The sequence below is a fragment of the Listeria grandensis FSL F6-0971 genome, assembly GCF_000525835.1.
Lineage (GTDB): Bacteria > Bacillota > Bacilli > Lactobacillales > Listeriaceae > Listeria_A > Listeria_A grandensis.
Genome location: NZ_AODD01000002.1, coordinates 115344 through 346029 on the forward strand (window position 1 = coordinate 115344; position 230686 = coordinate 346029).

Genomic DNA, 230686 nt, shown 5'->3' on the forward strand with positions numbered 1-230686 from the left:
GAAAAGACCGTACAGGCGTTTTAGGGGCACTTTTATTAAAACTACTAGATGTTCCAGAAGAAACGATTTTAGCGGATTACGAGCTTACAAACCAGTATGCCGACGCGATATTAGGAGAAATGGCTGGACTTGTTGAAGCATTTTCGGGTAGCAAGCAAGAAATCCAACTGGAGAATTTCCGACCGATGGCAGAAGCGAAGCCTGCTTACTTAGAGATTGCGTTTGACGAAATGAAAAAAGAGTACGGTTCTGTAGATGCCTATTTAGAAAAAGGAATTGGAATCACCGCTACAAAAAAAGGCGAAATTTCAATCTATGATGTTAGAAGGATAATAGTAGTTGAAACCTAGAGTTGTCAGGCAAAAGCGCTGATTTTTGCTCGTTTTTTAAGGAATTTGAACTATTTTTCCTATTTGATGTGTTTTTACTTGCTATTATAGGTCTCTCGCGTTAGTATTATGCTTAACAGCTTGATACAATCACGTTTCCAGAACTAGGACTAGAAGTATTCAAGAAAATCTTTTTTGTAAAAAACAAGGCTTTTTGCTTCTAAATCCTTGCAGTTGTAGGGATAATGTGATAATCTTTTATCAGAATCACTGAAACGGCAGTAAAATGCCATTCCAGCCGAAATTCTTCTTAGAATTTCCATAGAAGTTTAGCTTATTTTGGAAAATGGATAATACAAGTGTTAAGGAAGACCTGCTCATTTGGTATTATTCTCTTAAGGAGGTGAAAAAACAATGGCAAACAAAACTGATTTAGTAAATAGCGTAGCGGAACTTGCAGATCTTTCTAAAAAAGACGCTGCTAAAGCTGTAGAAGCTGTTTTTGAAACTATCCAAACTTCTTTATCTAAAGGTGAAAAAGTTCAATTAATCGGATTTGGTAACTTTGAAGTTCGTGAGCGTGCTGCCCGTAAAGGACGCAACCCACGTACGAAGGAAGAGATTGACATTCCTGCAAGCAAAGTTCCTGCATTCAAACCAGGTAAGGCGCTTAAAGAAGCTGTTAAATAATTACATACACTTTTTAAGCACAAAAAAAGGAGTTCCTCGGGATTCCTTTTTTTGTCGTCTAAAAACAAGTTAACTATTTCACAAGATAACCTCTCCAAATGAAGGCCTAAAGGGAGATGCTACGTTTCTTTGGTCATGCGAGAAATGACACGCAACTATACTTGTGTAATAGAGCCGGAAAGCCCGCGAAACTTGCAGAATGCGAACGCTTGCCGCTGATTTATCTGTCGTAACCACAAGACTATGAGTGATTAACGTTTACCTCGTTTACTTGCTATGTTAAAATAACGAGGTAGATAACGACGGGTTTGTAAAGGGGATTATAATTATAATGGAGCAAATAGATAAACAGAAAATTGCAGATGCAGTAAAGGTCATATTAGAAGCAGTTGGGGAGAATCCTGAACGCGAGGGGCTCCTTGATACACCAATGCGTGTAGCGAGAATGTACGAAGAAGTATTTTCAGGATTGAAAAAAGATCCTTCGATACATTTTGATACTGTTTTTGAGGAGCAGCACGAGGAGCTTGTATTAGTAAAAGACATTCGATTCTCATCCATGTGTGAGCATCATTTAGTACCATTTTTTGGTGTGGCCCACGTGGCTTATTTACCGCAGAATGGTCGGGTTGCTGGTCTTAGCAAGTTGGCGCGTGTGGTGGATGACGTGAGTAAGCGTCCGCAACTGCAAGAGCGTATTACAACGACGGTTGCTGAGATCATGATGGACAAATTAAAACCGTTGGGCGTCATGGTTATTGTGGAAGCAGAGCATATGTGTATGACGATTCGTGGTGTGAATAAACCAGGTGCGAAGACGGTGACAAGTGCTGTTCGTGGTGCTTTTCGCAATGATGATAAATTGCGTAGTGAGGTTATGTCGTTAATTAAGAATTAGATGGGCTAGCGGTTTTTATAGCTGTTATGGTATAATTTAGAGCACAAGATAAACGAGATTTGAAGGGGATTTTGTAAATGAGTTATCAGGGTGGCGTAGCGCAGTTGAAACAAGTAGAGGCCCTTATTTTGGATCGAACAGCTTATCGTTTTCTAGGCGATAATTTTGATGGGCCAAAGGTGGATAGGGATCAAATGTTATGGCTACATGAGGCGATCAAGGGATCGGATTTAGAAGACGAGGTGGCACATCAAGTAATCAGTGCAACGCTGTATGTTATCTTAGCTCATGATACGCATGACTTGATTGATGAACCGAAGGACCATTTGCAAAAAACATCGCAGGAAAGACAGCTGACTGTTCTTGCTGGAGACTTTTACAGTAGTCTGTATTACCGGACGTTGTCGGAGTTTGAAATGATTGATCTTTTGGCGGCTTTGCAGCGTGGTGTGCAGGAAACCAATGAGGCGAAAGTGAATCTTTATCAGTTGCATATCACGGGTGATGAAGATTATTTGGCGCACTTGGTGATGTCAAAGGCTGCGATTTTTGCGAAGTTTGCGACCTATTTTGGATGTGATGGGGCCTTCGTTCATGTTGCCTCACACACGATTTTGCTGACATATCTTTTAAGAGAACGCGGGAATTTTCAGGTGAGTGGGGAATCACTTTTTAAAACAGCTTACGAACATGGCTATATGGCGCTGCATGCACAGGCTGATTTCCAGGCGTGGTTGGAGGATTTGATTGTGACTGTGAAGGGTGAAATAAAGGCAAATATGGTCGGGTTAGTGATTTCTGAAATGGCAGAGAAACGCTTGCAAGAACTACTCGGACAGGTGGAGGAGAAATGATGGATAGGATAGAAACGAAAGAAGAAAAAGTGCACAGTGTATTTGAAAAAATTTCTCCTAGCTATGACCGGATGAACAGTTTGATTAGTTTCCACTTACATGAAAAATGGCGTGCGAAAACGATGGAGCTCATGCGTGTAAAGCAAGGCACGAAGGCGCTTGATGTGTGTTGTGGTACTGCTGATTGGACGCTTATGATGGCAGATGCGGTTGGTGAGACAGGTTCTGCTATCGGACTTGATTTTAGTGAGAATATGTTGGCGGTTGGGCAAGAGAAAGTGCTAGAATCGCCGTTTTCGAATATTACGTTGATGCATGGAAATGCGATGGTGTTGCCGTTTGCGGATAGTTCCTTTGATTATGTGACGATCGGTTTTGGTTTGCGCAACGTACCAGATTATATGACTGTGTTACGCGAGATGCATCGCGTCTTAAAGCCAGGCGGATTATTGACTTGCCTGGATACTTCGACACCGACGATTCCAGGATATAACCAGCTGTTTTTCTTTTATTTCCGCCATATGATGCCGTTAATGGGTAAATTATTTGCGAAAAGTTATGAAGAGTATGCTTGGCTGGAAGAATCGACACGAGCATTTCCTGGAATGAAAAAGTTAGCAGATATGTTTCAAGCAGCTGGATTTGACCATGTTCGCTACGTTCCACATAGTGGTGGAGCAAGTGCGACGCATTTTGGGTACAAAAAGAAAGAGCAATAGGTGGGGCAGATGAAACTTAATTTTCTATATTCTAATATTCAGGCGGATGTAGCGGCGATTGAGGACGAGTTGCAAGTAGCTGTAGCATCCGAGCAGGCACCGCTGATTGAGGAGGCTGCACGACAACTTTTAGCTGCTGGGGGCAAGCGAATTAGACCGATTTTTGTTTGTTTAACAGCACGCCTCGGTCAGTTTCAGTGGAATCAAGTAGAGCAAGCGGCTGTCGCGGTTGAATTAATACATATGGCGTCGATTGTGCATGATGATGTGGTAGATGATGCGGATGTAAGGCGTGGTCGGCCGACGATTAAGTCAAAATGGGGAAACCATGTTGCGATGTATACGGGAGATTTTTTGTTTGCGAAATCGTTGGAATACATGACCAAAATCGCGGACCCAGAAGCGCACCGTGTGCTTTCCAAAGTAACCGTGGAACTCGCAGTTGGTGAGATCGAGCAACTACGGGCCAAATACGATTTTAATCAAAATGTGCGAACCTATCTGCGGCGAATTAAGCGTAAAACGGCACTTTTGATTGCGGCTAGTTGTCAATTGGGCGGCATCGTGGCGCAACTGGATCCGAAACTACACAGGAAGCTATTCTTATTTGGTTATTATGTTGGCATGTCATTTCAAATCACGGATGATATTTTAGATTTTACAGGGTCGGAGAAATCGCTCGGTAAGCCGGCTGGAGAGGATTTACGCCAAGGTAATATTACCTTGCCAGTCTTTTTCGCGATGGAGGATGAGGCTTTGAAGTCGCGTTTACATCAAATCACAGAAGAGACGCAAAGAGCAGAGATGCAGGCATTTATTGCAGCGGTGAGGGCATCAGGTGCTATTGAGAAGTCGGAAGTAATTGCAGAAAGCTATTTGCAAAAAGCGGTCGCTATTCTAGACGAGTTTCCGCCAGCAAAAGAACTCAAGCCATTAAAGCAAATCGTGCAATTTTTGGACAAGCGAAAATACTAGGAGGTAGAGGCATGGAAAGAACGTATGTGATGGTAAAACCGGATGGTGTCGCGCGCGGGTTAATCGGTGAGGTCGTGTCGCGCTTGGAGAAAAAAGGATTGACACTCGTTGGCGCAAAACTGATGCGAATCGATGAAGCATTGGCAACACAGCATTATGCAGAACATGTCGGTAAGGCTTTTTTTCCAGATTTGTTGGCTTTTATTACATCGGGTCCAGTATTTGCCATGGTTTGGGAAGGTGACGAAGCGGTTGCGATGGCGCGTTTAATGATGGGGAAAACGAACCCTTTAGAGGCTGAACAAGGAACAATTCGCGGAGACTTTGCGGTACATATGAATCGGAATGTGATTCATGGTTCGGATTCAGCCGAAAGTGCCAAACGTGAAATAGGGCTATTTTTTAATGATGCAGAACTACTATCATATGAGAAGGCCATCGATGTGTGGTTATAAATTGGATAAGGAATAGGCTGGCACATGGGAAATTCTCGTGTGCTTTCGTTTTCCCTGTTTACGCAACGGAGGAATTATGATATGATATTACACATATACTTTAAAGCGCTAAACTATTTTAGGTTATAATATAAAAAAGCATAGAGAGGAAGGAAAGAAAATGAGATATTTAACGGCGGGAGAATCGCATGGTCCAGGACTTACGACAATTATTGAGGGCTTACCAGCAGGGATGCCTCTTTTAGCGGAGGATATTAATAAAGAATTAACAAGACGTCAAGGTGGGCACGGACGGGGAGCACGAATGCGGATTGAAACGGATCGCGCGCAAATTTCTGCGGGGATTCGTCATGGAAAAACGATGGGATCACCTGTTGCGATTTTTGTCGAAAATAAAGATTGGAAAAAATGGGAAACGGTGATGAGTATTGAACCAGTTCCAGCGGAGAAAGAAGCGTCGCGTAAAGTGTCGCGTCCACGCCCAGGCCATGCGGATTTGGTCGGTGGAATGAAATATGGGCATCGTGATATGCGAAATGTGTTGGAGCGTTCTTCAGCACGTGAAACAACGGTGCGTGTAGCTGCTGGTGCGATTGCGAAGAAGCTGTTACTTGAACTTGGAATCGAAGTTGCAGGACATGTGCTGGAAATTGGCGGCATACGTGCAGAGTTGACGCGAGATTATTCCATTAAGGAGATCCAAGAGATTTCCGAAGCGTCTTCGGTGCGTTGTTTGGATACGGCTAAAGAAGAGGAAATGAAGCAAAAAATCGATGACGCGAAGAAAAACGGTGACACAATTGGTGGTATAGTCGAAGTCGTGGTTGGCGGTGTGCCGGCTGGGCTTGGAAGCTACGTGCAGTGGGACCGGAAACTGGATGCCAAAATTGCACAGGCAATCGTGAGTATCAATGCATTTAAAGGTGCGGAGTTTGGTGTGGGCTTTGAGGCGGCACGCAAACCGGGCAGTGAAGTTATGGATGAGATTCTGTGGTCGGAAGAAGACGGCTATACGAGACGTACGAACAATCTTGGTGGCTTTGAAGGCGGTATGACAAATGGAATGCCGATCGTGGTTCGCGGTGTCATGAAGCCAATTCCGACACTTTATAAGCCGCTTCAAAGTGTAGACATTGATTCGAAGGAAGTCTTTAATGCGAGCGTGGAGCGTTCTGATAGTTGCGCGGTTCCTGCGGCAAGCGTTGTGGCAGAAGCCGTTGTGGCATGGGAAGTAGCGCAAGCAGTGTTAGACAAATTTGATAGCGATCGTTTTGATGTGCTTCGGGCGCATGTGGAAGAGCATCGCGCAATGACGAAGGAGTTTTAATGATGGCAGAAATCACTGTAACGACGAAGGATAAAGTATACCCAGTCTATATTAGCCAAAATGCGTTACATGAGCAGGCGGAGCATCTACTCGCTGAACTTGGCAGATTTTCGAAAGTGTTTGTGATGACGGATGAAAATGTGGCGAAATCGCATATGGAAAAAATCGATGAGCTACTAGCGCCTCTTCCGAATGTGTCGTACTATGTGACGCCTGCCGGTGAAGTTGCTAAGACGTTTGCCGTATATGAAGATGCGATGACAAAAGCGATTCAAGTTGGTTTGGATCGCAAGTCGGTGTTGCTTGCTTTTGGCGGAGGTGTGATTGGTGACCTTGGTGGGTTTGTTGCCGCCACATATATGCGAGGCATCGCGTTTTATCAAATCCCAACGACAGTTTTGGCGCATGATAGTGCCGTCGGAGGAAAAGTAGCGATTAATCATCCGCTCGGCAAAAATATGGTGGGGAATTTTTATCAACCAGAAGCAGTGATTTATGATACGTCTTTACTCGGTACGCTTTCTGAGCGTGAAATGCGCTCGGGTTTCGCAGAGTTGGTGAAGCATGCGCTGATTCAAGACCCTGCTTTACTCGTGGAATTAATGGCAACATACCAAGTGCCAATGGATCTGTACCGCGTAGACTTAACGCCTTATTTGGCACGTGGCATCGAGATAAAAGCAGCGATCGTATCACAAGACGAGACAGAGCAAGGTGTGCGTGCGTTTCTTAATTTTGGACATACGATGGGGCACGCCATTGAAGCGTACGGTGAGTTTGGCAAATGGCTTCACGGCGAGTCGATTACATTTGGGATGATTTACGCGCTAGATATGAGTGAGCGGTTGCTCGGTCTTACTTTTGATAAAGAGGCGCTGTTAACATGGCTGGCAGGATTAGGGTACGATGTGCAGCTGCCAGTAGGCCTAGACTTCGATGTATTGTTAGAAAATATGAAGCACGATAAAAAAACGGCGTTCAATGAAATTACGATGATCTTGCTTGAAGAAATTGGCAAACCGAAAATTCAAAAAGTATCGGATGATGTGATAGCAGAAACGTTTAGACGACTTAGTCAGGAGGGACAAGCATGATTAGAGGTATTAGAGGAGCAACAACGGTGACGGAAAACACGCCAGAAGCAATTTACCAGGCTTCGGTAGCCCTATTTGAGACGATTGTGACGAAAAACAACGTAACCCCCGAAGCTATTTCATCGGTGCTGGTATCGGTGACGAGTGATATTGATGCGGCATTTCCGGCTAAGCCTATTCGCGAACTTGCGGGTTTCCAATATGTGCCGATCATGGGCGTGACGGAAATTCCGGTTCCAGGTGCGCTTGCGATGTGTATTCGTTTAATGGTGAGCGCCGAGGTCGGTGAAACGGCGCAACAAGATGTCGTACATGTTTATTTAGAAGGTGCGCGCGTTTTGCGACCAGATTTGGCGGAGTAGAGAGGAGCGGGAACGATGAAATGGAAATCGACATTAACAGGATTGCATTCTTATAAACCTGGCAAGCGGGAAGAGCAAGTCATGGCGGAACTAGGCCTTACAGAAATCACAAAGCTATCTTCGAATGAAAATCCACATGGTGTTTCGAAACAAGTAGCGGCTTATTTGGAGCAAGTGGATGTGAGCCTTGAGATTTATCCGGATGGTTGGGCGTCAGACTTACGGACGCAACTTGCAACGCATCACGGTGTGAAAGAGGAGGAACTTGTTTTTACAAGCGGTGTCGATGAATTAATCGCGCTTTTGTCGCGGACGCTCTTATCTCCGGCAACGAGCACTGTCATGGCAACACCGACATTTCCGCAGTATCGTCAGAATGCGTGTATTGAAGGCGCAGAAGTGCGTGAAATTGAACTAACAGAGAACGGCGACCATGATTTACCATCGATGCTGGCAGCTATTGATGATACAACAAGTATCGTATGGCTTTGCAACCCGAATAATCCGACTGGTAATTACATAGCGCTGAACGAGATTGTTGCCTTTTTGCATCAAGTTCCAAAAGATGTGCTTGTTGTATTGGATGAGGCGTATATCGAGTACGTCGAACCGCAACCAGAGACGCACACAGCGCTGATTTACGAATTTGAAAACCTGATTATCACGCGCACATTTAGCAAAATTTATGGATTAGCAAGCTCGCGTGTCGGGTATGGTATCGCAAACGCTGCGATTATCAGCCAAATCAATATTGTGCGTCCGCCGTTTAATACCACAACAATGGGGCAAAAGTTGGCGCAAATCGCACTGGCTGATCAAGCTTTCATTGAAAAGTGTCGGACGGAGAATGCTGCTGGAAGAAAACAATACGAAACGTTTGCGGCAAAAAATGAAGCTGTTTTTGTATATCCGTCACAAGGAAATTTTGTGCTAGTGGATATTGGTAAGCCGGCTGATGAGGTTTTCGGCTATTTAGAAAAGAACGGCTATATCGTGCGTTCTGGTTCGGCGCTCGGCTTTCCAACGGCAGTCCGGATAACGGTGGGAACGAAAGCTCAGAACGCAGCGGTGATCGCATTGTTACAAGAATTAGTGAAGTAAGGGGTTTTTGAGATGAAAGGAACAGTCGTTATCGTCGGACTTGGTCTGATTGGGGGATCTATCGCACTTTGTATTCGTGCGAGACATCCGCAGGCACATATTATTGGCGTCGATATTTCAGAACAGACGATTTTATCAGGAGATTCGCTTGGTATCATCGATGAAGGAACGACGAATTTAGCGGACGTGGTTGCGCGCGCTGATCTACTCATTTTTTGTTGTCCAGTGCAGCAAACAGAACGCTTCTTGGCGGAATTGCCAACCTATCCGCTGAAAAAAGATCTGCTGATTACAGATACGGGAAGTACAAAAATGCGTGTGATGGAGCATGCGACGGCTGTTCAAGAAGCTGGTTATACGTTTATCGGTGGGCATCCGATGGCTGGTTCTCATAAAAGTGGCGTGACGGCGGCGAAATCGTTGTTGTTTGAGAACGCCTATTATTTATTAACGCCAAGCGCTGAGGAAGATCCGAAGCATGTCGCGGCGCTAAGATTTTGGCTGGAAGGCACGAATGCTAAATTTTTGGAGTTATCGGCGCAGGAGCATGACCATATTACAGGTATGCTGAGCCATTTACCGCATATCGTGGCGGCGGCACTTGTCAACCAGACGAGTGATTTCACGCAAGAGCATCCTGCTGCGTTTCGGTTAGCCGCGGGTGGCTTTCGGGACATAACACGGATTGCCTCTTCTGATCCAACGATGTGGACAGATATTTCGCTTTCCAATAAAGAAACCTTACGCGAACTGCTTGGAAATTGGCGCGATGGCATGAATGACGCGATTGACATGCTAGAGCGAGAAGATAGCACAGCGATTTATCAATTTTTTGATACAGCAAAAGAGTTTCGCGACTCGTTGCCGGTGCATCAAGAAGGCGCGATTCCGTCTTTCTACGATCTCTTTGTAGACGTTCCCGATTATCCAGGGGTCATTTCAGAAGTTACCGGTTTTCTGGCGCAAGAAGAAATCAGTTTGATTAATATTAAAATTCTAGAAACACGCGAGGACATCATGGGGATTTTGCAGATTACGTTCCAAAATGAAAAAGACCGAGAACGGGCAAAGCGTTGTATCGAGAAATATAGCCATTATCAATGCCATTTTTAAAGGAGGATCACGATGCAGTTAGTGACGAATAAACAAGGATTACATGGGACGATTCGCGTTCCTGGAGATAAATCGATTTCCCACCGAAGCATTATGTTTGGCACACTCGCAGATGGGAAAACGACGGTGACCAACTTTTTAAAAGGGGAAGATTGCCTGAGCACGATCGGTGTGTTCCGCGCGCTTGGTGTGTCGATTGAAGAGTCTGAAAACCAAATTGTGGTACATGGAAAAGGTTGGGACGGCTTACAAAAACCAACTGAAAAGCTTGATGTGGGTAATTCTGGGACAACGATTCGCTTGATGTTAGGCATTTTAGCAGGGCGCGCGTTTGAGGCTACCATAGCAGGGGATGCGTCGATTGCCAAACGTCCGATGGGGCGCGTGATGACACCACTTCGCGAAATGGGTGCTGTTTTTGAGGCAAAAGAAGCAAATTTTGCGCCGGTGAAAGTAACCGGTACGACGCTTAAACCTATCGAGTATACGCTTCCTGTTGCGAGTGCCCAAGTAAAGAGCGCTATTATTTTTGCGGCGTTACAAGCAGAAGGCGAAACAACGATTATCGAAAAAGAAAAAACACGCGATCATACCGAGCAGATGATTCGTCAATTTGGTGGCAAGATCGAGGTCGATGATTTAACCATTCGTGTTTCTGGCGGTCAGAAATTTAGCGGACAAACCGTGGTTGTTCCTGGAGATATTTCGTCTGCTGCATTTTTCATCGTTGCCGGTTTGATCGTTCCAAATAGTAAAATTCGTCTGGAAAACGTGGGCATTAATCCAACACGTACGGGTATTATCGATGTTGTAAAAGCCATGGGCGGAAAAATTACCGTGGAAGAAACGAGCGCGGTTGGTGATGAACCAGCCGGAACGATTACCGTGGAAACGAGCGATCTAACAGGTATCACGATTGGTGGCGATATTATTCCGCGACTCATTGATGAACTTCCTGTAATCGCGTTATTGGCATCCCAAGCAACCGGGCGGACCGTTATTAAAGACGCCGAAGAGTTGAAAGTGAAAGAAACGAATCGCATCGATGCTGTTGTAACGGAGTTGTCGAAAATGGGCATAGCGCTTGTTGGAACTGAGGACGGCATGATTATCGAAGGACAGCAAAAATTACACGGTGCAACAGTCCAAACATATGGTGATCACCGTATGGGCATGACATTGCAAATTGCGGCGCTCTTAGCGGATTCGGATGTGACGCTTTTAGATGCAGATGCCATCAAGGTTTCCTATCCGACATTTTTTGAAGATGTTACTTCTTTATATTGAGTGAATGAGGAATGTGTGCAGATTTTGCACATGTTCTTTTTGTATGGGAATTGTTTGATTGGATGGAACTTGCGAGTAAATGAGTGGAGTATGTGAGAAAGACTGTTTGACTTGTTTTGACCTTTCCGTTATAATAAGCCTACGAAATGCGAGTGAGATGTGAGGAGATGGACGATGAAATTTGCAGAGCAGATGTTAGCGGCTTTAGAGCAGGAGAATTTGCCGGAAGCACAGAAATATTTTCAGCAAGCCTTACAAGATGGGACAGATGAGGAGCAATATTGGTTGGCCGAACAGTTGATGCAACTTGGTTTCTTAGAGGAAGCGGAAGATTTGTATGAACTTTTATTAGCGAAATATAAAGATGAAGGCGAGCTGTTAGTGAGGGCTGCTGAGGTCGCGATTGAAAAAGATGACATAGAGGCTGCGATGGAGTATTTGGAACAGGTTAATACGCAAGATGATGCGTATCCAGAGAGCTTGTTGGTGCTGGCGGACTTGTATCAAATGCAAGGGCTTTTCGAAGTGACGGAGGCGAAGCTACAACAGGCGAAATCGTTGTTGCCAAATGAGGCAGTGATCGATTTTGCACTAGGTGAGTTTTACTTGTCTACGGCACGATTTGCTTCGGCAGTGCAAAGTTATCAGGTTGTGCTTGACGCGGGTATGACGGAAATCGCAGGTAGTCAAATTTTTGAACGGATTGCGGAGAGCTTGGCGAGTAGTGGTTCTTTTGAAGCGGCGATGGGCTATTATGAGAAGGCGCTTGCGGAACAAGTCGATGTAAATACGTTATTTGGGCTCGGTTTGACGAGTTTTCAGGCGAAGGATTACACGAAGGCGATTGCGGCTTTAGAGCAGTTGCAGGAACATGATCCTGGTTTTACGACGCTTTACACGTATCTTGCGAAAAGTTATGAGGAAAATGGCGAACCAGAAAAAGCGCTGGATGCTTGGTGGATGGCTTGAAGCAGGATGAATTTAATAAAGAGCTATTTTTTGAAGCTGGGAAATTGGCGTGGAAAAATGACCGTGCACAAGATGCGGAACATTATTTCCGTCAGGCGATTGCGCTTGATCCAGAGTTTATTGAGGCGATTTTAGAAGTGAATAAGATCTTGCTGAAGAAAGCGGACTATGAGGGTGTTGTGGAGCTTGTGGAGTCGCTGGAACGAGAAATTGTGACGGAACCACAAAATTTTCTGGGACGTAAGTGTTGCATATCAGGAACTAGATCTCTATAATAAAGCAAAAGAAAACTATGAATTAGCGTATCCCCATTTTGCGGGAAATGCGACGTTCTTGAAAGAATATGGCTTGTTCTTGCGTGAAGATGGCGATGTTGCTAATTCAGAGCAAGTGTTGGCGCAGTATTTGACGATGGAGCCAGGTGATGAAGAAATTTTAAGTTTATTAGGTTATTAATCCCCATTTTGATGGGAAGGAGTGAGTGATATGAAAGCATCAATTAGCATTGAAGATAAGAAGGAATTTGTTAGATGGCTGTTAAATAAGCATCAAATGAAGATTAGAGAATCGATGTGGATTCTTAATTATATTGCTGGGCACGATCAAATCATGAAATACGTTCACTTCGTTGATAATGCAGAAGGTTGCCCTCGTGGACTTGTGCTCACTTCTCTCGGAGTGGATGACGAGCCGTTTCGTTTCTTTAAAGGGAATATTGTGACGACCGATCCAGAGAAGGCGTTTCATGATATTCGCTTGAATTGGGATGAGGATATTTATATTCAGTTGCATTTCCCAGAGGCGTTGACTTCGCCACGTTATGCGTTTGTCCGAGAAGATAACCCGTTCCAAGAACTGCTTATTACAGATAAAGAAAGGAAAATGGCGGCCCAATTTTTAGATACGGTTGTCGAGCATTTTTCCAAAGAGAAATTGTTGCAAGAAATCGATGAGGCACTAGATGCGCATGACGAAGAGCGATTTCAAATCCTGATGGAACAGTTTAAGCAATATAGTTAGTTTGTAGCACACCTGTCTTTGCTGGCAGGTGTTTTTTGTTTCAGTTTTAGTTCGAACTTTGGTATGATGGAAAAAGAGTGCTTGGAATGGGGGAACAAGATGTATCGATACTTAGGGAACAGATCATTTTTACGGCTGCTGTTCATTGTTAATTTATTGGGAGCGGTGTATGGATACATTTGGTATATGCCGCAACTGAAAATTACGGAACCGCGGTTTTGGATTTTTGTACCGGATAGCCCAACAGCCATTTTATTTTTTGTGTTTGTACTGATGGCGTGGCTTGCGAAAAAGCACTGGCCGTTGATGGAGGCACTCGCGTTTGTGTGCTTAGTAAAATATGGACTCTGGGCCGTGGGAATGAATATCGCGTACATGATGAATCTTGGCTTCCTCGATATGATGAGTCTGATGTTGCTCACTTCACATGGATTGATGGCTATACAAGGGCTCGTTTATGCGCCATTTTATCGCATTAAGTTTGGTCATTTTGCGATGGCGGCGATTTGGGTGTTACATAATGATGTGATCGACTACTTATTTGGGCAGATGCCGATCTATGGCGGGCTCGATCAGTACATTACGGCCATTGGTTATTGGACGTTTTGGCTGACCATCTTTGTATTGTGGACGGTTTATGAAAAAACACTGAAGAAGAATGCGTTTAAATTAGAATTTCCTCATGAAGCTTAAAAGTGGTTGAGGTTTGGCGTTTTCTCCTTTATAATTAAGGTAATAAGTTAGGTGTAGGAGGATGACGAGTTCATATGAGTATTCAGATGTATATTATTTATTTTTTAATCGTAGCGCTAATTCCTTTGTGGGCGCAGTATCGTGTAAAGAGCACATACTCGCATTACTCAAAGGTAGCGATTCGGACAGGGTTAACAGGTGCGCAGGTGGCACGCCAAATTTTAGATGCGAATGGATTGCACAATGTGCCTGTTCAAGAAACGGGCGGCGTGTTGAGTGATCACTATGACCCGCGTAAGAAAGCTGTTTTCTTGTCTTCTGCAAACTATAATGGTCGTTCGATTGCGGGTACTGCTGTCGCGGCGCATGAAGTAGGGCACGCGATTCAGGATGCGCAAGATTATGCGTTCATGCGTTTTCGTTCGGCGCTTGTTCCAATTACAATGTTTAGTTCGAATGCTTCATGGGTGTTCTTAATCATCGGGATGTTGGCGACAATACCAGGCCTGATGTTAATTGGTATTGTTTTAATGGCGATTGGTGTCTTGTTCCAATTGATTACTTTGCCAGTTGAGTTTGACGCTTCTAAACGCGCGCTCGTGCAAATTAACCAATTAGGACTTGTTGAATCAGACGAATTACCGCAAGCTCGAAAAGTGTTGAGTGCAGCGGCAATGACATACGTTGCAGCAATGGCTGTAGCTGTTCTGGAACTTTTGAGATTAATCTTAATTTTCACAGGTATGAATCGAAATTAGTTTTAAAAAGCGCTCTGTAATGGGCGTTTTTTGATGGAGAAAAGGATGGGGTATGATGGATTTTGATGTGATAGTAATTGGTGGTGGGCCATCGGGGTTAATGGCTGCAATCGCTGCGGCTGAGAAGAATAAGCGGGTTTTACTCGTTGAAAAAGGACCCAAATTAGGCAGGAAATTGATTTTGTCCGGTGGTGGTCGCTGTAATGTGACGAATCGCAAACCTGCGGATGAGATCATTAAAAATATACCGGGAAATGGGCGTTTTATGTACAGTCCGTTTGCGGAATTTAACAACGAAGATATCATCACCTTTTTCGAAAAATTGGGTGTGGCGTTAAAGGAAGAAGATCATGGACGGATGTTTCCTGTGACAGACAGCGCGCGTTCGGTGGCGGATGCGATGATTTCGCGGCTTGATAAGCTGAACGTAAAAATTTATATGAAAACGCCTGTAAAGCGTGTAAACTATCAGGACAAAGAGGTTGTGGGCATTACGCTTGCGGACGGCCAAGAAATCGGCGCGCCGGCTGTGATTGTGGCAGTTGGTGGGAAATCTGTACCGCGGACAGGCTCAACGGGAGATGGTTATGCATGGGCAAAAGAGGCAGGCCATACGATTACGGAATTATATCCAACAGAGGTTCCGATTACATCACGTGAATCCTTCATTAAGAGTAAGGTACTACAAGGTATTTCTCTGCGTGATGTGGCGCTCTCGGTCCTAAATCCAAAAGGAAAACCAATCATTACGCATCAAATGGATATGATTTTCACGCATTTCGGTGTATCAGGTCCAGCAGCATTGCGCTGTAGCCAATTCGTGATTCAAGGCTTGAAGAAATTCGATGTGGATGAATTGACCATGATGATTGACTTTTTCCCAGATAAATCAAAAGGCGAGTTGGAGCAAGAAGTGATGGGACTTGTGAAAGATAATCCTAAAAAGGCCGTCAAAAATGCGTTGAAATCGGTGATGCAAGAGCGGATGTTATTATTTTTATTGGAACGTGCGGACATCGATAGCGATACAGATTGTATTTCGGTGGCGCAGAAAAAATGGCAGGCTTTTATCGAAACATTGAAGAAATTCACATTCCAAGTGAGTGGAACGCTTGATTTTGAGAAGGCTTTTGTGACGGGGGGCGGTGTTTCTGTGAAGGAAATTACGCCGAAAGAAATGCAATCGAAGTTGATGCCTGGTTTATTTTTCTGTGGTGAAATACTAGATATTAACGGGTACACGGGTGGCTATAATATTACGTGTGCACTTGTTACAGGGCGCTTAGCTGGAATCAACGCAGCATTGCGCTAAAACAAATCTAAAAAGTGGAGGCAGTATAGGGATGGTCTCCACTTTTATTTTTTAATGGTTGTTTCGTATTGTCGAATCCAATCGTCTACGGTGACTTTACTTGCTAGCTCGCCGATGAGTTCGTACGGAATTTTCTTTGGATTGGTGAATCGGATGCAGCCTTTGCCCATATTGAGCTTGGTTGTCATATGTTTCGGATACTCGGCTTGGAACCATTGTAAGAGGGCTTCATCGCCGAAAATTCCCATGTGATAGACTGCGATGTGTTGTTTTTGTGCTGCGATGGCGAAAAAGGGAAGCGAAAGATTCGAATCGCAGTGGTAGCCATCGGGATAGCGTGATTTTGGAACGACGTAGGAAGGCATGCCGTACTGGATTTCTTTTTCGAAACCAGCTGGAATGTTGGCATCTACTACGTGCATGAGTTTGGCAAAAGCTTCTTTTTTATCGGGTGCTACGTCATCTAAATATTCTTCGATTGTCATGTTTTTCCTCCTAAATCTTGCATGAATTGTTCTACGATTTCGTCACGACGCTTTAGAAAAATGGCATTGTCACGGTTTGGATGAACGCGGTTCGTGAGGGCGATCAGCGCCGTTTTTTGTTGTAAATCGATGACGATGAACGTGCCTGTAAAGCCGGTATGGTAGATGGCGAAATGGTCCGTAGACGGGACTAGATCCCAGCCGAGGCCGCGTGAACGGTTTAACTTTGATGTGTAGTTTTTGGCAATGTTGGCGATACTTTCTTGGCTGAGAATTGGTTCGCCATCATGGAGTAGTGCTTTTGTAAAATGAATGAGGTCTGGGAGATTACTGAATAAGCCAGCATGTCCTGCGACACCGTCCATTTGCCACGCTTTAAAATCATGGACGATACCTGTGATGACACCGCGATCTGGGTGATCTTCGGTTGGGACGCAGGATAGCGGTGAATCGGGATGGTAGCCCGTGTGCCGCAGGGCGAGTGGCGTTAGGATATTGCGCTTGACTTGTGTTTCTAAATCACCACCAAGTTGCTCAACGATATAACCGAGAAGTAAAAAATTAGCATCGGCGTAGGTCACATCAGTTCCCGCAGGATTGGGTTGCGGTGTCGCGATGCAGTAACGATAGACGTCCTCTTTTGACGCGATGGTGTACGCAGGAATGTTTTTTGCCAAGCCGGAACTATGCGTTAAAAGTTGCAAAATCGTGACTTCGGGGTACCTGAAATCTGGCAGAAAATCGCACACTTTGTCGGATAGTTGCAAGTTTCCTGCTTCGATATGTTGCAAAACGAGGGTTGTCGTTGCCACTACTTTCGTTAAAGAAGCGATATCATACACTGCGTCCGGCTCTAATATTACTTTTTTAGGGGTTAGTTGTTTCCTACCAATCACGTGTTGTTTTGTGCGCTGAGGTGTGATGATGGCATAAGAAATGCCAGGCACAATGCCATCGGTGACTAGTTTTTTTAATCGCGTATCCAACATGGGCGTTCACTCCTTATATTGAGGAAGCCAAATTGCGTCATTGACAGCTTCCAGTGGATTCGAAATCGTTCGATTGTTTAGTCCAAGTTCGATGGTTTTCTGAGTAACGGCTAGCGTAACGGCATGTGATGTATCGCGTAGTGTCGCAATTGGCGGGAGTAAAGCGTCACCAATCGTGTTAACATCGCGAACTTGTGTCGCAACCGCGTGACTGGCAGCTGCCAACATGTCATCCGTAATTTCGCGTGCTTCTGTAATCACTGCTGCGAGACCGAGTCCGGGATAGAGTAGCGCGTTGTTGGCCTGTCCAATATAATAGGTATTTCCATCAAACAAAACAGGCTCAGAAGGACTCCCCGTCACAACAAGCGCCTTGCCTTTTGTCCAAGTAATTAAATCATGCGCCGTAGCTTCAGCCAGCTTCGTAGGGTTCGACAGCGGCAAAATGGCAGGGCGTTCTATATGGCGACTCATTTCCAGTACGATTTCCTCCGAAAAAGCACCGGTTACGCCAGAACAACCAATCAGCATCGTCGGTTTCACGTGTTGCACAATCGCAAGTAAGTCCGTTAGCCTCTGGGTAAAATCGCCAGCATCACGCGCGTATTTTTGCTGTCCAGAAGTAAGGTCTGGTAAATCCGTGGTCACTAAGCCAGGACGATCTACCATATAAAAACGTGATTTTGCTTGCTCGGCGGTCAAGCCTTCATTCACGACCATTTCAGCGACCAATTGATCCGCGATACCAATGCCCGCCGTTCCAGCGCCAAAAATCACAATCCGTTGCTCGCTCAGCGGTAATTTAGAGACGCGCGTAGTAGCCAGTGCTGCAGCAACGACCATTGCGCCAGTTCCTTGAATGTCATCGTTAAATGTACATAATTGTTGACGATATGCCTCCAAAATTCGACTCGCATTATCTCGCCCAAAATCTTCCCAATGAAGCACAGCTTTTGGAAAACAAGTTTTGACAGCAGCCACAAAGCGGGCGATAAAAGCATCATAGGCAGGTGTTTTCAAGCGTGGCGTCCGACTTCCTAAATAGCTGGCATCGGTGCGCAAGGCTTCATTATTCGTGCCAGCATCAATGACAATCGGCAAGACACAATCTGGCGCAAGTCCAGCCGCAACCGTATAGACAGCCAGTTTTCCGATTGCAATGCTGACGCCATTCAAGCCCCAATCGCCAATTCCTAAGATACCTTCCCCATCCGTCACGACAATCATCTTAATTTTTTCATGGTTCGGAACATTGTTCTGGAAAACGGATACCAAATCAACCATACTATCTGCCTGCAAAAAAAGCGCATCTTGCGGATTTTCCCAGTTTTCATGGTAGTGCATTACGGCATCTCCAATCGTCGGTGTATAAATAATCGGCATCAATTCCGTCACGTGATCGATCACTACTTTATAAAATAGCGTCCGATTCTCACTGTAAAGCGTCATCAAAAACAGATGTTTCTCGATGGGTGTTTGTTTTTTTATGTAAAGCCGTATAGACACGTGCTGCCTGCTGTTCCAGCGTCTCGATTGTCGCTGGGATCAAGCCATCTAAGCCCCATTCTGCGCGTTCTGTAGCTGTAAACGCCGTACCTTTATTTGTAAAAGGGTCATTTAATCGTGCATATCCATTCATCATTTTGCATCCTACTCCTTTCGTTATCCTGTCTATATTCTACACCAGAAGTGGCTAAAAAATCGACTAATTGCCCTGCACTTGTCAGAAATGTTCGGAATTTGTATAATGAGGGGAGTGAGATGGGGTGTATAAAATGGAAAAAATCGTCATTATTGGCGGAGGAATCGTGGGCATGACGGCCGCGTATTTGCTTGCTAAACAACAAAAAGAAGTTATCGTTATCGATAGAAAAGAATCAGGTCAAGCGACGGCTGCAGCAGCTGGGATTGTGTGTCCATGGCTGTCGAAACGCCGCAACAAAGTATGGTATGAATTAGCCAAAGATAGTGCACGCTATTATCCGACGCTCATCGAGGAACTGGCGCAAGACACAACGCTGAATACAGGCTATAAAATGGTCGGCGCACTTTGTTTACGAGAAGACGAGGCAAAACTTTCGGAACTGGAACAAATCGCTGCTAGCCGTCACATGGAAGCACCAGAAATTGGCGAAATTACACAGCTGTCAAAAGCGGAAACGAAAGCAAAATTTCCAATTGTAGACCCAGCGTTCGGAGGTCTTTTTGTGAGCGGAGGCGCACGGGTGGATGGGAAATCGCTCGTTTTGGCGTTAGCGGACGCAGCGACAGCGCATGGTGCTAGGATTATTCGCGATAAAGCGCAGCTCGAAAAACAAGGAGAGGCAATCACCGTTTTGGTAGGGAACGAGAGGATGCTGGCCGACAAAATCATCCTCGCAGCAGGGGCTTGGTTGCCAGAATTGCTCCAACCACTCGGACTCCAAGCCGCGATTCACCCGCAAAAGGGGCAGCTATTACACCTTCAATTCGAGGGTGTCGACACGAGTCATTGGCCGGTTGTTTTGCCGCCGAGCGCGAAAAGTATCGTGCCATTTGATGATGGTCGGGTGATTATTGGCGCTACACACGAGAATGAAGGCGGCTTTGACCTAGAGCCAACCGAGGCGGCTATCGAAGAAATTTTAGAGGAGATTGCGCGCTTTGCACCAGCTGTGAAAAACGCAAAACTGGCGGAAATCCGGTAGGTACGCGACCATTTACACCAGACTTCACGCCAGTTATTGGAGCCTTGCCAACTGCAAAGCCTATTTTTGTAGCGAATGGATTAGGCTCATCAGGACTCACAACAGGCCCTTACGTCGCCAAAATTCTCGTTGATTTGATTCAAGGAAAGACACCAAAAACCGATATTGCTGGTTTTGATCCGAGCCATTCGATTACTTCATGATGCGACGAAGCTGTTTCAAGTATTGGTGTTTCACGAAGAAATAATAGACGGCTTGGACGATGATGAAAATGCCAATTACGATGCCAACATTTTGCCAAATATTGAAATCAAGTAAGTTTTGCAGGGCGAGGAAAGCTACGAGTGAATGAATCACTGCCACGAAAAGCGGTAGGAAAAACATAACCCGTAGTTGCCTCGCTACGATTTTATGCAGTTCTGGTTTTGTTAAACCAATTTTGAAAAGCATTTTGTATTGTTGTTCATCTCGTTTCAAGTCGCTGTGTAGGCGCAAGTATATGAATCCAGCTGAGAAGGTGTAGAATACGGCGCCGCATAAGACGGTGAGTAATAGAAGTAAACCATTGGCTTGCTGCATATTTTGCCACTGTAGAGCTAGTGATTCAAAACCGGTGTATGTGCCCGTCTTCTCATTTTGATTCTTTTCATTCCAGTTATTCACATAGGTTGATAGCTTTTTCGCAGAGACTGTGGTATTTTCCCAATCATCCGTATGGAAAATGCTGTACGGAATTTTCGAATTAAGGTTATCCTCCGTGTTTTTATAACGTGCCTCTGCTTCTTGCCACATCATATCGATATCTGCCTGATTTGCAAGTACAGTCACACTTTCTATGCTACTAATATTAGTAGTGTAAGGAAAACGATTCATCGGTGCTATTTTTTTTACGGGCAGCGTGATTTTTTTTTATTCGAAAACTGGACTTCTATATTTTTCGGAGCATCCTCTTTCAAATTTGCTACGCTGAGACTGTCTGTTGGGAGCAAGACCACCGTTCCTGGTGGCGTAGTTATTTCTGCATCATCTCGCAAGCCCATTAGCGCATTATAGTCACCGATGGACATAAAAGAATAGAAAAAATCATTATTATCAGAAAATCGATAGAAATGGCCATCTGCTCCTTTATAGGAATCGCTGTCGAGCGTTTTTTTTTGTATAGGAAATAATATCCTTGTTAACCATGTCCTGCCCATAAGCTGTATACGTAATTGAATAGGGATTCGTCGACATCCCAGCAAGTCCGCTACTACCAATGGCTGAGCTCGTTCCCATCGCTGTAATCGACGTTGCAGAAATAGCCGCCACTATAAAGAAAGTACTCACATTATCACGCATTTGGTAGATTAACTCTGAAAAAGTAATAAGATTCGTGCGTTTAAAAAAGAAATGTTCTTTCTTGCGCAGACGTGTCAGTACAAAAACAAGCAACTGACTAAAGAAGAAATACGTGCCAACCACGACTAGAATGACTCCGGTGAAAATTGGAATGAGATAGAATGAGTCTTGATAAGTTTGCGAAATAACGACACCGTAGCCCGTTACAATAAGCACGAGAGCAAGCAATGCGATATACCATGCTGCTTTAATTTCTTTTTTAGGTTCTTTTTGTGAGGCAAGTAAAGCTTTTAGATTATTGACACGAATCGTAAAGGAGGTCACAAAAGAAATGACTAGAAACATCAAACCAAAAACGCCAAATGTAAGCAAAATTGGTTTCCAAGGTAAGTAAAATGGCAATGTTTCCGTTAATGATAAAACTTTAGAGCAAATCAGCAAAATGACCTTCGAAAAAATAAAACCAAAAGATAACCCCGCAAAAGACTGCAGAAAGCCCTGCTAGCATGTTCTCCCAAAAAATCAATTTAACAAGCTGTTTCTTATTAATTCCTTGAATGAGCAATAGACCAAATTCCGCTTTTCGAGTCTTCAGAAACGTACTAACGGCATAAAAAATCGCAAAAGCTGAGAATATGACGATAATCACCTGCGAAATCTGAAAACCAATCATCGCGAAATAACTCATGGTTGTACTAGAAGAATCGATATTATCCTGAAATTCGGGGTGAAAAACAAGCAAAGCATAGACGAAAAACATTGTCACCGCGAAGAAACTAGTAAAGAAATAAGGACCATAGACTTTCGGATTACGACGGACATTATTAATGACGAATTGGCGGAATGACATGTTGTTTTCCTCCTAGTAGCGTCAAAGTGTCCATGATTTGCTGATAAAAGACAGCCGTGTTATCGCCGCGATAAATCTCATTATACAGCGAACCATCTTTAATAAATACGACGCGATTACAAAACGAAGCAGCTTGCGGATCATGCGTGACGAGCAATATAGTGGCTTCTTCTTCCTTATTTAGTCGGCTGAGCAGTTGCATCACTTCCTCACTATTTTTAGAATCCAAATTTCCCGTAGGTTCATCCGCTAAAAATAGTTTCGGTTCATGAATCGCAGCTCGCGCAACGGCTGTTCGTTGTGATTCACCACCTGAAATTTGATATGTCCGCTTATCTAAGATAGGCGTGATACCAAGTTTTGTAGCGATCACATCTAATTTTTCATTCATCGTTGCTAGTGGTGTACCATCTAATGTGAGCGGTAGAAGTATATTTTCGCGTACCGTCAGCGTGTCCAATAGATTAAAAGATTGGAAAATGAAACCGAGTTCCTTCCGTCTGAATTCGGCAAGTTTGTCAAAAGATAATGTATAGGGGTTAGCATCATGTATTTGCACGCTGCCACTCGTTGGTGGATCAATAGTGGCAATCATATTGAGCAACGTTGTTTTCCCGCTGCCTGAAGGACCCATAATTCCCACAAATTCTCCTTTTTCGACCGATAAATCCAGATTAGCAATCGCTTGGTATTGCACATTTCCTGTGTATATTTTATTGACTTGCTCTACTTTTAAAAGTGTCATAACAAGACCTCCTCTTTCGTTGATAGGACTAGTGTAGCAAACAAAGTGGGAAGGGTGGTATCGATTCTAATTACAAAAGCTTACGTTGTTGTAAGTTTATTTTTGAATGGGAATCTGAATAAGGATTGTTGTGCCGGAGCCAATTTCAGATTCAATGGAGAGCTGATAACCAAGTTTCTGACATATTTCTGATACGAGGAAAAGCCCCATACCTGTGGAATGTTGGTATTTTCGACCGTTTTCTCCAGTGAAGAAGGGATGGAAAACACGAGGAAGATCCGATTTTTCGATGCCGATACCATAATCTTGGATGGTCAGCAAATAGCCGGTCGTCTCGGTTATAGCTGTTATATCGATGTTACTTCCTTTTTTTGGGGAGTATTTAATTGCATTGGATAGGATCTGCCCTAGCATGAAAACAAACCATTTTTTGTCTGTCTCTAAACGTAGATCTGGATCGATTTCGACTTTTGGATAAAGATGATGCCTAATGAAAAGCCGCTTATGTTCATTGATAGATTCTGTGACGAGTATTCTTAAGTCCGTGCGTTCGACAACGAAATCATTTTCAAACGTTTCAAGACGCAGCGTGTAAAGGACCGTGTCAAGGCCTTGCTTGATTTTATCCGTTTCCTCTTGAATGCTACGAAGCATTGGGTCGGATTGGTTTTGTGTCATAAGTTCGATGACTGATACGGGAGTCTTCATTTGATGGACCCACTGATTGATGAAGATGTTGCGATCGGTATCTTTCGCGCGCCATTTCTGAAGGTCTACTTGATAGGAGTGATATTGTTGCGCTAAATAGCTTTCGAAGGCTTGACTAAATGATGAACCTTCGTCGGGGTGAAATTCTGATGCTAAGACATCGGTTTGTTCTAAACGTTTAAAGACACGACGATATCCCATATAGCGGAAAGTTAGGAACAAGATGCTGAGCACTACCCAGAGGAATAGGACGTAAATGGTAAGACGAGCGCTTTTGTAGCCATCTAGCCAAAAGATGCCTACAGTGGAGAGGGACAAGATGAGTGCGAATAGAAAAAAGGAAAGGTGACTCTGAAAAAATAAGCGCATTATGATTCCTCCTTGTAAATCCACTGATAACCGTAACCCCGAACAGATTTGATCGAATCTTTGACACCAAGATCCAGTAGCTTTTTGCGAAGCCTGGCAACGTTGACACTCAGCGTATTATCGTCAATAAAAGTGACTTCATCCCAAATTTCTTCATATAGAAGATCGCGATTTGCAACATGTGGAGCCGTGCGCCAAATGACTTCGAGCAGTTTCGCTTCATTTTTGCTTAGTTCGAGCGTTTTTCCAGCACGTTCTATCGTGAATTTTAACGGGTAAAAAGAGAGGCTACCTTCATGAAATTCAGGTTCTTGATATTGATTGGCAAAATCGCCATAAACGCGTCGCAATTGGGCACGAACTTTCGCGATAACGACTTGGTAGGAGAACGGTTTCGTTATATAGTCATCCGCTCCATTTTCGAGTGCCATGACTTGATCAAGTTCCCCGTCACGTGCAGAGATGAAGATAATGGGACAGACTGATATTTCGCGAATTTTGCGACACCAAAAATAACCGTCATATTTCGGCAAGTTGATATCGAGTAGTACAAGATGAGGCGCTAGCTCTTCAAAAAGAGGCATCACGTCATCGAAGTCGGTTGTGATGTGGGCGTCTAGATTGTATCTGCGTAGGTAATCTTGTAATAAAGTTGCAATTTTTGGATCGTCTTCAACGATTAGTATTTTTTCCATGGTTTTAGCTCCTTTGTTGTTGTTGTGGCTCTTATGAAGCATCCCTTGCTGAATTAGAGCCTCAATATGAGTGCGAACACAGTGAGCATTCGTTCATTAAAACGGCTCTTAGATACAAAATAAGACTTATTTTAAAATAAAATTCAGAACTTTTTGAGTAAGTTGCGCTGGTCTATGTTTTGTTGTGGCTCTTATGAAGCATCCCTTGCTGAATTAGAGCCACAATATGAGCATTCGATCCTTGTACTTCGTCACGACAGGCGCCTCCAGATCCAGCTTCAACGGCCAACTCCTCGAAAACTTCACGCCCTCCGCAAAAAGCAAGAGCGGCTTTTTACTGCGGCCGCTCCATTTTTTTCGGAGCTGAACGAGCCGTTTCAGCTTTTCATCAGATCCGGCTTCAACGGCCAGACTCTCGAAAACTTCGTGGTCGCAGTAAAAGTCAAAAGAGGACTTTTTCTGCGGCCCCTAACAATTTTTTTCGAGTCTAACGGATCGTTTCAGCACTTCATATCAAAGGTTTCTTATCTTCATCCAACGTAAACCCTTCTCCCATCACGTCATGCACGACGGAAACGGAGACGAAGGCGTGCGGGTCAGTCGCGTTGACTATGTTTTTCAGCTGTACTATTTCATTCTTCGCAACCACGATATACAGGACATCTTGCTCTTTTTTCGAAAAGCCTCCACGTCCTTCAAGCACTGTTACACCGCGATTCATCGCTAACATCACATGCTCGGCAATTTTGTCATTGTGGGCGGAAATGATGAGGGCACCGCGGGCAGCATAGGCTCCTTCTTGCATGAAATCAATTACACGAGCGCCGATAAAAACAGCAACGAGAGTATACATCACTTGCCGAACATCTAAATAAGACAGCGAAAGCGTCAGTACAACGGCGTCAATCGCAAACAAGGTCCGGCCCATACTCACGCCTTTTTTGCGATGCAACACTTGGGCCATAATATCGCTACCACCAGTTGTCCCACCATATCGGAAGACAAAACCAAGCCCAATCCCCGTAAAACCACCAGCAAAAAGCGCCACGAGTAAAAGATCATCGTGTAGATCAAGGCGATAAGGAACGCGCTGGAATACCCAAAGCGATAGCGAGAGGCCTATTGTTCCAATAATCGTATAGATAAGCGCACGATTGCCGAGAATACGCCAGCCTATGAAAAAGAGCGGAATGTTTAAAATAAGGTTTGAATAGGCGGGATCGATGCCTGTAAAATGAAGTAATAGCAAGGTAATCCCAGTTAATCCACCTTCTCCAAGATCATTTGCGATATTGAAATTGACAAGCCCAAATCCATAAATAGTTGTTCCAAGTAAGATAAATACGATATTTTTAACACGAACATCTTGCCACATAGACCTTCACTCCCTTTTTTAGTGCTTAAATGAACGAATTCCTTTTTATAGACGTAGCAAGGACTTCTTAGCTATAATGATTATAACAGACGTAAAATGGGTAAATAAAGCCTTACGTTAGTTTACCACAAAGGAGCGAAATAAAGCATGGCAAAAACGATGCAGCAGTTGCAAGATGAGGTAGACGCGTTGATTGGTCAATTTGAAGAGGGATATTTTTCTCCTTTAGCGATGATGGCGCGCGTGACAGAGGAAACAGGAGAGCTTGCTCGCGAGATTAATCATTATTACGGCGAGAAGCCAAAGAAAGCTAGCGAACCAGAGAATACGGTAGCTGCGGAACTTGGAGATGTGTTATTTGTCCTTATTTGTATGGCAAATTCGCTAAATATTAGCTTAGAAGAGGCCCACGATACGGTCATGAAGAAATTCAAGGAACGTGACGCCGATAGATGGACCAAGAAGGAGGACAAATAATGAAGGTAGCAGTACTAGGTTTTAAGGGTAGAATGGGGCATGAGGTAGTGAAAACGGTCCTCCGTGAAGCAGATTTGGAACTTGTTGCAGTACTCGATCATGCGCCGAAAGAGAAAAACATCTCTGAGATTGCTGATTTTTCGGATTTAGATGTACCAGTATTTGATGATTTGGAAAAATTGCTGACGGATGTGACATTGGATGCTGTTGTTGATTTTACGACACCTAAAGTCGGTTATTACAATACCAAGCTCGTCTTGGCACATGGCGTAAGTCCAGTGGTTGGAACGACTGGATTCACACCAGAGCAAATTACAGAACTAACAGAGCTTGCAGCCTCGAAAAAAATTGGTGCGATTATTGCGCCTAATTTTGCGGTAGGAGCGGTGCTTATGATGCAGTTTGCGCAAAAAGCGGCGAAATACTTCCCAGATGTGGAGATTATCGAATTGCATCATGACAATAAACTAGATGCGCCAAGTGGTACCGCGGTAAAGACAGCAGAAATGATGGCAGAAGTTCGCGAGCCAAAACAGCAAGGTGCGGCAAATGAAGAGGAGATAATGAAAGGTGCACGAGGCGCAGATTATGAAGGAATGCGGATTCACAGTGTTCGTTTGCCAGGTCTCATCGCTCACCAACAAGTACAATTTGGCGCGGAAGGTCAGGGTCTCACGATTCGCATGATTCTTACGACCGAATTTCTTTCATGTCAGGCGTCGCTTTTCCATCCGAAAAACAGCAGAGCTCGATACGCTTGTTTATGGTTTAGAAAATTTAATTTGATGAGGGGTGGTTAACACATGAACATTGCCTTAATCGCACACGATCGTAAAAAAGAATTGATGATAGAGCTGACACTAGCTTATAAACTCATCCTAGAGCCACACAAGTTATTCGCAACAGGAACGACTGGTTTGCGAATCATGGAGGCGACTGGACTTTCGGTACACCGTTTTCAGTCAGGTCCGCTCGGTGGCGATCAACAAATCGGTTCTCGAATTTCTGAGGACAAGATGGACTTGGTGATCTTCTTACGCGATCCACTTGCAGCGCAACCACACGAACCAGATGTGACCGCGCTCATAAGATTATGCGATGTTTATGAAATTCCACTTGCGACTAATATCGGAACAGCTGAAGTATTATTGCGCGGTTTGCAAGAAGGATTCATGGATTGGCGCGACTTAAGACGCAATGAAGAATAGGAGCAACTAGTTATGAAAGACATTTTTAAAAAAGGCCGTGCCTGTTTTAGCAAAACTAGAACAGGCTGGTTTTGAGGCTTATTTTGTAGGTGGTTCGGTGCGTGACACGTTGCTTAGGCGACCAGTGGCAGACATTGATATTGCGACGAGCGCATTTCCGGAGGAAGTCAAACAGGTCTTCACGAGGACATTTGATACGGGCATTGAGCATGGAACGGTTTCGGTGCTCGAGGCAGGAGAAATATATGAGATAACAACGTTTCGGACGGAGGGGACTTATGCGGACTTCAGGCGACCAGACGAAGTGGTGTTTATCCGTTCTTTGGAAAAAGATTTAGAGCGCCGTGACTTCACGATGAATGCGATTGCGATGGGATTGGATGGCCATTTCATTGATCCTTTTGGAGGGCAACAAGACATGGCACAAAAACAAATTCGTGCCGTTGGTGTACCTTTCGAACGATTCCATGAAGATGCGCTACGGATGATGCGTGGTGTTCGTTTTGTGAGCCAATTATGTTTCGATTTGGAAAAAAATACATACGATGCGATATTGCAAAACAGTGAGCTTTTAGAAAATATTGCGGTGGAGCGGATTGCAGTAGAGTTTGTGAAATTAATGCGCGGTGAGGCTGTAAAAGTAGCGCTTCCCTTGCTTCATGAGCTAGGCATTTTACCATTTTTGCCAGGGTTGAAAGGTCGAAACGATGCGCTAGAGCGACTGGATAAATGGGATTTAGCAACTGTAAAAGATGAGACTACGATTTGGTTTGTTGTCGTATTGGCCGTACAGCCGGTGAACGCATCAATTTTTCTACGCGCATGGAAATTGCCGAATAAGCTGATTCGTGATGTGACAAAAGCGTATGCACTAGCTGAAAAAACAGTGTGGAGTGACTATGAGTTGTTTGTAACAGGGATGGATACGGTCGCACTGATTGAAAAAGGACGCTTCGTTCGAACAGGAATAACTGTATGGGACGCTTTATATGCACGTTTTGCCGATTTTTGTGTACAGTCTCGTAGTGATATAAAAGCAACAGGAAATGATATTATGGCTTGGACTGGCAAAAAGGGCGGGCCATGGCTGAAAGTATTACTAGCACAGCTTGATCAAGCAATTATTGAAGGCGATATCGCTAATACACCAGAGGAAATTAAAGGATGGGTGAAACATGTTATCAGTTAAACGACGCAAATTATTAGATGTTTTTCGAGCGGCAGAAGGCGGTTTGGTTTCAGGGCAAGAACTAGCAGGTGCATTGAATTGTAGTAGAACTGCTGTATGGAAACAGATTGAGGAATTAAAAAAAGCTGGTTTTGAAATTGATGCTAAGCGTGGAAGTGGCTACGCGATTAGGCCAACAGAGGACGCATTTGCAGAAGATATATTGTATTTTCATGCCAAAACAAAATTTATCGGACAACAGGTAGCTTTTTATCCAGATGTGACATCGACCCAGATTATTGCGCATCAGCTTGTTGGAGAGGGAGCACCGAGCGGAACTGTCATCGTTGCTGATCAGCAAACGGCTGGAAAAGGTCGTTTAGCGAGGCCCTGGAATTCCCAAAAAGGGACAGGTATTTGGATGAGTACGATTTTGCGTCCAGAAATACCAATGCAGCAAGTCCCCCAATTTACCTTCATTGCTTCCTTAGCAATTGCAGAGGCGATAGAGAATGTCACAGGGCTTGAACCACAAATCAAGTGGCCCAATGATTTATATATTGACAAGCGCAAAGTATGCGGAGTTTTGACCGAGATGCAGGCGGAAGCGGAGCAAGTTCACGCGGTTATCATTGGCACAGGCATCAATGTGAATCAAGATGCTTTTCCAGAAGAATTACGTGAAAAAGCGACATCTTTAGCTATTCTAGCGGGACATCCGATTTCAAGAGGTGCCTTATATGGTGAAATTGTCGGTCAATTGGAGAAATACTATGAACTATTCTTAAATCAAGGTTTTGCTCCAATCAAGCTACTATGGGAGGCCAGGGCGATTCCTTTTAGTGAAAAGATTATCGCGAAAACGTTAAAAGGTGAAATTCGCGGTACCGTCAAAGGTATCTCCGATGAGGGTGTCCTCATTGTGCAAGATGCTGTCGGGGAAGAACATGCGATCTTTTCTGCAGATATTTTGTTAGGCTAGTAAATTTCTTTTTTTCTTGAGAAAAGGGATTTAGAAAAGAGCTCATCAGCTATGAAAAAATACGGATAGGCTTTTAATTTTATTTGGGAGCTAGGCAAAATGAGAAATAAAATCTTTTTTGGCGTTTTTTCTTTTCTTAGGTAGTCATGTATACTAGGGAAAACCGCCAAAAAGGAGCGTTGTAGATGGAGTTTAGATGGTTGAGTCGCAAAGAGTTGTCTCTGTTAAAGGAGATTGATCGCAAGGAGTTAGTGGATGAAGTCTACTACATTCGAAATCACGAATTACGATTAGTAAAGGAATATTATGATATCGATGGATGGTTAGAAAGTGAGTTAGCGCTTTATACGCAGCGCCTAGAATCTATATTTGACCGAGATGGCATTATTATTGGTGCATTTGAGAAGGATCACATTGTTGGTTTGGTCTCACTAGAGAGTTATTTAATTAACGGCCGAACAATGAAGTTAGACATGCTCTATGTTAGTCATGACTATCGGCATAAAGGCCTTGGCAGGCGCCTTGTCGATATTATTTCACAAGAAGCGAATGAACTTGGGGCGAAGGAATTATATATATCCGCCACACCAGTTCGGAATACGGTTGATTTTTATTTAAGATTGGGAGCAGAGTTAGCGAATCCACCAGATATTTACTTATTTGAGTTGGAGCCGCTAGATATTCATCTGATTTTACCGATATAAAAGAGGAGTTTTGAAGGAATGAAGAGATTAATTTTTTTTAAGTATCGTAGGTATTATGTTGGTGCTCACTGCATGTGGCAATACATCGACAGAAGATAGCAAGCAGTTAGATAAGATTACGATGGCAGAATTCCAGTCAAAAGTGGACAAGAAAGAGAGTGGCTTTGTTTACATCGGTAGACCAACATGCCCAGATTGCCAAGCTTTCCAACCAACATTGGATAGTGTTTTAAAAGACAAGGATATGCGGCTTGCGTACTTTGATACAGATGCTGCACGAGAAAAAGATGAAGAGAAGACAAAAACGTTTTTACAAGATATGAAAGTAAAGACAGTCCCCGTCATCTATTACTTGGAAAATGGTAAAGAAGTTGCGCGGTATGATGGGAATGATGATAAAGCTGCATTAAAAGCATGGTTTGAAAAATATAGCAAATAGTTAGAAGAAACGCATGATCACGAATTCATTCGAGAATAGCATGCGTTTTTCTTGATAAAAGCTGTATTTTCCGCGGGTTTAAGAACTTTCGAAATGCGTCGAAATGTGTTACTATAGCATGGAGGAAGGCAATCATTGACTGTATCTAGTAAAGAACGGTACATGCTTTCTTTTAAAGAAAATATTTTGCTTTGATCCGCTTTTTTGGACAGAGACAAGAGGAGAAGATAATGATGAAAAAACCTGTTGATTTTTTGCAAATGAAAGCGACGCAGGAAAAAGTAACAATGTTAACGGCATACGATTATCCGTCCGCAAAAAATGCGGAGAAGGCGGGAATCGATATGATTCTCGTTGGTGATTCGCTCGGAATGGTTGTGCTCGGCTATGACTCGACCATTCCAGTTACGATTGCGGATATGATTCATCATACGAAAGCGGTGCGACGTGGTGCTCCAAGTACGTTTGTCGTCATGGATATGCCTTTTTTAAGCTACCATGGTTCTGTGGAAGAAACCATTCGGAATGCGAGACAGATGATCCAAGAAACTGGTGCCAATGCGCTGAAAGTGGAAGGTGCTGGTAATGTCTTTGAAAAGATCGCGCATCTAAGTGCTGGTGGTGTAGCAGTTGTCGCGCATCTAGGTTTAACGCCTCAAACGGTAGGACTGACTGGTAGCTATAAAGTGCAAGCTAAATCACTTGGTGCCGCGCGTGAATTACTTCAAAATGCGAAGGAGGCGGAAGCGGCAGGAGCGATTGCTCTTGTTTTAGAAGCAATCCCAAGGCAGCTTGCTAAAGAAGTAACACAGGCAGTTTCCATCCCTACGATTGGAATCGGAGCAGGAGTGGAAACTGACGGTCAAGTGTTGGTTTACCACGATGTGATTCAATATGGTACCGATCGTGTGGCTAAATTTGTCAAAACGTATGCCAATGTAGATGCTATGATCGATCAAGCGCTTGGGAGCTTTGTCCGTGAAGTAAAGGCAGGAACATTTCCTATGCTAGAAAACACGTTCACTATGAGCGACGAGACATTGCAGGGCTTGTACGGAGGCGAATGAGATGAAAATCATTCGTAGTAGGGAGATGCTTGCTGCTGAAATAAAAGGTTATCAAAAGAAGCAACAAAGCATCGGTTTTGTTCCAACCATGGGTTATTTACACGAAGGCCATTTAGCGCTTGTTGCGGCGGCCAAGCAAGAAAATGAAATAGTTGTTATGAGTATTTTTGTGAATCCAGCGCAGTTCGGGCCGAATGAAGACTTGGAAAGTTACCCGCGCGATGAGGTGCATGATAGAAAATTGGCGGAGGCGAATGGCGTAGATCTCCTTTTTATACCATCTGTTGAAGTGATGTACCCAGAGAACTTAACGGCTGAGATCCATGTGAAACAACGAATTTCCGTGTTAGACGGTGCGGCTCGGCCTGGTCATTTTGATGGTGTCGTAACGGTGTTAGCGAAATTATTTCACCTCGTTCAGCCTACGAATGCCTATTTTGGTCAGAAGGATGCTCAGCAAGTAGCTGTGGTGGAAGGTTTTGTTGCTGATTATTTTTTCCCGGTAACGATTCGTGTTATACCGACTGTAAGAGAGCAGGACGGACTAGCGAAGAGTTCACGAAATGTGTATTTAACAGCACAGGAACGTAAAGAAGCAGCTGTTATCCATGAAGCGCTAGTTAAAGCACGAGAGCAATTATCGAAAACTCGAGATAGAGAGGCTATATTAGCAAATATCAGAAGCTTCATTGATAAGCAAACGACGCATCATGGAATGGTATACCTGGATATGTATCAATACCCCTCGTTTGAGGCTGTAACCGATTGGATGATCCGATTATTATTGCCATTTGTCTACAATATTCGAAGGCCAGATTGATTGATAATGAAATAACTACGGGGGTGCAAAGACATGATGCGTGAAATGATGCATGCCAAAATTCATCAAGCTACTGTTACTGAAGCCAACCTCCATTATGTTGGTAGTATTACGATTGATACAGCGATTTTAGAAGCTGTAGATATGCTTCCAAATGAGAAAGTACAGATAGTAAACAATAATAATGGTGCTCGCTTAGAGACATATATTATCCCTGGGAAGCGAAATAGTGGTATCATTTGTTTGAATGGTGCTGCCGCGAGGATGACGCAAGTTGGCGATACGATTATCATTATGGCATACGGCGTTTTTAATGAAGAAGAAGTCAGCAAGCATCAGCCTAAAATAGTAGTTTTAGATAAGGAAAATAAGATCGCGCAAGTTTTACCAGAAGAAAAAGCGCAGACGATGTTGTAAAATATAGAGGCTAGGTTCTTGGATCCTAGCTTCTATACGTTAAGGGGATGGATGACCATGAAGAATAGACGATATATCGTTGTGGATCTGGAGACCACTGGAAACCAAGCAACGAAGGCAGATAAAATTATTCAATTTTCAGCATGTATTGTGGAAGACGGGAAGATTGTGGATCAATTCTCTACCTTTCTAAATCCAGAGAAACGTATACCTCCTTTCATAAAGGAATTAACAGGGATTGTGGACAAAGATGTAAAAGATGCACCTTTGTTTGAAGATGTCTCTTCGATTATTCATTCGTTGATTGATGGTGGTATTTTCGTGGCGCATAACGTGAGTTTTGACTGGACATTTCTCCAAAAAGAAATGCGGGAAGCTGGGGAGGCACCATTAAAAATGAAACTGTTAGATACAGTGGAACTGGCTCGAATTATGTATCCCACTGTGGATAGTTTTAAGCTTCAGGATTTAGCAGATGAGTTTGGGTTAGGCCATGATGCCCCGCACCGAGCTGATAGTGATGCGCGGGTGACGGCAGAATTACTTTTACTTTTCTTGGAGAAGCTCGAGTCGTTACCGCTTGCGACGATTAGGAAGTTAACCACCTTAGCACAGCATTTGACAGGTTTCCTTGCAGAATTGCTTTTTGATATAGAGATGCGTAAGGAGCGGGAGATGGAGCGTTTAGATCCCCAATGGTTGGAATATAGAGGGATTGTGATACGCCAAAAGGATGTCAAGGTTGCACAATATAGTCGGGCGGATAATTTGACGTATCCAAGTAGTGATGATGATAAAATCGCGCTTTTCCAGACGGCGGATGTGACGCTTGTACCACGTGTAGGGCAATTTTTGATGATGGATACAGTGATGGATTCATGGAAAGCAGAAACCGACACATTGATAGAAGCTGGAACTGGGATTGGTAAGACATTGGGCTATTTTTTACCAGCCATTTATTTTGCGAAAGAACGGCAAATTCCAATCGTGATTAGTACATATACAAACCTTTTGCAATCTCAAATATTTCATAAAGATATTCCGTTGCTGGCTACGCTTACGGGTTTTGACATACAAGCTGTGGTGTTAAAAGGCAGGGATCATTATATTAACCTGTTTAAATTTGAGCAATTACTTACGGAAGTCGATAAAACATATGATGTTGTACTTACAAAAATGCAATTACTCGTTTGGTTAACGGAAACAACGACGGGGGATATTGATGAGGTCAATTTGTCTGGTGGCGGGCAATTATTTTGGAATCGTATGAAACATACGGGATGGTTTCTGTCACCGACAAAGGATCCATGGCTCGCATACGATTTTTATCTCTTTAATCAAAAGCAAGCCAAGGCAGCAGACTTGATCATTGTGAATCATGCTCTACTGTTACAGGATCATTATGGGAAGGGACAATGGTTACCTGATTATGAGTATGCGGTCATTGATGAGGCACATCACTTCACGGATGCAGCACGTGCACAGAAAAGCTTTGTTTTCTCTTATCGACGCATGAAATTTTTTATGAATAGGTTGGGAACGTTAGGAAAAGAGGCGATCCTTAAACGATTAGAATGGATGTTTCCCGAGCAGCACCAACTTTTTGATGTAGAGATTGCGGTCGTGAAACTAGAAGAAGCATTGGATGACTTATTTAGGCTACTTGCGCAAAAGTTATTGAAATCACATAAAAATACAACAGAACTAATATTGGTGGAGAATGTGATCGATGAGAAATTGGATGCGGCGTTATTCTTCGCTGGTGAAAAAGCATTGCTTCTTATGCGTGAGGTTAGCGTTGCACTGGACTTGATTTTGACGGAAGGAAAGCAAAAAGCCGAGGTATTCGATGAAAAAGAATCTGCATTTTTGGAAGAGGTTTATTCTTTTGTCATAGATTGGAAAAAAGCCGAAAATCAGTTGGCGACGATGCTATACGAAAAAGAAGAGGCGATGATGCTGTATATTGAGTCAGATCGGCATAAATCGTTAGGGAGTATGAGGCTTCGGGCGGATATTATACAAGTTAATCATACGCTGCAAAAAGATTTTTTCGATACGAAAAAAGCGGTTGTATTAACATCAGCCACGCTCACTGTGAATGATTCTTTTGCCTATATTCAAGCAGAATTGGGACTGGATGCAGATATCATAACAAGACAAATTAAATCACCGTTTCATTATGATGAGAATGCGAGAATTTTAATCCCATCCGATATGCTTCCGGTCAAAGGGACGTCTTTAGATGATTATACGAGCCGGTTAGCCAGTTACCTCAGTGCGATTGCAAAAGAAACCTCGGGACGGATGCTTGTGCTTTTTACGGCCAATGATATGCTACAAAAAACATATCGGAAGATGAATCAAGATGCCTCGATTGCAGAATATCGTATTTTAGCACAAGGTGTATCATCAGGAAGCCCTGCACGATTAACCAAACAGTTTTTGGCTTTAGATAAAGCGATTTTACTGGGAACCATGACTTTTTGGGAGGGTGTTGATATTCCAGGAGATGATTTATCTTGTCTGGTTATTGTGCGTCTGCCATTTGCGCCACTGGAAGATCCGTATACAAAAGCCCAGATTACTTTGCGTAAAAAAATGGGACAAAACGCATTTCAAACATACTCCTTACCAGAGGCCGTACTTCGCTTTAAGCAAGGGTTTGGTCGCCTTATTCGCAGGGAAGCAGATCGCGGTATTGTATTTGTTTTTGATAACCGAGTGGACACGACTAACTTTGGAAAGGCCTTTTTGCACTCGATTCCTGAGGTTCCTATTGTAAAAGGCCGGGAGCAGGAATTGCTCGAAGAAGTGAAGAAATTTTTTGAATGACCGTTTTTTTACTTCAAATATGGCGTTCGTATTGCTATAATAAAGCTATGCCTGAAATGGGCGAACACAGCATAAAAGCTAATAGAAATGAGAGTAGATATTTTGCGAAATCGTAATCAGAGAAGTTACTGGAAATGGATTTGGATCAGCATAGCAGCAGTTATCGTTGTGGTGGCAGGGTTCTTTATCTTTTTCTACAGTGCCCAGAAGCCAATTCGCACGGATAAGGAGACGGCGCTTGCCCGCATTGACGGTAAGGTGGATTTGAAAGAGCAGAAGGATTTTTATCTGTATAACGGTGCGAACGGTGTTTATTACGTACTGACTGGTAAGAATAGTAAAGGCAAAAATATTATTGCGTGGGTTCCAAAGAGTAAGAAGGGAACCGTAGTTGTCAAATACGCAGCCGATGGTATTTCAAAAGAAGATGCAATTGCAAAAGTGAAGCAAGAAAAGAATCCGGTAAAGATTCTAAATGTGACACTTGGTATGGATAAAGGGGTACCGATTTGGGAAGTTTCGTATTTGGATAAGGCGAACAACTTAAACTATTACGATTTGGATTTTGAAACAGGTGAATGGTACCGAGCAATTGAGAATTTATAAGATTTTTTAAAATTAGGAGGGAACGTGCATGGACCTACCGCTATCGAAACGAGTCCAAGAAATTGCTGCATCGCCTACACTTGCGATTACAGCGAAAGCAAGAGAGATGAAGCAAGCTGGAGTAGATGTGATTGGGCTTGGAGCCGGGGAACCGGACTTCAATACCCCGCAGAATATCATTGATGCCGCTGTGGATTCGATGAACAAAGGATTTACGAAGTACACGGCAACAACCGGAATACCAGAATTAAAGCAGGCGATTATTGGCAAGTTACAACAAGATCAAGATTTGGCGTATAAGCCAAACCAAATTTTTGTTGGAACGGGTGCCAAACATGTCTTGTATTGTGCGTTTCAGGCTATTTTGAATCCTGGTGATGAAGTAATCGTACCTGTCCCTTACTGGGTGACGTATCCAGAGCAGATCAAGCTTGCTGGTGGTGTACCGATTTTTGTTGAGACTGGTTTTGAGGCGGATTTTAAAATCACAGCTGCTGATTTTGAAAAGGCAGTGACGTCAAAAACACGGGCGATCGTGCTGAATTCTCCGAACAATCCAACGGGGATGACCTATTCCAAAGCAGAGCTCGTTGCGATTGGGAAAGTAGCGGAAAAACATGGAATCTATGTCGTTTCCGATGAAATTTACGAAAAATTATATTATGGTGATAAAAAGGAACTCGTGTCCATCGCGTCGTTGAGTGATGCGCTGTATCAACTAACGATTGTCATTAACGGCGTATCGAAAGCTTACGCAATGACTGGCTGGCGGATTGGTTATGCAGCAGCGGCTGAACCGATCATTGCTAGCATGGGAAGGTTAGCGGATCATATGACGAGTAATCCAACCGCGAATGCACAATATGGCGCGATGGAAGCTTACAATGGGGAGCAAGCGGTCCCAGAAACGATGTACCAAGCGTTTGAGGAGCGAATGGAGCGTTTTTATCCGATTTTGGAATCCATTCCAGGTTTTAAACCGAAGAAGCCAAGCGGTGCTTTCTACTTCTTCATCGATGTGGCCGAAGCCGCACAAATGAAAGGTTTTGCAGATGTGGATGCTTTTGCAAAAAGCTTGTTAGATGATGCCTTCGTTGCGGTTGTTCCGGGCTCAGGTTTTGGAATGCCGGACTATATCCGAATTTCCTACGCAACAGACCCAGCGCTATTTGAACAAGCACTGAACAGAATAAACGATTTTATGAAAAATTAGGGAGTGTAAACATGCAAATTACGATTAATCAAGCAGCAAATTATGTGGATAAAGAGGTAAAGATTGGCGGTTGGCTGAGCAATAAACGTTCCAGTGGTAAAATTGCTTTCTTACAATTACGCGATGGTACTGGTTTTATGCAAGGTGTGGTCGTGAAAGAAGAAGTCGGCGAAGAACTTTTCCAAACCGCAAAAAGCGTGTCTCAAGAAACAAGTCTGTACGTTACAGGGATTATTCGTGAGGACACACGCTCTCCGTTTGGCTATGAGATGGCGGTAACGGGTGTTGAAGTTATCAGTGAATCTGTAGATTACCCGATTACCCCAAAAGAGCACGGTACAGAGTTTTTGATGGATCATCGTCACCTATGGCTGCGCTCTAATCGGCAGCACGCGATTATGAAGATTCGTAATGAAATTATCCGCGCAACCTATGAGTTTTTCAACCAAGAAGGCTTCTTAAAAATTGACCCACCAATCCTGACTGGCAGTGCTCCAGAAGGTACAACAGAATTATTCCATACGAAATATTTTGAAGAGGATGCCTTTTTATCACAAAGTGGCCAGTTGTATATGGAAGCAGCAGCGATGGCTTTTGGAAAAGTTTTCTCATTCGGTCCAACTTTCCGGGCAGAGAAATCTAAAACACGTCGTCATTTGATTGAGTTTTGGATGATCGAACCAGAAATGGCCTTTTATAAACTAGAAGATAGTTTGAAAGTACAAGAAAACTACGTGGCATTTTTAGTATCTGCGGTACTGAAGAACTGTCGCTTAGAATTAGATCGCTTGGGTCGTGACGTGTCTCATCTTGAGAAAATGGTAGCGCCGTTCCCAAGAATCACGTATACAGAAGCAATCACCTTGCTCAAGAAATTAGGATTCGAAGATATTGAATGGGGAGACGATTTCGGAGCTCCTCATGAAACAGCTATTGCTGACAACTTTGAAAAACCGGTATTTATTACGCATTATCCAAAAGCAATTAAGCCTTTTTACATGCCGGAAGATCCGGATAACAGTGAAGTGGTATTATGTGCTGATTTGATTGCTCCAGAAGGATATGGTGAAATTATCGGTGGATCGGAGCGTATTCATGAACTGCCTGTACTGGAAGCGCGTATGAAAGACTTTGGTTTAGATTTGGAAGCCTATAGTTGGTACCTAGATTTAGCACGTTACGGATCGGTACCACACTCAGGATTTGGCTTAGGACTGGAACGTACGGTTGCTTGGATTTCAGGAACCGAACATGTCCGTGAAACCATCCCATTCCCAAGATTACTAAACAGATTATACCCGTGATGCTAAAGCGAAAACGGCTTGTCTGGCTCTGAAAAGCTAGACCCAGAGGCGCTGAAGTAGGATGCAGACTTACTATGTTGCTTCCTGTTAAGCTCTATCATCCGGCAAATATGCGTAACAATACAAACCCGAGTAACCGCTATTTCCTTTTACACGAAAAAGCGATTACTCGGGTTCTTTTTGCGTTAAATCTCATCTTACAGCGCTAAAATCACTAAAAATCTCCCAAAAAAAGTTTTTTTCATCGCGATTCATTCATTTTTCATGGTATAATTTCTAATGAGGTGTTTCGTGATGGATAATAAAATAATGCAAAAATGGTTAGCTGCCGGAAATGTTACGCTACCACAAGTGCTGGTTGAGAACTACGCTAAAATTGGAATGAACGAACAAGAATTTGTTGTCGTTTTACAGCTTCAATCATTTCTTGAGAAAGGAATCTATTTTCCATCGATGGAAGAGATTGCTGGGCGTACGACACTTGGCACAGAACAGGCTTTTCGAATTATACAAGCGCTTGTCAACAAACAGTTTCTAAGAATTAAACAGCAAAAGGAAGGGGAGCAGGTTTTCACAGAAAGCTATACGCTTGATCCGCTTTGGGAAAAACTGATGATCTTTTTCGAAAACCTGCATGAAGAAAAGAAAATGCAGTCGCGGGAAACGGAGCAGATGAGCTTGTACTCGCAATTTGAACAAGAATTTGGGCGTCCGCTCTCACCGATGGAAGCAGAAATGCTCTCTGCTTGGGTAGATCAAGATCATAATAGCCCGGAATTGATTCGTGAAGCGCTCAAAGAAGCTGTCATTTCCCAAAAATTGAGCTTCCGTTATATGGACCGCATTTTGTTAAACTGGAATCGTAAAAATATTAAAACACCAGAACAAGCCCGTGCTGCATCCACGGCTTTTCATGAGCAGGTGGCAACGAATACCGCGGATAAAAGTAATACAACGCGCGTGAAAAAGAGCGAAAACTCGATTCCGCTCTATGATTGGCTAGATAAGAGAAAAGGGTGAAGACATGTTAACAAATAAAGAAACCGTGATGTGCATCGAGAAAATGGCAGAAATGTTTCCAGCCGCCCACTGTGAACTCGTGCATAAGAATACATTTGAATTACTTGTTGCCGTTGTTCTTTCCGCACAATGTACCGATGTTTTAGTAAACCGTGTGACTGCTTCACTTTTTGAAAAATATCAGGAACCAGAAGATTACATTCAAGTGCAGTTAGAAGAACTAGAAAATGATATCCGCTCGATTGGTTTATATCGCAACAAGGCGAAGAATATTCAAGCGCTGTCCCGTAAGATTCGTGATGAGTTCGGTGGCAGAGTACCAGAAACGCATGCAGAGTTAGAGAGTTTACCAGGTGTGGGGCGAAAAACAGCGAATGTTGTGCTCTCCGTTGGGTTTGGCGTGCCTGCTATCGCCGTCGATACGCATGTAGAGCGTGTCTCTAAACGACTTGGGATCTGCCGTTGGAAAGATTCTGTGGCGGAAGTCGAAAATACGCTGATGCGCAAACTACCAAAAGAGATGTGGTCGGATGCCCATCATGATATGATCTTTTTTGGTAGGTATCATTGCAAAGCAAAAAAACCAGAATGTTCTACTTGTCCTTTATTATACCTTTGCCGAGAGGGTAAAAAACAAGCGAAAGCGAGAGGTTTTGATGGTTGATTTTCAGTATGCGAAAGAATTAGAACACCCTTTATTTAGGACGCCACATGTTGCTGTAGAAGAAGTGGACGCTGCGTCGATTTTTGTATCGGGTTTACCATTTTGGCAAGAACAGCTATTTTATACGCGTGGGCGTGGGGAAATGCCGTGGCATACGGATCCAGAGCAAGCTTGCCGACGGTTAGCCAAGCAGTGGAAGAATATTGCGCAAGAGCTAGACGCTGCGTTTAAGCTACGTGAGACGCCGGATATGGCGATTATTTGTGATGGGATAGGCATTTATCTATCTATGTTGTTTTGGAGTAATAGACGCCCTGTACAGTTAGACCGATTGGATGCTTATATTGAGACACTGGATCTTGTGCCGATGAACTTGCAGGAGCGCCTAGCCTTTATTATGAAGCGACCGGACGGTTATCCTGCTTTTAAACAGCTAAATGAACTTGTACAGGAACAGCGGAAATTGGTTTTAAAAGGCCTGTAGAAACGCGTTTCGGACCGTAGAAAAACTGTATTTCATGCAAAATCCTGTCCGTTTCTCCAAATCGCCGCGGTCGACAAATGCGTTTTTTATATGTTTCAAGACAAAAAACAACATGGCTGGACAAAAGGCTCTCAAAACGGAAAATAAGCAGGAATCTTGTATACGCCACTTCTTAAATGGCTTTATACAATGATTCCTGCTTATTTTTAGTTTGTTTTTGTCATCTATTGAGTTGGTGTTGTATCATTTTGCGTCCCATCATTTGTTCCGCCGTTTGATGGGGTTTGCTGATCCTGATCAGGTGGAATGATAATGGTGGTCGTTGCTGGCGAGCCGCGTTTTCCATCTTTCACTGGTACGACCATAATCACCACACTTGAGCCGGGTGAGCCCCCCCTCACGGTAATCGAAGTGACTCCATAGTTCTGAGTCTGTCCATTTACGCTGACGTCGTAGGTGACACCCGGGCCGTTTGAAGCCCAACTTGCAGAGATTGTTTGATTCGTTCCATTATAGGAACCTGTTAACCCAACAGGAGCTTGTAATGCTGTTTGTTCCGCCTGTTGTTCTGCAGCTTTTCGGGTAGCTTCTTCTTGCTTCGCTTTGTCAGTTTGCTCTTTATCTTTTTTCGCTTTTTCTTCAGCGGCTTTCTTTGCAGCCTCTTCTGCTGCTTTTTCCGCATCCGTTTTATCTTCGGTTGTATCTTTTTTCTTCTCAGCAGCGGATGATTTCGTTGGAATTGTGCCATCTAAGAACAATTCGTAGGAAACATTGCTACCGCTAGAGCCGGATGGGGCACGTGTAATTGGGTTTGATCCAATTAGAATTGGAATCTCATTTACATTGCTAGGTTTCTTGAAGTCTGGATTTTTCTCACCAGAGACAAGATGCTCCATCGTTGCTTTAAACATGTAAGCCGCGATGCGTGTCTCGCTTGGTGATAGATAGTATTTATTCGGCTCATCATACCCTGTCCAAATGGAAACGGTATAGCGAGGAGAGTAACCAACAAACCATGAATCTGGGGTACCATCGCTTGGAATACCATTCTTGATACGTACATTTTCGTCGTAGTTTGTAGTACCAGTTTTACCAGCAATGTTCCAGCCAGGGATATTTGCACGTGTACCAGTTCCTTGGGTTAAGACATCTTTTAGCATGTCACTAATCATGTAGCCGTCGATGCCTTCATGGCTACAACAGACTCTGGCTCCATGTTGATTTCTGTTTCGCCATCGGAAAGGACGATTTTCGTGATTGTATGAGGCTTGTTATAGACACCACCATTACCAAAAGCTGCAAAAGCACCAGCCATTTGAACAGGCGAAGCTTCACCACTACCAATAACGGTTGATTCGTATACTTCTTTATAGTTCAAACCAAGATTATTCGCAAAATCACGAGCACGATCGTAGCCAACTTCTTTGGAAGCCTTCACGGCTGGGACGTTTCGGGATTTATAAAGGGCCTGGCGCATTGAAATCTCACCTAAGTAGCTAGAATCGTAGTTTCGCAGTTCTTGACCACTTGAATATTGATACGGGGCGTCATCTAAAATATGCGCAGTAGACCAATCTAAATATTCGATGGCTGGGGCATATCCTAAAATTGGTTTCATCGTAGAACCAGGTTGGCGTTTAATATCTGTTGCGCGGTTTAGCCCACGAGAAATTTTCTTATCACCTGTTTCACGGCCGCCGCCAAGCGCTTGAATACGCCCTGTTTCTGTATCCATGACAACAACTCCAGCTTGGAATTTCTTATCTGGGTAGTTAATCACGTCATCTGTGTTCAACATTTTTTCTGTGTATTTCTGTGCACTTGGATCAAGCGCAGTATAAATGGTTAGTCCGTCTGAAAATGGGTTGTATTTGTCACCAATTTCATTAATAACTTGATCGACATACGTATCGTACGCGTATGTTTTTTGCTTGCGAGTAGCTTCATCTACTAAACCATCTGCAATAGCAACAGATTGTGCGGCTTCCATCTCTGATTTAGAAATTTTGTCATTGTTATACATCAGAGTCAGCACGATGTCACGACGTTTTTTTGCTAAATCTGGGTTTTCAAATGGATTAAAACGGTTAGGACTTTGAGGCATACCAGCGATTAATGCTGTTTGTGCTAAATTCAAGTCTTTTAGTTTTTTGCCGTAATAATGTTCAGCGGCGGTCTCCATACCATGGATGCCATCTGATAAATATACTTTGTTAATGTAGATTTCGAGTAGTTCATGCTTGCTATATTTTTGTTCCAGTTGAACGGCCATCCACGCTTCTTGTGCTTTACGATCTAGCGTCTTGTTCGTGTAATCAAGGTAGGACATTTTGATGATTTGCTGTGTTAGTGTACTTGCTCCTTGTGAACCAAAGCCACCAGTGATATTACCAACTGCGGCACTTGCAAGTCGGATAGGATCCATCCCATTATGCTCATAAAAGCGGGAGTCCTCCGTTGATAGTACAGCATTTTCTAGCTGTTTTGGGATATCTTTATACTCAATATATTCCCGGCGTTCTGTACCGATTTCTGCATAAACGTCCCCGTTTTTATCTAGAATCTTAGATGAAAGGGGGTCACGCAATTTGGAATCTGTCAGTTTGGGCGCTTCTTTTGCATACGAATAAAAAGCGGTTGCGCCACTAGCAATACCTGCAAATGCAAGGAATAGCGCTGTGAAAAATACCACTTTAACAACATTGCCAGTGATACGACGGCCTTTCCCAGTTGATTTTTGCGTCTCAGGTTGTTTTGCTTGGCTATTGCGATACTGAGATCTTGTCTGCGGTTTATCTGCCATAGAAAATTTCTCTCCTTTAATGTTGAGTTAGACTAGCTTAAAAATAATATTTCCTAATGATGTTTAAATAGTCTAATCTCGGATTTAGACCATAAGGAATCAGGTCTGATACTTGCCTTAATTCTTGGAGTGTCACTGATTTTCTCCCGCCATCGAGCATTCGTTGCCAAAAGGTTGAAAATGTTCGAAACGGATGAAGTAGACCTCACCAAGTGTTTGAAAAGCGATAATAACAAAAACGATACCGTTTTGTTTTAAGACGCCTTCCATATGTGTTAGCTGATGTTGATGAAAGTTACTAAGAGGAAACGAGCTAGTATTTTTAGTCTCCTTTGCTTCAAAGTCAATATACTTTCCTTGATAAACACCATTATAGTCCGTGGTAGATGGCGTTTTGAAATAGGCTTCTTTTATTTTGGCGCTACTTCTTTTTGGATAATCGACACCAACAATTTGTACAGGGGTGGGCTTCTTGTGGATAACGGCAAGCTCGTGGGTTAGGTAGTACGCGTTCGTATCATTGAGGTCTTGCTCAAGAGACATACCGCGTTTTCCATAGGAAACCGTCTTTTTTTGTGTGGTGGAGGTTAAAAGGTCATTCGGCTGATACTTTTTTCCGTTCGGATATCGTATGGCCATCTATTCTTCACCTCTTTAATCGATAGAACGGCAGAACTAGCCATTCTTAATTTTGGACTAACATCTATTATAACAAATAAAAATGAAAATGATAGGGGAAATCTGCCTAGGCTCCTTTTATCAGGAGAGCGAAGGAGGACGAAAACCAAGATAGAACGTACCTTCGCATCCAATTGAACGATTCGTAAAAAAATCAATTTTTTTTTTCGTCTTTGCTATTTCTCCGTCGTTTATAATACCATTTTAATGCGAAAAGTAGGTTATTCCCATGAAATATGGTATGCTGAGTCTATACTTTTATATAGAAGGAATTGGTTTTTTATGAGTGAAATACAGGATGTGACGTTGGTAATGTTGCGACATAATGAGGCTATTTGGGAACTTTACTTGGCCAATCAGGCGGAACAGCAGACGTTTGACTTTTATAAAGATATGAAGCCGTTTGTCGATGGGGTGAAAGAGACATGTGATTTGTGGCTTTCGCTTGTTATTCCGTGGGTGAGAACTGCGCGGCCAACCTATCTGGGCGAATCGCAACTACAGCAAGTAGCAGATAATATCCAGATGATTGCGGTCAGTGCGTTCAACGGGAAATCGTTCTACAAGCATTTTAATGATCACTATCAGTCCGTAGATTATACTTTAAAACGAGTGATGGAGAAGGCGCCATGAAATCGCTATTTGTTTCTGGCTACAAAAATTTTGAGTTAGGTATCTTTAAGCGAGATGCGCCGGAAGCTGGGTTTATTAAAGAAGCAATTAAACGGCGCCTTGTTGGGTTAATGGACGATGGGTTGGAGTGGGTTATTATTTCGGGTCAAATGGGTGTAGAGCTTTGGGCGGGAGAAGTGGTTATGGATCTCAAAAAAGAGGACTACGCTTTGAAATTAGCCGTTTTAACACCGTTTTTGAATCAGGAGAGTAATTGGAATGAGGGAAATCAGCTGTGGTATAATGAAATCGTAGGTGCAGCGGATTATGTGGCTGCTGTCACGAAGCGGGAATATGAGAACCCGAGACAGTTTCAATTGAAGGATCAGTTTGTGATGGATCATACGGATGGGGCGTTATTGGTGTATGATACGGAGCGAGAAGGTGCGCCAAAGTTCTTTTATGAAAAGGCAAAGCACTATGCTGAAAATGGGGATTATCCGATTTTTTTGGTTGATTTCTATGAGTTACAAGAGGTTGTCGATTCCTTGCATGCTGATTTTTGATGTACTTTTTTGGACGAATGAGGGATTATAAATTGACAAATGACAAGAACTTTGAAAAAATGGAGTTATGTAACGGAAAAGTTAGGATAGACGAAACTAGATGTAGAGGTGAAGTTAAATGGCTTCTGAACAATTTGAATATAATTTGACTGGTAAAGAGATTTTAGAAAAAGAATTTAAAACTGGACTACGTGGCTATAATCCAGAAGACGTCGATGAATTTCTAGATAAAGTAATTAATGATTATAGTACTTTTTCCCAAGAAATTGAGGCATTACAACAAGAGAACCTGCGCTTGCGTGCCGAATTAGAAGATGCACCAAAAGCCGTTGTAGCTCCAACATTCCAGCAAGCAGCACAGCCTGCAGGAACAACAAATTTCGACATTTTAAAACGTCTGAGCAATCTTGAAAAACACGTTTTCGGAAATAAGCTGGACGGTAACCAGTAAACATGGTAGAATAGTTGAGGTTCATCAAGAACGATAATGAAATTCCAGCGCACCAGAAAAAATCATTTTCGCCAATTTCTCGACGAGTCGCTAGCATGCCGACGGATGCTCAAATCCTATGGCATTGTTTGAGCGAACGACGGCAATGAATGTTGGTTGGCACGCTGGGAGCTTGATAGCGTTTGGGTAATTGCTGTTTTCCCTATGAAAACAGAGGAAAGTCCATGCTCGCACGGCGCTGAAATGCCCGTAGTGATCGTGCCTGGCCAAACAATAAGCCAGGGCACTCCGGTTTATCCGGTTTGACGGCAGGTGACGCACCTAAGTCTTCGGATATGGTGTTCGAACCTTGAAAGTGCCACAGTGACGAAGTTTCATCAGAAATGGTGGAAGTGGAACGAGGTAAACCCCACGAGCGAGAAACCCAAATATTGGTAGGGGCACTTTTCCCGAGGAATAACAACGAGGGACGAGGTATGTAGTTTAAACGCTACGTGCAGATAGATAATTACCACTTTTGTGTGATCCTGTAATCACAGAAGTACAGAACATGGCTTACAAAACGCTATTATCAGGATGAATTAAAAAAGTGAGGGCTGTTTCAAAGTCGGACGTATGGCGAATTTCTTATATTAAGAGATGCCATAGCTAGTGCACTATGTGTGACTAGGACGTGTGTCTTTTGGAATGGCTCTTTTTTTAGATATTAAGTAAGGTGAGGATGGCGATTATGAGGGAATTTGAGTTAGTAGCAACAGCTGCGGCTGGACTTGAGGCGATTGTGGCAAAAGAAGTGCGACGCCTTGGTTATGAGTGCGAAGTGGACAATGGAAAAGTGTATTTTAAAGGAGACGAGATGGCGATTGCGAGGGCTAATCTTTGGCTCCGTGTGGCGGATCGTGTGAAAATTGTGGTGGGGCGTTTTACAGCGACTACATTTGATGATTTATTTGAACAAACAAAAGCGCTACCTTGGGAGGATTTATTGCCACTAGATGCGAATTTCCCAGTTGCTGGGAAGTCTGTCAAATCGACGTTGTTCAGTGTGCCAAATTGTCAGGCGATCACGAAAAAAGCGATTGTCAGTCGACTGAGCGAAAAGTACCGCAGACAGGGACGACTTATGGAATCGGGAGCACTTTTTAAGCTTGAAGTGTCTATTTTGAAAGATGAAGTGACGATAACGCTTGATACGAGTGGGGCTGGATTACATAAGCGTGGATATCGTGTGGGTCAAGGTGGGGCACCGCTGAAGGAAACAATGGCGGCGGCTTTAGTCCTACTTACAAGTTGGCACCCGGATCGACCGTTTTATGATCCGGTATGTGGTTCGGGAACGATTCCGATTGAGGCAGCTTGGATTGGTCGGAATATAGCGCCGGGACTTCGTCGTGATTTCGTGTGTGAAACGTGGGACTGGATGTCTGCGGATATTTGGAAACAGGCACGTGCGGAGGCGGCAAGTGAAGCCAATGATGACCAGCCACTCGACATTGTCGGGACGGATATTGACCATCGGATGATTGAGATTTCGGAGCAGAATGCGTTTGAGGCGGGGCTTTCTGATGTAATTGAATTTAAGCAAATGCAAGTGGCTGATTTTACAACGGAAAAAGAGTACGGTGTCATTGTTGCGAATCCGCCTTATGGTGAGCGCTTGGAAGATGAGGAATCGGTGCGAGAGTTATATCGCGAAATGCGTGCGGTGTACCGGAATATGCCGACTTGGTCTGTATACGTGTTGACGAGTTATGAAATGTTTGAGGAAGTGTATGCAAAACGAGCGACGAAGAAACGCAAACTATATAACGGTTATTTGCGGACGGATTTGTACCAATACTGGGGACCAAGACCGCCACGCAGAGATTAAGGAAAGCGGGGAATCAGGATGTCGGAGAGTTTACAAGAACTAGAACAAGAATTTTTGGATTATGTGAAGAAAATTAGTGCGTTTGAAGAGGCGCTTAGCTTAGTTTATTGGGACCTGCGAACAGGCGCACCGGAAAAAGGGGCAGAAGGACGCTCGGAAGTGATTGGTACACTTAGTGGTGAAATTTTCAAAATGAAGGTTTCCGAGGAAATGGCGGCTTTTATCGCTGGGCTATGGGTACAAAAGGAAAATTTATCGGATGTCACGCGTCGCTCTTTGGAGGAGTGCAAAAAAGAGTATGATTTAAATAAGAAAATTCCAGCGAAGGAATACGAGGCGTATACAAAACTAGTGGCGCAGGCAGAAACAACTTGGGCGACAGCTCGTGCCAACAATGATTATGAGCTATTCAAACCATATTTAGAGAAGATTATCGCGAGTAAGCGCAAGTTTGTCGAATATTGGGGGTATCAGGATAATCCTTATGATACGTTGCTAGATCAATATGAGCCGGGCATAACGGTTGCTGTGCTAGATGAAGTTTTTGCGAAACTGCGTGAGGCGATTATTGCGTTGCGTAAAAGAGTGGAGGCGGCGAGTTATCAGCCGGATGCAACGCTACTGCATAAAAAAGTCTCAAAGGAACAGCAAAAAGCATTTAGCTTGCGAATCTTGAAGAAAATGGGCTTTGACTTTGATGCTGGACGTTTAGATGACACGATACATCCGTTTGCAACGGGCTTAAATATTGGGGATGTGCGGATTACGACGCGATACGACGAAGCGAATTTTAAAATGGCGGTGTTCGGTATTATTCATGAAGGCGGTCATGCCATTTATGAACAGAATATTAGTTCGAAATTGGCAGGAACACCACTTGCAAACGGGGCTTCGATGGGAATTCATGAGTCACAGTCGTTATTTTATGAAATTATTCTCGGTTCGAGTTTCGAATTTTGGCAGAGTAATTATAAGGACTTCCAAGAGATCACGGCGCCTGCTTTTGATGATGTTTCTGTAGCGGAATTTTATCGTGCGGTGAATATTTCGGAAAGCTCGCTCGTCCGGATTGAGGCGGATACGTTGACATACCCACTGCATATCATGATTCGTTATGAACTTGAAAAGGCGATTATGAATGGTGAAATCGGTGTGGATGCGTTGCGCGATGCTTGGAATGATAAATATGAAGAGTATTTAGGCGTTCGTCCAGAAAACGATGCGGATGGTATTTTACAAGATGTCCATTGGTCTGGTGGGGATTTCGGCTACTTCCCTTCTTACGCGTTAGGGTACATGTATGCCGCTCAGCTTTTTGCGACGCTTTCTAAAGAGATTCCGAACGTTTCGGAGATTTTGGCGAGCGATGATTATTCGGTCATTCGTGCGTGGCTGACGGAGAACGTGCATCAGTATGGTATGCTCAAAAAACCGCTAGCTATATTGCGAGATACGACAGGGGAAGGCTTGAATCCAGATTACCTGATCCAGTTGTTAAATGATCGTTATGACTTCATTTATAAATTAAATGAGGCATGATGGCGTTTTCATTCGAAAATAAGGTTGACCATTGATTAGCAGAAAGCTATAATGATGGAATAACAAGGGCTGTATAGAACGATGTAGCAATTATTCTATACATTGCAGAAATTCACTTATATAATCGGCTGTAATATGGACAGCAAGTTTCTACCCAATTACCGTAAATAATTGGACTATGAGTGAGAGTAACGTTTAAAAGAAAAGGTGGCGCTTCTTGCCGCCTTGTTTACGTCTACTTCTCATCATAGTATGAGTGGTGGGCGTTTTTTCGTTTCCACATTTTTAAATCAAGAGAGGGGTCACAAACTGTGAAATTATTGGAAGAACAAATCAAAACACGAGGGACGGTTTTACCGGGAAATGTCCTGAAAGTGGATTCTTTTTTGAATCATCAAATTGATCCGGTTTTAATGCAGGCCATTGGAAAAGCGTTTGCGGACCGTTTTCAAAATCTAGGCATTACAAAAATTGTAACGATTGAGTCCTCAGGGATTGCTCCAGCCGTTTTTACGGGGCTTGAACTTGGTGTCCCGGTCGTTTTTGCAAGGAAGAAAAAATCATTGACGCTAACGGATAATCTATACACGAGTAGCGTCTATTCCTTCACGAAAAAAGAAACAAATGATATTTCCGTATCGAAAAATTTCCTCATGAAAGGGGATAAAATCTTGTTGATTGATGATTTTTTAGCGAATGGGCAGGCTGTCCTTGGTTTACTGGAAGTAGCAGAACAAGCGGAGGTGGAAGTGATTGGTATCGGTATCGTGATCGAGAAGTCATTCCAGCAAGGTCGTTCGCTTCTTGAGAAAACAGGGTATCCAATTTATTCATTGGCGCGGATTGCGTCTCTTGAAAAGGAACAAATTCGTTTTGTAGAGGAGTCGTGATTAGAATGCTAGGAAAAGGGAGAATTGCGGCGCTTGGTTTCCAACATGTGTTAGCGATGTATGCAGGGGCTGTAATCGTACCGCTTTTGATCGGTGGTGCGCTTGGTTTTAATTCAGAACAAATGACCTATTTAGTGTCGATTGATATATTTATGTGTGGTATCGCCACGCTTTTACAACTGACGATGAATCGCTTTTTTGGCATAGGTTTGCCGGTTGTATTAGGATGTGCGGTGCAGGCGATTGCGCCAATTATTTTGATTGGGGAACAGTACGGGATTGGTGCGATTTATGGTTCGATTATCGTGTCGGGATTATTTGTTGTTTTGATCGCTCCATTTTTCTCGATGGTTGTAAGGTTTTTTCCACCTGTTGTGACAGGTTCGGTGGTGACGATTATTGGATTGACGTTGATTCCAGTTGCCATCAATAATTTAGCTGGCGGACAAGGCGCTGCTGATTTTGGCTCGCTTTACAATCTAGGGATTGGTTTCGGAACACTGTTTGTCATTATTTTAGTGTATCGTTTTGGTCGTGGTTTTAGTAAGGCGATCGCAGTTTTGATTGGACTTATTGCTGGTTCGGTTTTTGCTGCTGTGTATCGTGGGATTTCGTTGCAGCCTGTGACGGAAGCTCCGGTGTTTCATATGCCGACACCGTTTTACTTTGGGATGCCGACATTTAACTGGGCGGCCATTTTGACGATGATTTTGATTGCTCTGGTAAGCATGGTGGAGTCGACGGGCGTTTATTTTGCGCTTTCAGATATTACGAAGCGAAAACTAGAAAAATCAGATTTGACAAAGGGATATCGCGCAGAAGGCCTGGCTATTATTTTAGGCGGAATTTTCAATACATTTCCGTATACAGCCTATTCACAAAATGTTGGCTTAGTGCAACTTTCAGGTATTAAGACGCGAAAAGTAATCTACGTGACGGCAGGTATTTTAATCGCGCTAGGATTATTACCAAAAGTCGGTGCGGTGGCGACGATCATTCCAACGCCGGTGCTTGGTGGAGCGATGGTGGCGATGTTTGGCATGGTTGTTGCGCAAGGCATTAAAATGTTAGGGAAGGTTAACTTTACTTCCCAGGAAAACTTGTTGATTATCGCGTGTTCAGTCGGTGTTGGATTAGGTGTGACGGTCGTTCCAGATCTTTTTAAAGCATTACCAGACTTCGTGCAGTTGTTTACGAGCAATGGGATTGTGGCAGGAAGCGTAACGGCGATTGTCTTAAATATCATTTTCAATATGATACCGCATCGCAAGGAAAAAGAGGCGACGGAGCAAGCAACGATCGAACTGTAAGCAGTCGTTTGTCGCGGATTTCTATGGTACAATGTAGGTTAGGAATTCCATAGAGATCTAGGGGGAACAAAGATGACGAATCAAAAAGAAAATTTACTAGTCGTGGATGGCATGGCCTTGCTATTTCGTGCTTTTTTTGCAACGGCTGTTTCGAAGCAGTTCATGGTGAATCAGCATGGCGTGCCAACAAATGGCGTGCAAGGATTTATGAAGCATTTGTTTGCAGCGGTCGAGCAAAACAACCCAACGCATACCCTTATTTGCTGGGATATGGGCTCAAAAACGTTTCGTAATGAGCTCTATAATGGCTACAAAGCAGACCGGAAAGCGCCGCCAGAAGAGATGCGACCACAATTTGATTTGGCGAAAGAAGTCGCGGCATCCTTTGGTTTTGTAAATGTGGGTGTTCCAGGTTTTGAAGCGGATGATTGTATCGGGACGGTCACGGTGCAAATGGCCAATACGGGGATCAGTACTACGGTATTAAGTGGAGATAAAGACTTGCTACAACTCGTAGCGCCAACAAATGATGTATGGATTTTGCAAAAAGGATATGGCAATTATAAGCAGTATAATGAGCTTGCTTTTGCAGAAGAATGGGGTATTACACCAACTCAATTTATCGATGTGAAGGCGCTGATGGGTGACACGAGCGACGGCTATCCAGGTGTTCGTGGTATCGGTGAGAAGACGGCACTTAAATTAATTCAGGAATATGAAACGATTGATGGTATTTTGGCTCATATCGACCAGTTAAAACCTGGTCAGCAAACGAAGCTTAAAGAGGATCTGGAAATGTTGCGTTTATCTAGACAATTGGCAGAGATTCATACAAGTGTACCGCTAGAATTTGATATTGGTGCCTGTGTGTATCAAGGCATACATGAAGATGCGATAGATGTTGTCGAGCGTTATGGTTTGAAAACATTACGCCGGGATATTCTTTTATAAATAGTGAGCAAGAGAGTCGTGCAAAGACGTAGCACGGCTTTTTTTTGTGGTTTTGGTTAACCGAATTTGTGGTATATTTCCTGACGTAATAGATATTCGATTATTTTTGTTGCTAGATGTAAAAAAACGGACTAGGAAAACAGATGGCCCTATGATAGACTGAATAGCGAAACGGACAATACATAAAGGGGGAGCGGTGAGTAAAAGCGTCGGAAGGGATGGATTATACCTAAATAAGATGGTAATTCAAATTTTCTTTCTAAATAATATATGTGACTTAAAAAAGGAGATGCGCAATGAAAAAATATATGTATATGTTGCTAGTAACACTTATTTTTGTGGGTGTTTTGGTTGGAACAGTTGCCAAAGCAAATACGTCAGGATCAGAGGAAGTAGTAAAGAAAGGGAAATTTTCTATTGCTCTGCAGGTACATGATAATCCGATTGTTAGTTCAGGAAAAGTGACGATGAAAGTGACGCTAGATGCTTCAGCGGATGCAATTGTAGACTCAAATGGACTTATCGAGGTTAGTATTCCTAAAGAGATTTATTCCACGGGAAATTTAACGAATTTAAATAGTGATGCATTTTCGGTAGATCATGTAGATAGAACGTCAAAACCAGATCAAATACTGTTATATGTCAAGCCAGATGCTAGTTTTAATGCCGGGCAAGCTTGGTCTGCCTCTTTTTCACTTTCGTTCCAAGCACCATTAATGCGAGCGAACACGACGATTGCAAAGGAGCAAACGTTTAAGGCAACGTATGTGGGACAAGAGTCAGTACAGACGTTAGAAATACAGCCACAAACAGCAGGAAACCCTGCTCTTTTTGAAAAATGGTGGCATTCAAGTGTGGATCAAGATGGTTTAGGCTTGCTAAATCCGACGGAATCGCAATACAATGTGTTTCAGTTGGCGCTGAATATTTATAAAGGTGTGGAATTAAATCAAGTCGTGATTACGGATCAAATGCCAGATGGCCTGGTGGTGGACCCTGATCCGACGCTGACTACCGGCGTTGTTGCAACGGACACGTCGACGGTGAAAGGAATTCGAGTAATCAGTTACGATATGGACGGAAATCGTACGTATGTTACTTCTAAATATGCTGGGAACATCCATTTCGACGAGGCTGCGCAGAAACTAACAGCCAGCTTTGATCACATTGCAAAGGATGAAATGCTTGTTATCGAGTATAAGGTGGAAGTGGCGCATGTTTATGATTTGTATACCAATACAGCAACGCTAACGAGCACGGAGGCAACCAAATCGGATAGTATCAACTTACGCATTGATGGGGACGGCAATTTTAACAAAGTCTTGAAAAAAGCAAGTGGATAAAAAAGTAATTACTGTGAATGACAAAAATTTGCAGTATTCACTGACTTTAAATGCGATTACGGGGACGATTAAGGCTGGACAAACCTTTGTGGATCGCCTTGATGACCGATTAACGTATAAGGATATCGTGGATTCGGCGGATGGAACGTTTGCTATTCAGGCAGATGGAAATATGCTAACGTTGACGGTGAAAAAGGATATACAGATTGGTGAAGGCAGGACCGTTATTTTTAACGTAGATCCAACGCGACTTTCAGCTGGAGACACCGTGCAAAACACATCATCGATTGATTTACATGGGGAATATTATGATTCTAACACGGTTTCAACAAAGAAAATTAGTGGAGAAGTTGTGCTGACAAAAGTGGATAAAGATAATACCTCACAGAAACTGAGCGATGCACGCTTTAATCTTTTGAATGAGGCTGGGAATATATTATATTCTGGGAAAACGAATGCATCTGGAACGTTAGCACTTCACGGTTTAGCGCCAGGTAATTATCAATTGGTGGAAACACAAGCGCCAACGGGCTACAAGCTTGATAGCACACCGATTTCTTTTACGGTCACGGAGAATGCCACGCAAACCTTATCATTACTAGCTAAAAATGAAAAAATAGCTCGTGGCTCGTTGACGGTTCAGAAAGTAGATGAACAAACCAGTGCGAAATTGGAAGGCGCGACATTTACATTAACCGCGAAGGATGGGACGGCTACTGTGCTTTCGGGAATAACGAATGCTAATGGTATCGCGACGTTTACAGATTTACTTCCAGGCACGTACACATTACTAGAATCGGAGGCACCGAAAGGCTACGTTCGAAGTGATGTATCACAGGAAATTACCGTTACAGAAGCGCCTTCTAATCGGGATATCTCCTTAGTAGTAACGAATAAAGCGATGACAGGCGCTGTCGTGCTGACAAAGCGAGATGCCCAGACATTACATGCGCTACAAGGAGCTGAATTTACATTACAAAAATCGGATGGAACGATTTTACAAACAAAATTAGTGACAGATGAAACTGGGAAAATAGAGGTAGCGGGATTGCTTCCTGGGGATTATCAATTGGTGGAGACGCTAGCACCAGAAGGTTATCAATTGGATGGCATTCCGGTTTCCTTTAGCATTGAATTTGGAGACGCGACTGTGGTGATGGTGGAGAAAATGAATCAAAAAATACCACAACCAATTATAACTCCACCGGTTGTAGATCCACCAGTCGTAGATCCACCATCAGAAGGCGGAAATCCACCAACTCCACCAGCCAATCAGGTAACCCCACCAAAGAAAACGGATTCGGGAACACCGAAGCATGACAAACCATCCGTTGTAGAAAACGGAGGGCAAAGAGTACCACCAGAGAATCCTGCATCACAAATCAAATTGCCAAGTACTGGTGATTCAAGCAGGGAAGCTATAATAATGGTACTATCTGGTCTGGCATTATGTTTCGCAGTATTGCGCAGAAAAAGATAACAAACAAAGATCAGCTGTAGGCATCTAGCTACGAGCTGATCTTTGTTTTTGTATGGCTTGTCGCGCCAGGTCATCTGCTTTTTTATTGGAGGCGCTTGGAAGCCACTGGATAAAAAATAACTCGAGTGAGGCTGTTAAGGCCAGTATTGCATCAAGATGAGGTTTGAATAATGGGTTTTTAGCGTGTTTTTTTTCGATGGAATCGATGGCAATCTTGGAGTCGGAATACAAACGAATAAAAGTAGGAGAATAAGAGAACGCGATTGTTAAGGCTTTTTCAATCGCGATAAATTCAGCTTCGTGATTGCTCATAGTGCCAAGTGGAATACTGATTTGCTCATAGATGCCTTCTGCGATAATCACAATACCCGCGCCACTTAAACCTGGGTCACCAGCACTTGCACCATCTACATAAATTTCCATAGCGGTTTACACTTTTTCGACGTTTGTAGCTTGTGGGCCGCGGTTTCCTTCTACGATTTCGAATGTGACAGATTGCCCTTCATCGAGAGATTTGTATCCATCGCCTTGAATGGCAGTGAAATGAATAAAAATGTCATCGCCGTCTTCTTTTTCTAGAAAACCATAGCCTTTTTCATTGTTGAACCATTTTACTTTTCCGTTTTGCATGAGTGTAAATCCTCCTAGGGTCTCGGCTGAATCGCTAGCTTGGAAACACGAGTGTAGCCTTTTTTGTCATATTGCTATGTACGGTAAGCGAATACGATACATTTATAATAAACCCGAAGCGTCTACTGCGTCAAGTTAATCTTTAAAGCGGTTACATGATATTCCGTTTTTTTCAAAATTACAACCCATATCAGAGGCTAATTTTGGTGGGATATGTTAGAATGAAGAGGTGAAAGAAATCAAGGTTGGAGGAAAATACAAATGCCAACACCAAGCATGGAAGACTATATCGAGAAAATCTATTCATTGATTGAAAATAAAGGTTACGCTCGAGTATCAGATATTGCGGAGGAGCTTTTAGTGCATCCGTCTTCTGTTACAAAAATGGTTCAGAAGCTAGATAAGGATGAATATCTGGTCTATGAGAAATATCGCGGTTTAATTTTAACACCAAAGGGAAAGACGATTGGGAAACGCTTGTTAGAACGGCATGCATTGCTGGAGAGCTTTCTTGGTATTATTGGTGTGGAAGAAACGCGCATTTATGAAGATGTGGAAGGAATTGAGCATCATTTAAGCTGGAACTCGATTGATCGGATTGGCGATGTTGTCCAGTTTTTTGAAGAGAATCCAGACGCACTTGCCAAGCTTCAAGGAATGCAGCATGTGACGCGGTACCCAGAAGAATAATTTTTTGTGAAAAGATTTCCTGTCGGTGCTGACGGCTTTTACGCGCAATTTTGTAGAAGGCTCTCAGGTAGTACGAAACCGGTTTTTTTCCGGTGCAACAAAAAGAAAGCCGTTACATTTGCAGGAGTTTTTTATAATGTTACATATTTGAAAGGGGAATGGAAATGGCAAACAAAGTTAAATCTGACATTGAGATCGCATCAGTAGCGGAAATCAAACCAATCACAGAGGTAGCAGAAAAAATTGGATTAAGTGTGGAGGAGTTGGAGTTGTTCGGCAAGTACAAGGCGAAGCTGAGCTATGACACGATCCATTCACTCGTGAACAAAGAGGATGGTAAATTGGTTTTGGTTACCGCGATTAACCCAACGCCTGCGGGTGAAGGAAAATCAACCGTAACGGTAGGGCTTGGAGATGCGCTTGCCAAACGTAAAAAAAACGATGATCGCGCTTCGTGAACCATCGCTTGGGCCAACAATGGGGATTAAAGGCGGGGCAACTGGTGGTGGCTATGCCCAGGTTATCCCGATGGAAGATATAAATTTACATTTTACAGGTGATTTTCATGCGATAACGGCGGCAAATAATGCTTTGTCTGCGTTTATCGATAATCATATGCAACAGGGGAATGAGTTGCGTATTGACCAACGTCGTATTGTTTGGAAACGCGTGGTTGATTTGAATGACCGGGCACTTCGTAAGGTCATTGTTGGTCTCGGTGGGCCAGTTCAAGGTGTGCCGCGTGAGGATGGTTTTGATATTACAGTAGCGTCCGAGATTATGGCGATTATTTGTTTAGCGAGTGACTTGAAAGATTTGAAGCATCGCTTGAGTGAAATCGTGATTGGCTATAACTATGATCGGGAGCCGGTGACGGTTGGTGAGATGGGCTATGAAGGTGCCTTGACATTGTTACTGAAAGAAGCGCTAAAACCAAATCTTGTGCAGACGCTGGAACATACACCGGCGATTGTGCATGGTGGACCTTTTGCGAATATTGCGCATGGTTGTAACAGTATTTCGGCAACGAAAACGGCCTTGAAGTTAGCGGATTATGTCGTGACCGAGGCCGGATTTGGTGCTGACCTTGGCGCGGAGAAATTCCTCGATATTAAGGTTCCAGCGCTTGATAAAGCACCAGATTGTGTGGTAATTGTCGCAACGATTCGGGCACTGAAAATGCATGGTGGCGTGGCAAAAACCGAACTTGGTGCTGAAAATGTGAAGGCGCTAATTAAAGGCTTTGCTAACTTGCAAAAGCACGTGGATACGGTAACCCAATTCGGACTTCCTTATGTGATTGCGATTAATAAATTTATCACGGATACCGATGCTGAAGTGGCGCAATTAGAAGCGCTATGTAAAGAATATAATATCCCATTCTCTTTGACGGAAGTTTGGGAAAAAGGTGGAGCTGGTGGCGCTGAACTTGCTGATAAAGTTATCGCGGCTGTAGAAAGTGGGCAAGCGAACTATAAGCGTATGTATGACGACGCGGATTCGATGGAAGAAAAATTAGAAGCGATTGTGACTAAAGTTTATGGCGGAAGTGGTATAGAACTGTCGAGTAAAGCACAGAAACAAATTGTTGAGTTCAAAAAATATGGTTGGGATCGCTATCCGATTTGTATGGCCAAGACGCAATACTCGTTAACGGATGATCCAACGATGCTTGGACGACCAACGGATTTCGTGATTCACATTCGCGAGTTTATACCAAAACTTGGTGCAGGATTTGTCGTTGCTTTGACGGGTGACGTGATGACAATGCCAGGACTTCCGAAGAAACCAGCGGCGCTCAACATGGATGTCGATGAAAAAGGAAATGCGATGGGATTATTCTAAAATGTATCATAGGCTGGGAGATCTGAATCTGGATTTCTCAGTCTCTTTTTTTGAGGTAAATTCTTTGATTGCTTCCTTGCGCAAACTTCGTTAAAATAGAAGAGACTGATACAGAATGGATGGGAAGTAATGAAACAATTAAAAGTGGAAAATTTGACGAAGACATACGGCGAAAAAAGCCTTTTTGAAAATGTAACGTTTGCGATTACGGAAGGCGAACGGATCGGAGTTATTGGTGTCAATGGAACGGGTAAGTCGACGTTGCTCACGATTATTGCAGGCATGGAGGAAGGCGATAAAGGTGTGATTACGAAGGCGAAAGATTACACGATTGGTTTTCTTGCGCAAGATCCTGTTTTAGACGATGAACGTACGGTGCTCGAGGAAGTTTTCCAAGGGGAGACACGGGCGCTACAGGCGGTTCGTAAGTACGAACAGGTATTGCTTGAAATGGCGATAGATCCCGATGATACAAGGCTTCACGACCGTTTCACAGAGGCGCAACATGAGATGGACGCGACGAATGCGTGGGATGTTAACACGGATGCGAAGACCATTCTCGATCGTTTAGGAATTACAGATTTGACGGCTAAAGTGGGCGCTTTATCGGGTGGGCAGCGCAAGCGTGTCGGGCTTGCCAAAGTCATGATTGAAACGCCGGATTTACTAATCTTGGATGAGCCTACCAACCATCTTGATTTTACGTCGATTCGTTTTTTGGAAGATTACTTGAATCGGTTTCGTGGCGCGGTCTTGCTCGTCACGCATGATCGCTATTTCTTGGACCGGGTGACGAATCATATGTTGGAGATTGATCGTGGTACGGCGTATCGCTACGTGGGGAATTACGAGAAATTCATGGAATCCAAGGCTATTCGGATGGAAAATGAGATGCGTGAAGGTGAGAAGAACCGCAATTTATACGTGAAGGAGCTAGCTTGGATGCGTCGTGGGGCGAAGGCTCGTTCGACAAAGCAAAAAGCGCGTCAGGACCGGTTCGCAGATTTAGAGGGCAAAGTGAAGGCGAAGACGGACGATACGGAATTAGAGCTTGATTTCGCGACATCGCGTCTTGGCAAACAAGTTTTTACGCTAGATCATGTCGATAAACGTTTTGGTGAGAAGCACGTGTTGCAAGATTTCAGTTTGATTATTCAACCGGGAGAACGGATTGGGATTACTGGGAATAACGGGACGGGGAAATCAACGCTACTAAATATGTTGGCGGGACGCGTGACGCCAGATGCTGGTGAAATTTTGACGGGGCAGACGGTTCGCATTGGTTATTATACGCAACAAAACGAAGAAATGGACCCAGATCAGCGCATGATTGCGTACTTGCAAGAAGCAAGTGAAACGGTGAAAACTTCGGACGGTGAAGTAGTGTCGGTTTCTAATATGTTGGAACGATTCTTATTTCCACCAATTACGCACGGCAAAAAAATCGCGAGTCTATCTGGTGGCGAGAAGCGTCGTTTGTTCCTGCTTAAAATTTTGATGGAGCGTCCGAATGTACTGATATTGGATGAGCCGACGAATGATTTGGACACGCAGACGCTCACGGTACTTGAAGATTATTTGGAGACGTTTAATGGCACGGTGATTACGGTCAGCCATGATCGCTACTTCTTAGATAAGATTGCTCGGAAATTGCTCGTGTTTACAGGAATCGGGCAAATTGAGACGTACCTTGGTGAATACAGCGATTTTCTAGCAGAATACGAGTCGAGAAAAGGTAAATCGAAAATGTTTGCAGCGGAAATCGAGCCGGAAGTCGTGGTTGAAAAGCCGAAAGAAAAAGTGAAGCATACGTTTGAAGAAAAGCGTGAATGGGCAGAGATTGAGGGCTTAATCGAAGCGCAGGAAGCGGGAATTACGAAACTGAATAAAGCGTTGGAAGTCGTAGGCGCGGATTTCACGAAAGCGAATGAGCTAAATAGTGCGCTCGTGGAAGCGGAGGCAGAGCTGGAAAGATTGATGGAACGCTGGGAATATTTATCGCAGTTTGCGGATTAAGATAGAAATGGGGCACGTGTGATGAAACAATATCTGGATTTAGAGCGATTTGTGCTGGAGAATGGCACGCAAAAAGGAGACCGGACGGGGACTGGTACGATCAGTACATTTGGTTATCAAATGCGGTTTGATTTGGCGAAAGGTTTTCCAATCATGACGACAAAACGTGTTCCTTTTAAACTGGTCGTTAGTGAGTTGTTGTGGTTTTTACATGGGGACACGAATATTCGCTATTTGCTAGAGCATAACAATAATATTTGGAATGAGTGGGCATTTGAGCGTTGGGTGAAGAGCGCGGACTATACTGGCCCAGACATGACGGATTTTGGATTGCGAGCGGAGTCTGATGCTGCGTTCAAGACGGTTTATTTGGATGAAATGGCGCGTTTTAAAGAGCGAATTTTGGCAGATGAGGTGTTTGCGAAGCAGTACGGAGAACTTGGGAACATTTATGGGAAGCAGTGGCGAGAATGGCGCACTTCTACGGGGCAAACGATTGACCAGTTAGCGGACTTAATCGAGATGATCCGAACGAATCCCAACTCGCGACGCTTGATCGTGTCGGCTTGGAATCCAGAAGATGTCCCAACGATGGCGTTACCACCGTGTCATACGCTATTTCAATTTTATGTGGCGGATGGGAAGCTTAGTTGTCAGTTGTATCAACGCAGTGCTGATATTTTCTTGGGTGTTCCGTTCAATATCGCTTCCTATGCGCTACTGACACACTTGATTGCGCGTGAAACAGGCCTTGAGGTTGGCGAGTTTGTGCATACGATGGGGGACGCGCATTTATACAATAATCATATGGATCAGGTGAAGGAGCAGCTGGCGCGGGAACCAAGGACGCTACCGAAGCTTGTTTTGTCAGATAAACCGGCATCTATTTTCGATTTTGATGTAGCGGACGTGACGTTAGAAGGTTACGACCCACATCCTGCGATTAAAGCACCGATTTCAGTTTGAGGAGGGCGACGATGTTAACATTTATTTGGGCGCAGGACAAAGATGGCTATATTGGTAAGGATAATACCATGCCATGGCGTCTGCCGGCTGATTTACAGCATTTTAAAAAAGAAACGAGTGGGCACACGATTGTGATGGGGCGAAAAACCTACGAATCCATCGGAAAAGCTTTGCCTAACCGTGAAAGTATCGTTTTGACGCGTGATCCTGATTATTCTTTGACAGATGCAAAAGTGGTGCACTCGAAAGCGGAAATCTTGGAGATAGCGCAAGACAAAGATGTTTTTATTACTGGTGGCGCGGAGATATATCAGCTGTTTTTAGAGGATGCAGATGCGTTAATTGTGACGCATGTGGAGGCTACATGTGGCGGGGATACCCGATTTCCAACTATGGATTGGTCAAAGTGGCAGCTTACGAAGCGAGAAAATGGTACGCGTGATGCTAAAAATGATTTAGATTTTTGGTATGGTTGGTATGAAAAAATGGGGAATAATCGAGGTTAGACGAATGGATCCGACGAAAGCAGCATTATTTAGATTTCATATGTTGGGCTATTTTTTAGTAAGCTTATTATTGATTGGTGCTGGCTTAATGCTAGGTGCGAGTGGGCCAGATGATGCGATTATGTGGACGTTGCTCGGCTTTTTGAAATACGCGCTACTCTGCTTGATTTTAGGTGGCGTTGGCGTATGGCGCGCGAAGGAGTTAGCATCGCGATTATTCTTGATGTGGCTGGTTGTTCTCCCAATCGACTATGGACTTTTTGTAATAATGGTTATCGTGACAAGAGCTTGAATAGAGCTCTTGTTTATTTTGGCTAATGATTTTGATAAGCTTGTTCAAAAAGTCTAATTACAAATATTCACCTTCATGATAAATTATATGAATATATTGAATACAAAAGTAAATCCATATATTTCAAAAGAGGGTGATTAATAACAATGTTTTTCAAAAATGCAAAATGGCGTGCAAGTGGGACTGTGTTGGTATTACTATGGTTTTGCTGGTTATTATCTTTTTTAGATCGCATGGTAATAACGGTTGCGCTACCATACATAGCGGAAGATTTTGAGTTGACATCGACGCATCAGGGGCTTATTATTAGTACTTTTTTTATGGGATATGCGTTATTTCAGATTCCTGGTGGGATGTTAGCGGACCGGTTCGGCTTTCGTAAAATGACGAGTATCGCTGTCGGATTTTGGTCATTGTTTACGATGTTAACTGGGCTGATTTTTTACTACCCACTATTTCTGGGTGTTCGTTTCTTCTTTGGACTGGGGGAAGCTCCGTTACCTGGTTCCTCGTATAAAGCCATTGCGACTTATTATCCGAAGCGGCTCCGTGGGCGAATGACGAGTATTCAGTCGACGGTAAATACGCTTGGACCCGCATTTGCAAGTATTCTGGCTGCTTATTTCATCAGTGTATTTGGGTGGCGACATTTGTTTGTATTCTTAGCAATTCCGGGTTTTGTGATTGCCTTTTTATTTTACAGGTTGGTTCGTGATCAGCCGAAAGACAATCCACGGATGAGTGCGGAGGCGCTTGAGGAATTGGAAGCTGATGAGCCGACGACGGACATAGCGAAGCCAAAAGCGAAAGCATCGACTATCTTTAAAAATAGTTTGGTTTGGAAAGCAGGTCTTGTTTGGGTTTTTCTTTGATCTTACGTTTTGGGGGTTTACGTCGTGGCTCCCGTCGTATTTAATGAATGAGCGGAATTTGAGTTTACAGGCGACTGGTTTTTATAACGCGTTACCATATTTAGTTGGAACAGTTGCCATGTTACTTGGTGGCGCAATGTCGGATCGCTTTAAAGAACAACGACGTTTCATTTTTGCCATCGCGATTCTTATCGCAGCGGTTTCTTTATTTTTCATTATCAAAGTACCGTCTATCGAAATGGCGCTGTTACTTCAGTGCATCACCGCGTGGTTCCTCTTTTTATCGCAAGGGATCTTTTGGGGAATCGTGGTGGATATTTTACCAACAGACCAAATGGCAACGGGATCATCTGTGGTCAACTGTCTTGGCTCGGTGGCGGGTATCATTTCACCAATCGTCATTGGGAGGTTGCTCGATGTTTCTGGAGGCTCTTACGCAACGACATTCACTTATTTGGCGATTTGCCTCGTGTTAGCAGGATTAATCGTCCCAACCTTGAAAATTCGAAAAACAATATAAATAAGGCGTTAAATCAAGGTTTGATTCCTCGATTTAACGCCTTATTTTATGATTTTTAAGCTTCTGCTAATGCTTGATCCTCTTGTTTTAATTCGCCAGTGGCTTTGCTTGTAACAATTCCGGCAACCATACTGTCACTCACGTTTAGCGCTGTGCGTCCCATGTCGATTAATGGTTCAATCGAGATTAGCACACCAGCGAGCCCAATCGGCAAGTTCAATGTGGAGAGTACGATGATCGCAGCAAACGTTGCACCACCGCCAACACCAGCAACACCGAACGAACTGATGGCAACGACCAGCACGACTGTTAAAATAAACTTCATCGAAAATGGATCAATCCCAGCAGCCGGAGCAATCATGATGGCAAGCATCGCGGGATAAATACCGGCACAACCGTTTTGTCCAATTGATAAACCAAAGGATGCTGCAAAATTTGCGATTCCTTCTGGCACACCTAATTTTTTCTGTGTATCAATATTAAGCGGAATCGCACCAGCACTCGTTCTTGAGGTGAAAGCAAACGTAAGAACAGGCAAGGATTTGCGAATATAAGTCATTGGACTAGTTCCTGTGAAGGCAACGATGATAAGGTGAATAATAAACATGGCAATTAGTGCCGCGTATGAAGCGATCACAAAATTACCGAGTTTTAGAATCGCTGATGTATCACTTAAAGCAACCGTACTCGTCATAATCGCAAAAACACCATAAGGCGTTAAACGCAGAATTAATTTCACGATGCGTAAAACAATCGCATAAATCGCATCGATCCCTTTAGCAAAAATTGCTGCTTCGGTCGGTTGTTTCCGTTGGACACCAAGGAACGCCGCACCAATAAAAGCCGCAAAAATAACAACCGCCACAGTAGAAGTAGCTCGTGCACCAGTGAAGTCAAGGAATGGATTAGCAGGCAACAACTCTACGATTTTTTGTGGGAAAGAGAGGTCGCTAATACCAGCGAACTTATCTTGCAGTTCCGTCGCTCTAGCGGCTTCGGTGGCTCCTTGCGAGATATTGCTCGCGTCGAGATGGAATAGAAGTGCCGCTCCGATCCCGATAAATGCCGCGATAGCAGCCGTGACAACAAGCGTTCCAATGATCCAAATACTAACTTTTGCAATATTCGTTTTCAATTGGAGACGCGTAAAAGCAGTGACAATTGAAACAAAAATCAGTGGAATAGCAATCATTTGTAGCAGTTTTACATACCCGCCACCGATAATCCCAAGCCAATCCGTCGTTTGTTTCGTGACATCACTTGCTGCTCCGTAGATAAACTGCAAGACAAAACCCGCAACAATCCCAAGGCCAAGCGCTAGAAGCACCCGTTTAGAAAAAGAAACGTGACGCTTTGCAAGCCAACCAAACGAGAAAATAACGATGGCAGCTACGATTAAATTAATAATTAAAAATGCCGTATCCATATAAAAAAATCCCCCTTTAACCAATTAAACCCTTGAAATTATATAATTCCGATAAGATTTGTTGGTATTAGATTACATGGAAAAAAAGGATTTGTCAAGATGAAAAACTGAAACAGCCCGTTAGCCCCGAAAAAAACCGGAAGAGGCGCAGTGAAAATCCGATTTTGATTTTTATGGAGGATCTGAAAATTTCATGTATTACATACTTACTACGTTCCTATGCATATTGAGGCTCTAACTCAGCAAAAGATGCTTCATAAGAGCCACAACAAAGCTGAACGAGCTCGCTCAGCCTTGAAAAAATTTGTGAGGTTCTAAATCTTTATTTTACTTTGACTTATGCCAAGAGTTACAGATCTCAAACCACAATCTTCTGCCGTTCTTCTAAAATCGATGCTTGGGCTGCTGCAATTCGCGCAATCGGAATGCGATACGGTGAGCAGGAAACATATTGTAGCCCCAACTTGTGGAAGAATTGGATCGAAGCAGGATCCCCGCCATGCTCTCCACAAACGCCCATTTTAAGCGATGGATTTGTCATTCTTCCGCGTTGCACAGCGGTTGTTACGAGTGCACCTACTCCTTTTTGATCGATCGATTGGAATGGATCTTTTGGCAAAATCTTTTGCTCTTGATACGCGTATAAGAATTTATTAGCATCATCACGAGAAAAACCGAACGTGAGCTGCGTCAAATCATTCGTACCAAAGCTGAAAAACTGGGCTTCTTCTGCGATTTCATCCGCTGTCAAGCAAGCTCGAGGAATCTCGATCATCGTTCCGATATCAAACGGCAAGACAAGTTGCTCTTTACGGAAAATTGACTGAATGGCTTCTTTCAGCTGCTTTTTAATAATCGCGATTTCTTCTCTGCTGGCAACGAGTGGGATCATGATTTCGGGGTGAACGGCAATACCTTCATCATGAATCTGAATCGCACTCTCCATAATTGCTTCGGCCTGCATGATATAGATTTCTGGAAAAGTGATGGCAAGGCGGCAACCGCGATGACCAAGCATTGGGTTTGTTTCTGCTAGATCATGGACGCGCTGTTTAATTTCTTGTGCGGGCTTCCCAAGTTCTTGCGCTAATTTGGCAATATCACGATCGGTTTTTGGCAAAAATTCATGAAGCGGCGGATCAAGCAAGCGTATATTCACTGGTTTTCCATCAGCTGCTCGGAAAATGCCTGCAAAATCGGTTTTCTGCATCTTTTTTAAATGGGTGAGAGCGGTCATTCGCTCTTCTTTCGTTTCCGCAATAATCATTTGGCGGACGTGTGGAATCCGGTCTTCTTGGAAAAACATGTGTTCTGTTCGACAAAGTCCGACTCCTTCAGCACCAAAGTGAAGTCCAATCTCTAAATCCTCAGGAGAATCGGCATTTACGCGAACAACCAGTTTTTTCGCTTTGTTCACCCAATCCATTAACTCTTCAAAATGACCACCGATTTCTGTCTTAACAAGTGGAATCTTACCGAGATATAAATTCCCAGTGGATCCATTAAGCGAGAGGAAATCGCCTTCTACCAATGTTGCTGTTGCGCTTTGCAAGTTTTTTTTTTGTTTCATCAATCGCGATTGCATCACATCCAGCAACGCAACATTTTCCCATACCTCGGGCAACAACAGCAGCATGGGAGGTCATGCCGCCATGCGCCGTCAAAATCGCAACACTTTTTGCCATGCCTTCAATATCTTCAGGAGAGGTTTCGTTGCGAACAAGAATCACTTTTTCCCCGCGTTCGGCAGCTTCTAGGGCATCATCTGCGTTAAAATAAATTTGACCGGTAGCAGCGCCAGGCGAGGCGGGGAGTCCGGTTGCAAGTGAAGTAGCAGCAGCCAGGCTAGCCTCGTCAAAAGAAGGATGGAGTAATTGATCGATTTGAGCCGTGTCAATGCGCATGATTGCTTCTTCTTTCGTCAATTTGCCTTCATGAACAAGATCGACTGCAATATTGATCGCTGCCTGCGCAGTTCGCTTCCCATTTCGCGTCTGCAGAACGAATAAATTCCCTTTTTCGATCGTGAACTCGATGTCTTGCATGTCTAAATAGTGTAGTTCCAGTAAGGCTGCGATATCTAATAATTGGCGGTAAACCTCAGGCATAGTTTCCTCTAAATGCGAAATGGGTTCAGGCGTCCGAATCCCCGCGACGACATCTTCACCTTGTGCATTAAGCAGGTATTCTCCGAAAAACAGATTTTCTCCAGTGGAAGGATTACGCGTGAAGGCAATCCCTGTCCCACTTGCATTACCTGTATTTCCAAAGACCATCGACTGAATATTGACAGCGGTTCCAAGTTGGTTATCGATATGATGCAAGCGACGATAAACAACGGCGCGCGGATTTTCCCAAGAATCAAAAACAGCAGTGATCGACAGGCGCAATTGCTCGAAAGGATCTTGCGGGAAATCACGGCCTGAAACGCTGATATAAAGCGCTTTATACGTCGCAATCAAATCCTGCAAATCGTCGGCTGTAAGCTCTGTATCTAGCGAATAATGCTTACTTTCCTTCAAATCAGCAAGTGCTTGTTCAAAACGGTAACTTGGAATGCGATAAACAACATCCCCAAACATCTGAATGAAGCGGCGGTAACAATCGTAACTAGAACGAGCATCATTAGTTGCCTGGTGAAGCCCCTGAACGGAAAGATCGTTCAGACCGAGATTTAAAATTGTATCCATCATTCCGGGCATGGAAAACGGTGCGCCGGAGCGGACCGAGACGAGCAGTGGATTTGTCGCGTCACCAAAATTTTTTCCCTGTTTCTTGTTCTAAAATTTGCATATGCGTCATCATTTCTGCATAAATATCATCTGATAAGTACTGATGGTGTTCGTTGTAATCTTTACAAGCTTCCGTCGTGATCGTAAAACCTGGTGGCACGGGCAAGCCGATATTCGTCATTTCCGCCAGATTAGCACCTTTTCCACCTAGTAAGTACTTCATTTCTTTAGAACCCTCATTAAAATGATACACAAATTTTCTCAAAATAGTCACCTCTTCTTCAAATTTGTCGGGATTAATCGAATGCCAGGGGAGTAGTTGTTACGGCTTATTTCACTTTTTCAATAATTAAGGCAGCGGTTTCTTCGATAGCTTTGTCCTCTACTTGAATGACACGACAACCGAGCTGTTTAAAAATCCGATAACCGTAGTCAAGCTCCTCTAAAATCCGATTTTCACTGGAATAACTGCTTGTTTCGTCTAGCCCAATCGATTTTAGGCGGACTTTACGGATAGCGGATAGCTTTTCGGGACTATTTGTTAGACCAATAATCCGATGTCTAGGAATTTGTGTTAACTCGGATGGAATCGGTACTTCCGGAACGAGAGGAACATTGGCGACTTTGTAATTTTGGTTAGCAAGATAACTGCTGAGAGGGGTTTTACTTGTACGCGAAATGCCAATTAAGACAATGTCGGCCTCTAGCAAGCCGCGTGGATCCTTGCAATCATCATATTTTACGGCAAATTCAATCGCTGCAATCCGATCAAAATAATGCTGGTCAAGTCGGCGCATGTTGCCCGGATCTTCTTTTGATTTTTGGCCTGTCTTTTGTTCGATAGCTGCGGTTAAATTTGAGACGAGATCGATACATGGCAGGCCGTATTGTTCGCAAAATACGCTAGCAGCAAGGGCTAATCTTTTTTGAACCAACGTCTGGACAACAATCGCGTCCGCCACTTTTGCTTCTTCTAAAATTTCAAACAGGGCTTCCTCGTTGCGAACAAAGGCATGGCGACGTATATCAGCACCACTTTCTAGTGTAAACTGAGCGGTCGATGCCCGAATGAGGTGTTGCGCTGTTTCTCCAATAGCATCTGAAATAACATAAAGGATGACAGTAGACTTCATTTTTACCTCCAATTTATTCATTTTTAAATGTATCTACGAAAAGTTGAACTAATCGTGTTTTGGAAACTTTGCCAATCGCTTTTTTGCCATTGACAACCGGTAAGGAATCGATTTGATGTATCACGAGCTCTTGCGCGGCAAAGAGAGCGGAATCCGTCGGTGCAATCGTTCGAATATTGGGCATCCGTGTCATGATGGTTGCAATGGGTGTAGCCTTTTTATCGGTATCTGCAAGCGCGCCTTTTAGCAAATCTTTTCGGGATACGATACCAATTAGCTCTGTTGCCTCTATGACATACAAGCTACCCGTGTCCTCTAGAAAAAGGCTGACGATCGCGTCATGAATTGAGGTTTCCTTTGTGACGAATATAGGAGTCGTCATAATAGCATCGACTTTCAGTTGTCGTATGTCCTCATATATTGTCGGATTAAGCTCAAGCCCTGAATAAAAATAACCGACTTTCGGACGAGCATCTAAAATCCCTGTCATCGTTAAAATAGAGAGATCAGCGCGAATTGTAGCACGTGTTAACTGCAATGAGCGAGCGATTTGGTCACCTGTTGCTGGTTCATGCGCTTTCACAAATTCGATGATTTTGAGTTGTCTTGTTGAGAGTTTTATTTCGGTCACCTCATTTCGATATAGGATATGCTGTTCATTATATAGTATGACATAATAGAATGCAAATGATTAATATGTCATACTATATGAAGGAGAGTAGGGCAGCCTTCGTTGCTTTTAGAACCTCGTTTCGCTATCATAACAAGAAAAAAACGCCCCTCAAAAAGGACGCCTTTCCCCATTATACATAAAACAAAATACAGAAATACATAAACCCAGTTCCGGCAATCACGAACAAATGCCAAATGGCGTGCATGTAAGGGACTTTTGGGATACTGTAAAAGACAGCGCCGACGGTAAACATAATACCACCGGTTACTAACATCCAGAATCCCACTGGCTCTAGTGTCTGATAGAGCGGCTTAATCGCGATCATCACGAGCCAACCCATCAATAAATAAAACAGTGTCGAAATGAGTTTCCATTTTCCGAGCAAGAAGCATTTATAGACGATTCCTGTGGCAGCAAGTCCCCATATCACACCGAACAATGTCCAGCCAAGTGATCCTTGCAATGTGATTAAAACGAGGGGTGTATAGGAACCGGCAATCAATACATAAATCGCGACATGATCTAAAATGTTAAAGAGATCCTTCGCTTTTCCTGGCTTAAAACTGTGTAGCATTGTTGAACAAAAATAGAGTAATACGAGTGAGATACCGTAAATTAAAAAAACTAATTAAATAGATCGGATTGTCGCGTTGCACTGCAAAAATAATGAGCATAATAAGCGCTGGGATACTGAGCAAGAATCCGATGCCATGCGTCACTGCGTTAGCGACTTCTTCTTTCCAATTGTACGTTTCATGCATTTTTTATCACCAAACTTTTCTGAAAAATTAAATTTTCTATTCATGTTCTTATCATACGCTCTTTTTGTACAAATAGAAAGTGATTTAACAAACACAAAGTTTAAGATAATGTAAAGAATTGGAGTAATGCTGGAATCTAGGTACAACTTTCGCCTGATATTTAGCTATTAGAATAGTACTATTCCGCTTTTCTTGCTATAATGGAAAAAAGAATACTAGAATTGGATGTGGAAATAATGACAAAAATCAAAATTGTGACGGATTCTACTGCCGGATTAACGCCCGAAGAAGTGGCGAAATATAACATTCATATTCTACCGCTGACCGTTGAAATTGATGGACAGACTTACGATGCAACGGAAATCGAGCCAGCCGACTTTATGGGAAAAATGGCAGCTTCTAAACAGCTTCCTAAATCATCACAGCCAGCGATCGGTAATTTTGTAGCTTTATTTGAAGCGTTGACTGCAGATGGTAGTGAAGTTCTAGCGATTCATTTGACAGAAAAGTTGAGCGGCACTGTCTTAACAGCACAACAAGCGGCTGATATGGTGGATGGTAAGGTGACTGTGATCGATTCGGAATACATCGCACGAGCGCTAGCTTTCCAAGTGATCGGAGCGGCAAAAATGGCACAAGACGAAACCAACACTGTCGACGATATTCTGACAAAAATCTCAACTATTCGCGCTAAAACAAAACTTTATATTTGTGTCGTGACACTTGAGAACTTGATCAAAGGTGGGCGCGTCGGCAAAATGCAAGGCATTATCGGCAGTCTTTTAAACATCAAATTGATCGCGAAATTACAAGATGGTGCGCTCATAGAAGAGGCAAAAATTCGTAGCAAGAAACAAACAATGAATTATTTAGTGGATTTGCTAAAAGCAGAAACGAAAAAAGTGAAAGAATTAAATGTTGTACACGCCAATGGTTTACAGATGGCGGAAGAGATCAGAGCACACGCGAAAGAAATTTTCCATTTGTCGGAAGTCAAGTTGTTAAATGCCGATTCGGTTATTTCAACACACGCTGGAAATGGTGCGGTTGCAATGATTTATTACACAGAGTAGGTTAGGTGAAGACATGTGAATAAGAAAAAATATTGGCTTGCGGGGATCGCTATCATCATCCTCGCGGCCATTCTTACCTTTTATTTTATCCAAAAAGAGCAGGAGCGAAAACGAGAAGAAGCACGTGTTGCGGTCAATCTAGTCGCGATGGGTGATTCGTTAACAGAAGGTTCTGGCGATGAGGAGAAAAATGGCGGTTATGTGGGCATCGTGGCGGATAAGCTTGAGAAACGGGACGATGTGAAGCGTGTAACGACGGAAAACTATGGTGTCGGCGGTAACCGGATCGATCAGTTGATGAAGCGGCTGGATACACAGCCTGAATTTCGTCAAGATGTGAAAGAAGCCAATGCGATTTCGATCACGATTGGTGGAAATGATGTAATGAAAATCGTCCGTGCCAAGCTATTGGACGCGAAAAAGAAAGATTTCACGAAGGCGAATCAGACGTTTGATACGAACTTAGAGAAGTTGTTGTCAGATATTCGTGATCTAAATGCGTTGGCGCCCATCTATGTTTTCGGTATTTACAATCCGTATACGACGTATTTTAGTGAGATGAAGGTGTTTGACGAAATTATCGCTGAGTGGAATGCTTCAACGAAAAAGATACTAGCAGATACCCCTGATACGTATTTCATTTCGGTGAACAAGCAGCTAGAAGAGCGTGCTGTGACTAAGGTGGGGAAAGCGAATCCGAATCTTGCGGGTGACATGTTTCATCCTAATCATAGCGGCTATGAAAAAATGGCGAATGCTTTATACAGCAAATTGGTAACATCGATTCAAGATGGAAATTTAAAATAGAGAAGGTGACGGCTGTTGAGATCAAATGGGAAACAAATCAATTACTGGAAATGGGCGTTTCTGACTTTTGTCGGGGTATTGGTACTCTGTTTTGGTTGGATTTATATGTCGATTTTCTGGTTTTCACCAAATGTTCCGGAAGATGCGGGGCGTTTAGTGAGTACGAAGGATATGGTGGAATTCCAAACATCGACGAATAAAGCCGATTTGAATAAATTGATGGCGCATTATTTGCAGGAATTTCAAAAAGAGCAAGATGCAGATATCGCCTATGATGTTTATTTAGCGGATGATGTTGTTTTTAAAGCGGAGGCGCATTTTTTAGGGCAGCCAGTAGATATTAGTATTAATTTCTCGCCGACGTTGCGAAAAGATGGTGTGATTGTCTTGCAGCAGGTGGATATGAGAGTTGGTGCATTACCGCTTCCGGTGTCTTATGTGATGCAATACGTGAAAAGTCAGTTTGAACTACCGAATTGGGTGACGATTTCACCTAAAAAGGAGAAAATCTATTTAGATGTGAACAAGTTGAAGCTAACAGGTGGCATGCGAGTTCGTGTAGATGCGCTTGATTTGAAGAAAGATGATATTTCGTTTACACTGTTAGTACCAACGGAATAAGATGGGGAGGTAAGACGATGAGTGAGAAGGCAATTTTTGCAGGTGGTTGTTTTTGGTGTATGATAAAACCCTTTGATACGCAACCGGGGATTGAAAGTGTGGTCGCAGGATATACGGGTGGTCATACGGTGAATCCAACGTATAAAGAGGTTTGTAGTGAGACGACGGGGCATACAGAGGCGGTTGAGATTACGTTTGACCCAGCTGTTTTCCCGTACGAGAAATTGGTCGAAGTTTATTGGCAACAGACGGACCCAACAGATGCGGGCGGCCAGTTTGTAGATCGCGGTTCGTCCTATCGCCCAGTCATTTTTTATACATCGGAGGAGCAACGGGTGGTTGCGGAAAAGTCGAAGGCAGACTTGGATGCGAGCGGTCGCTTCAAACGCCCTGTTGTGACGGAAATCGAGAAGGCTGGTCCATTTTATGTGGCAGAGGAATACCATCAAGATTTTTACAAGAAGGATCCGAATCATTATAAGAATTATCGTAGTCACTCGGGACGCGATCCATTCATCGATGCTAATTGGAAAGGGTGATCTGCCATGAATCAAGAGGAAAAAGCGAAACGGTTGAAGCAATTGGATGATTTGCAATATCAAGTCACGCAGGAAAAAGGAACGGAGCGCCCGTTTGATAATGAGTTTTGGGATAATAATCAGCCGGGGATTTATGTGGACATCGTTTCTGGGAAGCCGTTATTTTCATCGCTGGATCAATATGATGCGGGATGTGGTTGGCCGAGTTTTACGAAGCCGATAGATCCACTTGAAGTACTCGAAAAGCGTGATTTATCACACGGCATGATCCGGACGGAGGTGCGGTCGGTGGATGCTGATTCGCATTTAGGACATATTTTTCCGGATGGGCCGCGAGCTTCTGGGGGGATGCGTTATTGCATTAATTCGGCGGCGCTTCGATTTATTCCGAAAGATGCGCTTGAAAAAGAAGGTTATGGCGAGTATTTACCGTTTTTCGTATAGCGATATGCATTTTTGATGGTGAGTACGGTCAAACATTGAATACCCTTACTACATTATGATAGAATTAGTAGGGGTATTGGTTTAAAAGTTTCTTAACTAGGAGGAATGGGAATGCAAAAAGTTGCGGTACTTGGTTTAGGTGGAATTGCGCAGAAGGCATATTTGCCAGTTTTTGCGCATTTAGATAACGTGGAAGTGCATCTGTTTACGAGGGATGCGCAAAAGTTGAAGGCAATAAGCGAGAAATATCGGTTCCATAATACGCATTCTTCGATTGATTCGATGATTCGTGCGCAGGTGGATGTCGCGTTTGTACATACATCAACCGCAAGTCATCCAGAGATTGTTCGGGCGTTTTTAGAGGCTGGAATTCCAGTGTATGTGGACAAGCCGGTTGCCGATAATTACGAGGTGACGAAGGAATTGATGGAGCTGGCCGAGGCAAAAAATACATTGTTGATGGTTGGGTTTAATCGTCGTTTTGCACCTCGGTATGCGATGTTGGCGGAGAAAGCGGATACGAATATGATCTTGATGCAAAAGCATCGTAAGGCTCAGGCAAGCGATCCGCGGGTATTTATCTTTGATGATTTTATTCATGTGGTGGATACGGTGCTACATTTATTGGATGCACCAGTTGAGCAGATGACGGTTTTCCCAACGATGAACGGGGCGTTGTTATCGGCGATCACCGTGCAATTTGTGGCAAATGGTCGGACGGCAACAGCGATTATGAACCGAGAAAGTGGGACGAGTGAGGAGCGTTTGACGATCTTCACACCAGAGGCGAAATGGGAAGTGGAACACGTGACGGAGTTGCATATGTATGAAGGGACGGGTCATTCCATTATGCGTTTTGGTGACTGGGAGACAACGCTTTATAAACGCGGTTTTGAGCCGATTATTACGACCTTTTTGGATGCGGCACGTGAAGGAAAGGCGGAACCTGTTTCGAAAAAATCAGCGCTTGAAACGCATCGGATTTGTGAAGAAATTTTGCAATATGTGGAGCGTTGACAAAAGAGAGGAATGGACAGCTTGGGACGATCGTTTTATCACTATTTAATGACATACCGCGATACGATTAAACGTGATGCGGCGACGAAATTTGCGGATGATGCTTTTAAAGATCATAGTTTCCCGAAGCAGTCTACTGATTATTATGAGTTGTGTGAGTATTTGGAGCTTAACGCTTCCTATATTCCGAGCATGACGTTGTTTGATGATTTATGGGGTAATTATATTTTGGATGAAGAAAAAAATGGGAGGCGTTAAGTATGAGCATTCATATTGAGGCGAAACAAGGCGAGATTGCAGAAACGATTCTTTTACCGGGGGATCCGTTGCGTGCGAAATATATTGCGGAAACTTTTTTAGAGGACGTTAGTTGTTTTAATCAGGTTCGTAATATGTTTGGTTACACGGGGACGTATAAAGGTAAGCGGGTATCGGTGATGGGGACTGGTATGGGGATTCCGTCGATTTCGATTTATGTGAACGAGCTGATTCAAAGTTATGATGTGAAGCATTTGATTCGTGTTGGTACGATGGGTGCAATTCAAAAAGACGTGAAGGTTCGTGATGTCGTGATTGCACAAGCGGCTTCGACGGATTCACAAATTAATCGCAATACGTTTGCTGGTGTTGATTTTGCGCCGGTTGCGGATTTTGAGCTGTTGAAAAATGCGTATGATGCTGGGCTTGAAAAAGGTCTAACGATGCGTGTTGGGAATGTTTTTTCATCGGATCGTTTTTATAATGAACAGTTAGATAAACAACAATTAGCAGATCATGGCGTGCTTGGTATCGAGATGGAAGCGGCGGCGCTGTATACGATTGCTCAGAAATTTGGACGTAAGGCATTGGCGATTTTGACGGTGAGTGATCACATTTTTACTGGGGAAGAAACAACGGCAGAGGAGCGTCAAACGACTTTTAACGATATGATTGTTGTTGCGTTAGAATCTACGTTGAAGTAGGGAGAATCTAACGAAGGAAGGTAACAAAACAAGATGATGCATTTTATTTCATTCATGATAGCGCTGAGTTTGGCGGGTTTTAACACGTCAGCGGATTATTTGACGGGAAACATTGAGAAGCCAGCCGCGGAGACAGAAACGGCGACAACAAAAGCAGGAACGGAAGACGAAACGGGGACAAAACCCGAAAAAGAAGCAGAAACGGGAAGTGAAGATTATCAAAATGATCCGCTTTATCCGTATATTGCCCAGCAGAATAAGTTAGTGGAAAAAGATGGCGTTCAGTATATTACGAATCCTGAAAATATACTGGTGCTTGCGAATAAGAAGTATTCTTTGCAGTCGACGTATTCGCCGCCTGATTTGGTTCGTCCTAATGTGACCTTCTCGTTTGGTGATGAGCAGGTGGAAAAAGCGCAGATGCGTAAGGAAGCGGGCTCGCAGTTAGAGGCGATGTTTGCGGCGGCAAAACAAGATAATTTAACGCTGTATGCTGTTTCTGGATACCGTTCGTATCAACGTCAACAGGAGGTTTTTAGCGCGGAAGTTGCCGCGAAGGGGGAGTCCAAAGCGAAAGAAGCTGTGGCTGTTCCGGGAATGAGCGAACATCAGACGGGCCTTGCGATGGATATTTCGTCGCGTGATCAAGGGTTTAATCTGACGGAGGCTTTTGGTGAGACGCCTGAAGGACAATGGTTACAGAAAAACGCGCATAATTACGGTTTTATTTTGCGGTATATGAAGGGCAAGGAAGCTGTAACGCAGTATCAATATGAATCTTGGCATTATCGCTATGTTGGTAAGGATGCGGCGACGATTATTTATGAGAATGATTGGACGCTGGAGGAATTTTTCCAACATGTGCAGGTGTTGCAGAAGAAAATTGATGGTGGAACGGCGAAATAAGATTGGGGAACCCTCACATGATGTGGGGGTTCTTTTTTGTGGTTAGAAATAAATGATTTGACTTATATACCCCTGTAGGTATAATTGGGGTATAAAGTTGAGTGAGGGAGTGTTGGAAATGACGCATGATAAACCGATTGTACCGCGTTCTAATGAGGATACGAAGCAGGTGTTGAATCGTTTGCGGCGCGTGGAAGGACAAGTTCGTGGGATACAGCAGATGGTGGAGGAAGATCGTTACTGTGTCGATATTTTAGTGCAGATTTCGGCGGCTAATTCCGCGCTTAAGAAGGTTGGATTGCAGGTTTTGGAGCATCACGCGAAGCATTGTGTTGTCGATGCAGCGCAAAATGGTGAGTCGGATGAGGTAATGGAGGAGTTATTGAAAGTGATACGGCAGTTTTCGAAAACGTAATAGGTGAGGGGGTATTTTTAAAATGGAAGCGAAGAGGCAGGATTTGAATGTGTTTGGTATGACGTGTGCGGCTTGTTCGACGCGTGTGGAGAAATCGCTGAATAAGGCGGTTGGTGTGGAGCGGGCGAATGTGAATTTGGTGACGGAGAGTGCGGCGGTTTATTATGATCCTGAGCAAATTGGGCCGGAGCAGTTGATCGATATTGTGAAGCATGCGGGGTATGATGCGGCGGAAAAAATGTCGAAAGAAGAGAAAGACGCGGTATTGGAAAAGCAGTTCAAGCGTGAGGTACGCCGGTTTATCTTGTCTGCAATTTTAGCATTGCCGTTGTTGCTTACGATGGTGACGCATATTCCGTACTTGCATCATACGGCGTTTGCGATGGGTGTGGATGAGGTGATTAGCCCGACGATTCAGCTGATTCTTGCGACGGTGATTCAGTTTTATATTGGTTGGCGGTTTTACGATGGGGCGTATAAGTCGCTTCGTGGAAAGAGTGCGAATATGGATGTGCTCGTGGCGTTGGGGACTTCGGCGGCTTATTTTTATAGTTTGGCGGAGTATGTGCGGCAGCTGATTAACCCGAATATTGAAGCGCATTATTACTTTGAGACGAGTGCGATTTTGATTACGCTGATTTTACTTGGAAAATTACTGGAAAGTTATGCGACATCGAAAACGACGCAGTCTATTGCAGGTTTGCTGAAACTTCAATCGAAGGAAGCGGTTGTTCTGCGCGAGAATCGGGAGTGGAAGGTACCTGTCGATGAGCTCGCAATTGGAGATGTGATCTTGGTTCGGCCGGGAGAGAAGGTTCCGATTGATGCGGTTGTGTTGACTGGTGAAACGAGCATTGATGAGTCCATGATTTCGGGGGAGCCAGTGCCTGTGGAGAAAAAAGCAGGTGACACGGTAATCGGTTCAACGGTGAACTTTGATGGGGTCATTCAGGCGAAAGTGACGAAACGAATGGATGAGACGGTGCTTTCGACGATTATTCAGCTCGTGGAGGAAGCGCAAGGCGTGAAGGCGCCGATTCAACGTTTGGCGGATCGGATTTCGGGGATTTTTGTACCAATTGTGTTGGCGATTGCGGTTTTGACATTTGTGATTTGGATGATTGCGACAGGCGGTGTGTTGGATCAGTCGCTACAAGTGGCAATTGCGGTACTCGTGATTGCGTGTCCATGTGCGCTTGGATTGGCAACGCCGACCGCGATTATGTCGGGAACTGGGAAAGGTGCGGAAAGTGGCATTCTTTTTAAAGGTGGGGAGCATTTAGAGCGGACGGCAAAAGTGGATACGGTGATTTTTGATAAGACGGGGACGCTGACGGAAGGGAAGTTGCGTGTGGTAAATATGTTGGAAGAAAACGCTAATTTCACGCGGTTCGCAGTAGCGATGGAAGACCAGTCGGAACACCCGATTGCGAGGGCGATTCTGGCTTATTTGGAAGATCAGGGTGTGCCACAAGTTCAGGTTGAGAAAATTCGAGCAAAAGCAGGACACGGGATGGTTGGCACGCTCGATGGTGTAAAAGTAGCGTTAGGTTCATACCGCTTTATCGCAAATGCAATCACGATTCCAAAAGGTGCAGATGGAGAAATGCAGACGTGGATGCAAGCAGGGCAGACGATCGTGGCGATGAGCGTGGATGATGATTTTGCAGGTGCGTTTGGATTATTGGATACGCCGCGAAAAGAGGCCAAAGAAGCGATTTTGCGATTACACGAGCTTGGTATTAAAACGGCGATTGCATCTGGAGATCAGCGCGTCGTTGTAGAAAACATGGCGACGGAACTTGGAATCGATCAGGTTTACGCGGAACAATTACCGAATGACAAGAGCGATATTGTGGCAGATTTGCAGAAAAAAGGGCATGTGATCGCCTTTGTTGGGGATGGTATCAATGATGCACCAGCGCTTGCAACGGCGGATACGGGAATTAGTATCGGAACGGGAACGGATATTGCGATTGAGACGGGAGATGTGACGCTTGTTGGGCATCAGTTAACGCTTATTCCGCAAACGATTCAGCTAAGTCGCGCAACAATGCGAAATATTCGGCAAAACTTTTTCTGGGCTTTGGCTTATAACTGTGCAGGAATACCGATTGCCGCGATTGGCCTATTAGCACCATGGGTGGCAGGTTTGGCGATGGCTGGAAGCTCTGTTTCCGTCGTTGCTAACGCCTTACGTCTAAAACGATTGAAGTTAAAGTAAGAAGCAAGAAGCGTATGGGAGCGCTCATAACTAAAAAAGCTATCGATCTGTATCTTTTATAAATTTTGTTCAAAAAGGGTTGCTATTCAAACCTACGCAAAGAGGCCTTCATTCACTTGGATGAAGGACGCCACTATACAAGTCCCATTTATCAAAACCTCCGAAGAAAGAGATAGCGTCGATAAATGAGCATAAATAAGAAAACAAGACTAGTTCCGAGACATCATTACGAGAGGGTTGTTCGGAATCTAGTCTTGTTTTGTGCTCGCTAGCTTGCTGTAGTGTAGTTAAGCTGCTAGCTGTTTTCTTACGTGTGTCGTTTTCTTAGTTCATCAAGTCAACCGTGTTGACTACTTGGTAATTAGCATCTAATGCTAGAATTTCGACTTTATCTGTGGCATCTGCGACTAATCCTGCAATGTTGCCGAGGTTGTAATTTGTTGCGCCAGGCAGAAGGTTGATATTTTTCTTGATCTCTGCGGTGCCACCTTCTGGTGTGACACGTAGGCGCACACGGGCAACGTTCGTACCAACTGTACCCGTAATCGCGGTGGTATCGCCAAACGTGTACGAGGCAGGCCCGGTTAACGTGTTATCCAATGCTGCGGCTGCTTTCACGGTTACCGTGAGCGTGTTGATGATATTATAGCCTTTGTCGAGCGCTACGATTTGCACGACGCCAGATGTATCTTTGACTAAACCAGAGATATCACTTAGAGTATAACTTCCAGCACTTGGCGTTGCTTGGCGCACGACAGTCATGTTGTTCACATCGCTTCCTGTACGCAAGCGAACGTAGGCTACACCTGTACCCGTCGTCCCCGTAACGGCTGTCTTATCGCCAACGGTATACTCGCTTGGACCGGTTAGTTTATTGTCGACGGTTGATGCTTTCACCGTGACTTTGAGGGTTTTCACGATATTATACTTCGCGTCTACGCCTAAAATTTCAACGGTGCTTGTTGCATCTGTTACGAGTGTTGAAATATCACCGAGGCTGTAAGTACCGGCTAAACCAGTTGCTTGACGGACAATAGTTCCTGCTGTTTGACCTGCAGCTGTGACGCGGAGACGGACATACGCTACATTCGTACCGTATTCGCCAGTGATCGCTGTTTTATCACCAATTGTGTAGGTTGTTGGACCTGTTAACTTGTTATCGAGGGTGTTTTTATTGATTTCGACAACGACTGTCTTCACCACGTTGTATTTCGCATCGACGGCAATGATTTCAAGCTTTTGTGTCGTTGCGTCGACAAATGTCGAGATATCGCCAAGGTTGTAGGCGTTGCTTGTGGTCGTTGTGCTCACTTGTTTCTTGATCGCCACATCACCGCTTGCTCCTGTCACACGTAGGCGGACATACGCCACGTTGGAACCGTAGGTACCGGTGATATTCGCTTTGTTACCCAGGTCATATTTTGCTGGCCCTGTCAATGCGTTACCGGGGTTCGTGCCTTTTGGCGTTACGTTGAGGGTTTTTACGATATTGTATTTCGCATCCACGGCTAAAATTTCGACTTTATCTGTGGCGTTTTTAACGAATGTTGAGATGTCGCCGAGGTTATACGAACCTGTCACGCCTTTTAGCGCTGTGACTTGACGTACCACATTGGCAGATGTTGGTGTTTGTCCTTGTGGCGTCACACGTAAACGAACATACGCTACATCAGCGCCGTAGTTTCCTGTGATATTCGATTTATTACCAAGTTCATATTCTACTGGCCCTGTCAATTTATAATCGAGAGCGACCGCTGTGACGATCTTGCTCGCACTTGAAGTTTTACCATTGCTTGCTTTGGTCACCGCTGCAGTTATCGTCGTATTGGCTGGTTGTTTCGCGATCGCTAATTGGTATTTACCACTCCCGTCCACCCTACCGGAAGCAAGGATCGTCGCGCCCTTTGTGATAACGATGTCGCTGTTTGGTTCGCCAACACCAGACACAGTGGTGCTCTCTGTCGTCAGGGCGTCCAGCGTCGTTGGGGTGATCGCTTGGAATAGGGTGTTCGCTTTCGTGATATCGGCTTGCATCGTTGTTTTATCAGCACTGGCTGGTAGTGCGTTGACTTTCGTACTTGCCTCGTTGATTATCGTTTGTGTGGTGCTAGGTTTTAATGCTGTATTCGTTGGTGGGTTGGAAAAGAGCGCGTCTACGCTTGCTTTTGCCGCATTTTTCGCGTTGTTTGCAAGCTCTGCTTGCGCTTTATCCACGTACGTTTGGAGTTCGGCTTTCTTCGTGGCATCCGTCACAGCATCGACTTTGGTTTGCGCCGTGTCTATTTTTGCTTGTGTCGTGGTATCTTTGATGCGATTCGCTGGGTTGTCACTGATGAATAGTTCATTGACCGTAGTTTGTGCTACATCTGTTGCATTTGCTGTTACAGTGACTGGAATTGTTTTAGTCAAACTAGCATTCGCAGTTGACGTAACTGTAATCGTAGCGGTTCCTGTTGCTTTCGCTTCCCAATCACCAGTTGCATTTACAGTGATAATGTTGGCGTTGCTCGATGCATACGTTAGTGCTTGATTTGTCGCGGCAGGACTCATGGTAGCTGTTATTTTCCCAGTAGTTCCACGAGCAGCATTAATCGCGCTTGTATCTACATTTAGAGATGTCGGTACGTAAATGGATGCTTCGTTAACATCTGGAGCTGTGTTGAACAAAATTCCTGAATCATTTTCAACAGAAAGGCGTACGCGTGTAATACCATATGTTAGTGTAAATTTAAAATCGCCATTTGCATCTGTCGTAGTATACGATAGTCTGTCGGGTAGAGTACCAGTACGACCTATGACATAAGCGGCAACTTCTCTAAATGTGATTGCTTGTAAAGGGCGATTATCGAGGTGTCCAGTTATTTCTGTGTCGCCTACTTTTACTGGGTTAATATAACCTGTATTCGCTGTGTTTTTCGACATTTGGATGATCGTCTCTGCTGTTAAACCACTTGCAGTCTTAATCTTAACGGAATATGGATAATCTCTACGGGTGAATTTAAAAATGCTACCATAGTCTGTACCAAAATTTTCTGGATTTACACTATAGTTTCCATTGGCATCGGATTGAACTTTGCAAGTGTATCGTTTATAAGAGGTTATTTGTTCTGAGAAAGCATCCGCGTATTCCCATAAGCTAACTTCTATTTCTTGAGCACCACCAGGAACTTTACCAGTAATCTTAGTATCTCCGTCTCTCACCGTATTGATAAGATTATCTTGACTCGCGTTTACTGTCGACGTTAATTTATTCTCCGCCGCGTGTGTTTCTACTGGTGGTAAGGCTGTTAATACTGTACTTGCCATCACATTCGTCGCAAGTAATGCGATGGCTACTTTTTTCATCTTTTTATTCATTGATGCAATTCCTCCATTTTTTTATTGTTGGTACGTGGCGCCCTCTTATTTTCCAACCTTGCACACCTGCTAGTCTTGACTGAGGTTTCTACGTATGTTTGTTCGGTGCATCGCGCTAGTTTTGGAGAGTATGTCGCCTTGCTCGGTACCACTTCTTTTACTTTACCAGTTTTCCAAGCTAAAAAAATACATTTTTTCCCCTTTGAGAAGCGACATTGTGACTATTTTGTTACATGTTTCTACAACTAGATTCCTTTCTTATTGTAAAAAATATAACTTTTATTCAGCTTGACATTTCAGTTATTTTTGTTTAATATAATAAACAAAATGAGAGTTAGGAGCGATAATCATGCAACGTTATACATATTTAAAACTAGCTTTGAAGGAAAATGGGTTGACTTTGCAGCAAGCGGCAGATCGGATTGGCGTTACGAAGGGTTATCTCAGTCAGCTGATCAACAACAAAATCAAGGAACCAAGCGCTCAAAAACTACAAGCTTTGCATGAAGTTCTACATCTAGAATACCCCCCTCGCGAAAAAAATATCGGTGTTGTCTTTGGGAAATTTTATCCGTTACATACGGGGCACATTTATTTAATTCAGCGAGCCGCGAGCCAAGTTGACGAGCTTCATGTTATTCTTTGCCATGATGATGTGCGTGATTTCGAGCTTTTTCAAAAAAGCTCTATGACGAAGCAACCAACTGTTGAAGATCGCTGGCGTTGGTTGTTGCAAACTTTTAAATACCAAGATAACATTAAAATTCATGATTTGTCGGAAGATGGAATTCCGCCTTATCCAGATGGTTGGGATGAATGGGCGATTCGGGCGAGGAAGTTGCTTGCGGATAATCATATTCAGGCGAATGCAATTTATTCAAGTGAACCAAAAGATGCGATTCGGTATCAGGAGTTGCTTGATGTGAACACGGTTGTCATTGATGCTGAGCGTTCGTTTATGAATATTAGTGCAACGCAAATCAGGCAGGAACCATTTCATTATTGGGATTATATTCCGACCGAGGTGAAACCGTTTTTTGTTCGGAAAGTTGCGATTTTAGGTGGGGAATCAAGCGGTAAATCAACACTTGTGAATAAATTAGCAAATACATTTAACACAACAAGCGCTTGGGAATATGGACGCGATTATGTTTTTTCTCACCTTGGTGGGAATGAGAAGGCGCTTCAATTTTCCGATTATGATAAAATTTCACTTGGGCAGGCGCAGTATATTGATTTTGCGGTGAAATATGCGAACAAGGTGGCGTTTATTGATACAGACTATGTGACAACGCAAGCATTCTGCATAACATACGAGGGTCAGGAGCATCCGTTTGTGCAGGCGATGATTGAAACGCAGCGCTTTGATCTTGTTATTCTATTGGAAAATAATACGCCATGGGTCAACGATGGGTTGCGCCATCTTGGTAGTAAAGCCAAGCGCAAGGACTTTCAAGACTTATTGGAGCGTTTACTAACGGAAAATGAGATTCCATATGTAGCTATTACATCAGGCAATTACGAAGAGCGTTATTTGGCAAGTATCCAGCTTGTAGAACAATTACTGAACGACAAAAAGGAGAATTCAAATGAAATCAGCCATTATGAAAATCGGTCGGAATAAACGATACCCTTATATCTGTGTTTTGCTCGTTACTATTGCTTTTTTAGCGACGAATCCACTCGTCCATTTTGAATGGCGCTATTTATTATCGTATATTGGCGCGATTTGTGGCCTGATTTGTGTTATCTTACTTGCGAAAGGGAAAAATAGTGGAAATATTTTTGGCATGTTAGCGGCATTTGGTGAGATGAGCGGGAATTTTTTAGGGCGTAATGTGGGGGCGGCTTTGCCGAGCCTTTATTATTTTGTAACGCATATTTTCGGGCTGGTGACATGGAAAAAACATCTGAATAAAGAGGCGACGATTGAGCCAAGGAAGTTGACGGAACGCCATTTTGGGGTCGCGGTTATTTTTATTATTGTAGCTTCGTTTGTCAATATGTATTTGACGGGGATTCTTGGCGTTGCGAATGATCCGTATCAGTTGATGTTGAATAATTTTATTTTCGCGCTGGGTGTGACGGCTCAATTTTTGATGATTACGCGTTTTAGTTTTAACTGGTATTTATGGATTATTATGAATATCCTTGTAATCTCACTAAATATCTATACCAAAAATCCGATTATCGCCACGCAATATGCCATTTATCTTTTTAATGCGGTGTATGGTTTGTTAGAATGGCATGAATCAGAAAATCGGAAGGGTAAATGGGCAGATGTGTAATGATTACCTGGGTGGGGTATAATGAGGTAGATAAGATAACAAAGGAGTGACAGAAAATGGCGAAACTTGTAGTAGAAATTGAAGGCATGAGTTGCGAACATTGCGAAAAGCGTGTGCGCGAAGCTATCGAAGCGGTGGAAGGTGTCGAAAAAGCAGTGATATCTTTGGAAGCTGGTACGGCAGAAGTCACCTATGACGACGGCAAAAATGTCCAAGATATGATTGAAGAAGCGGTGGACGAAGCCGGATATGAAGTAGTCGCATAACTAGGGGAATTTGACGAGTAGTGCAGGGAAAGACTGTGCTACTTGTTTTTTGTGGAGAAAAAGCAACAAAAGCTACCTTTTCTATGCAAAAGCTGATAGAATAAAGGGAAGTTGAATATAAATTTACTAGGGTGTTAGTGAGAAAGTGGTGAACATAGGAATGGAAGAAGGACCGATGAATCCGAATGAGCCTAAGAATGAAAACAAAGATGAAAAAAACGCGCGCAAAGGCTTTGTAAAAATGAAAACATTTCCCTTTGTCATGCTGTTATTTGGGTGCATTTTTGCGACCGCGTTAGTGACAGCGCTCGTCATGTCTGTGGGCGGGGATAAGCAAGTAAAAGTAGCGATTCCTGAACGGAAGGAATTTACGAAACTTTACGATGTATACGACGAAATTCAAAAGAAATATTTTAAGAAAGTAGATACAGATAAGATGATGGAAGGCGCGATTACGGGTATGGTAGGGTCACTTGGCGATCCGTACTCTTCTTTCATGACGAAAAAAGAGGCGGAGGACTTCGATAGTACGATTTCCTCGAGCTTTTCTGGTATTGGCGTGGAAATTCAGGAGAAAGATAGCTATATAACCGTTGTGTCGCCTATCAAGAATTCTCCGGCAGAAGCAGCGGGCTTACGTCCCAATGATAAAATCGTGGAAGTAGACGGTAAATCAATCAAAGGTATTTCCTCTACAGAGGCGACAACAAAAATCCGCGGAAAGAAAGGAACGAGCGTGACCTTAACGATTTCACGACCTGGAACGGACAAGCCTTTTGATGTGAAAATCGTGCGCGATGAAATTCCGATTGAAACGGTATACTCGGAGATGGGCGCAGATAAAATTGCGACCGTTCAAATCACCACCTTCTCTGAAAAAACGTATAGCGAGCTTGAGAAAGCACTGAAAGATCTAGATGCGAAGGGCATGAAAGGTTTAGTCATTGATCTGCGTGGGAATCCAGGTGGTTTACTCGATCAAGCAGTTGATATTGCGAGCCTGTTCTTACCAGATGGCAAGGTAATCGTGCAAGAACAAACAAGAGATGGTGCAAAACAAGCGATTAAAGCAGATAGTAGCGCGCATGATGGTTATAAAGTGAAGGTTCCCGTGACGATGCTAATTGATGAAGGAAGCGCAAGTGCCTCTGAAATTTTGGCGGCTGCGGCTCGTGAATCTGGCGGCATTAAATTAGTTGGGGCAAAATCATTCGGTAAAGGTACAGTGCAAACAGCCGCACCACTTAGCGATGGTTCCTTACTCAAGTTAACCGTGGCGAAGTGGTTGACTCCAGACGGCGAATGGATTCACGAAAAAGGTATTAAACCAGATGTGGCCGTGGCACTACCAGCCTATGCAACGATGGCGGTTCCAAATTCCTCTAAGGTATATAAAGAAGGGAATTTTGGCGATGATGTGAAAACCATTGAAACGATGCTTTCCGCGCTTAAATATAATGTTGGCAAAGTGGACGGCTTGTTCGATGCCAATACAACAGCTGCAGTAAAAGCATTCCAAACAGCCAGCAAACTAAAAGTCGATGGTATCATGACAGGTGCCACAACAGAAGCGCTCATTACAGCGATTAAAAAGGAACTACAAGCAAACGATCCACAAGAGAAAAAAGCAGTTGAATTAGTGAAACAACAATTAAAGTAAGGAGGGCTTTACGTGGATGATTTTCTAGAAATTGAAACATCAGTGAAGCGGGTTTTTAATAGCTTTCGTCATGAAGTCGATACTATTTTAGACCGAAAATTAACAGGCGGTGAATTTCGCGTTCTGAGCCTGATTTCAAGTGGCGTGAATCGCACCACCGATTTATCTAAGAAACTGGATGTATCGGCAAGTCACATTACAGCGATCACGGATTCCCTTGTTGCGAATAAATTCATCACACGCCGTCGTTCTGAAGTTGATCGTCGAATCGTCGTGCTAGAACTGACCGAAGAGGCAAAAGACTTCGTGATCTCCATAGAGAAAAAGAAAAAGGCGATGATCGTCCGCCGTTTCTCCGTATTCACAGATGAAGAACGCGAGGTTTTCCAAGAATTGCTAAAAAAGTTAGCGGATAACTAGAAAAGCTGAAACGGCTCGTTCAGCTCCGAAAAAAACTGGAGCGCCCTCCATAAAAAGCCGTTCTTGCTTTTTATGGAGGGCGTGAAAGTTTCGAGGGGCTGGCTTCCGAAGCTGGATCCGAAGGCGTGGGACATGATGCAGCACATGGAACGAATGCTCCCTGCGTTCGCACTCATATTGTGGCTCTAACTCAGCAGAGTACGCTTCGTAAGAGCCACAACAAAAACTTGGAGCGGCCGCAGTGAAAACCCGATCTTGGTTTTTGCGGAGGGCGTGAAAGTTTCGAGGGACTGGCTTCCGAAGCTGGATCCGAAGGCGCGGATCATGACGCAGTACAAGAAACGAATGGAGACTTATTTTCCTAACCGAGGATAAGTCTCCATTCGTTTTTTATAGCAACTTTTAAAAGGATTTTCAAAAATGATTCTCTTTACAAATAAATCAACATAGGCTATACTAACCATAATGTTGCCTAAAGGAAACATTCTTAGTTTTGTATAAAAAATAAGTCCTGAAGGAAAAGGTGATGTCATGATAGTTGGAAATTTATCCATCGCATATAGTCAAGAAATCGTCGTGGAGAATATCTCCCTACAAATAAAGCAAGGCAAGATGACAGGAATAATTGGTCCAAATGGAGCTGGGAAATCTACATTTTTAAAAGGTTTAATCGGACTGATCCCGTGTGAATCAGGGACGGTAACGTGGGAATCACGAACAATAAAAGAGGTGCGGCACAAAATTGCCTACGTACCACAGCGGAATAGCGTAGACCTGACGTTCCCGATTACGGTACTAGATACTGTGCTAATAGGAACGTATCCAAAGTTAGGATTAATCAAATTACCACGAAAAAAAAGAACGCCAAATAGCGCGCGAGGCATTAGCGCAAGTAGAGATGCTGGACTTTGCAAAACGCCAGATTGGCGAATTATCTGGCGGACAACTGCAGCGTGTGTTTATCGCGCGAGCTTTAGCGCAACAGGCCGATATTTTTTTGCTAGACGAACCGTTTGTGGGGATTGATATGACAAGTGAAGCACTTATTATCGAAGTGCTACAAAAACTGCGCGATGATGGGAAAACGATAATCGTGGTGCATCATGATTTTCATAAAGTAGCACGTTACTTTGATGAAATTATTTTGTTGAACAAGCAGTTAATAGCCTATGGCGAAACAGGTAGCACATTCACAGAGGAGAATATTTTGAAAACCTACGGACAGGGGTTCGGATGGGGAGGTGCTCAGTGATGCTATTTCTAGAAGGTTTGATGCAATACGAATTTTTGCAAAAGGCGTTGCTGACATCGATTATTGTGGGTGTTGTTTCGGGTGTAATCGGTAGTTTTATCATTTTACGGGGGATGTCACTTATGGGGGATGCGATCTCTCATGCTGTTTTGCCTGGGGTTGCGATCTCTTATATGGTGGGTATTAATTTCTTTATTGGCGCGGCGGCATTTGGCATTGTTGCGGCACTCGGTATTGGCTTTGTCAATCAAAATAGTAGGATTAAAAATGACACTGCGATTGGTATCGTGTTCAGCTCCTTTTTTGCCTTAGGGATTATTATGATTTCGCTAGCGCAAAGTTCCACGGATTTATATCATATTTTATTTGGAAATGTGCTTGCTGTTCGTAGCAGTGATATGTGGATGACACTAGGAATCGGAATGTTGGTTATTCTGCTAGTGGGGTTATTCTACAAGGAATTGCTCGTTAGTTCGTTTGATCCGACAATGGCAGAAAGTTATGGCTTGAAAGTGCGGATGCTACATTATTTTCTGATGACGTTGTTGACGCTTGTGACGGTGGCTTCCTTGCAAACTGTTGGCATTATTCTTGTTGTGGCTATGTTGATTACGCCAGCTGCGACTGCTTATTTACTGACAAATCGACTTTCCGTAATGCTATTTTTGGCGGCAGGATTTGGGGCGGTGAGCGCGATAGTCGGCCTGTATTTTAGTTATATGTACAATCTGGCATCAGGTGCTTCGATCGTCCTCGCTGCGACCGCGTTATTTATACTCGTATTTTTATTTTCGCCGAAACAAGGAATTATTTTTGGGAGAAGGAGTGTGAAACAATGAAGAAAGTAATTTTAGCAGGTATGTTGGGATTGGTGCTATTATCGTTAGTGGCTTGTGGTAAAAATGAGAAGGCAACTGATCCAGATAAGCTGCAGGTTGTGACGACTTATTCGATTTTATATGACATTGTGAAGCAGGTCGGTGGCGACAAAATTGATCTATACAGCATTGTGCCAGTAGGAACAGATCCACATGAATACGATCCATTGCCAAAAGATGTGCAAAAAATGGCGGATGCGGATTTGGTTTTTAATAATGGTTTGAACTTGGAAACTGGCAATGGGTGGTTTGATCGATTAATGGCATCTTCTGGTCAAAAAGAAGCGGTGGCGCTGAGTAAAGGCGTTTCTCCAAAGTTTCTGACAGCGAAAGGAAAAGAGAGTGAGACGGATCCACATGCGTGGCTAGATCTTCAAAATGGGATTAAGTACGCGGAAAATGCTCGGGATACATTGGTCAAGAAAGACCCAGATAATGCGGATTACTACAAGCAAAATGCAGGAAAATACATTGCAAAATTGGAGGCGTTGGACCGAGAAGCGAAGACGAAATTCGCAGATTTAAAGAATAAGACGCTGGTGACGAGCGAAGGTGCATTTAAATATTTTGCGGCAGCATACGGCTTAGAGGCGGCCTATATTTGGGAGATAAATACGGAAAATCAAGGGACGCCAGATCAGATGAAACAAATAATCGAGACGATCAGAACGAAAAAAGTCCCGGTTTTATTTGTGGAAACTAGTGTAGATCCGAGAAGTATGGAAAGTGTATCTAGCGAAACTAATACACCAATCTTCGCAGAACTCTTCACAGATTCCACGGCAAAACCAGGAAAGCCGGGAGATTCATATTTAGAGATGATGGAATGGAACTTGGAAAAAATAGCATTAGGACTGAAAAGCTGAAGCTAGTTGTGAAGGCGCAAGGCATGACGCGGTACATGGATGGCATGTTCACCGCGTTTTCATGCCTATTGAGGCGCTAATTCAGCTACATACGATTCACAAGCTACCCAGTAACTTTTTCTCCGTAAACCGTACTCGGACCGAAAGGATGAAAGCCGCGATGAACAGTCCGGCGCTAAGCCCGATCCAAAATCCAAACGGACCAAGATTAGTATACGAAAGGGCTAATCCAAGCGGCAGGCCGATCACCCAATAGGAAATAAAGGCAACGATCGACGTAACGAAAACATCTTTATAGCCACGAAGCGCTCCGAGTACTGGTGATAAAAGAGCATCCGCGAATTGGAATAATACAGCGTAAATCAAGAAGTGCGTAATCAAATTTGCTAGTTTTGGATCAGAAGTGTAAAGTGATGCGATCTGATCGCGGAATAAGAGTAGTAGTATGCCGTTTAGCACGCCGATAGAAATCGCCGAAACCATTCCGATATGCCGATATTTTTTCGCATCTGCCACTCGCTTTGCGCCGGTTTCAAACCCAACTAATATGGTTAACGCCGCCGCAATACTAAGCGGGAAGGCGTATAGCAAGGTTGGTACGCTAATAGCGGATTGGTGCGCCGCAATGGTATCCGTACCAAAACGTCCCATAAAAACAGTAACCGCTGAGAAAATACTCACTTCAAAAAGAATCGTCAAACCGTTAGGCACACCAAGTTTGATAATCTCCTTTATTTTTCTCCAATCTATTTTTGCAAAGCCAGAAAAAATATGATAATCACGTAAACGCTTCTGACTTTGAATCAAAATAATCGTGACAATCAGTACCATCCAATAGGTAATCCCTGTTGCTAAGCCACTTCCCGCACCACCCATTTCAGGGAAACCCCAATTACCAAAAATAAGTAGGTAGTTCAAGAAAATATTCACAGGCACCGTAATCAAAGTGATGGCCATCGTGACCCGAGTAAGGCCGAGTGAATCAATAAAAGCACGTAATACAGAATAAAAGAAAAAAGCCGGGATACCAAAACAAATCCCATTTAAAAAAATGTTTCGCAATTTCTGCAACGGCAGGATCAAGACCCATGGCACGCAAGATCGATGGCACGAATAAAAAGTTAAGTGCGAGTAGTAAAATTGCAAGTCCGATCGCGATATAAAGACCGTTGCTCACTGTTCTTTTAATATCATGGCTTTCTCCGCGACCTAATAATTGCGAAATAATAGGTGTGACAGCCATTAATAGACCGGACAAACTAGCATTAAAAGGACCCCATAAGGAGTTACCAATCGCAGTTCCAGCCAAGGCTTCGTTGGAATAATGCCCGGACATCATCGTATCAATCAAGGCCATCGAAAAAAGCAGCAACTGTGAAATAACGACAGGCGTAAAAATAACTAAAAATTGGCGCCATTTTTCACTGCGCGTAAATGTTTGTTCCAAAATGGTGCTCCCCTTTCTATATAAACCATCAACACCCGATTATAGCATAAGAAATAACGTTCCGTCACGAATGATTTTTCACAAGATACAAGCAAAAGCTCTATGCGAATCTTCTCGCGTCTGTTATAATAAGGGTTCGTGGTAGGGGCGAGACTCTACGGGTTGGGAGAGGGATAATTGAATAAAGAGGAATTATGATGCAAAGATTATTGGACAAAATCTTTCAGTTGAAAGCGCATCGGACATCGGTTCGAACGGAGCTCTTAGCTGGAATGATAGGTTTTTTCACCGTTGTCTACATTATTGTTGTCAATAGTTCGATTTTGGCAGAGGCTGGTGTACCGTATCAAGGTGCCATTATTGCAACGATTTTTATATCGGTTGTAGGTTGTTTTGTGATGGGGTTTTGGGCGAATGCACCGCTGATTTTGATGCCAGGTATGGGGATTAATGCGTTATTTGCGTATAATTTTGTGCAGACACTTGGTTTGTCGTGGCAGCAAGCGCTGGCCGTCGTTTTTATCAGTGGCTTCTTATTCATGATTTTAGCATTTACACCATTAGCTAGAAAGTTGAACGACACGATTCCACTTATTTTGAAACAAGGGATCACGGTCGGTTTAGGGCTATTTTTAGTACTGCTAGGTCTTGAAAAAGGAGAAATTGTCACACGCGGCGAACATTCGATTTTGGCGTTTGGCAATATGCACGATCCATTTGTGTTGGCAACGCTGATTACGCTCGTGCTAACGATGATTTTGCTGGTGCGCAAAGTGCCAGGTGCTTTTTTGTGGAGCATCTTGATTGGAACGATCGTTAGTGTTCTGTTTGGTGTGCATGGTGAGGTTTCTAAAGACGCGATGAGTTTGGCGCCATGGAAAGACGTGCTGTTTCAGGCCGATTTTTCCGGTGTTGGGCAAGTAGCTTTTTGGACGAGTGTATTTTCACTAACCATGGTACTCGTATTCGAAACGGTTGGGTTGACGTTCGGTCAGACGAAACAACTAGGCCAAACGGAAAAATTGCCACGCGTACTGCAAGCGAGTAGCTTCACGGCATTCCTATCCGGATTGTTTGGGACAAGTCCGACGATTTCCGCGTTAGAGATCGGCTCGATGACAGGAAGTGGCGCACGAACTGGTTTAGCATCGGTGACGGTTGGTATTTTCTTCTTGGCGTCGCTCGTGCTGATGCCGTATATTTCTTTCATCCCAAACAGCGCCATTGCGCCCATCTTGATTGTGATTGGGATGTCGATGTTACAGGAAATCAAGGAAATGGATTTTAGCAATGCCGCAGATACGTTCTCAGCACTCCTCATCGTTGTTATCATCCCATTCTCGTATAGTATCGCCGACGGAATTGCAGTCGGATTCATCGCGTACCCGATTTTGAAATTATTTACAAAAAATCGCACGCGAACGCCGATACTTATGTATATCATTGCGGCATTATTTTTGTTACAATTTATTCTGCAATGATGAAACGTGTGAGGTGAGTCTGGTTTTGCTAGACTCATCTCATTACATATATAAAGGAAAAGAGGAATCAACGTGATCTATTATTATCTTATCGCACTTGTTGTTGTTGTCATTGACCAGTTTACCAAATGGCTTATCGTGCAGAATTTAGACCTAAGAGAAGTGGTGGAAATCATTCCTGGTTTCTTAAATATCACATCGCATCGAAATTCTGGTGCGGCTTGGGGTGTTTTAGAGGGAAGAATGTGGTTTTTCTATCTGATTACGCTCGTAGTTATCGGCGTTCTTATTTACTTCATGCAACGCTACGCGAAGAACAGTAAGCTTTTAGGTGTAAGTTTAGCACTTGTTTTAGGTGGCGCGATTGGGAACTTTATCGATCGCATACTCCATCAAGAAGTGGTCGACTTTGTACAAACAATTTGGGGAAATTATTACTTCCCAATTTTTAATGTCGCGGATGCAAGTCTGACGATAGGCGTGATTTTACTCATTGTCTACGTGTTCTTGGATGATCGCAAATCGAAAGGAAACAAAAAAATGACACAAAATACCGTAATTATTCCGGAAAAATTAAATGGTACGCGCTTGGATAAAGGGCTTGCCGAACTGCTAGAAATCACACGATCCGCCGTACAAACGTTGCTAAAAGACGATGCCATCCTTGTCAATGGTGAGCAAACAAAACCGAACTATAAATGCAAAACGGGCGATGAAATCACGTATATGGAACGCGAGCCGGAGGAATTAGATATCATTGCCGAAGATATTCCGCTTGATATTTACTACGAAGACGCAGACATGCTCGTTGTGAATAAGCCACAGGGCATGGTAGTCCACCCATCTGCTGGTCACACATCAGGGACACTCGTGAACGCTCTACTTTTCCATTGTCAAGATCTTTCAGGCATCAATGGCAAAATTCGCCCAGGCATCGTGCATCGTATTGATAAAGACACGTCAGGTCTGTTGATGGTTGCTAAAAACGATAAAGCGCATGAATCCTTGGCTGAGCAACTCTACGATAAAACCAGTGATCGTGAATATATCGCGCTTGTGCACGGCGTTATCAAGCATCAAAAAGGAACCATCGATGCACCAATCGGACGTTCAAAAGAAGATCGTCAAAAGATGGGGATCGTGAATGATGGGAAAGAGTCGCGGACGCATTTTGAAGTGTTGGAACGTTTTACAGGTTATACATTAATAAAATGCCGTTTAGAGACTGGTAGGACACATCAGATTCGCGTGCATTTGAAATATATTGGACATCCACTTGCTGGTGATCCGAAATATGGACTGAAAAACACGATTAAAGGCGAAGGGCAATTTTTACATGCCTCTGAGCTCGGATTTACGCATCCAACAACAGGCGAGCGGATGAATTTTGAAGCACCGTTACCTGCGATTTTTCAAGAAGCTTTGGAAATTTTGAGAGAATGAAGTTGTTGAGGGTATTCATTTTTTGAGTTATGTGGTATGATGGAAGAAATAAAAATAACCGCTAGTCTAGATTTCGACTAGCGGTACGGAATCCGCTTTAAGGCGGACAACGTTTCATGATGAGAAATAATCCACTAAGTTTGTAGGCCTAGGGGGATTATTTTTTTTGCGTTAAATGCAAGAAAAATGTCAACAGTGCGAGTAGAAAGATACCACCTGTGAAAAGCATCGCGAAAAGCGCAATGATGTCCGTTACTGTCATATGACAACGCCTCCTTTCTGGAGGAAACGCTTATCCGCCCTAAAGACTTCCGTGCGCCTATTATAGCACAGGATTTGGTATAAAAGAGTGCTTATTTCTAAAGTCGTATTTAGATTGATTTTACGCGTTTTTAACCCCTGATATGAACTTTATACGCTGCTCGATAAAACTAGTTGACAAACCCCCTATAGTAGGATAAACTGAACCTAGTTAAATAACAGTCCTTTAACATAGTCCAGAGAGGCTAAGAAGGTAACGTGATTTGGGAATTTCTATGCCCAATTGGATTCTGTACGTAAACCCTTTGCCGCGCTCTTGGCAGAGGGTTTTTATTTTGTCTAAATGATATTGGAGGGGAAAAGGATGCCAGAAGAGGTTGTTGTGATGGATGAGGCTGCGATTAAACGGGCGCTTACGAGGGTGAGTTACGAAATCATCGAGCGTAATAAGGGAACGAAAGATTTGGCGCTTGTCGGTATCAAAACACGAGGTATTTTCCTGGCAAATCGTTTGCAGGCTCGCATCAAGGAAATCGAGGATGTTCTGATTCCGGTTGGTGATATTGATATTACGCTTTATAGAGACGACTTATCTTTTAAAAACGAATCATCGGAGCCGTCGCTAAATGGTACGAATGTTCCTTTTGATATTGGTGGGAAGCAGGTTGTGTTAGTCGACGACGTGCTATATACAGGCCGGACGGTGCGTGCCGCAATGGACGCGCTAATGGATGTAGGACGCCCGGCTGGGATTCAGCTAGCGGTTTTGGCAGACCGAGGACATCGGGAACTGCCGATTCGAGCGGATTTTGTTGGTAAAAACATTCCGACTTCGAGTGAAGAGCGCGTGGAGGTACATTTGGCGGACGTCGATCATGCGGCGGATGCTGTGACAATAATTAAATAAGATAATCCAGCATGTTGAAAAACCAGTTTTCGTAGACTATTCGCCGAATTTGGCGACGGAGATGAGCGTTTGAAGACAACGCTGGAAGAACGCTTTTTTAAAACAGTCCAGAGAGGCTGATAAAGGGTGATGAACGGGGAATAGGTCTATCCTAAATCCAGTACATAACTGCTCTTTGTCGCAATTTGGCAAGGGGTATTTTTTATGACTTAGAGTCGGAAAGAGGGAGTAAGATGACAGAAGAAACGACACCAGAAAATTACGTAAAGCCAGTATTAGATATTCACGAGAAACCGGTTTGGAATAAATGGATTATTCTTAGCATCCAGCATCTGTTCACGATGTTTGGCTCGACGATCTTTGTGCCAACTGTGACCGGCTTAAATCCAAGCGTGGCCCTGATATCAAGTGGTCTTGGGACGCTAGCTTACCTGATTATTACACGCGGCAAAATTCCAGCTTACTTAGGTTCATCATTTGCGTTTATCGCACCAATAACGATTTTGCTTACGGCGAAATCTGGCGGAGGACCTGGGGCCGTTATGGTCGGGACGTTCTCGGTTGGGATTGTGTACGCGATTGTGGCGATGATTGTTTATTACGTGGGAATCGAATGGATTCAACGCGTACTGCCGCCAATCGTGGTGGGGCCGGTTATCATGGTTATCGGTTTGTCGCTTGCGCCAAGTGCTGCGGCGATGGCGATGGGAACGAACAACGGTGGCGCATATGATTATAAAATTTTATTAGTCGCTTTGATCACGCTAGTCGTTACGATTATCGCGATGATGTTTTTCAAAGGGTTCTTCGGACTTATCCCGATACTTTGCGGGTTTGTTATAGGCTACTTGGTGAGTATGGCATTTGGGTTGGTCGATTATACACTTATTCAAAATGCGAGTCTTTTCCAAGTGCCTGACTTCACGATTCCGTTTGTGAATATGGATCCGGTTGTTACGCTGACGGTTGTGCTTTCGATGGCGCCGCTTGCTTTTGTGACGATGGCGGAACATATGGGGCATCAATTGCTTTTGAACAGAATTACGAATCGTAACTTTTTTAAAGATCCAGGTTTGCATCGTTCGCTTGCAGCAGATGGTACGGCGTCGATTATTGCTTCCCTTATCGGCGGGCCTCCTGTAACGACGTACGGTGAGAACATTGGGGTGCTGGCGATTACGAAAGTGTACAGTGTCTTCGTAATCGGGGGTGCTGCGGTGTTTGCGATCGCGTTTGGCTTCATCGGCTACATTAACGCCGTCATCACATCGGTACCAACGGCGGTGCTTGGCGGCATCTCCTTACTCTTGTTCGGAGTTATAGCAACGAGTGGTTTGCGGATGATGATTGAAAGTCGCGTAGATCTTAGCGTGAACCGCAACATGATCATTGCATCGGTGGTCCTTGTTGTCGGAATCGGCGGCTTGCTAGTTGAAATCGGTTCTTTCAAACTAGAAGGTATGGCGATGGCGGCATTGCTTGGGATTATCTTAAACTTGGTCTTACCTGAAGCAAAAACACATAAATAAAAACAACGACGAGACCTCTAAAACGCAATTTTGGAGGTTTTCGTATAAATAATAAGGAAAAGGTGGCGTTTTGAATGAAGGATCTAGTGTCGATGGAAGAGCTTTCTGTAGTGGAAATTGGAGAATTGCTTGATCGGGCAGCGCGTTTCAAACAAGGAGAGATTTGGACTCCGAAAAAACAAAGGTATGCCGTGAACATGTTTTTTGAGGCAAGCACGCGAACGCACAACAGTTTTGAGATGGCTGAGAAGAAGCTTGGCATTGACGTCCTGTCATTTGATCCTTCTAAATCAAGCGTGACAAAAGGAGAAACGTTATATGATACGGCGCTGACGATGCAGGCGATTGGTGTGGATGTAGCGGTAATCCGGCATTCAGATGAGAATTATTATGAGCCACTTCGCAAATTAGGGATTGCGGTTGTGAATGGCGGTGATGGTTGTGGGCAACATCCGAGTCAGTCGTTGTTGGACTTGTTTACCATTAAGGAAGAGTTTGGTGGATTTAAAGGGTTGAAGGTCGCGATTGTTGGGGATATTGTGCATAGTCGAGTGGCGAATTCGAACATGCAGGCGCTGAAACGACTGGGAGCGGAAGTGTTCTTTGCAGGGCCGCCGGAGTGGATGCGTGAGAGTTGTGCTGCGCTTGGGACGTATATGGCGATGGATGATTTGGTGGAGCAGATGGACGTGATTATGCTCTTGCGTGTGCAAGAGGAGCGGCATGATGGCTTGCTTAGTTTTACGAAGGCGGATTATCACGCAAAATACGGTTTGACAAAAGCGCGGGCGGCGAGAATGAAGGAACGTGCGATTATCATGCATCCAAGTCCTGTGAATCGGGATGTGGAGATTGCGGATAGTTTGGTGGAATGCGAGAAATCGCGCATTGTGGAACAAATGACGAACGGTGTATATATTCGGATGGCTATTTTAGAGGCAGTTTGCCAAGATAAAGAAACGAGGGTGACGACATGTACGTATTGAAAAATGGAAAAGTGTTGACGGAAACTGGGGATTTGGTTGCGCGGGACGTGGCGATTGCGGATGGTCGGATTACGGCGATTGGCGAAGATGTGATGCTAGATGGTGCCAAAGTCATTGATGTGGCTGGGAAATTGGTGGCACCAGGGCTTGTGGATGTGCACGTGCATTTGCGGGAACCAGGCGGGGAGCATAAAGAGACGATTGCGACGGGAACTGCTGCGGCTGCTCGTGGTGGGTACACGACGGTTTGTGCGATGCCGAATACGAAACCGGTACCGGATACGGCGGAAGTGATGACGCAGGTCGTGGATCGGATTAAGGAAACGGCGGCGGTTCGTGTGTTGCCATACGCGTCGATTACATCGAGTTTGAAGGGTGACGAGTTGGTGGACTTTGCGGCGTTGAAGGCGGCGGGCGCGTTTGCTTTCACGGATGATGGTGTAGGTGTACAGACGGCGGGCATGATGTATGAGGCGATGAAGGAAGCTGGGGCGCTGGATATGGCGATTGTGGCGCATTGTGAGGATAACTCGCTAGTTTATGGTGGGGTTGTGCATGACGGGATTTTTGCGCAGGAGCAAGGTTTGGCGGGGATTCCGAACATTGCAGAATCGGTTCAAATTGCACGCGATGTGTTGCTTGCGGAAGCGGCGAACTGTCACTATCATGTTTGCCACATTTCGACGAAGGAGTCGGTTCGTGCGGTGCGTGATGCGAAACGTGCTGGGATTCGCGTAACGGCAGAGGTTTCACCGCATCACTTGATTTTGAATGAGACGGACATACCGGGAAATGACGGGAATTGGAAAATGAATCCGCCATTGCGTGCGAAAGAGGATCATGCGGCATTGCTCGAAGGCTTGCTGGATGGCACAATCGATTTTATCGCAACGGATCATGCGCCACATGCCGCAGAGGAAAAGAACGTGCCAATGGAAAAAGCGATGTTTGGAATCGTAGGACTTGAAACGGCATTCCCGCTACTTTATACGCATTTTGTAAAAACGGGGGAGTGGACGCTGAAGCAATTGATCGATTGGATGACGGTGAAACCAGCAGAATGCTTTAACCTTCCGTACGGTGTGCTTGAAATTGGCGGGATTGCGGACGTGACGGTCATTGATTTAGAAAAAGCAGCCACGATTGATCCAGAAAGTTTTGCATCGAAGGGTAGAAATACGCCGTTTACTGGTTGGAATTGTGTCGGTTGGCCAGTTGCAACGTTTGCGGAAGGTGCGCTTGTTTTTGAAGAAGGGGTGGAATAACGGATGACAAAACGGATTTTGATGCTGGAAGACGGTAATTATTTTATCGGTGAGGCGATTGGCAGTGACCGCGAAACGATCGGGGAAGTTGTTTTTAATACGGGAATGACAGGGTATCAGGAGACGATTACGGATCCGAGTTATTACGGGCAAATCATCACGTTTACATATCCGCTCGTTGGGAACTATGGCGTGAATCGTGACGACTTTGAATCGATTCACCCGGCTGTAAAAGGTGTGGTGGTGCGTGAGGCGGCGGAATTTGCTTCGAACTGGCGCAACCAATTGACGCTAGATCAGTTTTTGAAGGAAAAAGATATTCCAGGGATTGCGGGGATTGATACGCGGAAATTGACGAAGATTATTCGTAAGGAAGGGACGTTAAAAGGAATTTTGGCGCCTGAAAAAGCGAATCGGGAAGATTTACTGCATCATCTTCGTTCGGTGCGATTGCCGGTGGACCAAGTGCGCGAGGTTTCTTGTTCGAAGGCATTTACGAATCCGGGGGAAGGTAAACGGGTCGTGTTGGTGGATTATGGCGTAAAAAGTAGCATCATGCGTGAGTTGAACAGGCGTGATTGCGATATCACGGTCGTGCCTTACAATACGACGGCGGAGGAAATTCTGGCGATGCATCCGGATGGTGTAATGCTTTCCAATGGACCTGGGGATCCGAAAGATGTGCCGGAAGCGATCGAAATGATTCGCGGCTTGCAAGGAAAAGTGCCGTTGTTCGGGATTTGCTTAGGACATCAGCTTTTCGCTTTAGCTAATGGGGCCGATACGTTTAAGCTGAAATTCGGGCATCGTGGGGCGAATCATCCTGTGAAGGAGCTGGCAACAGGGCGCGTTGATTTTACAGCGCAAAACCACGGCTATGCGGTGGATGCGGATTCGCTGGTAGATAAAGATATTGTTGTCACGCATATTGAATTGAATGATGGAACGGTGGAAGGCTTGGCGCACAAAGAGTTTGCGGCGTATACGGTGCAGTACCATCCAGAAGCGAATCCTGGACCGAGTGATGTTAATTATTTATTCGACCAGTTTATAGCGATGATGGAGAAGGAGGGAGCGGAACAAAATGCCTAAACGTGAGGATATTCAAACTATTTTAGTAATTGGTTCTGGCCCTATTGTCATTGGACAAGCCGCGGAATTTGATTATGCGGGAACGCAAGCGTGTCTGAGTTTGAAAGAGGAAGGATACCGAGTGGTGCTTGTGAACTCGAATCCGGCGACGATTATGACGGATGTGGAGATGGCGGACAAGGTTTATATTGAGCCGATTACGCTTGATTTTGTATCACGGATTATTCGCAAAGAACGCCCAGATGCAATTTTGCCAACGCTTGGTGGTCAAACGGGACTGAATATGGCGATGGAACTTGCGGAAGCGGGAATTTTGGAAGAGTGTGGTGTGGAAGTTTTAGGGACGGATTTGGTGGCGATTAAGAAGGCGGAGGATCGCGAGGCATTTCGTGATTTGATGCATGAGCTTGGCGAGCCGGTTCCGGAGAGCGATATTATTCATAGCTTAGAAGAGGCGCAGAACTTTGTTGCAAAAATTGGTTATCCGGTGATTGTTCGCCCGGCTTATACGCTTGGTGGTTCTGGTGGCGGGATTTGCCTGAATGACGCGGATTTGGCGGAGATTGTGGCGAGTGGCTTGAAGCTCAGCCCGGTAACGCAATGTTTGCTGGAGCGCAGTATCGCTGGCTTTAAAGAGGTTGAGTATGAAGTGATGCGGGATGCGTTTGATAATGCGATGGTCGTGTGTAACATGGAAAATATTGATCCAGTCGGGATTCATACAGGGGATTCGATTGTGGTAGCGCCGAGCCAGACGCTTTCGGATCGCGAATACCAAATGCTTCGTGATGTGTCGCTGAAAATTATCCGCGCACTTGAAATCGAGGGTGGCTGTAATGTTCAGTTGGCGATTGATCCAGATAGTTACGAGTATTTCGTGATTGAGGTGAACCCACGTGTGAGCCGTTCGTCGGCGCTCGCTTCGAAAGCAACGGGTTATCCGATTGCGAAGTTAGCAGCAAAAATTGCGGTGGGCTTGACGCTAGATGAAATGAAAAATCCAGTAACAGGAACAACGTATGCGCATTTTGAGCCGGCGCTTGATTACGTCGTGTCGAAAATTCCACGCTTTGCTTTTGATAAGTTTGAAAAAGCGGATCGTCGTTTAGGTACGCAAATGAAGGCGACGGGAGAAGTGATGGCGATTGGCCGAAATTTGGAGGAGTCACTTTTGAAGGCGGTTCGGTCGCTTGAAATCGGGACAACCCATCTGTATTTGGATCAAGCGGAGAACGCGAGTTTGGAAGAACTCGAACGCAAAATTTGTTTTCCGGAAGATGACAGATTATTTTTCCTAGCGGCGGCGCTTCGTAAAGGTTGGACGATCGAAGACCTGCACGCGAAAACAAAAATCGATTTGTTCTTCTTATATAAATTGGAGAAAATTATCAAACAGGAGTCGGAAATTGCGACGAATGTTGGGGATTTGGAAGTACTGCGCGCGGTGAAACGGAACGGATTCAGTGACGGTGCCATCGCTAAACTTTGGAATATGACGGCATTTGAGGTGTACGATATTCGCAAAGAAGCGGGTATTATCCCAGTTTACAAAATGGTGGATACGTGTGCTGCGGAATTCGAGTCGACAACGCCCTATTTCTATAGTAGCTACGAGGATGAAAATGAATCGATTCGTACGGAGAAGGAAAGCGTGATTGTGCTTGGCTCTGGTCCGATTCGGATTGGGCAAGGCGTCGAGTTTGACTATGCGACAGTGCATTCGGTTTGGGCAATTCAACAAGCGGGATATGAAGCGATTATCATTAATAATAACCCGGAAACGGTCTCGACGGATTTCAGTATTTCCGACAAGCTTTACTTTGAACCATTGACGCTGGAAGACGTGATGCATGTCATTGAACTGGAGAAGCCGCTTGGCGTGGTAGTACAATTCGGCGGTCAAACGGCGATCAATCTGGCGGACGGTTTGGCAGAACGCGGCGTGAAAATTCTTGGAACGTCACTCGAAGACATTGATCGCGCAGAAAATCGCGATAAGTTTGAGAAGGCGCTCGTGGAACTTGGAATTCCGCAACCTGCTGGGAAAACAGCGACGTCTATCGATGAAGCAATCGCGGTGGCAACAACGATCGGCTATCCGGTTTTGGTTCGGCCTTCTTACGTGCTCGGCGGTCGTGCGATGGAAATCGTGGAATCTGAAGAAGCGCTACGCTATTACATGAACAATGCGGTCAAAGTGAATCCGAAACATCCAGTGCTTGTCGATCGCTATGTGCAAGGTCAAGAGGTAGAAGTGGACGCGATTAGTGATGGCTTGAACGTTGTGATACCAGGCATTATGGAACATATCGAACGAGCAGGGGTCCATTCTGGCGACTCGATTGCCGTTTATCCGGCACAAAGCCTGTCGCAACACGTCAAGGATCTGATTGTAGATTACACGACGCGTCTCGCGAAAGGTCTGAAAATCATCGGGATGCTAAACATTCAATATGTTGTCGCAGATGAGGAAGTTTTTGTTATCGAAGTAAACCCGAGATCAAGCCGTACTGCTCCTTTCCTAAGCAAAATTACGGACATTCCAATGGCGAATGTGGCGACGAAAGTCATTTTAGGTAAAACATTGCTAGAGTTGGGTTACAAAGAGGGTTTGGCGCCAGAAAAACAAGAGATTTTTGTGAAAGTGCCGGTGTTCTCGTTTGCGAAATTGCGTAGCGTGGATACGTCGCTTGGCCCTGAAATGAAGTCAACAGGGGAAGTCATGGGGAAAGATCATACGCTTGAAAAGGCGCTGTACAAAGGTTTTGTAGCGAGTGGCGTGAAGATGCTCGATTATGGAACGGTGCTTTTGACAGTGGCAGATCGAGATAAAGCAGAAGCTACGGCGCTTGCGAAACGGTTTAAAAATATCGGCTTCACAATTATGGCGACATCTGGAACAGCGCTCGTGTTAGAAGAGCAAGGCATTCCGGTTTCGAAAGTGAAGAAAATTGGTGAGAACCAAGGAACGCTGATCGATTATATCCGAAATGGGCAAGTAACGCTTGTAGTGAACACATTAACGACGGGCAAACAACCAGAGCGTGACGGTTTCCAAATTCGCCGGGAATCGGTGGAAAATGGTGTGCCGGTTTGTACATCGCTCGACACGGCAGAAGCAATTTTGCGGGTGTTGGAATCACGGTCATTCGAGATGGAAGCAATGCAACCAGCGCGGGTAAGCGAAACAGTATAAAGAACGGGGTGGAGAAACGTGAGACAAACAAAGATGGAAGTTGTCAGCCAAAAGTTGATCGCGGATCGGGTGTTTGAGTTGGTATTAAAAGGGGATATTGTGCTTGCCATGCATCCTGGACAATTTATGCAGCTCAAACCGCGACGAGCGGACCTTCTTTTGCGCCGACCGATTAGTATTTGTGCGATAGATAAGGCGCGGGAACAATGTACGTTGTTGTACCGCGTAGATGGTGACGGAACGGCGGATTTTGCAGAGCTTATTGCAGGAGATGCGATCGATGTGATTGCGCCACTTGGCAATGGTTTTGCGCCGCAAGAAACGAAGCCCGGGGAACATGCACTGTTGATCGGTGGCGGTATCGGGGTTCCGCCGCTTTATCAGCTCGGCAAAGAACTAGTCGCACAAGGCTCGACGGTCACATTTGTCTTAGGTTTTAGCTCCGCCAAAGATGTTTTTTATGAAAAGGAAATGGGAGAACTCGGCGATTGTTTTGTTGCAACAGTGGACGGAACGCGAGGAACGCAAGGCTTTGTAACGACGGTAACCGATGCGCTCGACTTCGTGCCAGATACGGTGTACAGCTGTGGGCCAACCGCGATGTTACGCGTGGTATCCGAACGATTTGCCGACAAGCGAACCTTTTTATCACTAGAAGAGCGGATGGCGTGCGGTGTTGGGGCTTGTTATGCTTGCGTTTGTCAGCGTACGGATGATCCGACGAAAAGCTATAAAGCATGCGATGAAGGTCCGGTTTTCCGGGCTGGGGAGGTAGTCATATGAACCGTTTAGCCGTTGACATACCAGGCTTATCACTGAAAAATCCCATCATGCCCGCATCTGGGTGTTTTGGATTCGGCAAGGAATATAGCAAATTTTACGATTTGAACCAACTCGGCGCCATTATGGCAAAAGCAGTGACGCCAGAACCGCGTTACGGCAATGCGACGCCGCGTGTGGCGGAAACACCGTCTGGAATGCTAAACGCAATTGGCTTACAAAACCCTGGACTCGATCATGTAATGGCGCACGAAATGCCATGGCTAGAGCGTTTTGATACACCAATTATCGCGAACGTCGCCGGAGCATCCGAAGAAGACTATGTCAAAGTTTGCGCACGAATTGGCGATGCACCAAACGTGAAGGCGATTGAGCTCAACATCTCGTGCCCGAACGTCAAACACGGCGGTATCGCGTTTGGAACCGACCCAGAAGTAGCGTACCAACTCACGAAAGCCGTGAAAGCCGTGGCAAGCGTCCCAATCTACGTGAAGCTCTCGCCGAACGTAACGGATATTGTCCCAATTGCCAAGGCGATCGAAGAAGCAGGCGCCGACGGACTCACGATGATCAATACCTTGCTCGGGATGCGCATCGATCTCAAAACGCGCCAACCGATCCTCGCAAACGGCACTGGCGGCTTATCAGGTCCATCCATCAAACCCGTCGCGATTCGCCTCATCCACCAAGTTCGCGCCGTGTCCAACATCCCAATCATCGGCATGGGAGGCGTCCAAACCGTGGATGACGTCCTCGAATTTCTCATCGCTGGTGCAGATGCCGTCGCAGTAGGCACGCTCAATTTTACCGAGCCTTACATTTGCCCGAATCTGATCGACGCCCTGCCAGCCCGCATGGATGAACTAGGAATCACGACATTAGCCGACTTAAAAAAGGAGAGAACAAACGCATGACAAAACCAATTATCGCGCTCGATTTCGCCTCATACGCCCAAGTCGAAGCATTTTTAAAACGATTTCCAAAAGGAGACACGCTGTCCGTCAAGGTCGGCATGGAGCTTTTCTATCTTGAAGGTCCACACTTGGTGGAGCGCTTAAAACACGAAGGACATGAAATTTTTCTCGATTTAAAATTGCATGATATCCCGAACACCGTCAAAAGCGCGATGATCGGTCTCGCTCGCATGGGCGTCGATATGGTCAACGTGCACGCCGCAGGAGGTCGCGCGATGATGGAAGCCGCACTGGAAGGCCTCGAAATCGGTTCTAGCTCTTCCCGCCGCCCGCGCCTCATCGCCGTTACCCAGTTAACGAGCACAAGTGAAGCCGAAATGCAGTCCGATCAACTGATCCAAGCAAGCCTGATGGATTCCGTTCTTCACTACAGCACCTTGGCGAACGAAGCAGGACTTGATGGTGTCGTCTGTTCCGCGCTAGAAGCAGGCAAAATTAAAGAAATCACCCGTCCCGAATTTTTACGCGTCACACCAGGAATTCGTTTAGAAACCGACACAAAAGACGACCAAAAACGCGTCGTAACCCCGCATCAAGCCCGCGAAATCGGCGCAACCGCTATCGTCGTCGGCAGATCGATCACCAAAGCAACTGACCCATATCAAGCGTACGAAACTATTTTGAAGGAGTGGAACAAATGACAACCGAAAAACAAGTAGCCGAGCAACTATTAAAAATCAAAGCCGTTTTCTTACAGCCAAACGATCCATTCACGTGGGCATCCGGTATCAAATCCCCAATCTACTGCGATAACCGCCTCACAATGGGATTCCCGAAAACCCGCCAATTCATCGCCGCCGCACTTGCAGAAAAAATAAAAAACGCGTTTCCAGAGGTCGAAGTACTGGCAGGAACCGCAACGGCAGGCATTCCACACGCTGCATGGGCAAGTGATATCCTAGACCTACCAATGGTTTACGTCCGCTCTAAAGCAAAAGAACACGGCAAAGGCAACCAAATTGAAGGTCCCATCACAAAAGGTCAAAAAGTAGTCGTGATTGAAGACTTGATTTCAACAGGCGGTAGCTCGATCACAGCCGTAGAAGCCTTGCGAGAAGCAGGATGCGAAGTCCTCGGAATCGCCGCCTTATTTACATACGGATTAGAAAAAGGAAAAAAACTACTCGGCGCTGCGAATGTAGAAGTTGCGGCTCTGACAAATTATGAAACACTACTCGAAGTTGCGTTGGATGAAGGTTACGTATCGGAAGCAGACATGACAACGCTCAAAGAATGGAATAAAGACCCCGAGAAATGGGGAGAAGAATGAGTTGAATGACGACGCAGCATGTTATGTATTGTCTACATGTTCACGCGTAAACCTCATATTTCCTAATAAGCAAAATGTACGCCTCGCCTGTTAAATAGGTTTGGTGACATTTTGCTTATTTGTGCATCAATCAAATTTCTTTTGCTTACGCTCACAATGATGTAATAACTAGATGATAGACTTCAAGCAAAAGGAGCTGATATAAGACAAAAAACCTCCTTATCTATGAATAAACAGTGAATTTTATGTTTCTTCTTATATAGTGCGCTTACATTCTTGGTGTTATATGGACGGATAGCTTAAAATAAACTACATATTAACTGCTAATGATGAAGGAGTACAAATTCTAAGTTACAGATAAAAGGAGGAATGGCAGAACTAGATCTAATGAAGCAGCTTATTAATTTAAAAAAGGAGCATACGTATGTCAAAAAGTAAATGGATTATTTTTTTCGCTAGTGTTTTATTCTTCGTCGCTGTATCATCACAAGGAATGAGCCAAACAGTAAAAGCAGCAACAAGTAAAAATGACTATCCAATTGTCCTTGTACATGGCTTGGCTGGATGGGATCGAAATGAAGTGTTTGGGTTTAAATATTGGGGTGGATTAAACGATATTCAAGAAGTGTTAAAGAAAAATGGGCATAACACTTACACGGCTACGGTAGGTCCCTATGCAAGTGATTGGGACCGCAGTGCAGAGTTGTATGCCTATATCATGGGAGGTACTGTAGATTATGGAGCTGCCCATGCTATCAAAGAAAAACATGCAAGATATGGGAGAACCTATCCCGGCATTTATCCTCAATGGAGTGATACCAATAAGATTCATCTCGTTGGGCACAGCATGGGTGGATTGACAATTCGTGAATTGACCAACCTACTGGAAGAGGGGAGTGCCGAAGAACAAGCTTATTTTAAAGAACACCCAGAACAAGGTATTTCGTCTTTATTTGTTGGAGGGAAACATTCAGTGCAGAGTGTGACTACGATTGCCGCACCAAATAACGGCACGACTTTTGTAGAAGAGAGCAACTCGGTTGTCCCCGTTGTTAAAAATACACTGATTGGAATGAGTGCTCTCAGCGGCAAACTTTTGAGTCCAACTATATATGACTTTAAATTGGACCAGTTTGGGTTAAAACGCTTACCAAATGAGTCGCTCCTCACGTATAATAATCGCGTTTTTAGCCACCCTATTTGGAAATCAAAAGATATTGCTAGCTACGATTTATCGGTGGATGGAGTCATCGCAAATAAGGCGAATTTAAAAACAAAAGCCGACGTATACTATTTTTCATACACAGGCCAAGCGACTACGAAGAGTCTTCTGACAAAAAAAGAAACACCAATGATAACGATGTTCCCTGTAGTAATACCAGTTTCAAAGTATATGATTAATTTTAAGAAAACAGCTTCAAATGGTATGAAAGTAGACGATTCATGGGCGGCAAATGACGGTTTAGTCAGTGTCAAATCAAGCTACTATCCTTTCGGTGACGCAGCAAAAGTGGCTGATAAAAACCCTGTGAAAGGACAGTGGAGCTACTATCCAGCAATGCAAGGATGGGATCATTATGATTTTACTACGTTTGCAGACAAACCAGCTTTTGTGGTAAATGCTTTTTATCTAAAACTAGCTAAAAATCTGTCTGAACTACCTAAATAAGCCAGTATGCCATTCAAATAATGAGCGGATAAATGTAGAACAAGATGCTCCAATCTGGCTAGTGGAACAGAGTGTACTAATTAAGGAATAAAAAGCGGCGCTATAAAAAGAGTGTAGATTCTTGATAGCGTCGTTTTCTTATGAGTACCTATACTAGTGCGAGGCTCCTGTTGACTCCCGCAAAATCAACTCTGTCCCAATCGCCACATTCACAATCGGCGCACTCGGATTTCGCAATCGCCATTCCAGTGTTTCCACGGCCTTTCTCCCCATAAACCGCAAATCGGTACACATCGTCGTCAGTGGTGGCTGCGCCAAAATCGCAAATTCCGTGTTATCAAAACAAACAATCGACACCTGTTCCGGAATCGCAAATCCTTTCGACTGAAAATACGAATTCAAAATAAATCCAAGTCCTGAGTTTACGCAAAACCACGCGCTCGGCCATTCCTCCAAGCCTTCCAGCGCCTGAAACAACGCCGCCTGCTCCTCTTTAATACTCGTAATCGTGTAATGCGTGTTCACTGGCAACTGATAATGCCGCATCGCCTTACAATAGCCTTCAAAACGCTCCTCGTAACTCGGTGAAAAATCGATGTCGCCAACAAAGCCAATCCGCGTATGACCAAGCTCTATCAAAATGCTCCACAGCCACAAAAGCACCATCCTTATTCTGCGACAATATCGTATCTGTCCGCAAGTGTGGATCGTGGTGGTCAATCATGACAGTAGGCGTGCCGAGCTCCAAAATTTGCTTCACAAACACATCACTAATATGCGACAAAACAAAAATTCCCCGCCAATTTTTTCTCCTCTAGTTCACGTGGTAGCTGATTTTCGGCGATAGCATTAGGCTTTACAGCAAGCGTCGTTAAATAAAACCCTCGCGCCGTCATTTCCTGCTCCAAACTCAAACAAATCTCACCAAAAAAACTTTTTTGTGACAAGGCAAATTCAGTGGCCACGAGTGCAAATTGATTATCGGTAGGCGTGTAAACCACGTCTTTTTTGTATTGGTATCCCATTTCATCTGCTTTTTGTAGTACCAGTCGCTTTGTCTGCTCGCCAACGCCATTTTTATTCCCAAGAGCTTGTGATACTGAGTTTTTTGAAATCTGCAAAGCGTCTGCGATATCTTGCATCGTGACTTTTTTCATTCTTCTTCCTCCTAGATGGGACTTTCTCTCATTTCATTATAAGAGTATTCATCATAGATTGCAATTGAAAAGTAATTTAATTTGTAATGTAATTTTAAATGATGCGTATATGCGTGTATTAGCTATTAATTTCGATGGATAATAAAAGTAATTATTGACATTACAAAATAGTAATGAAATAATGTAATTGTAATTCAAGCGCTTACAAAATTACAATATGATCTAACTAGGAGGACATGAAAGATGAAATTAAAAAAAGTGGTGTTTTCTGTTTTATCCGTTGCATTAGTAGGGAGTTTGCTAGCGGGATGTGGCTCGGGAGGTAAAGACGATGCGTCAGCTGATGGCAAGACGAAGGTCACATTTTGGGCGGCACCAAATCCAACGCAGATGAAGTTTTGGGGAGAAATGGCAACAGCTTTTGAGAAAGAAAATCCAGATATTAAAGTAGAAGTATCACAAATGAAAGAAAGTCCATCCTCCGAAGCAACGGTGCAAGCGGCAATCGCGTCGAAAACAGCGCCAACTATTTCGGAAAATATAAATCGTAGCTTTGCGACACAATTGGCGGATAGTAAAGCAATCGTGCCAATCAATGAAATCGACGGTATGAAAGAAGTAGCTGAAAAACGTAAAATGACTGATAGCCTTGACGCTTGGAAATTCTCGGATGGTAACCAATATGTGTTCCCGGTTTATTCCAACCCGATTCTTTTCGCGTGGCGTACTGATATTTTGAAAGAAATTGGTGTGACGGAAACACCAAAAACATATAGTGATGTGCTCGCTGCTGGTAAAAAACTAAAAGCGAAATATCCAGATAAAGTGATTTGGGCAAAAGCCGATTTGGCGGATCCGACAGCTTGGATGCGTTGGTTTGACTTCTTCCCACTGTATAATGCGGCTTCTAAAGGTAATCCGTTTGTACAAGATGGCAAGTTTGTAGCGGATGACAAAGCTGGAAAAGAAATGTTAACATTCATGTCTGAGCTACAAAAAAATGACCTGTTATTAGCAGGACAAGCAACAGATCCATTCGAAACAGGGACGAGTATCATGGCAGATCTTGGTCCGTGGTCGTTCCCGAACTGGGTAGAGAAATTCCCAGAGCTAAAAAATGGCGAAACATACACGGTTAGCACACCGCCAGTTCCAGATGCCCTAAAAGACGCGGAAAACGTGAATACGTATTCGGATGCAAAAGGAATCGTATTCTACGCGCAAGCGAAAGATGCTGAGAAAAAAGCCGCGGTTAAATTCCTAGATTTCGTTTACAGCAATGATAAAAATGATTTGAAATTCCTAGAAACAACAAACTTAATTCCAGCACGTGATGATGCGACAGAGAACGCAACATTTAAAGCATTCTTCAAGGAAAATCCAGCGCTAAAAGTGTACGCAGAAAACGTACCGTACGCGATTCCGGCAATGGATAACGCAGATTATAATGACATTCAACAAATCATCGGTGAACAAGCTTGGAATCCAGTTGTTCGTGGTGAGAAGAAACCTGCGAAAGCTTGGAATGACATGAAGAAAGCTGAGGATGAGGTGCTTCAGAAATGAAGAAGCTAAACAATAAATTGGGCTGGTCTTTTACCAGCCCGTATGTTATCTTCACGATTATCTTCTTTTTAATACCGCTCGTTTGGGCGATTTGGCTTTCTGTGACGGATTGGAATATGATGAGTCCGGAAATCAATTTTGTGGGCTTTGATAATTTCATGAAAGCATTTGCAAGCCCAGCGGTGAAAGCATCGTTTTGGGTGACATATAAGTTCTTGATTGTATTCGTACCACTCGCGATTATTATGTCGATGGTCGTTGCAGTACTTGTGAACGGGTTACCGAAATTCAAAGGTTTATACTTAGTTGCTTTTTTCCTACCGTATCTTTCGTCAGGCGTTGTTACGTCTTTGATTGTGAAAGGTTTGCTATCTTATAACAGTCCGCTGAACATCTTTTTGCGTGACAATTTTGGCTTGAATATTGATTGGTTAGGAACGCCGATGACATCGCTATTCGTTATTTCACTGATGATCGCTTGGAAAATGTCGGGTTATTACGCACTGATTTTGATATCAGGATTATCTAGTATTAACGAAGAGATTTATGAAGCGGCGGCGATGGACGGTTCGGGCAGGTTCCGCACGTTCTGGAAAATCACGATACCGATGATGTATCCAGCGCTTTTCACGGTGATTGTGTTGGCGGTGGGTGTGAGCTTCGGGATATTCACAGAGGTTTACCAGCTAACTGGCGGTGGGCCGAACTTTGCGACAAACACATGGCAAATGGAAATTTATAACCAAGCCTTTGTCAACTTGAAATCAGGCTATGCGTCTGCGATCTCGCTTGTGGCAGCTGTTGTGACGTTTGCATCGATTGGTGTTATTAAAAAAGGACTAGAGAAATGGGGCGAGAGAAATGGTTGGTCGTAAAAGTAAGTGGGGCATGACGGTTCGCTATACGTTGACCACATTGATTCTATTGGTCATGATTTATCCGTTTATTTATCTCGTGCTCAATTCGTTTGCGGCGTGGGATCAGGTCGATCGGAAATTGATTCCGACGGAGTTCACGACGCGTTCTTGGAGTTGGTTGTTTGGTAATGCAACGGTCTCCGCGCCTGCGCCTTGGATTCAAGCGTTTATTAACACGATTATTGTGGCGACCATTGCGACGGGGCTCATGTTGTTTTTCGCGATTATGGTCGGTTACGCGCTTGCGAAAGTGAAATTTAAAGGGAAAATCTTCGTCAATAATGTAATTTTATTCCAAATGTTTTTCCCAGCGATTATTTTGCTGATTCCGCAATTTTTGATGATTACGAATGTTGGGTTACTTGACACGTATGCGGGGATGATTATTCCGACAATGATGAGTATGTGGGCAATATTTATGTATACGAACTTTTTCAAGGCGATTCCAGATACGTTGATTGAGGCTGCGAAATTGGACGGAGCGAGCGATTTGAAAATTTTGTTCCGTGTTGTGTTGCCAATGTCAAAATCGATTAGTACGGTTATCTTCTTATTCTTGTTTACGGATCGTTGGACGAATCTATTGTGGGATTTAATCGTGACGAAAAGTGATGCTACGGTGACGCTGAACGTGTTGATTTCGCAAATGTTTGGACCATATGCAACGTATCCTGGCCCAATGTATGCGGCGTCGGTTGTTCTGACTTTACCGCTCATTATTTTATTCCTCTTCTTCTCGAAAAAATTCCAAGAGGGTATGCAGTTTACATTGAAATAAGGAGTTTGAAAGATGCTGAAATGGTGGCAGGAAACGGTTTTTTATGAGATTTATATGCCGTCATTTAAAGATGGCAATGGGGATGGTATTGGTGATTTTAAAGGATTACGTGAGAAAATGCCGTATTTGGCGGAACTGGGTATTGGTGGGATTTGGTTGACGCCGTTTTATCCATCGCCGAAAGTGGATAACGGGTATGATGTGAGTGATTATTGTGCGGTTGATCCGGATTATGGCACGATGGCGGACTTGGAGGCGTTTGTCGCTGAGGCGCATGCGTACGGGATTCGGGTGATCGCGGATATGGTGGTAAATCATGTTTCGACGGAGCATGCGTGGTTTATGGAATCGCGAAGTTCGAAGGCGAATGCGAAACGAGATTGGTTCGTTTGGCAGGACGCGCCGAATAATTGGGAATCTTTTTTCGGTGGCTCGGCGTGGGAATGGGACGCGGGGACGCAGCAATATTATTATCACAGTTTTGCGAAAGAGCAGGTCGATCTGAATTGGCGCAACGAGGAAGTGCGTAGTGAGATTTGGAAGGTGTTTGATTTTTGGTTGGCTAAGGGGCTGGATGGGTTCCGTTTGGATGTGATTAATAATTTGACGTTGACTCGGAATTTTCCGGATAATCCGGTGGATGCAAGCGGTGAACAGGTGCATGTTTTTGATAAGGATCAGCCGGGAATGACGGAGATGATGGCGGAAATTGGTGCGCGGATTCGTGCGCGTGGCGATTATTTTACGGTCGGTGAGATCAGTTCGGACAAATTGGAAGAAATCGAAAAATACGCGGGCATGGATGGGCTTGATGTGACGTTTAATTTTAATTTTGGCAGTGTGCCTAGTCGGGATGAAATTGTCGCGGAACTGGCGCGGATGCAGCGGGTTTATGTGGATGGGCGGATGCCGACGTTGTTTTTTGGAAGCCATGATATGAGTCGGTCGTGGAATCGTTTAGCGGACGGGCGCGAGGATGTGGCGCAGTTGCTTGCGATGTTGATGTTGACGGCGCACGGTGTTCCTTTTATTTATTTTGGTGAGGAGTTGGGCATGGCGGATTTTGTTCCGGAGTCGCTGGATGAAATGCGGGACGTGCAAGGTGTTTATGCATACGAGCAGGCGCTTATGGCTGGGAAATCGGAAGTTGAGGCGTTAATGTTAGCGCAGGATAAGACGCGCGATAAGGCGAGGGCGCCGATGACTTGGCCGGAAGGATTTTCAGATGGTGCGGCTAGCTGGATATCTCAGGTGACGCCAGACTTTGAACGAGCCCGGCGGATGTATCGTTTTTATCAAGCCCTGATTGCACTTCGAAAAACGGCGGATTTTTGCGAGCCGGGATATCGATATTTTGAAGCGGATGGCGAGTTTTTAATGTACATTCGCGGTGATTATTTAGTGTGCTTGAATTTTGGCGAAGCACGAACCATTTCGAATGCGTGGGGGAATGTGACGGAAGTTTTGGCGAATATGGCGCTTGTTTTTGATTCGGAAACGATAGTGTTACCAGCAAATGCGGCGGTAATTTTTAAGATATGAAGGAGTTTATGATGACAGAGATTGCAGTTTTATTAGCGGAATATCGGGCGGAAAATGCACCGTCAGCAGTGGAGCGTCTAGCTTTTGTTGGTGCCGCGGACAAGGATGTGTATAATATTACGGCGCCGTTCATTGTGGCGGATGGGATTGCCGTGATTGCTGGACGAGTGGAGTCGCGAGACAGCGAGATGGCGGAAATCGGCTTTTTTGAACAACGGGAGTCGTCGTGGGTATGGCTTGATGGAATGCCCGAATTGGCGCTTCAAGACCCATTCGTGACGAGAATCGATGGGGAATGGATCATCGGCGGCGTGGAAGTGTTTCCAAGTGAAGCTGATCCGGCGAAATTGGCGTGGCGAACTTGCTTATATCGCGGTGCGCAACTCGCGAATTTAACGTTGTTCTTCCAAGGCCCAGTAGGCATGAAAGATTTGCGTTTGAAGCAACTGACAAATGGCGACATCGCAGTATTTACTAGACCACAAGGTGAAAAAGGCGGACGAGGAAAAATTGGTTTCTGTCTTGTGAAAAATTTGGCAGATGTCACCATCGAATTGATTGAGGAAGCGCCACTTCTAGCTCCTCATTTTGCAGAAGATGAGTGGGGCGGGGCAAACGAAATCCACGTATTGAAAAACGGCAAACTAGGTGTACTCGCACATATTGCGAATTTTGATACAGCGGGAGATCGGCATTACTACGCGGCGATTTGTGTCATTGATCCGCAAGATGGAACGATTGTAGCGCCGATGGAGATTATTTCAGAACGCGGAGACTTTTTGGCAGGGCCGAGTAAGCGTCCGGATTTAGTCGACGTTGTGTTCAGTGGTGGATTGATTCGTAAACCGGATGGTACGGCGGATTTATACGTAGGGATTAGTGATGCGGACGCGCAGAAACGCACGATTCGCGATCCATTTGTGAAATTTGAAGGATAGGGAGATTAGGAATTATGAATATATATCGTTATGAGGAAAATCCATTAATTACACCGGCTGATGTGGCACCGCATCGCCAGATTTTGAGGTGTTAGGCGCATTTAATGCGGGCGTGGCCAAGTATCAAGAGGAAACATTGTTGCTTTTACGTGTGGCAGAAAAACCGATCAGTGCAGATCCGAATATTGTGAAGGCGCCTGTTTTTAATGTAGAGACGCAGAAATTGGATATTCTCGAATTTCGTTTGGATGACCCAATGTATGATTTTGAAGATCCGCGCATGATTCGTACGAAAGATAAATTGGAAGGTTTTGCGTATTTGACATCGCTTTCTTACATTCGCATTGCGCGCAGTAAAGATGGTCATCATTTCACAGTCGACGAAAAACCGTTTTTGTATCCATGTAATGAATATCAGACGTTTGGAATAGAAGATGCACGTGTGACGCAAATTGATGATGTGTACTATGTGAATTTTAGTGCCGTTTCTGAAATGGGTGTGGCGGATGCTATGGTTTCCACGAAAGACTTTGTGAGCTACGAGTACGAGGGAAATATTTTTGCACCAGAAAATAAAGATGTTTTAATTTTCCCGGAAAAAGTGAATGGCAAATATTACGCGCTACATCGTCCAAGTTTGAAGAGTATCGGGAATCTGGATATTTGGATTGCGTCATCCCCAGATTTGCATAACTGGGGCGATCACCGACATTTGCTTGGCATTCGCGACGGATATTGGGATAGCGGTCGAATTGGCGGCGGTGCTGTTCCGATTAGGACAGAAGAAGGGTGGCTCGAGCTCTATCACGGCGCGACAAAAGATCACCGCTATTGCATGGGTGCCGTCTTGCTCGACCTGAATGACCCAACGAAAGTACTGGCACGAACAGAAACGCCGATTTTAGAACCAGAAGCAGATTACGAGAAAAATGGCTTTTTCGGTGATGTCGTTTTTGGTTGCGGTACGATCGTAGAAGGGGATATTGTCAAAATGTATTATGGCGTGGCAGATACATCGATGGCTTGCTGTGAGATGAGCTTGAAAGAAATTTTGCAACAATTAAAGGATGAGAATCAATGACTTGGCAGGAAAATTGGCAGAAGTGGAGCGTGGCGTCGGAAAACGATGCGGCGCTTCAAAAACAGATGACAGAATTATCAGACGACGAATCAAAGCGCGACCATTTTTATCGTTATTTGGAATTTGGGACGGGTGGAATGCGCGGTGAACTTGGTTGCGGTACGAATCGGATCAATACATACATGATTCGTTGGGTGACAAGTGGCGTTGCGGCGAATATTGTTCAACAAGGACGGCAAGCAGATGGCGTCGCGATTGCTTATGATTCCCGCCATTTTTCAGCAGCATTTGCCTTGGAAGCCGCACTTGTTTTAGGTGCAGAAGGTATTAAAGTTTATTTATCGGACACACTTCGCCCCACACCAGAACTGTCCTTTATGGTACGGGAATGGGGGGCGGCGGCAGGTATCGTGATTACAGCAAGCCATAATCCAGCAGAATACAACGGTTTTAAAGTCTACGGGTCTGATGGTTGCCAAATCACATTGGATGATGCCGCCAAAATAACAGCTTATTTAGCAGCTACAGAAGATTTATTTGCGATTCCCGTTGCGAAGGAGTCGGTGCTCGTTGATGCGGGGCTGCTGGTTAGGCTGGGTGTCAATGCCGATGAGGCTTATTTGAAGCAGGTACGCGTTGTTACCCAAAATCCCGAACTAGTAAAGACGCAAGGTTCGCAATTAAAAATTGTCTATACGCCCCTTCACGGGACAGGAGAGGTGCTCGTTATGAAGAGTTTGGCGCAAGCAGGATTCAGCAATGTAAGTGTTGTGGCGGAACAAGCCATTCCGGATGGTGCCTTCCCGACGATAAGTTCCCCGAATCCAGAAGACCATGCCGCATTTGCCATGGCGATAGAAGCGAGTAATGATGCGGACATTCTGATGGCCACGGACCCAGACGCAGACCGGATTGGCGTCGCTGTTAAAAACGAAGCAGGCATGTATCAAATTTTAACGGGGAATCAACTTGGCGCGCTGCTGTTGCATTATTTAGTAAAACAGCCACATCTTCCTGCAAACAGCGCCCTCATTAAAACCATTGTAACAAGCGATCTTGGCGAGAAAATAGCCAGCAAGTACGGTGTGAAAACATACAATACATTGACAGGCTTCAAATTTATCGGTGAAAAAATCGCAGAATGGGAAATGTCAGGTGAGGCCAAATTTCTGTTCGGGTATGAAGAAAGCTACGGCTATCTAGTCGCGCCATTTGTACGGGATAAAGATGCTGTTCAGGCCGCACTTTTAACAGCAGAAGTAGCCTTATTTTACAAGTTACAAGGAAAAACACTATACGAAGCGATGGAAGCCATTTATCAAGAATTCGGCTATTACTCGGAATCGCTTCATACCATCACAGCAAAAGGAGAGCAGGGTGTGGCGCGAATACAAGCGATTATGGAAAACTTGCGTACCGACGCGATGCCAAACTTAGCGCTTGCCTCTAAAGAAGACTATTTGTTTGGCTTAGCCACCTGCTTGACGACAGGTAAAGAAGAAAAGATGCGCTTACCAATCTCGAATGTGTTGAAATTCTACTTAGAAGATGGGTCATGGTTCTGCGTGTGACCGTCAGGAACAGAGCCGACATGCAAATTTTATTTTAGCGGTAAAGGAAAAACAAGAGAACAGGCAATGAGCGCATTACAAACACTTGAAAAAATAGTTCTAGCTTGAAAGGAAAAAGAGCATCCACAGCCATTTTCGCGTGGGTGCTTTTTCGTATGGCGGTTTCAGTTGTTTAGACACGGAATGTTCATATTTTCGCAATGCAAACCGGAAATATATTATTTTTCTCGAAAAAATGTGTGGTACGATTTAAAAGAAGTATTAATTAAGGAAAGAGGGAAAGTTAGTGAGAATCTATAAAGGAATTGTGTTTTTTATTGTATTAATCAGTATGTTAGTCGGGGGAATTACATACCACGCATATGCAGATGAAGTAAAGACTAAAGAAATGTATGTGTTAGAAAATCCGACTTGGTTATTTAATGCCGGAATGAGTAAAGGTGTTACACAAGATAAGCAAGATTTAGGCATTGTTTTACCAGCTAATACAAAATTAGAAATTCGTCAAACAAATCCAAATTTTAAAGGAGATTTAGTATTAGAATTACTAAATACGGATGCAAAAAAAAGAAAGCGAGGCATCATTCAATTCAGAATGGAAATCAGTTAGTAGTGAGTACACGGCTGTCCCTTTTGTGAGAACGACTGTCACAAGTGAAGCACCGGTGATTGAGTATAAAGTAACGGACACGATGACAGAACTGCCGACCTATTCAAAAGATGCCAATGAGGATACGTACTTTCAAAAATGGGATGCATCTGACGCGGCTTTCGGTCTGATTACAACAGATTACGTACAAATTCTGATACCAAAAGAAGATAAAGCCTATTTGAAAAAAATGGACAAATTTTCTTCTATAGATGGATTGGTGAAGTATTATGATAGTGTATTTGAAAAGTATAATGAGTTAGCAGGGTTATCCTTTCATCCAGCGAGAGCGTCAGATAAAAACGTTCCAAATAAGTACTTTATGAAGGCAGATGCTGCGTCAACTCCTACAGCTTACTATGGCCCTTATTATTCAGGTGCGAAGGGAAGTTCAACCAAGACTTACATGGATGCAGACTTTATTGCTTTACATGAGATTGCGCACGGATATGAAGGGAATTTTAAAGAAGCATCTTTGAATGTGAATGAGGCATGGAACGAACTTTATTGTATTGGATTTCTTAAAAATACGGTAGGTAATGGTCTAGAGTCAGATGGTTGGTTGCTTAGCTTTGGTGGAAAGGAACTGATCGAGCGGAATGTTGAAAATAATTGGCATGTTAATCCCCAACCGATCAATAGTTGGCTAATCTATTATAAAACCATCTTTTTAGCTACGGTTCAAGAGAAGACAGGAGACCAAGCGTTCATACATTTTAATCAAGAATACCGCAAAATGGTCTACGATGGATTGGAAATGAAAGATAAACAGAAGTTACTAGATTTAATTTCAAAATATTATGGTGAAACTAGTAAATTTGATATTACACCAGCAATCAAATCAGTACAAGGTAGCATATCAGACAAGCAAGCAGAGGATAATCGATATCATAATTATACACCTGTAGCTTCTCTAAATGAGGTAGTTCCAAGTAAAGATGTCGCTGGTTTACAGAAACAATTAGGCCTTGTTTTTCCATTTTCGTTGGTAGATACGGATCAATTAGCAACGGTATCAAGTTTATCAGGAGAAGCACGACTTAAGCTTGATATCAATGATTTTTCACAAATAGAAGGTGAAGATATCACCATTATGAATGGATCAAAGGTAGTGCGGAAAGTAAAAGTTACATCACCTGATATGGTTATCGATAACTTACCAAATGGCATCTATACGATGTATTTACCCTTAGGTAAATCGATGAAATACGCTGTATCGGAGCATTATTTACGAATTAAAGAATCAGTAAATAATGTCACTATTAAGTACACCGAAAAGCAAGCAAGCCCACTGGCTAATCAAGATATTCATTTCCTTGGTTTAGGTGATAATAATTATGCATTGGCATCTGTTGACATTAGCCGAAATGAAATAGAAATCAGTACGTCTGCAAAGGATCCGCATTCTTATTTTGGATCGGATATCTATTCTAAAATAGAAGTTTTAGATGAAAATGGAAATGTAACCTATACTAAAATTATGACAGGTGCGAATACAAGTCTGGGTAGCGTAACAACACATATTGAGCCTGGCTACAAACTGCGTATTTATCACATCGAACCGAATCGTTTGCTAGTAGATGGTGTATCGATGAAGCAAACAACAAGCATTTTTAATGTGACAAAAGCAGGCCTTGTAAATGAGGATGGCACTACCAAAGATACATTAATTTCTAAAATCGAGAAAGCGGCTTTGGAGATTCAATCTAACCCGCTTATGATGGCGCAATCAAATGTGGAGAGAAAAAATGATCTAGGATTGGCTATTTTGGCGTTGGCAGAACCAGAACGGAGTACCTTATTATCAAAATATGCAGACATAGCCAATGCAAGTCTTCCTGAAAAAATGGTGACAGACATCACGACGTTGAACACAGTCACACAAAAGACAGGAAAAATAGCGGTTAATATACTTCCAAAAGAGGCGTCTCAAAAGGTTACATTCGTGTCGAGTGATCCCTCTGTTTTAAAAATAAATAGTGCAGGCGAATGGGAGACAGTCGGTGCTGGGAACGCCAATATCATCATTACTTCTAACATGGATGAAACACTACAAACCATAATACCAGTCGTCGTAGAGGTATCAAATGATGCTTTGACAGTGAAGCCCTATCGTGTTGGAGAAAGCGATATAACGGGTACATTTGGATCGAATATTTGGAAAGTGAGATTGTGGATTAATGGTAAAGTAGTCGCACAAGCAACAACAAATGCAGACGGAAGCTATCAATTTGCGAACGCATACAGCTTTGTGAAGTTAGCCACTGATAAAGTGGAGGTTGTGGGTGTAGACAAAGCATACGTTGAAAAAAATCGTATTCAGGTTCCAGTTGAGAAAGCCGCAGATTACGATGCCCACTTAACAGCGAGCCCCTTTAATGACACCATGACACAGCTGTCAGGGACATACGGTAAAGATATCTTTAAAGTTCGTCTATGGGTGAATGACAAAGTAGTAACGCAAGCGACAACAAAAGCAGATGGCACGTATGAATTCCCAAATGCATCTAGCTTTATCTCGAAGAAAACAGATAAAGTAGAAGTGGTTGCTGTTGACTCGCAGTACAACGAAATTACCCGAATTGAAGTGACGCTTGACGGGAATTGGGACCCTAAAAATAAACTGACAGCAGGAGATTATTTTATACAAGGATCTTACCTATCTGGAACATATGAAAGCGATATTTATAAGGTTCGTTTATGGGTCAACGGAGCAGTAGTGGCACAAGCAAGTACAGAGAATGGTAGCTACAAGTTTAAAAATATTAGCTCATTCATTTATGATGGTGATGCTGTGGAAGTTGTGGCTGTGGATAAGCAGTACAAAGAAATAAATCGAATTCAAGTGAAAGTTGCAACAGACATAAATCGACTCATCATAGGTGCTAACTATTCGCTTGGTAATAAGGCTTTGATCGGGACCTATGGCAGCGATATTAAAGCGATAAAACTATTTGTTAATGGAAAATTTGTACAGGACGTGACACTAGATACAGCAAAACTTACGTATGAAGTGGATAAAGCGGATACCATTATTTTAAAGAAAACGGATAGTGTGTGTGTGAAGGGATATGATAGTTCTGGTCAAGAAATAACACAATTCATTCATGGCGTCAAATAAGTGAGGAAAGAAAGTTATGTAACAAGAGCCGAATGAAGGCTTCGTTACATAACTTTTTTTCTATTTCTAAAAATCAGGATGAAGGAGGTACATTTTATGTATCATTGCGGTATACTTAAGCTATTCAGAATGGATAAATGCTTTTTTGGAGGAATGAAGATGAAAATATCAGATATGAAAAATCTTGGTAGTGTGAACGAAGAAAAACTTAATTCTGTTGGTGTGAAATCAGCGGAAGAACTTCAAGTGCTTGGGACGGAAAAGGCGTACTTACTCGTCAAAGATTTAATAGATGATGATGCATGTTTACATTTTTTGTATGCATTGGAAGGGGCAATTCAGAATATCCCCAAAAAGAATATTAGTGCAAAGCGTAAAGCAGAGCTAAGAGCGTTATATCAACATGTTAAAAACAGCTGATAAGAATTCATTGACATAGCGAATTCTTATCAACCGTTTATTAATTACGCAATGCTTTCACAGTCTCCTCGTCTGGTGTTACAAAATAAGTCGTTTGATTATCATACGTAACGTACCCAGGCTTGGCACCGCTTGGCTTTTTCACATGCTTGATCAGCGTTGCATCGACTGGAACTGATCCTGAGAGCCGCGCTTTGGAATAAAATGCGGCAATCATCGCGGCCTCCGTGATGGATGTATCATCAGGATTCGCGTCTTGAATCACCACGTGCGAACCAGGCAAATCTTTTACGTGAAACCATAAATCGGAATTTCTAGCCACTTTGTTCGTCAAATAATCATTTTGCTTATTATTTTTACCGACTAAAATCGATAAACCAGTGCTTGACGTATATTTTTCGAGTGTGGGATTCTGATTTGGTTTCCGGCTTCCTTTTTTTCTGTTTATACTTGATGTAACCTTGTTCTGCGAGCTCCATCCGGATTTCTTGAACGTCTTCTGGTGAGGCATCTTCGAGTTGTTGTTGCACCGTTTCTAAATAGGCAATTTCCTGTTCGGTCAGCCGTAGTTGCTCATCGACAAATTTGACGGCTTTCTTCAATTTTTGGTATTTATTAAACAAAAACTGGGCGTTTTGAGGCGGCGATTTACGAATATCAAGCGGAATCGTAACCGTTCCCATATTCTCATCGTAAAAATTTTGTACCTCAATCTCCGTCATGCCACGCGATACGAGATGCAAGTTTGCCGTCAATAACTCGCCAAAAACCCGAAACTCATCCGCGCGCTCCGTATCAACAAGCGTTTGCGCCAATTTCTCCATTTTGAGACGGTCACGATCAATCTCATTAGCAAGCAGACGCTCCAAGTCATGTGCGATTTGATGCACACGGTCTCGCGTCGCTTTTCCGCCATAAAACCGATCCAGTAAAGCACCAAGAGAAGCCGATTCTGCTGTTATTTCCGTGTCGGCTAATCGCATGAAATAAAAATCCTCTTTCTCATGCTTCGTAAAAAGGTTAGGCTCTGCCGGTTTCGCACAGTCTTCCATCACACTAAAAAATGCTTGCGGTAACGTTTCACGATTCACTAAACCAGCCCGAGCGACTACTTCATTCGCGAGTAATGGACTGAACCCAGCGACATTTGCTACGATTTGTTTCGACATTTTGCCAGCGTTAAAATCAAGTTTTGCTAGCAGCGCATCTTCGTTCACGTTCCACGGGTCTAATTTATCAGAAGAAGGGGGTAAAATATACGCTGCTCCAGGTAAAAGCGTCCGATAGCTATTAAAAGCTGGTGAAACATGCTTAATACAGTCGACAATCGTCTCTTTCTCGCGGTCAACCAACACGATATTACTATGGCGTCCCATGATCTCGACATACAAATCGCAAAAACGCGTTTCGCCAATCTCGTCTTTCCCGCGAATTCCAAAAATCAAAATCCGATCATTCGCAATTTGACGAATCGACTCGATAATCGCGCCTTCCATATATTTTCGGAGCAACATGCAAAACATCGGCGGTTGCGCAGGGTTTTCCATCGTTTCTTTCGTGAGTTGAATTCGGGCATAACTCGGATGTGCTGAGATTAAAATGCGTTGATTTTCCCGATTTTTGCGCACGTGTAGTATTAATTCATGCGCAAACGGTTGATGTATTTTCATAATCCGGCCAGTTTCGCACTGCTCGGTTAGTTCTTCGGTCATTGCTTTTAGAAACATTGTATCAAATGCCATAGTCAGTTCATTCCCTTAAAAAATATTATTTCGTTCGATAGTCAATGCTCATTGTACCATCATCTTTTACTTCGTTTATAGTCAGATAAATTTGGCTGTTCATGGTCGATGTCCCTTGTTCTGCATCGATGTGAATATCATCATGCTTTTTGCCGGACTTATCGACATAGCTGATAACAAAGCCGCCAGCCCCCACGTCAAAAGGCTCTATCTTTATTTCTTTGACTGTTTCATTTTTTAGTGCTGGAATTGTGGCGATTACTTTGTCTCCATTGCTAATCGTAATGGCTGACGATGTATTTCCACTATAATTTTCACCAGTGATGATAAAGTCCTCTTGGGGTGTGGAACCCGCAAATCGTAACACAAAAGCTAGTACGATAATAGCTGCAAAAGTAATACTGGAAATCAAAATATTTTTTTTCATGTTGCGAACCTCTTCTCTTTTTTCTTCCATTGTACCATAAGAACAATAAAACTTGCGCGGGATTGCCGTTTAAGATGTATTCTTCATGAAGTTTTGGTATAATGAGGAGGTGAAATTAGAATGCGAGAGGCTGATCGAAATGGTAAAAAGTATGACTGGGTTCGGGCGAGCAGGGAAGCAATCAGAGAATTTCAAAGTAACGGTAGAATTAAAGGCAGTCAATCATCGCTATTTGGAGACGGTTTTCCGGATGGCGCGAGTGTTTGCCTATTTAGAGGCGAAATTAAAGAAAAGCATCGCGGAACAGGTGAAGCGTGGACGGATCGAATGTGCGGTCACGATCGAAGGCAACAAAGCAACGAAAGAAAAATTGGTCATCAATTGGGATTTGGCAGATGAATACATCCGGTTTATGCGTCAAGCCACGCAGCGCTACCAAATGGAGGATGCACTGAACATTCAAGAATTACTGCTAGATCCGCGTTTTTTAGAAATCGTGGAGGGTAATGAACCAGATTTGGAGCTTGAGGAATTACTGATTGGGGCAACAACTGCAGCGGCGAAGCGACTCGATGAAATGCGGGCAGCTGAGGGCAATGAATTAGCGCTACACTTCAAGTATCACTTGGATACGACCGTTAAATTGTTAACGGAAATAGAAGCTTTTGTGCCAGAGATGGAAGCGACCTATCGCGCGCGACTAGAAAATCGGTTACTTAGCTATGTTGGTGAAGATTTTGATAAGGCGCTCGTTCTTTCAGAAATTGCTGTGATGCTTGAGAAATCAGATATTAACGAAGAGCTCGAACGGATGGGAAGTCATGTGAAGCAGTTTTCGCACATCCTAATGCTCGCAGAACCAGTTGGTCGGAAGCTCGATTTTCTCATACAGGAGATGAATCGTGAAATAAATACGATTGGATCGAAAGCTAGCCATTTAGAAATTACGAATCGTGTGGTAGAATTAAAGACAACACTTGAAAAAATGCGTGAGCAAATCCAGAACGTGGAATAATTTTTCAAGCAGTATGATATGTAGAAAAGAGGAACGCAAACATGACAGATCGAGGACTTCTCATCGTTTTATCTGGTCCTTCTGGAGTTGGGAAAGGGACGGTTAGAAAAGCAGTTTTTGATGACCCGACAACTTCATTTGAATATTCCATTTCGATGACAACCCGCCAAGCACGAGAAGGCGAAGTGGACGGTGTGGATTATTATTTCCGCACGAAAGAACAATTTGAGCAGGCGATTGCGGATGGCAAAATGCTAGAATACGCGCAATATGTCGGCAACTATTATGGAACGCCGCTTGACTATGTAGAAGAAATTTTGATAGCTGGAAAAGATGTTTTTCTTGAAATCGAGGTGCAAGGAGCTTTACAAGTACGTAAAGCGATGCCAGAAGGAATATTTATTTTCTTGACGCCGCCTGATTTAAGTGAACTCAAAAACCGCATTATAGGGCGGGGTACAGAGTCTATGGACGTTGTCGAAGAGCGCATGAGCGAGGCTCGCCGGGAAATTGAGATGATGAACGCCTATGATTATGCCGTCGTTAATGATATAGTAGATAATGCCGTTCAAAAAATTAAGGGAATTGTTCAGACCGAGCACTTAAAAACAGAGCGCGTCATTCATAAGTATGAAAAAATGTTAGAGGAGTTGGAATAGATGTTATATCCATCAATTGATAATTTGTTGTTAGTTATTGACTCAAAATACTCGCTAGTAACGGTAGCTGCGCGTCGTGCCCGTCAAATGCAAAAAGACCACGATCCAGGTACAATGGATGATTTCAAATCGCATAAAGCGGTAGGGAAAGCGTTAGAAGAGATTTATGCAGGAAACTTGGTTATGGGGAAAGATAAATAAGTGTGTAGAAAAATAGGCACAAGAATCGTATTTTTGATTCTTATGCCTATTTTTCTACGTGTAGGTTGCTGAAAATCGAGAAGAAGGCCGGATATTGTTTGAGTAAATCTTGGTTGGGTGAATAAATATGTGTCGTGCCTTCTTTGCGAACGTGGACTAGGCCGGCCTCCTTTAATAGTTTGATGTGATGGGACATCGTGGATTTGGAAACGTCGTACGTATCGCTCGTCACGCGCTGTTCCCCTTTTTGGAGTAGACAGCGAAAGATATCTAGACGAATCGGATCACCTAGGGCTTGGAATAAAACTAATAACTGTTCTGTATTTTGATTATTATTTTTCATAAAAGTATCATAGCACATTACATATTAGTTGCCCATCAAAAAATGTTATGGTAAAGTGTTGTAGTTCGAAAAAAATCGAACAATAATATTCAGAGGAAGAAGGGCGAACAAATGCTAGTTATTCAAGCGAAATTGGAAGTCCAAGAAGATCAGATTGCTGCTTTTTTGAAAGAAGTGGAGCCGTTGATTGTGGCGTCACGCGAGGAGTCGGGCAATATTAGCTACAAATTGACGTGTGCCGTTGAGAATACAACCGAGTTTTATATGATCGAGCAGTGGGAAGATTTAGCTGCGATTGATGCCCATAATAAAAGCAAGCATTTTCAAGCGTTCCAAGCCGGTGTTGGCAGCATGTTGAGTGCGCCGCCGACCATTCAAGTACTCAGTACACTAGAAGGGAAGTAATACCATGTATAAAAATAATGATTTTGAAGATATTATCAAAAACCGCCGTTCGATTCGTACATATGATGACTCGGTGAAAATTAGTAGAGAAGAGATGGAGCAAATATTGACGGATGCGATGCGTGCGCCATCATCGGTGAACATGCAGCCGTGGCGTTTTGTCGTGGTGGAAAGTCCAGAAGGGAAAGCGAAATTGCGTCCACTTGTGCGTTTTAACACGCAACAAAATGATACGTCGTCGGCCATGATTGTGATTTTTGGTGATGTGAATAGTTTTGATAATGGGGAGAAAATTTTTAGTAGTGCGGTGGAGCAAGGATTGATGCCGGCGGATGTGAAAGAGAAGCAAATGGCTGCGTTGACGCCTTATTACGCGAATTCACCACGTGAGGAATTGGAACGGGTAGCGTTGATTGACGGGAGTTTGGTTGCGATGCAGTTGATGCTGGTGGCTCGAGCTTATGGTTATGATACGAATCCGATTGGTGGGTTTGAACGGCGTGAAGTTGCGGAAGCGTTTGATATAGATATTGAGCGTTATGTACCGGTGATGATTGTGTCGATTGGGAAAGCGACGGATGCGGGATATGGTTCGTATCGGTTGAGTGTGGATGAGACGGTTTTTTGGAAGTAATAGTTTGAATGGTAACATCGAGGCGTTCGCGATTCTCGATGTTATTTTTTATTTTGTTTATAATGGATAAGATGGTTGACACTGCCTGCTATTTAACCGTTTTTTTAATACATAGGGGAAGTTATGCACTGAGGAAGGTTTTTATCTTTTTTAGGATAATTTTTGTAAAAATTCCTTTTCATTTGGAATTCATTGTGGTATTTTTAAACTATAGGATTATAATGTATCTATTTATTTTCAGTTGATTAGAAACTTAAGGTTGGTGAAATAATGGATGACTGCTTTAACAGTAACTATATTGTAAGAGAGAAATATTCAATTCACGTCATTGAAATTAAGGCTTTTGATAGCAAACTAGAAAATTACATTGACGAACATTTCGTAAGCGTTTGCAAAGGGAGGAATAGCGACTGGAAAATTGAGCATGTGAAAAAAGAGGTAAGGAGTTTCTATGAAAAAAAGTCTATTAAAACTAGGTATGGTGCTACAGCAGAATTTTTTATACACCTTTATTTGAAGAGCCTGGGCTACCTTCAAGAGTGTATGTTTTTAAACCTCGAAGAAAATTCGATAAAAAAAGGTTTTGATGGATTTTATTCAAAAGGCTCTGAACCGTGGATAATGGAAAGTAAGTCTGGATCAATAAATACTGCTGGAATATCGCATGTTAAATAAAATAAAAGAAGCATATAATGATATGTCCGAAAAAATAACAAATGGAAGTAATCCATGGAGCAATACTTATAATCACGCAAATTCAAGGGATGTGGACACCGATCAATCAATAGTGGATATAGTAAAGAAATTATCCGAGGATGCTTTTCAAGAAAAAAAAACATAGAATTTCTGATTTCAATTTAATTCCTACAGCTACGATATTTTTTGAGGATAAATGGGAAGATGTTACAATCGAACACATAGAAACAGAAATTAAAAAAAATTTGTGATAGATTGAAATGCAAAGATCTTATTATTATTTGTTGTTCTAAACTTTCATTACGATTGTTTATGGATTTCTTAGGTGTGGAATGGAGAGAGTCTTAATGCGTACAAAAGAGAAAAGACAATTTACAAGTATTAGCAAGATACCTTTTTTCAGTAATGTGTATCGAAAGATGATTGTCGGAGAAACCTTAAACATAAATGAGAAAACATATATGCTTTCAATTGCTTTGGAGTTTTGTAGGCAGTATGAGAAAGATAAGAGAAGAACGTCTTATGTGGAGTTTGCATATTTCGTTTTTTTGAAATACGCTCTGACATATAAAGATTATGCCCCTTTATATGACTTTGCATTAAATTTTGGGTTTTATCCTATTGTGAAGGAACTTCAGGATAAAGGAGAAGTGGAAATATTAAATATACAGGAGTTTATTAATCAAGTTAATATTAATGAATATGTATATGATAGTTATATTGAAACTGCTGATCAAAAGGAGAAAAGAGATTTATTATTATCGACAGAATCTAACTATTCAAGCTTCATTGCACCAACTTCTTTTGGTAAGAGCTCAGCAATAATTGATCATATAAAAGGAAAGAGTGACGATTACTCTAGGTTTTCGATAATTGTTCCTACAAAATCTTTGCTAGTACAAACGTATAGAAATGTGAGGAATGCAAACCTAGGTTTTAAAATATTAACGCATGATGAGATGTACACAGAAGATGAGAGGTTTATCGCTGTTATGACACAAGAACGTGCGCTACGATTATTGGATAAACACGAGCTTTATTTTGATGTAATGTATATAGATGAAGCACATAATCTATTTGAAAAAAATAGTAGAAGCATTTTATTGGCAAGGTTAATACGGCTAAATAATAGACGGAATAGGAGTCAAAAGATTATTTATTTATCCCCATTAATAAATGATAGTAACAATTTGAAACTAGATTTTCAAGATGATATTGCTGAACAACGAATATCAATAAACATGAAAGAAGCTGAAATCTATGAATTTCTTAAAGATGGAAACGAAGAAATTTATAATAGGTTTTCAAATCAATTTTATTCATTAAATAATAAATATACCGATTTTTGGGAATATATTTTCCAGAAAAAATCTGCTAAAAATTTTGTGTATATTAAGCGACCAAAAGAGATAGAGCGCTTTGCCAAAGAGCTCTATAATAGATTGGGCGACGATGAAATAGTTAGTCCTAGAATAGAAGCTATAGTAGCGGAATTGAAAGATTACGTGCATGAAGATTTTTATATGATTGATTTAATAAAGAAGGGTATAGTATATCTGCATGGCAAGATTCCTGATTTAATTAAGGAATATATGGAATTTCAATTTAAAAATAATGATGATTTATTCTATATAGTCTCAAATATGGTTATACTAGAAGGGATTAATTTACCCATTGATAGGTTGTTTATATTAAATGCTCATTCTTTGAGTTCCAATATGGCAATCAATCTTATTGGTCGAATTAATAGATTAAATGATATTTTTGGAAGCAAGGAGATGTCATTGTATAAGCTTTTACCACAGGTGTATTTTATTAATAGTGAGTACAATGCAAAGAACATGTCTATGAGAAGTTTGATTACTCAATTAAGGAGTAATATAAATAAAGATAAGGTAGAAAATCCAACGCTGGAAAATTTCTCTATAGAAAGGGTGAAGGGCGAGCAGAGAGGAAAGATGCTCCAAATAATTGCTAATGAAAAACTTTTATCGGAAGAGCCATTAAAAGTTGGAGATAATATAAAGCAAGTACTTTTAAAGTGTGGGATTGAAGAATATATAAAATTAAATGATATATATCTTGAAAAGTTAGAGTATAGGTGCAACCTAATAATGAACAGTGTGAGATGGACGGATTACAATATAATTGAAAAAATTTATTATTTTTATTTGTGGGATATCGTTGAGGAAGATGTTAAATTTGAAATTAGGAGACTAGAGAATGATCTTGCAAGAAAATACTACATGTTTTTTTTTGAATAATAGAAAGCAATTAAGTATGAAGGAAAATATTATTGCTACATTTAATTATTTTAAAGAGCGAATTGCAGATAAGAGATCAGTTTATTATGTGGGTACAAGTTATGGAGAGATACCTAAACAAACAGAAAACTATCCAGAATCTCAGAGAAAAGTATATATAGACTTAGCCAGTAAAACTGATCCAGAGCTGATTAATTTGGCTGTTGTCAAACTGAAAATTGAAGAAGATTTTGTAGGATTTACATTACAAAAATTTGTAACGGGCTTATTTGATTTGAATTTAATTTTAGAAGATGAGTATAATGACTTTGTATATGGAACAATAAATAAAAATAAAATTAACTTATTAAAAACAGGCCTATCCATGGGATTGATAACTAGGTTAAATCAAGATGACCAGTTAAAGAATCTTTATTTTGATGATGAAAAAAATCTTAGAGCGAGTACTCTGTTTAATAGATATAGAAAAACACTATCTGATTTTCAAAATTTCGAGTTGAGTAAATATTTATAGTCGCGGTTTAATTTTTTTTGGAGCTGGGAATTTGATTCAATATCAGATTCCTAGCTTTTTCTTTACCTTTCTAACCTCCAGCACTGTTTTTTCCGGCGTTAAAACGGTATAATTGATGGGAAGGTGAAAGAGGTGACCTAGATGTTGGATGGAAAAAATATCTTACTCGCGGTTTCTGGTGGAATCGCTGTTTATAAAGCTGTAGCGCTTACGAGTAAATTGACGCAGGCGGGCGCGAATGTGAAAGTGATGATGACGAAAAGTGCGCAGGAGTTTGTGCCGATGCTTTCGTTTCAGGTGCTGTCGCGCAATGATGTGTATACGGATACGTTTGACGAGAAGGATTCAGGCGTGGTCGCGCATATTAACCTCGCGGACTGGGCGGATCTTGTGATTGTGGCGCCGGCGACGGCGAACGTGATTGGGAAGATGGCGAACGGGATTGCGGATGATATGGTGACGACGACGCTGCTTGCGACGGAGGCGCCGATTTGGGTAGCGCCAGCGATGAATGTGCACATGATTGCGCATCCGGCTGTGGTACGCAATATTAATCAGCTTTACGCGGACGGTGTTCGTTTTATTGAGCCGAGCGAGGGTTATTTGGCATGCGGGTACGTTGGGCGTGGCCGTTTGGAGGAACCGGAGCGGATTGTGGGGCATTTGACGAGCTTTTTTGCGGAGAAGAATACGACGCTTGCTGGGCGGAAAGTCGTGGTGACAGCAGGGGCAACGATTGAAAAATTAGATCCGGTACGCTATTTTACGAATCATTCGACGGGCAAGATGGGCTTTGCGATTGCGGAAACAGCGGCGAGGTATGGTGCGGAAGTGGTACTTGTGACCTCATCGACCAAACTTCCAGTGCCACATGGTGTACAAGCGGTATACATTGAAACGGCACAGGAAATGTATCATGAGGTTATGAAACAGCAAGATTCGGCGGACATTTTTGTGATGAGTGCCGCAGTTGCGGACTATACACCAAAAGTGATTCATGAGCATAAAATCAAGAAGCAGCCGGGAGATTTTGCGGTTGAGATGGTACGTACGAAGGATATTTTGGCGGAGATTGGACAGCACAAACGCGCGGAGCAGGTCGTAATTGGTTTTGCAGCTGAAACGCAGAATGTGAAGGAAAATGCGCTTAAAAAATTACATGCCAAAAATGCGGACATGATCGTTGCGAATAACGTAGCCCAAATTGGTGCTGGTTTTGGCGTGGACACGAATCAGGTTACATTTTATGGACAGGAAGATAGCGAACGGGTTTTCCCGATGTTATCAAAACAAGAGGTAGCGCGCGAAATTATCGAGCAAGCGGCGCGTTTTTTGGAGGAAAAGTAACATGAGTAGAGTTGCCCAAGTGATTGTGGATGTACCAGCGATGCAAGTCGATCGCCCTTTTGATTATTTGATCCCTGAAGCTTGGCGTGACGTTGTTTGCCCTGGTATGCGGGTTTCGGTACCGTTTGGAAATCGGGCGTTGCAAGGTTTTGTTGTAGGGATATCGGAAACGAGTGATTTCGCTAAGCTAAAAGAGATTCGGGAAATGATGGATTTGGCGCCGGTTTTGAATGCGGAGTTGTTGGAACTTGGTGATTGGATTGCGACAGAGACGCTCGCTTACCGGATTACAGCGTATCAGGCGATGCTCCCAGCGGCTTTGCGTGCGAAATATGAGAAGTATTTCGTTTTGCTCGATATGGAAAATGACGAGGCGGAGAGGCTTTTTGAAGGTTATGAAACGATGGATTGGAAAAAAGCGGAACAGCTTGGAGCCTTGCCTACATTGCAAAAGTGGATGAAGAACGGTCTCGTGGAGCTTGTTTATCAAGTGAAGACGAAGATTACGAAGAAGACGGTTCGTGTGGCCAGATCGCTTGTCGGTGTGCAACAATTGGAGGATGCGATTGCGGGAATGCCGAAAGGGGCAAAAGCGCAAATCAAGGTTTTGCAGTTTTTCCAGGTGTTTGATGGCGAATATATAACGATGAAGGATTTACGGACGCGTTTACAGACGACGGATGCGACGGTTCAAAAGGTTGCGGCATTGGGGTTCATTGCTATAGAAGATAAGCATGTGTCGCGAGATCCTTATGAAAATCACGATTTCAAGGCAAGTATACCGTTACCGTTGTTGCCAGATCAACAAGCGGCGCGAGATGCGATAGTGGCGTCGGCGAAAGTAGGAAAACAGGAAACGTTCTTACTGCATGGTGTGACAGGAAGCGGGAAAACCGAGATTTATTTGCAGTCGATTGAGGCGGTGCTTGCGGAGGGGAAAGAGGCTATTGTACTCGTTCCGGAAATCGCGCTCACGCCGCAAATGGTGGAGCGATTTAAGAGCCGTTTTGGAGGCCAAGTGGCAGTACTTCACAGTGCGCTTTCGGCTGGTGAAAAATACGATGAGTGGCGCAGAATCGAGCAAGGGAAGGCAAAAGTCGTGGTTGGTGCGCGTTCTGCTGTTTTTGCACCGTTTTTGAAGCTTGGAATTATTATTATTGATGAGGAACATGAAACGAGTTATAAGCAGGAGGATAATCCGCGGTACCATGCGCGGGACGTGGCGATTGAGCGGGCGAAACGGTATGGTTGTCCGGTTGTGCTTGGGAGTGCGACGCCATCTTTGGAATCATTTGCGCGCGCTGGGAAAAATCGCTATACGCTACTCGAATTGCCGATGCGTGTGAATGATACGGCGCTTCCTGAGGTCGAAGTTGTCGATATGAGCGAGGAATTGCGCAACGAGAACCGGACGGAATTTTCGCAGGTGCTGTTGGAAAAAATCAAGGATCGGCTGGCGAAAAAGGAGCAGGTAGTGCTGCTACTCAACCGGCGCGGGTATTCGTCGTTTGTGATGTGTCGCGATTGTGGCTACGTCGTGGAATGCCCGAATTGTAGTATTTCGCTCACCTTTCATCAGGCGCACAATCAGATGAAATGCCATTATTGTGGTTTTCAGGAAGGGGTGCCGCATCATTGTCCGAGTTGTGAAAGTGAGCAGATTCGCTATTTTGGGACGGGGACGCAGAAGGTGCAGGAAAGTTTGGCGAAACTGATTCCGGAGGCGCGCGTGATTCGGATGGATGTGGATACGACGACGAAAAAGGGCTCGCATGAGAAATTGCTAAACCAGTTTCGTGATAAGGAAGCCGATGTTTTGCTTGGAACGCAGATGATTGCGAAAGGGCTCGATTTTCCGGATATTACGCTTGTTGGTGTGCTCAATGCGGATACGATGCTACATTTGCCCGATTTTAGGGCGTCTGAGAAAACGTTCCAATTGTTGACGCAAGTGAGCGGTCGGGCGGGACGGCATGAGTTGACAGGGGAGGTTATCGTGCAGACGTATAATCCGGAACATTACAGCATTCAATATGCCAAAACGCATGATTATATCGGTTTTTACAACCACGAAATGCGGGTTCGCAAAATGGGATCGTATCCGCCGTTTTATTATTTGACGCTCATCAATGTCAGCGATGAGAATGAGATGAAAGCCGTGCGGACAATTCAGGAAATCACGCAATTTTTGCAAGGGAAGTTAGGGCCAGATGCGATTATTCTAGGGCCGGTTCCGAGTTCGATTGCGCGGATTAAAAATAAATATCGCTATCAATGTATTATTAAATATAAGGTGGAGCCTGAACTAAAGGCCGAACTGAAAAACATTTTGCTACATTATCAAAAAGAACAAGTCAAAGGATTGACGATCACGATGGATGTACAGCCGTTTGTGATGATGTAAAGGAGAAATGAGAATGACGAAAATAATTTTTATGGGAACGCCGGCCTTTTCGGTGCCTGTTTTAAAAGAAGTAGCACAAGCTTATGAGGTGATTGCGGTTGTGACGCAACCGGATCGTGCGGTGGGACGCAAGCGAGTGTTGACGCCGCCTCCTGTGAAAGAAGCGGCAGTCACGCTTGGAATTCCGGTCTATCAGCCAGAGAAGTTGCGCAGTTCGACGGAGCTCGCGGAATTGATCGGATTAGACGCGGATTTGATTGTGACGGCAGCGTATGGTCAAATTTTGCCGAACGAACTCTTGGATGCGCCGAAACATGGCTGTATTAATGTGCATGCGTCGCTTTTGCCCGCGTATCGTGGTGGTGCACCGGTGCATTACGCAATTTTGGATGGCAAAAAGGAAACGGGTGTGACGATTATGTACATGGTGGAAAAACTGGATGCAGGCGATATGTTGGCCAGACGCAGTATTCCGATTACGGATGAGGATAATGTCGGAACGATGTTTGAGAAGCTGAGCGAGGTTGGTGCATCGCTGTTGATGGATACACTGCCTGACTTATTGGCTGGGAAAATAACGCCGGAGCCACAAGACGTGACGCAAGTTACCTTTGCACCCAATATTAAACGGGAACAAGAAAAGATCGACTGGACGCGCGATGGGCGTGCAATTTTTAACCAGATCCGCGGACTCTCACCATGGCCAGTCGCTTATACGACGCTTGCGGGAAACCCTTTTAAAATTTGGCAGGCTCGGATCGAGGAAACGAATGAGGCGACGGAAGCAGGACGCGTTGTGCGGACTACAAAACATGATTTTGCCATTGCGACGGGGGATAAGACGGCAATTATACCAGAAATCGTCCAACCTGCAGGCAAGCAAAAAATGGCTGTTGCTGATTATATGGCGGGAGCTGGGCAACATCTAAATTCAGAAACAAGGTTCGGTGAAATATGAGAAAACCAGAAACAGTCCGCGAAATCGCGTTAGACTTAATTGAGAAAATCGAAAATAACCAGTCATTTAGTCATTTACTAATCAATGATGCACTAAAAAATAGCGACTTAAACCCAATGGACCGCGCGCTTCTAACAGAACTTGTATACGGTACGACGCAGCGACGGATTACATTAGATTTTTACTTAGAACCATTTTTACGCCAAACGCCCGAAAATTGGGTGTTGAACTTGCTGCGCCTCTCGGTTTACCAGTTAGAATTTTTGGATAAGGTGCCGGAACACGCGATTTTACATGAAGCCGGTGAAATTGCGAGGGAACGCGGGCATGATGGTGTCACGAAATTTGTCAATGGCGTGTTGCGAAATGTGATCCGTAAAGGTGTTCCGAAAATCGAGGATATCCGCGATGAAACGACGCAAATTGCAGTCGAAGCCAGTTTACCGACATGGTTAGTCAAACGCTGGGTCGCTCAATTCGGCTCTGAAAAGACACGCGAAATCGGTCTCTCTTTCTTAGAAGCGCCATCGCAAAGCATTCGCGTCAATGAAAATAAGGTAACGGTTGCTGAACTACAGGCAGAACTGTCGGCGCAAGGTATCGAAACAGAGCAGAACGCCTATATTCCAGAGGCATTGATGATGGAACGCGGATCGATCGCTGATACGCAAGCTTATCATAACGGGCGTTGCACGATTCAAGATGAGAGCTCCATGTTAGTCGCCCACGCTTTGCAGTTAGAGGACGGGTTGCGCGTGCTAGATGCCTGCTCTGCGCCGGGTGGGAAAACAACCCATATTGCTGAAAAAATGCACAACACCGGCGAAATTGTGGCGCTTGATATTCATCCGCACAAGACGAAACTCGTGGATAAAGCTGCGAAACGTCTCGATTTAACCAATATTACGACAGAAGTAACCGACGCAAGAAAAGCGAGTGAACTTTTTGCTCCGGAAAGCTTTGATCGTGTTTTAGTAGATGCCCCTTGTTCAGGATTTGGCGTGTTGCGCCGTAAACCCGATATCAAGTACAGTAAAACGGAGGCTGACATAGCGAATCTAGCGCGTATTCAACAGGCGATTTTAGCTGAGGTTGGCGCATTGCTCAAAGAAAATGGTATATTAATATACAGTACTTGTACGATTGACCAAGCGGAAAACCGTGGGGTCGTCGAAAACTTCCTAAAAAGCTATCCAGAATTCCAATTAGAACAAGTGCAAGTACCCGAAAAAATGCTTCCTTACGTGCAAGATAATTATTTAGAACTCGTACCAACGGATATTGGTAGTGACGGCTTTTTCATCGCTGCATTCCGCAAAGTAACGAACAAATAAGCCACGTACGAATGCTTGGAACAAGAAACCAGACTCAATTTAGTGAGGTGTAGTGCAATATGCATGCAGAATTCAGAACAGATAGAGGTAGAATCAGAAATCATAATGAAGATAACGGTGGTATTTTTGAAAATCAGCTCGGCAACCCACTTGTCATCGTTGCAGATGGTATGGGAGGTCACCGTGCTGGCGACGTTGCTAGTGAAATGGCTGTTCGTTTGCTCAGTGAGATGTGGCAAAATGTTGCTGATATGAAGTCCGCTGTGGAGATCGATCTGTGGTTTCGAGAAGCAATTCAAGACGTCAATCAGAAAATCGTAGCGTATGCCAAAGAAGATCCAACGCTCCAAGGTATGGGAACGACGCTTGTTGCCGCTATTTTCTCTAATAGCCAAATTATTGTCGCAAACGTCGGTGATAGTCGCGGGTATCTCATGAAAAATGGGATGCTTGAGCAACTCACCGAGGATCATTCCCTTGTCAACGAACTTTTGCGAAAAGGCGAAAATTTCAAAAAAAGATGCCGAAAATCATCCGCGTAAAAATATTTTATTGCGAGCGCTGGGCATTGAAGGAAATGTGGAAACGGATGTCTTCATTTTGCCGTTTCAGTCGAAGGATCAATTGCTACTTTGCTCGGATGGTCTATCCAATATGCTGACAGAACAAGAAATCGAAGCCATTTTGACGAGTAAACGCACACTGGCTGAAAAAGCAGATATATTTATAACGAAAGCAAACGCGAACGGTGGAGAAGATAACATCACGGTGTTGCTTTTGGAACGGAATCTAGGGGAGAAAGGTAGGGATGTATCATGATGATCGGCAAGCGAATTAATGACCGTTACAAAGTTGTCAGCGCAATCGGTGGCGGCGGAATGGCCAATGTTTTTCTTGCACACGACATGATTCTTGATCGCAACGTTGCTGTGAAAGTGCTGCGCATTGATTTAGCGGACGAGAGTAATTTGATTCGTCGTTTTCAGCGTGAGGCACAATCGGCAACAAGCTTGGTGCACCCAAACATTGTTAGCATTTATGACGTTGGTGAGGAGAACGATCTCCACTACATCGTCATGGAATACGTAGAAGGAATGGATTTAAAGCAATACATCAACGAACACCATCCAATTCCATTCGAAAAAGCTGTGGATATTATGCTTCAAATCGTCTCAGCAGTGGCAGTAGCCCACAGTGCACATATCGTTCATCGTGACCTCAAGCCGCAAAATATTTTGATCGACCATGACGGCGTGGTGAAAATTACTGATTTCGGTATCGCGATGGCACTTTCCGAAACATCGATTACACAAACGAATTCATTGCTTGGTTCTGTGCATTATTTATCACCAGAACAAGCCCGAGGTGGCATGGCAACCCAAAAATCCGACATTTATTCATTGGGTATCGTACTCTATGAGTTGTTGGTCGGCAAGGTTCCGCATGATGGGGAATCGGCAGTTTCGATTGCAATCAAGCATTTACAGGCAAGCATCCCCTCGATTCGTGAGCAGAACCAAGAGATTCCGCAAAGTTTAGAAAATATCGTTATCCGGGCAACCGCGAAAGATCCGTTTTTGCGTTATCAAACAGCCGAAGCGATGGAAGAAGATTTGAAAACTGCGCTCAGCCCAGAAAGGCGTAATGAAGCAAAATACGTTTTTCCGATGGATGATGGTGAGACAAAAACAATTCCTATTATCGCGACGAAAAATGCGATGCAGAATTTGGATAATACGGTCGTTGCGGCGGAAGAAAATCCAGAAGTAGCCGAGCCCCCACCGAAAAAGAAGAGCAATAAAAAGAAAATGTGGTGGATTATTTCAGGAATCATTCTCTTTTTCGCGATTGTTATCATAGCTCTGTGGCTCATTGGTCGGCCACCAGCCACGATCAAAATCCCAAACGTAGCGAACGACACGAAAGAAACCGCGGTGCAAAAACTCCAAGATGCAGGTTTTGTAGTTGGGGAGACGTTTGAAAAGAATAGTGATAAGATCGATGAGGGCAAGATTATAGATACCGATCCTGAAATAGGAACAGCAGAAGAAAAAGGCTCAACGGTGAATCTATATGTCAGCATCGGTGCGAAGAAAATCACGGTGGAAGACTATACCGGTAAGACTTACGATACTGTGAAACAAGTTTTAAATCAACAAGGGTATAAAAAAGTGAGCTACACAGAAGAATATAGCGATTCTGTTGATTCTGGCGTGATTATCTCGCAAGATCCGACCTCAGGTAGCGAAGTTGTGGCAGTAGATACCGAGATTTCATTCGTTGTCAGTAAAGGTCCGCAACCAATGACACTAAAAGATTTATCAGGATTCAACCAAGTCGGGCTTGATGACTACGCTAGTTCTAACGACATCACGATTACTGTCGAAAAAGAAGAATACTCCGACACGGTTGGTGCAGGCCAAGTGATCTCGCAAAAACCACAAGCCGGCGCGTCCATTAATAAAGGCGATAAAGTAACCGTTGTTATGAGTAAAGGCACGAAGGAAAAAGATGTGAAGACGGTGAAACGTACGATCAATATCCCGTATGAGCCAGAAGATCCGGCTGCAACTCCGCCGAAACCGCAACACATTCAAATTTATATCCAAGATAAGACGCACAGCATGACCAGTGCATATAAAGAAATGGATATAACAAAGGATACATCTGAAACACTTACTTTCGAAATCGAAGAAGGGACACAAGGCGGCTATAAAGTCGTTCGTGACAATACCGTTATTTTAGAAGAAACAATCGATTATCCAAACCCATAAGAAATGAAGGTGACTTTTCTGGAAGGACAAATTATGAAGGCGCTGAGCGGTTTTTACTACGTCTATTGCGATGGAAAAACATATCAATGCCGTGCACGTGGCAATTTTAGAAAGCGCGGACTTACACCGCTTGTCGGCGATCATGTCGTTTTTCAAGCGGATAACTTAAAAGAAGGCTACGTACTTGAGTTGCTTCCTCGTAAGAACGCTCTAGTACGGCCGCCGATTGCCAACGTTGACCTTGCGCTACTCGTTTTTTCCGCAGTAGAACCTGACTTTTCTGCTAATCTAGCCGATCGCTTCCTTGTTGCCATTGAGCTTGAAGATGTGGAACCAGTGATTTGTATCAGCAAAATGGATGTAGCAGACGACACGCGCAGAGCAGAGATCGCAGAATATAAAGCGATTTATGAAGAGGCAGGGTATCAAGTCTTACTAACGAACACAGACATCGATAAACAAGCGGTCTTTGAAGTCATCGCTGGCAAAATTGCAGTGATCGCAGGACAATCCGGTGTCGGTAAATCAACCCTTTTGAACGCGTTGAATCCCAATTTAGATATCGAAACGGGCGTTATTTCCTTTGTTTTAGGACGCGGGAAGCATACAACACGTCACGTTGAACTGATGACAATCGGCGAAGGCTTCATTGCAGATACGCCAGGCTTTAGTTCTATCGAGATGGACGAGTTAACGATCGAAAACCTTCAATTTTGTTTTCCAGAAATTGATCGACGTCGTGGCGAATGTAAGTTCCGCGGCTGTATTCACGAAAATGAACCAAAATGCGCAGTCAAAACGGCCGTAGAAACTGGTGAGATTGCAGCATTCCGATACAAACATTACATTCAAATTTTGACCGAAGTAAAAAAACAAAAAAAGAGAGGTATTAATAATGGGAAAAATAGCTCCATCCATACTTAGCGCAGATTTTGCTAATTTAGCAGCAGATATTAAAGAAGTCGAAGGATATGGCGCGGACTACATTCACGTTGATGTGATGGACGGCCATTTCGTACCTAATATTACATTTGGTCCGAGCGTAGTCAAAGCGATCCGACCAGTTACGAAGCTTCCATTAGACGTGCATTTGATGATTGAAAACCCAGACAAGTACATCCCAGAATTCGCAAAAGCAGGCGCTGATTATATTTCCGTCCACGTGGAAGCGTGTCCGCATTTGCATCGCACACTACAGTTAATCCGTTCTTTTGACGTAAAAGCAGGCGTCGTTTTAAATCCAGCGACGCCGATTGAAACCATTCAGCACGTATTAGAAGAAGTCGACTTAATTCTATTTATGACAGTAAATCCAGGATTTGGTGGGCAAAGCTTTATTAAAGAAGTATTACCAAAAATTACAGCAGCCAAAAAAATGATAGCAGAAAAAGGTTTACAGATTGAGATCGAAGTAGACGGCGGCGTAGATGACAAAACCGCACCACTTTGCGTAGCAGCAGGCGTTGATGTTTTTGTTGCAGGTTCTTATATCTATGGAAGTAAGGATCGGGAAAAAGCAGTAGACAAGTTGAGAGAGATAGTAGGGGAATAACGAAAAGCTGAGGAAGCCCGTTAGCCCCGAAAAAACTTGGAGCGGCCGCAATGAAAACCCGGTCCTGGTTTTTATGGAGGGCGTGAAAGTTTCGAGGGGCTGGCTTCCGAAGCTGGATCCGAAAGGCGCAGGTCATGACGCAGTACATGGATTACATGCCCTCTTTCGTTTTCATGCATAATGAGACTCTCTGGATTCTCTGCTTCTTAACTTGTTTTGCAAATAATTCGAGGATGGGCGTCGTAAGAGCCACTGGTGGATTACATACTCACCTACGGTTCCTATGCATATTGAGACTCTCTGTATTCTCTGCTTCTTAGCTTGTTTCGCAAATAATTCGAGGATGGGTGTCGTAAGAGCCGCTGGTGGATTACATACTCACCTACGGTTCCTATGCATATTGAGACTCTAACTCAGCAGAGTACGCTTCGTAAGAGTCTCAACAAATCTAAATCCATAGGGGAGGGGTTAAACCAGTGAAAACCTTACATATCATGGTCGGAGGTCCAGAGTCGGAACTCCCTGATATATCTAAATACGACAAAACCATTCCATGGATTGGTGTCGATCGTGGAGCCGTGCGTCTTACTGAGCGCGGAATCATCCCAATCATCGCGATGGGCGACTTCGATTCCCTTTCCAAAGCAGAATTGGCGCATTTAAAAACAATGACGGAGGTGACCGAGTTCCCAGCTGAAAAAGATGAAACGGACACCGAAATAGGCCTTCAATGGGCGCTCACGGAGCAACCAGATCTCATTCGAATTTTTGGTGCGACGGGTGGTCGTCTAGATCATTTGCTTGCCAACATTATGATGCTCATGCAACCGCGATTTCTGGACGTTATTTCTAAAATCGAGTTGCTTGATCGCTATAACTATATCAAAATGTACACACCAGGTGAACACCAGGTTTCCCGAATTCCAGACAAAAAATATGCGGCCTTCATAACGATGGCAGACGTGACGAAACTTACATTAAAGGGATTCAAATATCCATTAACCGAAGCCAATTACCCATTTGGAGCCGCGCTTTCCAGCAACGAATTTCTTGGTGAGCAAGGCACATTTTCATTCCAAACAGGTTTAGTTTTATTTATCCAAAGTAATGACTAGAGGGAGTATTGCAATGAAAGATAATACAGCTTTAATCGCAAAAAGATCAAAAATAGCCCTGATTGTTACGATTATCGGACTGATTTTAAGCGTTCTCGTACAAATTTCTACCTTTATTAATCTCGGGAAAAGTAGCTCCAATCCGCTCTATAACGCTATGATGAGCATGACCTACATCGGTATCTTCTTCATGATTATTGCGGTTGTCGGACTGGTTTTCCTAATCAAGAAAAGTTACTATAAAGCCGGCCTGACGCTGACGATCACCGGAATCGCATGCGCCATATTTGTCAATCCCTTCCCAGGAATTGCAATTCTTATCGGTGGCGTCATTGTGTCAAATGTAGACAAACTAGAAAAAGGCGAGCGCTGATGAAAAAAAGTTTTCAAATCTTGCTATCCGTATGCTTGATTCTCGCACTCTCAGCCTGTTCCACAGCTCCAAATGGCTTAAATGACAACAAAAATGCTAGCCCTGACAAAACGGCAGACGAACTGGCAACACAGATGATTCAAGCTGTTTTTGATAAAGATGCAACCAGTATGCAAAAAAATACAGTTGGGAATCAACCGCTAGACTTGCCGACGTATACAAGTACGTATCAAGAAATAGTTAAAAGTAAAGATTATTTATATGGTGCATACTACCAAAAAGATAAGATTTATTATTTATTCACATTTATTGATAAAGAAAAGCCTGAGAAATTAGAGTTAACCTTGCAAAAAGTAGACAACACTTGGAAGCTAATGGCGCTAACTCCGTGGAACACAGATGGAACGGACTTAACCGAAAAAGAAATTTACAATAAGATCGGCAAAGGAACTGGCGACGACATTCGAATTTTCGAGCGCGGAGCTAATTTTATGCGGATATAGGAAATGGAATCTAGCAACGTGCATTGTGCTAGATTCCGATTTTTTTATCTAGGGAATTAATGATTGATATGGACTTTATGAATTTGAATCAATCCGCGCATGGCGGTCGTGAATATGGCTTGATGAAGGTGATGGTTCACAATAAGAATATCGGTTTTATGGAAGATTATACATATGAATTAAGCGGCTAGGAAGGAAGACATTTTGCAATCACACATGATGGAAGTAGATCCTACGCTTTAAGCTGGCGGTGGGTATCACAGGTTGTTTCGCTAAATGTAACAACCGATCAAATTCTAACTTAGGAAAAATTAGTTGGTTCAGAGACAACGGTGATCAAATAAGCTACTAATATTGAGTAACAAGAGCCTCTTTCAAACATAGAAAAACAGGATTTCCGTCACTAGTTATGGTGGAAATCCTGTTTTTCTATAGTTTACATGGAACCGATTGTTTGCATGACTTATTTAGGCAAAGAAAAATGCAGTATCCGAAGACCTGCATCCATTTTCTTATTAAACACGTTCAACTTTACCGGATTTAAGCGCACGAGCTGAAACCCAAACTTTTTTAGGTTTGCCGTTTACTAAGATACGAACTTTTTGTAAGTTTGCTTTCCAAGTACGTTTGCTTGCGTTCATCGCGTGGGAACGTTTGTTACCAGAACGAGTTTTGCGACCTGTGATTACGCATACTTTTGCCATCGTTATTTCCCTCCTTACAGAGCTACTTCAAAAAAGCTGTTAATTACCCATCTATCGCATAAAAATAGCTTTTTGTTTTTCATATACTACAATAATTTATCATAAACGACACTCAATTGCAACCTCTTAAGCGAAAAACCTGCAAAGATTTTTTACTTGACAGACTGAAAAGCTGAAACAGCCCGTTAGCCTCGACAGAAAAGGAACGAATACTCACTCTTTTCGCACTCGTATTGAGGCTCTAAATCGCCAAGTAATGCCTCATAAGAGCCGCAACATAGGGGGCGCAGTGAAAATCCTCTTTTGATTTTTGCAGAGGCCACGAAAATTTCAAGGAGTTGCCCTAGAATCCGCATTGACAATCAATGTACACTCCCACTCTAAGTCTAGGAATTAGGCATTTATTCTAGGTTTTGCCCCTAAGAGCTACTAAAGAATAGCATACTATCACTCTGAGGAACTAAATTACCCTTCCTAAAAGCCTTAGCAACAAACTCCTTCCCAACCCTCCTTTAATATAGTAGAATAGAGAAGAACAGCGATGTTAGAATAATTTTTATGAAAGATACTTAGGGAGCTGGCATGAAGCGTCGGCTTCTTCTGAAAACCTTACTTAACCTAAGGAGGAACATAAAGATGACAATTGAAATGGAAACAAAGCTCGGCAAAATTGATATCACTACAGAAGTGATTGCAACGCTTGCTGGTGGGGCAGCAGAGGAGAATTTCGGCATTGTAGGGATGGCCAGTCAGCATCAAATACGCGATGGCCTGACGGATATATTGCGCCGTGAGAACTACACGAAAGGTGTTATTGTTCGTCAAGAAGATGACGGTTTAAACATTGATATGTATATTATCGTCGGTTTTGGTACTAAAATTTCTGAGGTCGCTCACAACGTACAGGAGCGCGTGAAATATACGTTAGAAAAAACGTTGGGCATCACAGTAGATTCTGTGAATATCTATGTCCAGGGTGTCCGTGTGACGAACGAAGCATAAGGGAGGATACGTAATCGTGAGTATGTATCAATTGAATGGAGAAAAGCTAGCGGCAATGATCGCAGCTGGAGCAGAGAACTTAGCAAAAAATGCGGATTTTGTCGATTCGTTAAACGTCTTCCCCGTACCGGACGGCGATACAGGAACCAATATGAATTTATCCATGACTAGCGGCGCGCAAGAAGTAGGTCGCAATAGCTTGAGCACAGTGGGTGCGGTAGGAACAAGTCTTGCTAAAGGTTTACTCATGGGAGCGCGCGGTAATTCTGGGGTTATTTTATCCCAACTTTTCCGTGGTTTTTCCAAAGCAATCGAGGGGAAAACAGAATTAAATACAAAAGAGCTAGCCGCAGCATTCACAGCTGGCGTGGAAACAGCTTACAAAGCCGTGATGAAACCGGTGGAGGGGACGATTCTTACCGTTGCCCGTGAAGCCGCAAAAGCAGGTGTGGCAGCTGCAAACGAATCCGATGATATCGAATTTGTGATGCAACAAATCCTTGAAAAAGGTAAAATTGTGCTTGCAAAAACCCAAGAAATGTTACCAGTTTTGAAAGAAGTTGGCGTCGTGGACAGTGGCGGACAAGGACTTATTATCATTTACGAAGGATTTTATGCAGCGCTTACTGGTAATGAAGATGGGATCACGAATTACACGGCTTCCATGGGCGAACTCATTAACGCAGAGCACCACCGCCATGTGCAAGATGTCATGTCGACCGAGGAAATCGTATTTGGTTATTGCACAGAAATAATGGTACAAATCAACGAAAACAAACCAGGTCAAAAGAAATTTAATGAAGAGAAGTTTCGCGATGACCTTGCCGAAATGGGTGATTCCTTGCTTGTCGTGGCGGATGAGGAAGTTGCCAAAGTTCACGTCCATACAGAACATCCTGGAGACGTATTTAATTACGGCCAACAGTACGGAAGCCTCATCAAAATGAAAGTCGAGAATATGCGTGAACAACATCGGGAAGTATTGAAGGACAAAGCTCCGGAAGCTTCCGAAAAAGCAGCATACGGCATTGTAACGGTTTCTGTTGGTGAAGGGATTAAACGTTTATTTGAAAGTGTTGGCGCAACCGTCGTACTTTCTGGCGGCCAAACGATGAACCCAAGTACGGAAGATATTGTGAAAGCAATCGAATCAGCGAACGCCGAGCAAGTCTTTGTTTTGCCAAATAATAAAAACATTCAAATGGCCGCCGATCAAGCCGCACTTATTTTAGGAGAAGATAAGGTCAAAATTATTCCGACGAAGACGATTCCTCAAGGTTTGGCAGCATTACTTGTTTTCCAAGCGGAGGCTAGTTTTGAACATAATGCGAATGAAATGACTGCGGCGATTCAAGATATCGCGAGTGGTCAAGTGACAACAGCAGTTCGCGATACAACCGTTGATGGTGTGACAATCAAGAAAGATGAGTACATCGGGATGGTAGAAGGCGATATCAAAGTGAGCCATCCAAGTTTAGCTACGGCGACGATTGCGACACTGAAGGAAATGGTGGATGAATATAGCGAAATTGTGACGTTGCTATACGGGGAAGACGTGAAGGAAACAGATGCTGAGAACATTGCCGAGCAAGTGTCAAACGATTTTCCAGAAATGGAGTTTGAGATTCATTCGGGTGGGCAGCCGGTATATCCATACATCTTCTCCGTCGAGTAGTCATTCAGCGGCGCGGCAAACGTCCATCTCCGTCGTTAAAGCCTGTGCTCCGATGCTCACGTACAGTCGTACGCTCCGCTTCGGTGCTCGGCTTTGCCTAGGATATGAACATTTGCCGCGCCGCTGAGGTTTGGCGGTCTTCGGCTTTGTTCGTAGGTGGTACCTTGTTTTATGAAAAACATGAAGGGGTGAAGTGAGATGAAATTTAATAGTGTGTTTGATATTATTGGACCGGTGATGGTTGGGCCTTCGAGTTCGCATACGGCCGGGGCTTGTCGGATTGGTGCTGTTGCGCGAAGTGTGTTTAATGAAATGCCGATGCAGGTGGATATTCATTTATATGGTTCTTTTGCGAAGACGTATAAGGGGCATGGGACGGACGTCGCTTTAATCGGCGGCTTGCTCGGCTTTGAAACAGACGATGAACGGATGCCAGACGCGATCAAGCTCGCCAATGAGTGGGGCATGCATATTAATTTTATCGAGGAGCTTGAGGAAGCGGCTCACCCCAATACTGTAAAATTAGTGCTCAAAAATGGGATGCAACAAACAACTCTAGTCGGCGCTTCTATCGGTGGCGGCAAGGTGGAAATTGTACGTCTGAATGAGTTTGAACTAGAGTTTACCGGCATGTCGCCTGCTGTTTTAGTATTACATAAAGATCAGTTTGGTGCGATTGCAGCTGTGTCAGGAATTTTTGCAAAGAACGAAATTAATATCGGACAAATGAAAGTATCTCGAAAAGTAAAAGGTGACGAAGCTTTGATGGTGCTCGAGGTCGATCAGCTTGTCGAACAAGTTGTGCTAGACGAAATTAAGCAGTTGCCGGATATTTACCAAGTGGCCAGTTTTGTATTATGAAAAACGAAAAGCTGAAACGGCCCGTTCAGCTCCGAAAAAAACTGGAGCGGCCGCAGTAAAAAGCCGTTCTTGCTTTTTATGGAGGGCGTGAAGTTTTCGAGGAGTTGGCCGTTGAAGCTGGATCCAAAGGCGCAGGGCACGATGCAGTACATGGATTACATGCGCACTACGTTCCCATGCATATTGAGGCTCTAACTCAGCAAAGTACGCTTCGTAAGAGCCACAACAAAGCTTAGGAAGCCCGTTTAGCCCCGAAAAAACTTGGAGCGGCCGCAATGAAAATCCGATCTTGGTTTTTGTGGAGGGCGAGAAAGTTTCGAGGGGTTGGCTTCTGAAGCTGGATCCGAAGGCGCGGGACACGATGTAGTACATGGATTACATGCGCACTACGTTCCCATGCATATTGAGGCTCTAACTTAGCAGAGTACGCTTCGTAAGAGCCACAACAAATAGGAGGTTATACTATGTTTCATACAGTTGCAGAGCTGGTGGATATCGCAAATCGCGAAAATAAACGAATTTCTGAGATCATGATTGAGCGTGAAATGAATGTTACGAATAACACGCGCGAAACGATTTTAGAAGTGATGGACCGGAATTTGACGGTGATGGAAGAGGCGATTGCTCGCGGGGAAGAAGGCGTGGAATCAACGACTGGATTAACGGGTGGTGATGCGGTTCTGATGCGCGAATACATTGCAAAAGGAAATATGCTATTTGGTGAAACAATTTTGGATGCTGTTGCTAAAGCGATTGCGACGAACGAGGTCAACGCGGCGATGGGAGTTATTTGCGCAACGCCAACTGCGGGTAGTGCTGGTGTCGTTCCTGGTGTGCTGTATGCAGTGAAAGATCGCCTTAGCATGACACGTGATGATATGTTACGCTTCCTATTTACAGCTGGAGCTTTCGGTTTCGTTGTGGCCAATAAAGCCTTTATTTCTGGCGCGGCGGGTGGTTGCCAAGCGGAAATCGGCTCAGCAAGCGCGATGGCCTCAGCAGCTATCGTGGAGGCGGCCGGCGGGACACCGGAACAATCCGCGGAAGCAATGGCGATGACGATGAAAAATATGCTTGGACTCGTGTGTGATCCTGTAGCAGGACTTGTGGAAGTACCGTGCGTGAAACGTAACGCGCTAGGAGCTTCGCAGGCGATGATTTCAGCGGACATGGCATTAGCAGGCATTAAGAGTAGAATTCCATGTGATGAAGTGATTGAGGCAATGTACCGAGTGGGGTTACAAATGCCGAGTTCATTGCGTGAAACTGGTGAAGGAGGTCTAGCGGCAACACCTACTGGTAGGGCAGTACAAAGAAAGATCTTTGGTTTGTCGCCGCAAGAGGAACGTGAAGAATCTGAATGATATTCCAGTGACAGACGTGAAAGGTGTCGGCGCTGAGACAGCAAAAACGTTAAAAGAATTAGATATTGAGACAGTAGCAGATTTACTTTTCAATTTTCCGTATCGGTATGAAGATTATCGGTTGCGGGATTTGTCCGAGGTGGCGCATGAAGAGCGGGTGACGGTGCAAGGAGAAGTCTTGACCGAACCTACTCTCGCCTACTATGGACGGAAAAAATCGAAGCTGTCTTTTCGCGTTTCCTCAGGCCATCAAGTCGTTAAAATCGATTTTTTCAATCAGCCGTACATAAAAGGAAAGCTAACGATTGGGGACGAGGTCACGATTTCTGGTAAATGGGACAAAGGACGTGCGCAAATAACGGCAAGTAAATATAAAAAAGGACACCAAACATCCGAGGAAGCACTAGAAGGCGTGTACCGATTGAAGGGCACGATTCGCAACAAGACATTACTAAAGTTCACGATGGCTGCATTTGAGGCATATGGACAAGAGGTTGTCGAAATCTTACCTGAAAAATGGCTACAAAAATATCAGCTTATTTCGCGGTCAGAAGCCGTCCAATTCTTGCATTTTCCGAAAGGGCCGGAAGAATTGAAACAAGCGCGGCGACGGATGGTGTACGAAGAATTCCTGCTGTTCCAATTAAAGATGCAGCTATTCCGCAAAATTGAACGAGAACGGTCGGGCGGCGTCTCGATTGACTACGACGTGAAGGCATTGCGTCATTATATTGAGCGCTTGCCATTTCCACTAACGGATGCGCAAAAGCGTGTCGTGAATGAGATATGCGGAGACATGAAATCACATTTCCATATGAACCGTTTACTACAGGGCGATGTTGGATCTGGGAAAACGGTCGTGGCTTCCATTGCCCTATATGCCGCGGCAAAAAGTGGTTTCCAAGGAGCTTTGATGGTACCGACAGAGATATTAGCCGAACAGCATGCCAATTCATTGGTCGACTTGTTGCAACCCTTTGATGTCACCGTCGGACTCCTCACGAGTAGCGTCAAAGGCAAGCGTCGTCGTGAAATGTTGGCGCTACTTGAGGCTGGACAGATCGATGTACTCGTTGGGACGCATGCACTCATTCAAGAAGAAGTCATCTTTCAAAAATTAGGACTCGTTATCACGGATGAGCAACATCGATTCGGTGTCGAACAACGACGAGTATTGCGCGAAAAAGGTGCGTTTCCTGACGTGCTCTTCATGACAGCGACACCAATACCACGGACGCTTGCCATCACGGCTTTTGGCGAAATGGACGTTTCCGTCATCGACGAATTGCCAGCAGGTCGGAAGCAAATTGAGACCTATTGGGTGAAACATCAAATGCTTGAGCGCGTCATCGGTTTTATCGAACAAGAAATCACCAAAGGGCGGCAAGCTTACGTCATTTGTCCACTTATCGAAGAATCGGAAAAGCTAGACGTTCAAAATGCGATTGATGTGTATAATATTTTGAATGGCAAGTGGCAAGGGAGGCATTCTGCTGGCTTGATGCATGGGAAACTTTTACCGGCGGATAAAGATCAGATTATGCGTGATTTTAATGATCATAAAATTGATTGCCTTGTGTCCACCACTGTTGTCGAAGTTGGCGTTAATGTACCGAACGCGACGATGATGGTCATCTATGATGCTGATCGATTCGGGCTTGCCCAGCTCCATCAATTGCGCGGGCGTGTTGGTCGTGGCGCAGAGCAATCCTACTGTGTTCTTATCGCTGATCCGAAAACGGAAGTCGGCAAAGAACGAATGACCATCATGACGGAAACCAACGATGGCTTTGTTGTCAGCGAACGCGATTTAGAACTTCGCGGCCCCGGTGACTTCTTCGGTAAAAAGCAAAGCGGCATTCCAGAATTTAAAGTCGCCGATATGGTTCATGACTATCGTGTTTTAGAAATTGCCCGCCAAGATGCCGTCGAAATAATTTATCATGATAAGTTTTTCGAGGCAGCAGAATATGCCCCGTTACGAGGCTTTTTCGAGGCAAATGGCGTCTTTAGTGAACAGAAATTAGACTGAGTTCCAACACATCACGAAAGCCTTAAAGCTTGCATATTGGAAGCATTTTTTATATATTACTCTTAGTATCTGGTATTAAAATTTTAAAATAAGAAGCATGAAAAGAGAGAGGAATTGGGATGAAAAAATATCCAAAAAAAGAAAGGCAAACGCGGCTGGTTCAAGCGATTGAAGAAAATCCGTTCATTACGGACGAACAATTGGCCGAAAAGTTTCAAGTCAGTGTACAGACAGTTCGATTAGATCGGGTTGCGCTCGCGATTCCAGAGCTTCGCGAACGAATTAAACATGTGGCCTCTGAAAATTACGCAGATGCCGTTCGCTCCCTTCCAATCGAAGAAGTTATTGGTGAAATCATTGATATTGAATTAAATAAAGGAGCCATTTCCATTTTTGAAGTGGGGCCAGAACATGTTTTTAAACGAAATAAAATTGCACGCGGACATCATCTCTTTGCACAAGCGAATTCCCTGGCAACAGCTATTATTCCGAATGATCTTGCTTTAACAACGCAAGCCACTGTGCGCTTTATTCATTCTGTGAAAGAAGGCGAGCGTGTTGTAGCAAAAGCGAAAGTAAGAAATGAACGAGATAGTAGATCGATTACGATTGTGGATGTATTAAGCTACGTCGGCGATGAAGTGGTATTAAAAGGAAAATTCGAGATGTACCACGCGACGGAAAAAAGTAAAAAGGACTGAAGTGAAATGAAAATTGCAATTGATGCAATGGGTGGCGACCATGCCCCCAAAGAAATTGTACTAGGCGTCATGAAAGCAGCAGCACAGTATAAAGATGTCGAGTTCCTACTTTTTGGTGATGAAGTGAAAATAAATGAATATTTGGCAGATAAAACACGCATTCAAATTATACATACGGACGAAAAAATCGAAAGCGATGATGAGCCAGTTCGTGCCGTCAAACGTAAAAAAAGAGCTTCGATGGTGTTAGCCGCACAAGCAGTAAAAGATGGCGAAGCAGACGCCTGCATTTCTGCGGGGAATACTGGTGCCCTCATGGCTACAGGGCTTTTCGTGGTTGGCCGTATTAAAGGCATTGATCGCCCAGCGCTAGCACCAACATTGCCAACCGTAACTGGAAAAGGCTTTGTGATGCTTGATTTAGGTGCAAACTCTGACGCCAAACCCGAACATCTTTTACAGTTTGGTTTAATGGGCTCTGTTTACGCCGAAAAAGTTCGGAAAATTGAACATCCACGTGTTGCCTTATTAAACATCGGAACTGAGGAAACAAAAGGAAATGACATGACGAAGCGCGCCTTTGAGCTCATGAAGAACCAGACCTCTTATAATTTCATCGGCAATGTCGAAGCTCGCGACGTGATGATGGATGTGGCAGACGTTATCGTAACAGACGGATTTACAGGGAATATGGTTTTAAAATCGATCGAAGGAACGGCGGGAGCCTTCTTTAGCCTGATGAAAATGAGCCTGATGAACGGTCTTAAAAATAAAATCGCGGCATCCTTCTTGAAAAAAGACTTAATGGAACTAAAGGCGAAAATGGATTACAGCGAATATGGTGGCGCATGTCTATTCGGCGTTCAAGCGCCAGTCATTAAAGCGCACGGTTCGTCTAACGCACAGGCGATTTTTTCTACCGTTCGTCAAGCACGTGAAATGGTTCAAAAACAAGTGGTAGAGACTATAAAAACGGAAGTCGCAAGCGGCCACTTAAAAGCTGAACAAGAAAAAGCAAATCAAGGAGGCACAAAAGATGAGTAAAATAGCATTCGTTTTCCCAGGTCAAGGATCGCAAAAAATGGGGATGGGACAAGATGTTGCAGCAGAATATAAAGAAGCACAAGCGGTCTATACAGCGGCGGATTCCAAGTTAGGCTATGCCCTTACGGATGTGATCAAAGATGGCCCGATGGAGCTTCTAACCAAATCAGAGAACGCCCAACCGGCGCTTGTTTCAACGAGCGTGGCGATTTTACGAGCTTTGGAAACATATGGTGTGAAAGCCGATTTTGTTGCAGGCCATAGTCTAGGTGAGTATAGCGCGCTGGTTGCAGGTGGTTTTTTAACAGCAGAAGACGCGATTTATTTAGTACACCGTCGCGGTAAATTGATGGAAGCAGCCGTACCAAATGGTCAAGGCGCAATGGCTGCCGTACTTGGCTTAGACCGCGATGCATTAGGCGCGATTACAGATGCTGTGACAGCATCAGGTGATGATGTGCAGTTAGCGAACCTTAATTGCCCAGGTCAAATCGTTATTTCAGGAACGGTTGCAGGTGTTGAAAAAGCGGGTGCAAATGCAAAAGAAGCAGGGGCTAAACGCGTGATGCCACTTGCTGTTAGCGGCCCCTTCCATTCTAAATTAATGATGCCGGCAGCTGAACAATTCCAAGCGGAACTTGAGCAAGTGACGTTCCAAGATGGCACCGTACCAGTCGTCAATAACGTAGATGCAAAAGCAACGACAGATAAAAATGAAATCCCTGAAAAACTTGTCAAACAGATTTATGCACCTGTTTTGTGGGAAGATATCATTACGAATCTAGTAGCGCAAGGCGTAGATACCTTTGTTGAGGTTGGATCAGGTAAAGTACTTTCCGGTTTAATCAAGAAAATTAATCGTGACGTGACGATTTTAGCAGCAGGTGACGTAGCCTCTGTACAAGAAGTTGCGACGGCATTGAAGGAGGCAAAATAATGATTTTAACAGATAAAGTAGCGCTTGTTACAGGTGGATCACGCGGTATCGGCCGTGAAATCGTGATGACACTTGCCAAACAAGGTGCAAAAGTATTTTTTAATTTTAATGGTTCCCAAGAAGCAGCAGAGGCAATCGTGAATGAGATTACAGCAGCCGGTGGAGAAGCAGCCGCGATGAAAGCCAACGTAGCGGTAGAAGACGACGTACAAGCGCTTTTCAAAGAAGCCGTTGAGAAATATGGACGTATCGATATTTTAGTGAATAACGCGGGAATAACGCGTGATAACCTATTGATGCGCATGAAAGTGGACGAATGGGACGCGGTGATCGACACGAATCTTAAAGGTGTGTTCCTTTGTACGAAAGCCGTTTCAAGAACCATGATGAAACAGCGGTATGGTAAAATTATCAATATTACATCTGTCGTCGGCTTAATCGGAAATGCTGGTCAAGCAAACTACGTAGCAAGTAAAGCAGGTGTCATCGGTCTTACAAAAACAACAGCGCGAGAACTAGCATCACGTGGTATTAACGTCAATGCAGTGGCTCCAGGTTTTATTGCAACGGAGATGACGGATGAACTGGACGAAGCCACAAAAACGGCGATGCTAGCACAAATTCCACTTGGCAAATACGGATCGGTGGAAGATGTTGCTAATGCGGTCTTGTTCTTAGCGAGTGATGTTTCGAGTTATATGACTGGACAGACAATTGCGGTTGACGGCGGCATGACCATGTAGTTTTCAGAAAGCCACAGGTTTCGCTTGGAAATGTGGGGAGTGACACCTGATTTTTGCTTGGTTTGTAGGCTTTTTTTAATTAATAGTTTACGAATACGAAGAAATCCTATATAATACTTGGAGGGAGGTGAAGTAAACAATGGCAGAAGTATTAGAGAAAGTAACTAAGATTATCGTCGATCGTTTAGGCGTCGAGGAATCTAAAGTGACTTTAGAAGCTTCCTTCAAAGACGATCTAGGTGCAGATTCACTAGACGTTGTTGAATTGGTTATGGAACTTGAAGATGAATTTGGCGTAGAAATTTCTGATGATGATGCAGCAAATATCGGAACAGTTGGGGATGCAGTGAAGTACATAGAGGGCAATGCATAAATCCGACCTGTTTTAATCAAATGAACGAGGGTGTCTAGGTAGCACAGACTGTTTTAGACGGGTATTCCGGTTAAAAATTCTGTTGCTGTTTCTTGACATCCTCTTTTTCCACATTAAAGTTTATTTTCTAAGCAGACTCTCTTATTCTAGGAGTTGTTTAGAAAATAAAGCTATAGTGTGGCTTCTAAATACGAAAATGGAGGCTTTACAGATGAATATTTGGGAAGAATTACAGGAAAGCGTCGGCTTCACATTCACAGATCTGGTGCTCTTAAAAACAGCTTTTACACACTCGTCTTACGTGAACGAGCATCGCAAGGAAAAAATCGAGGACAACGAACGGCTCGAATTCCTAGGTGACGCGGTGCTTGAAGTAACAGTATCGCATTACCTATTTAAGAAATTTCCAGATCTGGCGGAAGGACAAATGACAAAAATGCGCGCAGCTATCGTCTGCGAGCCGTCACTCGTCAGTTTTGCAGAGATGGTGAATTTCTCGCGGTATGTCAGACTTGGGCGCGGTGAGGAGCGTGCGGGTGGTAGAACACGTCCGGCGCTGCTTGCTGATGTCTTTGAATCATTTATTGGCGCGCTGTTTCTTGATCAAGGGCTTGATAAAGTAGTCCGATTCCTAGAACGCGTGGTCTTTCCTAAGATCGATGCGGGCTATTTTGAGCAAACCGTCGACTACAAAACGCAATTACAAGAAATTGTGCAAAAAGATCGTGATGTCGTTATCACGTATACTATTCTAGATGAAAAAGGCCCAGCGCACAGCAAGGCATTCGAAGCCATTGTGGCAATCAATCACGAGAAACGCGGCGCGGGTACTGGAAAAACGAAGAAGCAAGCGGAACAAAAGGCGGCCCAAAATGCCATTCAAGCGTTGCGTCAAAATTAAGCGGTAAAGGAGTCCGGACATGTTATTAAAACGACTGGAAATGAATGGTTTCAAATCATTTGCTGACAAGATGGTAATTGATTTTGTGCCGGGCACTACGGCAATTGTAGGGCCAAATGGGAGTGGGAAAAGTAATATTACCGAGGCAATTCGCTGGGTACTTGGTGAGCAGTCTGCCAAAAGCCTTCGCGGTGGTCGGATGGGTGATGTTATTTTTGCAGGAAGTGATACGCGTAAACCGATTAATTTTGCGGAAGTTTCGCTTGTTTTTGAGAACGAAGATCGGTTTTTACCTCTGGATTATAGTGAAGTATCGGTAACAAGACGGATTTTTCGTAACGGGGATAGTGATTATTTAATCAACAAACAATCGTGTCGCCTAAAAGATATTGTAGATTTGTTTATGGATTCAGGGCTCGGTCGCGAGTCGTTTTCGATTATTAGTCAAGGGAAAATTGATGAAATTCTAAATAGTAAGCCAGAGGAACGGCGGTCGATTTTTGAAGAAGCGGCGGGCGTGTTGAAATATAAACACCGCAAGAAGCAGGCGGAAAACAAGCTTTTCGAAACGGAAGAGAATTTGAACCGTGTGCAGGATATTTTATACGAATTAGAAGGGCAACTGGAGCCATTAGAAATCCAGGCGAGTGTAGCGAAAGACTATTTATTCCAACAGGAAGAGTTAGAGAAGTTTGAAGTGACCTTGCTCGTGGCAGAAATTGAAGCCTTCACAGAAAAAATCGCGATTCAAAAAGCTGATTTTGTGAAGAATGGTGAAATTTTAGCAGCGATGCAGGCAGAAATTAAGCAGGAAGAAACGCAAATCTATACGCAAAAAAAAGCGACTGGCTGAGATCGATCAGCACATGGAGGAGACACAAGCAGAACTCCTAGTCGTAACGGAGCGATTGGAACAGTTAGATGGTCAGCGAAACGTCGCGCTAGAACGGAAAAAACATAGCAACGAGAATGAGCAAGTGATGTATGAAACCCTGCAACAATTGGAGAGCAAAATCAGCGCTCAGGAATCTCAAAAACAAGTGCTTGTGCAGGATAAACTCGAAAAGGAAACAGCACTTGAAGTGTTCCTGAAAGAAAAGAAGGCACTTGAGGCTAAGCTTGCAGAGTATAGTAATTTGTCCGAAGAAGCGATTGAAAACATGAAGAGCGATTATATCGAGCTACGCCATACGCAAACGACGATGAAAAATGATATCGGTTATTTGGAGCGTCAATTATTGCAGATGCAAGGTCGTTCAGAGAAATTAGATCATGAGAATCAGCAGCATATCACGGATCGTAATGAGATTATTGCGAACGTAGAGCACTTAACAAAGCATTTGGAAGATATGCAAACGCAACTTGCTGAGCAGATGGCGCATTACCAGAAGATTCAACAAGTGTTAACGAAACAAGAAGCGACGTTTGCGAAAGAAGAACGCGAGATGTATCGACAATATGAAGTGATCCAACAAGCAAAATCGCGCCAGGAAACATTGGCTGAATTAGCTGACGATTATGCCGGATTTTTCCAAGGTGTCCGTGAAGTTTTAAAGGCGAAGAAGAAACTCGACGGGATAATGGGCGCGTTTGTGGAGTTAGTTGAGATTCCGGAGCACTACCAGAAGGCGCTTGAGATCGCGCTTGGTGCGAACGCGCAACATATTATTGTGCGGGATGACCAAGCTGCGCGCGATGCGATTCGGTATTTGAAAGAGACACGAGCTGGACGAGCAACATTTTTACCGCTCTCCACGATACAGCCGCGTCAATTGCCAACTGCGACGAAACATGCGCTTGAGCAGCAACCAGCTTTTGTGGCGCTAGCAAGTGACGTGTTGACATACGATGCCCATATCGAGAATGTTATTTTGAACGCGCTTGGGACGACGATTTTGGCAAAAGATTTAAAAGGCGCGAATACGCTAGCCAAACTGGTCAATTTCCGCTATCGTGTCGTTACGCTGGATGGTGATGTGGTGAATGCGGGCGGTTCGATGACTGGTGGGGCTACGGCGCAAGGTAAATCATCGATCATGACGCGAAAACATGAGCTCGAAAATCTGAGCAAGACAATCGCGCAGATGACGCATTCCGTCGAAAAAACAGAGCAACAATTTACCGTGTTAAAAGAAGGCGTGAAAGAAAAACGAGAACAATTGGAAGAAGCCCGATCTGTTGGGGAATCGCTTCGTTTGCAAGAAACAGAACTTCTTGGTAAGAAAGAACGCGCGGAAGAACGTTTGGCGCTTGCCAATAAACAACTCCAAATTTATGATATGGAAAAAGAAGAAGGTGCCACAGAACAAGAGCAATTGACAGCCCGGAAAGAGAAATTGGAACAAGAATTAGCTGTGCTCGCGATGGAGATTATCGATAAAGACGAGCGTATTCAACAAATGGCAGAGCAAAGTAAGGCGCAGGAACACAACCGCGCCAGCGATCAAGAAGCTTATTCCACGCTGAAATCACGTGTAGCAGTAGGCCGAGAGCAGCTCCAAACCGCAGAACAGGCCTTGGCGAAGCTCGAGCTAGACATGAGTGAACATTACCAAGAAAAAGAGGCGATCACCTCTAAACTCGCGATGTTACAAACGAATCTGGAAACGGTTCATACAAATACAGAAGAGTTAGCAGAAACGATCGAAAATACGCGGACTGAAAAAGAAGAGACAGCGGTGCGCCGCGATGAGCTTCGTGAACAGCGCTCCAAACTTCAAGAAAGCTTGGCAGAACAAGAAGAAGCTCTCCAACAAAAACACAATCAGGCAAGCTTCTACATGGAGCAAAAAACGGCGGCAGAAGTTGGTTTGAGCCGTTTGGATGCCGATGTAGATAACCGTTTGGAACGCCTATCAGAAGCTTATGTCCTAACATTTGAAGCTGCAAAAGCGCGTGCGATGGCAGACGTCGATATCGATAATGCGAGATCTAAAGTCCGCTTGCTAAAACGCTCCATGGATGAGCTAGGTGTGGTAAACATTGGCGCCATCGATGAATTTGAGCGGATTAAAGAACGTTTCGAATTTTTGAATGGGCAGCAAGAAGACCTGTTGGAAGCAAAATCGACGTTATTCCAAGTGATGGACGAGATGGATGAGGAGATGAAGAAGCGATTTGAGGCTTCCTTCACGGCGATTCAGACTGAATTTGCCATCGTTTTCCCAGAATTATTTGGCGGTGGCCAGGCGCGACTTATCCTGCAAAATCCAGACGAAGTTTTAACGACAGGTATTGATATCGAAGCGCAACCGCCTGGTAAAAAACTGCAAAACTTGAGTTTACTATCCGGTGGGGAACGTGCATTAACCGCGATTGCCTTACTGTTTGCGATCATTCGTGTTCGTCCAATGCCGTTCTGTATTTTGGATGAGGTTGAGGCCGCGCTTGATGAAGCCAACGTGACGCGCTTTAGTCGTTATTTGAAGAAATTTGAAACGAATATCCAGTTTATCGTTATTACCCACCGCAAAGGCACGATGGAAGAAGCCGACGTGTTATACGGCGTAACGATGCAAGAATCCGGTGTCTCCAAGCTCGTTTCCGTACGCTTGGAAGAAACCGCAGAATTAATCAAATAAGGAGTTGCAACCCCGATGACATTTTTCAAAAAAATAAAAGATAAATTAACGCAACAAACCGATGCCGTAACGGAGAAGTTTAAAGACGGCTTATCCAAAACCCGTGATAATTTCTCTGGGAAAATGAATGAGCTTGTGGCGCGATATCGTAAAGTGGATGAGGAATTTTTCGAAGAGCTAGAGGAAATCTTGATTCAGGCGGATGTCGGCTTTGAAACAGTGATGGAGCTGGTCGATCAATTACGCGAAGAAGTGAAATTGCGCAACATTCAAGATCCGAAAGAAGTACAAGAAGTAATCGTCGAGAAATTAGTGGCGATTTATCATGGTGAGGAAGAAGAACTACCGGAGCTGAATATCCAAGCAGACGGCCTCACTGTCATCCTTTTCGTCGGCGTAAATGGCGTCGGCAAAACAACGACAATCGGAAAATTAGCGCACCATCTGAAATCGCAAGGGAAGAGCGTATTACTCGCAGCCGGCGATACATTCCGAGCAGGGGCGATTGACCAACTAGATGTTTGGGGCGAGCGCGTGGGTGTCGATGTCATCAAGCAAGCAGAAGGCAGTGATCCCGCGGCTGTGATGTTCGATGCGGTTCAAGCGGCTAAAGCGCGTCATGTCGACGTGCTGCTTTGTGATACAGCTGGACGACTGCAAAACAAAGTAAACCTCATGAACGAGCTAGAAAAAGTGAAGCGAGTTATCACGCGTGAAGTACCAGATGCCCCGCATGAAGTTTTACTTGTATTGGACGCGACAACAGGGCAAAATGCATTCGTTCAAGCGAAGCAATTCAAAGAAGCAACCGATGTGAGCGGCCTTGTCTTAACGAAACTAGATGGAACGGCAAAAGGTGGTATCGTGATCGCGATTCGTAACGAGCTCCACATCCCCGTTAAATTTGTTGGTCTAGGCGAAAAAATGGATGACTTGCAAGCTTTCGATGCGAATGAATATGTATATGGCTTGTTTGCAGATGTGATTGATAGAGCAAAAGAATAAGAAAAAAACCGTCATGTCAAGGCGTTTCATAAACCTTGATATGGCGGTCTCTTGTTTAGTCCATTTTTTTGTAATGCAGCTCGACGAATTGCCCAAATGAGGTTGTATCTACAAGTTCGAGTCTGTCTAAATAGTCTCCTTCTTCAAATAAACGCTTTCCTTTTCCTAGTAAGACAGGCGTGATTTGAATCCACCATTCATCGATCAAGTTTGCTTCTACGAGCGGTTTTAGTAAATTCCCACCGCCGACAATCCAGATGGACTTACCAGCAGATGCTTTTAACTTGTTGATAAATGTTACGGGATTTTCATGAATGGTCTGCACATCTTTGAATGCTGTGTTTTGGTCCCGTGTGAAAACAAAGACTTCTTGATCTGGGTAAAGTGGTTCGGCTTTTAGTAGCTTCAAAACCTCTTGGTATGTGACTCGCCCCATGATGACGGAGTCCACACTTTTGATGAAATTTTCGTAGGTTGTTTCTCCACCGGTGTCTGTTTCAAATAGCCAGGTTAGGCTGTTATTTTGGTCTGCTAGGTAACCGTCTAAGCTTACAGCACCATAAAAGACGACTTTTCTCATGTTTTTTCCTCCTTATTTGTTGGTATATGGACTATTATAGCAAGTGAGGCGTACACAGGCTATTTATGTGAGCCTGAAGCGTGGATTTAGTTTTGTGAGAATGCTTTGTTTTCACTGCGTTTTCCTAACAATTTTTGTGAGATCTGAACGGTTTTTTTCGTCTTGGATTGCTTGACATCACCTGTTTTTACACGTATTCTTATAGAGTATGAACAAACGCTAAGTTTGGAAAGGACGATGCACCATGTTTGAGAAAACAACGCGAATGAATTTTTTGATTGACATCTATGAATCGCTCTTAACGGAGAAGCAGAAGTCCTATGTTTCGCTTTACTATTTGGAAGATTTATCGCTTGGTGAGATCGCTGAGGAGTACGAGGTGAGCAGACAGGCGGTATATGATAATATTAAGCGAACGGAAGCCGTGCTCGATAATTACGAGGACAAGCTTGGCGTTTTGAAGAAGTATCAGGAGCGTGAAGAGCTGATCGAACAATTGGAACAGCATCTACAAGCCAATGAAATTTTAACCAGTGAAGTAGCAGGATTGCTTCAACAACTTAAAAATATGGATTAGGAGGCGGCGCATATGGCATTTGAAGGATTAGCTGGCCGATTACAAGAAACGATGAACAAAATCCGCGGAAAAGGGAAAGTGAACGAAGCGGATGTCAAAGAAATGATGCGTGAAGTGCGGTTAGCGCTACTAGAAGCCGATGTTAACTTTAAAGTCGTAAAACAATTTATTAAAATAGTAAGCGAACGAGCTGTTGGCAGTGAGGTCATGAAGAGCCTAACGCCAGGCCAACAAGTCATCAAAATTGTACAAGAAGAACTGACAGCATTGATGGGCGGCGAGGAAAGCAAGATTGCGGTTGCCGATAAACCACCGACTGTTGTCATGATGGTTGGACTTCAAGGGGCAGGTAAAACAACAACAACTGGTAAACTGGCGAACCTACTGCGCAAAAAATATAATCGTAAACCGCTTCTCGTTGCGGCAGATATTTATCGACCGGCTGCAATTAAGCAATTAGAGACGCTCGGTAATCAGTTAGACATGCCAGTGTTCTCTTTAGGGGATCAAGTAAGTCCTGTTGAAATTGCGAAACAAGCGATTGCAAAGGCAAAAGAGGATCATCTGGATTATGTTTTGATTGATACGGCTGGCCGGCTGCATATTGATACAGAATTAATGGATGAGTTGGTAGCGGTGAAAGAAATCGCCAATCCATCTGAAATTTTACTCGTTGTCGATTCGATGACGGGGCAAGACGCGGTAAATGTAGCGGAAAGCTTTAATGCGCAATTAGATATTACTGGTGTCGTATTAACGAAACTAGATGGTGATACACGTGGTGGTGCAGCGCTTTCTATCCGTTCTGTGACACAGAAACCGATTAAATTTGTCGGTATGGGTGAGAAGATGGAAGCATTAGAAAGTTTCCACCCAGATCGGATGGCGTCTCGTATTCTTGGTATGGGCGATGTGCTTTCTCTTATTGAGAAGGCGCAAGTTTCCGTGGATGAGGACAAGGCGCGCGAGCTGGAGCAGAAAGTAAAAGATATGTCGATGACGCTGGATGATTTCTTGGAGCAGTTGCAGCAAGTACGCCAAATGGGACCACTTGATGAACTTCTAAAAATGATGCCAGGTGCAAACAAGATGAAAGGTCTTGATAATATGAACGTCGATGAAAAGCAGTTGACGCATATTGAGGCAATCATTAAATCGATGACAAAAGCGGAGAAAGATCATCCAGATATCATTAATGCGAATCGTCGGAAGCGTATTGCGCGTGGTTCTGGACGGCCGATTCAAGAGGTCAATCGACTTTTAAAACAATTTAATGAGATGAAAAAAATGATGAAGCAGATGTCTGGTATGGGCGGAAGTGGAAAAGGCAAGAAAAAACGAGGCGGATTAGGTAATTTTAAGATGCCGTTTTAATATGGGAAATCGAAAAGTGTAAGAATCTGCTCTATGATTTTTACACTTTTTTGATGAAATGAATCATGCAGAACGAACCAATGCAACTAGTTATTTAGAATGATTTTTTTAAATAAGATAATAGCTAATATAATCTTATTAATAAGGGTCTCCTTGCTTAACAAAATAAATATAATGAATTCGCATAAAAGGTAGACGATGAATGATAGGTATTTAAAACCAAATGAGAAGGCCTTGCTTTTCTGGCGATTGATCTGATTCGGGAGCAGGGAAGCCGTGCTTACATCATTTAGCGCGACTCGCGTTGGCTAGACATTGCAACGAAAGCTTATGATCATTTTATTAACAAAGAGTACTGGAAAAATCATGATCATTGCCTTAGTTACTGCACGAATGAAATAATGAAAATACTTGCCGGAAGATGGTTATTTTGAATTCGGTTTAAAAAATGCTTTGAACATTTGGATTTTATTCACGATCGTGAAACGACATTCCCGACTTTCCTGAAGCTAACTGTGGTAACGCATGATATGTGCGAACGAATGGAGGCGACAAACAAAGCTTATTTACTCGAAGGCTTTAATCGTGAAAAATTAGAGCGCACCAGCGAAAAATGCGTAGACTATCAACTCAATGGTTTTTCTATCTGGAACTGGCGATGTACTATAAAAAGCCGACGCGCATTCGGCATAGTTTCTTTATTCGCCCCCATTGGTTCCGCGTTCGTATTGATGATGTCGAACATAATATTTCAGGTTATTGCCGCTATTTAAATAGGATAACAGCCCATTCTCCCGAAGAAATAAAAGAAAAAATGCAGCTGTAAAGAAAAAACAACTTTACAAACAAATCCTTTACTGGTAATATATATACTTGTGTAAGACTTTATGGAGGTGTATATATAAATGGCAGTTAAAATTCGTTTAAAACGCATGGGTTCTAACAAGAAACCTTTCTACCGTATTCAAGTTGCAGATTCTCGTTCTCCTCGTGATGGCCGTTCAATCGAAACAGTGGGTACATACAATCCACTTTTGAACCCAGCAGAAGTGAAAATCGACGAAGAAGCAGTTTTAAAATGGTTGCATAATGGTGCGAAACCTTCTGACACAGTTCGTAACTTGTTGTCAAAAGAAGGCATTATGGAGAAATTCCATAATTCAAAACTAGGTAAATAATAGGGATCATGGCTATGGAAGATTTAATTCTAACCATCGTAAAGCCTCTTGTTGATCATCAAGATGACGTCGTTATCTCGGTGGAAGAGAGCGCTACAAGCCTTCTTTATAAGTTATCAGTAAATAAAGATGATATGGGCCGTGTGATAGGCAAGCAAGGACGGATCGCGAAATCGATTCGGACGCTTGTCTATGCCACCGGAAACCGTAACGAGAAAAAAGTTCGACTCGAAATCATCGAATGACCACCTCACGTAAAACGTGCGGTGGTTTTTTTATGAGGATTTACCCAGTTTTTGTTGGTGCTAACGGGCGTGTTCCATTTTTCGTATAGCGTTCACCCTAAAACCCTGTTACAATAGAAGAAACGAGCCACGGATAAAGGGGGTGTTCCTGATGAAAATTATCCAAAAAGTGACTGTCAAGCAGGTACTAACAGAGAAAAGCAAACAGAAATTGTTACAATTCTACTTAGAACAAAGACAACAACTGCAAAAGGAAAGCGATCAACTTCATTTTGAACAAAAGAAAATGGAGCGTAAAAGTAAATTTAACCAAGAATCAGTGAATGATTACTTTGGACGAGAAATTGAAATGCGTCAAGAAAAGGTCAAATTGATTGACTTTCAATTGGAACAACTAGATATTTTGCCGCTGGGGAGTGAAATCAAAGAACGTGATTTAGAAGCTATTCTCGATGTTTCAGTAGGCGACGCTTGGGACGATACTATTTTTGCCAAAACGATCGTAATACAAGATGATATAATAATAGAAATACGCTAGAGGTGAAAGCATGGAGCAAATGTTTAATGTAGGAAAAATAGTCAATACACACGGTTTAATGGGAGAAGTACGCGTTATCTCGCAGACAGATTTCGCGGATGAGCGATTTGTACCAGGAAATGAATTGTTTTTATTCGCAAAAAATAGCAAAAAACCGGAGAAACTAGTCATAAAAACGCATCGGAAGCACAAAAATTTCGATTTGCTGACTTTTGAAGGCATTATTGGTATTAACAATGTAGAGCGTATGCGAGAGGGCATGCTCAAGGTCCCGGAATCCCAGCTTGGTGACCTCGAAGAAAATGAATTTTATTTTCATGAAATCATTGGTTGCGAAGTTTATACCGACGAAGGAGAGCTACTCGGAACTATTAGTGAAATCTTGACGCCAGGCGCAAATGATGTCTGGGTTGTTCAAATGAAGGGGCAAAAAGACAAGCTTATTCCATATATCGCAGACGTGGTGCAATCGGTCAACGTAAACGATAAAAAAATCACGATTTCTGTCATGGAAGGACTGTTTGACTAGATGAAAATGGATGTTTTGTCGATTTTTCCAACGATGTTTGACGGTATGACTGGAAACTCGATTATAAAAAAAACGATTGAAAAAGGCCTCGTCGATGTTTCTATTATCGACTTTCGGGAATATGCAGAAGGGAAGCATCAAACCGTGGATGACTATCCTTATGGCGGCGGCGCGGGTATGCTATTAAAAGCGCAACCGATTTTCTCAGCGGTAGAGGCATTGCGGGAAAGATCGCCTGATACGAAACCACGGGTTGTTTTGATGGATCCTGCTGGCAAACGATTCGATCAGAAACTTGCGGAAGAATTTGCACAAGAGGAGCATCTCATCTTTATTTGTGGGCATTACGAAGGCTATGATGAGCGAATTCGCGAATTTTTAGTAACGGATGAGGTGTCGATTGGGGATTATATATTAACTGGCGGTGAAATTGGGGCAATGGCGATGATGGATAGTGTTATCCGGTTGCTTCCTGGCGCGCTAGGTAATGCTGATTCTGCTGTAACAGATTCATTTTCAACGGGGCTACTCGAACATCCACACTACACACGCCCAGCGCAGTTTCGGGATATGGAAGTTCCAGAGGTGCTTTTAAATGGGAATCATAAGCTCATTGAAGAATGGCGAGAGCGCGAATCGTTGCGCCGCACATGGGAACGCAGGCCGGACTTGCTTCAGAATTATAAGCTGACGGAGCAACAACAAAAATGGTTAGATGAGATACAAAAAGGAGTGGACTAAAACATGGGAATTTTTAAAAATGAAGCGGATGAGAATCGGGATGATGTGTTGGATCGCAATGTGGAATCGGTGCTCGTGTCAACTGGCCCAACAGCTGTAAACCACGATGTCGTAAAAGTGGTTTTTGTTCGTAATTATGTGCAAGTAGAGCCAAAAGCTGGCTGGTCAGCAACATCTGATTTTTCAGGGCTTGTTCGCGGTTTGCAGGAACAGGCACACGAACTGGGTGGAGACGCTGTATTGAACTGCCATTTCGATGAACAATTTATCCGTGAAGAAGACGGCAAACTGTTGCTAAGTCAGGTAGGCTACGGCACGGTTGTTATGACAAAAATAACGAGGTTTTAAAATAGCGTAACAAAACAACTCGGCGACCAATGCTTGTTACCGAGTTGTTTTTTTTATTAGGAATGTAATCGTTTTTTTTGCTCGTTCTACTACCTTTTCGAGTAGTCGCATCGGTTCTGGAATCATTCTTCCGTGACCAACCGCTAAAATTTTAGGTTGATGGCGCATTATTTTTTCGGTGGAAGCAATCCCTGTTTCTAAATCCCACGTTCCCATCGTTGGAAAAGGGAATAGCGGGCGCGTGTCACCGGCTATGGCAAGTCCGCCTTGTGTTTGCAGTAAATCGCCAACAATTATCGCTTGTGTGCGGTTATCAAAAAGGGAGATGGAACCAGGCGTGTGGCCAGGTGTATCAATGACAGATAAGGAGCCAATCATATCACCTTCCTGGATGGTTTTATCGACTCTGACGGGAAATGTTTTTGGGTAGGAGCCTTTTATTGGTTTTTGCGCCTCAAAAGCGCGAGGTGTAGGGTCTTTCAAAAGCTGTAATTCGCGTGCAGAAATCATGACGAGAGCCTCGGGATGCGCCTCCGTGACATTTTTAAGTGCACCGATATGATCGCCATGCGCATGCGTTAAAATAATGTGGCGCAGCGGCAAACCAATTGCTGCGATATTCTGCAAAATTTTGCTACTGCTCATTGGTAAACCAGCATCGACTAGCGTTAAGCTGTCACCATCTGTAACGAGATAACAATTTACAGGAAATAACAACGGTAGCGTCGTTAACTGGGTGAGAAAATTTTGTTTGACGATTCGCATGCATCGAACACTTCCTTTCTACTTGTAAGAAATATATACCCGTTTCTAGAGGTTATCATACCATATTTTAGCCATCAAGAAAAAAACCTTTACACACTATGGAAAATATGATAGATTAGATTAGTAACTGGACAGATCCAGTTTTATAACGATGTTCCGCTTCATTACATATGTTGAATGAAAGAATGTCTGTTGGAAGGAGATGAAGTGTAATGAATTTGTTAATCAATGAAATTACTAAAAGTCAATTAAATCCAGACGTGCCTAGCTTCCGTCCTGGTGATACTGTTCGCCTTCACGTGAAGGTTGTCGAGGGAACTCGCGAACGTATTCAGCTTTTTGAAGGTGTTGTAATCAAACGCCGTGGAGCAGGAATCAGCGAAACTTTCACCGTTCGTAAAATCTCTTATAGTGTTGGCGTTGAGCGTACATTCCCTGTACACACACCGCGTATCGCTAAATTAGAAGTATTACGTCGTGGTAAAGTACGTCGTGCGAAATTGTATTACCTACGTGACTTGCGTGGTAAAGCAGCTCGTATTAAAGAAATTCGTTAATTATAAAAGGACGGTCGGCGTTATGCTGGTCGTCTTTTTATGTATCGTTTGCAAAAAAAGAGCCAATCGCGTATTCTGATACTATAAAATAATGGAAGGAAGTGAAAACGATGAAAAAGCTCATTCCTTATTTAACAACGGATCACTGTAAAGAAGCAGTAGACTATTATCACGCCATTTTTGGAGGGGAAATTAAAAACTTCCAAATGTCGGATGGCATTCCCGGTTTTGAACAATATCCTAACAAAGTCCTCCACGCAGAAATCGTCATTAACGAAAATTTGACACTCTATCTCAATGATATTTTCCAAACGCCAGTCACAGAAGGAAATAGCGTCATATTAGGCCTAGAATTCGATTCAGAAGAGGAAATCACCAACATCTACACAGCGCTCGCCGAAGAAGGCACGATCGAAATGGAACTCCAAGAAGCTTTCTGGGGTGCCGTACACGCGAAAGTTGTCGATAAATTTGGATTTAGTTGGGAACTGAATTGGGAGAAATGATGGATAGCGAAAAATTAACGCTCACAGGTCACAACAACTACATCACCATCGAAAATCAGTCAGGTCAACACTTCCAACTAAACGGCGAACTCGTCCGTGGAGGCTTCATCGCAGACCCAGCATCCATCAAAAACTGGCACAAAGCGGACGAAATCACACCAATTTCCCAGCTCGAAAAAGACGAAATCATGACGCGAATTATGCAACAAACGATCCACAGCCCCTTCAAAATCCTATTCGCCGAGCCGGGGATTTGAAAAAATTTCAGAAAGTCCTTGAAAAGCAGATCAAACTTTGATATGATAAACCTCGTAGTCGAATGAGTAGGTGATTTGACATATGCAGTCTAGCCGTGGTACAATAACTTCTGGTTAATGAATGACAAGAAAGAAGGAGCATCCCGCTTCTCGCCTCGTAAATGTATTTTTGCAGGCAAAGAATTGGAATTATAGTTCACGTATGATGTATGTGAATTTTCTGATGTGCGGGTTTGTAATGAAACCGGCGCTTTTTTTATGCGTACTTTCACTTGTTATGAGTAATAATTTATGGAGGTGGCTCACCATTAGCAAAGACATGTTGGTAAACGATGGGATTCGTGCACGTGAATTAAGATTGATTGATCAAGACGGCGAACAGCTTGGTGTTAAAACAAAAGCTGAAGCACTTGAAATTGCGGAGAAAGCCAATTTGGATGTTGTTCTAGTTGCACCGACAGCGAAACCGCCAGTAGCCCGTATTATGGACTATGGTAAATTCCGCTTCGAGCAACAGAAGAAAGACAAAGAAGCTCGCAAGAATCAAAAAATCATCGTAATGAAAGAAGTTCGTTTAAGTCCTACGATTGACGAACACGATTTTGATACGAAACTACGTAATGCGCGCAAGTTCCTTGAGAAGGGCGATAAAGTGAAATGCTCTATCCGCTTTAAAGGGCGTGCGATTACCCATAAAGAAATCGGTCAGAAGGTGCTTGACCGTTTTGCAAAAGAGTGCGAAGACCTTTGTACAATTGAGCAAAGACCAAAAATGGACGGACGTTCAATGTTCTTAGTCCTAGCGCCAATTCAAGAGAAGTAAAGTTCTGAGGAGGAAAAATTCATGCCAAAAATGAAAACTCACCGTGGCTCTGCTAAGCGTTTCAAAAGAACAGGTTCTGGTAAATTAAAACGTTCGCACGGTTACACAAGTCATATGTTCGCAAACAAATCTCAAAAACAAAAACGTAAACTACGTAAAAGTGCGTTAGTTTCAAAAGGTGACTTCAAGCGTATTCGCCAAATGGTCGCTAAAATGAAATAAGCAAGTTTTAATTCGGAAAAACACAGAATCTATTTTTGTGAAAACCCATTAGGAGGTAATTTATATGCCACGCGTAAAAGGCGGAACAGTAACACGCAAACGTCGGAGAAAAGTAATTAAATTAGCGAAGGGCTATTATGGCTCGAAGCATACACTATATAAAGTAGCAAACCAAGCGGTAATGAAATCTTACCAATATGCTTACCGTGATCGTCGTCAAAAGAAACGTGATTTCCGTAAATTATGGATCGCACGTATCAATGCGGCAGCTCGTTTGAATGATCTTTCTTACAGCAAATTCATGCATGGTTTGAAACTTGCTGGTATCGATATGAACCGTAAAATGCTTGCAGATCTTGCAGTACATGACGAAGCAGCATTTACACAAATCGCTACACAAGCAAAAGAAGCTTTAGCTAAATAATAAACGTCCAGTAAGCGGCAAATGAGAAGTTCGATTCTTGTTTGGCGCTTATTTTTATATCGAAACGCAATCTACAAGTGGTTTTGTAACCAGAAATGACGTATACTATAGTAGGAAAATCACTCAATTTCGAGGAGGAACGGAAAATGGATAAACAATTAGAAATGCTAAAAGAGTTGACGGACGCAAAAGGCATCTCTGGAAACGAGCGCGAAGTACGTAATGTTTTCAAGAATTACATAGAACCACTAGCAGATACGTTTGAAACGGATGGACTTGGTAGTGCCATCGCAACAAAGACGGGAGACGCGAATGGTCCGAAAATCATGATTGCTGGCCATTTAGATGAAGTTGGATTCATGGTCACACAAATCGATGACAAAGGTTTTATCAAATTCCAAACGATTGGCGGCTGGGTTAGTTCTGTGATGTTAGCGCAACGTGTGACGATTGTGACGCGTGCTGGGGAAGAGATTACAGGCGTGATTGGTTCGAAGCCACCACATTTGATGAGTGCAGCGGAGCGCCAAAAGGCTTTTGATATGAAAGATATGTTTATCGATGTTGGTGCGGCGGATAAGGACGAGGTCGTGAGTTGGGGCATTAAGCCTGGCGATATGATCGTTCCTGCATTTGAATTTACCGTGATGAAAAACGAGAAGTACCTCCTTGCAAAAGCGTGGGATAACCGTATTGGCCTTGCCATTGCGATTGAAGTATTGCGTAACTTGAAGGGCGAGAAACATCCGAATATCGTGTACGGCGTTGGTACAGTGCAAGAAGAGGTCGGTTTACGCGGTGCAAAAACATCAGCACATCAAATTATGCCAGATATCGCATTCGGTGTCGATGTTGGAATTGCGGGAGATACGCCTGGTGTGACAGCAAAAGAAGCAGTCAGCAAAATGGGAGAAGGCCCACAAATTATCATTTACGACGCATCGATGATTAGTCATGTACCACTACGTAATTTTGTAACAGATGTCGCGGACGAACTAGAAATTCCGTACCAATTCGAAGCTATCGCGGCTGGTGGTACAGATTCAGGTGCGATTCATTTGACAGGTAACGGAATCCCCTCCTTATCAATCACGATCGCGACACGTTATATTCATTCACATACATCTATGCTTCACCGGGATGACTTTACGAATGCAGTGAAATTGATTACCGAAGTGGTGAAACGTTTAGATGCCGATACGGTAAAAGAAATACGCTTAGGATAAGAGGAGACAGCTCAACTTAGGGGAGGTTACACCACTTGAAATCAGTATTCATACTCGGTGGCACAGGTTTGATCGGTCATGCTGCTACAAAAGCATTTTTGGATACGGAGGATTATTACGTCACCACGTTCTCCTTGCCACCAGTACCAGAAGATGGCGTGCTTGATCCGCGTGCCAAACATCATTTTGGAAATATAAATGATATGTCAGATGCGGAGATTGTGAAGCTGTTGAATGGGCATGATATTTTTATTTTTGCGGGTGGAGTGAACTCGCATTTTATACCAAAAAAGCCAGCAAAAGAGTTTTTCTTCCAGGCGAATGTAGAGCCAGTAGAACATTTAGCGCAATTAGCAAGACAAGCGCGACTATCTAAATTTATTCTTTGTACGTCGTTTTATAACTATTTTCACGCCTTGTGGCCAGAATTACAATTGACGGGGATTCATCCGTATATTTATGCAAGTGTGGAGCAGGAGATGCGTCTGCTAAACGAGAATGGGAATGGCTTAACGACAGTAGCTCTGCGGTTACCGTATGTGGTCGGTTTGGTGCCGAGCCAAGTGACTGCATGGAAAACGTATGCGAAGCGTCTGCATCGTGCGGAGTTTCCGCTCTATGTCGATCAGCATAATAAAGCAACAGGCGGTTCGTGCTACATGACGGCAAAGCAGGTAGGTCAAGCCCTTGTTGGCGCAGCGAACGAAAGCATTGGTTCTAAAAGTTACACATTAGGCTGGAGTAATATATCGAATGAGGTCTTCCTAATCCAAGCGAAGCGCGCCTTACGAGTAGATACAAAAATCAAAACAATGACGCTCCGAGAACTCCAAGCGATGGCTAGAAAAGAAGCGCATACGAATGAGTTAGCGGGGCGCGAGGCAGGACTTGAGCCAGTGGCGTATACAGAACTTTTGACGCGTATGCTTTATGTGAACCCAATGGAAGCGCTAGATGACCTCGATTATCACGCAGATAATGTAGAACGGATGATCCATGATGTTTTCACAAGTTTATAAAGAAAAAAGATGGTGCATTTTTTCGCATCATCTTTTTTCTGATCTATAAAATTCCGAGTTGTTGCAAAAATACGACGAAAATCGCGATGGGACATACGTATTTTAGAAGCAATAACCAAGCCGCGAAAAGTTTGAAGCGGAAGGTGCCGCCGGATGTAATCTCTTCCAGTAGTAATTGGCGTGGTATCCGAAAACCGACGAAAATCGCGATTAAAAAGGCGCCAATTGGGAGGAGGATGTTGGACGAAAGATAGTCCGCGATACCGAATAAATTTTTCCCGAAAATCGTTACGTCGGCAAGGACACCAGTACTGAGTGATGTCGGTACAGCGAGCAAGGTTACGATCGCAACAACGATGAGTAACACACGCTTTCTGGCTTCTGGCCGTTTTTCTAGAAATGCAGTTACCGGAACTTCAAATAAGTTGAAACTAGACGTGAGTGCGGCAAACAAAAATAGGACGAGGAATAGTAGTAAAAACACAATTCCAAAGGGCACTTGATTAAAAATTGCAGGTAACACGACGAAAAGTAGTCCAGGTCCAGCTTGTGGCTCAATCCCAAACGAGAAGGCTGCAGGAAAAATCGCCAATCCAGCAAATAAAGAAATGAGTAAGTTCATCAAAGCAATCGTGAGCGCGCTACTAGGCAAGAAGACGTCTCGCTTCAAATAAGAAGCATACGTAATCATACCCCCAACCCCAACTGCAAGCGAGAAGAAACTTTGTCCAAGCGCTTGTAAAATCCCATCCGAAGACAAATCATCGAATTTCGGCTCTAAAAAGTAGCGCACGCCGTCCATCGCATTCGGCAATGTTAGGGAGTAGACAATCAAGATTAGCAAGAAAATGAAAAGCGTCGGCATCATCCACCGATTTGCGCGCTCAATGCCAGCTGTAATACCGTTGAGCAATACAAAAAGATTGATTGCAATAAAGGCAACCGTCGCCAAAATCACTTGTAGTGGATCATTCGAAGTCGTGACAAACAAGGCTGTCAAAGCATCCACCGAAAGGCCATGAAGCGCTCCAGTCGCGGCTTTCCATATGTAAAGTAAGGCCCAGCCACCAACGACGCAATAAAAAGCAAGAATCAAAAAGCAGGTAAGGACACCAATACGCCCCGTCCAATCCCATTTTGTGTTTGGTGCAAGTTTTTGATAGGCCGAAATGGTTCCGCTCTGCGTCTTACGTCCAATCACAAATTCACCGAGCAAGACCGGTAAGCCAATAAATATTGTAAAGACTGCAAAAATAAGAAAGAAAGCGCCACCGCCAGCATTCGCCGTTACATAAGGCATTTTCCATAAAGCGCCTAGCCCAATCGCCGACCCAGCCGCCGCCAAAATAAAGCCAATTTTTGATGTCCATTGTTCCCGATTTGTTTGCATAATAATCTCATTCTCCCCTTTAAAACGTTGTATCTTTAACGTATTATACCAGTTTTGCGCACTAGATAAAAGAAGGATTTCATAAAAGGCCTATTTAAATGCAACCATTATGCTATAATAGGTAGGAATGGGAGCGTGATGAATCGTGGAAATGATCAAATCAACGAAAAATGACCGCGTCAAAAATTGGCGTAAATTGCAAACCAAAAAAGGGAGACAACAAGAATTTTCCTATTTAGTAGAGGGTTTTCATCTTGTAGAAGAAGCATTGCGTCAAGATGGCCTAGTGACAGAGCTAATCGTAGCGCCAAATGTGAAAATACCAGAAGAGTGGAATACCGCGAATCTCCCCGTTTTCTATGTGAACAAGGAAGTTGCGACAAGCATTAGTGAAACGATTACAGATCAAGGTATTTTTGCTGTGGTGAAAATGGAAGATCCAGAAATTATGATGCTTTTTGGTAAGAAGTTTTTATTGCTTGATGGCGTACAAGATCCGGGGAATGTTGGGACATTGATTCGTACAGCAGATGCCGCAGGATATGACGCGGTTGTTCTTGGGCGTGGTAGTGCGGACCTTTACAATCCAAAAGTGATCCGATCCACACAAGGAAGCCATTTTCATATTCCGGTGTTGCAGGCGAATTTATTGAACTGGATTGAGCGGTTGGAAGAAGATGGTGTACCAATTTTCGGCGCGGTTTTAGATGATACAGCAACGAAATTACAAGATACAGAACCAGGAGAAACACTGGCTTTGGTGGTCGGAAATGAAGGGAACGGAATTCAAGTGGAGCTACAAACCCGGTTGACGCATAAAGTATACATACCCATATACGGCGCTAGCGAATCGCTGAATGTGGCAGTAGCCGCGGGAATTTTGATGTATGGGTTGCGGAAGTAAGAATCAAATGAAGGGTGGCTACTAGCCAGCATCCGACAGCCCAATATATAGGGCTAAAATAAGCAAAACTGGCTGGGACATAACCCAGATAAATCGGTGAAAAGCGCTCGCATTCAGGGAGTTTAGCGGATTTTCGGTTCTCATGTACAATCGTACACTCCGCTTCCGGCTTCCACCAAACTCCCTGAATACAAACGCTTTCGCTCGATTTGTGTAAAGCAAAATTTTCGTTCTACCCAAAGTAACGGGTTGGACGATTTTGCTTTATCTTGAGTTTTGTCTCAGACTCTTTTTCCTATTTTGGCAACTTTACTTCCTCGATCAACACAGGTTTTAATGCAGACTTCACGCCGCCAATAATGCCTTTTGCGACGCCCCAATCAATATTAAAGAGGCTACCGTTTGATCCACCGGTTGCAATCATTGTGACTTCGGTGACGTGGTTGAAATTGTGTACCACGATAAATAAGGCGGTTTGATTGCTGGAACGTAAATAGGAACGTTCATATGTTAACATACCTTGCTGGAACTCTCCAAATTGGCGCAATTCTTCAAAGACGATGTCATTTTCAGACTGGGATAATTTAATTAAATCCATCGTTTCGGCTACGCTACTTTTTACAACATATCTGGACTGTGTCATAGTGATGATCCCTCCAATTTTGTTTTTAATGAACGTATCTGTTTCCTTCATTTTACTCCTAAATGCGTGAATTTTCAATGGCTCCATTCACTTATTAATTGTAAGCCACGGAGGTTAAATTAGTTACTTTCTTGCTCGGGATATGGTATAATGGTTGCGAGGTGAGAACAATGAAAGAAGAAACGCATACAATGTGTCCGAAGTTCGAAAATGCCTTTTCGCTACTTGGCAAGCGTTGGACAGGTCTGATTATTAATGTTTTGCTTGATGGACCGAAACGCTTCAAGGAAATTGCTGGTGAGATTACGCAAATGAGTGATCGTGTCCTTGCAGAGCGCTTAAAAGAGTTAGAAGAATCCGGAATCGTCGTGCGGCATGTGTACCCAGAGACACCTGTTCGTATTGAATATGTATTGACCGAAAAAGGTAAAGGCTTGGAGAAAGTAATGATTCAAGTCCAGGAATGGGCAGAAGATTGGATTGAATTGAAAAGCTGAATCGGCTCGTTCAACTCCGAAAAAACTCGGTCCGAAGGCGCAGAACAATGTTTATGCGCCATATTTCCTTTTTACCTTGAAAATCCTATCAAAACATACTATAATGAAACGTATCAACTAAATATGTTTTAAAGACGTTGAAGGAGACAAGTAGCTTTACGGAGTCATTTTTAGGGAGAGGTTATCTAGACTGCGAATAACCTCGCAATGATACGTACGAGTGAACATTTCAGCTCTGGAGTCGCTGTCGGGATTTATTTTGGTAATGAAAGACAGATCGGTGTGAAGCCGTTATTCGAATGAAGTGGATAGCCTAGTGCTGTCTATTAGGGTGGTACCGCGTGATTATAAACCTCGTCCCTTTTGTGGATAAGGTTTTTTATTTTGGCTAAAAATAAGGAGTGAAGTAGCGTGTTAGATCAGTTGGAGCAATTGAAACAAGAGGCTTTGAAGGAAATCGGGGCCGTAGAAAACTTAGAAACGTTGAACGATTTACGGGTGAAGTATTTAGGGAAAAAGGGCCCAATGACGGAAATCATGAAGCAAATGGGGAAATTATCTGCAGAAGAACGTCCGAAAGTCGGCGCCATTGCGAATGAGGTTCGGGAACAATTGACAAACGCCATTCAAGAACAGCAAGATGAACTTGGTGCAGCACAAATCAAAGCACAACTTGCGAATGAGACAATTGATGTGACGCTTCCTGGCACAGCTGTAGAGGCGGGAACGGGACACTTATTGACGCAAGTTATCGAAGAAATTGAAGATCTATTTATTGGAATGGGTTACACGATTGCGGAAGGCCCGGAAGTCGAGAAGGATTATTACAACTTTGAAGCTCTAAACTTGCCAAAAGACCATCCAGCACGCGATATGCAGGATAGTTTTTACATTACGGAGAATACGTTGTTGCGTACGCAAACGTCACCAGTTCAGGCGCGCGTCATGGAAAAACATGATTTTGCGAATGGACCGATTAAAATTATTTGTCCAGGTAAAGTTTACCGTCGTGATAATGATGACGCGACGCATTCTCATCAGTTCACGCAAATCGAAGGGCTTGTTGTCGATGAAAATATTACGTTGGCCGATTTAAAAGGCACCCTGACCGTGCTCGCGAAAAAAATGTTTGGCGAAGACCGCGATGTTCGTTTGCGTCCAAGTTTTTTCCCATTCACAGAGCCGTCCGTTGAGATGGATATTTCGTGCTTCAAATGTGGCGGGGAAGGTTGCCGTGTTTGTAAAGGAACTGGCTGGATCGAGATTCTTGGTTCCGGCATGGTGCACCCAAATGTACTGGAAATGTCAGGCATCGATTCGAAAAAATATAGCGGTTTTGCATTCGGAATGGGACCAGAGCGTGTCGCGATGTTGAAATATGCAGTGGATGATATTCGTCACTTATACACGAACGATCTGCGGTTTACAAATCAATTTTCGGTGAAAGAATAAGGGGGCGAAAAATCATGTTAGTATCATATCAATGGGTCAAAGAATATTTTCCGAATCTAGCGGTTTCAGCAGAAGAGCTAGGCGAGCGCATCACGCGTGGCGGAATTGAAATAGAGGGCGTAGCGTACTTGGATGCAGAAATTTCCAATGTCGTTGTCGGTGAAGTCTTAACATGTGAGAAACATCCGAACGCAGATACACTGAATAAATGTACGGTAAACGTCGGTGAGTCGGAGCCAATTCAAATTATTTGCGGCGCACCAAACGTTGCAGCTGGTCAAAAAGTAATCGTGGCTCGCGTTGGTGCAAAATTGCCAGGCAGTATGAAGATTAAGCGTGCGAAATTGCGTGGCGAAGTCTCCGAAGGTATGATCTGTTCGTTACAAGAATTAGGATTTGAAGGGAAAACGATTCCAAAAGCTGTCGCGGATGGCATTTTCGTATTGCCGAATGAGGTGGAAGTTGGTGCGGATGCGACGGTGTTACTTGGCCTAGATGATGCGATTTTAGATATGGCGATTACGCCGAATCGTGCGGATGCGCTTAGCATGACAGGTGTGGCGTATGAAGTTGGTGCGATTGTGGATCAAAAAGCGACGTTTGAGGCTGTTCCAGAAGTAGCGACACAAGGTGAGATAGCGGATTACATTCAAGTGAGCGTGAAAGATGCAGAAACGACGCCATTTTACGGGATGCAAGTAATTAAGGATGTCGTGGTAAAAGAATCACCGCTTTGGCTACAAACGAAATTAATGAAAGCGGGAATTCGTCCGCATAACAATGTGGTGGATATTACGAATTACATTTGCTTGAAGTACGGCCAACCGTTACATGCTTTTGATTATGACCGTATTGGCAGTAAAGAAATTCTCGTTCGGCTCGCTACAAATGGCGAAGAAATTGTTACATTGGACGGCGAAACACGGACGCTTCGTGAAGGTCATGCGGTAATCACGAATGGAACGGCTCCGATTGCGATTGCAGGTGTGATGGGTGGCGAAACGTCTGAGGTTGTCGAAACGACAACGACGGTTGCGCTAGAAGGCGCCATTTTTGCTAGTAGTTATGTCGGGAGAGCTTCTCGTGAGCTGAACATTAGAACGGAAGCAAGTATTCGTTATGATAAAGGCAGTGATGCGTGGAAAGTCGAGAAGGCATTGCAACATGGCGCAGCACTCATTGCCAAACTTGCTGGTGGAACGCTTGTTGGTGGCGTGGCGGCAGTGGATAACCGCGAAAAAACGACCAGTTGTATTAAAACAGCATTGACCCGTATTAATCGTGTGCTTGGAACAGAGATGTCGAATGCAGAAGTGGCAGCCATTTTTGCTAAGTTAGCGTTTGAAGCAACAGCGGACGGTGATTCACTAGCCATTATTGTGCCGTCACGACGTTGGGATATCACGATTGAGGCCGATATTTTTGAAGAGGTTGCTCGTATTTATGGATATGATAACATTCCGTCCACATTGCCAAACAGTGTCTCAGCTGGACACTTGACGGTGGAACAAGCGGCTAAAAGAACGATTCGGGCATACCTTGAAGGTGCTGGTTTGAACCAAGCGCTGACGTATTCTTTGACGACTGAACAGGCCGCGACAAGACTTGCGCTATCTGCCGAAAAAGCGGTATCACTTAGCATGCCGATGAGCGAGGAACATAGCCATTTGCGCACAAGTATCGTGCCCCAACTTTTAAAAGCGGCAAGTTACAATGTGGCACGTAAAAATAATAGTGTAGCGCTATACGAATTAGGAACGGTTTTCTACGCGACTGAGGGCGATAATTTACCATTAGAAACCGAGCATTTAGCAGGATTAATCACTGGAAATTGGCACGAAAATGACTGGCAAAAACAAGGCAAAAAGGTCGACTTCTTCTTATTGAAAGGGATTGTGGAAGGCGTAGTAGCAAAAATTGGCCTAAAGGATGCTTTGGAGTGGAAGCAAGCAGAGAAAACCGACTTGCATCCTGGAAGAACAGCCTCCATTTGGCTAGCTGGAGAGGAAATCGGCTACTTGGCACAAGTTCATCCATCCCTTGCTGACGAATTGGATCTTAAGGAAACGTATGTGTTTGAGCTAGATGCTACGCGTATTTTAGCATCTCCAAAAGAAACTGTAGTATATCATACGATCCCAAGATTCCCGAGTATGACGCGTGATATCGCTTTGCTCGTAAATAAAGAAGTGAGCCAAGCTGCCCTCGAAAATGAAATCAAGACACAAGCTGGCAAATTACTCACGAACATCCAACTTTTCGATATTTTTGAAGGCGAGAAACTAGGCGCTGACAAAAAATCGATGGCTTACACGTTGACATTCCTTGATCCAGAACGAACATTGACGGATGAAGAAGTGACCAAAGCCAACCAAGCGATCGTTACGGCGCTCGAAACTAAATTCGATGCTGTGATTCGTTAAATGGATCTTTTTATAAAACTGTTCTTTCCGATCTGGAAAGGGCAGTTTTTTTGCATCCGCCTAGGAGCATGATGAAATGATTTGGCAACCGCGCTTAGCGTGCATAAAAGCGCCATTCCAGCCAAGATGAACCGCTTACTTGAAAAAGATTCAATTCACCGTGCAAAAAATCCACAAGATCTCCGCAGATTTAGGTTAACCGTAACGAAAAATGGGGAAAAGGTATACGAGACATGAGAACAAAAACTAGAATAACTTGTGTCGGGGTGGCTAGAAATTTTAGGCGAGGAAGACAGCGAGCAATTTTTAACATTATATAAAAAAATATCTGAGTCAGTCATCCAAAAAAAGAGGGGGAACGTGTAATGAAATGGATTGTAAAATTTAGATGGCTGATTGTGGTAGCGTGGCTTGTCGTCATGGCTGCACTTATTTTTACGGCACCAAATATGGCTGATCTCGTTCGCGAAAAGGGCGAAATCAAGCTACCAGATGGCTATCCTTCTTCACTAGCAACGGAAATGGAGAAGAAACATAATCCTGATAAACAGGGGCAGGCCTACATCGCAGTATACACATCTCATAAAAAACTGACAGATAAGGATCTCGATCATATCGAAGGCTCATTAACCGATATTGAAAAAAATAAGGAATCGCTGCATATTACAAGCGTTGTCGACAGTTTTAACCAGCCAGAGCTAAAAGATAAGTTCCTATCAAAAGACGGCAAAACGATGGTGGCGACATTCAATGTCGATGCGGGCAAAACGCCAGTTAAAGACATCAGAACAGCGATCGATAAAAAAATGGACATAAAAGGCGTTGACACTTACTTGACTGGAAATGCTTTGATCCAAGAGGATGTTGTCCAAAGTTCTGAAGACGGTTTACATAAAACAGAAGGCATTACGATCGTCTTTATTTTAGTCGTATTGGTCTTAGTTTTCCGCTCGGTTGTGGCCCCATTTATTCCGTTATTAACAGTTGGTATCAGCTATATAACGAGTCAAGCAGTTGTTTCGTTCTTAGTAGACCAACTCAATTTCCCAGTATCAACATACACGCAAATCTTTATGGTTTGCATACTGTTTGGGATTGGGACGGATTATTGCATTTTGCTGATGAGTCGCTTTAAGGAAGAGATTGGAAATGGCTTGACAGGGAGAGAAGCTGTATTTGCAACGTATCGGACAGCCGGGAAAACAGTGATTTACAGCGGCATTGCCGTACTTGTTGCATTTGCATCGCTCAGCTTTGTTCAGTTCGAACTTTATCGCTCCGCCGTGGCTGTGGCTGTTGGCATTGTAGTCCTTCTTGCCGCGTTGTTCACGATAGTTCCATTTTTCATGGCGACACTCGGCACCAAATTATTTTGGCCACTGAATAAAAACGTTGGGCACAAAGAAAATAAGCTATGGGGAGCAGCCGGGAAGTTCGCTTTTGCCAGACCATTCCTAGCACTTCTCGTTGTGGCAGTGATTACTGTGCCACCAATTATTATGTACACAGGAAATCTATCATTCAACTCCTTGGATGAAATTAGCGACAAATACCCGTCTAAAAAAGGCTTCAATGTCGTTTCGGATAGTTTCGGAGCAGGACAAGTGGCGCCAACGACGGTTTATTTAGAAAATGATGATTCGATGAAAACGACGGAATATCTTGCTTTACTAGAAGAAATTTCGACGGATTTATCTCACGTGCATGGCGTTGACATGGTTCTCGGTGCTACACGACCAACAGGCAAGCGTCTCGACGATATTTATGTCAAAGACCAAGCAGGTAAAGTAGGCGATGGCTTAGATACCGCAGATAAGGGGCTTGGCACAATTCAAAAAGGCTTATCCGATGCAAGTTCACAAATGTCAAAATCAGAACCACAGTTAAATAAAGCTGTGAAAAGTGTCGGTGAATTGCAAGCCGGAACCGTCGCTACAAAAGACGGTGTCGACCAACTTCAAGATGCACTAACACAAATTTCAGCGGGCATTAAAGAAGGGGCATCAGGAGCAGGAGACTTAGAAGCAGGAATCCGCTCCGCTCGAAGCCAACTCGCAACTTTGCAAAACGGTCAACAGCAAATTCAAGCTGGCTATGACCAAGTTGGAACGGCATTACAAAAAGTAGCAGATCAAACCGCACAATTCCAAAATCCGGCGAAACCAGCGATTGATACATCGGCGCTGGGTGCTTTGTTCAGCAACATGAATGGTTCATTAAAAGCCTACATTGCTAGTCATCCAGCCGCGATAAACGATCCAGATTTCCAAGCTATTATGGGTGATTTCGCCAAACTTGGCCAAGCCACAAAAGCGTTAGGACCACAAATTCAAGCCAGCATCGACAAAGAAACTGCGAAAGCAAAACAACAAATGACGGCTCTTAATGATGGTATCCAAAAACTAGCATTTAGCATGTCCCAACTAAACGCCAAAAATGCAGAAATCACACAAGGACTTGGCGCATTCAACAGCGGCTTAGGACAGATCGAGACAGGATTAGACCAACTAGAAACCGGTTTAAATCAAGCATCGGCAGGAGAAGATCAAGTCGTCGCTAAAATGCCAGAAATTTCGTCCGCATTATCTCAACTCGCAGCAGGTCAGGGCCAATTACAAACTGGATTTAGCGCGATGACAGGCCAAATTGGGCAATTAACAACCGGTTTAAAACAAAGTGCTGATGGTTTAGGTCAAATACAATCCGGTTTAACCGGAGCAAACGATTTCGTGAAAAATTGGTCGAATGTTCCATATGCGGACTCAGGCATTTACATTCCAGACCAGCTACTACAGAACGCGGACTATCAAAAAGTACTAGACCAATATATGTCATCAGACGGAAAACTAGCGTCACTGAATCTAGTCCTGACAAAAAATCCATATTCTGATGCCGCAATGGACACGATTGACGGTATCAACGCGCAACTAAAGTCGAGTTTACAAGGAACAAAACTCGAAAATGCCAATATCGGAATTGGTGGTATGACAAGTATTAACTACGATACGAGAGACATGTCTAGCGCTGATTATCAGATGGTATTAATTTTCGTATTAACGGGGGTATTCATTGTGCTAGTCATCGTGCTACGCTCTCTCGTTATGCCATTATATTTAGTAGCATCACTCGTCTTAACGTACTTTGCTTCCATCGGTATTGCGGAGATCATCTTCGCGCGAATCATTGGTTACGACGGTTTAACGTGGGCAACACCGTTCTTCGGATTTGTCGTACTCGTCGCGCTTGGCATCGATTATTCCATCTTCCTGATGACACGATTTAACGAATATCATGGTATGCCGATTCGCGAGCGGATGATTTTAACAATGAAAAACATGGGAGGCGTCATCTTCTCAGCTGTGCTAATTCTTGGAGGAACGTTCGCAGCGATGATGCCTGCGGGAGTACTATCTCTGCTAGAGATCGCCTCGGTGGTACTGATAGGGTTACTCCTTTACGCCTTTGTCGTCTTACCACTCTTTGTCCCAGTCATGGTTCGTTTATTCGGAAAAGCCAACTGGTGGCCATTTATCACTAGGAAAAATGAGCATCAGGAAAATGTAGATCCAAAAAATCGGGAATAAACAGAGAGGAAACCGGGACACAAGGTTCCCGAAAGAAGGAAAATACGTATCGGAAATCAGCAATTAGATTTTCGATACGTATTTTTTTATATCCAACATTTTTTAGTCTGGTGTGCTTGCTAAATCCCAATAAATTTTAGTTTGATAGGAAGAAGCGGAGGCATTGGCTGGTATGTTTACCAGTATACCTTGATCTTCCGGCCATTTTATTTCTGTCTCTTCTTCCCCTAGGGCACCACTCTGATATACGAGAAGACTTTCGCTTGTGAGGTTACTCAATTTTCCGGTTTCGTCTTTATACACTAGCGCATCATCAAGAACCTTTCCTGTTCTTTCATCTTTTAAAGGCTCTTCAATTCTTGCGCGCAGTTCCCAGGCTTCTTTCTTGCTACGCATATCACTGACTGTAATTCCAGTTGTCGCATCTTTTCTTTTTACCAATGCCTTGTTTCCAGTAATTTGATAGGGCTTAAATAAGAAATACGGATTTATGTTTGAAAAGGAGAGTTCCCCTGAGGTTCTTCCTCTACATCCAATTGAATGATTGGTGCCTCAAATTCCGATACGACTTCATCAAATTGTGTTATAAACGCTTGATATGTCCCTGAATCTGATGCTTTTCCTCTTGTATATTGGAAAATTTGATTACCTTCTGGACTAATCCATTCACCATCTTTTTTCCATTGCACACGAAATCGTCGGTCTTCTCCCGTATCGGGATATCCATTATAGAATCTGCCAAAGAGGGCTTGGTCAAAAGCAGTTATTTTGATAAATTCTCCAGCTTTATATTTATAGTGCGTCTTTTGCGTTTTTGAAAATGCAATTTTATTAGAGCTTGTGTAGTCAATCGTTGCGTCATGAGGAATTTCAACCATAAGCTTTGCAGAATACATCGACGTAGATCCTAATGTTCCTATATTCTTAATAGCAGGCAAGGTGACCCTCTTTATTTTATATTCGTCACCGCCCATAAAAGTACCTACATTCTCAAGCTTTGGCAAGTTCACTGCTTCTAAATTGGGAACCTTGTCTATTAATCGTGCCCCCGTTTTAAGCGCTGGGAAGTCAATGCTCTGAATAGCAGTGTTGCCGGCAAACGATAGATCACCACTATTATAAAATTCTTCTAAAGACTCTAATTTTAAATGAGCGATTTGGACGTTGTTGATGGCACCAACAGCCATTCTTTTTAAGTTCCTAGAATCAATAGATTGCAGGGGGGCTTGTTGAAAAGAGCGGATATGGAAATCCGTGACCGAGCCGTCATCAGAATACTTTTGAAGATTTTTAGCTTCAGCAAAGAATCTACTTGGAACAAAATTCGAGTTAGTAAATGCCACTTCTTCTAATGTATCTGACCACAATAAACGATAGAAAACACCGACTGTTGTTTCATTCTCGTTATCTCTTGAAAATGAACCTTGTAGCTTTACTTTCTCAATTGTATTTAATTTATCCTGATCATACAGAGCACCAATCGCTCGCCTAAGGTCATAGGGGTCTGGTTGGTTGTTCAAATCAATATGAAGCGTCTTTTCATTGGTGTATATATGCCATTTATCGGCAGTTTCTAATTCTTCTGCAAATACTTGTTTGGCCCCCATGAAAGTTAAAATCCCGATAAAAATTGCTAAAATTACTTTTTTCATGCTTTTCTTTCCTCCAAATAATAAGTCTTACCTGTATTATTACATATTTCCAAAGTTCATCGGGTATCTTTTTTTTCTTGTTATGAGCTTTTTCTGTTAATAAGGAGCAAACATGTATTTCTCTGATCATTATAGTTTTCAAGGATCAGGTTCTCTTTACATTTCATTAGCTATTGATAGAGTAATTAATTTCAATGAAAACGTGAACATACATTTTTTCAATCCGCTTGTGGGGTGGGAAGAAGGCTGTTCGAATTTCCATCATGAACAAAGAAGCAAGGTGTTGAATTTCATTTTTGGCTAAGTTGTATGAAAATGGTTCATTTATTCGCTTATTACAGGTATAATTGTGGTATTAGGAATAAGTGGAGGGGGACAACATGATTCAATTAGGAAATGATTGGGATGCGCTTTTACAAGAGGAGTTTAGTAAGGATTATTATTTGAACTTGCGGGAATTTTTGAAGGTGGAGTATGGGAATGAGCGAGTATACCCGGATATGTATGACATTTTTAATGCGCTAAAGTATACGGCTTATCAAGATACGAAAGTGGTGATTCTGGGGCAGGATCCGTATCATGGGGCTGGGCAAGCGCATGGTATGTCGTTTTCCGTGAAGCCAGGAGTGAGGACGCCGCCGTCGCTTGTGAATATGTATAAAGAATTGGCGGATGATGTAGGGCTACAGATTCCGAATAATGGGTATTTGCTTCCTTGGGCGAAACAGGGTGTTTTATTATTAAACACGGTGCTTACTGTCAGGGAGGGGAAGCCAAATTCGCATGCAAATCACGGGTGGGAACTATTAACGGATACGATTATTTCGCTTCTTGACCAGAAAACAGAGCCAGTTGTTTTTCTGCTCTGGGGAAATAATGCGAAATCAAAGCAAGTCTTGTTACATAATCCAAATCATTTGATACTAACATCTGTCCACCCAAGCCCGCTATCAGCTAATCGGGGTTTTATGGGATGTCAGCATTTTTCAAAGGCGAATCGTTATTTAGCGACAAATGGGGAGCAAACAATTGATTGGCAGATTCCAAATCTATGAGTTTGCTCCACGTTTAGGATGATCAATTTCTTCGTGATAAGGTCTTTGCTTTATCTGTGTTTGCAAAGTGCCATTTCGTATATTTTTGTAGCGTTTCGGGGCCTTTTGTATCTAGAATATCCGCGGCTACTTGGTCGACTTTGGAACTTGCGCCTTTTGGAATGAGTAGACCCAGTTCGCGTTCCATATCTTGAAAAGCTTCAACAAAGCGTGAGCGGGCGATGATGGAAGCCGCAGCTACTGATAGGTGTAATCCTTCAGCTTTTGTCGCGAAGAAGACGTCTTCTCGGACGACAGATGGTTCTTTTGCTAAGTATCGATAATAGGTATTCTTTTCGGCAAATTGATCAATGAGAACGGCATCGGGCTTGATAGGTCGTATTTTTGTTAAGACGTTTTCTAGTGCCCGATTATGCAGGATGGCTTTCATCTGTACTTGATTCATGCCCTTTGCTTGGAGTTCGTTGTATTTAGGATTAGGTAAAAGTAACAAGCTATGCGGGACAACGGGGATAATTTTTTTGGCAATCTCGCAGATTTCTGGGTCAGTCATGGCTTTGGAATCTTTGACCCCGAGTTGTTTTAGTAGTGGCATCATCGCTTGGTCAACGTAACAAGCAGCAACGATCATAGGGCCAAAGTAGTCACCAGTTCCAACCTCATCAGAGCCTACGACATTTTTGGAGGCAAAGCCAGCGGGTAAGACGGATGTGCTTACTTTGGACGCCTTTGCTTTAGGTGTGGTTGCAGTGCCCCATTTAGCGGCTTCTCGTTCTCCTTGGCTACCTTGAAACATTACTTTCCCCGATTTGTAAGCAGTGATGGAAAGGCCAGCTTTTTTTACCGCAAAAATAGCACCAGGTGGAATTTTATCAGACATATTGGCTAAATAAGCTTTTTGCATAGCTTCGATTTGAGTTGGTGTAGCTTGAATGACAGTGTTTGCGATGGAGATCATCTTCTTTCTTTTAAGTTTCATTGCTTTTCATTTTACCATAATTCACGCGATTGTTTCATACTTAAGGCTGAAATCGTTCTAGATTGAAACATTTGCGCTTTTCTTCATTTGCTTTTCATGATAAGATGGGGTACAAGTAGGATAAATGTGTGCGAAGGATATTAACGAGGAGGAAGACAGATGGCGGATAATACTAGAAATAAGCTGACAACAACAATATATGGAAGAGAATATACGATTGTTGGTGTGGAACCTACCGAACATCTTCGTCTTGTAGCGCGTTTAGTCGATGAGAAAATGCATGAGATTGGTGCGCAAAATAGGACGCTAGATAGTGGTAGACTTGCTGTATTGACTGCTGTTAATGCCACACACGATTATCTGAAATTAGAGGAAAAATATCAAGAGTTAGAGAAAGAGCTAGCTCGTATCAAAGGACGCGAATAAATGATTTTAAATGCTATTATACTCATTTTATTGATTGGCGGATTCATCAATGGTTATCGGAACGGTGTTTTAAGGCAGTTGATTATTACGATTGGATATTTGCTATCCTTTTTTGTTGCGTACAAATACTATGAGGCTTTAGCTCCTCATATTACGTTTATTCCCTATCCAGAGTTGGAGAAGTCTAATGATTTGTATGCAGTACTGGATGCGCTTCACACAGAGGATGCCTATTATAACAGTATTGCTTTTCTAATGATTTTTCTAGTGGCAGTGATTGTGGTTCACATGATTGCATCACTGTTTAAAGGCGTGACTAAAGTGCCAGTTTTGCGCCAAGTGAACGGACTAATCGGAGCTGTGTTAGGCGTTTTGCAAACATACTTGGTTCTTTTCTTACTGCTGTATGTGGGTGCTATTTTCCCAGCGGAGTGGGCGCAAAATGCGATTACGGGTTCGTCTGTTGCAGAATGGATTTTAGAGAATACACCAATCCTGTCAGAATCGTTTTACAAGTGGATGACGGGGATATTACCGAAATAGTTTATGTCAGCGAAAAGCTGGGGCTGCTCAGTTCCAGCTTTTCTGCTTGTTTGAGATGGGGAGTGTTAGAAGATGAATAAAAAGAAAATTATTAATTTATTAGAGACAATTGCTTTATATATGGAGTTGAAGGGTGAGAATCCTTTTAAGATATCAGCTTTTCGTAAGGCGGCATTGGCATTGGAGCAGGATGAACGAAGCCTTTCGGAAATAGATGATTTTACAAAAATGAGCGGTATTGGAAAATCGACGGCAGTTATTATTCAAAATTATATCGAGACGGGTGAATCAAAGGAGTTAGAATCGCTGAAGAAAGAAGTGCCAGAAGGTTTAGTACCGCTTTTGAAAGTGCCTGGTCTAGGTGGAAAGAAATTGTCACGTTTGTATCAGGAACTTGGTGTCATCGATCAGGCTTCTTTGCTTGAAAAAGCTGAGGATGGAAGTATTTCAGCGTTGAAAGGTTTTGGGCAGAAGTCGGTGGATAAGATGGTGGAAGCGATTCAAGAGATGGGGGAACGGCCTGATCGGTATCCGCTGAATGATGTGTTGCGGGTTGCTAAGAGCTTGGAGGCTTATTTAGCGAAGATTCCTGAGATTACGCGCTTTTCCCACGCTGGTAGTTTTAGACGGTTAAGGGAAACGGTGAAGGATTTGGATTTCGTGGTTGCGACGGAAAATCCAGAGGTTGTCGCGAAACAGCTTTTGGCATTGGATATGATTGATCAAGTTATTGCCGCAGGGAACACGAAGGTTTCTGTGGAGCTGGATGATGGCATCAAAATATCGGTGGATTTTCGAATGGTTGCGCCGGGTGAATTTGTCAGTACGCTTCATCATTTTACTGGGTCGAAAAATCATAATATCCGGATGCGTCAGATTGCGAAACAGCAATCGGAGAAAATTAACGAGTATGGGGTGGAAGATGAGGCTGGAAATGTGAAGCAATTTGAGACGGAAGAAGCATTTTTTGCGCATTTTAACCTACCGTTTTTACCGCCAGAGGTAAGGCGTGATGGCACGGAAATCGACAGGATTCAAGGGGAAACGAGATTTGTGCAGTTAGCCGATATAAAGGGCGACTTGCATATGCATACAACGTGGTCTGACGGTGCTTATTCGTTACCTGAGATGATTGAAGCGTGTATTGCGAAGGGCTACGAATACATGGTAATTACGGATCATGGGCAGTTTTTACGCGTTGCCAACGGTTTAACGGAAGAGCGAATTCGGAAGCAGCAGGCGGAAATAAGAGCTTATAATGAACAATATTCGGAAATAGAGATTTTATCAGGGGTTGAAATGGATATTTTACCGGATGGCACGCTTGATTTTGAAGATGATTTACTGAAGGATTTAGATTTTGTGATTGCGTCGATTCATTCGAGTTTTTCTCAATCGGAAGAGGAAATCATGAAGCGCTTGCAAACGGCTTGTGAAAATCCATATGTGCATCTGATCGCGCATCCAACTGGCCGCGTCATCGGTCGTCGTGATCCGTATAATGTTAATGTGGAGGCGCTGATTGAAATGGCTGCCAAAACGGGCACGGCATTGGAGCTTAATGCTAACCCGCAACGGCTCGATTTAACAGCGAAATACTTGGAGCTTGCAGCAGAACAGCGAGTACCAATCGCGATTAACACGGATGCGCATGACACAACACATCTTGATTTTATGGAGATTGGGGTTCGAGCAGCGACGAAAGGTTGGCTGAGCAAGGAAAATATATTAAACACGATGGGGAAACAGGATTTTCTCGCTTTTATAAAAAATAATCGTTCTTAACATAGGACGTTACCTGGAGTTAAAAATAATGAATAAAAAAGTAGAAACGATTTTAGAATTCGATAAAATAAAGCAACAGCTACTCGAATTTGCCTCTTCTGCGCTAGGCGAGGAGGCGATTAGGGCGCTACACCCGACACCTGACGTCGAAAAAGTGATGTTAGCACAAAAAGAAACCGAGGAAGGTGCGAAAGTCATCCGTTTACGTGGTGCTGCGCCGATCTCAGGTATTTATGATGTATCAGGTCATATGAAACGGCTAGAGATCGGTGGCGATTTAAGCGGTTTAGAGCTCTATCAAACAGGAAGTAATCTCCGCGTGAGCCGTTTGATGAAACAGTTTGTTGACGGCCTTGTGGAGCAAGGTGTGGAGCTTCCTTTATTAGATGAACTGGCGCAAAAGCTCGTTCCGATGCGAGATACAGAGGATACGATTGCGCTTACGGTGGACGAAGCAGGTGAAATTTTGGATACGGCAAGTGAGGCGTTGCGGAATATTCGTCAAACGTTACGTCGTACAGAAGGTCGAGTGCGCGAGCGTTTAGAACAATATTTGCGCGATAAAAATGCGTCGAAAATGCTAAGCGATACGGTGATTACGATTCGAAATGATCGCTACGTTTTGCCGGTCAAACAGGAATATAAAGGGCATTATGGCGGTATTGTGCATGATCAATCTGCCTCCGGTCAAACGCTGTTCATGGAGCCGCAAAGTGTGGTAGATATGAATAATGAACGCCGTACATTGCAGGCAAAAGAAAAACAAGAAATGGAACGGATATTAGCAGAGGTTTCTGCCATTCTCGCTGAATTTATAGCGGAGATTCGCCAAAATACGTATGTCCTCGCGAGATTTGACTTTATTTTTGCGAAAGCGCGGTTTGGGAAATCGATGAAGGGAATCACGCCACGAATCAATCAAGATGGTGTTGTGAAACTGCTTCACGCGCGTCATCCGTTGCTTGATCCAGAGACGGTTGTGAGCAATGATATTTTGCTTGGCGGTGATTATCGGACAATGCTGATTACGGGACCGAATACTGGTGGGAAGACGATCACATTGAAAACGCTAGGTTTGCTTACATTGATGGCACAGGCCGGTTTGCAAGTGCCCGCCGAGGAGGAGTCTGAGATTGCGGTGTTCTCACAAGTTTTTGCGGATATCGGCGATGAGCAGTCGATTGAGCAGAGTTTGAGTACATTTTCTTCTCATATGACGAATATCGTATCGATTCTTGATAAAATGGACGCAAAATCCTTGATTCTTTTCGATGAGTTGGGCGCTGGTACAGACCCACAAGAAGGCGCTGCGCTCGCCATTGCGATTCTCGATGCCGTGGCGGAAAAACAAGCGAGTGTCGTTGCAACGACGCATTATCCTGAACTAAAAGCGTATGGATATAACCGTGAGTTTACGACGAACGCTTCTGTAGAGTTCGATGTGGAGACGCTGAGCCCAACCTATAAATTATTGATCGGTGTTCCCGGACGAAGTAACGCGTTCGCCATTTCCCGACGTTTGGGGCTTAAAGAAGAGGTCATTGCGTCTGCGCGTAGTTTGGTAGACACAGAGAGTGCAGATTTAAACGACATGATTTCCAGCCTAGAAGAAAAACGGAAAGCCGCAGAATTGGAGTATGAAGAAGCCTATCAAATGAGTCGCGACGCCGAAAAACTCCAAAAAGATCTCCAAAAAGAGATTATTGCATACCACGATCAAAAAGATAAATTGCTTGAAAAAGCGAATGAAAAAGCAGCAGGCGTCATTGAAAAAGCAGAAGTTGAGGCTGAAGTTATTATCCAAGAGTTGCGTCAAATGCAACTTCAAGGCGCTGCAGGCTTGAAAGAACATGAGCTTATCGATATGAAAAGTCGCTTAAACCAAGTGAAACCGAAAACGATTCAAAAACGAGTGGTTCATGATGTTCCAAAAGTGGCGCATACTTTTGCGCAAGGAGATCAAGTTCGTATTTTGTCATTGGGGCAAAAAGGCGTTCTCTTAAATCGCGTGAACAGCAAGGAATGGAACGTTCAAATCGGCATTATCAAAACGAAGATGAAAGAAACAGATTTGGAATACATCAAACCAGAGCAGCCGAAAAAAATGCGTCATGTGACAACCGTTAGAAGTGATCATTCGATTACTAAAACAGAGCTTGATCTGCGTGGTGTTCGCTATGAAGATGCGCTCCAACAAGTGGACAAATATATCGATGAGGCACTTCTCGCAGGTTATCACCAAGTCAGCATCATTCACGGTAAAGGAACAGGAGCCTTGCGTCAAGGTGTCACAGAATTCCTGAAAAACCACAGAATGGTGAAATCGATCCGTTTTGGAGCAGCAGCAGAGGGTGGAAATGGCGTGACAATCGCTGAGTTAAAGTAAGTTTTTGAGCAGATTATTAGCTCTATACAGAGGCGCAGTGCTATACTAGCCGTACAATATGTGTAAGGAGGTAGAGAAAATGGCTATTCAAGAAATTACAGATGCAGAGTTCGAGAAAGAAACGAACGAAGGCTTAGTGCTAACAGATTTCTGGGCGACATGGTGTGGCCCTTGCCGTATGGTTGCGCCGGTTTTGGAAGAAATTGATGCGGAACAAGGCGATAAATTAAAAATCGTTAAAATGGATGTGGATGCGAACCAAGAAACACCAGGTAAATTTGGTGTAATGAGTATCCCAACATTGCTGATCAAGAAAGATGGCGAAGTAGTAGATACAATTATTGGCTACCGTCCAAAAGAAGAACTTGATGAAGTTTTAGCGAAATATCTATAGTATGTTAAAGGCTGGTTTACATGTCAGAGAAGCGAGATTAGATCTACGTTTTCCTGACATTTTTCCAGCTTTTTTGTTGCAACAAGGACGATTTATGCTACACTAAAGAAGGGTAAAGCTGAACAGTAGAAAACCGCTTTACTACATGATAAGCCGCTAAACCGCAGTGTGGCGACAAATACTCAATTTCTAGGCAAAAGTGAGTACTAGCGCGGAGCGTACTAGGGTACGCGAGCACTGGAACGGAGCTTTTAACGACGAAAGTGAGTGTTTGTCGTCGCGCTGGAAGTAAAGCCTGTAATTTGGAGTGATAGAAATGACGACAGAACATATCCGAAATAAGCTTGCCTTTTTGCCTGATCAGCCTGGTTGTTACTTGATGAAAGACCAACAGGGCACGATTATTTATGTCGGTAAGGCAAAAATTTTGAAGAATCGCGTGCGGTCTTATTTTACGGGTTCGCATGACGGGAAAACCCAGCGTTTAGTTCAAGAAATTCGTGATTTTGAATATATTGTAACATCTTCGAATGTGGAGGCTTTGTTACTCGAAATAAATTTAATTAAGAAACATGATCCGCGGTACAATATTATGTTAAAAGATGACAAAACTTACCCGTTCATCAAAATTACCAACGAACGCCATCCGCGGCTGATTATTACACGTAAAGTCAAGCGGGATAAAGGAAAGTACTTCGGGCCATATCCGAATGTGTATGCGGCAAATGAAACGAAGAAAATTCTGGACCGGCTTTATCCACTTCGAAAATGTACGACGATGCCAAACAAGGTTTGTCTGTACTATCACTTAGGTCAGTGTTTAGCACCGTGCGTATTTAAGGTCGAGGCAGATACGTATAAAACGATGACAGATGAAATTGTGCAATTCTTAAACGGTGGTTATAAAGAAGTGAAACAAGATTTGCAGGCGCGGATGCAAGAAGCAGCAGAGTCTATGGAATTCGAAAAAGCAGCGGAATACCGTGATCAGATTACCGCGATCGAAACGACGATGGAGAAACAGAAAATGACGATGACCGATTTTGTGGATCGCGATGTGTTCGGCTATGCGATTGACAAAGGCTGGATGTGCGTGCAGGTCTTCTTTATTCGCCAAGGAAAATTGATTGAGCGCGATGTTTCTCAGTTTCCATTTTATAGTGATGCGGATGAGGATTTCCTCACGTTTATCGGGCAATTTTATCAGAAAACCAACCATATTCCACCACAGGAGATTTTTTTGCCGGATGATGTGGATGAAGAGGCGATTCAAGCGCTGTTGCCGAACACGAAAATTCTTGTGCCAAAACGCGGTAACAAGAAGGATCTGGTGAAACTCGCATATAAGAATGCTAAAATCGCATTAAATGAGAAATTCCTGTTGCTAGAGCGGAATGAGGAACGGACAGTTGGCGCGACAGAACGGTTAGGCGAGGCGATGGGAATTCCGACGCCAAACCGAATTGAGGCTTTTGATAACTCCAATATCTACGGAACCGATCCTGTTTCCGCGATGATTACCTTCCTTGACGGGCGACCAAGCAAAAACGATTACCGCAAGTATAAAATAAAAACCGTTGTTGGTCCGGATGACTACGCCACGATGCGCGAAGTTGTACGTCGCCGCTATTGGCGCGTGCTCAAAGAAGGCTTGCCACTTCCTGATTTAATTTTGATTGATGGTGGAAAAGGGCAGATCGATAGTGCAAAGGATGTGCTAGTCAACGAGTTGGGGCTGGATATTCCGGTCGCAGGGTTAGCGAAGGATAGCAAACACAAAACTAGTCAGCTCCTGTTCGGCGATCCATTGGCCGTTGTTCAGCTGCACCGCAACAGCCAGGAATTCTATTTACTGCAACGAATCCAAGATGAAGTCCATAGGTTTGCGATCACATTCCACCGCCAACTACGAAGCAAAACAGGCTTCCAATCACTACTTGATGGCATTCCAGGCGTTGGGCCAGGCCGCAAAAAAACAATTTTAAAACATTTTGGTTCGATGAAAAAACTCAAAGCGGCCACCGTCGAAGAAATAAAAGAAGCAGGTGTACCGATCGCTGTGGCGGAAGCAGTTCACGCGAAATTTGCAAAAATGAACGAAGAAAAACCAAAATAGGAGGGGTATTTTTTGGGAAGAGTAGTTTTAAAATTCGGTGGAACCTCAGTGGGCACGATCGAAAAAATCAAAAAAACAGCAGACCAAGCGATCCGCGAATTTGAAAAGGGAAATCAGGTGGTCATAGTTGTTTCTGCAATGGGAAAATCGACAGACCGCCTCGTTGATATGGCGCTAGAAATCAGTGATAAGCCGAGCAAGCGTGAAATGGACATGTTACTCTCGACTGGCGAGCAAGTCACAATATCGTTGCTATCCATGGCGCTCCATGAAAAAAATTATGAAGCTGTCTCCTTTACTGGTTGGCAAGCAGGCATCACAACCGAAGCTGTTGCAAGCAATGCTCGGATTCTGGATATCGATACTGAAACGATTCAAGATGCACTAGACAAAGGCCAAATCGTGATCGTTGCAGGATTCCAAGGCGTGAGCTCCGAACGAGAAATCACAACGCTTGGAAGAGGTGGCTCGGATACGACAGCAGTAGCCCTTGCCGCAGCGCTTGAGGCCGATAAATGTAGCATTTGCACAGATGTCATTGGCGTTTTCACGACAGATCCACGCTACATCAAAAAGGCGCGGAAGCTAGACCAAGTAACCTATGATGAAATGCTAGAATTGGCCAATCTAGGCGCAGGTGTTTTGCATCCGCGAGCAGTGGAATACGCGAAAAATTATCGCATCCCGCTGGAAGTTCGCGCCAGCCATGAAACCGAAGTAGGAACGATGATTGAGGAGGAAATGACCTTGGAAAATACGAAAGTCGTGCGAGGGATCGCATTTGAAGATAAAATAACCCGCGTGACGATTCACTGGGATAAAAAAGAAAACATGCGTGTATCGAAAGTGTTTACAACACTCGCAGATCATAATATTGATGTGGATATTATTATTCAAGGCATTACAGGGCTTGGCCACGGAAACCTTTCCTTCACGATTAAAACAAAAGCGCTACTAGAGACGCTAGCGGTGTTGGAAGAATACCAAGAAGTGTTGCAATACGCGAAGCTAGAATCCGAACAGAACTTGGCAAAAGTATCGATTGTTGGTTCAGGGATGGTATCTAATCCAGGTGTTGCGGCGCATATGTTTGAGGCATTGACAGATAATGATGTTGCTATTAAAATGATCAGTACATCGGAAATCAAGGTTTCGACCGTGGTGGATGAGAAGAAGATGATCAAAGCCGCACAAGTGTTGCATGATAGGTTTGAGTTGGAAGATTGATGGAACTGGTTAGACTACACGTTTAATGTATATTTATAATCGTATTTCTTAATGGGAGCATGTGAACGAATGTGGGTTATGGCATTCGGAGATCATGCTCTCCTTTATTTCGCTAGTTATTTTAATCTCACCATCATATGTTATAATAGGCGCTTTCTCGCATATTTAAAACTTTTGATCATGAGAATACTTGCATAAAAATTCTATTTAATTCGTCCCAAAACTGATTACATCTTTGAAAAGGAAGTATCTGTCTTGATGCTATCTTGTTGGATAGGTACGGAAGAAGAGTGAAACTGCGTACAAACACATTTAAAGTAAGGGAATGAAATTATAAAGTTATGAATAAAATATTTTTCATAAGCAGCTATTTTTCTATTATGTATAGTTCTCCTTTCTAGATCGCGCTTTTTTGTTGAATAGGATTAATTCGCATGTATCGACAAATTGATAGAATAGAATTTGTTAATAGTCTGATCGGCCTCCTCTGTAATAGGCATAGACGTATTTCACTAGGGCGAAACAGTTAGTAGCTTGAAATAAAAAAAATCCCTCTGATAGTGAAAAAATCGGAGGGCTAAGCGGAGGTTGAACTTCAATACTACAAAATATGAGCTAGCTTGTCCGCAGACAAAATATGAATAAATATTTAAATTTTACAAAAAGATAGCGCTTTCTAAAAAGGGCCGAAATTGAGAAGGGAAATAGAATACATAGGCTTTATTGAGGGGGGAGAAGTGCAGGCAATTTAAACTGGGAACAAAAAAACCAACTGTTTCCAGTAGGTTCAATTAATGTCCTGAGCAGGATTCGAACCTGCGACCGACGGCTTAGAAGGCCGTTGCTCTATCCAGCTGAGCTATCAGGACACGCTATACAATTTTCACAGCCAAGTATCATTCTATGATGTATTCGCGGATTTGTCAATGGTTTTGAGTGATATTTTTAAAAAATATTCATATTACTGCAAGTTTATCCATTTTTAACTGCCTTACCCGCTGGAAAAACTTAATTGTTCTTCACCAGCGGGAATGTCTGCGTTAGTTCGGTTAATTCGATATCATCAATCGTCATAAAGCGAATTATTACGCCTTCATCTGTTGCTTCAATCAGTGTATAAGTCTTATCATGAACACGTCCTCTTGGAAGCGAAATACTACCAGGATTCAGAATAATCGTGTTATCCAGCATATCAACGCCTAGTTCATGGGAATGACCAAAGAAAACAAAATCAGCATTTAATTCACGAGCACGGTAGCGCAAATTCATCAGCGTCATTTTAATATTATACAGGTGACCGTGTGTTGTGAAGATCCGATATCCATCTACTTCGCCGACCCAATCATTCGGGTAGTCCGAACCGAAATCGCAATTTCCTCGAACGGTATGGAATCCTTGCATCGCTGGATCATCTTTTTCAAGTTCAGAATCCCCACAGTGAATCATCGCGTCAACTTTACCTTCATATTTCTCTTTTAAATGGATGAGACAGTCGCGTTCGTGATGACTGTCACTGACTACTAGTAATTTCAAATTATTCTCCCCCATCTTCGTTACTTTCCTATTATACAATCTTTTCAAGCAATTGGTCTATATTTTTCGCAACTTTTTCTAAAGCTTTTCCGCGATGGCTTATTTTGTTTTTCTGGTCAGGGGTAATTTCAGCCATAGATTTATCAAATTCAGGAAGGTAAAAGAGGGGATCGTAACCAAATCCGTTTTTGCCTTGTGGTAACGCTAAGATTTCTCCTTCACATTCTCCTGTGAAAAATTGCGTTGCTTCGCCAGGAAACGCAATAGCAAGTGTGCAGTGGAAACGAGCTTGGCGCGCCGATTTTGGCACGTCTCTGAGCTCTTTCATCAGCTTTTCGTTATTATCGGCATCATTATGTTGGTTTCCTGCGTAGCGCGCAGAATAGACGCCTGGCGCGCCGTCTAAAGCATCGACGATCAATCCTGAATCGTCGCCAATCACGACCTGCCCAATTTGCTTAGCTACGGTTTCTGCTTTTAACGCTGCATTCTCAGCGAATGTCGTCCCAGTTTCTTCAATTTCACCAATCTCCGGAAAATCAGCCAGTGTCAAAATTTCAATGCCATGTGCACCGAATAACTTCTCAAATTCTTGCGCTTTGCCTACGTTGTTTGTCGCAATGACCAACTTTTTCATTGTTCGACGCCTCCGATCAAATCCGCTGTCGCACCGAGTATTTCTTTTTGCAAGGTCACCAGTTCTCCAATTCCTTTTTTGCCCAGAGTTAAAAGTTCGCTTAACTCGCTTTCGGAAAATGTTGCTTCTTCGCCGGTTCCTTGGAGTTCGACAAAACGCCCAGCGCCAGTCATCACGAGATTCATGTCCACAGCCGCTACACTGTCTTCTACGTAGTTCAAATCAAGCGCTGTGTCGCCATTTTCAAGTAAACCCACACTTGTTGCAGCAAGGAAATCTTTGATCGGGAATTTCGCAAACGGAGCCGCTTCGTGTAGTTTGGTAATCGCGAGTGCCATCGCCACAAAAGCGCCAGTAATAGAGGCAGTCCGCGTTCCACCATCTGCTTGAATTACATCACAATCCAGCCAAATAGTGCGTTCTCCAAGCGCGTCTAAATCGACAACAGCTCGCAAAGAACGGCCAATCAGCCGTTGAATTTCCATCGTCCGTCCTGTTACTTTTCCTTTAGAGGATTCACGGATATTCCGGCGTTCCGTTGCACGAGGCAGCATCGCGTATTCCGCAGAAACCCAGCCGCGACCTTCGCCGCGCATAAATGGTGGTACCCGATCTTCCACAGATGCGGAACAAATCACTTTCGTATCGCCGACTGTAATTAAAATCGAGCCTTCTGGATGCTTTATGTACCCAGGAATCATTTCAACTTGGCGTAATGCATTTTTTTCTCTTCCATCAAATCTCATGTCTAACACCCTTTTCATTTCCTAATTTAATATGTTCCACCTGCATGTCAGGAATATCTAACCAATCTTCCGCAATATCTTGAAAAATAGAGACCGAGCCAGTCGTGAAAAACCGGTGATTCACACCGACGTCATCATGGTCTAAAAGGTCATGATAATCCAGTAAAGCGCTGACCTCGCTCGCTGTTTCCTCTCCAGAATTTATGACAGCAACATCCGATCCCATAAAATTTTCAATTAGTGTTTTGAGTAGCGGATAATGTGTACAGCCAAGAATGATCGTATCAATTTTGGTGCTTTTTAATGGCAGGAGAGACTCTGCAACGATTTTTTTAGCGATCGCGCTTTTATATTCACGGCTTTCAACGACAGGCACAAATTTGGGGCAGGCGAGCGAATCAACTTCTACACGCCGGTTCAGCCTCTTAGAGCCTTCGGGTAAGCCATGCTTTGAACCGTCCCAATCGTGCCGAGTACGCCGATGCGGTTGTTGCGACTTGCCTTTAATGCTGCTCTTGAACCAGGCTGAATGACGCCGATAACCGGGATATCTAATTTTGCCCGAATGTCAGTTAATGCTGCCGCGGTCGCGGTGTTACAAGCGATGACGAGCATTTTTATATTGCGATCGACGAGAAAATTCGTCATTTCCCAAGTAAATTGATTTACTTCCTTACTATCACGCGGTCCATACGGGCAACGTGCGGTGTCACCGAGATAATATATTTGTTCGTGGGGGAGCTGTTTCAGGACTTCTTTAACAACCGTCAGTCCGCCAACACCCGAATCAATAAAACCAATTGCTCTTTTCACACGTTTCGCCTCAATTTCTTTATTTTCATCTTCTTATTAGTATACTATAGTTTTACATTATACTCTCCATTTTCGTATTTTTTAAGCGTTTTCGCAAGTTTTTTGATGGATTTTCAGTTTTTTTGCGAATTTTATAGGTTGATGTTTCTATTTTGCGGGTTTTCTGGGTATAATAAACAAAGAAGAAAGCGGGGTATTGTAAATGGCAGAAAATGAAGAAATTGTAAACGAAAAAATGATACCAGTATTTGGCTACGAACTAATTCGTGATACGCTGTTGCCAAATGTGTTAGGTGAAGAGGCGCCGCATATTTTATATTGGGCTGGCAAAGAACTCGCGCGGAAATACCCGTTAGAGACGTTAGATGAGCTCGCGGACTTTTTTCGGCGAGCTTCGTTTGGAGACCTCGCAGTGACTACCGAAAAGAAAGATGAAATGCATCTGATTTTAAGTGGCGAAATGGTCGCTCTACGCTTAAACAATGACAGCAATGTGATATTCAAACTCGAAGCTGGCTTTATCGCCGAACAACTACAGCATCAAAAGAAATTGTACACAGAAAGCTATGAGGAAGTCGATAAACGTAAAAAGACAGTCAAAATCATTGTGAAATGGGATCGTAAAGAAATTGTTTCCGATGGAGAAATTGTCAGTTAAATTTAAACGGCAACAGGTATTCTAAAAGCGCGATGGAATACCTGTTTTCATTTGGAGGGAAGGGCACATGGCGCATAATAAAAAAATTCCTAAAACCAATGTTGGCAGAATTTTAGATCAAAAAAAGATAGCTTACGAATTGCATCAAATTCCATTTCACGATAAACACATGGATGCCGTCACTGTGGCGCATGATTTAAACGTGCCGCCGGACGAAATCTATAAAACCTTGGTGACAAAAGGAGACAAAACAGGTATCGTCGTGGCGTGTATTCCAGGGAATGAAGCATTAGATCTGAAACAATTAGCCAAGGCAAGTCATAATAAAAAGATAGAGATGTTACCGATGAAAGACTTGGAAACAACGACAGGATACATACGTGGCGGTTGTTCACCGATTGGCATGAAAAAGCTATTTCCAACTTTTATCGCCGATCAGGCAATGTCACAAGACAGTATTTTAATCTCCGCGGGAAAAAGAGGTTTTCAAGTAGGCATCAATCCGTATGACTTAGCGAAAATAGTCAGTGCCTCGTTTGTCTCAATAAGCAATAAAGATGCCCATCATTCGCGCATTTGATGGGCGTCTTTACATTCAAAAACTAGAATAAAAAAAAAAACAGATCTATGATTAACATAGATCTGATTTCACACATAGTATTTAAAAAGGAGGAAGAGGGATTCGAACCCCCGCGCGGTCTTACCCGCCTGTCGGTTTTCAAGACCGATCCCTTCAGCCAAACTTGGGTATTCCTCCATAAGCACAAGAATTATTGTATCATGAAAATGTTGGTTTGCCAAGATATAAATCAACATTTTTTCATAAATTTTTCAACCGAGTGCTTTATTGCCAGAAAGAAGCGATAAAGTAGCTAAAAGATATTGCATCCAATTAGAAATAAAAGTACAATAATCATATGTCTTATAACCAAAAGGTGGAGAATAATGCATGAAAAGCTGATATCAACGGAAATAACGAAGCTCTTAGCAAAGGAGATTTTTCGGTTTGCTGATTTTTGGTTTGACAATTATTATACAAAAAATCTAGCCAGAGAAATTTTGCGACAACATCCGGATTTCATTGCAGTGTACCGACCTCGTATTGTAGCGACTGTGGCCAATAGCTTGAAGGCGGTTAGTGGGGGGAGCTACTCACAATTAGACTACTATAATCTAGGGAAAACAGAGGCGCAAAATGGGCTGACTGCGGCAGATGCCATCCGCAATCGCTATTCTTTTGAAGAGGCAACTGAAACCTTCCTGAAAAAACGTAACGAGGAAAGCTCATTAGGTATTGCAAAGCAAGAAATTGATTACTATATGGAAGAACTGAATGATTTTCATGAAATAATCATGCCGCTTATCTTACAGGGGTACACGCATCATTATGGATACGCAAAAAAACGATAGGATCTGATTCCCATCGTTTTTTTATCTTAGCCGTTAACTGCGCTAGGATCCATATAGACAACTTCCCAAAGGTGTCCATCAATATCTTGGAAGCTCCAGCTATACATGAAACCTTCGTCCATTTTATCGTTAGAAACAGTCCCGCCAGCAGCAAGGGCTTTTTCAACAATCTCGTCTACACCAGCGCGATCATCTGCTGAGATGGCGATTATCGCTTCTGTTGTTTTTGTTGAATCCGCAATTTCTTTTTTCGTGAAATTTTGGAAGAATTTTTCGACAAGTAACATGATGAACGTATTTTCATTCAAGATCATGCATGTTGCGTTTTCGTCTGTAAATTGAGGATTAAATTCGAAACCAAGTGCAGTGAAGAATTCCACCGACTTATCAAGATCTTTTACTGCTAAATTAACAAAGAGCATTTTTGGTTGTGTTGCCATTTTTCTACCTCCTTTATTTTATATATAATAGTATACCTGAACTCACGATTTTAAGACACCAATAAACTCATCAAGCTTTGTACAATCCTTCATTTGTGCACTACATGCTATGCTGTCTGCGCAAATATATTGTCCCACTGCACGATATTGATCGGTATTCCCCTTTGTTTTAATATCTGCTTTAAATAAACCGACACGCCCGTTTTCGTGGCAAAAGGCGCAGATACCTTTTTTTGCTATAGGTGTGAAATTACCTTGTATGCCAGTTAATTGCTCTTTATATGGAGAGATAATAAATTTCTTCTGTGCGCCAGTGTCATTCCAGCCTAGAAATACAAGTCGTGCCATTTCCTCGGGTGATATTGTCGGAGCTTTCAATTTCTTCGCTTTCGGAAAGAGTTTTTTCACAACCGCGTCATCAATGGTAGGGAAGGGGAGGAGATAATCTTGTAATGTTGCATCATACTTTTCTAAATCTTCTTCGGAGTGAATATGGAAGATTTCTTCAATTAGTTGCTCTTGCTCGCTGTCCAATGCATCGAAAATAGCTGTTGCTTTATCGATGCATGAAAAGCGAAGTGCATTTTTGACACCCTCATCATTTGTATTTTGAGCGCCATAAAAAGCGTTCATCGCCTGTTTTAAAATGAAATGGTAATTCACATTTGTTATAAATGGTCTCATGGTTTAACTCTCCTTTTGCGTTCCCTGGAAGAAAAAACGCTCAGTTAAGGCGATAATCTGATCTTCCAATACGCCTTCTTGTAATAGATGATCAAAGATAGCAGGATCAAATAAATGAATAAAATAAGAAACTAGAAATGTAGTCGGATAGACAGAATCAAGTACGTTCTGTGTTTGCAAATGCTTAAAAAGAATTGCCAACTCCTCGTAAATTTTCTCGAAAATGGAAGTGAGCTCTGTTTTCTTTGTCCTATCGGGCTTATTTTGCAACACTAAAATGAAATAGGGGTTGCGACTAATCGTGTGAATCAGTGTGTTGATGCGCAATGTGCTGTCATCCACATTGATCATTGTCTCGCGCATCATTTTAAGGAAATTCTGGGCATTACGCTCTAAAATTCGAGCAATGATCGCATCTTTGTTTGTGAAATGATTATAAAGTGTTCCCTTAGAAATACCAACAGCAAGAGCCAATTCATCCATATTAATCGTACCGTCCACGTTTTGTGTTAGCATTGTTTCAGCCTGTGCTAGTATTAGCTGCTCTCGGTCGTATTTTTGCTGTTCCTTCCAATTCATTTAGAGGTCTCCTTTAAACGCGAGTCATATTTTGACTTCGGAGTCATTTTGTAAAGTTAGTATAAAATGAAATGGTTAAAAAGTCAATAGCGCACTGGTCAAACCTTGTAGATTCTGATAGGATATGAAAGAAAAGGAGGGATTTGAATTGTCAGAAGAAGCAGGGAATATTACTTTTAAACAAGGCGTTCGGGATTGTATTCCAACGTTACTAGGATACATAAGCATTGGTATTGCTGCAGGTGTTGCCGGTGTAGCAGCCAATTTGAGTGTTTTAGAAATTACATTACTCGCGATTTTTGTTTATGCGGGGGCAGCGCAGTTTATTATTTGTGCGATGTTGCTTACTAATAGCACGACGCTTGCCATCGTTGTGACGACTTTCATTGTCAATTTCCGCCATCTGTTACTTGGGGCGACATTAGCACCGCATTTTCAAAAAGATGCCATGTTAAAAAATATCGGTATCAGTCTGTTGGTGACAGATGAATCTTTCGGCGTCGCAGCAATGAAACTGGCGAAGAAAGAGCCGATTTATGCCGCTTGGATGAACGGACTAAATATTACGGCTTACATTGTATGGATTGCGTCCTGCACACTCGGCGGACTTGTTGGGAAACTCATTCCAAATCCGAACGTCCTGGGACTTGATTTTGCACTCACAGCGATGTTTGTTGCTTTATTTGTTTTTCAGCTACAGAGTGTTCCGAAAACGAAGATAAGGCATATTGTGATGCTGATTACATACATGCTTATTTGTATGATTGGTCTCTCCTTCATCGTGACAACCAATGTTGCTGTAGTGCTTTCGACCTTAATCGTAGCTACTATTGGGGTGGTGACAGACCGATGAGTATCAGCTATTCATTCCTTCTCCTATTACTTGGTTGTTCTCTCGTTACCGCAATACCTCGGATGTTACCATTTTTAATGATGCGGAATATGCAAATCCCCGAACCGATGTTAAAGTGGCTCAGCTATATCCCACTCTGCATATTTAGTGCCCTGATCATCGAAAGCGTCATGACAAATGGATCAACAGGATTTCAAATCCATTGGCTGGAGCTTATTGCAGTCATCTGTACACTCGTGATTTCGCTCCTTACAAGAAGTCTGCTTTGGACAGTTATTCTAGGAGTTACCCTAATGGCATTATTACGATTTATCTTCTAGCTGAAAAAAAGACTTGCATAAAAATAAATGGCATGGTATAATAGTTACCGTTGTTAATTTAACATTATCGGTGGCGGAATAGGTAGACGCATTTAGTTGCAAAGAACTTCGAAGCAGAGCAACAGTATAAAGTACATTTAAACAAATGAAGATTTAAATATGAGTTTGTGTGGTGCAAATCCACACCCGATGATCAATAAAAAGGACTAGTGAGCAAGCTCACTAGTCCTTTTTGTCCGGGAATTTTAAAAATATAAGGTATATAAGCGTTTGGATCACGATAAAACAGATTACAAAATAAAGCATGGGATAAGAAAAGGCATCCAGCATTTGTTGTAGCGAACGCAGTGGGTCAGTGAACAAATAAACGGAATGTAGTCGGGCGAATCGGCCTAAATAAATAGCGTAGCCAGAAAGAATTGTAAGCCCACCAAACGTTGCCCAATAAAACAGGGTACTCGCTGATTTCCATCGGATCATCCATTCATCTAGCATCCATTTCAAAGATACAAAACCGGTGTATAGTCCAAAGAAAACGCCGACGGTCATGACAGTAAACCTCTCCCAAATATGAGGATGATTCGAGAAGACACCAATTTGGGCGGCGTTAATACGCAAATTTTCTAAATGGAAAAAATCGGTTAACAAATACGGCGCATTCGGAAAAAATAATAGCCATAAAAAAGCGATTGGCCAAAAAAGATAAGGGCTTCTCTTTTTACGATACACAAAGGCTGCCAGTTCAAGCGGTATGTAAGCTAACAATACGTTTAAAATTAAGAAAAAATACCCATCTAACACACAAATAATATATAGAAAATACATAATCAGAAAAATTCTGCACCATTTCATCACGTTCCATCGCTCCATTTCTAAATTACTATTTTACCAAATAGGAGCCGCTTAAAAACATCGATCCAGATGACAAAACTAGTTTTTTATGTGACAAAATTGTAAGTTTGGCGTAAAAAGAACGGCAACTATGAAAAGCCGCCGTTCTTGAACTATTACACCGTTAAGGAAACCACTTGCATGTTTTTATTTGCGATATCCAAAAATGGTAACTTTACACGTGTATCTAAACAATACGCATTGTATAAAAGTGGTTTTAGATCAGTCGAACTGTTATCGATCGTACCGACAAAACGTTTGATTTCCTGATACAGTATTTCCGGTTGTTTGAGCGAAGCAATTTTTGCATCGATGCGATTTTGACTGACATTCACATTCGACACGTGAATAGCTTCATCAAAAGTAGGATTAATCGACTCACGTGTCAGCTCTACGTTCGTGTAGCCATTATCAGCCCAGTCCACCTCGATAATATGGCAATCCTCCAATATCAAAAAATCGCCTGTCCAGAGCTTGCCGTCGATCTCTACAACCATACGTGTATTAGCGAAGAGCTCTTTGTTACCATATTTCTTTAAACAATAGTCAAACATTTGTAAATGCGCGATATCATGCATCATGTCAACATCTCCTTCATAGCTCTATTTTAACACGTTGTGATTAGTTGAACAAGTGAAAAAAGTAACAGAAAAATGAAGACTGGATAGTGTATCGATAGGAATATTTGGGTATGGAAGGTTAAGTGCTGTATAATAAATTTAGGATGGAAAGAGGAGGGATACGATGCACACAGAATTAAAAATAACGACACATGATAATTTACCTTTGCACGTACATATTTGGGAAGAGGTAGCAGATCCAATCGGCATTGTCCAAATCGTGCATGGAATGGCGGAGCATGGCGCAAGATATAGTCAATTTGCACGCTATTTAAACAGTCAAGGGTTCATTGCGATTGCAGACGATCATCGAGGGTTTGGTAAGAGTGCGTCAGACGAGGCAGGGCTTGGGCATTTACCTTTTCCAGACGGTTTTGATGCGATGGTATCAGATGAGGTTTCCGTTGCTGATTTTGTGAAAGCGCGTTATCCCGATCTACCCCATCTGCTTTTCGGACATAGCATGGGCAGTTTTGTGACACGTGTTTTGATTACGCAATACAAAGTTGATGCGACAGTCCTCGCGGGTAGCGGTTTGCAGCCAGATCCGCTTTTGAAAACAGGGCTATTATATGCCAGATTTAGAGCGAAGAAAAATGCGACGAGGCGTAGCAAAGTTTTGCATAAGTTATCATTTTACGGCTTTAATCATGAATTTGCGAAGGAAAAACACCCATTTAGTTGGCTTTCACGAGATCGGGAAGTTCACCAGGCTTATATGGAAGATCCGTTTGGCGGTCAAGTCATCGGTTCTTTAGGTTTTTATCATAGTTTATTGCGAGGTGTGGAGCAATCGCAAAATGAGAAGACGATTCGGAGTACGCCGAAAGAACTGCCGTTATTGCTTATTTCGGGGAGTAAAGACCCGGTAGGGCATCTCGGTAAGGACGTGCCCAAATTAGCGGTGAAATACGAACGGGCCGGTGTGGAAGATGTGACGCTGAAAATATACGAAGATGCCAGGCATGAGCTCACCAATGAAATAAATAAAGAACAGGTTTTTGAAGATGTTTCAGATTGGTATAGAAAACAGATATAACAAAAAAACGATGCTTGCAGCTTAGTGCGTAGCATCGATTTTTTGTTATTCGCGGATTTGACCTTCCCCATAAATGATATATTTTGTAGAGGTAAGTTCGTTTAATCCCATCGGACCGCGCGCATGTAGTTTTTGCGTACTGATACCGATTTCAGCCCCAAAACCGAATTCGAAACCGTCTGTGAAACGGGTAGATGCATTGACATAAACCGCTGCAGCATCGACTTGTTGGAGGAATTTTTGGCTGGTAAAATAATTATCGGTGACAATTGCCTCAGAATGTTTTGTGCCATAGTGATTGATATGCGAGATAGCAGCATCAACGCTTGTGACAACCTTAATAGCCAAAATATAATCGGCATATTCGGTTTCCCAATCTAGTTCCACAGCAGGGATGACATCAGAGACGATTGTGGCAACCGTTTTATCTCCGCGAACTTCCACTTTTTCGGCGCGGAGTTTGGCGATAATGGACGGGAGAAAATCAGCGGCAACACCTTCATGTATGAGTAGCGTTTCGGCAGCGTTGCAAACAGAAGGGCGACTAGCTTTGGCATTGACAATAATCTTTGTGGCCATCTCTAATTGCGCATCTTTATCGATATAAACATGGCAATTGCCAGTTCCGGTTTCGATGACAGGAACGGTGGCAGTTTCAAGGACAGCTTGAATCAAGCGTGCGCTTCCACGAGGGATGAGTACATCAAGATAGCGATTTAGCCGCATTAGTTCTTGAGCTGTTTCTCGCGATGTATTTTCAACAATTTGTACAGCATCTGCTGGGAATCCTGAGCTGGTAAGCGAATCACGAATGACACTTACTAAAGCAAGATTAGAATGGAAGGCCTCGCTTCCACCGCGTAAAATAGTAGCATTCCCTGTTTTAAAGCAAAGCACAGCGGCGTCTACGGTTACGTTTGGTCGTGATTCGTAAATGATGCCAATGACACCGAGTGGTACACGCTGTTTCCCAATTGTTAATTCGGCCTCGTTTTTCCACATGTGTATCACTTCGCCAATCGGATCAGCGAGGGCCGCTACTTGTCGAACTCCTTCTGCGATATCTGCCACGCGTTGCTTGTTAAGTCGCAACCGGTCAAGCATCGCATCGCGCACGCCATTTTCAGAAGCTTGCGCTAAATCTTTTTCGTTAGCTGCTAAAATAAGGTCGGTATTCGCGATAAGTGACGTAGCTAGATCAGATAAGGCCTTATTTTTTGTCTTTGTTTTTGCTTGAGCTAGGGTTAGCGCGGCTTCTTTTGCTTGTTTTCCCTTTTGAATCAGTTCGTTCATATTCTATTTTCCCCCTTCACTAATTGCTTTGTCGCAAAAAGCGTGCCAACAGCATCCCCATTTATGATATCAAAAATAACACTCGGATTGTTCCCGTTTGTTAAAACCATTTTCCCGCCATTCTTCAATACTTTTTCAGCAGCGGCGAGCTTTGTAAACATACCACCAGTTCCAAAAGCAGAACCTTTTCCCCCAGCAAGCGCTTGTAGTTCGGGTGTAATTTGATTAATCTCTGTAAACATAGTGGAATCAGGGAACTCATTCGGATTACTATCATAAAAACCGTCGATATCAGATAACATAATCAGTAGGTCTGCTTGAATGACCTCGAGTACAATTGCAGATAAACGATCATTGTCGCCGAATTTTGTTAAGTGTTCAATTTCTTCGATAGCGACGGTGTCATTTTCGTTAACGATAGGGACAATGCCTTTTTCGATGAGCATATTGAAGGTGTTGATGACGTTTTTACGGCTGATTGGATAATCGATCACATCGCGTGTTAACAGGACTTGGCCGACAGTATGCCCATATTCACCGAAAAACTTGCTGTAGATATGCATCAGCTCACTTTGACCCACGGCTGCAATCGCTTGTTGTTCTGGAATGGTGGTGGGGCGTTCGGGAAGTTGCAATTTGTGACAGCCGACACCAATGGCACCAGACGACACAAGAACCACTTCTTTTCCTTCGTTGCAAAGGTCGCTGAGTACCATTGCTAGTTTTTCAATAGTGCGTAAATTTACATTGCCATTTGGATACATCAACGTACTTGTACCGACTTTGACGACGATCCGTTTGCTATTCTTTAAAGATGCACGCATAGGGACGATTCTCCTTTTTTAAGTCAAATTATATCCATTCATTGTACACTATTTTGAGGCACAAAAAAACCCATTCTAGCAAAAAAGATAGAATGGGTTCGGAATTTACGCTTTCGTAACTTTTTTAGCTGAGATTTGGCGTAACCCTTTATTGATAAGGTAGAAAATAACAATCCAAACGACCACGATGAGTAGAATTTGTTTGAACGCAATCTGTGGTAGCGGATTCCATGGGCAATCCCACAGGAAGTGAAGCCCGATTGGAATGATGAAGAGGCTTAAGAATTTGCCGCTAAAGATGTGGCGCATTTTTAGTTTCGGATCAGATCCCATGGCAATCATAAGTGCTGCTCCGGAAATCGCTGCCCAGACAACATGCCCACCAATCGACTGCCAACCGCGAGAGAAAATGATATTTAGCATCGTATCACCAGCGAAATGAAGATTTTTAAATACGGCTGCGGCTTCGATACTGTAATTAAATGCATAGCCGAGCGATTCAAAGGACGCGAAACCGGCACCAACAGCTGCCCCGATAAGTAAGCCGTTCAAAATATATTTTGGTTTCAATGCCACGATGAAGAGGGCGACAATCACCATTTTCCCAGTTTCTTCAATAATTCCAACTAAGAAGGCATTGAAATAGTTCAGCTTACCAACAGGAATTAAATCGTATAAGATGAGCGTGGCAACAAGTGCCGCAACACCACCAATGAAGAACATCTTCAGTACATCGAAGAAACTAATATTCCGCGGTGCATTGATTTCAAAAAACAGTACAAGAACAGAAAATGGTACCGCGAACGACCCGATTACCATTAATCCGGGAATGGTATTGGAGTTGGAAAAAATATAAGTACAAGCAAGTAACAATAAATAAGTAATAGCTAGCGCAAAAAATACGCGAGAAAACAGAAATGGTCGCGTCCATGAAGATGCAATATCTTCTTCTTTCGGCGTTGTGTAAATCGTTCCGGCAATAAAAACCTTCTCACTATCTGATTTAGGATGTTTCTTAAATATATCTGAAAAAACATCTCCTAAACCTAAATGTTGGGCGCCATTTTTTTCATGAGGATGGTGATTGGTGTTCTTTGCAGAGCTTGTGTGGGCATCGGTTGTATGGTGTAAAGCTTGGAAAATGGGGCTATCTTTTAGAGGAATCCATGTGCCGTTCTCCTCTTGCTTTACCTTTGTTTCATCTGTTAACTCCTTTCTTTTGTAGAGTGTTCTGAGTTCATAATCTGTCAGTGGACCAATTGTCTTGTCATTTTTTTGAAAAAACCAATGAGACAAATGGATCGCCTCCCTTATTTATATTTATAGTCTCTCCCTCTAATTCCACAAAATGAATAGGTTGAAACGTCATAATTAAGAAAAAACGAATTTGTTTTTGGTTTAGAATGTTTGTACAAGTTGGCTTGGTAAGGTGTCCTGAAAAAGCAATTGATTTTACTCTTGTTCCTCAGTCGCTTGATTCAACGCTTTCGCTTGATTTAGTAAAAAGACGATTGTATCATCGATAAATTGGGTGACCTCTGGACGAACAGTTTTCGCATCTAGTTGTATACTCTCCTCGAAACGAATATTTTCCCGTATTTTTTCTAAGGATTTTGCGATGTCGAGATTCTTTTCGAGTTCGCTCGGTTTGTAATCTGAATCATCTTTTTGCCCGATTAAGTAATCCACGGAAACATCAAATACCATGGAAATATGGCGTAACATTTCGATATCAGGCTCCCGAATACCGTACTCCCAATTGCCGTATGTTGATGTGGCATTTAAGCCGAGCCTACGAGCGGTCTCTACTTTGGACCACCCCTTCTGTTCTCTTAAAATGGTCAAACGATTTTTTAATTTCGACATTTTATCACTCCTTTTAGAAAATATTATACCACAACTTACACAATACAGCTATTTTATTACACAAAACGAATTATATTGATTTGACATCAACTAATAGAGTTGATATTATAGGGTTATAAACACAAATTGAGTAGAATGGAGCGATACACATGGCAACAGCTACAGACAAGAAAATCAATTGGGCGAAAGTGAGAAAGAAGAGAGAGTCTCTAGGTATTTCGCAAGCGTTTATTTCAAGAAAAATGGGTTACAAATACAGTTCTCTTTAGTTATCGAATATACAGAGATTAATAGAAGTCAATTTTAGTGATAGTAGCGATGTTATCAACCTTTACATAATGAATATCTTGAATAAACATATTAACAAAGTCTTTTCGCTCCTCGATAGTAAGCTCTTTCCAGTTCTTCTTTATATTCTTGACTATGTTTTTGATTGCAATTGCATCGAATGATTTTTCGGAAGTAGGGATTTTTTTCGGGAGTTCTGCTTCCAGTTGATCCAATTCGGATTGCGTTTCTTTCATTAGCTTAGAAAACTCGTTATCCTCGATCAAGTCGAGGGCCCATCCTTTTTGATATTTCTCACGTTTTTTTGACAGGTTAACAATTTGCCTCTCAATTTTCAAGGTATTGTTTTCTTTCTTTGCTTCGTTTTTGATTTCGAATGATGATAGGCGGAAGCTGCCTATATAATCATCGAATGCTTTTAATAACTTACGTTCAGAAATGCTAGTATGAGTATAGTAAATTTTGCAATTAGGACACCTGTAGTCATTGTTATAGCGATCTTGGTACTTCGTCCGTGTGCATACCATTCGATAACCGCATTCTGCACATACAATCTTTCCAGCGAAGACATGAGTTAAAGCTCGCTTTCTCGAACTGACATGGCCAGTTCTGGCTTTAAGAATGTTTTGCAGTTCTAAGTATTCTTCTTCTGTGATTATTCCAGGATGAGTATTCTTGAACACTTTACCTGCCCAGCTGGTTGCTCCATAGAGGGCATGGTTTTCGAGTATCCGCTTGAGGGTAGTATTCTTCCAGACGGTGTTAGAGCGCCTTGTTTTAACGCCTAGATTGTCTAAGTAAGTACAACATTGTCGTATAGAGTAGCCTTTTTGCAATCGATCTACAAGCTCTAAAACAAGAGTTGCTTCTTCTTCATAGATAACTAGAACTCCGTCTTCGCCTTTCTCAAAACCAAAGGGAGCAAGCGGAATGTATTTACCTTGCCGCGCTCGTTCCTCCATCCCGAAACTAACACGCTCAGAGGTGTTTTCTCGCTCGAATTGAGCGACGCTGCTTATAATTGTGATAAAGAACCTACCCATTGCAGAAGATGTGTCGTAGACCTCCGTAGCGCTCTTAAAAGAGCAGTCGTATTTATCAAAGAAGTTAAGCATGTTGTGCAGATCCACGACGCTTCTTGTAAGGCGATCAAGTTTATAAACCAAAACCGTATCAATTAATCCTGTTTCAATGTGCTTAAGTAGCGATTTGAGTAGGGGACGTTCCATATTTTTTGCAGAGAGGCCTTCGTCTACATAGAATTTAAATTCGCCCCAGCCTTGTGCGATACAGTATGCTTGTAATTTTTCACGCTGGGCTGAGATTGAGAAGCCTTCTTTGGCTTGTTCTTCAGTTGATACGCGTATATATATTCCTACTGTCATTTTATTATTCCCCAGTCTCTAAGATATTCCAACTGCATAGCAGGGCCGAAATTCAATGAGTTTTGGTAACTATTAAGGATACTCTCAAGATTAAAATCTATATAAAAAGGTGTGCCATCGTCATTCAACACGCCGCCACCCATATGGGTAATAGAATACCAAGTGGATCCAGAATGATGCATTGTACTGATTTTCTCTTCTTTCAGCAATCTGATATGTTCTTTTTCCTCAAAATTAAACAGGTAATAATAGTTTTTTTTGAAGAAGAGGTTTATATCGAACGATTTTTTGTAGTTTTCTTGTATCTCATAAATAAGTTCTAAAATTGTATAGCAAGCTTTTTCGGTCTCTTCTTTTGTCGGGAGGATTGTAGAGTGAACAAGCCTATTTCTTACTGTTACAATTTCTGCAAAAGCTCTCTTGCTGAAAGGAGACGGTTTTTTGAAAGTAGATAGGTGGGCGGAATTGAAAGCGCCGATGATTTCTTGACTAATTGTAGAATGCTTGAAGTTTTTTTCTATAACTTCAAGTGGAATATCTTCATGTGTGTATAAGTAGTATTTGACAAAATCTAATCTAAATGTTTCTAGGGCTTTAAAAACATAGAAATAAGCTACATTATAGTCACCAACTAACAGGGCTAACATAGATTCATCAATATAAAAAGGGTAGTTTGTAATTGTATTAATGAGTCTGAATTTGTGCCCTTCGGGGCATTCGATATCCCTATATTGCTCCGTGAAATATGGCTCCTTAATAAGTTTGTGGCATTTCGGGCAATTTGTGAATTGTTCCATCTCAAAAACTCCTTTTCGTTTTTATGTACAAGAAAAGCCCCGTAGGGCGATTCTAATTGTCTTTTACTTTATAAGTTTTCACATCGAGCATAGATGATTCAGCCATTGTTTCCTGATTAGGATAAGAAAAAGTGATGAAAATCGTATCTCCATCCATATTCATATAACCCATGATCCTACTTCTAATTTCTGGACCATATGTGTCTGCAACTTTTTGTTTTACGGCCTCGTCTTCATAAGTTAGATCTGGATTAACTGTAACTCTAACATGATCCCAAGAACCATCAAATTTTTCGATATTGGAAAGCAGATCGCTACTTCCAGAAATCAATTTTTGAAATGATGTGTCCAACTCAGGACTGAGGTCATCCTCCGAACTTGGTTCATCAGGTTCAGGCTCTGAGGATTGCTCAGGCGCGCTATAATCTTCAACAGTATCAGATGTCGAAGTATCATCCGTATACGAATCATCAGCATCTTCTTCGGACGCCTCGCTAGAAGCAGAATTATCTGTTTCAGGTCTCTCAGTATAGGAAAGGGCGCTGAAAAAGAAACTGAAGGATAGCAGGATGGCAAAGAAGTTAATTGTAAAAGACGATATTTTTTTAAATTTAATGATTTCTAACTGACTCAGTAAAAACAAGGTACTCGCAGCTGCTCCAAAAAACCAGAAAGCATAGCCTGCAAAAGAAGTTATGCTTGCACCGATTAACCAAAACAGATAGACTGCAAGAATCGAGGAGGCTAGATAAACTAAATTCCTCGACCTGTATTTCTTTTTAAAGCTCATACATGCAAAGACAACTACAGACACAACTGATAGAAAAAATAAAATAGAATTAAACATAAAGCTGACCCCGTTTTTTCATTTCTTTCTCTCCCTTAATGTTTTTATATAAACGCTATGCGTAAATACTAAATTAGCACTTTTTCTTTAAAGAATGTGTTCCAGTCGTTTTCTAGATCAGCAGCATGCTCTGGTCTTCGCATTTTTATATATATTTCCATACAATCTAAAACCTCGGCCTCCGCGTCTAAATTGCCTTCGAGATAATCAATGATGGCCAAATGAGCATATGCATCATTCTCAATCGTAGGCTTGTCATATTTTTTACAAAGCGGGATAGCTTTATTGAGATAATTTTTTGCTAAGTCAAGTCTGTTTCTGTGGGTATAATATTTTCCTACATTCGTGTAAAACGTTGCGTCAAAATTAACGTCCTTACTATAATCAAGATAATAAACCATCCTGTCCTCTATTCTTTTTACCATCTCAGCACCGAGGTCGACAGGAAAAATGAAAAAAAGCTTTGACATAATAAAAAGTTCTTGGTAAGTCCAATCTGGGCGAGGATTAAGAATATCCCAAATCCTCCTAGCAGCAGGGCTCTCTACATCGTAGGTGTTTTGTTGAGTTATTTTTAGATATACATCTTCTATGACATACATACAGTATGCGATAAAGTCGTTTGGGTTCTCCTCCAAATAAGCTATCATGTGTTCTAAAAGCTGATCTCCTTGCAAACGGTCTATTGAATTTTTTGTGCTAGTAAAGCTGAAAAAGATATCATCAGTAGGAGACAGTTTATAATCATGTTGAATATAAACGAACTCTCGTAGAGGCATCTTAAACTCTTCAAGTATATTCAACAAAGTATTTAGTGTGATGTTACTTCGTGAGGATTCAAGATTTGCTATGCCCGCCTGAGTGATGCACTTAAAATCTTCTTGTCTCATACCTTTCATTTTCCTTATATGTCTGATAGTCTTTCCAACAGTTTTCATAGTAAACCCCCTTAAAATATTTATATGTGGTAGGAAACAACAATTTTTTGCCAGGATTTGATAAGATATAGGTGAGGAGGTGAATTATTATGAAAAAACTGAATAAAATGTTTTATGGAAGCAAAATGGTTGCGATACCAGCTATAACAATGATTATTGCCGCGTTTATCAATATTCATACTTAAGCACAAAAAAACGAAGTCAACTTCCCCAATCTCGCCGATTGTAAAAAGAAAAAGACTTCGTACAACGGATTATAACATTTGCCTAATAAGAAAAACAAATAATTTCAGATGAGATAGTCAGGGGTGAGCTTATGATAAACATTGGAGATGATGCTTTATCAGTGATACTAGAGAACATAGAAAAAGACAAAGAACTTTATTTACAAATAGTCGAGGAAGCTCCCAAAAATGAAAAAATGATTTGTGCTTTGGAAAAATTGGGTGTAGCAGAAAACGATATGCCACAGTTTGCAATATTAATTGCAGGTATGGCTATATCGTATCACTATTAGTAGCGTTTTGATTATCCAACTATCTACAGAAATGTGGATAGTTTTTTTATTGTTCTTTTTTATGCTCTTCCTGTAGGACTTCAGAAAGTTTTTTTATTCTTTCTAGGCTTTCAGGATTCTTTTCTATTAAATCGAAAAGCCATTGATGCATATCTCGATCCTTCACAATATCATCTATAGAATTGTAAGTCTTTTCTTCAATTTTGATATTAGGATCCTCAGTTCTTCCTAATAGATAGTCAGTACTTACATTGAATGTGTTTGCAATTCGTTGAAGAGTTTCTAAATCAGGGTTTCTAATGCCCGTTTCGTAACCAGAAACAGCGGCTTTAGAAACATTTATTTTTTTGCCAAGTTCGCTTTGAGTCAAGCCACTTTCTTTCCTAAGTTGTTTCATGCGTTCTATAAACATGGACTCACCGCCTTCAATAAGAGTATACGTCAACATATAGTTGATTTCAATTAAGTTTGCAAAACGTTGACATTTATGTTGACAATCAACTAAATGTGTATTATTATAAAGTCAACAACTAGTTGACAAGAGGAGGGGAGAACATGCAGTTACAAAATTTAAAGAAACTGAGAGTGTCTAGGAAGCTCACATGTCAAGATGTAGCGGATCAGATCGGAATCACAAAAAACTACTATTGGATGATTGAAAGAGGGGATCGTGGCTTATCTTATGAACTCGCAGTGCAGATTGCTCAGGTATTCGATTTAAACCCAGATGATATTTTTTTAAATAATGAGTCAACTAAATGCGTACCTAGCGATTAATAATTTAATCATACACCACACCAAAGTAGCACGCGCACAGAATTTGATACAAGGAGGGATGAAAGATGAAAAATCGTAACAAGGCGAAAATGCGAAAACAAGTTGTTCGTAAGGGTTATTTCAAAGCAGGAGATTGTATCGAGGTTAGTGGAAAATTATTCGGCCTGGTTGTATCAGCTGATTCGAAGATAGTTGGGGTTAAACGTTTTGCTCATAGTGGATTAGGTCTTTTCATCGAAAGAAACACAACAGCATACTCCAACGAGGCTAAGCACTACGAAAACAGTTACTGGATTCGTAAAGTACAAGCCCCGAAGGAATATCAGCATATGAGTGTAGGTGTCCTATCGGTCAACCTTTAAAGAATTAACCCATTCGCTTTGAGTAATTGGAATAGCATAGACTTCTGTAGGGTACTCGGCTGTTTCAAAGTCATTAAAAGTTACACCTTTGATTAGAAAAAAAGAGTTACTGGAGTTAAAAGCAATCGTTTCACCAGCGACAGGGATTCTAGGAAAATCCTTTGGCGCGTTAGTACCATTTGCTAAATCATGAAAGAAAACAGTGTGCATATGTATCACCTCCCAACAACTGGATTATATCAAGAAAAGGGAGATAGCACAAAATAGGGGGTCACAAATTGAAAACAGTAACATTAAAAAAATCAGCGGAAGCGAGCGAGGCTATGAAACATGTGAAGCACATACCGCAAAAACAACTAGCAAGCATGATGCACACAAGCCGAGCGAATATCTCGCACTTAAGCACAGGTAAACGAAAGATGCAGCAGGACATCGCAGAACAGGCGCTAAAGACAATTGAAAATGGAAGCTTCGCAGTAGCGTTGTTACATCGATTCAGCGATGGAGTAACGGCGCCGTTACTAGACGGTACAGCAATAGACCAACACCGACTCGCATTCTTGGCAATGTTCGAGAATGAGACAGAAGAGTTCGCCGAAGTGCAACACAGACTCACATTAACACTAGCGAAAAATCCAGATCAGTTGAATCAGGACGAGAAAGAGCAGATAAGGCAGTTCATGAACGAGTTGATAGACGTGTGTACGGTCGCTAACAACGCATTGTTTAACTTAGCTCAAGTATACAATTTAAGCGTCAAGCGCCTCATGAATGACAGAAAGGCTGAATTTAAAAAATTTCATTGGATTAATTAGGAGGCGAATACGTTGGAACAAGATGTCACACACGAAGGCGTACCAGAACACTTGCATCAAAAAATGGCTGAGTTCTTCGCACATACATCGGCACCAAGAATCTTGGCTAGACAGGAAAAAGAAAAATTGGAGAAGGAAAAGGAGGAACTGGCACATGCTTGAGTACTTACTAGGAGGATTTATCGCAGGTTTCATGCTAGCAATGATTTACGGAAACATCTTTTTAAGCGACAAAGCGAAAAGAAAGGCGGATGAATATGACTCTACCACTTTGGATAGTAATCATAGCGATACTGTCGTTAGTCGGAGCAATGACAATCGTGGATAAGATTCGTAATCAGGTCAAGGAAATAAAACGAATTGGGTTTGAATCGTGGTACATGAGGTGGTTCAATGCTTAGCGGTTACGAAGGTTATGTATTCGGGATCATCGGGTTTGTGGTTTTTGTACTTTTGTTGTGCCGATTCAAACGAGAAGACAAATAAAAAACACCCTTTGCAGAGGGTGCTCATATATGGCTGTTCGCCACATAACTCACTTTTATTATATGCGAACAGCCCCAAAATTACAAGATAGGGGTTTTTATTATGAAATTTAGTGTTGTAGAAATGCTAGAAATAGCAATCGATGCAAGGCGGTTGCTAGCAGATGAAATATTCAGATGTGAGGGTGCGCTGATGAGTGCTAGTCATCCCGCGAAAATAAGGCGTTTAAAACGTAAATTCGAGCAATCAACAAAAAGACATAGTGAGGTTCAAGTATCAATTGAGAAGCTATCAAAAATTGAAGTGGAATTATGGGGGGATGAAAAATGAAAAATCAAGAGGCTGTTAAGTTTCAGGAAGCTTTATTTCATGCAAAGCAACTAAGTACTATTGCAAGTTTTAACCCGAACATCATGGTAATAAGCGCTGTGGGGTTTCGCGACTCGGAAAATGGGATTATAGACATAGCTTCTAGTAGTAGTTCTACATTGGACGAACACAAAAAATTAATGGAAGGCATGATTAGTGGAGTTATTGAGACGCTAATTGGTAGTGAAGATCCAGACGATATCGTAGAGATGTATGCAGAAATAACTGCAAAGGCCATGGTTAAGGTTTTGAAAGACAGGGAAGCGAGGGAGGCTCAAAGATGAAAAATATACGACTAATCAATCTCAAACTACGCAATTTTAAAGGTATTAAAGAGTTCGAACTTGTCACTGGTCAAAATGATAAGCTTACGATTTTTGGCGCTAACAATTCAGGTAAGACATCTACTTTTGACGCTTTTACATGGTTGCTTTTCGACAAAGACAGTAACAATAAAAAAGATTTCCCAATCAAGACGTTGGATGAGAGCGGTAAGGATATTCACTTGCTGGAGCATGAGGTATCTGCGGTTCTTGATGTAGATGGGATACCTCTAGAACTCAAAAAAGTCTACAAAGAAAAGTGGACAAAGAAAACGGGTGCTATCGAAAAAGAGCTTACAAGCCACACTACAGATCATTACATCAATGAAGTTAAGGCCACGAAGAAAGAGTACACAGCACGTGTTGCGGAATTGATTGACGAAGACACATTCAAGATGATTACATCACCTACGTACTTCGGCGAACAACTCAAGTGGCAAGATCAGCGTGACGTAGTAATGACAATCGCGGGCGATGTTACGGATCAAGAAGTTTTTGAATCAGACGCAACGCTAGCGGAGTTACAGGCTTTGCTAGGCAATCATAGTGTTTCAGAAAAGCGCAAAATCGCTACTCAAAAGCGTAAGGATATCAACTCACAACTTGATGGACTACCAGGGATAATTGCTGAATTACATCGGAATTTACCGGACGTTTCAGGATTAAGTCACCAAGAAATTGAGGATGAAATCCAAGGTTATCAATTATCGAAAGAGGAGAAGGAAGCAGAACTACAAAACATTCGAAATGGATCACATTCCAGCGAGCTAGCGATTCAGAAAGCAAAAATTGAAGGTGAGCTTCAAGAAATAAAGAATCGGCATCAAACAGAGGTATACGCGGATATTTCAAAAAAAAGAGATCAGCTTTCAGAAATGGAACGGAGCCTATACGAGTTACAAAATAACAAGACAAACATCGAAAATACGATTCAACGAATGAAAAATGACATCACGAACAACAACCGTAAGCGTGATGATTTACGCGAAAAGTGGGCAACGAAAAATGCTGAAACATTTAGTCAGCATAGAACCACATGCCCGACTTGTAATCAAGAATTACCGAGTGAAGATATAGCGGCAGCGGAAGCCAAGTTTAACTCAGATAAAGCCGAAGAACTAAAAGCGATTGCAGATCAAGGTGGAGCGGCCGGAGCAATTGTTGAAACGACCGAGGCATTGCTGGAGGCAGAGTTAACAGCAATTAAAGAACTACACGGATCTATCCAAAATGCAAATGTAGATATTGCTATGGAAAAAGACAATCTTGCCGCTATGGAAGCTAACGCGACGAAAGTTGAGAACACAGGTGACTACGTTACTAAATATCAAGAATTAGAAGAAGTGAAAAAACAAATGGAAGACAGTTCACAAAGTGCTACAGTTCGAGAATCTGAAATTAGGAACGCAATCGGTAAATGTGACAACGCCATGGCCGCTTTACGTACCGATTTATCTAAATTTGAGACGATATCTAACATGAATGCTCGTATTGATGAGCTGAAAGCAGAACAATCAAAGCTTTCCGAGCTGTTCAATGAACAAGAGAAAATCATTTACCTAACGAATCAGTTTAGCCGAGCAAAAGCAAAATTGCTTGAAGGTCGCATTAACAACAAGTTCAAGCTGGTTCGCTTCAAATTGTTTAAAGAGCTTATGAATGGCGGTCTAGAGGAGTGTTGCGAGGCGACTGTTGAGGGTGTGCCGTACAACTCGGGTCTTAACACAGCGGCAAGAATAAACGGTGGTCTGGACATCATAAACTCACTGAATGAACATTACCAAGCTACGGCAACAATTTTCATCGACAATCGCGAATCAGTTACTGATTTGATTGAGACGAAAGCCCAAGTAATAAGTCTAGAAGTTTCTAAGAAAGATAAAAAATTGAGAGTGGAGGAATTTAAAAATGAGTAATGTGGAGCAAGAATCACAGAATAAAATATTAGAAAAGCCAGTTGTTTACGAAGCCAACGGAGAAGAGGTCAAGTTAAGTGGGAATATGATTAGGCAATACCTTGTGAGCGGGGATGCTGATGTATCAGATCAGGAAATTGTTATGTTTTTGCAACTGTGTAAATATCAAAAACTTAATCCATTTTTACGAGAAGCATATCTAGTGAAGTTTAAAAATAAAAACGGCGCAGATAAACCAGCTCAAATCATCGTATCAAAAGAAGCTTTTATGAAACGTGCAGAAATCCATCCTCAATATGACGGTTTATCCGCAGGAATAATCGTTGAACGTGATGGTGAAATGAAAGAATTAGAAGGTGCTATCAAACTTAGTAAAGACAAATTGATAGGTGGATGGGCCACCGTTTATCGCAAGGATAGAAATAGACCTATTGAAATAAAAATTAGCCTTGGTGAGTTCAGTAAGGGCCAATCGACTTGGAACTCGATGCCCCTAACAATGATTCGCAAAACGGCTATTGTAAATGCGATGCGAGAAGCTTTTCCAGAAGCGCTTGGAAATATGTACACCGAGGAAGAATCGGCTGAAACAGTTCCTGTTCTGGATGTCGAAAAGGTCGTACAGGAAGAGATTGAAACTCATGCCAATTTAGAAGTACTAGATATACCTAAAGCTGATGAAGTGATGCAAGATTTCAATGAGATTGTAAACGAGCCAGAACTCGAACCAGTTGTCCAACCAGGGAAAGCGCCGTTCTAATGATTATCAAGACATTAGCATCAGGAAGCAAAGGGAATGCCTATCTATTGTCAGACGGGCATTCTGAATTGCTTCTAGAATGCGGTATATCGTTCAAGAAAATTCGCGAAGGTCTAGGCTTCAACTTATCGAAAATAGCAGGATGTCTGGTCTCTCACGAGCACGGAGATCACACTGCAGGTGTTAAGAAAATGTTACAAGAAACCAGTATCCCTTTATTTGCATCAGAAGGCACCTTAGAGGCTTTAAAAATTCAAGATAAACAAATGCTTAAGTTAGTAAATAAAACGCCGTCATCGGTCGCTACGTTCCGAATTATGCCGTTTGAGGTACAACATGATGCTGTCGAACCTCTCGGATTCATGATTGATTCGGTAAAAACGAAAGAACGTTTAGTTTTCATTACAGACAGCTATTACGTCAAATACAAGTTTCCGAAAATGGACTATCTCATGATTGAGTGCAATTACGCAGCTGACATCTTGGAAGCGAATGTCGAGTCTGGCCGCGTACACAGAACGCAGAAGAAACGTGTTTTACAATCCCATTTCAGTATCGAGAACGTCAAAGACTTTCTAAGAGCAAACGATCTGTCAAAACTAAAAGAGATACACCTATTACACATTTCTGATTCAAACGGAGATCCGCAGAGGTTTAAACAAGAAATACAAGCGTTGACTGGTATTCCAGTTTACATCGCAAGGAGCGATAAAAATGAGTGACTCACTGAAAATACAAGGCATATACGCGCAAGGTTACGGCATGATTGCTAAAACGGTTATGCGAGATAAAGAGCTGAGTATCGAGGCAAAGAGCATTTATTCATACTTAGCAAGTTTTGCGGGCGCTGGAAGCACTGCTTTTCCTACGATTGAGCTGATGCTAGGGGAATTAAATATAAGCCGTGATCGCTTTTACAAGCACCGTAAACAGCTAGTCGAAAAAGGTTACATCAAAATCATTCAGAGCAAGGGCGAAAAAGGCCTTCAAAAGAAAAACGTGTACGAAATAGTCAACAATCCAGATCCAGAAAATCCGCAGTCGCAAAATAAGGCTACGGACGATGAACCGCAGTCGAGTTATCCGGAGTCGTGTTATCCGACTGCGGAAAATAAGGAGTCGGATAACAAGGACGGTATAAGTAACAGTCTTATAATTAACAATCTTATAAATAACAATACTAATAATAAACATAAAGAAGCCGCCGCTCTTGTAGACAGTGATAATAACATATCTAGTGTAGACGAAAAAGTAGCGGCAGCGGCAGTAAATCCATTTACGACTTATCAGGTGAATATCGGCACACTAAACGCTATACAGACTGAGGCCATGCTGAAATGGGTTGAGGAGACGGATGCAGAGTTTGTTAATTACGCAGTAGAGCGAGCCGCATTGAGAGGCGCATACAGTTATTCGCTCGTCGACAGCTTGCTGAGCGAATGGACGAAAGCCAACATAGCGGATGCCGAAAAAGCGAAAGCATACGAAATGCAAAAAGAACGGCGAAAGGGCGGTGGATATCGTGGAAAACAACCTAACGAACGCGCTGGGCGCTATCAGTCGAAAGCTAGGTACAAACCTAAAACTTGATTACGCAGAGGAATACTGCAACAGCGATCAGCATCCGCTAAAGAAAGACGTGCAGAAAATTATCGTCGCTGGATCAAGTGTGTGTCCGCTATGTGAATCTATCCGACATTCCGCCGAGCTTTCACGTGAACAATCAGAAATACACGCTAGAACGACACATCGCCAAGTACATGATTTTATTAGTGAAAACAGCTTATTGTCTGACAAAGGCTTGTTACAAGCGGGTTTTAAGAATTACAACGTAGAGGACAAGAATAGCGAGGCGGGCGTGAACAAGCAAAAGGCTATCAAAGCATTTAAGCATTACGAGGCTGGAAATGCCTTTAATACTCTATTTGTCGGAATGCCAGGTGTGGGGAAATCACATTTAGCGATGGCGATGTTGCGATCACTCAACGAGGCAAAAGCCGGAGAAGCAAAGTGTTTGTTTATCAAGGTTGATAAGCTCATGAATGCAATTCGAGAGACGTTCAACAGTGGCTATACTGGCGATAAAAACGAGATGTATTATATCCAGTTGCTACTTGAGGCGGATTATCTAGTACTAGACGATTTGGGCGCTGAATCAGGCTCACTGGATCGCAACAGCAAGGCTACCGATTTTGTGCATAGAGTGCTTTACACGGTGCTAGATGGCAGGCAAGATGTCGGGACAATCATCACCAGTAACCTCGCAGAAGAGGAGCTACCCGAGATTTACGACACAAAACTGGTATCAAGAATACGCAAAAATAACTACCTCATCGAGTTTGTAGACACTGACGACAAGCGAATTAAAAAGCATTGAATTAGATTAGGAGTGATGAATTTGTTAGCGACTGCAGAAAAAGTAAATTTAGTCGGTTTTGACGGGCCTGATCCCAAATACGTTATTTTCTGGATTCGTGACGGCAAGCAAGTTGCGAAAACGGTTTGCTATGACGATGAGGACTACAGGAATGCGATGGCTCAAGCGTGGAAACACGAAGGATTCGAGGTAATTAAGAATGCAGGTTCCTGAGTTCAAAGAAAAAATAGCCGAGTTAGGATTGACTTATAATTTGGATGATTACTGGGGGTACACGGTGCATGGAAAGGGGAAAATGCTTGTATCTATAAGCAGTGAGGCTCGATTCAGAACTTTTATATCTAGCGATGTTTCTTTCCTAAATCATGATGTAGCAATGGCGATGCTCCGTGTAGTCACTGAGTTTACAGCTACACCCATTGAGGAAAGGAGCGATTTAATTGCAAAATGATTTCAAAGTAGGCGATTATGCCAAATTTATTCGCAAGATACGCGGTGTAAAGCTAAAAATAGGCAACAGCTATGAGGTTGTGAAAGTCCATAAAACAACTGTTAGGCTGCGGGACTGGAACCAAATCTGGACGATTCCATTTGAGGCGATTGAAAAAGTCGAATTGGAGGTGGAACGATGATTTATAAGATACCTGTACTTGCACAATACCAGGAACCCTATATTTTTATCGAAAAGGAGCTAGATGGCGCTAAGGCATCACTGAACGAATGTCTAGCGGTGTCATGCGTGGCAAATAGTTGGGCCGAAATAGCTGAATTTTGCCAAGTGAATGGGTTGGAGTTCGTAGCAGATGATTCCCAAAGTGGTGAATCAACTGTATACGAGGTGCAATACCGTTTTAGCAGGCGGGGGCAAGCGCACAAGGTAATAATTACTGAACAACCTGATACAGAGCATGTTCAAGTAATTCGCACAGGAAGGGTGATTTGGGATGAGTAAGCGGACATTAGAGTTTGACATTCCGCTGGAACCAGTAGCGCAAGGTAGACCCATTTTTTCAAAGTTTGGCGGCGCTCGTGATCCAGAGAAGTCCAAAAAATACAAAGACCAGATTAAACAAATGCTTAGATTCAACAAGCCTGATAAGCCGCTAGAAGGACCGTTGCTGGTCGATTTGACATTCTACCGAGAAATCCCTTCAACGTTCAGTAAAAAGAAAAGAGCGGCGGCACTGGCGGGGAGGTTGCTCCCTACGCAACGACCTGATGTTGACAACTACGCAAAAGCGATTTTGGATTCGATATCCGGAAATCTATACCAGGATGACAGCCAAGTTACAGAGCTAAGATGCAGAAAAAGATACTCGGAATACTTGCATACACATGTTATTATACGCGAACTACAGGATAGCAAGCCGGAACAGATAGCACTTGAAATATAAATAACGATATCTAGGAGGAATTAATTATGTTGAATTTTAAAGCAACTTTAAAAAAGCGCAGCGGCGACGACGGTAGGAACGAAAATAACGCTAGTGGTCGAAGACGGATCATTAAACGGGCAGATCGAAGAACTCTTCAAACAAATTGATGCGAATGTTGCAGTTTCGCTAGAGCCTGGCCGAGTTGCTTATTCAGAAAGTGTTGATCCGCAGACGAATGCGCCAACAATATCTTATGCAATTGGGGCGGATGGATTAGTTCAAGCATTTACTCAAGAAAAACTTGACCTCGAACTCGAGGAGCTGGATGAGATTCAACGCGAAAGCCTAATCGATGTCGAGCAAGTCGATTTCTACATCAACAACAATCCGCCTGAAAACTTCCCGGAACTTGATTTTGATGGATACCGCGTTATGAAAATGCGCATGGAAGACGGCTTGTCTGACGAGGATATCGCAGAAGAATTGCAAACGACACCAACCGTACTGCGTGTGAAAATCGATGAGTACCGCCAGCGTGTCGCTCCTAAGGCGAAGGCGTGGGTGGATCATCACAAGAACGCGAAGAAAGATTCCAACGTAGTAGCCATCAAAGAAACACAAGAATAAAATATCGGGCGGGAAACCGCCCTTTCAAGTAGGTGCTGGGATGAAAAGAATACTAGATGTATGCTGCGGTAGCCGAATGTTCTGGTTCGATAAAAAGCGCGAAGATACGATCTACATGGACATCCGACGAGAGACATTCACACTACACGGCAAGCATGTAAATGTGGTTCCGGACATTATCGGCGATTTCCGAGACATACCTTTTGAGAACAATACATTTTGCCACGTAGTATTTGATCCACCGCATCTGAAATGGGCCGGAAAGAACTCAATCATGAAAGCGCAATACGGCCAGTTAGATAAGGACACGTGGAAAGACGACATAGAAAATGGATTTCATGAGTGTATGCGGGTGCTAAAGCCGGACGGAACGCTAAATTTCAAATGGAGCGATTGCCAGATACCGGTTAGACAAGTTCTCGAGGCAATACCATATAAACCGTTATACGGTCAGCAGCGTGGGACAACGCACTGGATGACATTTATTAAAGATTAGGATGTGAATCAAATGAGCTTTGAACAGTTAGATTTATTCACGGAAATCGAAGAACCAGAAGTAGAAGTTCAACATGTAGGAGTGCCCTGCACACAACTAAATGTACTGCTCGCCATCAAGGAAATTCAAGCACTAACAGGGCGCAAGATAGTCGCTACACACGGATGCTATCGAGGCAAAACGGTATATCAGCCTGAGAGCGAGTATAAGACATTTTTTAAATTTGAGACAGGCATCTGTTACGTAGACGAGTTCTTGCAGCTGTGGATCATAAACGGCAATCCAAAGAAGCGACTGTATGACAAATTCGGCGTTTTGAGTGACGGGGTGAGATTATGACAAATCCAATGCCGATCACAATAAACCGAATGCGTCGATACGAATTATACGAGGCTATCGCAGATGCTGAAAAGCGCGGGTACAGGGTCGTTAGTGATGTACGTCATAACTACGCAGAAGGTAAAACGTATCACAAAGAAGGCGCTTTTTTTAGGCAAGACAGCGTATCAGATACTAACAAATACACAGTGAGGATGATTAAGCCGATGAAAAAAGATGAGAGGGAAACTGAAATACAGAGTTTTATGGACTCGCTAACACACTGCGAAAAGGTCACCGAGGACGAGATGGAGACATGGAGCGATAAGCGGATTGAGGTTGCTTACGATCAGTTACGGAGCGAAATGGATAGTTGAGGAGGGTGAGGCGCATTGAATGCAAAAGAAGTCAGGGCTTTGATGCTTACGTCAGTCGATGAAATTGTAGAAGAAACTACAGAAGCATGTGCAAAATTAGCGAGGAAAGGCAAAACGAGTCTCAAGGTCCGAAAATATGGATTTGAGGATATGTTGCGGACAAATGAACATCAATTGAAAATATTAAATAAGCTGAGAGAGCTAGGGTTTGAGGCGGAACATATAAGAGAAAGCGGCCAATTTTGGGATTCGTATCTATATGTTTCTTGGAAGGAGCAGGAAAATGAGTCGTGAAATTATTTTTAGAGGTAAAGCTGTAGCAAATATCGATGATTTTGCTTCATGAATACGAAAACGGTATATATACAGGTGAAATCCTGTGCGTTCGAATAACCTACATTTCAGATTACAATCAGCCACCAGGGCAAGTAGTGTTAAGTATCGAGGTGCAATCAAAAGAAATTTGAAGGGACTGATCCAAATGACTACGTTCGCCAAAATTCGCGATGTGCGAGAAAAGGGTGGTAGACAGCTCGTCATTGTCGAATTTGACGAGCCTATGCCAAAGTACCAATTAGAGAAAATGAGCCCAGAAATCGAGATACAGCTACACGACGGACGCCGTAAATCACCAGGGCAGAATAAACTGATCCACGCGCTGCTGAATGAAATAACAGTAGCGTATGTGGGGTCTAGCACTTCTATACAAAGGAAAATCGATTTAGAGTACACGAAAAGCACTATGAAAGCCATGTTTGCGGATGAATTGGGACGAAATAGCTTCTCGGTCGGTAAAGCGAATATGACCGAGGCTACGGACTTTATAGAGTACCTAATCAATTTCTGTATTCGAGAAGGCATCGAGCTAAAGAACAGTGATATGTACAAGGATTACAACCTGCAGCACTGGTCATTCTGTTGCTTGATTCACGGCAAATGTGCTATAAGCGGCGTAAAACAGGGCGTTGAAAAGCATCATGCGAAGAACCTTGTAGGCATGGGGCGTAATCGCAGAAATTTGGATCATCTTGATTCGTATTTTATATCGCTATCAGCCGTCTATCACGAAGAAGCGCATAAGTTGGGCTGGACAGATTTTAGCAAGAAATATCATGTTGAATGCGTGAAACTAAGCGCTGAATGGATTAAAAAGTTAGGAATCAGTAAATGAGGAGGACGAATATGAAAGAGGAAACACTGAATTGGAAGATAGGCCCCATTATTGAACACGGGTGGGCGACTCAAAATGGTTGTGCATTACGAATAAACGCGAATGGGGTGTTCTATAACAGCGAAGGAGAAGAAATAAAAGCACCATTGGATATTGAAGCAGCATTCAGAAAGGCGTTAAACGTCGATTTCGCTTTAAGTGAGCATCAGCAAGTTATCTTTGATTACCTGGTAGAAAACGAGTACAACATGGATGATGTGTTCACGGCTGTGGGTGAGATTGGGAATGACTATTTCAACTGCGAGGGATATACTCCAATTCCTGCGATAGTAGTGGCTTACGGTGAGCTAGAAGGAGATCGGATTGCGCAGGTTATATGCCGATTCCTAGACTACCAAGCAAAAAAAGACAAATAAAAAACCAGAACGCATTCGCTCCGGCAAGGTATTTCTACTCGACATAGAAATTATACCATAGGAGGGCGTTCTGGTGGAACAATTATCATTATTTAATGCCAATAATATAGAGATCGATATTACATCAACACGGCGTAATATTTGGATTGAGGTAGAGCGATACCAGCACGCACAACACGTAATCAAACGGAATGGTAGAGCTAAGGTTAATTTGGGGGCACAACAGATCAGTGATATGCCAAGTGTCCCACAAAATGAATATACATCAAATGTGGAACGCGCTGTAATTGAGGCGCAGACAGAGCTTGAAGATGCGAAATTCTATGTTGAAGAGTTTGACGACGCAATGGAACAGATCACGAACTACAAAACGCGGGATGCCGACATCCGTTCCAGGCGTCGTGAAATCTTTAAATACACCTTCTTAAAAGGATGGGGCCGGACCCGCATTTGTGCGGAATTTGCAATTAGCGAAACGCTGTACTATGAAGAAGAACGGGAGGCAATCAAGCAGTTTAGCCGCAATATGGGCTGCTATGCGATTGCTCATAAAAACAGCAAAAGGAAAGAAGGGATGTTTGTTGATAAGCACTAATTTTGAAAAGGTGGAATATCACAGGAATATGAGCGGGATATTCCCGGAAAAACTCCGTGATATTTACCATCAAAATCATGATATTATGTTATTGTCGAGTAGTGAGGGAAACATAATTTCGACCCCCGAGTTATGTTTTCCTACACCTTGCAATCGATGACGATTAGCTCAGATGGTAGAGCGCCGCACTGTTAATGCGATTGTCGCAGGTTCGAGCCCTGCATCGTCAGTTTTTAGTGAAACATATTTCATAGAGCGCGAACGCCTCTTAAACAACTTGACGAAGTGAACAACGTCGTGCGGTTGAAAATGAATCTAAGGTCATGAACTTAGAACAGAGAGTAAACTGTAGCAGTTTAAAGTCACGATAAACAAGGCGGGCCAGTCGCGTTGTATGAAGTATG

General features: G+C 43.1%; 221 protein-coding genes, 3 tRNA genes, 1 other RNA gene, 22 pseudogenes, 1 riboswitch and 2 other annotated features (1 of these 250 running past the window's edge). Of the genes and pseudogenes, 192 read left to right on the forward strand and 55 right to left on the reverse strand.

Annotation, left to right across the window (positions count from 1 at the left end; all coding sequences use genetic code 11):
* The 18 genes and pseudogenes from PGRAN_RS01130 to PGRAN_RS01215 form a co-directional block, all read left to right on the forward strand.
* Positions 1–333, forward strand: a pseudogene (locus tag PGRAN_RS01130) (tyrosine-protein phosphatase) (it extends 652 nt beyond the left edge of the window).
* 410 nt (positions 334–743) lie between these two features.
* Complete coding sequence (locus PGRAN_RS01135) at positions 744–1019, forward strand: HU family DNA-binding protein (RefSeq protein ID WP_003720260.1); 276 nt, start codon at positions 744–746, stop codon at positions 1017–1019.
* A gap of 331 nt (positions 1020–1350) precedes the next feature.
* Positions 1351–1917, forward strand: a complete 567-nt coding sequence (gene folE / locus PGRAN_RS01140; RefSeq protein ID WP_036064370.1) for a GTP cyclohydrolase I FolE — start codon at positions 1351–1353, stop codon at positions 1915–1917.
* A gap of 77 nt (positions 1918–1994) precedes the next feature.
* Positions 1995–2771, forward strand: coding sequence for a heptaprenyl diphosphate synthase component 1 (locus tag PGRAN_RS01145; RefSeq protein ID WP_036064373.1), 777 nt, complete (start codon positions 1995–1997; stop codon positions 2769–2771).
* On the forward strand, positions 2771–3490 hold the full coding sequence (locus PGRAN_RS01150) for a demethylmenaquinone methyltransferase (RefSeq protein ID WP_036064375.1): 720 nt from the start codon (positions 2771–2773) through the stop codon (positions 3488–3490). The genes PGRAN_RS01145 and PGRAN_RS01150 overlap by 1 nt, the downstream gene beginning before the upstream one ends.
* A 9-nt stretch (positions 3491–3499) precedes the next feature.
* Positions 3500–4465 carry a heptaprenyl diphosphate synthase component II gene (gene hepT / locus PGRAN_RS01155; protein WP_036064377.1) on the forward strand — a complete coding sequence of 322 codons (966 nt, stop codon included), beginning with the start codon at positions 3500–3502 and terminating at the stop codon, positions 4463–4465.
* 11 nt (positions 4466–4476) lie between these two features.
* Entirely contained in the window at positions 4477–4920 is a 444-nt protein-coding gene (ndk, locus tag PGRAN_RS01160) for a nucleoside-diphosphate kinase (RefSeq protein ID WP_036064378.1), read from the forward strand.
* 160 nt (positions 4921–5080) lie between these two features.
* On the forward strand, positions 5081–6247 hold the full coding sequence (gene aroC, locus PGRAN_RS01165) for a chorismate synthase (protein WP_036064380.1): 1167 nt from the start codon (positions 5081–5083) through the stop codon (positions 6245–6247).
* Between the two features lie 2 nt (positions 6248–6249).
* A complete protein-coding gene (gene aroB / locus PGRAN_RS01170) occupies positions 6250–7341 on the forward strand; it encodes a 3-dehydroquinate synthase (RefSeq protein WP_036064382.1) in 1092 nt (363 codons plus the stop codon).
* Positions 7341–7703, forward strand: coding sequence for a chorismate mutase (aroH, locus tag PGRAN_RS01175; protein ID WP_036065201.1), 363 nt, complete (start codon positions 7341–7343; stop codon positions 7701–7703). Before aroB ends, aroH begins: the two co-directional genes overlap by 1 nt.
* Positions 7704–7718: 15 nt before the next feature.
* Positions 7719–8804, forward strand: a complete 1086-nt coding sequence (gene hisC / locus PGRAN_RS01180) for a histidinol-phosphate transaminase (protein ID WP_036064384.1) — start codon at positions 7719–7721, stop codon at positions 8802–8804.
* 12 nt (positions 8805–8816) lie between these two features.
* Entirely contained in the window at positions 8817–9917 is a 1101-nt protein-coding gene (locus tag PGRAN_RS01185) for a prephenate dehydrogenase (RefSeq protein ID WP_036064386.1), read from the forward strand.
* A gap of 12 nt (positions 9918–9929) precedes the next feature.
* A complete protein-coding gene (gene aroA / locus PGRAN_RS01190) occupies positions 9930–11204 on the forward strand; it encodes a 3-phosphoshikimate 1-carboxyvinyltransferase (protein ID WP_036064388.1) in 1275 nt (424 codons plus the stop codon).
* 174 nt (positions 11205–11378) lie between these two features.
* A pseudogene (locus tag PGRAN_RS01195) lies at positions 11379–12629 on the forward strand (tetratricopeptide repeat protein).
* A gap of 30 nt (positions 12630–12659) precedes the next feature.
* The gene (locus tag PGRAN_RS01200) at positions 12660–13193 is read left to right on the forward strand and encodes a ReoY family proteolytic degradation factor (protein ID WP_036064390.1); all 534 of its coding nucleotides are present in this window, start codon (positions 12660–12662) and stop codon (positions 13191–13193) included.
* Between the two features lie 99 nt (positions 13194–13292).
* Positions 13293–13886, forward strand: coding sequence for a lipoprotein heptaprenylglyceryl N-acetyltransferase LhaT (gene lhaT, locus PGRAN_RS01205; RefSeq protein ID WP_036064393.1), 594 nt, complete (start codon positions 13293–13295; stop codon positions 13884–13886).
* A gap of 74 nt (positions 13887–13960) precedes the next feature.
* Positions 13961–14644 (forward strand): zinc metallopeptidase, encoded by a 684-nt coding sequence (locus PGRAN_RS01210; protein ID WP_036064396.1) that lies wholly within the window; start codon positions 13961–13963, stop codon positions 14642–14644.
* Between the two features lie 55 nt (positions 14645–14699).
* On the forward strand, positions 14700–15956 hold the full coding sequence (locus PGRAN_RS01215) for a BaiN/RdsA family NAD(P)/FAD-dependent oxidoreductase (RefSeq protein ID WP_036065203.1): 1257 nt from the start codon (positions 14700–14702) through the stop codon (positions 15954–15956).
* A 44-nt stretch (positions 15957–16000) separates the two neighbouring features.
* Here PGRAN_RS01215 and PGRAN_RS01220 read toward each other — a convergent pair whose 3' ends face one another.
* The 3 genes and pseudogenes from PGRAN_RS01220 to PGRAN_RS01230 form a co-directional block, all read right to left on the reverse strand.
* Positions 16001–16441 carry a DUF1801 domain-containing protein gene (locus tag PGRAN_RS01220; protein ID WP_036064399.1) on the reverse strand — a complete coding sequence of 147 codons (441 nt, stop codon included), beginning with the start codon at positions 16439–16441 and terminating at the stop codon, positions 16001–16003.
* Positions 16438–17430: a serine hydrolase domain-containing protein gene (locus PGRAN_RS01225; protein ID WP_036064402.1), complete on the reverse strand. Its 993-nt coding sequence runs from the start codon at positions 17428–17430 to the stop codon at positions 16438–16440. The genes PGRAN_RS01220 and PGRAN_RS01225 overlap by 4 nt, the downstream gene beginning before the upstream one ends.
* Positions 17431–17436: 6 nt before the next feature.
* Positions 17437–19072 (reverse strand): annotated as a pseudogene (locus PGRAN_RS01230) (NAD-dependent malic enzyme).
* 133 nt (positions 19073–19205) lie between these two features.
* Between PGRAN_RS01230 and PGRAN_RS01235 the strand changes: the two are divergent.
* Positions 19206–20320 (forward strand): annotated as a pseudogene (locus PGRAN_RS01235) (NAD(P)/FAD-dependent oxidoreductase).
* On the opposite strand, the gene PGRAN_RS17835 reads toward PGRAN_RS01235, so the two are convergent.
* From PGRAN_RS17835 to PGRAN_RS01265, 7 genes are all read right to left on the reverse strand, one after another.
* A complete protein-coding gene (locus tag PGRAN_RS17835) occupies positions 20310–20945 on the reverse strand; it encodes a hypothetical protein (RefSeq protein ID WP_036064404.1) in 636 nt (211 codons plus the stop codon). The pseudogene PGRAN_RS01235 and the gene PGRAN_RS17835 overlap by 11 nt on opposite strands.
* Positions 20946–21242: 297 nt before the next feature.
* Positions 21243–21896 (reverse strand): hypothetical protein, encoded by a 654-nt coding sequence (locus tag PGRAN_RS15410; protein ID WP_051998369.1) that lies wholly within the window; start codon positions 21894–21896, stop codon positions 21243–21245.
* Positions 21880–22305: an FtsX-like permease family protein gene (locus PGRAN_RS15415; RefSeq protein WP_051998370.1), complete on the reverse strand. Its 426-nt coding sequence runs from the start codon at positions 22303–22305 to the stop codon at positions 21880–21882. The genes PGRAN_RS15410 and PGRAN_RS15415 overlap by 17 nt, the downstream gene beginning before the upstream one ends.
* Positions 22280–23050 (reverse strand): ABC transporter ATP-binding protein, encoded by a 771-nt coding sequence (locus PGRAN_RS01250; protein ID WP_036064406.1) that lies wholly within the window; start codon positions 23048–23050, stop codon positions 22280–22282. The genes PGRAN_RS15415 and PGRAN_RS01250 overlap by 26 nt, the downstream gene beginning before the upstream one ends.
* Before the next feature lie 96 nt (positions 23051–23146).
* The gene (locus PGRAN_RS01255; RefSeq protein WP_036064408.1) at positions 23147–24127 is read right to left on the reverse strand and encodes a sensor histidine kinase; all 981 of its coding nucleotides are present in this window, start codon (positions 24125–24127) and stop codon (positions 23147–23149) included.
* A complete protein-coding gene (locus tag PGRAN_RS01260; protein WP_036064411.1) occupies positions 24127–24822 on the reverse strand; it encodes a response regulator transcription factor in 696 nt (231 codons plus the stop codon). The genes PGRAN_RS01255 and PGRAN_RS01260 overlap by 1 nt, the downstream gene beginning before the upstream one ends.
* Positions 24823–25330: 508 nt before the next feature.
* On the reverse strand, positions 25331–26197 hold the full coding sequence (locus PGRAN_RS01265) for a YitT family protein (protein ID WP_036064415.1): 867 nt from the start codon (positions 26195–26197) through the stop codon (positions 25331–25333).
* Between the two features lie 147 nt (positions 26198–26344).
* On the opposite strand from PGRAN_RS01265, the gene PGRAN_RS01270 reads away from it, so the two are divergent.
* The 17 genes and pseudogenes from PGRAN_RS01270 to PGRAN_RS01350 all read left to right on the forward strand — a co-directional run bounded on the left by PGRAN_RS01270 (position 26345) and on the right by PGRAN_RS01350 (position 41605).
* Positions 26345–26674 (forward strand): nucleotide pyrophosphohydrolase, encoded by a 330-nt coding sequence (locus PGRAN_RS01270; RefSeq protein ID WP_036064417.1) that lies wholly within the window; start codon positions 26345–26347, stop codon positions 26672–26674.
* Positions 26674–27460 (forward strand): annotated as a pseudogene (dapB, locus tag PGRAN_RS01275) (4-hydroxy-tetrahydrodipicolinate reductase). The gene PGRAN_RS01270 and the pseudogene dapB overlap by 1 nt, the downstream one beginning before the upstream one ends.
* Before the next feature lie 17 nt (positions 27461–27477).
* A complete protein-coding gene (gene mgsA / locus PGRAN_RS01280; protein ID WP_036064418.1) occupies positions 27478–27882 on the forward strand; it encodes a methylglyoxal synthase in 405 nt (134 codons plus the stop codon).
* Between the two features lie 37 nt (positions 27883–27919).
* A complete protein-coding gene (locus PGRAN_RS01285; protein WP_036064422.1) occupies positions 27920–29071 on the forward strand; it encodes a CCA tRNA nucleotidyltransferase in 1152 nt (383 codons plus the stop codon).
* The gene (locus PGRAN_RS01290) at positions 29058–30032 is read left to right on the forward strand and encodes a biotin--[acetyl-CoA-carboxylase] ligase (protein WP_036064425.1); all 975 of its coding nucleotides are present in this window, start codon (positions 29058–29060) and stop codon (positions 30030–30032) included. Before PGRAN_RS01285 ends, PGRAN_RS01290 begins: the two co-directional genes overlap by 14 nt.
* A gap of 185 nt (positions 30033–30217) precedes the next feature.
* Positions 30218–30736 (forward strand): GNAT family N-acetyltransferase, encoded by a 519-nt coding sequence (locus PGRAN_RS01295; protein WP_036064427.1) that lies wholly within the window; start codon positions 30218–30220, stop codon positions 30734–30736.
* A gap of 61 nt (positions 30737–30797) precedes the next feature.
* On the forward strand, positions 30798–31175 hold the full coding sequence (locus PGRAN_RS01300; RefSeq protein WP_159101099.1) for a thioredoxin family protein: 378 nt from the start codon (positions 30798–30800) through the stop codon (positions 31173–31175).
* Positions 31176–31408: 233 nt separating this feature from the next.
* A complete protein-coding gene (panB, locus tag PGRAN_RS01305; protein WP_036065206.1) occupies positions 31409–32242 on the forward strand; it encodes a 3-methyl-2-oxobutanoate hydroxymethyltransferase in 834 nt (277 codons plus the stop codon).
* 1 nt (position 32243) lies between these two features.
* A pseudogene (gene panC / locus PGRAN_RS01310) lies at positions 32244–33106 on the forward strand (pantoate--beta-alanine ligase).
* The gene (panD, locus tag PGRAN_RS01315; protein WP_036064430.1) at positions 33096–33479 is read left to right on the forward strand and encodes an aspartate 1-decarboxylase; all 384 of its coding nucleotides are present in this window, start codon (positions 33096–33098) and stop codon (positions 33477–33479) included. The pseudogene panC and the gene panD overlap by 11 nt, the downstream one beginning before the upstream one ends.
* A 57-nt stretch (positions 33480–33536) precedes the next feature.
* On the forward strand, positions 33537–36314 hold the full coding sequence (gene dinG, locus PGRAN_RS01320) for an ATP-dependent DNA helicase DinG (RefSeq protein ID WP_036064432.1): 2778 nt from the start codon (positions 33537–33539) through the stop codon (positions 36312–36314).
* Positions 36315–36401: 87 nt separating this feature from the next.
* Entirely contained in the window at positions 36402–36920 is a 519-nt protein-coding gene (locus tag PGRAN_RS01325; RefSeq protein WP_077914549.1) for a cell wall elongation regulator TseB-like domain-containing protein, read from the forward strand.
* Positions 36921–36948: 28 nt separating this feature from the next.
* Complete coding sequence (locus tag PGRAN_RS01330) at positions 36949–38133, forward strand: pyridoxal phosphate-dependent aminotransferase (RefSeq protein ID WP_036064433.1); 1185 nt, start codon at positions 36949–36951, stop codon at positions 38131–38133.
* 11 nt (positions 38134–38144) lie between these two features.
* Positions 38145–39437, forward strand: coding sequence for an asparagine--tRNA ligase (gene asnS, locus PGRAN_RS01335; protein ID WP_036064434.1), 1293 nt, complete (start codon positions 38145–38147; stop codon positions 39435–39437).
* 294 nt (positions 39438–39731) lie between these two features.
* On the forward strand, positions 39732–40457 hold the full coding sequence (locus tag PGRAN_RS01340) for a DnaD domain-containing protein (RefSeq protein WP_036064435.1): 726 nt from the start codon (positions 39732–39734) through the stop codon (positions 40455–40457).
* Positions 40458–40461: 4 nt separating this feature from the next.
* Positions 40462–41121, forward strand: a complete 660-nt coding sequence (gene nth, locus PGRAN_RS01345; RefSeq protein WP_036064436.1) for an endonuclease III — start codon at positions 40462–40464, stop codon at positions 41119–41121.
* Positions 41114–41605 carry a YpoC family protein gene (locus PGRAN_RS01350; protein WP_036064439.1) on the forward strand — a complete coding sequence of 164 codons (492 nt, stop codon included), beginning with the start codon at positions 41114–41116 and terminating at the stop codon, positions 41603–41605. The genes nth and PGRAN_RS01350 overlap by 8 nt, the downstream gene beginning before the upstream one ends.
* Positions 41606–41829: 224 nt before the next feature.
* On the opposite strand, the pseudogene PGRAN_RS17555 reads toward PGRAN_RS01350, so the two are convergent.
* Together PGRAN_RS17555 and recU are read right to left on the reverse strand one after the other, a co-directional pair.
* Positions 41830–44408 (reverse strand): annotated as a pseudogene (locus tag PGRAN_RS17555) (transglycosylase domain-containing protein).
* A 37-nt stretch (positions 44409–44445) separates the two neighbouring features.
* Positions 44446–45047, reverse strand: a pseudogene (gene recU, locus PGRAN_RS01360) (Holliday junction resolvase RecU).
* A gap of 321 nt (positions 45048–45368) precedes the next feature.
* Between recU and PGRAN_RS01365 the strand changes: the two are divergent.
* The 11 genes from PGRAN_RS01365 to PGRAN_RS01410 all read left to right on the forward strand — a co-directional run bounded on the left by PGRAN_RS01365 (position 45369) and on the right by PGRAN_RS01410 (position 56098).
* Positions 45369–45719 (forward strand): YppE family protein, encoded by a 351-nt coding sequence (locus PGRAN_RS01365; RefSeq protein ID WP_036064441.1) that lies wholly within the window; start codon positions 45369–45371, stop codon positions 45717–45719.
* Complete coding sequence (locus PGRAN_RS01370; RefSeq protein ID WP_036064443.1) at positions 45716–46264, forward strand: SLOG family protein; 549 nt, start codon at positions 45716–45718, stop codon at positions 46262–46264. The genes PGRAN_RS01365 and PGRAN_RS01370 overlap by 4 nt, the downstream gene beginning before the upstream one ends.
* Before the next feature lie 118 nt (positions 46265–46382).
* A complete protein-coding gene (gene gpsB / locus PGRAN_RS01375; protein WP_036064446.1) occupies positions 46383–46715 on the forward strand; it encodes a cell division regulator GpsB in 333 nt (110 codons plus the stop codon).
* Positions 46716–46893: 178 nt separating this feature from the next.
* Positions 46894–47278, forward strand: an RNA gene (rnpB, locus tag PGRAN_RS15970) — RNase P RNA component class B.
* A gap of 167 nt (positions 47279–47445) precedes the next feature.
* Positions 47446–48585 (forward strand): THUMP domain-containing class I SAM-dependent RNA methyltransferase, encoded by a 1140-nt coding sequence (locus tag PGRAN_RS01380; protein ID WP_036065209.1) that lies wholly within the window; start codon positions 47446–47448, stop codon positions 48583–48585.
* 18 nt (positions 48586–48603) lie between these two features.
* Positions 48604–50124, forward strand: a complete 1521-nt coding sequence (locus PGRAN_RS01385; protein ID WP_036064448.1) for a carboxypeptidase M32 — start codon at positions 48604–48606, stop codon at positions 50122–50124.
* A gap of 96 nt (positions 50125–50220) precedes the next feature.
* A riboswitch (purine riboswitch) is annotated at positions 50221–50323 on the forward strand.
* A 112-nt stretch (positions 50324–50435) separates the two neighbouring features.
* Positions 50436–51014: a xanthine phosphoribosyltransferase gene (locus PGRAN_RS01390; RefSeq protein ID WP_036064450.1), complete on the forward strand. Its 579-nt coding sequence runs from the start codon at positions 50436–50438 to the stop codon at positions 51012–51014.
* Between the two features lie 5 nt (positions 51015–51019).
* Complete coding sequence (locus PGRAN_RS01395) at positions 51020–52324, forward strand: nucleobase:cation symporter-2 family protein (RefSeq protein WP_036064452.1); 1305 nt, start codon at positions 51020–51022, stop codon at positions 52322–52324.
* Between the two features lie 72 nt (positions 52325–52396).
* Entirely contained in the window at positions 52397–53275 is an 879-nt protein-coding gene (locus tag PGRAN_RS01400) for a 5'-3' exonuclease (RefSeq protein WP_036064455.1), read from the forward strand.
* 296 nt (positions 53276–53571) lie between these two features.
* Positions 53572–54618: a hypothetical protein gene (locus tag PGRAN_RS01405; protein WP_036064457.1), complete on the forward strand. Its 1047-nt coding sequence runs from the start codon at positions 53572–53574 to the stop codon at positions 54616–54618.
* Positions 54611–56098 (forward strand): MSCRAMM family protein, encoded by a 1488-nt coding sequence (locus PGRAN_RS01410; protein WP_051998372.1) that lies wholly within the window; start codon positions 54611–54613, stop codon positions 56096–56098. The genes PGRAN_RS01405 and PGRAN_RS01410 overlap by 8 nt, the downstream gene beginning before the upstream one ends.
* Positions 56099–56122: 24 nt before the next feature.
* Here the strand turns inward: PGRAN_RS01410 and PGRAN_RS01415 are convergent, their stop codons facing one another.
* Together PGRAN_RS01415 and cspD are read right to left on the reverse strand one after the other, a co-directional pair.
* On the reverse strand, positions 56123–56521 hold the full coding sequence (locus PGRAN_RS01415) for a ribonuclease HI family protein (protein ID WP_036064459.1): 399 nt from the start codon (positions 56519–56521) through the stop codon (positions 56123–56125).
* A gap of 6 nt (positions 56522–56527) precedes the next feature.
* Positions 56528–56728 carry a cold-shock protein CspD gene (cspD, locus tag PGRAN_RS01420; RefSeq protein ID WP_036064461.1) on the reverse strand — a complete coding sequence of 67 codons (201 nt, stop codon included), beginning with the start codon at positions 56726–56728 and terminating at the stop codon, positions 56528–56530.
* Positions 56729–56989: 261 nt separating this feature from the next.
* Between cspD and mntR the strand changes: the two genes are divergently transcribed.
* The 7 genes and pseudogenes from mntR to PGRAN_RS17085 all read left to right on the forward strand — a co-directional run bounded on the left by mntR (position 56990) and on the right by PGRAN_RS17085 (position 64435).
* Entirely contained in the window at positions 56990–57418 is a 429-nt protein-coding gene (gene mntR / locus PGRAN_RS01425) for a transcriptional regulator MntR (RefSeq protein ID WP_036064465.1), read from the forward strand.
* 164 nt (positions 57419–57582) lie between these two features.
* Positions 57583–59263: pseudogene (locus PGRAN_RS01430) on the forward strand (formate--tetrahydrofolate ligase).
* A 129-nt stretch (positions 59264–59392) separates the two neighbouring features.
* Positions 59393–61279: an ABC-F family ATP-binding cassette domain-containing protein gene (locus PGRAN_RS01435; protein ID WP_036064468.1), complete on the forward strand. Its 1887-nt coding sequence runs from the start codon at positions 59393–59395 to the stop codon at positions 61277–61279.
* Between the two features lie 21 nt (positions 61280–61300).
* Complete coding sequence (locus PGRAN_RS01440) at positions 61301–62245, forward strand: thymidylate synthase (RefSeq protein WP_036064470.1); 945 nt, start codon at positions 61301–61303, stop codon at positions 62243–62245.
* An 11-nt stretch (positions 62246–62256) separates the two neighbouring features.
* Entirely contained in the window at positions 62257–62751 is a 495-nt protein-coding gene (locus tag PGRAN_RS01445) for a dihydrofolate reductase (RefSeq protein WP_036064472.1), read from the forward strand.
* Positions 62752–62755: 4 nt separating this feature from the next.
* Positions 62756–63043 (forward strand): hypothetical protein, encoded by a 288-nt coding sequence (locus PGRAN_RS01450; RefSeq protein ID WP_036064475.1) that lies wholly within the window; start codon positions 62756–62758, stop codon positions 63041–63043.
* A 233-nt stretch (positions 63044–63276) separates the two neighbouring features.
* Positions 63277–64435, forward strand: a pseudogene (locus tag PGRAN_RS17085) (MFS transporter).
* A gap of 55 nt (positions 64436–64490) precedes the next feature.
* Here PGRAN_RS17085 and PGRAN_RS01460 read toward each other — a convergent pair.
* From PGRAN_RS01460 to trhA, 5 genes and pseudogenes are all read right to left on the reverse strand, one after another.
* Positions 64491–65861, reverse strand: a complete 1371-nt coding sequence (locus PGRAN_RS01460) for an L-cystine transporter (RefSeq protein ID WP_036064477.1) — start codon at positions 65859–65861, stop codon at positions 64491–64493.
* Between the two features lie 358 nt (positions 65862–66219).
* A pseudogene (gene ppdK / locus PGRAN_RS01465) lies at positions 66220–68858 on the reverse strand (pyruvate, phosphate dikinase).
* 64 nt (positions 68859–68922) lie between these two features.
* A complete protein-coding gene (locus PGRAN_RS01470) occupies positions 68923–69726 on the reverse strand; it encodes a pyruvate, water dikinase regulatory protein (RefSeq protein ID WP_036064479.1) in 804 nt (267 codons plus the stop codon).
* Positions 69727–69739: 13 nt separating this feature from the next.
* Positions 69740–70357 (reverse strand): transcriptional regulator CcpN, encoded by a 618-nt coding sequence (gene ccpN, locus PGRAN_RS01475; protein WP_149023949.1) that lies wholly within the window; start codon positions 70355–70357, stop codon positions 69740–69742.
* A gap of 172 nt (positions 70358–70529) precedes the next feature.
* Positions 70530–71160 (reverse strand): annotated as a pseudogene (gene trhA, locus PGRAN_RS01480) (PAQR family membrane homeostasis protein TrhA).
* A 236-nt stretch (positions 71161–71396) separates the two neighbouring features.
* Here trhA and PGRAN_RS01485 point away from each other — a divergent pair.
* The 11 genes from PGRAN_RS01485 to PGRAN_RS01535 all read left to right on the forward strand — a co-directional run bounded on the left by PGRAN_RS01485 (position 71397) and on the right by PGRAN_RS01535 (position 80168).
* On the forward strand, positions 71397–72233 hold the full coding sequence (locus PGRAN_RS01485) for a DegV family protein (protein ID WP_036064480.1): 837 nt from the start codon (positions 71397–71399) through the stop codon (positions 72231–72233).
* Between the two features lie 15 nt (positions 72234–72248).
* Entirely contained in the window at positions 72249–73040 is a 792-nt protein-coding gene (locus PGRAN_RS01490; RefSeq protein WP_036064481.1) for an SGNH/GDSL hydrolase family protein, read from the forward strand.
* Positions 73041–73055: 15 nt separating this feature from the next.
* Positions 73056–73661, forward strand: coding sequence for a YpmS family protein (locus PGRAN_RS01495; protein WP_241433256.1), 606 nt, complete (start codon positions 73056–73058; stop codon positions 73659–73661).
* A 17-nt stretch (positions 73662–73678) separates the two neighbouring features.
* On the forward strand, positions 73679–74200 hold the full coding sequence (gene msrA, locus PGRAN_RS01500) for a peptide-methionine (S)-S-oxide reductase MsrA (RefSeq protein ID WP_036064484.1): 522 nt from the start codon (positions 73679–73681) through the stop codon (positions 74198–74200).
* A 6-nt stretch (positions 74201–74206) separates the two neighbouring features.
* Complete coding sequence (gene msrB, locus PGRAN_RS01505) at positions 74207–74644, forward strand: peptide-methionine (R)-S-oxide reductase MsrB (RefSeq protein WP_036064487.1); 438 nt, start codon at positions 74207–74209, stop codon at positions 74642–74644.
* Positions 74645–74755: 111 nt separating this feature from the next.
* Complete coding sequence (locus PGRAN_RS01510) at positions 74756–75661, forward strand: Gfo/Idh/MocA family protein (protein ID WP_036064490.1); 906 nt, start codon at positions 74756–74758, stop codon at positions 75659–75661.
* Positions 75662–75682: 21 nt separating this feature from the next.
* Positions 75683–75919 (forward strand): YozE family protein, encoded by a 237-nt coding sequence (locus tag PGRAN_RS01515; protein ID WP_036064492.1) that lies wholly within the window; start codon positions 75683–75685, stop codon positions 75917–75919.
* Between the two features lie 2 nt (positions 75920–75921).
* Positions 75922–76623 (forward strand): purine-nucleoside phosphorylase, encoded by a 702-nt coding sequence (gene deoD, locus PGRAN_RS01520; protein ID WP_036064494.1) that lies wholly within the window; start codon positions 75922–75924, stop codon positions 76621–76623.
* 33 nt (positions 76624–76656) lie between these two features.
* A complete protein-coding gene (locus PGRAN_RS01525; RefSeq protein WP_036064497.1) occupies positions 76657–77529 on the forward strand; it encodes a M15 family metallopeptidase in 873 nt (290 codons plus the stop codon).
* A 118-nt stretch (positions 77530–77647) separates the two neighbouring features.
* Positions 77648–77944 carry a metal-sensing transcriptional repressor gene (locus PGRAN_RS01530; RefSeq protein WP_036064499.1) on the forward strand — a complete coding sequence of 99 codons (297 nt, stop codon included), beginning with the start codon at positions 77648–77650 and terminating at the stop codon, positions 77942–77944.
* 22 nt (positions 77945–77966) lie between these two features.
* Complete coding sequence (locus tag PGRAN_RS01535) at positions 77967–80168, forward strand: heavy metal translocating P-type ATPase (protein ID WP_036064503.1); 2202 nt, start codon at positions 77967–77969, stop codon at positions 80166–80168.
* A gap of 324 nt (positions 80169–80492) precedes the next feature.
* On the opposite strand, the gene PGRAN_RS15430 is transcribed toward PGRAN_RS01535, so the two are convergent.
* Positions 80493–83525, reverse strand: a complete 3033-nt coding sequence (locus PGRAN_RS15430; protein ID WP_051998375.1) for a toxin Cry1Ac domain D-VI-related protein — start codon at positions 83523–83525, stop codon at positions 80493–80495.
* Between the two features lie 349 nt (positions 83526–83874).
* On the opposite strand from PGRAN_RS15430, the gene nadR reads away from it, so the two are divergent.
* The 8 genes and pseudogenes from nadR (at position 83875) to PGRAN_RS01580 (ending at position 91155) form a co-directional block, all read left to right on the forward strand.
* The gene (nadR, locus tag PGRAN_RS01545; RefSeq protein WP_036064504.1) at positions 83875–85149 is read left to right on the forward strand and encodes a multifunctional transcriptional regulator/nicotinamide-nucleotide adenylyltransferase/ribosylnicotinamide kinase NadR; all 1275 of its coding nucleotides are present in this window, start codon (positions 83875–83877) and stop codon (positions 85147–85149) included.
* A complete protein-coding gene (pnuC, locus tag PGRAN_RS01550; RefSeq protein ID WP_036064505.1) occupies positions 85115–85813 on the forward strand; it encodes a nicotinamide riboside transporter PnuC in 699 nt (232 codons plus the stop codon). Before nadR ends, pnuC begins: the two co-directional genes overlap by 35 nt.
* Positions 85814–85869: 56 nt before the next feature.
* A complete protein-coding gene (locus PGRAN_RS01555; RefSeq protein WP_036064506.1) occupies positions 85870–86079 on the forward strand; it encodes a heavy-metal-associated domain-containing protein in 210 nt (69 codons plus the stop codon).
* A 160-nt stretch (positions 86080–86239) separates the two neighbouring features.
* The gene (locus tag PGRAN_RS01560; RefSeq protein ID WP_036064507.1) at positions 86240–87739 is read left to right on the forward strand and encodes a lmo1851 family serine protease; all 1500 of its coding nucleotides are present in this window, start codon (positions 86240–86242) and stop codon (positions 87737–87739) included.
* A 12-nt stretch (positions 87740–87751) separates the two neighbouring features.
* Entirely contained in the window at positions 87752–88159 is a 408-nt protein-coding gene (locus tag PGRAN_RS01565) for a MarR family winged helix-turn-helix transcriptional regulator (RefSeq protein WP_036064509.1), read from the forward strand.
* A gap of 531 nt (positions 88160–88690) precedes the next feature.
* Positions 88691–89411 (forward strand): annotated as a pseudogene (locus PGRAN_RS01570) (metal ABC transporter ATP-binding protein).
* On the forward strand, positions 89411–90250 hold the full coding sequence (locus PGRAN_RS01575) for a metal ABC transporter permease (RefSeq protein WP_036064511.1): 840 nt from the start codon (positions 89411–89413) through the stop codon (positions 90248–90250). Before PGRAN_RS01570 ends, PGRAN_RS01575 begins: the two are co-directional and overlap by 1 nt.
* Positions 90247–91155, forward strand: coding sequence for a metal ABC transporter substrate-binding protein (locus PGRAN_RS01580; protein ID WP_036064514.1), 909 nt, complete (start codon positions 90247–90249; stop codon positions 91153–91155). The genes PGRAN_RS01575 and PGRAN_RS01580 overlap by 4 nt, the downstream gene beginning before the upstream one ends.
* A 96-nt stretch (positions 91156–91251) precedes the next feature.
* Here PGRAN_RS01580 and PGRAN_RS01585 read toward each other — a convergent pair whose 3' ends face one another.
* Both PGRAN_RS01585 and PGRAN_RS17090 read right to left on the reverse strand, forming a co-directional pair.
* A complete protein-coding gene (locus PGRAN_RS01585; RefSeq protein WP_241433257.1) occupies positions 91252–92250 on the reverse strand; it encodes an MATE family efflux transporter in 999 nt (332 codons plus the stop codon).
* Positions 92138–92602 (reverse strand): MATE family efflux transporter, encoded by a 465-nt coding sequence (locus PGRAN_RS17090; RefSeq protein WP_241433258.1) that lies wholly within the window; start codon positions 92600–92602, stop codon positions 92138–92140. The genes PGRAN_RS01585 and PGRAN_RS17090 overlap by 113 nt, the downstream gene beginning before the upstream one ends.
* Before the next feature lie 197 nt (positions 92603–92799).
* Here PGRAN_RS17090 and PGRAN_RS01590 point away from each other — a divergent pair, with 197 nt between their 5' ends.
* From PGRAN_RS01590 to PGRAN_RS01650, 14 genes and pseudogenes are all read left to right on the forward strand, one after another.
* Positions 92800–94083 (forward strand): NCS2 family permease, encoded by a 1284-nt coding sequence (locus PGRAN_RS01590; RefSeq protein WP_036064519.1) that lies wholly within the window; start codon positions 92800–92802, stop codon positions 94081–94083.
* A gap of 72 nt (positions 94084–94155) precedes the next feature.
* A pseudogene (gene lspA, locus PGRAN_RS16500) lies at positions 94156–94599 on the forward strand (signal peptidase II); the annotation flags it as partial.
* Positions 94600–94623: 24 nt separating this feature from the next.
* Positions 94624–95526 (forward strand): RluA family pseudouridine synthase, encoded by a 903-nt coding sequence (locus PGRAN_RS01595; protein ID WP_036065217.1) that lies wholly within the window; start codon positions 94624–94626, stop codon positions 95524–95526.
* A 625-nt stretch (positions 95527–96151) separates the two neighbouring features.
* The gene (pyrR, locus tag PGRAN_RS01600; protein WP_036064525.1) at positions 96152–96694 is read left to right on the forward strand and encodes a bifunctional pyr operon transcriptional regulator/uracil phosphoribosyltransferase PyrR; all 543 of its coding nucleotides are present in this window, start codon (positions 96152–96154) and stop codon (positions 96692–96694) included.
* A 233-nt stretch (positions 96695–96927) separates the two neighbouring features.
* Complete coding sequence (locus PGRAN_RS01605; RefSeq protein ID WP_036064527.1) at positions 96928–98223, forward strand: solute carrier family 23 protein; 1296 nt, start codon at positions 96928–96930, stop codon at positions 98221–98223.
* 74 nt (positions 98224–98297) lie between these two features.
* Entirely contained in the window at positions 98298–99209 is a 912-nt protein-coding gene (locus PGRAN_RS01610; protein ID WP_036064530.1) for an aspartate carbamoyltransferase catalytic subunit, read from the forward strand.
* Positions 99197–100474: a dihydroorotase gene (locus PGRAN_RS01615; RefSeq protein WP_036064531.1), complete on the forward strand. Its 1278-nt coding sequence runs from the start codon at positions 99197–99199 to the stop codon at positions 100472–100474. Before PGRAN_RS01610 ends, PGRAN_RS01615 begins: the two co-directional genes overlap by 13 nt.
* 3 nt (positions 100475–100477) lie before the next feature.
* Positions 100478–101566, forward strand: a complete 1089-nt coding sequence (locus PGRAN_RS01620; protein WP_036064533.1) for a carbamoyl phosphate synthase small subunit — start codon at positions 100478–100480, stop codon at positions 101564–101566.
* Entirely contained in the window at positions 101559–104762 is a 3204-nt protein-coding gene (gene carB, locus PGRAN_RS01625) for a carbamoyl-phosphate synthase large subunit (protein WP_036064535.1), read from the forward strand. Before PGRAN_RS01620 ends, carB begins: the two co-directional genes overlap by 8 nt.
* Before the next feature lie 18 nt (positions 104763–104780).
* Entirely contained in the window at positions 104781–105545 is a 765-nt protein-coding gene (locus PGRAN_RS01630; RefSeq protein WP_036064536.1) for a dihydroorotate dehydrogenase electron transfer subunit, read from the forward strand.
* Positions 105542–106456, forward strand: coding sequence for a dihydroorotate dehydrogenase (locus tag PGRAN_RS01635; protein ID WP_036064540.1), 915 nt, complete (start codon positions 105542–105544; stop codon positions 106454–106456). Before PGRAN_RS01630 ends, PGRAN_RS01635 begins: the two co-directional genes overlap by 4 nt.
* A complete protein-coding gene (gene pyrF, locus PGRAN_RS01640) occupies positions 106453–107157 on the forward strand; it encodes an orotidine-5'-phosphate decarboxylase (RefSeq protein ID WP_036064543.1) in 705 nt (234 codons plus the stop codon). The genes PGRAN_RS01635 and pyrF overlap by 4 nt, the downstream gene beginning before the upstream one ends.
* Positions 107154–107786 (forward strand): orotate phosphoribosyltransferase, encoded by a 633-nt coding sequence (pyrE, locus tag PGRAN_RS01645; RefSeq protein ID WP_036064544.1) that lies wholly within the window; start codon positions 107154–107156, stop codon positions 107784–107786. Before pyrF ends, pyrE begins: the two co-directional genes overlap by 4 nt.
* A 424-nt stretch (positions 107787–108210) precedes the next feature.
* On the forward strand, positions 108211–109455 hold the full coding sequence (locus PGRAN_RS01650) for an esterase/lipase family protein (protein WP_051998376.1): 1245 nt from the start codon (positions 108211–108213) through the stop codon (positions 109453–109455).
* 153 nt (positions 109456–109608) lie between these two features.
* Here the strand turns inward: PGRAN_RS01650 and PGRAN_RS17560 are convergent.
* Positions 109609–110612: pseudogene (locus PGRAN_RS17560) on the reverse strand (LacI family DNA-binding transcriptional regulator).
* A 243-nt stretch (positions 110613–110855) separates the two neighbouring features.
* On the opposite strand from PGRAN_RS17560, the gene PGRAN_RS01660 reads away from it, so the two are divergent.
* The 10 genes and pseudogenes from PGRAN_RS01660 to PGRAN_RS01700 all read left to right on the forward strand — a co-directional run bounded on the left by PGRAN_RS01660 (position 110856) and on the right by PGRAN_RS01700 (position 123195).
* Complete coding sequence (locus PGRAN_RS01660; RefSeq protein WP_036064545.1) at positions 110856–112178, forward strand: ABC transporter substrate-binding protein; 1323 nt, start codon at positions 110856–110858, stop codon at positions 112176–112178.
* Positions 112175–113053 carry a carbohydrate ABC transporter permease gene (locus PGRAN_RS01665; protein WP_036064552.1) on the forward strand — a complete coding sequence of 293 codons (879 nt, stop codon included), beginning with the start codon at positions 112175–112177 and terminating at the stop codon, positions 113051–113053. Before PGRAN_RS01660 ends, PGRAN_RS01665 begins: the two co-directional genes overlap by 4 nt.
* On the forward strand, positions 113040–113873 hold the full coding sequence (locus PGRAN_RS01670; RefSeq protein ID WP_036064554.1) for a carbohydrate ABC transporter permease: 834 nt from the start codon (positions 113040–113042) through the stop codon (positions 113871–113873). Before PGRAN_RS01665 ends, PGRAN_RS01670 begins: the two co-directional genes overlap by 14 nt.
* 15 nt (positions 113874–113888) lie before the next feature.
* Positions 113889–115415, forward strand: coding sequence for an alpha-amylase family glycosyl hydrolase (locus PGRAN_RS01675; protein WP_065427897.1), 1527 nt, complete (start codon positions 113889–113891; stop codon positions 115413–115415).
* A gap of 11 nt (positions 115416–115426) precedes the next feature.
* Positions 115427–116353, forward strand: coding sequence for a DUF1861 family protein (locus PGRAN_RS01680; RefSeq protein WP_420911962.1), 927 nt, complete (start codon positions 115427–115429; stop codon positions 116351–116353).
* A gap of 14 nt (positions 116354–116367) precedes the next feature.
* Positions 116368–117434, forward strand: a pseudogene (locus PGRAN_RS01685) (BtaManbiosPhlase).
* A pseudogene (locus tag PGRAN_RS01690) lies at positions 117431–119113 on the forward strand (phospho-sugar mutase). Before PGRAN_RS01685 ends, PGRAN_RS01690 begins: the two co-directional pseudogenes overlap by 4 nt.
* Before the next feature lie 178 nt (positions 119114–119291).
* A complete protein-coding gene (locus PGRAN_RS15435) occupies positions 119292–119615 on the forward strand; it encodes a hypothetical protein (RefSeq protein ID WP_051998378.1) in 324 nt (107 codons plus the stop codon).
* The gene (locus tag PGRAN_RS15440) at positions 119563–122775 is read left to right on the forward strand and encodes an immunoglobulin-like domain-containing protein (RefSeq protein WP_051998379.1); all 3213 of its coding nucleotides are present in this window, start codon (positions 119563–119565) and stop codon (positions 122773–122775) included. Before PGRAN_RS15435 ends, PGRAN_RS15440 begins: the two co-directional genes overlap by 53 nt.
* Positions 122776–122934: 159 nt before the next feature.
* A complete protein-coding gene (locus tag PGRAN_RS01700) occupies positions 122935–123195 on the forward strand; it encodes a TfoX/Sxy family DNA transformation protein (protein ID WP_036065222.1) in 261 nt (86 codons plus the stop codon).
* Between the two features lie 40 nt (positions 123196–123235).
* Here the strand turns inward: PGRAN_RS01700 and PGRAN_RS01705 are convergent.
* Both PGRAN_RS01705 and PGRAN_RS01710 read right to left on the reverse strand, forming a co-directional pair.
* Positions 123236–124937, reverse strand: a pseudogene (locus PGRAN_RS01705) (Rqc2 family fibronectin-binding protein).
* A gap of 25 nt (positions 124938–124962) precedes the next feature.
* Positions 124963–125364 carry a hypothetical protein gene (locus tag PGRAN_RS01710; protein WP_036064561.1) on the reverse strand — a complete coding sequence of 134 codons (402 nt, stop codon included), beginning with the start codon at positions 125362–125364 and terminating at the stop codon, positions 124963–124965.
* 139 nt (positions 125365–125503) lie between these two features.
* On the opposite strand from PGRAN_RS01710, the gene PGRAN_RS01715 reads away from it, so the two are divergent.
* From PGRAN_RS01715 to rpoZ, 3 genes are read left to right on the forward strand one after another with little or no spacing between them, the layout of a single operon-like run.
* The gene (locus PGRAN_RS01715; RefSeq protein WP_036064563.1) at positions 125504–126379 is read left to right on the forward strand and encodes a YicC/YloC family endoribonuclease; all 876 of its coding nucleotides are present in this window, start codon (positions 125504–125506) and stop codon (positions 126377–126379) included.
* A 41-nt stretch (positions 126380–126420) separates the two neighbouring features.
* Positions 126421–127038: a guanylate kinase gene (gene gmk, locus PGRAN_RS01720; protein ID WP_036064564.1), complete on the forward strand. Its 618-nt coding sequence runs from the start codon at positions 126421–126423 to the stop codon at positions 127036–127038.
* Complete coding sequence (gene rpoZ / locus PGRAN_RS01725) at positions 127039–127239, forward strand: DNA-directed RNA polymerase subunit omega (protein ID WP_036064566.1); 201 nt, start codon at positions 127039–127041, stop codon at positions 127237–127239.
* A 46-nt stretch (positions 127240–127285) separates the two neighbouring features.
* Here rpoZ and PGRAN_RS01730 read toward each other — a convergent pair whose 3' ends face one another.
* The gene (locus tag PGRAN_RS01730; RefSeq protein ID WP_036064568.1) at positions 127286–127582 is read right to left on the reverse strand and encodes an ArsR/SmtB family transcription factor; all 297 of its coding nucleotides are present in this window, start codon (positions 127580–127582) and stop codon (positions 127286–127288) included.
* Between the two features lie 111 nt (positions 127583–127693).
* Here PGRAN_RS01730 and PGRAN_RS01735 point away from each other — a divergent pair, with 111 nt between their 5' ends.
* The 16 genes and pseudogenes from PGRAN_RS01735 to PGRAN_RS01805 all read left to right on the forward strand — a co-directional run bounded on the left by PGRAN_RS01735 (position 127694) and on the right by PGRAN_RS01805 (position 144455).
* Complete coding sequence (locus PGRAN_RS01735; RefSeq protein WP_036064570.1) at positions 127694–127987, forward strand: putative quinol monooxygenase; 294 nt, start codon at positions 127694–127696, stop codon at positions 127985–127987.
* A 4-nt stretch (positions 127988–127991) separates the two neighbouring features.
* Positions 127992–128621: a nitroreductase family protein gene (locus PGRAN_RS01740; RefSeq protein ID WP_036064572.1), complete on the forward strand. Its 630-nt coding sequence runs from the start codon at positions 127992–127994 to the stop codon at positions 128619–128621.
* A 270-nt stretch (positions 128622–128891) separates the two neighbouring features.
* A complete protein-coding gene (locus PGRAN_RS15445) occupies positions 128892–129296 on the forward strand; it encodes a Hachiman antiphage defense system protein HamA (protein ID WP_051998380.1) in 405 nt (134 codons plus the stop codon).
* A 368-nt stretch (positions 129297–129664) separates the two neighbouring features.
* Positions 129665–131581 carry a DEAD/DEAH box helicase gene (locus PGRAN_RS01750; RefSeq protein ID WP_051998381.1) on the forward strand — a complete coding sequence of 639 codons (1917 nt, stop codon included), beginning with the start codon at positions 129665–129667 and terminating at the stop codon, positions 131579–131581.
* Entirely contained in the window at positions 131541–132095 is a 555-nt protein-coding gene (locus PGRAN_RS15450) for a hypothetical protein (protein ID WP_051998382.1), read from the forward strand. Before PGRAN_RS01750 ends, PGRAN_RS15450 begins: the two co-directional genes overlap by 41 nt.
* Positions 132096–132239: 144 nt before the next feature.
* On the forward strand, positions 132240–133442 hold the full coding sequence (gene coaBC, locus PGRAN_RS01755; RefSeq protein WP_077914573.1) for a bifunctional phosphopantothenoylcysteine decarboxylase/phosphopantothenate--cysteine ligase CoaBC: 1203 nt from the start codon (positions 132240–132242) through the stop codon (positions 133440–133442).
* Position 133443: 1 nt separating this feature from the next.
* Positions 133444–135846, forward strand: a complete 2403-nt coding sequence (priA, locus tag PGRAN_RS01760; protein WP_036064576.1) for a primosomal protein N' — start codon at positions 133444–133446, stop codon at positions 135844–135846.
* Between the two features lie 13 nt (positions 135847–135859).
* Entirely contained in the window at positions 135860–136804 is a 945-nt protein-coding gene (gene fmt, locus PGRAN_RS01765) for a methionyl-tRNA formyltransferase (protein ID WP_036064578.1), read from the forward strand.
* Positions 136801–138138 carry a 16S rRNA (cytosine(967)-C(5))-methyltransferase RsmB gene (rsmB, locus tag PGRAN_RS01770; RefSeq protein ID WP_036064579.1) on the forward strand — a complete coding sequence of 446 codons (1338 nt, stop codon included), beginning with the start codon at positions 136801–136803 and terminating at the stop codon, positions 138136–138138. The genes fmt and rsmB overlap by 4 nt, the downstream gene beginning before the upstream one ends.
* Before the next feature lie 59 nt (positions 138139–138197).
* Positions 138198–138957 (forward strand): annotated as a pseudogene (locus tag PGRAN_RS01775) (Stp1/IreP family PP2C-type Ser/Thr phosphatase).
* Positions 138954–140912: a Stk1 family PASTA domain-containing Ser/Thr kinase gene (gene pknB / locus PGRAN_RS01780; RefSeq protein WP_036064580.1), complete on the forward strand. Its 1959-nt coding sequence runs from the start codon at positions 138954–138956 to the stop codon at positions 140910–140912. Before PGRAN_RS01775 ends, pknB begins: the two are co-directional and overlap by 4 nt.
* A 3-nt stretch (positions 140913–140915) precedes the next feature.
* A complete protein-coding gene (gene rsgA, locus PGRAN_RS01785; protein WP_051998383.1) occupies positions 140916–141836 on the forward strand; it encodes a ribosome small subunit-dependent GTPase A in 921 nt (306 codons plus the stop codon).
* Positions 141808–142464: a ribulose-phosphate 3-epimerase gene (gene rpe, locus PGRAN_RS01790; RefSeq protein WP_036064581.1), complete on the forward strand. Its 657-nt coding sequence runs from the start codon at positions 141808–141810 to the stop codon at positions 142462–142464. Before rsgA ends, rpe begins: the two co-directional genes overlap by 29 nt.
* A gap of 476 nt (positions 142465–142940) precedes the next feature.
* Complete coding sequence (locus PGRAN_RS01795) at positions 142941–143579, forward strand: thiamine diphosphokinase (protein ID WP_051998384.1); 639 nt, start codon at positions 142941–142943, stop codon at positions 143577–143579.
* A 13-nt stretch (positions 143580–143592) separates the two neighbouring features.
* Positions 143593–143952 carry a DUF1418 family protein gene (locus PGRAN_RS01800; RefSeq protein WP_036064587.1) on the forward strand — a complete coding sequence of 120 codons (360 nt, stop codon included), beginning with the start codon at positions 143593–143595 and terminating at the stop codon, positions 143950–143952.
* A complete protein-coding gene (locus tag PGRAN_RS01805) occupies positions 143952–144455 on the forward strand; it encodes a hypothetical protein (protein WP_036064589.1) in 504 nt (167 codons plus the stop codon). The genes PGRAN_RS01800 and PGRAN_RS01805 overlap by 1 nt, the downstream gene beginning before the upstream one ends.
* Before the next feature lie 515 nt (positions 144456–144970).
* Here PGRAN_RS01805 and rpmB read toward each other — a convergent pair.
* Positions 144971–145159 carry a 50S ribosomal protein L28 gene (rpmB, locus tag PGRAN_RS01810; RefSeq protein WP_036060116.1) on the reverse strand — a complete coding sequence of 63 codons (189 nt, stop codon included), beginning with the start codon at positions 145157–145159 and terminating at the stop codon, positions 144971–144973.
* Between the two features lie 636 nt (positions 145160–145795).
* Here rpmB and PGRAN_RS01815 point away from each other — a divergent pair.
* The 13 genes and pseudogenes from PGRAN_RS01815 (at position 145796) to ftsY (ending at position 161378) form a co-directional block, all read left to right on the forward strand.
* Complete coding sequence (locus tag PGRAN_RS01815) at positions 145796–146161, forward strand: Asp23/Gls24 family envelope stress response protein (RefSeq protein ID WP_036064591.1); 366 nt, start codon at positions 145796–145798, stop codon at positions 146159–146161.
* Between the two features lie 16 nt (positions 146162–146177).
* The gene (locus tag PGRAN_RS01820) at positions 146178–147836 is read left to right on the forward strand and encodes a DAK2 domain-containing protein (protein ID WP_036064593.1); all 1659 of its coding nucleotides are present in this window, start codon (positions 146178–146180) and stop codon (positions 147834–147836) included.
* Between the two features lie 198 nt (positions 147837–148034).
* Positions 148035–148697, forward strand: coding sequence for an L-serine ammonia-lyase, iron-sulfur-dependent subunit beta (sdaAB, locus tag PGRAN_RS01825; RefSeq protein WP_036064594.1), 663 nt, complete (start codon positions 148035–148037; stop codon positions 148695–148697).
* A gap of 464 nt (positions 148698–149161) precedes the next feature.
* Complete coding sequence (sdaAA, locus tag PGRAN_RS01830) at positions 149162–150061, forward strand: L-serine ammonia-lyase, iron-sulfur-dependent, subunit alpha (RefSeq protein ID WP_036064597.1); 900 nt, start codon at positions 149162–149164, stop codon at positions 150059–150061.
* Positions 150045–152093, forward strand: coding sequence for an ATP-dependent DNA helicase RecG (recG, locus tag PGRAN_RS01835; protein ID WP_036064598.1), 2049 nt, complete (start codon positions 150045–150047; stop codon positions 152091–152093). The genes sdaAA and recG overlap by 17 nt, the downstream gene beginning before the upstream one ends.
* Before the next feature lie 119 nt (positions 152094–152212).
* Entirely contained in the window at positions 152213–152794 is a 582-nt protein-coding gene (fapR, locus tag PGRAN_RS01840; RefSeq protein WP_036064600.1) for a transcription factor FapR, read from the forward strand.
* A 6-nt stretch (positions 152795–152800) separates the two neighbouring features.
* Entirely contained in the window at positions 152801–153838 is a 1038-nt protein-coding gene (gene plsX / locus PGRAN_RS01845; RefSeq protein WP_051998385.1) for a phosphate acyltransferase PlsX, read from the forward strand.
* The gene (gene fabD / locus PGRAN_RS01850) at positions 153831–154775 is read left to right on the forward strand and encodes an ACP S-malonyltransferase (RefSeq protein ID WP_036064602.1); all 945 of its coding nucleotides are present in this window, start codon (positions 153831–153833) and stop codon (positions 154773–154775) included. The genes plsX and fabD overlap by 8 nt, the downstream gene beginning before the upstream one ends.
* Positions 154775–155518, forward strand: coding sequence for a 3-oxoacyl-[acyl-carrier-protein] reductase (gene fabG, locus PGRAN_RS01855; RefSeq protein WP_036064603.1), 744 nt, complete (start codon positions 154775–154777; stop codon positions 155516–155518). The genes fabD and fabG overlap by 1 nt, the downstream gene beginning before the upstream one ends.
* Positions 155519–155657: 139 nt before the next feature.
* Positions 155658–155891 (forward strand): acyl carrier protein, encoded by a 234-nt coding sequence (locus PGRAN_RS01860; protein ID WP_036064605.1) that lies wholly within the window; start codon positions 155658–155660, stop codon positions 155889–155891.
* Positions 155892–156102: 211 nt separating this feature from the next.
* Positions 156103–156792 carry a ribonuclease III gene (gene rnc / locus PGRAN_RS01865; RefSeq protein ID WP_036064607.1) on the forward strand — a complete coding sequence of 230 codons (690 nt, stop codon included), beginning with the start codon at positions 156103–156105 and terminating at the stop codon, positions 156790–156792.
* A gap of 19 nt (positions 156793–156811) precedes the next feature.
* A pseudogene (gene smc / locus PGRAN_RS01870) lies at positions 156812–160373 on the forward strand (chromosome segregation protein SMC).
* Between the two features lie 15 nt (positions 160374–160388).
* Positions 160389–161378, forward strand: coding sequence for a signal recognition particle-docking protein FtsY (gene ftsY / locus PGRAN_RS01875; RefSeq protein WP_036064609.1), 990 nt, complete (start codon positions 160389–160391; stop codon positions 161376–161378).
* A gap of 55 nt (positions 161379–161433) precedes the next feature.
* Here the strand turns inward: ftsY and PGRAN_RS01880 are convergent, their stop codons facing one another.
* Positions 161434–161958: a dihydrofolate reductase family protein gene (locus PGRAN_RS01880; RefSeq protein ID WP_036064611.1), complete on the reverse strand. Its 525-nt coding sequence runs from the start codon at positions 161956–161958 to the stop codon at positions 161434–161436.
* Positions 161959–162202: 244 nt separating this feature from the next.
* On the opposite strand from PGRAN_RS01880, the gene PGRAN_RS01885 reads away from it, so the two are divergent.
* The 9 genes and pseudogenes from PGRAN_RS01885 (at position 162203) to PGRAN_RS01920 (ending at position 167488) form a co-directional block, all read left to right on the forward strand.
* Positions 162203–162535 carry a putative DNA-binding protein gene (locus PGRAN_RS01885; RefSeq protein WP_036064613.1) on the forward strand — a complete coding sequence of 111 codons (333 nt, stop codon included), beginning with the start codon at positions 162203–162205 and terminating at the stop codon, positions 162533–162535.
* Between the two features lie 12 nt (positions 162536–162547).
* A complete protein-coding gene (gene ffh / locus PGRAN_RS01890; RefSeq protein ID WP_036064615.1) occupies positions 162548–163909 on the forward strand; it encodes a signal recognition particle protein in 1362 nt (453 codons plus the stop codon).
* A 293-nt stretch (positions 163910–164202) separates the two neighbouring features.
* Positions 164203–164735: pseudogene (locus PGRAN_RS17565) on the forward strand (hypothetical protein); the annotation flags it as partial.
* Positions 164736–164814: 79 nt separating this feature from the next.
* Positions 164815–165087 carry a 30S ribosomal protein S16 gene (rpsP, locus tag PGRAN_RS01895; protein ID WP_036062095.1) on the forward strand — a complete coding sequence of 91 codons (273 nt, stop codon included), beginning with the start codon at positions 164815–164817 and terminating at the stop codon, positions 165085–165087.
* A gap of 14 nt (positions 165088–165101) precedes the next feature.
* The gene (locus tag PGRAN_RS01900; RefSeq protein WP_036064617.1) at positions 165102–165332 is read left to right on the forward strand and encodes a KH domain-containing protein; all 231 of its coding nucleotides are present in this window, start codon (positions 165102–165104) and stop codon (positions 165330–165332) included.
* Between the two features lie 151 nt (positions 165333–165483).
* Positions 165484–165870 carry a YlqD family protein gene (locus PGRAN_RS01905; RefSeq protein WP_036064619.1) on the forward strand — a complete coding sequence of 129 codons (387 nt, stop codon included), beginning with the start codon at positions 165484–165486 and terminating at the stop codon, positions 165868–165870.
* 10 nt (positions 165871–165880) lie between these two features.
* Positions 165881–166399 (forward strand): ribosome maturation factor RimM, encoded by a 519-nt coding sequence (gene rimM / locus PGRAN_RS01910; protein WP_036064621.1) that lies wholly within the window; start codon positions 165881–165883, stop codon positions 166397–166399.
* On the forward strand, positions 166400–167140 hold the full coding sequence (gene trmD, locus PGRAN_RS01915; RefSeq protein ID WP_036064623.1) for a tRNA (guanosine(37)-N1)-methyltransferase TrmD: 741 nt from the start codon (positions 166400–166402) through the stop codon (positions 167138–167140).
* A 3-nt stretch (positions 167141–167143) separates the two neighbouring features.
* Positions 167144–167488, forward strand: coding sequence for a hypothetical protein (locus PGRAN_RS01920; protein WP_036064625.1), 345 nt, complete (start codon positions 167144–167146; stop codon positions 167486–167488).
* Positions 167489–167524: 36 nt separating this feature from the next.
* On the opposite strand, the gene PGRAN_RS01925 is transcribed toward PGRAN_RS01920, so the two are convergent.
* Positions 167525–168253 (reverse strand): MBL fold metallo-hydrolase, encoded by a 729-nt coding sequence (locus PGRAN_RS01925; protein WP_036064627.1) that lies wholly within the window; start codon positions 168251–168253, stop codon positions 167525–167527.
* A gap of 212 nt (positions 168254–168465) precedes the next feature.
* Here PGRAN_RS01925 and rplS point away from each other — a divergent pair, with 212 nt between their 5' ends.
* From rplS to PGRAN_RS01965, 8 genes are all read left to right on the forward strand, one after another.
* Complete coding sequence (gene rplS, locus PGRAN_RS01930; protein ID WP_036064629.1) at positions 168466–168810, forward strand: 50S ribosomal protein L19; 345 nt, start codon at positions 168466–168468, stop codon at positions 168808–168810.
* Between the two features lie 110 nt (positions 168811–168920).
* Positions 168921–169316 carry a VOC family protein gene (locus tag PGRAN_RS01935; protein ID WP_036064630.1) on the forward strand — a complete coding sequence of 132 codons (396 nt, stop codon included), beginning with the start codon at positions 168921–168923 and terminating at the stop codon, positions 169314–169316.
* The gene (locus tag PGRAN_RS01940; protein ID WP_149023952.1) at positions 169313–169573 is read left to right on the forward strand and encodes a hypothetical protein; all 261 of its coding nucleotides are present in this window, start codon (positions 169313–169315) and stop codon (positions 169571–169573) included. The genes PGRAN_RS01935 and PGRAN_RS01940 overlap by 4 nt, the downstream gene beginning before the upstream one ends.
* Before the next feature lie 124 nt (positions 169574–169697).
* Positions 169698–169836: a sequence feature (ribosomal protein L20 leader region), on the forward strand.
* Between the two features lie 44 nt (positions 169837–169880).
* Positions 169881–170396: a translation initiation factor IF-3 gene (gene infC, locus PGRAN_RS01945; RefSeq protein ID WP_103035007.1), complete on the forward strand. Its 516-nt coding sequence runs from the start codon at positions 169881–169883 to the stop codon at positions 170394–170396.
* 21 nt (positions 170397–170417) lie between these two features.
* Positions 170418–170618 (forward strand): 50S ribosomal protein L35, encoded by a 201-nt coding sequence (gene rpmI / locus PGRAN_RS01950; protein WP_036064633.1) that lies wholly within the window; start codon positions 170418–170420, stop codon positions 170616–170618.
* A gap of 64 nt (positions 170619–170682) precedes the next feature.
* Complete coding sequence (gene rplT / locus PGRAN_RS01955; RefSeq protein ID WP_036064634.1) at positions 170683–171042, forward strand: 50S ribosomal protein L20; 360 nt, start codon at positions 170683–170685, stop codon at positions 171040–171042.
* Positions 171043–171188: 146 nt separating this feature from the next.
* The gene (locus PGRAN_RS01960; protein ID WP_036064636.1) at positions 171189–172268 is read left to right on the forward strand and encodes a M42 family metallopeptidase; all 1080 of its coding nucleotides are present in this window, start codon (positions 171189–171191) and stop codon (positions 172266–172268) included.
* 35 nt (positions 172269–172303) lie between these two features.
* Positions 172304–173287 carry an NAD-dependent epimerase/dehydratase family protein gene (locus tag PGRAN_RS01965; RefSeq protein WP_036064638.1) on the forward strand — a complete coding sequence of 328 codons (984 nt, stop codon included), beginning with the start codon at positions 172304–172306 and terminating at the stop codon, positions 173285–173287.
* Positions 173288–173330: 43 nt separating this feature from the next.
* Here the strand turns inward: PGRAN_RS01965 and PGRAN_RS01970 are convergent, their stop codons facing one another.
* A complete protein-coding gene (locus PGRAN_RS01970; protein ID WP_036064640.1) occupies positions 173331–174677 on the reverse strand; it encodes a sodium-dependent transporter in 1347 nt (448 codons plus the stop codon).
* 145 nt (positions 174678–174822) lie between these two features.
* On the opposite strand from PGRAN_RS01970, the gene PGRAN_RS01975 reads away from it, so the two are divergent.
* Complete coding sequence (locus PGRAN_RS01975; RefSeq protein WP_036064642.1) at positions 174823–175581, forward strand: TrmH family RNA methyltransferase; 759 nt, start codon at positions 174823–174825, stop codon at positions 175579–175581.
* Positions 175582–175876: 295 nt separating this feature from the next.
* On the opposite strand, the gene PGRAN_RS01980 is transcribed toward PGRAN_RS01975, so the two are convergent.
* Complete coding sequence (locus PGRAN_RS01980; protein ID WP_241433262.1) at positions 175877–176275, reverse strand: DUF6054 family protein; 399 nt, start codon at positions 176273–176275, stop codon at positions 175877–175879.
* Between the two features lie 119 nt (positions 176276–176394).
* Here PGRAN_RS01980 and PGRAN_RS01985 point away from each other — a divergent pair, with 119 nt between their 5' ends.
* The 4 genes from PGRAN_RS01985 to PGRAN_RS02005 all read left to right on the forward strand — a co-directional run bounded on the left by PGRAN_RS01985 (position 176395) and on the right by PGRAN_RS02005 (position 184180).
* Entirely contained in the window at positions 176395–176721 is a 327-nt protein-coding gene (locus PGRAN_RS01985) for a winged helix-turn-helix transcriptional regulator (RefSeq protein ID WP_036064644.1), read from the forward strand.
* A gap of 128 nt (positions 176722–176849) precedes the next feature.
* Positions 176850–177086 (forward strand) — a binding site (T-box leader).
* Between the two features lie 46 nt (positions 177087–177132).
* Positions 177133–178173, forward strand: a complete 1041-nt coding sequence (gene pheS / locus PGRAN_RS01990) for a phenylalanine--tRNA ligase subunit alpha (RefSeq protein ID WP_036064646.1) — start codon at positions 177133–177135, stop codon at positions 178171–178173.
* A 14-nt stretch (positions 178174–178187) separates the two neighbouring features.
* Positions 178188–180596, forward strand: a complete 2409-nt coding sequence (pheT, locus tag PGRAN_RS01995; protein WP_036064648.1) for a phenylalanine--tRNA ligase subunit beta — start codon at positions 178188–178190, stop codon at positions 180594–180596.
* A 365-nt stretch (positions 180597–180961) separates the two neighbouring features.
* Positions 180962–184180, forward strand: coding sequence for an MMPL family transporter (locus tag PGRAN_RS02005; RefSeq protein WP_036064650.1), 3219 nt, complete (start codon positions 180962–180964; stop codon positions 184178–184180).
* 102 nt (positions 184181–184282) lie between these two features.
* On the opposite strand, the gene PGRAN_RS02010 is transcribed toward PGRAN_RS02005, so the two are convergent.
* Together PGRAN_RS02010 and PGRAN_RS02015 are read right to left on the reverse strand one after the other, a co-directional pair.
* Complete coding sequence (locus PGRAN_RS02010; protein ID WP_036064651.1) at positions 184283–184621, reverse strand: hypothetical protein; 339 nt, start codon at positions 184619–184621, stop codon at positions 184283–184285.
* Between the two features lie 47 nt (positions 184622–184668).
* The gene (locus PGRAN_RS02015) at positions 184669–185832 is read right to left on the reverse strand and encodes a hypothetical protein (protein ID WP_036064653.1); all 1164 of its coding nucleotides are present in this window, start codon (positions 185830–185832) and stop codon (positions 184669–184671) included.
* A 380-nt stretch (positions 185833–186212) separates the two neighbouring features.
* On the opposite strand from PGRAN_RS02015, the gene PGRAN_RS02025 reads away from it, so the two are divergent.
* Positions 186213–186887 carry a uracil-DNA glycosylase gene (locus PGRAN_RS02025; RefSeq protein ID WP_036064657.1) on the forward strand — a complete coding sequence of 225 codons (675 nt, stop codon included), beginning with the start codon at positions 186213–186215 and terminating at the stop codon, positions 186885–186887.
* 22 nt (positions 186888–186909) lie between these two features.
* Here PGRAN_RS02025 and rnhC read toward each other — a convergent pair whose 3' ends face one another.
* Positions 186910–187836, reverse strand: a complete 927-nt coding sequence (rnhC, locus tag PGRAN_RS02030; RefSeq protein WP_149023976.1) for a ribonuclease HIII — start codon at positions 187834–187836, stop codon at positions 186910–186912.
* Between the two features lie 189 nt (positions 187837–188025).
* On the opposite strand from rnhC, the gene zapA reads away from it, so the two are divergent.
* The 7 genes from zapA to PGRAN_RS02065 all read left to right on the forward strand — a co-directional run bounded on the left by zapA (position 188026) and on the right by PGRAN_RS02065 (position 196743).
* Positions 188026–188292 carry a cell division protein ZapA gene (gene zapA / locus PGRAN_RS02035; RefSeq protein WP_036064659.1) on the forward strand — a complete coding sequence of 89 codons (267 nt, stop codon included), beginning with the start codon at positions 188026–188028 and terminating at the stop codon, positions 188290–188292.
* Positions 188293–188835: a CvpA family protein gene (locus PGRAN_RS02040; RefSeq protein WP_036064660.1), complete on the forward strand. Its 543-nt coding sequence runs from the start codon at positions 188293–188295 to the stop codon at positions 188833–188835.
* Between the two features lie 72 nt (positions 188836–188907).
* A complete protein-coding gene (polX, locus tag PGRAN_RS02045; RefSeq protein WP_036064662.1) occupies positions 188908–190620 on the forward strand; it encodes a DNA polymerase/3'-5' exonuclease PolX in 1713 nt (570 codons plus the stop codon).
* A 28-nt stretch (positions 190621–190648) separates the two neighbouring features.
* Positions 190649–193006, forward strand: a complete 2358-nt coding sequence (locus tag PGRAN_RS02050) for an endonuclease MutS2 (RefSeq protein WP_036064664.1) — start codon at positions 190649–190651, stop codon at positions 193004–193006.
* Between the two features lie 79 nt (positions 193007–193085).
* Positions 193086–193400, forward strand: coding sequence for a thioredoxin (gene trxA, locus PGRAN_RS02055; protein WP_036064666.1), 315 nt, complete (start codon positions 193086–193088; stop codon positions 193398–193400).
* A gap of 316 nt (positions 193401–193716) precedes the next feature.
* Positions 193717–195516 (forward strand): excinuclease ABC subunit UvrC, encoded by a 1800-nt coding sequence (gene uvrC / locus PGRAN_RS02060; RefSeq protein ID WP_036064668.1) that lies wholly within the window; start codon positions 193717–193719, stop codon positions 195514–195516.
* 12 nt (positions 195517–195528) lie between these two features.
* On the forward strand, positions 195529–196743 hold the full coding sequence (locus PGRAN_RS02065) for an aspartate kinase (protein ID WP_036064670.1): 1215 nt from the start codon (positions 195529–195531) through the stop codon (positions 196741–196743).
* 795 nt (positions 196744–197538) lie between these two features.
* Here PGRAN_RS02065 and PGRAN_RS02070 read toward each other — a convergent pair.
* The 5 genes and pseudogenes from PGRAN_RS02070 to racE all read right to left on the reverse strand — a co-directional run bounded on the left by PGRAN_RS02070 (position 197539) and on the right by racE (position 200472).
* A tRNA-Arg gene (locus PGRAN_RS02070) sits at positions 197539–197612 on the reverse strand.
* A gap of 139 nt (positions 197613–197751) precedes the next feature.
* A complete protein-coding gene (locus tag PGRAN_RS02075) occupies positions 197752–198276 on the reverse strand; it encodes a metallophosphoesterase (protein WP_036065233.1) in 525 nt (174 codons plus the stop codon).
* Positions 198277–198307: 31 nt separating this feature from the next.
* Positions 198308–198913: an XTP/dITP diphosphatase gene (locus PGRAN_RS02080; protein WP_036064671.1), complete on the reverse strand. Its 606-nt coding sequence runs from the start codon at positions 198911–198913 to the stop codon at positions 198308–198310.
* Complete coding sequence (gene rph / locus PGRAN_RS02085; RefSeq protein WP_036064674.1) at positions 198910–199659, reverse strand: ribonuclease PH; 750 nt, start codon at positions 199657–199659, stop codon at positions 198910–198912. The genes PGRAN_RS02080 and rph overlap by 4 nt, the downstream gene beginning before the upstream one ends.
* Positions 199649–200472 (reverse strand): annotated as a pseudogene (gene racE, locus PGRAN_RS17115) (glutamate racemase). Before racE ends, rph begins: the two are co-directional and overlap by 11 nt.
* Before the next feature lie 202 nt (positions 200473–200674).
* On the opposite strand from racE, the gene PGRAN_RS02095 reads away from it, so the two are divergent.
* Positions 200675–201130, forward strand: a complete 456-nt coding sequence (locus PGRAN_RS02095) for a YslB family protein (protein ID WP_036064675.1) — start codon at positions 200675–200677, stop codon at positions 201128–201130.
* Between the two features lie 67 nt (positions 201131–201197).
* Entirely contained in the window at positions 201198–201710 is a 513-nt protein-coding gene (gene ybaK, locus PGRAN_RS02100; RefSeq protein ID WP_036064677.1) for a Cys-tRNA(Pro) deacylase, read from the forward strand.
* Between the two features lie 87 nt (positions 201711–201797).
* Here the strand turns inward: ybaK and PGRAN_RS02105 are convergent.
* Positions 201798–201887, reverse strand: a tRNA-Ser gene (locus PGRAN_RS02105).
* A gap of 188 nt (positions 201888–202075) precedes the next feature.
* Between PGRAN_RS02105 and PGRAN_RS02110 the strand changes: the two genes are divergently transcribed.
* Positions 202076–202540, forward strand: coding sequence for a hypothetical protein (locus tag PGRAN_RS02110; RefSeq protein ID WP_036064679.1), 465 nt, complete (start codon positions 202076–202078; stop codon positions 202538–202540).
* A 26-nt stretch (positions 202541–202566) separates the two neighbouring features.
* On the opposite strand, the gene PGRAN_RS02115 is transcribed toward PGRAN_RS02110, so the two are convergent.
* Genes PGRAN_RS02115 through PGRAN_RS15465 form a run of 3 tightly spaced genes read right to left on the reverse strand, consistent with a single transcriptional unit; the run spans position 202567 to position 204243 of the window.
* Positions 202567–202980, reverse strand: coding sequence for a VOC family protein (locus PGRAN_RS02115; RefSeq protein WP_036064681.1), 414 nt, complete (start codon positions 202978–202980; stop codon positions 202567–202569).
* A 42-nt stretch (positions 202981–203022) separates the two neighbouring features.
* Positions 203023–203664: a FusB/FusC family EF-G-binding protein gene (locus tag PGRAN_RS02120; RefSeq protein ID WP_036064683.1), complete on the reverse strand. Its 642-nt coding sequence runs from the start codon at positions 203662–203664 to the stop codon at positions 203023–203025.
* A gap of 3 nt (positions 203665–203667) precedes the next feature.
* Positions 203668–204243, reverse strand: coding sequence for a TetR/AcrR family transcriptional regulator (locus tag PGRAN_RS15465; RefSeq protein ID WP_051998388.1), 576 nt, complete (start codon positions 204241–204243; stop codon positions 203668–203670).
* A gap of 124 nt (positions 204244–204367) precedes the next feature.
* Here PGRAN_RS15465 and PGRAN_RS02130 point away from each other — a divergent pair, with 124 nt between their 5' ends.
* Together PGRAN_RS02130 and PGRAN_RS02135 are read left to right on the forward strand one after the other, a co-directional pair.
* Positions 204368–205096 carry an AzlC family ABC transporter permease gene (locus tag PGRAN_RS02130; protein WP_036064685.1) on the forward strand — a complete coding sequence of 243 codons (729 nt, stop codon included), beginning with the start codon at positions 204368–204370 and terminating at the stop codon, positions 205094–205096.
* Complete coding sequence (locus PGRAN_RS02135; RefSeq protein WP_036064687.1) at positions 205093–205416, forward strand: AzlD domain-containing protein; 324 nt, start codon at positions 205093–205095, stop codon at positions 205414–205416. Before PGRAN_RS02130 ends, PGRAN_RS02135 begins: the two co-directional genes overlap by 4 nt.
* 222 nt (positions 205417–205638) lie before the next feature.
* On the opposite strand, the gene PGRAN_RS02140 is transcribed toward PGRAN_RS02135, so the two are convergent.
* The gene (locus tag PGRAN_RS02140) at positions 205639–206268 is read right to left on the reverse strand and encodes a DUF1361 domain-containing protein (RefSeq protein WP_036064690.1); all 630 of its coding nucleotides are present in this window, start codon (positions 206266–206268) and stop codon (positions 205639–205641) included.
* A gap of 155 nt (positions 206269–206423) precedes the next feature.
* The gene (locus PGRAN_RS02145; protein ID WP_036064692.1) at positions 206424–206888 is read right to left on the reverse strand and encodes a hypothetical protein; all 465 of its coding nucleotides are present in this window, start codon (positions 206886–206888) and stop codon (positions 206424–206426) included.
* A 163-nt stretch (positions 206889–207051) separates the two neighbouring features.
* On the opposite strand from PGRAN_RS02145, the gene PGRAN_RS02150 reads away from it, so the two are divergent.
* On the forward strand, positions 207052–207966 hold the full coding sequence (locus PGRAN_RS02150; protein ID WP_036064694.1) for an alpha/beta fold hydrolase: 915 nt from the start codon (positions 207052–207054) through the stop codon (positions 207964–207966).
* A gap of 45 nt (positions 207967–208011) precedes the next feature.
* Here the strand turns inward: PGRAN_RS02150 and PGRAN_RS02155 are convergent, their stop codons facing one another.
* The 8 genes from PGRAN_RS02155 to PGRAN_RS02190 all read right to left on the reverse strand — a co-directional run bounded on the left by PGRAN_RS02155 (position 208012) and on the right by PGRAN_RS02190 (position 216204).
* A complete protein-coding gene (locus PGRAN_RS02155) occupies positions 208012–209259 on the reverse strand; it encodes a glutamate-5-semialdehyde dehydrogenase (protein ID WP_036064696.1) in 1248 nt (415 codons plus the stop codon).
* On the reverse strand, positions 209256–210083 hold the full coding sequence (proB, locus tag PGRAN_RS02160; RefSeq protein ID WP_036064698.1) for a glutamate 5-kinase: 828 nt from the start codon (positions 210081–210083) through the stop codon (positions 209256–209258). The genes PGRAN_RS02155 and proB overlap by 4 nt, the downstream gene beginning before the upstream one ends.
* 105 nt (positions 210084–210188) lie before the next feature.
* Positions 210189–211379 (reverse strand): PrsW family glutamic-type intramembrane protease, encoded by a 1191-nt coding sequence (locus PGRAN_RS02165; protein WP_036064700.1) that lies wholly within the window; start codon positions 211377–211379, stop codon positions 210189–210191.
* A gap of 156 nt (positions 211380–211535) precedes the next feature.
* Positions 211536–211949, reverse strand: a complete 414-nt coding sequence (locus PGRAN_RS02170; RefSeq protein WP_036064702.1) for a helix-turn-helix domain-containing protein — start codon at positions 211947–211949, stop codon at positions 211536–211538.
* Between the two features lie 287 nt (positions 211950–212236).
* On the reverse strand, positions 212237–213622 hold the full coding sequence (locus PGRAN_RS02175; protein ID WP_036064704.1) for a recombinase family protein: 1386 nt from the start codon (positions 213620–213622) through the stop codon (positions 212237–212239).
* Positions 213619–214419, reverse strand: a complete 801-nt coding sequence (locus PGRAN_RS02180; RefSeq protein ID WP_036064706.1) for a hypothetical protein — start codon at positions 214417–214419, stop codon at positions 213619–213621. Before PGRAN_RS02180 ends, PGRAN_RS02175 begins: the two co-directional genes overlap by 4 nt.
* Before the next feature lie 52 nt (positions 214420–214471).
* Positions 214472–215266, reverse strand: a complete 795-nt coding sequence (locus tag PGRAN_RS02185) for a hypothetical protein (RefSeq protein ID WP_036064708.1) — start codon at positions 215264–215266, stop codon at positions 214472–214474.
* Positions 215267–215334: 68 nt separating this feature from the next.
* Complete coding sequence (locus PGRAN_RS02190; protein ID WP_036064710.1) at positions 215335–216204, reverse strand: helix-turn-helix domain-containing protein; 870 nt, start codon at positions 216202–216204, stop codon at positions 215335–215337.
* Between the two features lie 316 nt (positions 216205–216520).
* Between PGRAN_RS02190 and PGRAN_RS02195 the strand changes: the two genes are divergently transcribed.
* Positions 216521–216721, forward strand: a complete 201-nt coding sequence (locus PGRAN_RS02195) for a hypothetical protein (RefSeq protein WP_036064712.1) — start codon at positions 216521–216523, stop codon at positions 216719–216721.
* A gap of 46 nt (positions 216722–216767) precedes the next feature.
* Here the strand turns inward: PGRAN_RS02195 and PGRAN_RS02200 are convergent, their stop codons facing one another.
* The gene (locus PGRAN_RS02200; protein WP_036064714.1) at positions 216768–217133 is read right to left on the reverse strand and encodes a helix-turn-helix domain-containing protein; all 366 of its coding nucleotides are present in this window, start codon (positions 217131–217133) and stop codon (positions 216768–216770) included.
* 143 nt (positions 217134–217276) lie between these two features.
* Here PGRAN_RS02200 and PGRAN_RS02205 point away from each other — a divergent pair, with 143 nt between their 5' ends.
* Entirely contained in the window at positions 217277–217498 is a 222-nt protein-coding gene (locus tag PGRAN_RS02205) for a helix-turn-helix domain-containing protein (RefSeq protein ID WP_036064716.1), read from the forward strand.
* A 65-nt stretch (positions 217499–217563) separates the two neighbouring features.
* Entirely contained in the window at positions 217564–217860 is a 297-nt protein-coding gene (locus tag PGRAN_RS02210; protein ID WP_036064717.1) for a hypothetical protein, read from the forward strand.
* Here PGRAN_RS02210 and PGRAN_RS02215 read toward each other — a convergent pair.
* Positions 217843–218070, reverse strand: a complete 228-nt coding sequence (locus tag PGRAN_RS02215; RefSeq protein WP_036064719.1) for a hypothetical protein — start codon at positions 218068–218070, stop codon at positions 217843–217845. The two genes, PGRAN_RS02210 and PGRAN_RS02215, sit on opposite strands and share 18 nt — an antisense overlap.
* Before the next feature lie 68 nt (positions 218071–218138).
* Between PGRAN_RS02215 and PGRAN_RS02220 the strand changes: the two genes are divergently transcribed.
* From PGRAN_RS02220 to PGRAN_RS02325, 24 genes are all read left to right on the forward strand, one after another.
* Positions 218139–218675 carry a hypothetical protein gene (locus PGRAN_RS02220; RefSeq protein ID WP_036064721.1) on the forward strand — a complete coding sequence of 179 codons (537 nt, stop codon included), beginning with the start codon at positions 218139–218141 and terminating at the stop codon, positions 218673–218675.
* 12 nt (positions 218676–218687) lie between these two features.
* A complete protein-coding gene (locus PGRAN_RS16705) occupies positions 218688–218837 on the forward strand; it encodes a hypothetical protein (RefSeq protein ID WP_159101102.1) in 150 nt (49 codons plus the stop codon).
* Complete coding sequence (locus PGRAN_RS16710; protein WP_159101103.1) at positions 218830–219003, forward strand: hypothetical protein; 174 nt, start codon at positions 218830–218832, stop codon at positions 219001–219003. The genes PGRAN_RS16705 and PGRAN_RS16710 overlap by 8 nt, the downstream gene beginning before the upstream one ends.
* Positions 219004–219263: 260 nt before the next feature.
* Positions 219264–219491, forward strand: a complete 228-nt coding sequence (locus PGRAN_RS02225) for a hypothetical protein (protein ID WP_036064723.1) — start codon at positions 219264–219266, stop codon at positions 219489–219491.
* A complete protein-coding gene (locus PGRAN_RS02230) occupies positions 219488–219814 on the forward strand; it encodes a hypothetical protein (RefSeq protein WP_036064724.1) in 327 nt (108 codons plus the stop codon). Before PGRAN_RS02225 ends, PGRAN_RS02230 begins: the two co-directional genes overlap by 4 nt.
* On the forward strand, positions 219811–221769 hold the full coding sequence (locus PGRAN_RS02235) for an AAA family ATPase (RefSeq protein ID WP_036064725.1): 1959 nt from the start codon (positions 219811–219813) through the stop codon (positions 221767–221769). The genes PGRAN_RS02230 and PGRAN_RS02235 overlap by 4 nt, the downstream gene beginning before the upstream one ends.
* Positions 221762–222529 carry a phage recombination protein Bet gene (gene bet / locus PGRAN_RS02240; protein ID WP_036064726.1) on the forward strand — a complete coding sequence of 256 codons (768 nt, stop codon included), beginning with the start codon at positions 221762–221764 and terminating at the stop codon, positions 222527–222529. Before PGRAN_RS02235 ends, bet begins: the two co-directional genes overlap by 8 nt.
* Positions 222529–223251, forward strand: a complete 723-nt coding sequence (locus PGRAN_RS02245; protein WP_036064727.1) for an MBL fold metallo-hydrolase — start codon at positions 222529–222531, stop codon at positions 223249–223251. Before bet ends, PGRAN_RS02245 begins: the two co-directional genes overlap by 1 nt.
* Complete coding sequence (locus tag PGRAN_RS15470) at positions 223244–224119, forward strand: DnaD domain protein (protein WP_051998389.1); 876 nt, start codon at positions 223244–223246, stop codon at positions 224117–224119. The genes PGRAN_RS02245 and PGRAN_RS15470 overlap by 8 nt, the downstream gene beginning before the upstream one ends.
* On the forward strand, positions 224052–224906 hold the full coding sequence (locus tag PGRAN_RS16125; protein WP_159101104.1) for an ATP-binding protein: 855 nt from the start codon (positions 224052–224054) through the stop codon (positions 224904–224906). The genes PGRAN_RS15470 and PGRAN_RS16125 overlap by 68 nt, the downstream gene beginning before the upstream one ends.
* A 21-nt stretch (positions 224907–224927) precedes the next feature.
* The gene (locus PGRAN_RS02260) at positions 224928–225119 is read left to right on the forward strand and encodes a hypothetical protein (protein ID WP_036064729.1); all 192 of its coding nucleotides are present in this window, start codon (positions 224928–224930) and stop codon (positions 225117–225119) included.
* A gap of 227 nt (positions 225120–225346) precedes the next feature.
* Positions 225347–225538 carry a hypothetical protein gene (locus PGRAN_RS02270; protein ID WP_036064733.1) on the forward strand — a complete coding sequence of 64 codons (192 nt, stop codon included), beginning with the start codon at positions 225347–225349 and terminating at the stop codon, positions 225536–225538.
* On the forward strand, positions 225535–225858 hold the full coding sequence (locus PGRAN_RS02275; RefSeq protein WP_036064735.1) for a hypothetical protein: 324 nt from the start codon (positions 225535–225537) through the stop codon (positions 225856–225858). Before PGRAN_RS02270 ends, PGRAN_RS02275 begins: the two co-directional genes overlap by 4 nt.
* The gene (locus PGRAN_RS02280) at positions 225851–226300 is read left to right on the forward strand and encodes a RusA family crossover junction endodeoxyribonuclease (RefSeq protein WP_036064737.1); all 450 of its coding nucleotides are present in this window, start codon (positions 225851–225853) and stop codon (positions 226298–226300) included. The genes PGRAN_RS02275 and PGRAN_RS02280 overlap by 8 nt, the downstream gene beginning before the upstream one ends.
* A gap of 93 nt (positions 226301–226393) precedes the next feature.
* Positions 226394–226909 carry a hypothetical protein gene (locus PGRAN_RS02285; protein WP_036064739.1) on the forward strand — a complete coding sequence of 172 codons (516 nt, stop codon included), beginning with the start codon at positions 226394–226396 and terminating at the stop codon, positions 226907–226909.
* Between the two features lie 40 nt (positions 226910–226949).
* Positions 226950–227405, forward strand: coding sequence for a class I SAM-dependent methyltransferase (locus PGRAN_RS02290; protein WP_036064741.1), 456 nt, complete (start codon positions 226950–226952; stop codon positions 227403–227405).
* Positions 227406–227417: 12 nt separating this feature from the next.
* Entirely contained in the window at positions 227418–227744 is a 327-nt protein-coding gene (locus tag PGRAN_RS02295) for a hypothetical protein (protein WP_036064743.1), read from the forward strand.
* Positions 227741–228100: a hypothetical protein gene (locus tag PGRAN_RS02300; protein ID WP_036064745.1), complete on the forward strand. Its 360-nt coding sequence runs from the start codon at positions 227741–227743 to the stop codon at positions 228098–228100. The genes PGRAN_RS02295 and PGRAN_RS02300 overlap by 4 nt, the downstream gene beginning before the upstream one ends.
* 15 nt (positions 228101–228115) lie before the next feature.
* Positions 228116–228394 (forward strand): hypothetical protein, encoded by a 279-nt coding sequence (locus PGRAN_RS02305; RefSeq protein WP_036064747.1) that lies wholly within the window; start codon positions 228116–228118, stop codon positions 228392–228394.
* Positions 228395–228429: 35 nt separating this feature from the next.
* Complete coding sequence (locus PGRAN_RS17840) at positions 228430–228567, forward strand: DUF3850 domain-containing protein (protein ID WP_479481392.1); 138 nt, start codon at positions 228430–228432, stop codon at positions 228565–228567.
* Between the two features lie 14 nt (positions 228568–228581).
* Complete coding sequence (locus PGRAN_RS02310; RefSeq protein WP_036064749.1) at positions 228582–229271, forward strand: putative HNHc nuclease; 690 nt, start codon at positions 228582–228584, stop codon at positions 229269–229271.
* 11 nt (positions 229272–229282) lie between these two features.
* Entirely contained in the window at positions 229283–229687 is a 405-nt protein-coding gene (locus PGRAN_RS02315) for a hypothetical protein (RefSeq protein WP_036064751.1), read from the forward strand.
* Between the two features lie 73 nt (positions 229688–229760).
* The gene (locus PGRAN_RS02320) at positions 229761–230282 is read left to right on the forward strand and encodes a hypothetical protein (RefSeq protein ID WP_036064752.1); all 522 of its coding nucleotides are present in this window, start codon (positions 229761–229763) and stop codon (positions 230280–230282) included.
* A gap of 157 nt (positions 230283–230439) precedes the next feature.
* Positions 230440–230512: transfer RNA gene (locus tag PGRAN_RS02325), tRNA-Asn, on the forward strand.
* Positions 230513–230686 lie beyond the last annotated feature (174 nt).

Bases quoted from the DNA above. Each gene is read 5' to 3' on its own strand.
- PGRAN_RS01135 (WP_003720260.1), top strand. From the start codon at position 744: ATGGCAAACAAAACTGATTTAGTAAATAGCGTAGCGGAACTTGCAGAT.
- folE (WP_036064370.1), top strand. From the start codon at position 1,351: ATGGAGCAAATAGATAAACAGAAAATTGCAGATGCAGTAAAGGTCATA.
- PGRAN_RS01145 (WP_036064373.1), top strand. From the start codon at position 1,995: ATGAGTTATCAGGGTGGCGTAGCGCAGTTGAAACAAGTAGAGGCCCTT.
- PGRAN_RS01150 (WP_036064375.1), top strand. From the start codon at position 2,771: ATGGATAGGATAGAAACGAAAGAAGAAAAAGTGCACAGTGTATTTGAA.
- hepT (WP_036064377.1), top strand. From the start codon at position 3,500: ATGAAACTTAATTTTCTATATTCTAATATTCAGGCGGATGTAGCGGCG.
- ndk (WP_036064378.1), top strand. From the start codon at position 4,477: ATGGAAAGAACGTATGTGATGGTAAAACCGGATGGTGTCGCGCGCGGG.
- aroC (WP_036064380.1), top strand. From the start codon at position 5,081: ATGAGATATTTAACGGCGGGAGAATCGCATGGTCCAGGACTTACGACA.
- aroB (WP_036064382.1), top strand. From the start codon at position 6,250: ATGGCAGAAATCACTGTAACGACGAAGGATAAAGTATACCCAGTCTAT.
- hisC (WP_036064384.1), top strand. From the start codon at position 7,719: ATGAAATGGAAATCGACATTAACAGGATTGCATTCTTATAAACCTGGC.
- PGRAN_RS01185 (WP_036064386.1), top strand. From the start codon at position 8,817: ATGAAAGGAACAGTCGTTATCGTCGGACTTGGTCTGATTGGGGGATCT.
- aroA (WP_036064388.1), top strand. From the start codon at position 9,930: ATGCAGTTAGTGACGAATAAACAAGGATTACATGGGACGATTCGCGTT.
- PGRAN_RS01200 (WP_036064390.1), top strand. From the start codon at position 12,660: ATGAAAGCATCAATTAGCATTGAAGATAAGAAGGAATTTGTTAGATGG.
- lhaT (WP_036064393.1), top strand. From the start codon at position 13,293: ATGTATCGATACTTAGGGAACAGATCATTTTTACGGCTGCTGTTCATT.
- PGRAN_RS01210 (WP_036064396.1), top strand. From the start codon at position 13,961: ATGAGTATTCAGATGTATATTATTTATTTTTTAATCGTAGCGCTAATT.
- PGRAN_RS01215 (WP_036065203.1), top strand. From the start codon at position 14,700: ATGGATTTTGATGTGATAGTAATTGGTGGTGGGCCATCGGGGTTAATG.
- PGRAN_RS01220 (WP_036064399.1), bottom strand. From the start codon at position 16,441: ATGACAATCGAAGAATATTTAGATGACGTAGCACCCGATAAAAAAGAA.
- PGRAN_RS01225 (WP_036064402.1), bottom strand. From the start codon at position 17,430: ATGTTGGATACGCGATTAAAAAAACTAGTCACCGATGGCATTGTGCCT.
- PGRAN_RS15415 (WP_051998370.1), bottom strand. From the start codon at position 22,305: ATGTCATTCCGCCAATTCGTCATTAATAATGTCCGTCGTAATCCGAAA.
- PGRAN_RS01250 (WP_036064406.1), bottom strand. From the start codon at position 23,050: ATGACACTTTTAAAAGTAGAGCAAGTCAATAAAATATACACAGGAAAT.
- PGRAN_RS01255 (WP_036064408.1), bottom strand. From the start codon at position 24,127: ATGCGCTTATTTTTTCAGAGTCACCTTTCCTTTTTTCTATTCGCACTC.
- PGRAN_RS01260 (WP_036064411.1), bottom strand. From the start codon at position 24,822: ATGGAAAAAATACTAATCGTTGAAGACGATCCAAAAATTGCAACTTTA.
- PGRAN_RS01265 (WP_036064415.1), bottom strand. From the start codon at position 26,197: ATGTGGCAAGATGTTCGTGTTAAAAATATCGTATTTATCTTACTTGGA.
- PGRAN_RS01270 (WP_036064417.1), top strand. From the start codon at position 26,345: ATGGCAAAAACGATGCAGCAGTTGCAAGATGAGGTAGACGCGTTGATT.
- mgsA (WP_036064418.1), top strand. From the start codon at position 27,478: ATGAACATTGCCTTAATCGCACACGATCGTAAAAAAGAATTGATGATA.
- PGRAN_RS01290 (WP_036064425.1), top strand. From the start codon at position 29,058: ATGTTATCAGTTAAACGACGCAAATTATTAGATGTTTTTCGAGCGGCA.
- PGRAN_RS01295 (WP_036064427.1), top strand. From the start codon at position 30,218: ATGGAGTTTAGATGGTTGAGTCGCAAAGAGTTGTCTCTGTTAAAGGAG.
- panB (WP_036065206.1), top strand. From the start codon at position 31,409: ATGAAAAAACCTGTTGATTTTTTGCAAATGAAAGCGACGCAGGAAAAA.
- panD (WP_036064430.1), top strand. From the start codon at position 33,096: ATGATGCGTGAAATGATGCATGCCAAAATTCATCAAGCTACTGTTACT.
- dinG (WP_036064432.1), top strand. From the start codon at position 33,537: ATGAAGAATAGACGATATATCGTTGTGGATCTGGAGACCACTGGAAAC.
- PGRAN_RS01325 (WP_077914549.1), top strand. From the start codon at position 36,402: ATGAGAGTAGATATTTTGCGAAATCGTAATCAGAGAAGTTACTGGAAA.
- PGRAN_RS01330 (WP_036064433.1), top strand. From the start codon at position 36,949: ATGGACCTACCGCTATCGAAACGAGTCCAAGAAATTGCTGCATCGCCT.
- asnS (WP_036064434.1), top strand. From the start codon at position 38,145: ATGCAAATTACGATTAATCAAGCAGCAAATTATGTGGATAAAGAGGTA.
- PGRAN_RS01340 (WP_036064435.1), top strand. From the start codon at position 39,732: ATGGATAATAAAATAATGCAAAAATGGTTAGCTGCCGGAAATGTTACG.
- nth (WP_036064436.1), top strand. From the start codon at position 40,462: ATGTTAACAAATAAAGAAACCGTGATGTGCATCGAGAAAATGGCAGAA.
- PGRAN_RS01350 (WP_036064439.1), top strand. From the start codon at position 41,114: ATGGTTGATTTTCAGTATGCGAAAGAATTAGAACACCCTTTATTTAGG.
- PGRAN_RS01365 (WP_036064441.1), top strand. From the start codon at position 45,369: ATGAGTGAAATACAGGATGTGACGTTGGTAATGTTGCGACATAATGAG.
- PGRAN_RS01370 (WP_036064443.1), top strand. From the start codon at position 45,716: ATGAAATCGCTATTTGTTTCTGGCTACAAAAATTTTGAGTTAGGTATC.
- gpsB (WP_036064446.1), top strand. From the start codon at position 46,383: ATGGCTTCTGAACAATTTGAATATAATTTGACTGGTAAAGAGATTTTA.
- PGRAN_RS01380 (WP_036065209.1), top strand. From the start codon at position 47,446: ATGAGGGAATTTGAGTTAGTAGCAACAGCTGCGGCTGGACTTGAGGCG.
- PGRAN_RS01385 (WP_036064448.1), top strand. From the start codon at position 48,604: ATGTCGGAGAGTTTACAAGAACTAGAACAAGAATTTTTGGATTATGTG.
- PGRAN_RS01395 (WP_036064452.1), top strand. From the start codon at position 51,020: ATGCTAGGAAAAGGGAGAATTGCGGCGCTTGGTTTCCAACATGTGTTA.
- PGRAN_RS01400 (WP_036064455.1), top strand. From the start codon at position 52,397: ATGACGAATCAAAAAGAAAATTTACTAGTCGTGGATGGCATGGCCTTG.
- PGRAN_RS01405 (WP_036064457.1), top strand. From the start codon at position 53,572: ATGAAAAAATATATGTATATGTTGCTAGTAACACTTATTTTTGTGGGT.
- PGRAN_RS01415 (WP_036064459.1), bottom strand. From the start codon at position 56,521: ATGGAAATTTATGTAGATGGTGCAAGTGCTGGTGACCCAGGTTTAAGT.
- cspD (WP_036064461.1), bottom strand. From the start codon at position 56,728: ATGCAAAACGGAAAAGTAAAATGGTTCAACAATGAAAAAGGCTATGGT.
- mntR (WP_036064465.1), top strand. From the start codon at position 56,990: ATGCCAACACCAAGCATGGAAGACTATATCGAGAAAATCTATTCATTG.
- PGRAN_RS01435 (WP_036064468.1), top strand. From the start codon at position 59,393: ATGAAACAATTAAAAGTGGAAAATTTGACGAAGACATACGGCGAAAAA.
- PGRAN_RS01440 (WP_036064470.1), top strand. From the start codon at position 61,301: ATGAAACAATATCTGGATTTAGAGCGATTTGTGCTGGAGAATGGCACG.
- PGRAN_RS01445 (WP_036064472.1), top strand. From the start codon at position 62,257: ATGTTAACATTTATTTGGGCGCAGGACAAAGATGGCTATATTGGTAAG.
- PGRAN_RS01450 (WP_036064475.1), top strand. From the start codon at position 62,756: ATGGATCCGACGAAAGCAGCATTATTTAGATTTCATATGTTGGGCTAT.
- PGRAN_RS01460 (WP_036064477.1), bottom strand. From the start codon at position 65,861: ATGGATACGGCATTTTTAATTATTAATTTAATCGTAGCTGCCATCGTT.
- PGRAN_RS01470 (WP_036064479.1), bottom strand. From the start codon at position 69,726: ATGAAGTCTACTGTCATCCTTTATGTTATTTCAGATGCTATTGGAGAA.
- PGRAN_RS01485 (WP_036064480.1), top strand. From the start codon at position 71,397: ATGACAAAAATCAAAATTGTGACGGATTCTACTGCCGGATTAACGCCC.
- msrA (WP_036064484.1), top strand. From the start codon at position 73,679: ATGAGTGAGAAGGCAATTTTTGCAGGTGGTTGTTTTTGGTGTATGATA.
- msrB (WP_036064487.1), top strand. From the start codon at position 74,207: ATGAATCAAGAGGAAAAAGCGAAACGGTTGAAGCAATTGGATGATTTG.
- PGRAN_RS01510 (WP_036064490.1), top strand. From the start codon at position 74,756: ATGCAAAAAGTTGCGGTACTTGGTTTAGGTGGAATTGCGCAGAAGGCA.
- deoD (WP_036064494.1), top strand. From the start codon at position 75,922: ATGAGCATTCATATTGAGGCGAAACAAGGCGAGATTGCAGAAACGATT.
- PGRAN_RS01525 (WP_036064497.1), top strand. From the start codon at position 76,657: ATGATGCATTTTATTTCATTCATGATAGCGCTGAGTTTGGCGGGTTTT.
- PGRAN_RS01530 (WP_036064499.1), top strand. From the start codon at position 77,648: ATGACGCATGATAAACCGATTGTACCGCGTTCTAATGAGGATACGAAG.
- PGRAN_RS01535 (WP_036064503.1), top strand. From the start codon at position 77,967: ATGGAAGCGAAGAGGCAGGATTTGAATGTGTTTGGTATGACGTGTGCG.
- PGRAN_RS15430 (WP_051998375.1), bottom strand. From the start codon at position 83,525: ATGAATAAAAAGATGAAAAAAGTAGCCATCGCATTACTTGCGACGAAT.
- nadR (WP_036064504.1), top strand. From the start codon at position 83,875: ATGCAACGTTATACATATTTAAAACTAGCTTTGAAGGAAAATGGGTTG.
- pnuC (WP_036064505.1), top strand. From the start codon at position 85,115: ATGAAATCAGCCATTATGAAAATCGGTCGGAATAAACGATACCCTTAT.
- PGRAN_RS01555 (WP_036064506.1), top strand. From the start codon at position 85,870: ATGGCGAAACTTGTAGTAGAAATTGAAGGCATGAGTTGCGAACATTGC.
- PGRAN_RS01560 (WP_036064507.1), top strand. From the start codon at position 86,240: ATGGAAGAAGGACCGATGAATCCGAATGAGCCTAAGAATGAAAACAAA.
- PGRAN_RS01575 (WP_036064511.1), top strand. From the start codon at position 89,411: ATGCTATTTCTAGAAGGTTTGATGCAATACGAATTTTTGCAAAAGGCG.
- PGRAN_RS01580 (WP_036064514.1), top strand. From the start codon at position 90,247: ATGAAGAAAGTAATTTTAGCAGGTATGTTGGGATTGGTGCTATTATCG.
- PGRAN_RS01590 (WP_036064519.1), top strand. From the start codon at position 92,800: ATGCAAAGATTATTGGACAAAATCTTTCAGTTGAAAGCGCATCGGACA.
- PGRAN_RS01595 (WP_036065217.1), top strand. From the start codon at position 94,624: ATGACACAAAATACCGTAATTATTCCGGAAAAATTAAATGGTACGCGC.
- pyrR (WP_036064525.1), top strand. From the start codon at position 96,152: ATGCCAGAAGAGGTTGTTGTGATGGATGAGGCTGCGATTAAACGGGCG.
- PGRAN_RS01605 (WP_036064527.1), top strand. From the start codon at position 96,928: ATGACAGAAGAAACGACACCAGAAAATTACGTAAAGCCAGTATTAGAT.
- PGRAN_RS01610 (WP_036064530.1), top strand. From the start codon at position 98,298: ATGAAGGATCTAGTGTCGATGGAAGAGCTTTCTGTAGTGGAAATTGGA.
- PGRAN_RS01615 (WP_036064531.1), top strand. From the start codon at position 99,197: ATGTACGTATTGAAAAATGGAAAAGTGTTGACGGAAACTGGGGATTTG.
- PGRAN_RS01620 (WP_036064533.1), top strand. From the start codon at position 100,478: ATGACAAAACGGATTTTGATGCTGGAAGACGGTAATTATTTTATCGGT.
- carB (WP_036064535.1), top strand. From the start codon at position 101,559: ATGCCTAAACGTGAGGATATTCAAACTATTTTAGTAATTGGTTCTGGC.
- PGRAN_RS01635 (WP_036064540.1), top strand. From the start codon at position 105,542: ATGAACCGTTTAGCCGTTGACATACCAGGCTTATCACTGAAAAATCCC.
- pyrF (WP_036064543.1), top strand. From the start codon at position 106,453: ATGACAAAACCAATTATCGCGCTCGATTTCGCCTCATACGCCCAAGTC.
- pyrE (WP_036064544.1), top strand. From the start codon at position 107,154: ATGACAACCGAAAAACAAGTAGCCGAGCAACTATTAAAAATCAAAGCC.
- PGRAN_RS01650 (WP_051998376.1), top strand. From the start codon at position 108,211: ATGTCAAAAAGTAAATGGATTATTTTTTTCGCTAGTGTTTTATTCTTC.
- PGRAN_RS01660 (WP_036064545.1), top strand. From the start codon at position 110,856: ATGAAATTAAAAAAAGTGGTGTTTTCTGTTTTATCCGTTGCATTAGTA.
- PGRAN_RS01665 (WP_036064552.1), top strand. From the start codon at position 112,175: ATGAAGAAGCTAAACAATAAATTGGGCTGGTCTTTTACCAGCCCGTAT.
- PGRAN_RS01670 (WP_036064554.1), top strand. From the start codon at position 113,040: ATGGTTGGTCGTAAAAGTAAGTGGGGCATGACGGTTCGCTATACGTTG.
- PGRAN_RS01680 (WP_420911962.1), top strand. From the start codon at position 115,427: ATGACAGAGATTGCAGTTTTATTAGCGGAATATCGGGCGGAAAATGCA.
- PGRAN_RS15440 (WP_051998379.1), top strand. From the start codon at position 119,563: ATGCAAAAAAAAGAAAGCGAGGCATCATTCAATTCAGAATGGAAATCA.
- PGRAN_RS01700 (WP_036065222.1), top strand. From the start codon at position 122,935: ATGAAAATATCAGATATGAAAAATCTTGGTAGTGTGAACGAAGAAAAA.
- PGRAN_RS01710 (WP_036064561.1), bottom strand. From the start codon at position 125,364: ATGAAAAAAAATATTTTGATTTCCAGTATTACTTTTGCAGCTATTATC.
- PGRAN_RS01715 (WP_036064563.1), top strand. From the start codon at position 125,504: ATGGTAAAAAGTATGACTGGGTTCGGGCGAGCAGGGAAGCAATCAGAG.
- gmk (WP_036064564.1), top strand. From the start codon at position 126,421: ATGACAGATCGAGGACTTCTCATCGTTTTATCTGGTCCTTCTGGAGTT.
- rpoZ (WP_036064566.1), top strand. From the start codon at position 127,039: ATGTTATATCCATCAATTGATAATTTGTTGTTAGTTATTGACTCAAAA.
- PGRAN_RS01730 (WP_036064568.1), bottom strand. From the start codon at position 127,582: ATGAAAAATAATAATCAAAATACAGAACAGTTATTAGTTTTATTCCAA.
- PGRAN_RS01735 (WP_036064570.1), top strand. From the start codon at position 127,694: ATGCTAGTTATTCAAGCGAAATTGGAAGTCCAAGAAGATCAGATTGCT.
- PGRAN_RS01740 (WP_036064572.1), top strand. From the start codon at position 127,992: ATGTATAAAAATAATGATTTTGAAGATATTATCAAAAACCGCCGTTCG.
- PGRAN_RS15445 (WP_051998380.1), top strand. From the start codon at position 128,892: ATGGATGACTGCTTTAACAGTAACTATATTGTAAGAGAGAAATATTCA.
- PGRAN_RS01750 (WP_051998381.1), top strand. From the start codon at position 129,665: ATGCGTACAAAAGAGAAAAGACAATTTACAAGTATTAGCAAGATACCT.
- PGRAN_RS15450 (WP_051998382.1), top strand. From the start codon at position 131,541: ATGATCTTGCAAGAAAATACTACATGTTTTTTTTTGAATAATAGAAAG.
- priA (WP_036064576.1), top strand. From the start codon at position 133,444: ATGAGTAGAGTTGCCCAAGTGATTGTGGATGTACCAGCGATGCAAGTC.
- fmt (WP_036064578.1), top strand. From the start codon at position 135,860: ATGACGAAAATAATTTTTATGGGAACGCCGGCCTTTTCGGTGCCTGTT.
- rsmB (WP_036064579.1), top strand. From the start codon at position 136,801: ATGAGAAAACCAGAAACAGTCCGCGAAATCGCGTTAGACTTAATTGAG.
- pknB (WP_036064580.1), top strand. From the start codon at position 138,954: ATGATGATCGGCAAGCGAATTAATGACCGTTACAAAGTTGTCAGCGCA.
- rsgA (WP_051998383.1), top strand. From the start codon at position 140,916: ATGAAGGTGACTTTTCTGGAAGGACAAATTATGAAGGCGCTGAGCGGT.
- rpe (WP_036064581.1), top strand. From the start codon at position 141,808: ATGGGAAAAATAGCTCCATCCATACTTAGCGCAGATTTTGCTAATTTA.
- PGRAN_RS01800 (WP_036064587.1), top strand. From the start codon at position 143,593: ATGAAAGATAATACAGCTTTAATCGCAAAAAGATCAAAAATAGCCCTG.
- PGRAN_RS01805 (WP_036064589.1), top strand. From the start codon at position 143,952: ATGAAAAAAAGTTTTCAAATCTTGCTATCCGTATGCTTGATTCTCGCA.
- rpmB (WP_036060116.1), bottom strand. From the start codon at position 145,159: ATGGCAAAAGTATGCGTAATCACAGGTCGCAAAACTCGTTCTGGTAAC.
- PGRAN_RS01815 (WP_036064591.1), top strand. From the start codon at position 145,796: ATGACAATTGAAATGGAAACAAAGCTCGGCAAAATTGATATCACTACA.
- sdaAB (WP_036064594.1), top strand. From the start codon at position 148,035: ATGAAATTTAATAGTGTGTTTGATATTATTGGACCGGTGATGGTTGGG.
- sdaAA (WP_036064597.1), top strand. From the start codon at position 149,162: ATGTTTCATACAGTTGCAGAGCTGGTGGATATCGCAAATCGCGAAAAT.
- fapR (WP_036064600.1), top strand. From the start codon at position 152,213: ATGAAAAAATATCCAAAAAAAGAAAGGCAAACGCGGCTGGTTCAAGCG.
- plsX (WP_051998385.1), top strand. From the start codon at position 152,801: ATGAAAATTGCAATTGATGCAATGGGTGGCGACCATGCCCCCAAAGAA.
- fabD (WP_036064602.1), top strand. From the start codon at position 153,831: ATGAGTAAAATAGCATTCGTTTTCCCAGGTCAAGGATCGCAAAAAATG.
- fabG (WP_036064603.1), top strand. From the start codon at position 154,775: ATGATTTTAACAGATAAAGTAGCGCTTGTTACAGGTGGATCACGCGGT.
- PGRAN_RS01860 (WP_036064605.1), top strand. From the start codon at position 155,658: ATGGCAGAAGTATTAGAGAAAGTAACTAAGATTATCGTCGATCGTTTA.
- rnc (WP_036064607.1), top strand. From the start codon at position 156,103: ATGAATATTTGGGAAGAATTACAGGAAAGCGTCGGCTTCACATTCACA.
- ftsY (WP_036064609.1), top strand. From the start codon at position 160,389: ATGACATTTTTCAAAAAAATAAAAGATAAATTAACGCAACAAACCGAT.
- PGRAN_RS01880 (WP_036064611.1), bottom strand. From the start codon at position 161,958: ATGAGAAAAGTCGTCTTTTATGGTGCTGTAAGCTTAGACGGTTACCTA.
- PGRAN_RS01885 (WP_036064613.1), top strand. From the start codon at position 162,203: ATGTTTGAGAAAACAACGCGAATGAATTTTTTGATTGACATCTATGAA.
- ffh (WP_036064615.1), top strand. From the start codon at position 162,548: ATGGCATTTGAAGGATTAGCTGGCCGATTACAAGAAACGATGAACAAA.
- rpsP (WP_036062095.1), top strand. From the start codon at position 164,815: ATGGCAGTTAAAATTCGTTTAAAACGCATGGGTTCTAACAAGAAACCT.
- PGRAN_RS01900 (WP_036064617.1), top strand. From the start codon at position 165,102: ATGGAAGATTTAATTCTAACCATCGTAAAGCCTCTTGTTGATCATCAA.
- PGRAN_RS01905 (WP_036064619.1), top strand. From the start codon at position 165,484: ATGAAAATTATCCAAAAAGTGACTGTCAAGCAGGTACTAACAGAGAAA.
- rimM (WP_036064621.1), top strand. From the start codon at position 165,881: ATGGAGCAAATGTTTAATGTAGGAAAAATAGTCAATACACACGGTTTA.
- trmD (WP_036064623.1), top strand. From the start codon at position 166,400: ATGAAAATGGATGTTTTGTCGATTTTTCCAACGATGTTTGACGGTATG.
- PGRAN_RS01920 (WP_036064625.1), top strand. From the start codon at position 167,144: ATGGGAATTTTTAAAAATGAAGCGGATGAGAATCGGGATGATGTGTTG.
- PGRAN_RS01925 (WP_036064627.1), bottom strand. From the start codon at position 168,253: ATGCGAATCGTCAAACAAAATTTTCTCACCCAGTTAACGACGCTACCG.
- rplS (WP_036064629.1), top strand. From the start codon at position 168,466: ATGAATTTGTTAATCAATGAAATTACTAAAAGTCAATTAAATCCAGAC.
- PGRAN_RS01935 (WP_036064630.1), top strand. From the start codon at position 168,921: ATGAAAAAGCTCATTCCTTATTTAACAACGGATCACTGTAAAGAAGCA.
- PGRAN_RS01940 (WP_149023952.1), top strand. From the start codon at position 169,313: ATGATGGATAGCGAAAAATTAACGCTCACAGGTCACAACAACTACATC.
- rpmI (WP_036064633.1), top strand. From the start codon at position 170,418: ATGCCAAAAATGAAAACTCACCGTGGCTCTGCTAAGCGTTTCAAAAGA.
- rplT (WP_036064634.1), top strand. From the start codon at position 170,683: ATGCCACGCGTAAAAGGCGGAACAGTAACACGCAAACGTCGGAGAAAA.
- PGRAN_RS01960 (WP_036064636.1), top strand. From the start codon at position 171,189: ATGGATAAACAATTAGAAATGCTAAAAGAGTTGACGGACGCAAAAGGC.
- PGRAN_RS01970 (WP_036064640.1), bottom strand. From the start codon at position 174,677: ATGCAAACAAATCGGGAACAATGGACATCAAAAATTGGCTTTATTTTG.
- PGRAN_RS01980 (WP_241433262.1), bottom strand. From the start codon at position 176,275: ATGAAGGAAACAGATACGTTCATTAAAAACAAAATTGGAGGGATCATC.
- PGRAN_RS01985 (WP_036064644.1), top strand. From the start codon at position 176,395: ATGAAAGAAGAAACGCATACAATGTGTCCGAAGTTCGAAAATGCCTTT.
- pheT (WP_036064648.1), top strand. From the start codon at position 178,188: ATGTTAGTATCATATCAATGGGTCAAAGAATATTTTCCGAATCTAGCG.
- PGRAN_RS02005 (WP_036064650.1), top strand. From the start codon at position 180,962: ATGAAATGGATTGTAAAATTTAGATGGCTGATTGTGGTAGCGTGGCTT.
- PGRAN_RS02015 (WP_036064653.1), bottom strand. From the start codon at position 185,832: ATGAAAAAAGTAATTTTAGCAATTTTTATCGGGATTTTAACTTTCATG.
- PGRAN_RS02025 (WP_036064657.1), top strand. From the start codon at position 186,213: ATGATTCAATTAGGAAATGATTGGGATGCGCTTTTACAAGAGGAGTTT.
- zapA (WP_036064659.1), top strand. From the start codon at position 188,026: ATGGCGGATAATACTAGAAATAAGCTGACAACAACAATATATGGAAGA.
- PGRAN_RS02040 (WP_036064660.1), top strand. From the start codon at position 188,293: ATGATTTTAAATGCTATTATACTCATTTTATTGATTGGCGGATTCATC.
- polX (WP_036064662.1), top strand. From the start codon at position 188,908: ATGAATAAAAAGAAAATTATTAATTTATTAGAGACAATTGCTTTATAT.
- PGRAN_RS02050 (WP_036064664.1), top strand. From the start codon at position 190,649: ATGAATAAAAAAGTAGAAACGATTTTAGAATTCGATAAAATAAAGCAA.
- trxA (WP_036064666.1), top strand. From the start codon at position 193,086: ATGGCTATTCAAGAAATTACAGATGCAGAGTTCGAGAAAGAAACGAAC.
- uvrC (WP_036064668.1), top strand. From the start codon at position 193,717: ATGACGACAGAACATATCCGAAATAAGCTTGCCTTTTTGCCTGATCAG.
- PGRAN_RS02080 (WP_036064671.1), bottom strand. From the start codon at position 198,913: ATGAAAAAGTTGGTCATTGCGACAAACAACGTAGGCAAAGCGCAAGAA.
- rph (WP_036064674.1), bottom strand. From the start codon at position 199,659: ATGAGATTTGATGGAAGAGAAAAAAATGCATTACGCCAAGTTGAAATG.
- PGRAN_RS02095 (WP_036064675.1), top strand. From the start codon at position 200,675: ATGGCAGAAAATGAAGAAATTGTAAACGAAAAAATGATACCAGTATTT.
- ybaK (WP_036064677.1), top strand. From the start codon at position 201,198: ATGGCGCATAATAAAAAAATTCCTAAAACCAATGTTGGCAGAATTTTA.
- PGRAN_RS02110 (WP_036064679.1), top strand. From the start codon at position 202,076: ATGCATGAAAAGCTGATATCAACGGAAATAACGAAGCTCTTAGCAAAG.
- PGRAN_RS02115 (WP_036064681.1), bottom strand. From the start codon at position 202,980: ATGGCAACACAACCAAAAATGCTCTTTGTTAATTTAGCAGTAAAAGAT.
- PGRAN_RS02120 (WP_036064683.1), bottom strand. From the start codon at position 203,664: ATGAGACCATTTATAACAAATGTGAATTACCATTTCATTTTAAAACAG.
- PGRAN_RS15465 (WP_051998388.1), bottom strand. From the start codon at position 204,243: ATGAATTGGAAGGAACAGCAAAAATACGACCGAGAGCAGCTAATACTA.
- PGRAN_RS02130 (WP_036064685.1), top strand. From the start codon at position 204,368: ATGAAAGAAAAGGAGGGATTTGAATTGTCAGAAGAAGCAGGGAATATT.
- PGRAN_RS02135 (WP_036064687.1), top strand. From the start codon at position 205,093: ATGAGTATCAGCTATTCATTCCTTCTCCTATTACTTGGTTGTTCTCTC.
- PGRAN_RS02140 (WP_036064690.1), bottom strand. From the start codon at position 206,268: ATGAAATGGTGCAGAATTTTTCTGATTATGTATTTTCTATATATTATT.
- PGRAN_RS02145 (WP_036064692.1), bottom strand. From the start codon at position 206,888: ATGATGCATGATATCGCGCATTTACAAATGTTTGACTATTGTTTAAAG.
- PGRAN_RS02150 (WP_036064694.1), top strand. From the start codon at position 207,052: ATGCACACAGAATTAAAAATAACGACACATGATAATTTACCTTTGCAC.
- PGRAN_RS02155 (WP_036064696.1), bottom strand. From the start codon at position 209,259: ATGAACGAACTGATTCAAAAGGGAAAACAAGCAAAAGAAGCCGCGCTA.
- proB (WP_036064698.1), bottom strand. From the start codon at position 210,083: ATGCGTGCATCTTTAAAGAATAGCAAACGGATCGTCGTCAAAGTCGGT.
- PGRAN_RS02170 (WP_036064702.1), bottom strand. From the start codon at position 211,949: ATGTCGAAATTAAAAAATCGTTTGACCATTTTAAGAGAACAGAAGGGG.
- PGRAN_RS02175 (WP_036064704.1), bottom strand. From the start codon at position 213,622: ATGACAGTAGGAATATATATACGCGTATCAACTGAAGAACAAGCCAAA.
- PGRAN_RS02180 (WP_036064706.1), bottom strand. From the start codon at position 214,419: ATGGAACAATTCACAAATTGCCCGAAATGCCACAAACTTATTAAGGAG.
- PGRAN_RS02185 (WP_036064708.1), bottom strand. From the start codon at position 215,266: ATGTTTAATTCTATTTTATTTTTTCTATCAGTTGTGTCTGTAGTTGTC.
- PGRAN_RS02190 (WP_036064710.1), bottom strand. From the start codon at position 216,204: ATGAAAACTGTTGGAAAGACTATCAGACATATAAGGAAAATGAAAGGT.
- PGRAN_RS02195 (WP_036064712.1), top strand. From the start codon at position 216,521: ATGATAAACATTGGAGATGATGCTTTATCAGTGATACTAGAGAACATA.
- PGRAN_RS02200 (WP_036064714.1), bottom strand. From the start codon at position 217,133: ATGTTTATAGAACGCATGAAACAACTTAGGAAAGAAAGTGGCTTGACT.
- PGRAN_RS02205 (WP_036064716.1), top strand. From the start codon at position 217,277: ATGCAGTTACAAAATTTAAAGAAACTGAGAGTGTCTAGGAAGCTCACA.
- PGRAN_RS02210 (WP_036064717.1), top strand. From the start codon at position 217,564: ATGAAAAATCGTAACAAGGCGAAAATGCGAAAACAAGTTGTTCGTAAG.
- PGRAN_RS02215 (WP_036064719.1), bottom strand. From the start codon at position 218,070: ATGCACACTGTTTTCTTTCATGATTTAGCAAATGGTACTAACGCGCCA.
- PGRAN_RS16710 (WP_159101103.1), top strand. From the start codon at position 218,830: ATGCTTGAGTACTTACTAGGAGGATTTATCGCAGGTTTCATGCTAGCA.
- PGRAN_RS02225 (WP_036064723.1), top strand. From the start codon at position 219,264: ATGAAATTTAGTGTTGTAGAAATGCTAGAAATAGCAATCGATGCAAGG.
- PGRAN_RS02230 (WP_036064724.1), top strand. From the start codon at position 219,488: ATGAAAAATCAAGAGGCTGTTAAGTTTCAGGAAGCTTTATTTCATGCA.
- PGRAN_RS02235 (WP_036064725.1), top strand. From the start codon at position 219,811: ATGAAAAATATACGACTAATCAATCTCAAACTACGCAATTTTAAAGGT.
- bet (WP_036064726.1), top strand. From the start codon at position 221,762: ATGAGTAATGTGGAGCAAGAATCACAGAATAAAATATTAGAAAAGCCA.
- PGRAN_RS02245 (WP_036064727.1), top strand. From the start codon at position 222,529: ATGATTATCAAGACATTAGCATCAGGAAGCAAAGGGAATGCCTATCTA.
- PGRAN_RS15470 (WP_051998389.1), top strand. From the start codon at position 223,244: ATGAGTGACTCACTGAAAATACAAGGCATATACGCGCAAGGTTACGGC.
- PGRAN_RS02275 (WP_036064735.1), top strand. From the start codon at position 225,535: ATGATTTATAAGATACCTGTACTTGCACAATACCAGGAACCCTATATT.
- PGRAN_RS02280 (WP_036064737.1), top strand. From the start codon at position 225,851: ATGAGTAAGCGGACATTAGAGTTTGACATTCCGCTGGAACCAGTAGCG.
- PGRAN_RS02290 (WP_036064741.1), top strand. From the start codon at position 226,950: ATGAAAAGAATACTAGATGTATGCTGCGGTAGCCGAATGTTCTGGTTC.
- PGRAN_RS02295 (WP_036064743.1), top strand. From the start codon at position 227,418: ATGAGCTTTGAACAGTTAGATTTATTCACGGAAATCGAAGAACCAGAA.
- PGRAN_RS02300 (WP_036064745.1), top strand. From the start codon at position 227,741: ATGACAAATCCAATGCCGATCACAATAAACCGAATGCGTCGATACGAA.
- PGRAN_RS17840 (WP_479481392.1), top strand. From the start codon at position 228,430: ATGATTTTGCTTCATGAATACGAAAACGGTATATATACAGGTGAAATC.
- PGRAN_RS02310 (WP_036064749.1), top strand. From the start codon at position 228,582: ATGACTACGTTCGCCAAAATTCGCGATGTGCGAGAAAAGGGTGGTAGA.
- PGRAN_RS02315 (WP_036064751.1), top strand. From the start codon at position 229,283: ATGAAAGAGGAAACACTGAATTGGAAGATAGGCCCCATTATTGAACAC.